This is a genomic window from Marinobacter similis, from assembly GCF_000830985.1.
GTDB lineage: Bacteria > Pseudomonadota > Gammaproteobacteria > Pseudomonadales > Oleiphilaceae > Marinobacter > Marinobacter similis.
On sequence record NZ_CP007151.1, the window covers coordinates 2,180,107 to 2,410,792 of the forward strand.

187 protein-coding genes, 1 tRNA gene, 53 pseudogenes and 1 riboswitch (2 of these 242 running past the window's edge) are annotated in these 230,686 nt (G+C 58.2%); of the genes and pseudogenes, 132 read left to right on the top strand and 109 right to left on the bottom strand.

Annotated features, from left to right (window positions below; genetic code table 11):
- A pseudogene (gene djlA, locus AU14_RS10120) lies at positions 1-272 on the bottom strand (co-chaperone DjlA); it reaches 537 nt to the left of the window's first position.
- A gap of 182 nt (positions 273-454) precedes the next feature.
- Here djlA and alkB point away from each other — a divergent pair.
- Complete coding sequence (gene alkB / locus AU14_RS10125) at positions 455-1,105, top strand: DNA oxidative demethylase AlkB (RefSeq protein WP_041340642.1); 651 nt, start codon at positions 455-457, stop codon at positions 1,103-1,105.
- Here alkB and AU14_RS10130 read toward each other — a convergent pair whose 3' ends face one another.
- On the bottom strand, positions 1,106-2,386 hold the full coding sequence (locus AU14_RS10130; RefSeq protein ID WP_041340644.1) for an MgtC/SapB family protein: 1,281 nt from the start codon (positions 2,384-2,386) through the stop codon (positions 1,106-1,108).
- 320 nt (positions 2,387-2,706) lie between these two features.
- Between AU14_RS10130 and AU14_RS10135 the strand changes: the two genes are divergently transcribed.
- From AU14_RS10135 to AU14_RS10145, 3 genes are all read left to right on the top strand, one after another.
- Positions 2,707-4,194, top strand: a complete 1,488-nt coding sequence (locus AU14_RS10135; RefSeq protein ID WP_041340645.1) for a SulP family inorganic anion transporter — start codon at positions 2,707-2,709, stop codon at positions 4,192-4,194.
- Positions 4,195-4,270: 76 nt separating this feature from the next.
- Positions 4,271-5,122, top strand: a complete 852-nt coding sequence (locus tag AU14_RS10140; RefSeq protein ID WP_236744610.1) for a universal stress protein — start codon at positions 4,271-4,273, stop codon at positions 5,120-5,122.
- Between the two features lie 107 nt (positions 5,123-5,229).
- Complete coding sequence (locus AU14_RS10145) at positions 5,230-6,426, top strand: PilT/PilU family type 4a pilus ATPase (RefSeq protein ID WP_041340648.1); 1,197 nt, start codon at positions 5,230-5,232, stop codon at positions 6,424-6,426.
- 107 nt (positions 6,427-6,533) lie between these two features.
- Here AU14_RS10145 and AU14_RS10150 read toward each other — a convergent pair whose 3' ends face one another.
- Entirely contained in the window at positions 6,534-7,208 is a 675-nt protein-coding gene (locus tag AU14_RS10150) for a GntR family transcriptional regulator (protein ID WP_041343853.1), read from the bottom strand.
- 138 nt (positions 7,209-7,346) lie between these two features.
- Between AU14_RS10150 and AU14_RS10155 the strand changes: the two genes are divergently transcribed.
- From AU14_RS10155 to AU14_RS10190, 9 genes and pseudogenes are all read left to right on the top strand, one after another.
- Complete coding sequence (locus tag AU14_RS10155) at positions 7,347-8,348, top strand: TRAP transporter substrate-binding protein (protein WP_236743963.1); 1,002 nt, start codon at positions 7,347-7,349, stop codon at positions 8,346-8,348.
- Positions 8,349-8,437: 89 nt separating this feature from the next.
- Complete coding sequence (locus tag AU14_RS10160) at positions 8,438-8,959, top strand: TRAP transporter small permease subunit (RefSeq protein ID WP_041340651.1); 522 nt, start codon at positions 8,438-8,440, stop codon at positions 8,957-8,959.
- Positions 8,960-8,961: 2 nt separating this feature from the next.
- A pseudogene (locus AU14_RS10165) lies at positions 8,962-10,298 on the top strand (TRAP transporter large permease).
- Between the two features lie 28 nt (positions 10,299-10,326).
- Positions 10,327-11,678, top strand: a pseudogene (locus AU14_RS10170) (malonyl-CoA decarboxylase).
- A gap of 4 nt (positions 11,679-11,682) precedes the next feature.
- On the top strand, positions 11,683-13,212 hold the full coding sequence (locus tag AU14_RS10175) for a malonate--CoA ligase (protein WP_041340652.1): 1,530 nt from the start codon (positions 11,683-11,685) through the stop codon (positions 13,210-13,212).
- 27 nt (positions 13,213-13,239) lie between these two features.
- Positions 13,240-13,998, top strand: coding sequence for a maleate cis-trans isomerase family protein (locus AU14_RS10180; RefSeq protein ID WP_041343857.1), 759 nt, complete (start codon positions 13,240-13,242; stop codon positions 13,996-13,998).
- 98 nt (positions 13,999-14,096) lie between these two features.
- On the top strand, positions 14,097-14,222 hold the full coding sequence (locus AU14_RS22815; protein ID WP_269079030.1) for a hypothetical protein: 126 nt from the start codon (positions 14,097-14,099) through the stop codon (positions 14,220-14,222).
- 113 nt (positions 14,223-14,335) lie between these two features.
- Positions 14,336-14,971, top strand: coding sequence for a hypothetical protein (locus AU14_RS10185; RefSeq protein ID WP_148312733.1), 636 nt, complete (start codon positions 14,336-14,338; stop codon positions 14,969-14,971).
- 74 nt (positions 14,972-15,045) lie between these two features.
- Positions 15,046-15,243: a hypothetical protein gene (locus tag AU14_RS10190; protein WP_041340655.1), complete on the top strand. Its 198-nt coding sequence runs from the start codon at positions 15,046-15,048 to the stop codon at positions 15,241-15,243.
- 15 nt (positions 15,244-15,258) lie between these two features.
- On the opposite strand, the pseudogene AU14_RS19065 reads toward AU14_RS10190, so the two are convergent.
- The 3 genes and pseudogenes from AU14_RS19065 to AU14_RS10200 all read right to left on the bottom strand — a co-directional run.
- A pseudogene (locus AU14_RS19065) lies at positions 15,259-15,441 on the bottom strand (NAD(P)/FAD-dependent oxidoreductase); the annotation flags it as partial.
- A gap of 587 nt (positions 15,442-16,028) precedes the next feature.
- Positions 16,029-17,384: an ATP-binding protein gene (locus AU14_RS10195; RefSeq protein ID WP_041340656.1), complete on the bottom strand. Its 1,356-nt coding sequence runs from the start codon at positions 17,382-17,384 to the stop codon at positions 16,029-16,031.
- On the bottom strand, positions 17,371-18,036 hold the full coding sequence (locus AU14_RS10200) for a response regulator transcription factor (protein WP_041340658.1): 666 nt from the start codon (positions 18,034-18,036) through the stop codon (positions 17,371-17,373). Before AU14_RS10200 ends, AU14_RS10195 begins: the two co-directional genes overlap by 14 nt.
- A gap of 213 nt (positions 18,037-18,249) precedes the next feature.
- Here AU14_RS10200 and AU14_RS10205 point away from each other — a divergent pair.
- From AU14_RS10205 to AU14_RS10225, 5 genes and pseudogenes are all read left to right on the top strand, one after another.
- Positions 18,250-18,453, top strand: a pseudogene (locus AU14_RS10205) (cupredoxin domain-containing protein); the annotation flags it as partial.
- Positions 18,452-18,772, top strand: a pseudogene (locus tag AU14_RS10210) (IclR family transcriptional regulator); the annotation flags it as partial. The pseudogenes AU14_RS10205 and AU14_RS10210, both read left to right, overlap by 2 nt.
- A gap of 197 nt (positions 18,773-18,969) precedes the next feature.
- Positions 18,970-21,063, top strand: coding sequence for a 3-hydroxyacyl-CoA dehydrogenase NAD-binding domain-containing protein (locus AU14_RS10215; RefSeq protein WP_041340659.1), 2,094 nt, complete (start codon positions 18,970-18,972; stop codon positions 21,061-21,063).
- A gap of 20 nt (positions 21,064-21,083) precedes the next feature.
- Positions 21,084-22,267, top strand: a pseudogene (locus AU14_RS10220) (acetyl-CoA C-acyltransferase).
- A gap of 39 nt (positions 22,268-22,306) precedes the next feature.
- Positions 22,307-23,721: pseudogene (locus AU14_RS10225) on the top strand (aldehyde dehydrogenase family protein).
- A gap of 123 nt (positions 23,722-23,844) precedes the next feature.
- On the opposite strand, the gene AU14_RS10230 reads toward AU14_RS10225, so the two are convergent.
- Positions 23,845-24,426, bottom strand: a complete 582-nt coding sequence (locus tag AU14_RS10230; protein WP_041340661.1) for a QsdR family transcriptional regulator — start codon at positions 24,424-24,426, stop codon at positions 23,845-23,847.
- Positions 24,427-24,481: 55 nt separating this feature from the next.
- On the opposite strand from AU14_RS10230, the pseudogene AU14_RS10235 reads away from it, so the two are divergent.
- The 5 genes and pseudogenes from AU14_RS10235 (at position 24,482) to msrA (ending at position 29,441) form a co-directional block, all read left to right on the top strand.
- Positions 24,482-25,458: pseudogene (locus tag AU14_RS10235) on the top strand (NAD(P)H-dependent flavin oxidoreductase).
- Between the two features lie 194 nt (positions 25,459-25,652).
- Positions 25,653-25,940 carry a hypothetical protein gene (locus tag AU14_RS10240; RefSeq protein ID WP_041340663.1) on the top strand — a complete coding sequence of 96 codons (288 nt, stop codon included), beginning with the start codon at positions 25,653-25,655 and terminating at the stop codon, positions 25,938-25,940.
- A 35-nt stretch (positions 25,941-25,975) separates the two neighbouring features.
- On the top strand, positions 25,976-26,677 hold the full coding sequence (locus AU14_RS10245; RefSeq protein WP_041340664.1) for a response regulator transcription factor: 702 nt from the start codon (positions 25,976-25,978) through the stop codon (positions 26,675-26,677).
- A gap of 3 nt (positions 26,678-26,680) precedes the next feature.
- Complete coding sequence (locus AU14_RS10250) at positions 26,681-28,156, top strand: sensor histidine kinase (RefSeq protein ID WP_041340666.1); 1,476 nt, start codon at positions 26,681-26,683, stop codon at positions 28,154-28,156.
- Between the two features lie 95 nt (positions 28,157-28,251).
- Positions 28,252-29,441, top strand: a pseudogene (gene msrA / locus AU14_RS23830) (peptide-methionine (S)-S-oxide reductase MsrA).
- 36 nt (positions 29,442-29,477) lie between these two features.
- Here msrA and AU14_RS10260 read toward each other — a convergent pair.
- The 7 genes and pseudogenes from AU14_RS10260 to AU14_RS19835 all read right to left on the bottom strand — a co-directional run bounded on the left by AU14_RS10260 (position 29,478) and on the right by AU14_RS19835 (position 37,689).
- A pseudogene (locus AU14_RS10260) lies at positions 29,478-30,202 on the bottom strand (3'-5' exonuclease).
- On the bottom strand, positions 30,192-32,069 hold the full coding sequence (locus AU14_RS10265; RefSeq protein WP_041340667.1) for a putative nucleotidyltransferase substrate binding domain-containing protein: 1,878 nt from the start codon (positions 32,067-32,069) through the stop codon (positions 30,192-30,194). The pseudogene AU14_RS10260 and the gene AU14_RS10265 overlap by 11 nt, the downstream one beginning before the upstream one ends.
- A 113-nt stretch (positions 32,070-32,182) precedes the next feature.
- Positions 32,183-32,359 (bottom strand): hypothetical protein, encoded by a 177-nt coding sequence (locus tag AU14_RS19820; RefSeq protein WP_201773465.1) that lies wholly within the window; start codon positions 32,357-32,359, stop codon positions 32,183-32,185.
- Complete coding sequence (locus AU14_RS19825) at positions 32,350-33,477, bottom strand: hypothetical protein (protein WP_201773466.1); 1,128 nt, start codon at positions 33,475-33,477, stop codon at positions 32,350-32,352. The genes AU14_RS19820 and AU14_RS19825 overlap by 10 nt, the downstream gene beginning before the upstream one ends.
- Positions 33,474-35,192, bottom strand: a complete 1,719-nt coding sequence (locus AU14_RS19830) for a parallel beta-helix domain-containing protein (protein ID WP_201773467.1) — start codon at positions 35,190-35,192, stop codon at positions 33,474-33,476. Before AU14_RS19830 ends, AU14_RS19825 begins: the two co-directional genes overlap by 4 nt.
- Before the next feature lie 174 nt (positions 35,193-35,366).
- On the bottom strand, positions 35,367-37,346 hold the full coding sequence (locus AU14_RS18640) for an amidohydrolase family protein (protein WP_201773468.1): 1,980 nt from the start codon (positions 37,344-37,346) through the stop codon (positions 35,367-35,369).
- Positions 37,309-37,689 carry a hypothetical protein gene (locus tag AU14_RS19835; RefSeq protein ID WP_201773469.1) on the bottom strand — a complete coding sequence of 127 codons (381 nt, stop codon included), beginning with the start codon at positions 37,687-37,689 and terminating at the stop codon, positions 37,309-37,311. Before AU14_RS19835 ends, AU14_RS18640 begins: the two co-directional genes overlap by 38 nt.
- 367 nt (positions 37,690-38,056) lie before the next feature.
- A riboswitch (cobalamin riboswitch) is annotated at positions 38,057-38,281 on the top strand.
- Between the two features lie 234 nt (positions 38,282-38,515).
- Here AU14_RS19835 and AU14_RS10285 point away from each other — a divergent pair.
- The 9 genes and pseudogenes from AU14_RS10285 (at position 38,516) to AU14_RS10325 (ending at position 48,698) form a co-directional block, all read left to right on the top strand.
- Positions 38,516-40,221, top strand: a pseudogene (locus AU14_RS10285) (TonB-dependent receptor domain-containing protein).
- 28 nt (positions 40,222-40,249) lie between these two features.
- Positions 40,250-41,182, top strand: a complete 933-nt coding sequence (locus AU14_RS10290) for a cobalamin-binding protein (protein WP_236743964.1) — start codon at positions 40,250-40,252, stop codon at positions 41,180-41,182.
- Positions 41,183-41,228: 46 nt separating this feature from the next.
- Positions 41,229-42,142, top strand: a pseudogene (locus tag AU14_RS23305) (FecCD family ABC transporter permease).
- Positions 42,143-42,145: 3 nt separating this feature from the next.
- Positions 42,146-42,911 (top strand): annotated as a pseudogene (locus tag AU14_RS10300) (ABC transporter ATP-binding protein).
- A gap of 38 nt (positions 42,912-42,949) precedes the next feature.
- Positions 42,950-43,618 carry a DNA-3-methyladenine glycosylase I gene (locus AU14_RS10305; protein ID WP_041340670.1) on the top strand — a complete coding sequence of 223 codons (669 nt, stop codon included), beginning with the start codon at positions 42,950-42,952 and terminating at the stop codon, positions 43,616-43,618.
- A 204-nt stretch (positions 43,619-43,822) separates the two neighbouring features.
- Positions 43,823-45,271: a sensor domain-containing diguanylate cyclase gene (locus AU14_RS10310; protein WP_236743965.1), complete on the top strand. Its 1,449-nt coding sequence runs from the start codon at positions 43,823-43,825 to the stop codon at positions 45,269-45,271.
- Between the two features lie 76 nt (positions 45,272-45,347).
- A pseudogene (locus AU14_RS10315) lies at positions 45,348-46,213 on the top strand (MBL fold metallo-hydrolase).
- Between the two features lie 7 nt (positions 46,214-46,220).
- Positions 46,221-47,954 (top strand): SulP family inorganic anion transporter, encoded by a 1,734-nt coding sequence (locus AU14_RS10320; protein WP_041340672.1) that lies wholly within the window; start codon positions 46,221-46,223, stop codon positions 47,952-47,954.
- A gap of 84 nt (positions 47,955-48,038) precedes the next feature.
- Positions 48,039-48,698, top strand: coding sequence for an energy-coupling factor ABC transporter permease (locus AU14_RS10325; protein WP_041340673.1), 660 nt, complete (start codon positions 48,039-48,041; stop codon positions 48,696-48,698).
- A gap of 6 nt (positions 48,699-48,704) precedes the next feature.
- Here AU14_RS10325 and AU14_RS10330 read toward each other — a convergent pair whose 3' ends face one another.
- Positions 48,705-49,154, bottom strand: coding sequence for a potassium channel family protein (locus AU14_RS10330; RefSeq protein ID WP_052472017.1), 450 nt, complete (start codon positions 49,152-49,154; stop codon positions 48,705-48,707).
- An 84-nt stretch (positions 49,155-49,238) separates the two neighbouring features.
- Here AU14_RS10330 and AU14_RS10335 point away from each other — a divergent pair, with 84 nt between their 5' ends.
- From AU14_RS10335 to AU14_RS23320, 8 genes and pseudogenes are all read left to right on the top strand, one after another.
- Positions 49,239-50,057, top strand: a complete 819-nt coding sequence (locus AU14_RS10335) for an HlyD family secretion protein (protein ID WP_236743966.1) — start codon at positions 49,239-49,241, stop codon at positions 50,055-50,057.
- 7 nt (positions 50,058-50,064) lie between these two features.
- The gene (locus AU14_RS21390) at positions 50,065-50,496 is read left to right on the top strand and encodes an efflux RND transporter periplasmic adaptor subunit (protein ID WP_236743967.1); all 432 of its coding nucleotides are present in this window, start codon (positions 50,065-50,067) and stop codon (positions 50,494-50,496) included.
- Positions 50,493-53,654 (top strand): annotated as a pseudogene (locus AU14_RS10340) (efflux RND transporter permease subunit). Before AU14_RS21390 ends, AU14_RS10340 begins: the two are co-directional and overlap by 4 nt.
- Positions 53,655-53,667: 13 nt before the next feature.
- A complete protein-coding gene (locus AU14_RS10345; protein ID WP_330217876.1) occupies positions 53,668-54,273 on the top strand; it encodes an ABC transporter ATP-binding protein in 606 nt (201 codons plus the stop codon).
- Between the two features lie 135 nt (positions 54,274-54,408).
- The gene (locus AU14_RS10350) at positions 54,409-56,235 is read left to right on the top strand and encodes an FtsX-like permease family protein (RefSeq protein ID WP_330217877.1); all 1,827 of its coding nucleotides are present in this window, start codon (positions 54,409-54,411) and stop codon (positions 56,233-56,235) included.
- Complete coding sequence (locus tag AU14_RS23310) at positions 56,232-56,711, top strand: ABC transporter permease (protein WP_330217878.1); 480 nt, start codon at positions 56,232-56,234, stop codon at positions 56,709-56,711. Before AU14_RS10350 ends, AU14_RS23310 begins: the two co-directional genes overlap by 4 nt.
- Positions 56,708-57,396 (top strand): annotated as a pseudogene (locus AU14_RS23315) (lipocalin-like domain-containing protein); the annotation flags it as partial. The gene AU14_RS23310 and the pseudogene AU14_RS23315, both read left to right, overlap by 4 nt.
- Positions 57,397-57,522: 126 nt before the next feature.
- Positions 57,523-57,828 (top strand): lipocalin family protein, encoded by a 306-nt coding sequence (locus AU14_RS23320; protein WP_330217989.1) that lies wholly within the window; start codon positions 57,523-57,525, stop codon positions 57,826-57,828.
- Positions 57,829-57,833: 5 nt separating this feature from the next.
- On the opposite strand, the gene AU14_RS10360 is transcribed toward AU14_RS23320, so the two are convergent.
- The 13 genes and pseudogenes from AU14_RS10360 to AU14_RS10415 all read right to left on the bottom strand — a co-directional run bounded on the left by AU14_RS10360 (position 57,834) and on the right by AU14_RS10415 (position 69,154).
- Positions 57,834-58,559 carry a proteasome-type protease gene (locus AU14_RS10360; RefSeq protein WP_041340675.1) on the bottom strand — a complete coding sequence of 242 codons (726 nt, stop codon included), beginning with the start codon at positions 58,557-58,559 and terminating at the stop codon, positions 57,834-57,836.
- A 93-nt stretch (positions 58,560-58,652) separates the two neighbouring features.
- On the bottom strand, positions 58,653-59,438 hold the full coding sequence (locus AU14_RS10365; RefSeq protein WP_041340677.1) for a transglutaminase family protein: 786 nt from the start codon (positions 59,436-59,438) through the stop codon (positions 58,653-58,655).
- Positions 59,435-60,373 (bottom strand): alpha-E domain-containing protein, encoded by a 939-nt coding sequence (locus AU14_RS10370; RefSeq protein WP_041340679.1) that lies wholly within the window; start codon positions 60,371-60,373, stop codon positions 59,435-59,437. The genes AU14_RS10365 and AU14_RS10370 overlap by 4 nt, the downstream gene beginning before the upstream one ends.
- Positions 60,367-61,799 (bottom strand): annotated as a pseudogene (locus tag AU14_RS10375) (circularly permuted type 2 ATP-grasp protein). The gene AU14_RS10370 and the pseudogene AU14_RS10375 overlap by 7 nt, the downstream one beginning before the upstream one ends.
- 203 nt (positions 61,800-62,002) lie before the next feature.
- A pseudogene (locus tag AU14_RS10380) lies at positions 62,003-63,210 on the bottom strand (ammonium transporter).
- Between the two features lie 220 nt (positions 63,211-63,430).
- Positions 63,431-64,381 carry a MotB family protein gene (locus tag AU14_RS10385; RefSeq protein ID WP_041340681.1) on the bottom strand — a complete coding sequence of 317 codons (951 nt, stop codon included), beginning with the start codon at positions 64,379-64,381 and terminating at the stop codon, positions 63,431-63,433.
- A 3-nt stretch (positions 64,382-64,384) separates the two neighbouring features.
- Positions 64,385-65,161: a MotA/TolQ/ExbB proton channel family protein gene (locus AU14_RS10390; RefSeq protein ID WP_041340682.1), complete on the bottom strand. Its 777-nt coding sequence runs from the start codon at positions 65,159-65,161 to the stop codon at positions 64,385-64,387.
- A 65-nt stretch (positions 65,162-65,226) separates the two neighbouring features.
- Entirely contained in the window at positions 65,227-65,646 is a 420-nt protein-coding gene (locus tag AU14_RS10395) for a YkvA family protein (protein ID WP_041340684.1), read from the bottom strand.
- A 79-nt stretch (positions 65,647-65,725) separates the two neighbouring features.
- Positions 65,726-65,982 (bottom strand): annotated as a pseudogene (locus AU14_RS19070) (TIGR03643 family protein).
- 61 nt (positions 65,983-66,043) lie between these two features.
- On the bottom strand, positions 66,044-66,778 hold the full coding sequence (locus AU14_RS10400) for a tRNA-uridine aminocarboxypropyltransferase (RefSeq protein WP_236743968.1): 735 nt from the start codon (positions 66,776-66,778) through the stop codon (positions 66,044-66,046).
- Positions 66,660-67,157, bottom strand: coding sequence for a DUF6231 family protein (locus tag AU14_RS10405; RefSeq protein WP_041340685.1), 498 nt, complete (start codon positions 67,155-67,157; stop codon positions 66,660-66,662). The genes AU14_RS10400 and AU14_RS10405 overlap by 119 nt, the downstream gene beginning before the upstream one ends.
- A complete protein-coding gene (locus AU14_RS10410) occupies positions 67,154-68,479 on the bottom strand; it encodes a DASH family cryptochrome (protein ID WP_041340686.1) in 1,326 nt (441 codons plus the stop codon). Before AU14_RS10410 ends, AU14_RS10405 begins: the two co-directional genes overlap by 4 nt.
- Positions 68,480-68,566: 87 nt before the next feature.
- On the bottom strand, positions 68,567-69,154 hold the full coding sequence (locus AU14_RS10415) for a TetR/AcrR family transcriptional regulator (protein ID WP_041340688.1): 588 nt from the start codon (positions 69,152-69,154) through the stop codon (positions 68,567-68,569).
- Positions 69,155-69,241: 87 nt separating this feature from the next.
- On the opposite strand from AU14_RS10415, the pseudogene AU14_RS10420 reads away from it, so the two are divergent.
- Positions 69,242-70,353 (top strand): annotated as a pseudogene (locus AU14_RS10420) (S-(hydroxymethyl)glutathione dehydrogenase/class III alcohol dehydrogenase).
- A gap of 42 nt (positions 70,354-70,395) precedes the next feature.
- On the opposite strand, the gene AU14_RS21395 reads toward AU14_RS10420, so the two are convergent.
- From AU14_RS21395 to AU14_RS10430, 3 genes are read right to left on the bottom strand one after another with little or no spacing between them, the layout of a single operon-like run.
- On the bottom strand, positions 70,396-70,947 hold the full coding sequence (locus AU14_RS21395; RefSeq protein ID WP_236743969.1) for an OmpA family protein: 552 nt from the start codon (positions 70,945-70,947) through the stop codon (positions 70,396-70,398).
- Entirely contained in the window at positions 70,944-71,441 is a 498-nt protein-coding gene (locus AU14_RS21400; protein ID WP_236743970.1) for a hypothetical protein, read from the bottom strand. Before AU14_RS21400 ends, AU14_RS21395 begins: the two co-directional genes overlap by 4 nt.
- On the bottom strand, positions 71,438-72,166 hold the full coding sequence (locus tag AU14_RS10430; RefSeq protein WP_041340689.1) for a MotA/TolQ/ExbB proton channel family protein: 729 nt from the start codon (positions 72,164-72,166) through the stop codon (positions 71,438-71,440). Before AU14_RS10430 ends, AU14_RS21400 begins: the two co-directional genes overlap by 4 nt.
- Positions 72,167-72,260: 94 nt before the next feature.
- Here AU14_RS10430 and AU14_RS10435 point away from each other — a divergent pair, with 94 nt between their 5' ends.
- The gene (locus AU14_RS10435; protein ID WP_236743971.1) at positions 72,261-72,602 is read left to right on the top strand and encodes an acyl-CoA thioesterase; all 342 of its coding nucleotides are present in this window, start codon (positions 72,261-72,263) and stop codon (positions 72,600-72,602) included.
- Between the two features lie 118 nt (positions 72,603-72,720).
- Here the strand turns inward: AU14_RS10435 and AU14_RS10440 are convergent, their stop codons facing one another.
- Positions 72,721-73,404, bottom strand: a complete 684-nt coding sequence (locus AU14_RS10440) for a type 1 glutamine amidotransferase domain-containing protein (RefSeq protein ID WP_041340691.1) — start codon at positions 73,402-73,404, stop codon at positions 72,721-72,723.
- A 193-nt stretch (positions 73,405-73,597) separates the two neighbouring features.
- On the opposite strand from AU14_RS10440, the gene AU14_RS10445 reads away from it, so the two are divergent.
- From AU14_RS10445 to AU14_RS10455, 5 genes are all read left to right on the top strand, one after another.
- Positions 73,598-74,350: a substrate-binding periplasmic protein gene (locus AU14_RS10445; protein WP_041340693.1), complete on the top strand. Its 753-nt coding sequence runs from the start codon at positions 73,598-73,600 to the stop codon at positions 74,348-74,350.
- Positions 74,347-74,583, top strand: a complete 237-nt coding sequence (locus AU14_RS21405; RefSeq protein ID WP_236743972.1) for a hypothetical protein — start codon at positions 74,347-74,349, stop codon at positions 74,581-74,583. Before AU14_RS10445 ends, AU14_RS21405 begins: the two co-directional genes overlap by 4 nt.
- 35 nt (positions 74,584-74,618) lie before the next feature.
- Positions 74,619-75,278, top strand: a complete 660-nt coding sequence (locus AU14_RS21410; protein ID WP_236743973.1) for a ribonuclease J — start codon at positions 74,619-74,621, stop codon at positions 75,276-75,278.
- Positions 75,256-75,726 carry an MBL fold metallo-hydrolase RNA specificity domain-containing protein gene (locus AU14_RS21415; RefSeq protein WP_236743974.1) on the top strand — a complete coding sequence of 157 codons (471 nt, stop codon included), beginning with the start codon at positions 75,256-75,258 and terminating at the stop codon, positions 75,724-75,726. The genes AU14_RS21410 and AU14_RS21415 overlap by 23 nt, the downstream gene beginning before the upstream one ends.
- Positions 75,727-75,819: 93 nt before the next feature.
- Complete coding sequence (locus AU14_RS10455; RefSeq protein ID WP_041340694.1) at positions 75,820-76,251, top strand: hotdog fold thioesterase; 432 nt, start codon at positions 75,820-75,822, stop codon at positions 76,249-76,251.
- Here the strand turns inward: AU14_RS10455 and AU14_RS23325 are convergent.
- Genes AU14_RS23325 through AU14_RS10460 form a run of 3 tightly spaced genes read right to left on the bottom strand, consistent with a single transcriptional unit; the run spans position 76,248 to position 77,608 of the window.
- Entirely contained in the window at positions 76,248-76,532 is a 285-nt protein-coding gene (locus AU14_RS23325; RefSeq protein WP_330217880.1) for a hypothetical protein, read from the bottom strand. The two genes, AU14_RS10455 and AU14_RS23325, sit on opposite strands and share 4 nt — an antisense overlap.
- Positions 76,533-76,557: 25 nt before the next feature.
- Positions 76,558-76,701, bottom strand: coding sequence for a hypothetical protein (locus tag AU14_RS23330; RefSeq protein WP_330217881.1), 144 nt, complete (start codon positions 76,699-76,701; stop codon positions 76,558-76,560).
- Positions 76,664-77,608 (bottom strand): HD-GYP domain-containing protein, encoded by a 945-nt coding sequence (locus AU14_RS10460; RefSeq protein ID WP_330217882.1) that lies wholly within the window; start codon positions 77,606-77,608, stop codon positions 76,664-76,666. The genes AU14_RS23330 and AU14_RS10460 overlap by 38 nt, the downstream gene beginning before the upstream one ends.
- A 167-nt stretch (positions 77,609-77,775) precedes the next feature.
- Between AU14_RS10460 and AU14_RS10465 the strand changes: the two genes are divergently transcribed.
- Positions 77,776-78,453 carry a hypothetical protein gene (locus tag AU14_RS10465; RefSeq protein WP_041340696.1) on the top strand — a complete coding sequence of 226 codons (678 nt, stop codon included), beginning with the start codon at positions 77,776-77,778 and terminating at the stop codon, positions 78,451-78,453.
- Positions 78,454-78,456: 3 nt separating this feature from the next.
- Here the strand turns inward: AU14_RS10465 and AU14_RS21420 are convergent, their stop codons facing one another.
- Positions 78,457-78,777, bottom strand: coding sequence for a TSUP family transporter (locus tag AU14_RS21420; RefSeq protein ID WP_236743975.1), 321 nt, complete (start codon positions 78,775-78,777; stop codon positions 78,457-78,459).
- Between the two features lie 68 nt (positions 78,778-78,845).
- Entirely contained in the window at positions 78,846-79,187 is a 342-nt protein-coding gene (locus AU14_RS21425; RefSeq protein ID WP_236743976.1) for a TSUP family transporter, read from the bottom strand.
- Between the two features lie 111 nt (positions 79,188-79,298).
- On the opposite strand from AU14_RS21425, the gene AU14_RS10475 reads away from it, so the two are divergent.
- Entirely contained in the window at positions 79,299-79,787 is a 489-nt protein-coding gene (locus tag AU14_RS10475) for a YchJ family protein (RefSeq protein WP_148312734.1), read from the top strand.
- Between the two features lie 18 nt (positions 79,788-79,805).
- Here the strand turns inward: AU14_RS10475 and AU14_RS10480 are convergent, their stop codons facing one another.
- Positions 79,806-80,687 carry a LysR family transcriptional regulator gene (locus tag AU14_RS10480; protein WP_041340700.1) on the bottom strand — a complete coding sequence of 294 codons (882 nt, stop codon included), beginning with the start codon at positions 80,685-80,687 and terminating at the stop codon, positions 79,806-79,808.
- Between the two features lie 96 nt (positions 80,688-80,783).
- Here AU14_RS10480 and AU14_RS10485 point away from each other — a divergent pair, with 96 nt between their 5' ends.
- The gene (locus AU14_RS10485) at positions 80,784-81,653 is read left to right on the top strand and encodes a cation diffusion facilitator family transporter (RefSeq protein ID WP_041340702.1); all 870 of its coding nucleotides are present in this window, start codon (positions 80,784-80,786) and stop codon (positions 81,651-81,653) included.
- Here the strand turns inward: AU14_RS10485 and AU14_RS10490 are convergent.
- Both AU14_RS10490 and AU14_RS10495 read right to left on the bottom strand, forming a co-directional pair.
- Positions 81,650-82,033 (bottom strand): thiol-disulfide oxidoreductase DCC family protein, encoded by a 384-nt coding sequence (locus AU14_RS10490; RefSeq protein WP_041340703.1) that lies wholly within the window; start codon positions 82,031-82,033, stop codon positions 81,650-81,652. The genes AU14_RS10485 and AU14_RS10490 overlap by 4 nt on opposite strands.
- Positions 82,017-83,375 (bottom strand): CHAD domain-containing protein, encoded by a 1,359-nt coding sequence (locus AU14_RS10495; RefSeq protein WP_041340704.1) that lies wholly within the window; start codon positions 83,373-83,375, stop codon positions 82,017-82,019. The genes AU14_RS10490 and AU14_RS10495 overlap by 17 nt, the downstream gene beginning before the upstream one ends.
- A gap of 248 nt (positions 83,376-83,623) precedes the next feature.
- On the opposite strand from AU14_RS10495, the pseudogene AU14_RS10500 reads away from it, so the two are divergent.
- Positions 83,624-85,298: pseudogene (locus AU14_RS10500) on the top strand (methyl-accepting chemotaxis protein).
- Between the two features lies 1 nt (position 85,299).
- Here AU14_RS10500 and AU14_RS10505 read toward each other — a convergent pair.
- A complete protein-coding gene (locus AU14_RS10505) occupies positions 85,300-86,484 on the bottom strand; it encodes a response regulator (protein WP_158498313.1) in 1,185 nt (394 codons plus the stop codon).
- Positions 86,485-86,666: 182 nt separating this feature from the next.
- Here AU14_RS10505 and AU14_RS10510 point away from each other — a divergent pair.
- From AU14_RS10510 to AU14_RS10535, 7 genes and pseudogenes are all read left to right on the top strand, one after another.
- Positions 86,667-87,733, top strand: a pseudogene (locus AU14_RS10510) (TRAP transporter substrate-binding protein).
- Positions 87,734-87,874: 141 nt separating this feature from the next.
- A complete protein-coding gene (potA, locus tag AU14_RS10515) occupies positions 87,875-88,996 on the top strand; it encodes a spermidine/putrescine ABC transporter ATP-binding protein PotA (protein ID WP_041340707.1) in 1,122 nt (373 codons plus the stop codon).
- Positions 88,989-89,846 (top strand): spermidine/putrescine ABC transporter permease PotB, encoded by an 858-nt coding sequence (gene potB / locus AU14_RS10520; protein ID WP_179944706.1) that lies wholly within the window; start codon positions 88,989-88,991, stop codon positions 89,844-89,846. The genes potA and potB overlap by 8 nt, the downstream gene beginning before the upstream one ends.
- Positions 89,846-90,615, top strand: a pseudogene (gene potC / locus AU14_RS22835) (spermidine/putrescine ABC transporter permease PotC). The gene potB and the pseudogene potC overlap by 1 nt, the downstream one beginning before the upstream one ends.
- Positions 90,612-91,637, top strand: a complete 1,026-nt coding sequence (locus AU14_RS10530; RefSeq protein ID WP_236743979.1) for an extracellular solute-binding protein — start codon at positions 90,612-90,614, stop codon at positions 91,635-91,637. The pseudogene potC and the gene AU14_RS10530 overlap by 4 nt, the downstream one beginning before the upstream one ends.
- Positions 91,638-91,787: 150 nt before the next feature.
- A complete protein-coding gene (locus AU14_RS21440; protein ID WP_236743980.1) occupies positions 91,788-92,375 on the top strand; it encodes a lactonase family protein in 588 nt (195 codons plus the stop codon).
- Between the two features lie 71 nt (positions 92,376-92,446).
- Complete coding sequence (locus AU14_RS10535; protein ID WP_236743981.1) at positions 92,447-94,063, top strand: sensor domain-containing diguanylate cyclase; 1,617 nt, start codon at positions 92,447-92,449, stop codon at positions 94,061-94,063.
- A 9-nt stretch (positions 94,064-94,072) separates the two neighbouring features.
- On the opposite strand, the gene AU14_RS23835 is transcribed toward AU14_RS10535, so the two are convergent.
- From AU14_RS23835 to AU14_RS10560, 6 genes are all read right to left on the bottom strand, one after another.
- Complete coding sequence (locus AU14_RS23835; RefSeq protein WP_407942852.1) at positions 94,073-94,138, bottom strand: universal stress protein; 66 nt, start codon at positions 94,136-94,138, stop codon at positions 94,073-94,075.
- A gap of 40 nt (positions 94,139-94,178) precedes the next feature.
- Positions 94,179-94,511: a universal stress protein gene (locus tag AU14_RS10540; RefSeq protein WP_269079035.1), complete on the bottom strand. Its 333-nt coding sequence runs from the start codon at positions 94,509-94,511 to the stop codon at positions 94,179-94,181.
- 27 nt (positions 94,512-94,538) lie between these two features.
- Positions 94,539-95,831 carry a TRAP transporter large permease gene (locus tag AU14_RS10545; protein WP_041340709.1) on the bottom strand — a complete coding sequence of 431 codons (1,293 nt, stop codon included), beginning with the start codon at positions 95,829-95,831 and terminating at the stop codon, positions 94,539-94,541.
- Between the two features lie 35 nt (positions 95,832-95,866).
- Entirely contained in the window at positions 95,867-96,460 is a 594-nt protein-coding gene (locus AU14_RS10550; protein ID WP_041340711.1) for a TRAP transporter small permease, read from the bottom strand.
- A 123-nt stretch (positions 96,461-96,583) separates the two neighbouring features.
- The gene (locus AU14_RS10555) at positions 96,584-97,612 is read right to left on the bottom strand and encodes a TRAP transporter substrate-binding protein (protein ID WP_041340713.1); all 1,029 of its coding nucleotides are present in this window, start codon (positions 97,610-97,612) and stop codon (positions 96,584-96,586) included.
- 141 nt (positions 97,613-97,753) lie between these two features.
- On the bottom strand, positions 97,754-98,287 hold the full coding sequence (locus AU14_RS10560; protein ID WP_041340715.1) for a YqiA/YcfP family alpha/beta fold hydrolase: 534 nt from the start codon (positions 98,285-98,287) through the stop codon (positions 97,754-97,756).
- A 203-nt stretch (positions 98,288-98,490) separates the two neighbouring features.
- On the opposite strand from AU14_RS10560, the gene AU14_RS10565 reads away from it, so the two are divergent.
- Positions 98,491-99,042, top strand: a complete 552-nt coding sequence (locus AU14_RS10565) for a glutathione peroxidase (protein WP_041340716.1) — start codon at positions 98,491-98,493, stop codon at positions 99,040-99,042.
- Positions 99,043-99,047: 5 nt separating this feature from the next.
- Here AU14_RS10565 and AU14_RS10570 read toward each other — a convergent pair whose 3' ends face one another.
- Positions 99,048-100,037 (bottom strand): LLM class flavin-dependent oxidoreductase, encoded by a 990-nt coding sequence (locus AU14_RS10570; protein WP_041340718.1) that lies wholly within the window; start codon positions 100,035-100,037, stop codon positions 99,048-99,050.
- Between the two features lie 138 nt (positions 100,038-100,175).
- Here AU14_RS10570 and AU14_RS10575 point away from each other — a divergent pair, with 138 nt between their 5' ends.
- The 3 genes from AU14_RS10575 (at position 100,176) to AU14_RS10585 (ending at position 103,088) form a co-directional block, all read left to right on the top strand.
- Positions 100,176-101,048 (top strand): Nmad3 family putative nucleotide modification protein, encoded by an 873-nt coding sequence (locus AU14_RS10575; RefSeq protein ID WP_041340719.1) that lies wholly within the window; start codon positions 100,176-100,178, stop codon positions 101,046-101,048.
- Positions 101,049-101,142: 94 nt separating this feature from the next.
- The gene (locus AU14_RS10580; RefSeq protein WP_041340721.1) at positions 101,143-102,288 is read left to right on the top strand and encodes a mechanosensitive ion channel family protein; all 1,146 of its coding nucleotides are present in this window, start codon (positions 101,143-101,145) and stop codon (positions 102,286-102,288) included.
- Positions 102,289-102,332: 44 nt separating this feature from the next.
- Positions 102,333-103,088 (top strand): putative 4-mercaptohistidine N1-methyltransferase, encoded by a 756-nt coding sequence (locus tag AU14_RS10585; RefSeq protein ID WP_041340723.1) that lies wholly within the window; start codon positions 102,333-102,335, stop codon positions 103,086-103,088.
- Between the two features lie 158 nt (positions 103,089-103,246).
- On the opposite strand, the gene nfsA is transcribed toward AU14_RS10585, so the two are convergent.
- Positions 103,247-103,984 (bottom strand): oxygen-insensitive NADPH nitroreductase, encoded by a 738-nt coding sequence (gene nfsA / locus AU14_RS10590; protein ID WP_041340724.1) that lies wholly within the window; start codon positions 103,982-103,984, stop codon positions 103,247-103,249.
- 142 nt (positions 103,985-104,126) lie between these two features.
- Between nfsA and AU14_RS10595 the strand changes: the two genes are divergently transcribed.
- Complete coding sequence (locus AU14_RS10595; protein ID WP_094191198.1) at positions 104,127-105,389, top strand: GGDEF domain-containing protein; 1,263 nt, start codon at positions 104,127-104,129, stop codon at positions 105,387-105,389.
- Here AU14_RS10595 and AU14_RS23335 read toward each other — a convergent pair.
- A pseudogene (locus tag AU14_RS23335) lies at positions 105,370-106,404 on the bottom strand (helix-turn-helix domain-containing protein); the annotation flags it as partial. The gene AU14_RS10595 and the pseudogene AU14_RS23335 sit on opposite strands and share 20 nt — an antisense overlap.
- Before the next feature lie 55 nt (positions 106,405-106,459).
- Between AU14_RS23335 and AU14_RS10605 the strand changes: the two are divergent.
- The 3 genes and pseudogenes from AU14_RS10605 (at position 106,460) to eat (ending at position 110,171) form a co-directional block, all read left to right on the top strand.
- Positions 106,460-107,870 (top strand): annotated as a pseudogene (locus tag AU14_RS10605) (ethanolamine ammonia-lyase subunit EutB).
- Positions 107,863-108,693, top strand: a complete 831-nt coding sequence (gene eutC, locus AU14_RS10610; protein ID WP_041340727.1) for an ethanolamine ammonia-lyase subunit EutC — start codon at positions 107,863-107,865, stop codon at positions 108,691-108,693. The pseudogene AU14_RS10605 and the gene eutC overlap by 8 nt, the downstream one beginning before the upstream one ends.
- 34 nt (positions 108,694-108,727) lie before the next feature.
- Positions 108,728-110,171, top strand: a pseudogene (gene eat, locus AU14_RS10615) (ethanolamine permease).
- 93 nt (positions 110,172-110,264) lie between these two features.
- Here eat and AU14_RS10620 read toward each other — a convergent pair.
- The 4 genes from AU14_RS10620 to AU14_RS10630 form a co-directional block, all read right to left on the bottom strand.
- The gene (locus AU14_RS10620) at positions 110,265-114,869 is read right to left on the bottom strand and encodes an EAL domain-containing protein (protein ID WP_158498314.1); all 4,605 of its coding nucleotides are present in this window, start codon (positions 114,867-114,869) and stop codon (positions 110,265-110,267) included.
- A gap of 17 nt (positions 114,870-114,886) precedes the next feature.
- Entirely contained in the window at positions 114,887-117,025 is a 2,139-nt protein-coding gene (locus AU14_RS18645) for an EAL domain-containing protein (RefSeq protein ID WP_052472018.1), read from the bottom strand.
- On the bottom strand, positions 117,019-117,612 hold the full coding sequence (locus AU14_RS18650; RefSeq protein ID WP_148312735.1) for a sensor domain-containing diguanylate cyclase: 594 nt from the start codon (positions 117,610-117,612) through the stop codon (positions 117,019-117,021). The genes AU14_RS18645 and AU14_RS18650 overlap by 7 nt, the downstream gene beginning before the upstream one ends.
- A gap of 597 nt (positions 117,613-118,209) precedes the next feature.
- Complete coding sequence (locus AU14_RS10630; RefSeq protein WP_236743983.1) at positions 118,210-118,461, bottom strand: hypothetical protein; 252 nt, start codon at positions 118,459-118,461, stop codon at positions 118,210-118,212.
- 460 nt (positions 118,462-118,921) lie between these two features.
- On the opposite strand from AU14_RS10630, the gene katG reads away from it, so the two are divergent.
- From katG to AU14_RS10645, 3 genes are all read left to right on the top strand, one after another.
- Positions 118,922-121,177: a catalase/peroxidase HPI gene (gene katG, locus AU14_RS10635; RefSeq protein ID WP_201773470.1), complete on the top strand. Its 2,256-nt coding sequence runs from the start codon at positions 118,922-118,924 to the stop codon at positions 121,175-121,177.
- Between the two features lie 285 nt (positions 121,178-121,462).
- Positions 121,463-122,143: a hypothetical protein gene (locus AU14_RS10640; protein WP_148312736.1), complete on the top strand. Its 681-nt coding sequence runs from the start codon at positions 121,463-121,465 to the stop codon at positions 122,141-122,143.
- Positions 122,137-123,396 carry a putative bifunctional diguanylate cyclase/phosphodiesterase gene (locus tag AU14_RS10645; protein WP_148312737.1) on the top strand — a complete coding sequence of 420 codons (1,260 nt, stop codon included), beginning with the start codon at positions 122,137-122,139 and terminating at the stop codon, positions 123,394-123,396. The genes AU14_RS10640 and AU14_RS10645 overlap by 7 nt, the downstream gene beginning before the upstream one ends.
- Before the next feature lie 13 nt (positions 123,397-123,409).
- On the opposite strand, the pseudogene AU14_RS10650 reads toward AU14_RS10645, so the two are convergent.
- A pseudogene (locus tag AU14_RS10650) lies at positions 123,410-124,581 on the bottom strand (MFS transporter).
- 101 nt (positions 124,582-124,682) lie between these two features.
- Here AU14_RS10650 and AU14_RS10655 point away from each other — a divergent pair.
- Positions 124,683-125,567: a LysR family transcriptional regulator gene (locus AU14_RS10655; RefSeq protein WP_041343878.1), complete on the top strand. Its 885-nt coding sequence runs from the start codon at positions 124,683-124,685 to the stop codon at positions 125,565-125,567.
- 1 nt (position 125,568) lies between these two features.
- Here AU14_RS10655 and AU14_RS10660 read toward each other — a convergent pair.
- The 3 genes and pseudogenes from AU14_RS10660 to AU14_RS10670 form a co-directional block, all read right to left on the bottom strand.
- Positions 125,569-125,939 (bottom strand): annotated as a pseudogene (locus AU14_RS10660) (acyl-CoA thioesterase).
- 115 nt (positions 125,940-126,054) lie between these two features.
- Positions 126,055-127,211, bottom strand: a pseudogene (locus tag AU14_RS10665) (iron-containing alcohol dehydrogenase).
- A gap of 91 nt (positions 127,212-127,302) precedes the next feature.
- The gene (locus tag AU14_RS10670; protein ID WP_041340731.1) at positions 127,303-128,211 is read right to left on the bottom strand and encodes a LysR family transcriptional regulator; all 909 of its coding nucleotides are present in this window, start codon (positions 128,209-128,211) and stop codon (positions 127,303-127,305) included.
- Between the two features lie 155 nt (positions 128,212-128,366).
- On the opposite strand from AU14_RS10670, the gene AU14_RS10675 reads away from it, so the two are divergent.
- From AU14_RS10675 to nei, 4 genes are all read left to right on the top strand, one after another.
- On the top strand, positions 128,367-128,843 hold the full coding sequence (locus AU14_RS10675; protein ID WP_041340732.1) for a DoxX family protein: 477 nt from the start codon (positions 128,367-128,369) through the stop codon (positions 128,841-128,843).
- 91 nt (positions 128,844-128,934) lie between these two features.
- Positions 128,935-129,300 carry a class III extradiol ring-cleavage dioxygenase family protein gene (locus AU14_RS21455; RefSeq protein WP_236743984.1) on the top strand — a complete coding sequence of 122 codons (366 nt, stop codon included), beginning with the start codon at positions 128,935-128,937 and terminating at the stop codon, positions 129,298-129,300.
- The gene (locus tag AU14_RS10680) at positions 129,216-129,758 is read left to right on the top strand and encodes a DODA-type extradiol aromatic ring-opening family dioxygenase (RefSeq protein ID WP_236743985.1); all 543 of its coding nucleotides are present in this window, start codon (positions 129,216-129,218) and stop codon (positions 129,756-129,758) included. The genes AU14_RS21455 and AU14_RS10680 overlap by 85 nt, the downstream gene beginning before the upstream one ends.
- A gap of 99 nt (positions 129,759-129,857) precedes the next feature.
- On the top strand, positions 129,858-130,700 hold the full coding sequence (gene nei / locus AU14_RS10685) for an endonuclease VIII (protein WP_041340733.1): 843 nt from the start codon (positions 129,858-129,860) through the stop codon (positions 130,698-130,700).
- A gap of 34 nt (positions 130,701-130,734) precedes the next feature.
- Here nei and AU14_RS10690 read toward each other — a convergent pair whose 3' ends face one another.
- On the bottom strand, positions 130,735-130,998 hold the full coding sequence (locus AU14_RS10690) for a hypothetical protein (RefSeq protein ID WP_179944707.1): 264 nt from the start codon (positions 130,996-130,998) through the stop codon (positions 130,735-130,737).
- A 201-nt stretch (positions 130,999-131,199) separates the two neighbouring features.
- Here AU14_RS10690 and AU14_RS21460 point away from each other — a divergent pair, with 201 nt between their 5' ends.
- The gene (locus AU14_RS21460) at positions 131,200-131,430 is read left to right on the top strand and encodes an arsenate reductase/protein-tyrosine-phosphatase family protein (protein WP_236743986.1); all 231 of its coding nucleotides are present in this window, start codon (positions 131,200-131,202) and stop codon (positions 131,428-131,430) included.
- A complete protein-coding gene (locus AU14_RS10695; protein ID WP_236743987.1) occupies positions 131,427-131,963 on the top strand; it encodes a metalloregulator ArsR/SmtB family transcription factor in 537 nt (178 codons plus the stop codon). The genes AU14_RS21460 and AU14_RS10695 overlap by 4 nt, the downstream gene beginning before the upstream one ends.
- A gap of 23 nt (positions 131,964-131,986) precedes the next feature.
- Here the strand turns inward: AU14_RS10695 and AU14_RS10700 are convergent, their stop codons facing one another.
- The 11 genes from AU14_RS10700 to AU14_RS10740 form a co-directional block, all read right to left on the bottom strand.
- A complete protein-coding gene (locus AU14_RS10700; protein WP_169745950.1) occupies positions 131,987-132,250 on the bottom strand; it encodes a sulfurtransferase TusA family protein in 264 nt (87 codons plus the stop codon).
- Complete coding sequence (locus AU14_RS19635) at positions 132,231-132,371, bottom strand: hypothetical protein (protein ID WP_041340735.1); 141 nt, start codon at positions 132,369-132,371, stop codon at positions 132,231-132,233. The genes AU14_RS10700 and AU14_RS19635 overlap by 20 nt, the downstream gene beginning before the upstream one ends.
- A complete protein-coding gene (locus AU14_RS21465; protein ID WP_330217883.1) occupies positions 132,368-133,024 on the bottom strand; it encodes a formate dehydrogenase subunit gamma in 657 nt (218 codons plus the stop codon). Before AU14_RS21465 ends, AU14_RS19635 begins: the two co-directional genes overlap by 4 nt.
- The gene (locus AU14_RS21470) at positions 133,018-133,539 is read right to left on the bottom strand and encodes a hypothetical protein (RefSeq protein ID WP_236743988.1); all 522 of its coding nucleotides are present in this window, start codon (positions 133,537-133,539) and stop codon (positions 133,018-133,020) included. The genes AU14_RS21465 and AU14_RS21470 overlap by 7 nt, the downstream gene beginning before the upstream one ends.
- Before the next feature lie 87 nt (positions 133,540-133,626).
- Positions 133,627-134,100 carry a formate dehydrogenase FDH3 subunit beta gene (gene fdh3B, locus AU14_RS10715; RefSeq protein ID WP_236743989.1) on the bottom strand — a complete coding sequence of 158 codons (474 nt, stop codon included), beginning with the start codon at positions 134,098-134,100 and terminating at the stop codon, positions 133,627-133,629.
- Positions 134,101-134,249: 149 nt separating this feature from the next.
- Positions 134,250-135,788, bottom strand: coding sequence for a formate dehydrogenase subunit alpha (locus AU14_RS23840; protein WP_236743990.1), 1,539 nt, complete (start codon positions 135,786-135,788; stop codon positions 134,250-134,252).
- A 44-nt stretch (positions 135,789-135,832) separates the two neighbouring features.
- Complete coding sequence (locus tag AU14_RS23845; protein WP_236743991.1) at positions 135,833-137,134, bottom strand: molybdopterin-dependent oxidoreductase; 1,302 nt, start codon at positions 137,132-137,134, stop codon at positions 135,833-135,835.
- A gap of 91 nt (positions 137,135-137,225) precedes the next feature.
- Entirely contained in the window at positions 137,226-137,417 is a 192-nt protein-coding gene (locus AU14_RS10725) for a twin-arginine translocation signal domain-containing protein (RefSeq protein ID WP_041340737.1), read from the bottom strand.
- Positions 137,418-137,458: 41 nt separating this feature from the next.
- Complete coding sequence (locus AU14_RS10730; RefSeq protein ID WP_041340739.1) at positions 137,459-138,070, bottom strand: TorD/DmsD family molecular chaperone; 612 nt, start codon at positions 138,068-138,070, stop codon at positions 137,459-137,461.
- A 109-nt stretch (positions 138,071-138,179) separates the two neighbouring features.
- On the bottom strand, positions 138,180-138,806 hold the full coding sequence (locus AU14_RS10735) for a DUF3306 domain-containing protein (RefSeq protein ID WP_041340742.1): 627 nt from the start codon (positions 138,804-138,806) through the stop codon (positions 138,180-138,182).
- The gene (locus AU14_RS10740) at positions 138,806-139,384 is read right to left on the bottom strand and encodes a DUF3305 domain-containing protein (RefSeq protein ID WP_041340745.1); all 579 of its coding nucleotides are present in this window, start codon (positions 139,382-139,384) and stop codon (positions 138,806-138,808) included. Before AU14_RS10740 ends, AU14_RS10735 begins: the two co-directional genes overlap by 1 nt.
- A gap of 77 nt (positions 139,385-139,461) precedes the next feature.
- Between AU14_RS10740 and AU14_RS21485 the strand changes: the two genes are divergently transcribed.
- Genes AU14_RS21485 through AU14_RS10760 form a run of 5 tightly spaced genes read left to right on the top strand, consistent with a single transcriptional unit; the run spans position 139,462 to position 143,546 of the window.
- Positions 139,462-140,304, top strand: coding sequence for a hypothetical protein (locus AU14_RS21485; RefSeq protein ID WP_236743992.1), 843 nt, complete (start codon positions 139,462-139,464; stop codon positions 140,302-140,304).
- A gap of 11 nt (positions 140,305-140,315) precedes the next feature.
- Complete coding sequence (locus tag AU14_RS21490; RefSeq protein ID WP_236744614.1) at positions 140,316-141,506, top strand: 4Fe-4S binding protein; 1,191 nt, start codon at positions 140,316-140,318, stop codon at positions 141,504-141,506.
- Positions 141,507-141,523: 17 nt separating this feature from the next.
- Positions 141,524-142,372 (top strand): Mrp/NBP35 family ATP-binding protein, encoded by an 849-nt coding sequence (locus tag AU14_RS10750; protein WP_094191200.1) that lies wholly within the window; start codon positions 141,524-141,526, stop codon positions 142,370-142,372.
- Complete coding sequence (locus AU14_RS10755) at positions 142,369-143,073, top strand: biotin/lipoate--protein ligase family protein (RefSeq protein WP_041340748.1); 705 nt, start codon at positions 142,369-142,371, stop codon at positions 143,071-143,073. The genes AU14_RS10750 and AU14_RS10755 overlap by 4 nt, the downstream gene beginning before the upstream one ends.
- On the top strand, positions 143,070-143,546 hold the full coding sequence (locus AU14_RS10760) for a DUF6505 family protein (protein ID WP_041340751.1): 477 nt from the start codon (positions 143,070-143,072) through the stop codon (positions 143,544-143,546). The genes AU14_RS10755 and AU14_RS10760 overlap by 4 nt, the downstream gene beginning before the upstream one ends.
- On the opposite strand, the gene AU14_RS10765 is transcribed toward AU14_RS10760, so the two are convergent.
- The 9 genes from AU14_RS10765 to AU14_RS10795 all read right to left on the bottom strand — a co-directional run bounded on the left by AU14_RS10765 (position 143,547) and on the right by AU14_RS10795 (position 149,119).
- Positions 143,547-144,809 (bottom strand): molybdopterin-binding protein, encoded by a 1,263-nt coding sequence (locus AU14_RS10765; RefSeq protein ID WP_041340753.1) that lies wholly within the window; start codon positions 144,807-144,809, stop codon positions 143,547-143,549.
- Positions 144,806-145,327: a molybdopterin-guanine dinucleotide biosynthesis protein B gene (gene mobB, locus AU14_RS10770; RefSeq protein ID WP_041340755.1), complete on the bottom strand. Its 522-nt coding sequence runs from the start codon at positions 145,325-145,327 to the stop codon at positions 144,806-144,808. Before mobB ends, AU14_RS10765 begins: the two co-directional genes overlap by 4 nt.
- Positions 145,324-145,911 carry a molybdenum cofactor guanylyltransferase MobA gene (mobA, locus tag AU14_RS10775; RefSeq protein WP_041340757.1) on the bottom strand — a complete coding sequence of 196 codons (588 nt, stop codon included), beginning with the start codon at positions 145,909-145,911 and terminating at the stop codon, positions 145,324-145,326. Before mobA ends, mobB begins: the two co-directional genes overlap by 4 nt.
- A gap of 12 nt (positions 145,912-145,923) precedes the next feature.
- Positions 145,924-146,793, bottom strand: a complete 870-nt coding sequence (gene fdhD / locus AU14_RS10780; protein WP_041340759.1) for a formate dehydrogenase accessory sulfurtransferase FdhD — start codon at positions 146,791-146,793, stop codon at positions 145,924-145,926.
- Between the two features lie 75 nt (positions 146,794-146,868).
- Positions 146,869-147,009: a hypothetical protein gene (locus AU14_RS21495; RefSeq protein ID WP_236743994.1), complete on the bottom strand. Its 141-nt coding sequence runs from the start codon at positions 147,007-147,009 to the stop codon at positions 146,869-146,871.
- The gene (locus AU14_RS10785) at positions 147,006-147,665 is read right to left on the bottom strand and encodes a substrate-binding domain-containing protein (RefSeq protein WP_236743995.1); all 660 of its coding nucleotides are present in this window, start codon (positions 147,663-147,665) and stop codon (positions 147,006-147,008) included. Before AU14_RS10785 ends, AU14_RS21495 begins: the two co-directional genes overlap by 4 nt.
- A gap of 57 nt (positions 147,666-147,722) precedes the next feature.
- Positions 147,723-147,848 carry a hypothetical protein gene (locus AU14_RS22845; protein ID WP_269079038.1) on the bottom strand — a complete coding sequence of 42 codons (126 nt, stop codon included), beginning with the start codon at positions 147,846-147,848 and terminating at the stop codon, positions 147,723-147,725.
- Positions 147,849-147,883: 35 nt separating this feature from the next.
- Complete coding sequence (locus AU14_RS10790; RefSeq protein ID WP_330217884.1) at positions 147,884-148,369, bottom strand: ATP-binding cassette domain-containing protein; 486 nt, start codon at positions 148,367-148,369, stop codon at positions 147,884-147,886.
- Between the two features lie 54 nt (positions 148,370-148,423).
- On the bottom strand, positions 148,424-149,119 hold the full coding sequence (locus AU14_RS10795; RefSeq protein ID WP_041340762.1) for an ABC transporter permease: 696 nt from the start codon (positions 149,117-149,119) through the stop codon (positions 148,424-148,426).
- A 214-nt stretch (positions 149,120-149,333) separates the two neighbouring features.
- On the opposite strand from AU14_RS10795, the gene AU14_RS10800 reads away from it, so the two are divergent.
- On the top strand, positions 149,334-150,026 hold the full coding sequence (locus tag AU14_RS10800) for a substrate-binding periplasmic protein (protein WP_041340764.1): 693 nt from the start codon (positions 149,334-149,336) through the stop codon (positions 150,024-150,026).
- Positions 150,027-150,066: 40 nt separating this feature from the next.
- On the opposite strand, the gene AU14_RS10805 is transcribed toward AU14_RS10800, so the two are convergent.
- Positions 150,067-152,418 carry a 7TM diverse intracellular signaling domain-containing protein gene (locus AU14_RS10805; RefSeq protein ID WP_041340766.1) on the bottom strand — a complete coding sequence of 784 codons (2,352 nt, stop codon included), beginning with the start codon at positions 152,416-152,418 and terminating at the stop codon, positions 150,067-150,069.
- Positions 152,419-152,631: 213 nt separating this feature from the next.
- Between AU14_RS10805 and AU14_RS23850 the strand changes: the two genes are divergently transcribed.
- The 4 genes from AU14_RS23850 to AU14_RS10820 all read left to right on the top strand — a co-directional run bounded on the left by AU14_RS23850 (position 152,632) and on the right by AU14_RS10820 (position 156,821).
- Positions 152,632-152,745: a helix-turn-helix domain-containing protein gene (locus tag AU14_RS23850; RefSeq protein WP_407942853.1), complete on the top strand. Its 114-nt coding sequence runs from the start codon at positions 152,632-152,634 to the stop codon at positions 152,743-152,745.
- Between the two features lie 105 nt (positions 152,746-152,850).
- Positions 152,851-153,330: a hypothetical protein gene (locus AU14_RS19840; protein ID WP_041340769.1), complete on the top strand. Its 480-nt coding sequence runs from the start codon at positions 152,851-152,853 to the stop codon at positions 153,328-153,330.
- Positions 153,331-153,476: 146 nt separating this feature from the next.
- Positions 153,477-156,314: a PAS domain S-box protein gene (locus tag AU14_RS10815; RefSeq protein WP_201773472.1), complete on the top strand. Its 2,838-nt coding sequence runs from the start codon at positions 153,477-153,479 to the stop codon at positions 156,312-156,314.
- 114 nt (positions 156,315-156,428) lie between these two features.
- Positions 156,429-156,821 carry a glutaredoxin family protein gene (locus AU14_RS10820; protein WP_041340771.1) on the top strand — a complete coding sequence of 131 codons (393 nt, stop codon included), beginning with the start codon at positions 156,429-156,431 and terminating at the stop codon, positions 156,819-156,821.
- A 413-nt stretch (positions 156,822-157,234) separates the two neighbouring features.
- Here AU14_RS10820 and AU14_RS10825 read toward each other — a convergent pair whose 3' ends face one another.
- Positions 157,235-159,775, bottom strand: coding sequence for a bifunctional diguanylate cyclase/phosphodiesterase (locus AU14_RS10825; RefSeq protein WP_201773473.1), 2,541 nt, complete (start codon positions 159,773-159,775; stop codon positions 157,235-157,237).
- Between the two features lie 213 nt (positions 159,776-159,988).
- Here AU14_RS10825 and AU14_RS10830 point away from each other — a divergent pair, with 213 nt between their 5' ends.
- Positions 159,989-161,710, top strand: a complete 1,722-nt coding sequence (locus tag AU14_RS10830; protein WP_236743996.1) for a methyl-accepting chemotaxis protein — start codon at positions 159,989-159,991, stop codon at positions 161,708-161,710.
- Between the two features lie 52 nt (positions 161,711-161,762).
- Here AU14_RS10830 and AU14_RS10835 read toward each other — a convergent pair.
- Together AU14_RS10835 and AU14_RS10840 are read right to left on the bottom strand one after the other, a co-directional pair.
- Positions 161,763-161,839 (bottom strand) — tRNA-Arg (locus AU14_RS10835).
- 97 nt (positions 161,840-161,936) lie between these two features.
- A pseudogene (locus tag AU14_RS10840) lies at positions 161,937-162,478 on the bottom strand (YaeQ family protein).
- An 80-nt stretch (positions 162,479-162,558) separates the two neighbouring features.
- Here AU14_RS10840 and AU14_RS10845 point away from each other — a divergent pair.
- From AU14_RS10845 to AU14_RS10925, 20 genes and pseudogenes are all read left to right on the top strand, one after another.
- Positions 162,559-162,933: a CidA/LrgA family protein gene (locus AU14_RS10845; RefSeq protein WP_041340776.1), complete on the top strand. Its 375-nt coding sequence runs from the start codon at positions 162,559-162,561 to the stop codon at positions 162,931-162,933.
- On the top strand, positions 162,926-163,651 hold the full coding sequence (locus AU14_RS10850) for an LrgB family protein (protein WP_041340779.1): 726 nt from the start codon (positions 162,926-162,928) through the stop codon (positions 163,649-163,651). Before AU14_RS10845 ends, AU14_RS10850 begins: the two co-directional genes overlap by 8 nt.
- A 199-nt stretch (positions 163,652-163,850) precedes the next feature.
- The gene (locus AU14_RS18655; RefSeq protein ID WP_052472022.1) at positions 163,851-164,903 is read left to right on the top strand and encodes a sensor histidine kinase; all 1,053 of its coding nucleotides are present in this window, start codon (positions 163,851-163,853) and stop codon (positions 164,901-164,903) included.
- Positions 164,900-165,136, top strand: a complete 237-nt coding sequence (locus AU14_RS10860) for a sensor histidine kinase (RefSeq protein ID WP_052472023.1) — start codon at positions 164,900-164,902, stop codon at positions 165,134-165,136. Before AU14_RS18655 ends, AU14_RS10860 begins: the two co-directional genes overlap by 4 nt.
- Positions 165,133-165,570: a response regulator gene (locus AU14_RS10865; RefSeq protein ID WP_041340782.1), complete on the top strand. Its 438-nt coding sequence runs from the start codon at positions 165,133-165,135 to the stop codon at positions 165,568-165,570. Before AU14_RS10860 ends, AU14_RS10865 begins: the two co-directional genes overlap by 4 nt.
- Positions 165,563-167,284, top strand: coding sequence for a putative bifunctional diguanylate cyclase/phosphodiesterase (locus AU14_RS10870; RefSeq protein WP_041340785.1), 1,722 nt, complete (start codon positions 165,563-165,565; stop codon positions 167,282-167,284). The genes AU14_RS10865 and AU14_RS10870 overlap by 8 nt, the downstream gene beginning before the upstream one ends.
- Before the next feature lie 33 nt (positions 167,285-167,317).
- Positions 167,318-167,767 carry a response regulator gene (locus AU14_RS18660; RefSeq protein ID WP_052472024.1) on the top strand — a complete coding sequence of 150 codons (450 nt, stop codon included), beginning with the start codon at positions 167,318-167,320 and terminating at the stop codon, positions 167,765-167,767.
- A 195-nt stretch (positions 167,768-167,962) separates the two neighbouring features.
- On the top strand, positions 167,963-169,000 hold the full coding sequence (locus AU14_RS10880; protein WP_407942798.1) for an ABC transporter substrate-binding protein: 1,038 nt from the start codon (positions 167,963-167,965) through the stop codon (positions 168,998-169,000).
- Positions 169,001-169,061: 61 nt separating this feature from the next.
- Entirely contained in the window at positions 169,062-169,478 is a 417-nt protein-coding gene (locus AU14_RS23855; RefSeq protein WP_407942799.1) for an ABC transporter substrate-binding protein, read from the top strand.
- Between the two features lie 196 nt (positions 169,479-169,674).
- Positions 169,675-170,205: an ABC transporter permease gene (locus tag AU14_RS21500; protein ID WP_236743997.1), complete on the top strand. Its 531-nt coding sequence runs from the start codon at positions 169,675-169,677 to the stop codon at positions 170,203-170,205.
- On the top strand, positions 170,202-170,678 hold the full coding sequence (locus AU14_RS21505) for an ABC transporter permease (protein WP_236743998.1): 477 nt from the start codon (positions 170,202-170,204) through the stop codon (positions 170,676-170,678). Before AU14_RS21500 ends, AU14_RS21505 begins: the two co-directional genes overlap by 4 nt.
- Before the next feature lie 79 nt (positions 170,679-170,757).
- Entirely contained in the window at positions 170,758-171,159 is a 402-nt protein-coding gene (locus AU14_RS21510) for an ABC transporter permease (protein WP_236743999.1), read from the top strand.
- On the top strand, positions 171,159-171,605 hold the full coding sequence (locus AU14_RS21515; protein ID WP_236744000.1) for an ABC transporter permease: 447 nt from the start codon (positions 171,159-171,161) through the stop codon (positions 171,603-171,605). The genes AU14_RS21510 and AU14_RS21515 overlap by 1 nt, the downstream gene beginning before the upstream one ends.
- 3 nt (positions 171,606-171,608) lie before the next feature.
- A pseudogene (locus AU14_RS23345) lies at positions 171,609-172,606 on the top strand (ABC transporter ATP-binding protein).
- Positions 172,603-173,618: pseudogene (locus AU14_RS23350) on the top strand (ABC transporter ATP-binding protein). Before AU14_RS23345 ends, AU14_RS23350 begins: the two co-directional pseudogenes overlap by 4 nt.
- Positions 173,619-173,678: 60 nt before the next feature.
- Positions 173,679-174,592: pseudogene (locus tag AU14_RS10905) on the top strand (LysR family transcriptional regulator).
- Positions 174,585-175,873 (top strand): annotated as a pseudogene (pepQ, locus tag AU14_RS23355) (Xaa-Pro dipeptidase). The pseudogenes AU14_RS10905 and pepQ overlap by 8 nt, the downstream one beginning before the upstream one ends.
- Before the next feature lie 98 nt (positions 175,874-175,971).
- Complete coding sequence (locus AU14_RS10915; RefSeq protein WP_041340786.1) at positions 175,972-176,178, top strand: bacterioferritin-associated ferredoxin; 207 nt, start codon at positions 175,972-175,974, stop codon at positions 176,176-176,178.
- Positions 176,179-176,321: 143 nt separating this feature from the next.
- Positions 176,322-176,798 carry a bacterioferritin gene (bfr, locus tag AU14_RS10920; protein WP_041340789.1) on the top strand — a complete coding sequence of 159 codons (477 nt, stop codon included), beginning with the start codon at positions 176,322-176,324 and terminating at the stop codon, positions 176,796-176,798.
- Between the two features lie 9 nt (positions 176,799-176,807).
- A pseudogene (locus AU14_RS10925) lies at positions 176,808-178,157 on the top strand (phosphomannomutase).
- A 158-nt stretch (positions 178,158-178,315) separates the two neighbouring features.
- Here the strand turns inward: AU14_RS10925 and AU14_RS10930 are convergent.
- Together AU14_RS10930 and AU14_RS10935 are read right to left on the bottom strand one after the other, a co-directional pair.
- Positions 178,316-179,434: a phospholipase A gene (locus tag AU14_RS10930; protein ID WP_094191202.1), complete on the bottom strand. Its 1,119-nt coding sequence runs from the start codon at positions 179,432-179,434 to the stop codon at positions 178,316-178,318.
- Between the two features lie 10 nt (positions 179,435-179,444).
- On the bottom strand, positions 179,445-179,693 hold the full coding sequence (locus AU14_RS10935; RefSeq protein ID WP_236744004.1) for a hypothetical protein: 249 nt from the start codon (positions 179,691-179,693) through the stop codon (positions 179,445-179,447).
- A gap of 291 nt (positions 179,694-179,984) precedes the next feature.
- On the opposite strand from AU14_RS10935, the gene AU14_RS10940 reads away from it, so the two are divergent.
- The gene (locus AU14_RS10940; protein WP_041343902.1) at positions 179,985-180,398 is read left to right on the top strand and encodes a c-type cytochrome; all 414 of its coding nucleotides are present in this window, start codon (positions 179,985-179,987) and stop codon (positions 180,396-180,398) included.
- A gap of 74 nt (positions 180,399-180,472) precedes the next feature.
- On the opposite strand, the gene AU14_RS10945 is transcribed toward AU14_RS10940, so the two are convergent.
- The 4 genes and pseudogenes from AU14_RS10945 to AU14_RS10955 form a co-directional block, all read right to left on the bottom strand.
- Positions 180,473-181,021 carry a hypothetical protein gene (locus AU14_RS10945; protein ID WP_041340792.1) on the bottom strand — a complete coding sequence of 183 codons (549 nt, stop codon included), beginning with the start codon at positions 181,019-181,021 and terminating at the stop codon, positions 180,473-180,475.
- A gap of 16 nt (positions 181,022-181,037) precedes the next feature.
- Complete coding sequence (locus AU14_RS10950) at positions 181,038-182,801, bottom strand: galactose oxidase-like domain-containing protein (RefSeq protein WP_052472025.1); 1,764 nt, start codon at positions 182,799-182,801, stop codon at positions 181,038-181,040.
- A gap of 197 nt (positions 182,802-182,998) precedes the next feature.
- Complete coding sequence (locus AU14_RS21545) at positions 182,999-183,292, bottom strand: hypothetical protein (protein WP_052472026.1); 294 nt, start codon at positions 183,290-183,292, stop codon at positions 182,999-183,001.
- A gap of 284 nt (positions 183,293-183,576) precedes the next feature.
- A pseudogene (locus AU14_RS10955) lies at positions 183,577-185,408 on the bottom strand (UvrD-helicase domain-containing protein).
- A 144-nt stretch (positions 185,409-185,552) separates the two neighbouring features.
- Here AU14_RS10955 and AU14_RS10960 point away from each other — a divergent pair.
- The 4 genes and pseudogenes from AU14_RS10960 (at position 185,553) to AU14_RS23860 (ending at position 191,646) form a co-directional block, all read left to right on the top strand.
- On the top strand, positions 185,553-187,289 hold the full coding sequence (locus AU14_RS10960) for a putative bifunctional diguanylate cyclase/phosphodiesterase (protein WP_041340795.1): 1,737 nt from the start codon (positions 185,553-185,555) through the stop codon (positions 187,287-187,289).
- 55 nt (positions 187,290-187,344) lie between these two features.
- Positions 187,345-189,681: a Tex family protein gene (locus AU14_RS10965; RefSeq protein ID WP_041340798.1), complete on the top strand. Its 2,337-nt coding sequence runs from the start codon at positions 187,345-187,347 to the stop codon at positions 189,679-189,681.
- 77 nt (positions 189,682-189,758) lie between these two features.
- Positions 189,759-191,314: pseudogene (gene gshA, locus AU14_RS10970) on the top strand (glutamate--cysteine ligase); the annotation flags it as partial.
- Between the two features lie 191 nt (positions 191,315-191,505).
- Positions 191,506-191,646, top strand: coding sequence for a ribosome modulation factor (locus tag AU14_RS23860; RefSeq protein ID WP_407942866.1), 141 nt, complete (start codon positions 191,506-191,508; stop codon positions 191,644-191,646).
- Positions 191,647-191,666: 20 nt separating this feature from the next.
- On the opposite strand, the gene AU14_RS21555 is transcribed toward AU14_RS23860, so the two are convergent.
- Positions 191,667-191,738, bottom strand: coding sequence for a hypothetical protein (locus tag AU14_RS21555; RefSeq protein ID WP_236744617.1), 72 nt, complete (start codon positions 191,736-191,738; stop codon positions 191,667-191,669).
- Positions 191,739-191,857: 119 nt separating this feature from the next.
- Positions 191,858-192,124, bottom strand: a pseudogene (locus AU14_RS23360) (flagellar basal body-associated FliL family protein); the annotation flags it as partial.
- Positions 192,125-192,229: 105 nt separating this feature from the next.
- On the opposite strand from AU14_RS23360, the gene AU14_RS10985 reads away from it, so the two are divergent.
- Together AU14_RS10985 and AU14_RS10990 are read left to right on the top strand one after the other, a co-directional pair.
- Positions 192,230-192,718, top strand: coding sequence for a disulfide bond formation protein B (locus tag AU14_RS10985; RefSeq protein WP_236744005.1), 489 nt, complete (start codon positions 192,230-192,232; stop codon positions 192,716-192,718).
- Positions 192,719-192,837: 119 nt separating this feature from the next.
- Positions 192,838-193,317, top strand: coding sequence for an Rsd/AlgQ family anti-sigma factor (locus tag AU14_RS10990; RefSeq protein WP_041340805.1), 480 nt, complete (start codon positions 192,838-192,840; stop codon positions 193,315-193,317).
- A 67-nt stretch (positions 193,318-193,384) separates the two neighbouring features.
- On the opposite strand, the gene AU14_RS10995 is transcribed toward AU14_RS10990, so the two are convergent.
- The 3 genes from AU14_RS10995 to AU14_RS11005 all read right to left on the bottom strand — a co-directional run bounded on the left by AU14_RS10995 (position 193,385) and on the right by AU14_RS11005 (position 195,119).
- On the bottom strand, positions 193,385-194,104 hold the full coding sequence (locus AU14_RS10995) for an FKBP-type peptidyl-prolyl cis-trans isomerase (protein ID WP_041340807.1): 720 nt from the start codon (positions 194,102-194,104) through the stop codon (positions 193,385-193,387).
- A 122-nt stretch (positions 194,105-194,226) separates the two neighbouring features.
- Entirely contained in the window at positions 194,227-194,610 is a 384-nt protein-coding gene (locus AU14_RS11000; protein ID WP_041340809.1) for a DUF4124 domain-containing protein, read from the bottom strand.
- Complete coding sequence (locus AU14_RS11005) at positions 194,607-195,119, bottom strand: TIGR02444 family protein (protein WP_236744006.1); 513 nt, start codon at positions 195,117-195,119, stop codon at positions 194,607-194,609. Before AU14_RS11005 ends, AU14_RS11000 begins: the two co-directional genes overlap by 4 nt.
- A gap of 91 nt (positions 195,120-195,210) precedes the next feature.
- Between AU14_RS11005 and AU14_RS21565 the strand changes: the two genes are divergently transcribed.
- The gene (locus AU14_RS21565; protein ID WP_236744007.1) at positions 195,211-195,699 is read left to right on the top strand and encodes an ATP-binding cassette domain-containing protein; all 489 of its coding nucleotides are present in this window, start codon (positions 195,211-195,213) and stop codon (positions 195,697-195,699) included.
- Positions 195,699-197,159 (top strand): ATP-binding cassette domain-containing protein, encoded by a 1,461-nt coding sequence (locus AU14_RS11010; protein ID WP_236744008.1) that lies wholly within the window; start codon positions 195,699-195,701, stop codon positions 197,157-197,159. The genes AU14_RS21565 and AU14_RS11010 overlap by 1 nt, the downstream gene beginning before the upstream one ends.
- Here the strand turns inward: AU14_RS11010 and ppx are convergent.
- On the bottom strand, positions 197,156-198,694 hold the full coding sequence (ppx, locus tag AU14_RS11015; protein WP_041340815.1) for an exopolyphosphatase: 1,539 nt from the start codon (positions 198,692-198,694) through the stop codon (positions 197,156-197,158). The two genes, AU14_RS11010 and ppx, sit on opposite strands and share 4 nt — an antisense overlap.
- A 249-nt stretch (positions 198,695-198,943) precedes the next feature.
- On the opposite strand from ppx, the gene trxA reads away from it, so the two are divergent.
- The gene (trxA, locus tag AU14_RS11020; protein ID WP_041340817.1) at positions 198,944-199,270 is read left to right on the top strand and encodes a thioredoxin TrxA; all 327 of its coding nucleotides are present in this window, start codon (positions 198,944-198,946) and stop codon (positions 199,268-199,270) included.
- 53 nt (positions 199,271-199,323) lie between these two features.
- On the opposite strand, the pseudogene AU14_RS19085 reads toward trxA, so the two are convergent.
- From AU14_RS19085 to moaB, 4 genes and pseudogenes are all read right to left on the bottom strand, one after another.
- A pseudogene (locus AU14_RS19085) lies at positions 199,324-199,769 on the bottom strand (molybdenum cofactor biosynthesis protein MoaE).
- Position 199,770: 1 nt separating this feature from the next.
- A complete protein-coding gene (locus AU14_RS11025; protein ID WP_041340820.1) occupies positions 199,771-200,031 on the bottom strand; it encodes a MoaD/ThiS family protein in 261 nt (86 codons plus the stop codon).
- A 2-nt stretch (positions 200,032-200,033) separates the two neighbouring features.
- Positions 200,034-201,248 carry a molybdopterin molybdotransferase MoeA gene (locus tag AU14_RS11030; protein ID WP_041340823.1) on the bottom strand — a complete coding sequence of 405 codons (1,215 nt, stop codon included), beginning with the start codon at positions 201,246-201,248 and terminating at the stop codon, positions 200,034-200,036.
- A gap of 32 nt (positions 201,249-201,280) precedes the next feature.
- Positions 201,281-201,853 carry a molybdenum cofactor biosynthesis protein B gene (gene moaB, locus AU14_RS11035; RefSeq protein WP_041340826.1) on the bottom strand — a complete coding sequence of 191 codons (573 nt, stop codon included), beginning with the start codon at positions 201,851-201,853 and terminating at the stop codon, positions 201,281-201,283.
- Positions 201,854-202,226: 373 nt separating this feature from the next.
- On the opposite strand from moaB, the gene rho reads away from it, so the two are divergent.
- The 3 genes and pseudogenes from rho to AU14_RS11050 all read left to right on the top strand — a co-directional run bounded on the left by rho (position 202,227) and on the right by AU14_RS11050 (position 206,242).
- Positions 202,227-203,489, top strand: coding sequence for a transcription termination factor Rho (gene rho, locus AU14_RS11040; protein ID WP_041340827.1), 1,263 nt, complete (start codon positions 202,227-202,229; stop codon positions 203,487-203,489).
- Between the two features lie 260 nt (positions 203,490-203,749).
- Positions 203,750-205,239 (top strand): annotated as a pseudogene (ubiD, locus tag AU14_RS11045) (4-hydroxy-3-polyprenylbenzoate decarboxylase).
- 10 nt (positions 205,240-205,249) lie between these two features.
- Positions 205,250-206,242, top strand: coding sequence for a 2Fe-2S iron-sulfur cluster-binding protein (locus tag AU14_RS11050; protein WP_041343904.1), 993 nt, complete (start codon positions 205,250-205,252; stop codon positions 206,240-206,242).
- A gap of 89 nt (positions 206,243-206,331) precedes the next feature.
- Here the strand turns inward: AU14_RS11050 and AU14_RS11055 are convergent.
- The 7 genes and pseudogenes from AU14_RS11055 to AU14_RS23365 form a co-directional block, all read right to left on the bottom strand.
- Positions 206,332-207,572, bottom strand: a pseudogene (locus tag AU14_RS11055) (heme biosynthesis HemY N-terminal domain-containing protein).
- A pseudogene (locus tag AU14_RS11060) lies at positions 207,569-208,707 on the bottom strand (uroporphyrinogen-III C-methyltransferase). Before AU14_RS11060 ends, AU14_RS11055 begins: the two co-directional pseudogenes overlap by 4 nt.
- An 8-nt stretch (positions 208,708-208,715) precedes the next feature.
- A pseudogene (locus AU14_RS23865) lies at positions 208,716-209,527 on the bottom strand (uroporphyrinogen-III synthase).
- Positions 209,508-209,807, bottom strand: coding sequence for a hypothetical protein (locus AU14_RS23870; protein WP_407942854.1), 300 nt, complete (start codon positions 209,805-209,807; stop codon positions 209,508-209,510). The pseudogene AU14_RS23865 and the gene AU14_RS23870 overlap by 20 nt, the downstream one beginning before the upstream one ends.
- Before the next feature lie 63 nt (positions 209,808-209,870).
- Positions 209,871-210,447: pseudogene (gene hemC, locus AU14_RS23875) on the bottom strand (hydroxymethylbilane synthase); the annotation flags it as partial.
- A 95-nt stretch (positions 210,448-210,542) separates the two neighbouring features.
- Positions 210,543-211,304 carry a LytR/AlgR family response regulator transcription factor gene (locus AU14_RS11075; RefSeq protein ID WP_041340829.1) on the bottom strand — a complete coding sequence of 254 codons (762 nt, stop codon included), beginning with the start codon at positions 211,302-211,304 and terminating at the stop codon, positions 210,543-210,545.
- A gap of 9 nt (positions 211,305-211,313) precedes the next feature.
- Positions 211,314-212,304 (bottom strand): annotated as a pseudogene (locus AU14_RS23365) (sensor histidine kinase).
- Positions 212,305-212,476: 172 nt separating this feature from the next.
- Here AU14_RS23365 and argH point away from each other — a divergent pair.
- Positions 212,477-213,885: pseudogene (argH, locus tag AU14_RS11085) on the top strand (argininosuccinate lyase).
- 27 nt (positions 213,886-213,912) lie between these two features.
- On the opposite strand, the gene AU14_RS11090 reads toward argH, so the two are convergent.
- Positions 213,913-216,357 carry an EAL domain-containing protein gene (locus AU14_RS11090; RefSeq protein ID WP_041340832.1) on the bottom strand — a complete coding sequence of 815 codons (2,445 nt, stop codon included), beginning with the start codon at positions 216,355-216,357 and terminating at the stop codon, positions 213,913-213,915.
- Positions 216,358-216,449: 92 nt separating this feature from the next.
- Between AU14_RS11090 and AU14_RS21595 the strand changes: the two are divergent.
- The 8 genes and pseudogenes from AU14_RS21595 (at position 216,450) to AU14_RS23370 (ending at position 225,076) form a co-directional block, all read left to right on the top strand.
- Positions 216,450-218,365: pseudogene (locus AU14_RS21595) on the top strand (class I adenylate cyclase).
- Complete coding sequence (locus tag AU14_RS21600) at positions 218,362-219,372, top strand: hypothetical protein (RefSeq protein ID WP_236744013.1); 1,011 nt, start codon at positions 218,362-218,364, stop codon at positions 219,370-219,372. Before AU14_RS21595 ends, AU14_RS21600 begins: the two are co-directional and overlap by 4 nt.
- Positions 219,373-219,437: 65 nt before the next feature.
- Complete coding sequence (lptM, locus tag AU14_RS19090) at positions 219,438-219,614, top strand: LPS translocon maturation chaperone LptM (protein WP_094191203.1); 177 nt, start codon at positions 219,438-219,440, stop codon at positions 219,612-219,614.
- Between the two features lie 40 nt (positions 219,615-219,654).
- A pseudogene (gene lysA / locus AU14_RS11100) lies at positions 219,655-220,904 on the top strand (diaminopimelate decarboxylase).
- Positions 220,905-220,918: 14 nt separating this feature from the next.
- Positions 220,919-221,823: pseudogene (gene dapF, locus AU14_RS11105) on the top strand (diaminopimelate epimerase).
- A gap of 28 nt (positions 221,824-221,851) precedes the next feature.
- Positions 221,852-222,598 (top strand): DUF484 family protein, encoded by a 747-nt coding sequence (locus AU14_RS11110; RefSeq protein ID WP_041340834.1) that lies wholly within the window; start codon positions 221,852-221,854, stop codon positions 222,596-222,598.
- A gap of 1 nt (position 222,599) precedes the next feature.
- On the top strand, positions 222,600-223,568 hold the full coding sequence (xerC, locus tag AU14_RS11115) for a tyrosine recombinase XerC (protein ID WP_236744014.1): 969 nt from the start codon (positions 222,600-222,602) through the stop codon (positions 223,566-223,568).
- Positions 223,569-223,628: 60 nt separating this feature from the next.
- A pseudogene (locus AU14_RS23370) lies at positions 223,629-225,076 on the top strand (diguanylate cyclase).
- Here the strand turns inward: AU14_RS23370 and AU14_RS11125 are convergent.
- Positions 225,073-225,306 carry a DUF2789 domain-containing protein gene (locus AU14_RS11125; protein ID WP_041340837.1) on the bottom strand — a complete coding sequence of 78 codons (234 nt, stop codon included), beginning with the start codon at positions 225,304-225,306 and terminating at the stop codon, positions 225,073-225,075. The pseudogene AU14_RS23370 and the gene AU14_RS11125 sit on opposite strands and share 4 nt — an antisense overlap.
- A gap of 96 nt (positions 225,307-225,402) precedes the next feature.
- Between AU14_RS11125 and AU14_RS11130 the strand changes: the two are divergent.
- Positions 225,403-228,191: pseudogene (locus AU14_RS11130) on the top strand (ATP-binding protein).
- Between the two features lie 10 nt (positions 228,192-228,201).
- On the opposite strand, the gene AU14_RS11135 reads toward AU14_RS11130, so the two are convergent.
- Positions 228,202-228,540, bottom strand: a complete 339-nt coding sequence (locus tag AU14_RS11135; RefSeq protein ID WP_052472149.1) for a hypothetical protein — start codon at positions 228,538-228,540, stop codon at positions 228,202-228,204.
- A 242-nt stretch (positions 228,541-228,782) separates the two neighbouring features.
- Here AU14_RS11135 and AU14_RS11140 point away from each other — a divergent pair, with 242 nt between their 5' ends.
- Together AU14_RS11140 and AU14_RS11145 are read left to right on the top strand one after the other, a co-directional pair.
- Entirely contained in the window at positions 228,783-229,427 is a 645-nt protein-coding gene (locus AU14_RS11140) for a hypothetical protein (RefSeq protein ID WP_041340843.1), read from the top strand.
- A pseudogene (locus tag AU14_RS11145) lies at positions 229,424-230,686 on the top strand (patatin-like phospholipase family protein) (it continues 932 nt past the right edge of the window). The gene AU14_RS11140 and the pseudogene AU14_RS11145 overlap by 4 nt, the downstream one beginning before the upstream one ends.

The window sequence follows — 230,686 nt, forward strand, 5'->3', positions numbered from 1 at the left end:
GCACGCTGGCTTTCGTTCAGGCGGAAACGGGCGAACATGGCCTCTGCCATCTGAATTTCATCCCGGGAGACCACGCCGTCGGCCTTGCACAGGGCTCCCATGACGGCGAATACTGACTCGATGAAGCCGGACTGAATGGAGTGGAGCTTACCGATCAACCGGCTTTTGAGTCGGTTGAACACGAAAGCACCGATGGCTGCACCGACCAGAAAGCCAGCAAACTTGCCAAAGGCGTAACCAATTAATCCCCCTAATAAAACGGCCAACAGCATCTAACAATCCTTAATTCGGTATGGAACAGTCCATAGAATATACGGGTTTTCTTGGGCGGATTCATGAACAGGCCTTCATGGAATCCGCAAATCCGATCCGGCGCCCGCAAAGAACATCCTAGAAACATGCTTTGGAAGTAACCCACAATGATGTGTGTACCTGCGAAAGTGAGACGCCAGCAATGACTCAAGATCTGTTTGCCGACCTGCCCGAAGAGCCTCGCACCGAGACGATTACGGACGGCGCATTGGTGCTGAGAGGGTTTGTGTCTGAACGGGCTGAAGAGCTGCTGCGCGGTATCCAGCAGGTCACCAACGTGGCGCCCCTGCGCAAGATGCAGACGCCAGGTGGCCACACCATGTCGGCCGCCATGAGTTGTTGTGGCAAACAGGGCTGGGTAACCGATGCTACCGGGTATCGGTACCAGGCGTCGGATCCTCTTTCAGGCCAGCCCTGGCCTGCCATGCCCGAAGTCTTCGCCCAGGTGGCCAAGGACGCCGCCGAGGCCGCCGGTTTTTCAAACTTCGAGCCCGACGCTTGTCTGATCAACCAGTACGAACCCGGTGCGAAAATGGGGCTGCACCAGGACAAAGACGAGCTGGATTATGAGCAGCCAATTGTGTCGGTCTCGCTTGGATTATCCCAAGTGTTCCAGTTCGGTGGCCTGAAACGCAACGAACGGCCGGTGAATGTGCCTCTGGCCCATGGCGACGTGGTGGTCTGGGGAGGGCCTTCTCGTCTTCGTTACCACGGTGTTTTGCGGCTGAAGGCGGGCGAGCATCCGCTGACGGGCGCCTGCCGCTACAACCTCACATTTCGTCGGGCCCGCTGACTACTGCAACCAGGCAACGGCCAACCCGGCAATCAGCGACAAGACCATGGGGATGCCCACCAGCAGGCCGGTTTGCCGGTTGCCCAGGGCCCAGGCCAGCCCGGATTTCGTCAGGTTATTGCTGGCAGCCGCAATGATAATGCCGATCACGGCGACGTCCATATCCAGCGTCTGTGTCGACATTCGGTTCAGCGACAGGGTGATGGCGTCCACATCGGCGACTCCGGAGCTGGCCGCGAGCATGTAAATTCCGGAGTTGCCCAGCCACTGGGTCAGGTACTCACCCAACAACAGAATCGCCACCAGCAGAAGACCAAACACCAATGCCGATTTCAGATCGAGCGGGTTCTGGTGCAGCGGCGACTGGCTTGATTCCGGTTGCTGTGAATGGCGCCGCCAGATCAGGAAAGCGGGGCCATAGAGCAGGGCGGTCATGGTTACAATCGGCCAGAACAGGCTGGGCAAAAGATCTCGGTTGATGATGAAGCCGTAACCCAGAATCCGGGGAAACATGGTGCCGCAGGCAATCAGAATGCCGGTGGCGAACTCCGGGGTCAGTTGCGGGGTCTGTGCGCTTTGCCGCGCATAGTGCAGAGTCAGCGCGGTGGAAGAGCTTAAACCTGCGAACAGGCCGGTAAAAAGGATGCCCCGCTGGGTGCCGGCGACGCGAATGGCAAAATAGCCCACGAACGAGATTGAGGCGATCAACACCACCATCCACCAGATTTCGCGGGGGTTAAGCACGCCGCCCGGTCCCATTTCCTGGTTGGGAAGCAGCGGCAGCACCACTACAGAAATTAGCAGCAGCCTGAACGCGGCATCAAGCTCGTGGGCCTTGAGTTTGGTGACCCAGTTGTGGATGTCCTCTTTGTTGTCGAGGATGATCGCGGTAATAACTGCCGCAGCGGTCGCCATGATCGGGTCTACGGCGACGGCAATGGCGCCAAAGCAGAAGGTCAGAACCATGCCCACCAGCCCGGTGATGCTGAAATCGCGGACATGCTCCAGGCGCTGGCTGTAGCCGACAATGCCCATGGTGACAACGCTTAACAGCAGAACTGGAAAGGCCCAGGGCGTAATGGCCTCCGACAGCACAGCGGATAAGCCCCCGAGTAAACCGATCAGCGCAAAGGTGCGAATGCCGGCAATGCGTTCGCCGGATTTCTGGTCTCGAGCGCCCCAGCCGCGCTCCAGCCCTACAATGGCGCCCAGCAATAAAGCTACTGCCAGGTTGATAATGGTCTGGTTGGATGAAACAAACTGTGCCGCGACATCTTCCATGAGCGCTAAAGCCTCCTCCAACCCGGGCTGTGAATCGGTCTTGCGGTGATCCCCCGTGAACTCGATTCTTCATCCTTGAGCATAGTTGAGCAAAGGTACAGCGGGTAACCCTTACCTTACTTGTACAGCGCGGATCTGGTAAGATTCGCGCCCTTTATTTGCAACCCCTTTGAACAAAGCTCGCCGGATTACTGTGACAGCCAGTCCACCCTGACATCCGTTCCTGTTCCCTCTGTATTCATCATCGGGAATGTGTTTTCGATTACCCCTGGTGACGGCCCGGTGACTTTGTACCTGATTTATCAATAACGGAACTCGACATGGTTAATACCCTGAAAAACCAATGGTTATCCAACATCCGCGGAGACCTGCTCGCAGGTGTCGTGGTCGCGCTGGCCCTGATCCCGGAGGCCATCGCCTTCTCAATCATCGCTGGGGTTGATCCGAAGGTGGGGCTGTACGCGTCCTTCTGTATCGCGGTCATCATCGCGTTTGTGGGTGGTCGGCCCGGTATGATTTCGGCCGCAACCGCGGCCATGGCGGTGCTTATGGTCACGCTGGTGAAAGAGCATGGTCTCGAGTACCTGCTGGCGGCAACCCTGCTCACCGGTGTGATCCAGGTGGTGGCCGGTTACCTTAAACTGGGTAGCCTGATGCGGTTTGTCTCGCGTTCGGTAGTGACCGGGTTCGTGAACGCCCTGGCCATCCTGATCTTCATGGCCCAGTTACCGGAACTGACCAACGTTACCTGGCACGTATACGCCATGACGGCGGCTGGTCTTGGCATCATCTATTTGTTCCCGCTGCTGCCGGTTGTTGGCAAGATTCTGCCGTCACCGCTGGTGTGTATTGTGGTGCTGACGGCGGTGGCCGTTGTGCTGGGTCTGGATATCCGGACCGTGGGTGACATGGGCGATCTGCCTGACACCCTGCCGATTTTCCTGTGGCCAGATGTGCCGCTGAATCTGGAAACTCTGATGATTATCCTGCCGTACTCACTGCCGCTGGCTGTAGTGGGTCTGTTGGAATCCATGATGACCGCGACCATTGTCGACGATCTCACTGACACCGAGAGCGACCGTAACCGCGAGTGCAAAGGCCAGGGCATTGCCAACATCGGCTCCGGCCTGATTGGCGGCATGGCCGGTTGTGCCATGATCGGCCAATCCATCATCAACGTGAAGTCTGGTGGCCGTACCCGGCTGTCGACCCTCGCCGCCGGTGTTTTCCTGCTGATCATGGTACTGGTGCTCGACAGCGTGCTGGTGCAGATCCCGATGGCCGCACTGGTAGCGGTAATGATCATGGTGTCGATCGGTACCTTCTCATGGGAGTCGATCAAGAATCTCAAGGAGCACCCGCTGTCCACCAACATCGTGATGCTGGTCACCGTTACCGTGGTGGTTGCCACGCACAACCTGGCGTTCGGCGTGCTGGCCGGCGTGCTTTTGGCGGCGCTGTTCTTCGCCAATAAGATTGGTCACTACATGATGGTGGACTCGTCCCTGGATGAGAAAACCGATACCCGCACCTACACCGTGGTTGGCCAGGTGTTCTTCAGTTCCTCAGAAAAACTGATCCAGGCCTTTGATTTCAAGGAAGCAGTCGATAATGTGGTGATTGATCTGAGCCGGGCTCACTTCTGGGACATCACCGCCGTTGGCGCGCTTGATAAGGCCGTGATTAAATTCCGCCGTGAGGGTGCCGATGTCGAAGTGATTGGCATGAACGAAGCCAGTGCCACTATTGTTGACCGTTTTGGCGTGCACGATAAGCCGGATTCGGTTGATCAGCTGATGGGGCACTGATTTGAGCGAGACCACGGAATCCGTTAACGATCGCAGTCAGAATAACAACCACAACGATCAGCAAGGTGAGGTTGAGATGTTACGAGTAGTGGCCTGTATCGATGGTTCCCGCGCTGCACCGGCGGTGTGCGATTACGCCGCCTGGGCAAGTAAGCACATGCAGAATCCGGTGACGTTGCTTCACGTTCTGGATGAAGAGCGCTATCCGGCGGAGCCGGACCTGGCGGGCAGCATTGGCCTGGGCAGTCGTGAGCAGTTGCTGGACGAGTTGGCCGAACTGGACCGCAAGCGTTCGAAACTGGCACTCGAGCATGGCCATCATATGCTGGACGAGGCCGAGCGCCGTTTGAAAGATGCCGGTGTGGCCGAGGTGGCCAAGCGCCAGCGCCACGGTGATCTGACCGAATCGCTGCTGTCGCTGGAAAACCAGACTCGGCTGCTGGTGATGGGCCTGCACGGTGAGAGCAGTTCCGATCGCGACATCCACATCGGCAGCCAACTTGAGACGGTGATTCGCAGCATGCACCGGCCCATTCTGCTGGTGCCGGATGAATTCACTGCGCCTGAAAGCGCCATGCTGGCCTTCGACGGCAGCGACACCGCGTTCAAAGGGGTGGAGTTGCTGGCGGGTAGTCCGGTCTTGAAAGGCATGCCGTTGCACCTGGTGATGGTTGGTGCCGACACCAACGACCGCTGGGAACAGCTGAAGAAGGCCGAGAAGATGTTGGCAGGCCTGGAATCCGAAATCACCCTGGCGATCCGCGCCGGTGACGTCGAGCCCACGCTGCACGCCTATCAGGAAGAACACGACATTGATCTGCTGGTTATGGGCGCCTACGGCCATTCCCGCATACGTCAGTTCCTGGTGGGCAGCACCACTACTACGATGCTGAAAACGGCCGAGAAGCCGCTGGTGATTCTCCGTTAGTGAAGGCTGCTTGCGGTGGCAGCCTGACGTTACTTGGATATACTGAATCTCCAGACGAAAAGGAAAGGGGAAGACCTCCAGATGTATCCAAGCAAGGAGTGTGACCAGTGACCGCTGTGATCAATAAGTATCTGAATGTACTGGCAAAGAATGATGGTTCCGATTTGTACTTGAGCACTGGGGCTCCGCCCTGTGCGAAGTTCCAGGGTACGTTGAAGCCGCTATCCCGGGAGGTGCTCAAATCAGGAGAGGTAGAGGCCATTGCCAATGGCATCATGGATGATGAGCAGCGTGCAATCTTCAATAATGATTTAGAGATGAACCTGGCAATGTCTTTGCCAGGCATCGGCCGTTTCCGGGTCAACATCTTCAAACAGCGCAATGAAGTCGCCATCGTTGCCCGCAACATCAACACCGACATACCAAAATTCGACGATTTGGGATTACCCCCTGTTCTGAAAGAGCTGGTCATGAACAAGCGTGGGCTGGTGTTGTTTGTTGGCGGCACGGGTTCAGGTAAATCAACCTCTTTGGCGGCCCTGATCGACTATCGCAACAGCAATGTCGGCGGTCATATCATTACCATTGAGGACCCGGTTGAATTCGTTCACAAGCACAAGAAGTCCATTATTAACCAGCGTGAGGTGGGGGTAGATACCCGAAGCTTCAAGAACGCCTTGAAGAACACCCTCCGGCAAGCTCCAGACGTTATTTTGATCGGTGAGATCCGGGATCGAGAAACCATGGAGCATGCGCTGGAATTTGCTGAAACCGGTCACCTGGCCATTTCCACGCTTCATGCCAATAACGCCAACCAGGCGCTCGAGCGCATTATCAACTTGTTCCCGGATGAAAAGCGGCCGGCATTGCTGATGAGCCTGGCGCAAAACATCCGCGGCTTCGTTTCCCAGCGACTGGTGCCAACCGCCGATGGCAAGCGTTGCGCTGCCGTTGAGGTGCTCCTGGGAACTAAAACGATCCAGGAATTGATCCTCAAGAACCGGCTGCCAGAAATAAAGGAAATAATGGAGAAGTCGGAAAACCTGGGGATGCAGACCTTCGATGCCGCTTTGTTCAAGCTCTATGAGAGCGGACGCGTTACGCTCGAGGACGCGATCGCCAACGCGGACTCTCCGAACAACCTGCGGTTGCGGATCAAGCTGGCTCAAGGGGATAGTGCTCCTGCTGTCGAGGAAAAAACTGCCGAGGACAAACCATCACTGTCCATTGATGAGTTGACTCTGGAGGAGATCGAGGAGGAGGGCGACGAGGCTGATGCGGAGTCGTTCAAACCCGGGTTCTGAGAGACGGGCGACTGGGGCTGAACCGGCTCAGTAACTTGTTCCGGGCTTACAGCCAGATCATACTTTAAATAGTGTCAATCAATTCAGTTGGCGGATTCAGACACCTCCTAGGGCGTTTCCTGGGAGGAATTACCAAAGGTTTTTACCTGGGACACAAAGTCGCTGAACCGGGTGCCCTGGATCAGGACATGCTCCTTAAGTTGCTGCTCGGCTTCGTACCCTTGTCCTTTTTCGATGGCCTCGAAAATCCTGCGGTGCTCGTTCACCGAGGTGGAAACCCGATTCCGTGTTTGTAATTGCAGGCGCCGGTATGGCTTCAGGCGTTGCTTCAGCTGCCGTGCTTCAGTTGCCAGAAAGTTGTTGTGGCTGGCCGTGTAAATGCAGTTATGGAATTCCTCGTTTTCGTAATAGTAATCATCCGGATCCGACATCACGTCGGGATCTTCGCAGCGGTGTAGCGCCTCACGCAGGGCTTCCAGTTCTGCCGGCTGTATCCTTCTTGCCGCGAGTCGGCCGCACATACCTTCCAGTTCCGCCATGACCTCGAACATTTCGATCAGCTGGTCGAAACCGACCTTTGCGACGAACGTGCCTTTTTTTGCCTTGACGGTTACCAGGCCGCTGACCACCAACTGTTGAATGGCTTCCCGTATGGGAGTGCGGGACACGCCGTACTTGGCGGCCAGAGCGTCATGATCAAGCTTGGCTCCAGGCAGCAGCTGACCGTTAATGATGTCCTCTTCCAGAGCGTCTTTTAGTTTTTGTGTATTCGAGCGTTTCATAGTGATCTCTCGGCCCGGCTTGAAAATGGAATTGTTCATACTTTAGTCAATCTCTATTGACAAGAATATACAACAGGGCTATTGATGTATACATCAGAGTGCTCTGATAGATATTACAAAAACAATTCTGGAGACAAAATGATGAAGATGCCCTTCGCAAAACTGGCCGCAGCGGCCACTCTGTCTGTGTTTCTGCCCAGCATTGCCGCAGCCGACACAACCCTTCGTGTGTCGCACCAATTTCCAGGAGGAAAGGGTGATGTGCGGGATGAAATGGTTCAATTGATGGCGCGCGAAGTGAAAGCGGCGGATGTCGGCCTCGAACTTCAGATTTATCCGGGTCAGTCCCTGTTTAAGGCCAAAGAGCAGTGGGGCGCTCTGGTACGTGGCCGGGTAGACATGATCTCCCTGCCACTGGATTACGCCAGTGGCCGTCACCCCGAGTTTTCCGCAACCCTGATGCCGGGTCTGGTTCGTAGCCACGAGCGCGCCCAACGCCTGAATGACTCCGAATTCATGGACATGATCAAGAAGGTGATTAACGACGCCGGCGCCCGAGTGCTTGCCGATGCTTGGCTGGCTGGCGGCTTCGCCTCTAACAAGCAGTGCATTACTTCACCGGACACTGTTCAGGGGCAAACACTGCGTGCCGCCGGCCCGGCCTTTGACGAGATGCTGGCTACCGCTGGTGCCTCCATCGCCTCCATGCCTTCATCCGAAATCTACACCGCCATGCAAACCGGCGTTCTTGATGGTGCTAACACCTCCTCAGGTTCCTTCGTGTCCTACCGTATCTACGAGCAAGTCACCTGTCTGACCGCTCCGGGCGAAAATGCTCTTTGGTTTATGTACGAGCCAGTACTGATATCCGAACGCAGCTGGAACAGCCTGGACGCTGAGCAACAGGCAGCACTCACAGCAGCGGGTCAAAAGGCCGAAGAGTATTTCGCCAAAGAAGCCGCTGGTCTTGACCAAAAAATGGCTGACGTTTTCGCGGAGAACGGCGTTGAAGTGGTCAATATGACACCTGAAAACTACCAGGCCTGGTTGGATATCGCCAAGAAGAGCTCCTACAAGACCTTCGCAGAGAACGTGCCGAACGGACAGGCTCTGATCGACGCTGCGCTGGCCGTCGAGTAATCCCTTTGTTCCTGATCTGCTGAATCAGTCTCGCCATCCCCAAGGCTTCCTGCCGGGGTGGCGAGCCAACCATTTTTCGGGTTTGAGTTATGTCCCAATCTTCCAGTTCAAGACGAGCCTCTGAGCGAGGCATCTTCGGTGGATACATCCGTTGCATGGATGCCGTATCGGTTGCCGCTGCCATTCTCGCCGCTGCGCTGCTTGCGCTGGGTGTGCTGGCCGTCGTTCACATGGTGTTCGTTCGTTACGCCATGGGTGAAAGCACAGTCTGGCAAACCGAATTCACAACCTTTGCGATCAGCGCAGCGATGCTGCTGGGTACGCCTTATGTGCTCAAGACCGGTGGTCACGTGGCAGTCACCGTGCTGCCCGATGCCATGCGTGGTCTGCCTAAGCATCTCATGCAGCTGACTGCTTCGCTGGTAGGTCTGGTGTTCTGTTTGGCTCTGGCTTACGGCTGCTGGTACTACTTCTACGAAGCTTACGCTTTTGAGTGGACCACCGGGACCGTCTGGAATCCACCTCTGTGGCCCGCACTTCTGCCCGTGGCCGTTGGTGCGTCGTTACTGTCGCTTCAATACGTTGCTGAAATTCTGCGGGGAGAGGCGTAATTATGGATCCTGTCACTAGCGGTATTCTCGTTGTTATTGCCTTGCTGGTACTGATGGCCATCGGTACCCCCATCGCCTTTGCACTTGGCGCCGTCGCCCTGGGGGCGCTGGTCCTCGATCAGGGAATGGGTGAGCTGGTGTATTTTGGCGAAACCTTCTTCGGGCACGTTGCCTCCTTCGGCTTTGTCGCCATTCCCATGTTCATTCTGATGGGTGCTGCGGTGGCCTCGTCGCCCACCGGAAGGGATCTCTATCGTTCACTCGACATCTGGATGGGCAGGCTGCCAGGCGGTTTGGCAATCTCCAACATTGCGGCTTGCTCAATTTTTGCGGCCTTGTCGGGGTCATCGCCCGCAACCAGTGCGGCGATCGGTAAACTCGGTATTCCCGAGATGCGCAAGCGCGGTTACCCGGATGGGGTTGCGGCGGGTTGTATTGCCGCTGGTGGTACCCTCGGCATCCTGATCCCGCCCTCGGTCACCATGATCGTATACGGCATTTCTACGGAGACCTCTATCGGCCGTCTGTTTATTGCCGGTGCAATGCCGGGGCTGATGCTGGCAGGTCTGTTCATGGTCTGGACCCTGATTGCCTGTAAGTTGTCCGGCGGCTACAACAGCCCGAATCCGGTAGCGGCGGCGGCAGCCCAAATCAAGGAAAACGTTGAAGGTAACATGAAGGCCCTGGTACGGGTGCTTCCGTTCCTGATGGTGGTGCTTGGTATTCTGTTCGCTCTTTATGGCGGCGTTGCAACGCCGTCTGAAGCGGCGGGTGTTGGTGCTTTCCTGTGTCTGGCGTTGGCATCATCGTCTATCGCATGTGGCAGGTTAAACCCATCTCCAACATCATGCGAGATGCACTGCGTGAAAGCGTAATGATCATGCTGATCATTGCGACCGCTGAAATATTTGCCTTTGCCCTGTCGTCTCTGTTCATTACCCAGACCCTGGCCGGAGCCATTGCCGATCTGGAGGTAAATCGGTGGGTCCTGATGGGTGTCATCAACCTCTTCCTGCTGGTTGCCGGTTTCTTCCTGCCACCAGTTGCCGTCATCGTGATGGCCGCACCGATCCTGTTGCCGATCATTCTTGCTGCGAACTTCGACCCCTACTGGTTCGCAGTGATCCTGACCATCAACCTGGAAATCGGACTGATCACGCCGCCGGTTGGCCTCAACCTGTTCATCATCAAGGGCATCGCGCCCGACATAGCACTCCGGGACATCCTCCTTGGCAGCTTGCCGTACGCTCTGTGCATGATTCTAGGCATTGTGCTGCTGTGCGTATTCCCTGAGATCGCCTTGTGGCTGCCGAACCTCATCATGGGTGCAGGCACCTGAGATCAACTCTAAGGTTAATGCTATGAATATGAGCTTCTTGCAAGAGCTGTTCAGCAGCATCACCCAGCGTGATGCCCTACAGCGTAAATTTGGCACCAGGAATAAGAAAGCCAGTTACGATCACAAGGATCTGGAGGCGGCTTGCCATGAGCTGCTGCACAGTGATGGCGAGGCGGCCAGTATCGTGCTCGCCAGTCGGGCACTGGATATCTACCAGTCCCTTGGCGATGACGACAAGCGAGCCTTTTTTGATGCCTTGGCCAAGAACTTTTCGGCCGATCCAGACAAGATCGATCAAGCGTACCGCGTCTACAAAAGCGATAGGTCCAACAAACATCTGGCCGACCTGTTCGAGGTCACGGAGCCACTTCGGCAGGAATTGCTGCGTCGACTCAACCTGGCTCAGGGTGCAACTTATGAGCTGGTGAGGATGCGTCAGGATTTCCTGGCGCTGATGAAGGAGCATAAAGACTTTGAGTCTATCAATGCCGACTTTGTCCATCTCTTTGCGTCCTGGTTCAACCGCGGCTTTCTGGTCCTGAAGCGGATCGACTGGACCACGCCAGCTTCCATTCTCGAGAAAATTATTCGCTACGAGGCCGTGCACAAGATCCAGGGGTGGATGATCTGCGCCGCCGTCTGGATAACCGGGACCGGCGTTGCTTCGGTTTCTTCCACCCTGCGATCGGCGATGAACCGCTGATCTTTGTAGAGGTGGCGCTGACCAAGGGCATTCCGGACCGAATCCAGCCCATCCTGGCGGATGACCATTACGACATTGACGCTCCCCAGTTGGCCGACTCGGCTGCCTTCTTTGGCATTAGCAACTGTCAGGTCGGGCTCCGGGGTATCTCTTTCGGCAACTTCCTGATCAAGCAAGTGGTGCAGGAGCTGAAGTATGAACTGCCGAACCTTAAGAATTTCGTGACACTGTCACCACTGCCCATGTTCAGGAGCTGGCTGGAGAAAACCTACCACCCGGATTCGGGCCTGTTAACGTCGGAGGCACAGTCGATACTGGCACACCTGGACAATCCGGAGTGGGCCAGCAATGAAGAACTGGCCAATCGCCTGAACGAAGTAATTCGACCCCTGGCGGCCCGGTACCTGCTGAAAGAGAAGAACGGTGATAATCAGCCGATGAATCCTGTTGCCCGCTTCCACTTGGGTAATGGCGCGGAACTACACCGCATCAACTGGCTCGGGGATGTCTCCACCAATGGTATGAAGCAGTCTGCAGGCCTAATGGTTAACTATCTGTATGTGCTTGAGAACATTGAACGCAACAATGAAAAGTACACCGCAAACGGCGAAATCGTCTGTTCCCCAAGCGTCCGTGAACTGAGCAAGCTGGTAGAAAACTGTTTCAAGGAGAGCTAGAGAAATGAACCATAACCTGTTCGAGACCTTTGCCGCGAAAATGCAGGACCGTGGAACGGCCAACTTCATTACCACGCCCGAGGGTGCAGAGTATTCCTATGCCGATGCCCTGGCCAAGACCGAGCGCATTGCCGGTGCCTTGAAGGGCCTTGGGGTTAATCCCGGAGACCGGGTGGCGGTGCAGGTTGATAAGAGCCCGGAGGCCATTCTGTTGTACCTGGCGACTTTGCGCGTCGGCGGTGTCTATTTGCCATTGAACACCGGTTACACAGCGGATGAAATTGGCTATTTCCTGGGTGACGCGGAGCCTGCGTTATTCGTGTGCATGCCTGCCTCCCTGGAGTCGGCTAAAGCAATTGCAGCCAAAACCCAGTGCCCTCAAGTGGAAACTCTGGGTACCAAGGACGATGGCTCCTTAATGGATGCGGTTGCCAAGGCCCAGGCGTTCACCGGCATTGAACCTCGCGATGAGGATGATCTGGCGGCCATTCTATACACCTCAGGCACCACCGGGCGCAGTAAAGGTGCCATGCTGACCCACAAAAACCTGAGGTCAAACAGTAAGAGTCTGGCCGAGGCCTGGCGGTTCACAGAGAAAGATCGGCTGATTCATGCACTGCCAATTTTTCACACCCATGGCCTGTTCGTGGCTTGCAACGTGATCCTGACGGCCGGTGCCAGTCTGTACTTCATGTCCAAGTTTGATGTCGACACCATTATCGCTGCCATGGCCGAAGGAACGTCTCTGATGGGGGTGCCGACATTCTACACGCGCCTGTTACAGGATGACCGCCTGACCCCCGAGCTGACCGCCAATATGCGCCTGTTCACCTCTGGTTCAGCACCGTTGACGGCGGAGACTCATCAACAGTTTGAACAACGCACCGGGCACGCGATCCTTGAGCGGTATGGCATGACCGAAACCAACATGAACACTTCCAACCCCTACGATGGAGACCGGATTGCCGGCACCGTCGGTATGCCGTTGCCGGGTGTAGAGATCCGTATTACCGATCCGGAGAAAGATACCCACGCGCCATTGCCCCAAGGCGAGATTGGCATGCTCGAAGTGCGTGGTCCTAATGTGTTCAAGGGCTATTGGCGCATGCCGGAGAAAACCAAAGCCGAGTTGCTGGAGGACGGGTTCTTTGTCACCGGGGATTTGGCACTGATTGACGAGCGCGGATACGTCCAGATTGTTGGTCGTGATAAGGACCTGGTTATATCCGGTGGCTTCAACGTTTATCCGAAAGAAGTTGAGCAAATTATCGATGCACTGCCGGAGGTGTCTGAGTCGGCAGTCATTGGTGTTCCGCACCCCGACTTCGGGGAGGGCGTGACGGCGGTCGTGGTGTTGTTGCCAGGGCAAAAACTCAGTGAGGCGGACGTTATCAAGTCCTTATCTGGCCACCTGGCGAAATACAAGCAACCCAAACGGGTTTTCTTCGTAGATGCGTTGCCCCGCAATACCATGGGCAAAGTCCAGAAGAAGCAGCTACGGGATGAATACAAAGACATTTACTCAGACGCTTGAAATGGCGTAACCATGGGAGAAAGCGCCATGACCAGAAGTTTTCGAATCGGCCAGATTGTGCCCAGTTCCAACACCACCATGGAAACTGAGATTCCCGCCATGCTCAGAGCGCGTGAAGCAGTGGAGCCGGAAAGGTTCACCTTCCATTCCAGCCGGATGCGCATGAAAAAGGTGACCAGGGAAGAACTTGCGGCTATGGATGATGAATCAGACCGCTGCGCTCTGGAGCTGTCGGATGCCGCTGTGGATGTTATGGGCTATGCCTGTCTGGTAGCCATCATGAGCCGGGGCGCGGGGTACCATCGTGATTCGCAGGCTCGACTGCACGGTGTCACCCGGGATAACGGCCATCCGACTCCCATTGTCAGTAGCGCGGGAGCGCTTACTGACGGCCTTGGTGTCTTGGGTGCAAAGCGCGTTGCAATCATAACGCCGTACATGAAACCACTGACCCAGATGGTGATTGATTACATTGAGGCTGAAGGTATTCAGGTGGTTGACAGCATCGCTCTCGAAATCCCCGACAACCTTGAGGTTGGCCGTCGTGATCCTTTGCTGCTCAGGGACATTGTTAAGCGGCTGGATCTAACCAATGCCGATGCGGTGGTGTTGTCGGCTTGTGTACAAATGCCATCGCTTGCATCAATCCAGGCAGTAGAAGATGCACTGGGGCTGCCAGTGGTGTCAGCGGCGACCTGCACCACCTACCAAATACTTAAGTCTTTGGGGCTAAAGCCTCTGGTGCCCGATGCGGGCAGGCTGCTGGACGGAAGTTACTGCAACTGAGGGATTCTCATTGGGTCGGGCGCGGGCTTGGCCCGATTGGGTTACTGAAAAATTGTGTATAGTGTTATTGGTCAGTAACCCAATGAGGAACCTGAATCATGGCCAATAAAGCGTCCAAGAAAGTTGCCAGCATCAAGAAAGAATTGAAAGCTCGCAAGGCAAAGATTGCCAAGCAAGAGAGCAAAGTGAAACGTTTGAAGAAAAAACTCAAAAAAGCGGCGTGATAGGCGCCGCCTCCAGTCGTCGCTCCGGCACGATTCGCTGTGCTGATGAGCACCATCGAGGGTCATTGCCAGAACCACCGAGAGCGCTTTGGAAAGCACTTTCGGTGGTTCTGGTGTTGTTAGTGACCGGTTGCCAGTCTCTGTCGCTGCCCCCACCAACGGTCGGAACCAAAGCCGCCGGCACTGTGGCGGTCAGTCCCGCCTACGCCGATCGATTTGAGCAAATCGAGGGAGCACTGTCGGAACTGAGCTCCGCTGGCGTGCCTGCTGATCAGGATGCCTACGCCCGCCAGGCTCAGCAATTAAGCTCCGTCTCTGACGATTTTCTGAGGTTGGTAAAGGCAGGCCCGGAGACAGCACCGGAGTTCCGACTGTGGGGGGATTACTTCAACCGGTTGTCGGATACCGTAGAGGTTGTGGTGGCCGGTGATGCCAGTCTGGTTGAGGCCGAAGGCCTCTACGAACAAGCTGCCCGTCTTTACCCTCAGTTCCTTGAGCGCTCCCAGTTGCCCGAGCGGCCTTATAGAGCCGTGGATGGCGAGACCAGCGCTTACTTCGCGGGCAATTATTTCCTGTGCACCATGCCCGAGGTTATCGCCGACGGCTATGGCCGGCGTGGCCTGGAAGGTAACAACGGAATGGGCGGTATGAGTGGGCACCTTGAGCAGGCCATGGACCGTTATCTGTCCGGGCCGTGTGAGCCGGACCTGATGTTTTCGGCGGCCGAAATGCTGTACGACTATGCCTGATCTCCGGGCCGAACCGCTCGGCTTATCGAACCCGTATCGAGCAGGCCGGCCCCGGAAAATCCGCGCCCTGGCTGGTGCTGCTGGATAACCTGCTGTCCGACTACGATCTGTCGCAGGCGCTGACCCATCTTGATCAGGCCCTGGCTGACGCGCGTGCGAATCTAGAAGACGATGATGTGATTAGTGCGGAATTCGCCCGCGAGGTAGAGCGCCAACGTGCGCTGTTGCTGGATGGGCAGGCGCCAATCCAAACCCTTCGGTATCAGCCTTAATCATTCCTTGGGGCGTTAAGCGTCATTGCCCGCCGCCACACCAGACGCCCAGGCCCACTGAAAATTATGCCCACCCAGGTGGCCGGTCACGTCCACCACCTCACCGATGAAGTACAGGTTTGGGCGTTCCAACACCGACATATTCTTTGACGACAGCTGCCGGGTATCTACGCCGCCGAGGGTTACTTCCGCGGTTTTCCGAACACATTCCTAATGTTGTCAATTTTCTCCCATGGAGGTTGGCCGCAAACCAATCTGTGCATTTCATTGGGTGCTGCCATACAGTTTCCGCATGCCGTGTGTATATCCTAGTTAAGATGCTGATTTTTAGGCGCTGTTGAGGTAGTTTCGAAAATTAATATGCATACACGTTGGCACGTCAACTATGTGGACGAAAAATGGGGGGGATTTGTACACATCGTAATATTCGAATTGGAAATCGTTAGCTGGTCTACGCGCTTCAACGGTTTGATTTCGGGGAATGGTCATTATTTGCACTACCTTTAGTTTCGGGTCCAAATCTGGGTCTGCTTTTAACTGACGCGAAGATTTGGATTGGTCGCAAAGCGAACATTCAGCTTGAAGTCTGAAGGCCTCGCTTTGAGGAACGGGGTTGTCACGTGTATCGGGGTAAGTCCAAAATTAGCTAAGAGATCGGACTTCAAGCGACCCGCTATAACGACAGACGAAGCTGAATCTGGCTTGAAAAAGGCACTACTGTGAGGAAAGTTTTTATACAAACACTATCCACATGTGATCGCTTAACCACATACCAAGTGGCCGGGTCAACGATTGATCACCGGCACCGCCCTGGGAAGGTCAACTATCACGGACAACCCACTTTTCGGAGCAGGTGAGAAGTGGAGGGTTCCACTGTAGCGTTCGACAATTTCTCGAACAATCGCCAGCCCAAGGCCATGGCCTGGGGTCTGCTCGTCCAGCCGCAATCCCCGTTGACCCAGCTTGCTGATTTCTGCCTCGTGGACGCCTGGCCCATCGTCTGTCACGCAGATCTTCAGTGTTCCGGAATTCTGAACGAGTGACAGCTCTACACATCGTTCTGACCATTTGCCTGCGTTGTCCAGGAGATTGCCCATGATCTCATTCAGGTCGTGTTGCTCAATTGGCCAGCGGGCTTCCTCCGGCAGAGAACTCGACAGTTCAAAGGACTTTTCCGGGTATAGCCGCCCCAGCATCCAAAGTAGGTCCCGCGCCTGTTTCAGAGGGTAAGCGCTTTTTCCAACCTGTGGTCCTGCAAAGCGACTTCGGCGCATCTCGGCTTCAAGCTGTTTGTCGATATCATTGAGTCTCGCGGTCATCTGAAGGCGGAGATCGTTGGAGAGTGGACGGCTGGTGTCCTCAAGAACCTGTCGGACGGCCGCAATCGGGGTCTTGACGCTGTGAGAGAGATTCGCGAGCGCATCCCTTGACCGTTCCAGTCGCTGGTCGAGTGAGTCGAGTAATTGGTTGAGCTGCTGGACCAGCGGTCGAAACTCCTCGGGCGCCTGGACATGAATCCGGGAAACCTTGCCATCTTGAAGTCGCTTTAGCGTGGCCTTCAGTTCGACGACTGGGCGCATGGACAAATTGATACCAAACCAGATCGCAACGACCAAGAGCAGAATTAGCAAAATAGAGACGATGGCCGTCCACGCGTGCAACTCCGTCTGACTGCGTTTTAGTGCGCCGAGATCCTCGGACACGATCACTACAATCGGCGTATTGCCTATCTGGAACGACTTTCGATACGCAAGAATGCTCTTTGGGCCTTCGACTGTACCCGCATCCTGAATACGAACGGTTCCATCCTTCGCTGATTCAATCAACGACATTAACACCGGTGCCCAGGAATCCGGGGAAATGATAGTCATGGACGGAGAGTGAATGGCGAAGGCGTGATGAAAGACTTCCTGAAAATAGTCACCGGTCTTGAGACTGTCCAATTGACCACCAGACTCGCGAATCTGGTGCTCCAGAAAGGCGACCTCATCCTTGAGACGTGTCTCGACGAATTCCCGGGACATCCGGTCCAGTAAGAGGCCGTGAACCAGCCATGCAAGCCCCATTAATGCAATGCCGGCTGGCAGTAGCAATATAAGCAACGTGCCTTTGACGGATTTGGGCTTGCTAAACAGCGTCATTGAACAGATACCCCTGGCCGCGACGGGTTGCAATGGTGTCGTTGCCAACCAGTTTTCGCAATCTGCGAATGTAGGCTTCGATGATGTTTTCATTCGGGCTGTCGTTCAGGTTGTACAACTGCTCCATTAGCTGCTCTTTCGAGAACACATGGCCGGGACGGCTCATCAGGCAGCGCAGTAGGCGAAATTCCGTGCCGGTGAGGCTGTACTCCGTGCCATCCTCGGATCTCAGGCTTTGACGATTCTCATCCAATTCGAAGCGTCCGGCTTTGACCATTGAATGAATGCGACCTTCGCTTCGGCGCACAATGGCGTTAAGCCGGGCTATTAGTTCTTCGGTTTGAAAGGGCTTTGCAAGGTAGTCATCCGCTCCAGCTTTTAAGCCTTGCACCTTGTCATGCCAGTCGCCCCTCGCAGTCAGGATAAGCACCGGGCAGCCAATTTGATGGGTTCTCCATTTCCTTAAAACGTCTAACCCATTGCCATCAGGTAAACCAAGATCAAGAACAATAGCTCGATAATCCTCCTGCTTGCCCAGAATCGCAGCTTCTTTGGCGGTAAAGGTGGTATCAACGCTGAACCCCGCCTTTTCAAGCTGACCACTTAATCCGTCAGCCAGCAAACGGTCATCTTCAACAAGCAGTAATCGCATCAGGGCGTTCCTTCTTTGAGCCAGACTTTGGGCCAAGTGTGCAACGAGTGTCACCGATCAACCTGAATTCAGCCTGAACGACGAATTAATTCGATATTTTCAGCAAGAGTTCAGGTTAATGCGCGATGGTGTGATTCGTATTTTGGCATTGCTCTTTGTTCAGAGCTAACCGACGCCGGGCTTCCGGCCCCCTTTAACAATGGAGAAGAAAAGATGAACGCATCCAAGTTGATTGTTGCAGCCGCTGCCATGTCGATGTCGGCCGTGACCCTCGCCGCCGGTGCTCATGGCGGTGGCCATGGCGCCAGCAGCGGCGAACCGGGTAAAGCCTCGGAGGCCTCTCGCACCATCACCGTCGAAATGTACGACAACTATTATGAGCCCGAAGAAATCAGCGTGGAGCCTGGTGAAACTCTACTGCGCCATCACCGATAAGGCGCGTCATGTTATCGACGATGCCATGGAAGCGAAATACGGAGCTGAGGGCTGGCTTGAGAAGAAAGAGGGGCTCGAGCGCGCCCGGGAAGATTATGAGAAGCATGGCTTCTGTCTCTCCCTGGGCGAGTGGGATCGCAACATCAACTCGGCCGGCGTGCCCATTCACCTGCAGGACGGCACCATTATGGCGCTGACCTGCGCCGCGCCCTCGTACCTGGTGTCCGGTGAGAAGCTGCGTGGGTCCATCGCTCACCAGCTGGCCATGTTGGCCGGCGATATCGAATCTCTGGGCGTGTAATCGCTGCAGCCATAGAGCTGCAAGCACCCCCGTGAATGGCCCGGCCCAGTAGGCCAGCGCCAAAACCGCAGAGGAAACTCTGCGGTTTTTTTGTGCCTGGTCTTTAATTGATGGTTGAAACCCCGCAAGATCTACTATTAAATCGTACTCAAGTTTCGCTTGTTAAAACTATATTCCATATTAGGCGAGGAGAGATTATGTCTGAGGTCGTAACTTATAACCGTGAAGGCACCGTTGGCGTCATTACTGTGGACTATCCACCGGTGAATGCCCTGGGCCATGCGGTTCGTTCCGGCCTGTTGGCCGCGCTTGAGCAAGGGCTGAAGGATTCCGAGGCCAAGGTGCTGTTGCTGGTGTGTGAAGGTCGTACCTTTATTGCCGGTGCGGATATTCGCGAGTTTGGCAAGCCCATTCAGGAGCCATCGCTGCCTGAAGTCATGAATGTTTTCGAGAACAGTGACAAGCCTGTGGTCGCCGCCATTCATGGCACCGCCCTCGGTGGCGGTCTGGAAACAGCCCTGGGCTGTCATTACCGGATTGCCCTGAGCAGCGCCAAGGTCGGCCTGCCCGAAGTGAAATTGGGCCTGCTGCCCGGTGCCGGTGGCACCCAGCGCCTGCCGCGTCTGACCGGTGCCCGCAAGGCCCTGGAAATGATCACTACTGGTGAGTTTGTCGGTGCCCCTGAGGCCCTGAAACTGGGTATTGTTGATACCGTTGATGAGGGTGACGACATCAAATCCGCCGGCCTGGCCTTTGCCAACAGCATTGCCGATGAAGGCAAGCCGGTGCGTCGGGTCCGTGACCTGACCGACAAGATCGCCGCCGATCAGGGCAGTGACGTATTTGATGAGTTCCGCGCTCAGCTGGAGAAAAAGGCCCGTGGTCTGTTCTCGCCGTTCAAGTGCGTGGATGCGGTGGAAGCCGCGGTCACCCTGCCGTTTGATGAAGGCATGAAGCGGGAGCGTGAACTGTTTGTCCAGTGCATGGATTCGCCCCAGCGCGGCGGACTGATCCACTCTTTCTTCGCCGAGCGTGAAGTATCCAAGGTGAAGGGTCTGGCCAAAGACACTCCGTTGCGCGACGTTAACAGTGTCGGCATCATCGGGGCCGGTACCATGGGCGGTGGCATTGCCATGAATTTCGCCAATGTCGGCATCCCCGTCACCATCGTGGAAGTGAAGCAGGAAGCTCTGGACAAGGGCTTTGCGATCATCCGCAAGAATTACGAGAACTCCGCGAAGAAAGGCCGCATCACCACCGAGCAGGTGGAAGAGCGCATGGCCCTGATCAGCGGTAGCCTCAGCTACGACGCCTTCAAGGACGTCGATCTGGTCATTGAGGCGGTGTTCGAGAACATGGCCATCAAGAAGGAAATCTTTGGCCAGCTGGACGCCGTGTGTAAGCCCGGCGCCATCCTGGCATCAAACACTTCCACCCTGGATATCGATGAGATCGCCTCGGCCACGAAGCGCCCGGAAGATGTCGTTGGCATGCACTTCTTCAGCCCGGCCAACGTGATGAAGCTGCTGGAGAATGTGCGTGGCAGCAAGACCTCGGATGAGGTTAAGGCCACAGTGATGGCGGTGGCCAAGAAAATCAAAAAAGTGGGTGTGCTGGTTGGCAACTGCTACGGCTTTGTTGGCAACCGTATGCTGCACAAGCGCGGTGCCGAAGCCATGGCTTTGGTCAACGAGGGTGCTACACCGCAGCAGGTGGACAAGGTGCTGACTGACCTGGGCTACCCCATGGGCCAGTTTGCCATGTCGGATCTGGCTGGCATCGACGTGGGTTATCGCATCCGCCAGGAACGCCGCAACTCCGGTGAGGATGTGCCCCTGAGCTGGATGGACAAGCTCGCCGAACAGGACCGCCTCGGCCAGAAGACCATGGCCGGTGTTTATCGCTACGAGGAAGGTAGCCGCAAGCCGATCCCTGATCCGGCTGTCGACGCCATCATTGCCGACTTCCGTAAGGAACAGGGCATTTCGCCGCGCGACATCACCGATCAGGAAATCCTCGAGCGCTGCATGTTCGTGATGATCAACGAAGGTGCGAAGATTCTGGAAGAGGGCGTCGCCGACCGGGCGCTGGACATCGATGTGGTGTGGATCTTCGGTTACGGCTTCCCGGCCTACCGGGGCGGCCCCATGTTCTGGGCCGATCAGTTGGGCCTGGATACCATCCTGAACGCGGTGGAAAAGTACCACGACGACATCGGCGGTGATCAGTGGAAGCCTTCGGCTCTGCTCAAGCGTCTGGTGGCGGAAGGCAAATCCTTCGCTGATCTCTGAACGAACTGAGGCTATCTGAAATGTCTGATGCAGTTATTGTTTCCACCGCGCGCACCGGTCTGGGCAAGTCCTACCGGGGCGCCCTGAACAACACCCACAGTGTTGACCTGGCCGGACATGTGATCCAGCACGCGGTTGCGCGTGCCGGGATTGACCCGGATATCGTTGAGGACGTGATCCTAGGCGCTACCTTCCACGAAGGCGCCCAGGGCAAGAACATCGCTCGCCTCGCGGCCCTTCGGGCCGGATTGCCGGCAACCACGGCAGGCCTGTCGATCAACCGGTTCTGCAGTTCCGGGCTCCAGTCCATCGCCATCGCCGCCCAGCGCGTCGTGTCGGAGAAAGTGCCGGCCATGGTCGCCGGTGGTGTGGAGTCCATCTCTCTGGTGCAGAACGACAAGCTGAACAGCTTTCATGCCCGCAACGAGTGGCTGATGAAGCACAAGCCTGAGCTGTACATGGCGATGATTGAAACGGCGGATATCGTGGCGCAACGTTACCAGGTCAGCCGCGCGTCCCAGGACGAATACGCACTGATTTCCCAGCAGCGCACGGCCGCGGCCCAGGAAGCGGGCCGGTTTGATGATGAGATCGTGCCGTTCGACGCCACCATGCTGGTGAAGAACAAGGAAACCGGCGAGATCAGTGAGCGCGACGTCACCCTGAACCGGGACGAGTGCAATCGCCCGAATACTACCCTTGAAGGCTTGCAGGGCCTGGAACCGGTTCGGGGCGAGGGTCAGTTTGTCACCGCCGGCAACGCCAGCCAGCTGTCTGACGGTGCGTCCGTATGTACGGTGATGAACAGCACCTATGCCGAGAAGAACAACATCGAGCCCATGGGCATCTTCCGCGGCTTTGCCGTGGCCGGTTGTGAGCCGGATGAAATGGGTATCGGACCGGTGTTTGCGATTCCGCGTTTGTTGGCGCGTAATGGTCTGACCATGGACGATATCGATCTGTGGGAACTGAACGAGGCATTTGCGTCTCAGGTGGTGTACTGCCGGGATCGCCTTGGCATTCCCATGGAAAAGCTCAACGTGAACGGCGGCTCCATTGCAGTGGGTCATCCCTATGGGGTTACCGGCTCCCGGTTGACCGGCCACGCCTGATTGAAGGCAAGCGCCGCGGCGCCAAGTATGTGGTCGTGACCATGTGCGTTGGCGGTGGCCAGGGCGCAGCGGGACTGTTCGAAGTGGTGTAAGCGCAACCTCATTATGGCGGGTAAGTCAGGAGCAAAGGCATGAATGATCTGAGCAGGAACTACATCAACGGACAGTGGGTTGATTGGCGTGGTGACACCCTGGATGTCCACGAAGCCGCCACCGGCGAGGTGATTGCCAAGGTGCCAGCGTCTAACCGTGCGGTTATGGAACAGGCCATCGCCGCCGCCCACGACGCCTTTGAAACCTGGTCAGAAAGCACGCTGGAGCAGCGCCTGAAAGTGCTGGAACAGCTGCACGAAGGCCTGACCGCCCGCAGTGACGAGATCGCCGAAACCATCTGCCGGGAAGTGGGCATGCCCATCAAGCTGGCCACCGGCATTCAGGCCGGGCTGCCCGCCACCATCACCAAGAGCTACCTGAAACTGCTGCCGGACTTTGCCTTTACCGAGCAGGTGAAGAATTCGGAAGTGCAGTATGCGCCGGTGGGTGTGGTGGCTGTATTACGCCGTGGAACTACCCGTTGCACCAGGTCATCCTGAAAATCGTGCCGGCCATCGCCGCCGGTTGCACAGTGGTGCTGAAACCGTCCGAAATTGCTCCCCAGAGCGCTTACATTCTGGCGGAGATTCTCGATGGCACCGATCTGCCTAAGGGCGTTTTCAACCTGGTGTGTGGTCTTGGCGAGACGGTGGGAGATACCCTGATCAACCATCCGGATGTGCGCATGGTGTCGTTCACCGGCTCCACCCGCACCGGTAGCCGGATTGCTCACGCCGCCGCGGAAGATTTCAAACGCTTTGCCCTGGAAATGGGCGGCAAGTCCGCCTCGGTGGTGCTGCCGGACGCCGACTTGGCGGCTGCCGTGAAGGGTACGGTCAACAACTGCCTGCTCAACTCCGGGCAAACCTGCACCGCGTTAACCCGCCTGCTGGTGCCAGAGGATCGGCATGACGAAGCCTGTGAACTGGCGGCCGCCGCGGTGGCCAAGATGACACCGGGTAATCCGCTGGAAGAAACCACCCGCCTTGGGCCGCTGGCCTCCGCGCAACAGCGCGACAAGGTGATGGATTTCATCAAACTGGGTATCGAAGAAGGCGCCACCCTGGTGGCCGGCGGTCCAGACGCGCCGCAAGGCTGTGATCAGGGCTACTTCGTGCAGGCCACGGTGTTTGGCAACGTCAAACCGGACAGTCGCATCGCCCAGGAAGAAATCTTCGGCCCGGTACTGAGCATCATTCCCTACACCGACGAAGCCGAGGCCATCCGTATTGCCAACGGCACCGCCTACGGCCTGTCCGGAGCGGTCTGGTCGGCAGACCAGGACAACGCCAAGCGGGTAGCCGGAAAACTACGCACCGGCCAGGTCTTCGTTAATGGTGGCGCGTTCAACCCCCAGGCACCGTTCGGTGGCTTCGGTCACTCCGGCCTCGGCCGCGAATTCGGCAAATGGGGCCTGGAAGAATTCCTGGAAGTGCGATCACTTCAGCTGTAACCGAAGAAGTATGCTCGGCACCCGGGGTGGGGTGCCTTTTCTGCCGGGAAAAAGATGTCTGAGCGCAGCGAGTTATTTTTCCCAGAAGAAAAGATACCGCGCCGCGGGTGCCAGACTCCTATCTCAGGCTTTACCACCAAGAAGGATGCGAACGGCAGTACACGCATCCTCCAGCTCCTCATCCCGAGGCTCTCGACCCCCGAGGATGTCGCTGTATAGGCAAGACTCGGCCAGCCGGATCATGAAGTAAGACAGGCTTTCGATGTTCATCGGCGGCGTGATCTGGCCCCGAGCCACCTGGTCTTTCAATAGCCGGGTGTTGGCCTCGACGGTACGGCTGCGCAAGGTGGACTGGGACGAGGTAAGAATTTTCAGCGCGTACTCCGGATCCTGGTGTATGAACTGCCGCAGGGGCCCGAAGTGCAGCACGGTGGAGTTGATGTGCCGATAGACACCCACCACATAGTCGATCCCGGAGCCGGGGGTGGCTCTGAGTGCCTCCTGGCGCAGGGGATCGTACAGCGACCAGAGAACGTCACCGATCAGCAGGTCCTTGTTGCCCACCCAGCGAAACAGGGTGGCCCGACCAATGCTGAGCTCGTCCGAGAGGGCGGCTAGGTGGATGCGTTCGCCCTTGAGCCACATGCGCCGGGCCCGCTTCAGAGCGTCCGCCGGTGTTGCTCGGGTTGGTGTTTGCTCGGTCACTGAAACCTCATGTGGTGATTTGCAGCCATTCTAAACACAAAAAAGGAAAGCCGCTATGAAGACCAGAATCACTGAAATGTTCGGCATGCGCTACCCGATTATCCAGGGTGGTATGCACCATGTGGGCTATGCCGAACTGGCTTCTGCCGTGTCCAATGCCGGCGGTCTGGGAATCATCACCGGCCTGACCCAGCCGACACCTGAAGATCTGGCCCGGGAAATCGCCCGCTGCCACGAAATGACCGACCAGCCCTTTGGCGTCAACCTGACATTCCTGCCGTCATTCAATACTCCGCCGTATCCGGAGTATATTGACGCCATCATCGCCGGTGGCGTCAAGGCGGTGGAAACCGCCGGCCGTAGCCCGGAACAGTACATGCCCCAGCTCAAAGCGGCAGGCATCAAGGTTATTCACAAGTGCACCTCGGTGCGCCATGCCCTCAAGGCCGAGCGTATTGGTTGTGATGCCGTCAGTGTTGATGGCTTTGAGTGTGGCGGCCACCCGGGCGAGGACGACATTCCCAACTTCATCCTGCTGCCCCGGGCGGCCGAGGAACTGACCATTCCGTTTGTGGCTTCCGGTGGCATGGCTGACGGCCGCAGCCTGGTCGCGGCCATGGCATTGGGTGCCGAGGGAATGAACATGGGTACTCGCTTTCTGGCGACCAAGGATGCCCCGATTCACACAACGTCAAACAGGCCATTGTCGAAGCCGACGAACTACAGACCAAGCTGATCATGCGTAATCTGCGCAACACCGAGCGGGTGATGAAGAACGCCGCGGTTGAGGAAATTATCCGGATTGAAAAAGAAAAGGGTGAGGCCGAAACCATCGACGACATCCGCCACCTGGTGACCGGTGTAAAGGGCCGGCTGGTGCTGCAGGAGGGCAAGATGGACGAGGCAGCCTGGAGTTGCGGTATGGTGGCCGGCCTGATTCACGACATTCCCAGCTGTGAAGAGCTGATTAGCCGGATCATGGCCGACGCCGAGGAAATCGTTCGTAAGCGCCTGACGGGATTCCTGGCCTAACGCTGGACAAGATTCAGCCCCTTTCTAAACCCCATCACGCCCGCTACCTCCCACGCGGCGTGAAGGTTTTGTGATATTTCCGCTATACACTCTTTAAGCGCGTGTGATCCTGCCGTGAGCGGTACCTGCCATTCTCCCAGTTGTGCCAGCACGCCGTGCCGGCGCCGACTGACGAATCACAAGGAGAGATCACAATGCGAAACCTGACCCGAATGCTGGCCGTAACTGGCCTGAGTTTGTTTGCGCTGTTTGCTGTCGCTGGCGACGAAATGAAGCACGACGATGGCATGATGAGCGATGACGCCATGGAGCAGGGCATGTCTGAGAAGAGCATGGAAAAGGATGACATGGCAGATGACATGGGGCACGGTATGAAAGACGACGCCATGGATGCCAAGGGCATGGACGACACCATGGAAAAGGACATGGACCACATGTCGATGGAAGAAGAAACCATGGGCGATAAGGACACCATGGAGTAACTATTCTCCGAGGACGGGATCAGAGCCAGGGAACCATGACACGAACCGTACTGATCATTGAGGACAACCCCGGAATCGGCGAGCTGGTGCGTATGCAGGTCACCGACCTGGGCATGGACGCCATTCTTGTCGATCGCGGTGACGATGGCCTCGAGCGTTTTAATCAGGGCGGAATTGATCTGGTTATCCTGGATCTGATGCTGCCGGGCCTGGACGGGCTTGGGGTCTGCCGGGGTATTCGCTCCAGTGCGGGCTATGTACCGGTGCTGATGCTGACCGCCAAGAGCAGTGAGCTGGACCGGGTGCTCGGGCTGGAAATGGGTGCCGATGACTACCTGACCAAACCCTTCAGCGTGGCCGAACTGGCGGCGCGGATTAAAGCCCTGTTTCGTCGGATTGATGCCCTGTCGGCCAAGCCGGAACCGTCGCCGGAGGCCGAGCAGGTGGCGGTCGACGGCCTGCGGGTGGATCCGGTTCGGCGCCGGGTCTTTGTGGACGACCGGGAAGTGGATCTGACCGCCCGGGAGTTCGACCTGCTCTGGCACTTTGCCTGCCATCGAGGCCGGGTGTTTAGCCGGGCCCAGCTGCTTGATGCGGTCTGGGGTTATAACCACGAAGGCTACGAACACACCGTTAATACCCACATCAACCGGCTCCGCAACAAGATCGAGACCGACCCGGCCGCGCCCCGGTACGTCCAGACGGTTTGGGGTGTCGGTTACCGGTTTATGGACTGAACCATGGCGCCATCGTTATTTCGTACTCTCTATGCCCGGCTGGCCCTGGGCCTGGGCCTGTTCCTGCTGCTGGTGATTGTTGGTGGCCTGTTCACCATGCTCAGCCTCTACTCTGTGCGGGAATACACCGGTGCCGTCTATCAGGAGCTCAATCGCGATCTGGCCAGCAATCTGGTCGCCGACCGCAACCTGGTCACCGACGGCGAGCTCAACCGGACCGCGCTCAAGGAACTGTTCGGGTTGTACATGACCATCAATCCGAGCATCGAGATTTACCTGCTGGACCGGCAGGGCAATATCCTGTCCTACTCGGCAGACCCTGACAAAATCAAACGCAATCGGGTTTCCCTGGCCCCGATCCAGACTCTGCTCGAAGATCCAGGCGCTTACCCTCTGCCGGGCGACGATCCACGAAGCCATGACCGGCGCAAAGTGTTTTCGGTCACGCCGGTGCCCACCAACGCCAATCCGACCGGCTACCTTTATGTGGTGTTGCGCGGAGAGGAGTATGACGCCGCCGAGAGCATGGTACACAGCGAACGGCTGCTGCAGATGGGCGCGGGTGCGCTGGCCGTGAGCCTGTTTGTGGGCCTGCTGGCGGGCTTGGTGTTTTTCCGTCTGCTGACCCGGCGCTTGTCGCGGCTGACCGAGAGAGTGGAGCGCTTTGAGGCAGGTGACGGCCAAGCTGACCCCGAGGCTGAGCGCTTGCCGGAGCAGGGCGATGATATTGATTACTTGGCGGCACAGTTTGAGCAGATGGCCCGGCGCATTGCCAGCCAGCTTGATCTGCTCAAGGACAAGGACCATCAGCGCCGGCAACTGGTGGCGCAGGTGTCCCACGATCTGCGGACGCCTCTGGCCTCCATTCAGGGTTATCTCGAAGCTTTGCAGATGAAGCAGGACGATCTCAGCCCGACTGAGCGCGGTCGATTCCTGAAGGTCGCGCTCGCGGAGACTCATCGCCTGGGCCGACTGGTGGATGAGCTATTTGAGCTGGCGGCACTGGAGGCCCGGGAAAAACAGCCGGTGCCGGAGCCTTTCCTGGTCGCCGAGCTGGTGCACGATGTGGTGCAGAAACATCAGCCCGAAGCGGAGCGTGCAGGTGTGGCCCTGAGCATTTCAGCCGCCGATCCGATAATGGTGCGGGCGGACATTGCCATGACCGAGCGCATTCTCGATAACCTGATCAGTAATGCCGTCAGCCACTCGCCCGCCGACAGTCAGGTGACCCTGGCAGTGCAGGGTGCAGATGGCGGCGCTCGTGTCACCGTGGCGGACGCCGGCCCGGGCATCAACGAAGATGACCTGGCTCAATTGTTCGAACCCTTCTACCAGGCTGCCAATGCCGCCCGCACTGGCCATGCAGGGCTGGGTCTGGCCATTGCCCAGCGCATGGCGCAACTGCAAAAAGGCCAGCTATCGGTGCAAAACGGCGCGTCTGCCGGGGCTGAGTTTCAGGTCTGGCTGCCCGGAAAATAAACCTGTGTCGTTATAAATTCGTAAGAAACACCAGAAGGTTTTGTGAAGGCACCACGTTAGGCTGGAGTCAGTAAACCAGTCACAGGAGACAAAGTATGAAAGGCAAATTCATAGGCATGGCCACTGCGCTGTTATTGGGCGCCGCAGGTACGCTTGCGCTGTCCCTAACCCATGCCAGTGCCGAGACGCGGGCCGAAAAAGACACCGAGTTCGCGCCCAATAATCCGGATCTGGCGGTTGCCACCTTTGCGGGCGGCTGTTTCTGGTGCGTGGAATCCGGTTACGAGAAAATTCCCGGTGTGGTTGAGGCGGTCTCCGGTTACGCCGGTGGTGAAGAGCCCAACCCCAGTTACAAGCAGGTAGCGTCCGGACAGACTGGTCATACCGAAGCCGTGCAGGTCTACTACGACCCGGACCAGATTACCTACGAAGCCTGCTGGCCGGGCTATGGCGGATGATGGATCCGACCGATGCCAATGGTCAGTTTGTTGACCGGGGTCAGCAGTATCGTCCCGCCATCTTCTACCACGACGCCAAACAGAAGCGCCTGGCAGAAGCGGCCAAGGCTGAGTTGCAGGCCTCTGGCGTGTACGACAAACCGGTGGTGATCGAGATTGTGCCGTTCACCGAGTTCTACACCGCTGAGAAGTACCACCAGGATTACTACAAGAAGAATCCGGTGAGGTACAACTTCTACACCTTCAATTCCGGTCGCTATCAGTTCATCGAGAAGGTCTATGGCGAGGACTACGAGCTGGACTTCTCCCAGTACCAGCCTGGCGGAATGAAAAAGACGTCCAACGCCGAACCCGGCGTCGGTTTTGACGCCCAGAGCTTCGTGAAGCCGGATCGGGAGGTGTTGAAGCAGCGGCTGAGCGACATGGAGTTTGAAATTTCCCAGGAAGACGGCACCGAACCTGCTTTCAACAACCGCTACTGGGACAACAAGAAACCCGGCCTGTACGTGGATGTTGTATCGGGCGAGCCGCTGTTTTCATCCCGGGACAAGTACAAGTCCGGCACGGGCTGGCCCAGCTTTACCAAGCCCATCGAACCGGGTGTTGTAGTGGAGCGTGAAGACAACTCATTCTTCATGACCCGGATCGAGATTCGCAGCCGCTATGCCGATTCGCACCTGGGCCACGTATTCAACGATGGCCCGGCGCCGACCGGTCTGCGCTACTGCATGAACTCGGCGGCGATGGAATTCATCCCGCTGGAGGAGATGGAAGCTCGGGGCTACGCCGAGTACATCGATGACGTCACCGGTGGTCAGCGCAGCTAACCTTCCACAACCAACGACCGCAGTCGAATCCGACTGCTATAACCAGAGGTCCCGGACCGGGGCCTCTGGGCCGAAGTGATGATAGATCTGTGCCTGCAACAGCTCGGCCGTAGCGATAGCGTCGATCAGGGCATTGTGTGCAGCGTAATGGGGCAGGCCGTAGCGAATGCGGCTGTCGGCCAGCCTGATCGACACCGGCTTCTGGCCCCGGAATTGCTGCCATCGGGTCGGGCGCCGGTTCGGATGCAGGTGCGCCTCAATGGCCATGGTGTCCAGCACTGGAAACTCTATGCCTTCCCCCAACCGCCATCTCAGGCAACGTCCAGGAATCCGCGCTCAATACTGCGATAGTGCACCACCGGAATCCGGCCCCGGAGCATTTCAAACATCGGCTCCATGATGTCTTCCAGGTCTGGTGCTTTGGCGATGTCGGCATGGGTGATGCCGTGAATTTCGATGGAGGTCTGGTGCAGTGGCAGGCGCGGCCGAACCACCCAGTGCCGGCCGGCTCCGAGCTGGATCCCCTTCAAGGTAAAGGGCACCAGCCCGACACTGACGATGGAGTGCTGGTCCGGGTTCAGGCCGGTGGTTTCAAAATCCATGGCGACCATCGGCACGTCGCTGATGGGCGTGTCCGGGGCAATGCAGCCGGCCTCGTAATACTCCTTGAGCAGCGGGTGCCGGGCTTCGCCGGCCAAGGCGCCAAAGCGCTCGGACCAGTCGGGGGTTTGGGTGGAGACCACGGCGGCTTTACGGGACATTGCGTCCCACCCCGGCGTTGTAGCGGAAACGCAGGAATTTCTGGGCATTGCTGACTACCTGGAATGCGTCTTTGAGGTGGCTGCGCTCGAATGGCGACAGATCTTCCGGATGCACGTTGTTGTCGGGATCCTGGCCTTCCTCGATGGCTATGGCCTGGTGCCGGATCCGGACAATAGCTATGAACTCCAGCGCATCCCGCAAGTTACCCAGATCATCATCAAGCAGCAGCTTGGTGTTGCCGATAGCCCGCAGGCGTTCGAACGAGTTCTGGGCCCGCGACCCGCAGGCCAAGGCGTGCACCCGGATAAGATCTGACAGCGGCGCGGTACCCCGGCGTTTCAGGTTGAAACTCTTGCGCTGCTGGCCATCTTCTTCCAGGACGAAGCTTCGGAAGAAGCCGATCGGCGGCGTCCGGTTCAGGGCATTGCGGGCCATCATGGTGAGGAAGCGCTGACTGTTGCTGGCCTTTTCCGCCACCAGGGTCTTCAGGTCTTCGGCGAAATCGGTTTTACCGTAGATCCCGTCCAGATCGAAGAAGATGTTGCTGTTCAGCAGGGCTTCGGCCTTAGGGTTCTCGATCCAGTCGGTGAAGTAGCCCTTCCAGACATTCAGTGGCTGGCGCCATTTCTGGTTGGTGGCCATGATGTCGCCGGTGCAATAGGTGTAGCCGCATTCGGCCAGGCCGTCACTGACGAACTTGGCCAGCGCCAGGAAGTACTCATCGTGCTCATTGGGGTTGAAGCTGTCGTCCAGGATCATCGCGTTATCCTGGTCAGTGACCACCAGCTGCTCGTCCCGGGCCATGGAGCCCAGTGCCATGAAGCAGTAGGGAACCGGCGGTGGACCCAGTTTCTCCTCGCCCAATTCCAGCAGCCGTTGGGTAAAGCTGCGGCCGATGCCGGCCATGGCACTGCCGATCATATGGGAGTTGGCGTCTTCGTTCACCATGCGGACAAAGCTGTCGCGCACGTCCCGGCTGATTTTCTGCAGGCCCCGAACATCTTGCTGGTGATAGATGTTGCTGACCAGATAGAGACTGCTCTGGCTCTCGTACTTGACGATGTCCGACAGCGCAATCACACCGCGAACCTCGTGTTTGTCCATCACCGGCAGGTGGTGCACGTTGTTGTGCAGCATGGTTAGCATGGCTTCGAAGATAAAGGCGTTGTCTCGAATGGTAATCAGATCTTCCGACATGATGTCGCAGATGGGAGTTTCCGAGGGTAGGGCTTCGGACAGTGCCCGCGTCCGCAGATCCCGGTCGGTGATGATGCCTTTCAGGTCGGTGTGCCCTTTGTTCTCATCCATCAGCAGCAACGCCGAGACGCCTTGGTCGGTCATGATCCGGGCGGCTTCCTGCAGGCGAACCGTGCAGGGCGCCGATACCGGCTCCCGGGTGATCAGTCGGGTGACCTTGGAGGTCATCAGCTCATTCGACTTCTCGCGGCGGGAGAGTGCCGATCGAAGCCGGGAGTTGTCCTCAACTTCGACAAAATCGGCGAAGTTGTCGTCATTTTCGAATAGAAGACGAAAGATTTCCTCAGGAAACCGATAGATCAGGGTGTCTTCCAGGGCTTTGGCCGGGAAACGTACCTTCTGATGCATCAAAAGGCCGAACTGGCCGAACATCTCACCCTCGCCGATACGGTTATACAGCTCTCCGGAGCGCCGGTAGATTTCGACTGCACCGCTGCGAATGTAATACAGCCAGTGGTTGGCCTTGCCAAACTCGAGGATGCTGGTACCAGCGCGAAAATACTCCACCTCGATGGTGCCCACCACCCGGTCGAGTAGTTCCTCCGGTATTTCATCAAACGGCGGGTAGTTGGCCATGTGGTTGCGGATGTCTATCAGCTCGGCCTGCATAACACTCCCTGCTCGGTGTGTAGAAAGTTATTGTAAGAACAGGAATATAGCAGGGTCTTGCAGAGAGCAGAAAGGCGGAGGCCGCAAACGCGGCCTCCGGCGGGATTGAGGGATCAGTCCTGGAGTGACTGAAAGATGCTGCCATTGCCGCAGGCATTGCCGTTGCTGTAATCACTGTCGACGACGTTGTTGATCCATTGGCGTAGAAGTTCCACGCCTTCCTCGTGGGCAACGCTGCGGGCAATGGGCGGCATGCGCCGTTGTGGATCATTGTCACTGGCTAGCGGCATTCGACGATTGAGCTGCCTGCATTGCCCGGCACGACAATGTGCTGACGCCCGCACGAGCCGCCGCCGGTGGCCGTTGGCTTTTTGCAGATGCCGTAACTGGCGTCCACTTCCCTGAAATGATCCAGGTAATAGCCGGTGTTCGAGGCCGCACCGCGATCGTTGTGGCAGTGCTGGCAGTTCACTTCCAGATAAGCCCGCAAGCGCGCTTCGACATCTTCGTTGGAACCGGCTGTTGCGCCACTGTCACCCGGCAGGTTCCAGTGTGGCAGCCGTTCGATATTGGTGGCCACGCCCTTGCCGTCCAGTACCGGGTCCGGAGCGTTGGTCAGCAAACCCTGGTCCACCCAGTATTGAAGCTGATTGACCTGGGGGAAACCGCCTTGGCCGCGGGTTCCCATGAACGAGGACTCGGGGGCATAGGCACGGTTCATGTTGCGAGGTTTGGGACCGATCGGCGCAGATCCGGCCTCCTGGTCGTCGTTGCTGTGGCACGTGATGCACTGGTTGGCATTGGGGATGGCGTAAGCTGGGGTCGATCCCGTCAGTAGCTCACCGGAGACGTCATCCTGGTAGTGCCAGGTGACAGCCCGGGTGCCACCCTCGGGGGCTAGCCGTGTCACGGCTTGGCCATTGCTGTCGGTGTCCCAGATGTAGGTCAGTCCATCCCAGAAAGCGCCGCCGGTCGAGCTGGTTCGCTTAATCAATAATCGGGTTTCGACCAGCTCTTCGGTGCCCTCGCCCTCATCGGTGAAGGCAAAGGTTTTGGCAAGCACCGTGCCATTGGGGAAATGGATGGTGCCATTCAGATTGTTGCCATCCTGGCCATCTCGGTACACCGCCCTGGTGCCCGGTGGTAGGAAGGCCACCCGGTACTTGGTGGCATAATCGGAGAACAGCTTGCTGTTCAGGACGTAGGGTACGCCGTTGCCATTCGGTGTGCTGCGGGGATCCTCGGGGTCAGCGAACAGGTTGTACTGGTCCAGCCGTGGGCAGTTGACGGCCATAGCGCCCCAGTTCACCCGTCCGGAGTGAACTGGCTGATCGCACAGTCGGGCAATTTCCGCCTCGCTCGGCGCCGGGTCCACGGCCCCGCTGCGTTCGAACGGTGGAATGGTCACTCGCGGTAGCGGTGGTAGCAGTTTGCCATATTGAGTTTGGCAATCGTGCACCGAGCGTCGGTGTCGCCAATGGCGCCGTCCAGCCCGGCCAATACCGACTGCAGGCCTTCCAGGCTAAGAATACTGGTGTCCTGTTCGGCTGCGGCCAGCGCTAGTTCCAGGCCCTGGGTGCCGTGGAAATTCAGGTAGGGTTGGCCCTTTCCCTCATAGTCGTTGCTGTGGAAGCAGGAGCCCCATTGCGGCTGTTTCCGGTTGGCCTGGCTATCGAATTTGTAGGCGTTGTAGTGGCAGGAGGGGTTAGGGTGCTCATTAGTATGGATCGGTTTGCCATTGCTGTCCTGGGGCACCGGGTTGCCATCGGCGTCCTCCGGGAAGGGGCAGTTCTCATCTAGCTCATCCAGCAGGCCGTCCCAGACAATGTGGGCGCCCTTGCCAGGGTTGGTGATGTTTTTCAGTCCGATCAGGGTCGGCAGCACGCTTTCAACCTGGCCCTCCAGCAACACCTTCTCGTAATTGGGCGGCGGCAGATCGTAGCCGGAATTGCGCATGACGTTGCCATGAATATGAAGGCCTTCGGTGTAGGGGTCGAGCTTTTTATCGGTGGTCTTGCCTTTGCCGTCGATCAGTTCATAGCTGGCATAAATGATCGCGGCGGTGCTGTGATCCTCGAATGTGTTGTTAACGATCTCAATGTTGTCATATCCGAGAGTCAGGAAGCCGGTGCCACGGGGAACTGCTGACACTAGTCCGCTGTGGGCAAAGTTGTAAGTATTGTTGTTGCGGGCAACGTTGTTGAGCATCACCGAGGTGTCGCCGTACTGGGTGATGTTCTCCAGATCGTAGATCAGGAAGCCGCCGGTGTTGCATTCCGCCAGATTGCTGTCGTACTCGCCGCCCTGAACGTTCTCAATCTCGAAGCCCATGACGTTGTAGACCGCACGGCTGTTACGAATAATTGTGGTGTTGGTCTGGCCAACGTAGATGCCGGCGTCGGAGGCGCCCACCGACTCGGCGTTGTCCACCAGGATGTTTTCCGATTCCACAGGATAAATGCCGTAACGACCACTGGCTGAGCTGGGCACGTAGTCAGGGGTCGGGTCGCCCGAGTTCATGGGTGGCTGGGTGCAGGCGACCTTTAGTCGCTCCGTATAGTTGGTGGCGGTGACTGGCTCTCCACCACCGGACCAGTAGGCCCGAACGTTGAGCAGGGTGCCCCATTTGACGCCTTTGAGCTTGAACGCGTCGCCGGGGGAGTCGGCAATGGTCAGGTCGCGTACTGTGATACCGCGAACATTCAGAGCTTCCAGGCCCGTTACGTTGTCGCTATCGCGGAACGACAGTACGGTCTCGTCCTTGCCACAACCTTTAACCGTCACATCCTCGGTGGCCTGAATCAGCAGACCGTGCGCCAGTTCAATAAAGCCACAGTCGAATTCCAGCGTGTCGCCAGGGCGTAGCTGGATCATGGCACTGACCATCTCACGCGTGGCATTCGGGCCGGATTCGACAAAGAACGTCCGCCCCTCGCTGAAGGGATTGCTCGGCGTTGTGAACTCCGGCGGCGACGTCGGTGGTTGTGGCGCCCGGGTTTCAGGTTCCCGGGCTTTCGAAGACGACGAATCGCCACCCCCAAGGCAGCCAGCCAGCAGCATGCTGGCAGCTACTGTGGTCAGCACTCCGGTTACGTGGCGCCGCAAATGGTTTCTTGTTGTCATTTTTAAGTCTCCGGGTAATCGATTCACTGAGGTGCGTTTTCAATTCGCTCCCACATCCGCAGGTAGGCTTCTGCAGACGTGAACAGCTGATTAACGGCGTCGTCGACCTGCGCCGGCGAACGATCGCTGTGGCGGATCATGTCTTCAATCTGGTCGGGATAGAGGCCGTAGTGGCTACGCCCCGGCCGTCGTAGAGGCCAAACTCCCGGTCACCGGTGCGTTGTTTGTGGAAGCGCACGCGACCGTCAACCGAGGTGAATGGGTAGAGCGACGTGTCGTCGGAGGGGCTGCCCGGGTTGGAGCAAGCTGGGCAATGCCATTGACGTCAGAAGCAAAGCCGGCGCCGCCGAAGGGCCCGACCTTGAATTCGGCAGGCCGGGGTCGGTTACCATCGCGAGTCAGCTTGTCGACCCAGTCGCCCCGAGTGCTGCCAAAGGAAGCGCTGATGCCGCCCTGGGCTGCGATGCGGTCACGCAAGGCCTCGGTGCCACCCCAGCCGCCGTGGCTGTTGATGACCGGGTAGTTCAGGGGTTTGGTCAGGGCCAGGATGCGGGCGGCGGCCTTTCGGCTGATGTGATCGGTCTCGATCATCATCTTGCGTTTGATCAGTTCCTGAATCAGGAAGTCGCCAAGATCACTCAGACCACGCTGGTTGCAGTGCTGGTCGGTTCCGCGCCGTGGATCCAGGGCTGCCATCTCCTCCGGAGTCTCGGGGAAACGGTCGCCCACGTAGTCGATCTGGAACAGCAGTTGGTCGATCAGGCCGAAGGGCTGAAGCGATGGGTTCTGGTCCGGTTCATTGCCAGTGTATTCCACTTCCTCCGGGCAGGATTCGAACTCGATGGGGTGGCCGGTCTCAAGTAGGTTGCCGCCATAGAGAATGGCTCCGATGCCGACACCGCTGGACAGATCCGGTAGGTGGCCACCGAACGCATTGTCGAACTTGTGCACCGGGAAGATGTTGCGAACCCCCAACTGGTAAAGCTGATCGAGGCGCTCGACAATGTCTTCGCGGGTGCACTCGGCAACACCGAGAAACTCGCCGCAGCGAAATATCTTGGACATTTCAATGCCCAGCACCACCGCCAGGTGTCCGTCTGCAATTGCTTCCCGGGCCTGACTGGCGCTGGTGACAATTCGGAACCAGCCGAGTCCCGGGCCTCCGTGCTGGGCGTCGATGTAATCCTGCATTTCGTACATGCGCTGGATCTGCAGCAGGATGGCCTCCATCGGATCACAGTCGTTCTTCTTCTGGGGATTGATCCGGCAGAGCACTTCGTTGTGAACCAGGTGGTTCACCAGAATCTTCATGCCGGACAGGTGTGCCCGCTCCAGCCAACGGTAGTAACTTTGATGGTGTTGCAGCGAGTTGTGACGAGGCCAGTCGTTAAAGCTTGGCCAGCCCTGGGTGTCGTGGAGGCCGATGCCAGAGGTGGCCAGTTCAACGAAACCGGTTGCACCCCAGGGACCGTGTACCGCCTCGCAGTCCTCCAGGGCATGGGTGACCCCGAACCGATGGAACGGCGCACCGTAGTTGACCCTGCCGCCGATGAATTCATAGGCTGAGATATGTGAGTGGGTGTCGACGAAGCCGAACACGTCGTCGTGGTCAATGCCTGGCACTTTCCGGAATCGCTTTACCTCCTTCAGGTAGGTGGCAGGCCCCGCATCGCTTAGCAGTTCGGCGTTGAGTTCGGCTTCCGGGTAGCTATCGCAGCCTTCGGTTGGAATCAGGCGGAATTCATTGCTGGGGCCGGCCAGGGAAGGCGAGGTCAGTGTCAGGTTGCCGTCTTCAGCTCCGAGCAACAGGCCGGTCACGCTTGAGGCCAGGGAAAAGACATCGTCCCGGACAGGATTCAGTTGCCACACCGCCAGGTCATTGGGGGCATGGACCATCGCGAGTGCCGGCGCCACTGTGATGTCGCCCGCTCGGTTGCCGGCCTCCTCAAGGTTTTCGCCCAGCTCCCTCAGAAGTCCTCCCAGTGGTGCAATCGGATCCAGCACCAGGTTGGTGGTATCGCCCAGACCTGCGACCAAGTAGCTGATCTCACCAACAAATGTGCCGGTATCATCGAGAAATTCTCCGGCGGGATCGCTGATGCCAAGCAGATCGAAGTCACCAGAGCCGCCCGGATTTCGTTGAAAGTCTGACATCAGGAGGTATGAGCAGGGCGGTCGGCCTCAGGTAAAAAGGTGTCGCCTGGTCGGTCTCCACAGTTGCGTCATATCGTTCGTTTTGCTCGTTGGCAGTCACGTATCTGTTTGCCGCCGCCAGGGTGTAACAGCCATTGGCAGGGCTGTATCGGTTGGCGAGGGCCTCGGCGTTGGGAGTGTCGGGTTTGGAGGATTGGGGTGGCTTGTTCGGCGCCGGCGATTGGCTTTGATCGCGAGAATCGCTGCCACTGTCACCTTTACAGGCCGCTAAAGCCAGCATGCAGACTGCTATCAGCGACGCTACCAGGGTTCTTGGCATTGAAGTGCATTTGCTGTGTTTCATTTGGCCGCTCCTGAGGCTCTTTGGCGCTGGGCGGGCGCCGTTTTTTGTTGGAGACACACTGGCTAAAACGCTTGGTTCTAAGGTGTGCAAAAAGTGAACAGTTTGTAACATGAACCAAAAAGCGTGGATCAGTTCACATTGGGCCAAGTTTGGGCGTGCCTGATCCTGTGTTTTCGCCCGACGCCAGTCAGGACGTGGGCCACGGCGGCGAAGGGCGTAAAGTGCATGGGGGAGTCGGGTTTGTTTTTGGCCCGGTATGCATACATGGAGGAGGTCTGGGCGCAGGTGCCGGATGGTGAAAGATCTTGAATGCAGGAAATGGGGCCGGGCTCAGGTTTAATTGAAAACTTGGCTCGCTGTTGCTAGCCTTGCGCCACTTTTTGCAGGTGTCCGTCGCAAAGCGCGACGGGTGAAACGGGAAATCGGTGAGTTCGGCTATGAGCCGGCAAGTCCGATGCTGCCCCCGCAACGGTAAGCAGGATAACGGCAATCTGATGCGCCACTGTGCTTCGGCATGGGAAGGTGATTGCCCGGGTACCCTTCATGGGGTCCGCCTGCAAGCCCGGAGACCGGCCCGCAAAAACACCCGACGTTGCGGTGGGCGACAGTGGGTGGGCGACTCCCCGGTTCAGAGCCTTCTTGCCAGACCACCGCCCGCCCCTGTCTACCTGTTCCGCAGCAATAACGATAATTCCCGTGCGGGTGCGCGCGGAATACGGAGCAAGTACACATGGCTAGTTGTCCTTTTCCTGCCAAGATCGCAGGCCTTTCTCTTCTTACTCTGCCTCTCGCTGTTGTAGCCGAGACCAATCAAGACCCAGACCTGATGGACCCCATCGTGGTTACCGCTACGCTGGGTCCGAAAACAGTGGGTGAAAGCCTGTCATCGGTCACCGTGATCGAAGAGGAAGACATCCGGCGCCAGCAGCCCAAGGAGTTTCGTGAGGTGATTGCCTCCCAGCCTGGTGTGTCGGTGACGGGTAACGGATCTTATGGCAAGCAGACCAGCGTGTTCCTGCGCGGTAACGCTTCGGATGCCTCAATCTTGCTGGTTGATGGCATTCGCATCCGCTCGGCCACCGTGGGTGGCCCGGCCTGGCAGTACCTGCCGCCGCAACTGATTAATCGGGTGGAAATTGTCCGTGGCAGCCGCAGCAGTCTTTACGGTGCCGATGCTGTCGGCGGGGTCGTGCAGGCGTTCACCACGCCAACCCAGGATGGCACTCGGGGCTGGCTGAATGCCGGCGCTGGTAATCTCGACAGCCAACAATACGGTGCTGGCGTCTCATCGGTGGAAGGTGGCTCCCGCATTAATGTGGCCGCCAATTATTTCCGCACCGATGGCGCTCCGGTGATCGAAGGCGGCGATGACAAGGGTTACGACAACACCTCCGGTGTGGCCAGTGCCAGCCACGAGTTCAGTAACGGTGTTCGGGCCGGCTTTACCTTTCTCGGCGCCCGGGGCACCACCGAGTATGACGGCGGTGAGGAAGAGTTCGTGTTCCAGACCGCGGGTGTGAATTTGGAAGTGCCCATCACCAGCACCTGGCGCTCCGTGGTCCAGTTCTCCGATGCCCGCGACGAGCTTGAGGACTTCAGCAGCTTCCCGGGTGAATTCAACACCCAGACCCGCAGTTCCCGGCTGGAAAACTGGTTCACCGTTGGCACTCATGAGCTGGTGCTCGGCGCCGAGCACCTTGTTGATCGGGTCGACAGCACCACCAATTACGACGAGTCCAGCCGCTCTAACACCGCGGTGTTTGGCCAAGCGCTGTTAAATTTCGGGCCGCTGGACGCCCACTTCAGCCTGCGCAACGACGACAACGAAGCCTATGGCAAGGAAACCACCTGGGGCGCCGGCGTCGGTTATGAGCTTGATCGCAACCACCGGGTACGCGCTAGCGTTGGTACGTCGTTCAAGGCGCCGTCTTTTAATGATCTCTACTTCCCTGGATTCGGCAATCCGGACCTGGAGCCGGAGGAAGCTACAGCTACGAAGTGGGTATCGAAGGCCGTTACGTGCGCTGGTTCTGGGATGTTGCCGTATTCCATACCGATGTAGAGGATCTGTCCCTGCCGTCACAGGATGCCGCCGGCAGCGTGCCGGAGGCCCGTCTGCGTGGCGTCGAACTCAGTGGTGGCTGGCAGGCCCGGGGTTGGACGCTGAAGGCGGCGGCCACGGTTGGCGACTATGAGAATGCCGAAGATGACCGTCAGCTGATTCGCCGGGCGGAAAACACCGTGCGGGTGGATCTGGACAAGGAACTGGGTCGTTGGGTGCTGGGCACCACCGTGCGCGCCGAAAGCGAGCGCTATGAGGATCTGTTCGGCATCGGGCGCGAACGCATCGCTGGTTTTGGCGTCTGGGATCTGCGGGCGTCCAGGGAAATGGCTCCAGGCTGGCTGGCCTCGCTAACAGTGGATAACGTTCTGGACCGGGAATACAGCACGGCCAAGCGTTTCGACAACACCGACTTCATCAGCGCTGGCCGTACCGTGTTCCTGTCGGTACGGTATGATTTCGTTCAATAACAGGATTTGACTGCGCGGCGGGAGCAGCATGGAGACTCCGGAATATCGGCAGACAGCGTTGGGTAATGCCACCAGAGCAATGCTGATGGCCGCCTTGATGATGGCGCTAATGCTGCTGGCGGGCCGGGTCTCGGCTCAGTCTGAGGTCTGCGTTAACGACGCGCTGGATCAGCAGCTGTGCCTGGCCAGTCCGGCCGAACGGGTGGTGTCGCTGTCTCCCGGCGCCACCGAACTGCTGTTCAGTGCCGGCGCTGGTGACCGGGTGGTGGCGGTCAGTGCCTGGAGCGACTACCCGCCCGAGGCGGAGGCGCTGCCTCAAGTTGGCGACAGCAATCGGCTGGATCTGGAAGCCATCGTCGCCTTGCAGCCGGATCTGGTGGTGGCCTGGATCGATGGCAATTCCAGGGCCCAGCTGGAGAAACTGAGCGCTATCGGCATCAACGTATTCTGGCTGGCTCCCCGTCGTTTCGATGACATCGCCCAGGCGGTCGAGCAGTTGGCCCGGCTCACCGGGCAACCGGAGCTGGGCCAGCAGCAGGCCGCCGAGTTTCGCAGGGGCCTCTCGGAGCTCCAAAGTGAATTTGTCGATGCCCGTCCAATCCGGGTGTTCTTTCAGATCTGGGATCAGCCGCTGATGACGGTGAACCGGGAAGAACTGATCAGCAAAGCCATCACCCTCTGTGGTGGCGTGAATGTGTTCGCCGATTTGCCCCGGCTGGTACCGAGAGTCAGTGCCGAGGCCGTAGTGATGGCCAACCCTGACGCCATTTTGACTTCTGGCCAGGACAGCAGCGACCTGTCGGGGCTGGCTCGCTGGCAGCAGTTTCCGGAGCTAACGGCAGTAAAAAACGACAATCTGTTCATTGAACCGCCGTCACTGCTGGCGCGGCCAACCTTCCGCATGCTGGATGGCACCCGCCACCTGTGCCGAACCCTGGAGCGCGCCCGTGCCTCTCTCTAGCACCCTGCGCCCGCTGATCGTGCTCGCCCTGATTAGTGGGGTGGCGATGGTGGTCTCTGTCAGTATCGGCTCCAGTGCCATGGAGTTGGGCCAGACCCTGGCGGTGCTGACCGGCGGTGGCACCGAACTGCAACAGACCCTGATCCTGGATCTGCGTTTGCCGCGCACTCTCAGTGCATTTGCGACCGGTGGCTTGCTCGCCGTGGCCGGAGCTCTGATGCAGGTGTTGTTGCGCAATCCCCTGGCTGATCCTTACGTGCTCGGACTGTCCGGCGGTGCCGCAGTCGGTGCCTTGTTGGCCATGCTGGCGGGTGTCGCCGGTTTTGTGGTTTCCGGTTCGGCGTTTGCCGGTGCCATGTTGGCAACCCTGCTGGTGTTTGGACTGGCTCATGGCACAGGCAGCTGGACGCCCTCCAGACTCTTGCTCACCGGGGTAGTGATGGCCTCCGGCTGGGGTGCCTGATTACCCTGATTCTCGCGATGACACCGGCAAGCCGGTTGCCGGGCATGTTGTACTGGCTGATGGGCGATTTGTCTCATGCCGGCACACCGGCGCCGGCGCTCATCATTCTGGTGTTGGTCTGCCTGCTGGTGTTTCCTCTGGGGCGGTCGCTGAACGTGCTGGCTAGGGGGCCGATGCAGGCTGCTGCCCTGGGTGTGTCGGTGCGGCCTCTGGAATGGCTGATTTATCTGCTGGCGAGCGTCCTGACGGCGACAGCCGTGACCATGGCCGGCAGTGTCGGCTTTGTTGGCCTCGTGGTGCCGCACATGCTCAGGTTGGTGCTGGGCAACGACCAACGGTTGATCCTGCCGGCCTGCGCGCTGGCCGGTGGTGGCCTGCTGGTGCTGGCCGATGCCTTGGCGCGGGTAGTGATTGCGCCGGAACAACTGCCGGTGGGTGTGATAACCGCGCTGGTGGGCGTACCCACGTTCCTGTACCTGCTGTATCGGAGCCGATAACCCATGACAGGCCTGACCACCAGCGAACTGATCATCGACATTCCTGGCCGGCCATCGGGTCAGCCGCTGAACCTGCGTGTGGAGCCGGGGCAGGTGTGGGGGGTGCTCGGGCCAAATGGTGTTGGCAAGACCACCTTGCTGCATACTCTGGCCGGTCTGCGCCAGCCCCGGGCCGGACAGGTATTGCTGGACGAACAGCCGGTGACCGGCATGAAGCGCAAGCAGCTGGCGCGGCGCCTTGGCTGGTGTTTCAGGATCGCCAGGATGGTTTCCCGGCAACGGTCCTGGAAACGGCGCTGATTGGTCGCCATCCCTGGATATTGCCCTGGCAGATGGAAAGTCGGCTGATCTGGAACTGGCCGAGCAGGCGCTGACAGCTCTCGACGTGATCCATCTCCGGGATCGGCTGGTACACACACTGTCCGGTGGTGAGCGCCAGCGCGTTGCCATTGCTACCCTGATGACCCAGGCACCCGGACTCTGGCTACTGGACGAGCCCACCAATCATCTGGACCTGCACCACCAGGTTGCGACCATGGGCTTGCTGACCGGGCAGGCTGCCGCCGGCCATACCATATTCATGTGTCTGCACGACCTCAATCTGGCCGCGCGCTGGTGTGATCACCTGTTGCTGCTATACCCCGGAGGCGAAGCCTGCTGGGGGCCGTCGCAGAGCATGCTGGTTCCAGCAGCCCTGGAACAGCTGTACGGTCAGAAGCTGGTGACGGTAGAGGCTGACGGTGCGCCGGTGTTTGTGCCAGCCAGGTAATCGGGCAGACCGTTCTAGATCGAATTCGGAGACAAGCAATGAGCTTTGCGAGAATTTATCAGCAGGCCGCGGACCGCAAGGGCGGTGAAAAAGCGCTGCAGGCTCTGCTGCCGCCCCTGGCTGAGCCAGGGCAATTGGAGGCGCTGGGCGACGACCGGTACCTGTCGGAGATAACCCGATGCATCTTCAAAGCGGGTTTTGTCTGGCGGGTGATCAACCGGAAATGGCCCGATTTCGAGGCGGCCTTTGACGGCTTTGTGCCCATCTACTGGCAACAGGTGCCGCCAGAGGTGCTGGAGGACCTGGCCCAGGACGAGCGTATCGTTCGCAACATGCAGAAAATACGCACTGTGCCGGACAATGCCCGCATGATCGTCGATGCTGCCCGGGAGCACGGCAGCTTTGGTGCCTTTCTCAGCCAGTGGCCATCCGAGGATCAGGTCGGCTTGCTGCTGTGGCTCAAGCGCAATGGTGCCCGTCTGGGAGGCGCGACCGCTCAGTACTTCCTGCGCAACGTCGGTTGGGACGGGTTTATCTTGTCTCGGGATGTGATTGCGGGTCTGCGCCGGGAAGAGCTGCTGGACGCCTCTCCCGGCAGCAAGAAAGGGCTGACCCAGGCTCAGGAGGCGTTTAACAGCTGGCACCAGGAAACCGGCCTGCCTTACAGTCACCTCTCGAAAATCCTGTCCTGCACCGTCGAGAACTAGGTCTTCTAGTGGCTCTGATGTGGGTTCGGATATTGCTGGTGATCCTGTTCCGTGACTCTCGCCGGTCCCATTGTGGTGAACTACACTTTTCCTGAAGGGGGCAAATAGCCCCTGTAAGGGAAGTTATTCGCCATGGCGAAAAGGAAGTCTCAACCACCCGCACCACCCCCGTCCGCAGAGTTCTTTCACAAGTTGGCGTCAGCGGTGCCGGGCATACTTTTCGCCTATTCGCTCAGCGCGGATGGCAAGTCCCACGCGTTTCCCTATGTCAGCAACCACACCCAACATCTCTTCGGTATTGATCCCGAGGCCTTGAAAGAGAGTGCCGATCCACTGTTTGCCATCATCCACCCAGAGGATGCCGAGGGCATGGAAGAGAGTATTCGGGAATCGGCCCGCACCCTGGAACCCTGGCAGTACCGCGGCCGCCTGCACCTGCTTGATAATGGCTATCAGTGGTTTGAAGCGCTGTCCCGGCCAACTCGTGAACCGGACGGCAGCACGGTCTGGTATGGCCAGTTCCACAATATCCAGCACTACAAGGTGCTGGAGCAGGAGCTGCGCGCAAGTGAGTCGGAGTATTCGTTTCAGGCCGGGTTCCAGCGCTTGGTGGCTCGCCTGTCGACAGAGTTCATCAACCTGGGTTTTGGCACCATTGATGAATGCATCGATGAGCTGCTCAAGAGCGTGGGTGAGTTCTTTTCCATGGATCGGTCGTATCTGTACGCCTTCAGCGAGGACTACACCAAGATCACCAAAACCCATCAATGGTGCCGGGAGGGCGTGCCGTCGCTGGTTGATGAAGACCAGACCGTGTCCATAGATGCTTACCAGTGCTGGCGTAAACAGCTGTTGGAGATGGTGCAAAGTAACCAGGTTGCCCATGTTGAAGATGTGTCCGACACACCACCGGACGTTGCCGTGATTCAAGCTCAGTCGGAATCCACATCCTCCGATGCGGCGTCCGTGTTTTGTGTTCCGGTGCGGGCAAAGGGTGATGTGGTCGGTTTTCTTGGCCTTGATTCTCTGACTCCGCGCAAGTGGCGTCGGGACCTGCACGATCTGTTGGTTATCGTTTCCAGCTTGCTGTCCGGTGCCCTGGAGCGAAACCTGCTCGAGGAACAGCTATTGAACCAGTCGATCCGGGATCCGATGACCGGGCTGCATAACCGCCGTTACCTGATGCCTCGGCTCAGTGAACTGGTGGAGCGGGCTGAGCGCTACGATGAGAATTTCACCATCGCCATGCTGGATATCGACCATTTCAAGCAGATCAACGATTCTGTTGGTCATCTCGGTGGAGACTTTGTCCTGCGCCGGTTTGCCGACATTCTGGAAGATCTGATCCGTGCCACCGATGTGGTAGCCCGGTTCGGCGGCGAGGAATTCATGGTGGTGTTCCCGGGCACCGAGCAATCGGCCGTCAAGCAGATGATTGGCCGGATTCTGGCGGCGGTGCGCCATGGCGGTTTCGTCTTTGAGGGGCGTGCAATCCCTGTGACGGTAAGCGCAGGGGTCGCTTCGGTCCGGGAGCGGGACGATCGCATGATGTCGGTCGACGCGGTAATCGGCCGGGCTGACCATCGCCTGTATCTTGCCAAGCAGTCCGGGCGGGATTGTGCCTTCGACGTTTCGGGCCCGCTCGGTCTGTGAGGAACCACATTTCACCTTATATCGCGTGATGGTATATGCTTATAACCCAAAGCGCATTTAGGCAAAGGTGAACACCATGAGTAATCCCATCGTCCAGCCGTTTTTCGACGAAGCCACCAACACGTTCAGCTACGTGGTTCGGGATCCGGACAGCCAGGCCTGTGCGATTCTGGATTCGGTACTCGACTTCGATTACGCCGCCGGCCGCACCGCCGTGGACTCCGCCAATGACATTGTGGCCTACGTGCACAGCCATGATCTGGCGGTGGAGTGGGTTCTGGAAACCCACGTCCATGCCGACCATCTGTCGCTGCGCCGCACCTGAAAAACCAACTGGGCGGCAAGACCGGTATCGGCTTACACATTCGCGATGTCCAGGAGATATTCGGCAAGGCTTTCAACGCGGGTGGCGACTTCGCCCAGGATGGCAGCCAATTCGATCGGCTTTTCCAGGAAGGTGACCGCTTCCGGATTGGCGGGCTGGAGGCCCGGGTTCTGCACACGCCCGGCCACACTCCGGCGTGCCTTACTTACGTTATCGGTGACGCGGCCTTCGTTGGCGACACCCTGTTCATGCCCGATTACGGCACCGCCCGGTGTGATTTCCCTGGTGGCGACGCTCGCACCCTGTACCGATCCATTCAGAAAGTGCTGGCACTGCCGCCGGAGACCCGGCTGTTTCTGTGTCACGATTACAAGGCTCCGGGGCGGGATGACTATGCCCCCATGACCACCGTGGCGGAGCAGCGTAGCAATAACATTCATGTGCACGATGGCATGTCTGAAGACGAGTTTGTCACTCTGCGCACCGAGCGCGACGCCACCCTCGGCATGCCGAGGCTGATACTGCCGGCAGTGCAGGTCAACATGCGTGCCGGGCAGTTTCCACCGGCGGAGGACAATGGCCAGGTCTATCTGAAAGTGCCTATCAACCGGTTCTGAGGCGGCAATGAACGTCAAACGCTACTTGCCCCTTATGGACTGGCTGCCTGGCTATGGCCGTAGTCAGGCCGTCAATGACCTGGTGGCGGCGGTCATTGTCACCGTCATGCTGATTCCCCAGTCGCTCGCCTATGCATTGCTCGCGGGCTTGCCGGCCCAGGTTGGGCTGTATGCCAGCATTCTGCCCTTGGTGGTCTATGCGGTGTTCGGCACCAGTCGCACGCTCTCGGTGGGTCCGGTGGCGGTGGCATCCCTGATGACGGCGGCGGCGCTGGCGCCGTTGGCCCAGGCCGGAACGTCGGAGTACCTCATTGGCGCGGTGGTGCTGGCAACGCTGTCCGGGCTAATGCTCATGGCCATGGGCCTGCTCCGGCTGGGCTTCATGGCCAATTTCCTGAGCCATCCGGTGATATCCGGTTTCATAACCGCCTCCGGAATCGTCATCGCGGCCAGTCAGCTCAAGCACATTCTGGGTGTCGAGGCGTCCGGTCATAACCTGCTCGAAATCGTGAACTCCCTGGCGGGTTCCATTGGCCAGACAAACGGGGCGACGGTCGCCGTCGGCGCCGGTGCTTTGCTTTTCCTGCTGGTTGCTCGCAAACGCCTGAATCCGCTGTTGCGCGCCGTCGGGCTTGCGCCCCGGTTGGCGGATATTCTGACCAAGACCGCGCCAATTCTGGCGGTGCTGGTAACCACGTTGCTGGCCTGGCAGCTGAATCTCGGTGCCCAGGGTGTAAAGCTGGTTGGCCAGGTGCCTGCAGGCTTACCCTCCCTCGCTTTGCCCAGCCTCGACTGGGGGCTATGGCAGCAGCTGGCCGTGAGTGCCCTGCTGATTAGTGTGGTGGGTTTTGTGGAGTCGGTGTCGGTGGGCCAGACCCTGGCCGCCAAGCGTCGCCAGCGTATCGATCCGGATCAGGAATTGATCGGGCTGGGCGCAGCCAATGTCAGCTCTGGCCTGTCCGGCGGCATGCCGGTGACCGGGGGCTTCTCCCGGTCGGTGGTGAACTTCGATGCCGGCGCAGAAACGCCCGCGGCTGGTGCCTTCACGGCGGTCGGGATTGCGCTGGCCACCCTGTACCTGACCCCGGCCATTGCCTATCTGCCCCAGGCGACGCTGGCGGCAACCATCATGGTGGCGGTTGCCACCCTGATTGATCTGCCCGCGCTGGCGCGCACCTGGCGCTATTCCAGGCCCGATTTTGGCGCCATGCTGGCCACCATCCTGCTGACCCTAGCGCACAGTGTTGAAGCCGGCATCCTGGCTGGTGTGGGATTGTCCATCGGCCTGTTTCTCTACCGCACCAGCCGGCCCCACAGCGCCGTTGTTGGTCGGGTGCCTGGAACCGAACACTTCCGAAACGTGCTGCGCCACGATGTTGAACTTTGTCCCAAGGTGACCTTTCTGCGGGTGGACGAAAGCCTGTATTTTGCCAATGCCCGGTTCCTGGAGGAGCGGGTGATGGATCTGGTGGCCGGTGAGCCGGCATTGAAGCATCTGGTGCTGGTCTGTCCTGCGGTAAATCTCATCGACGCCTCGGCGCTGGAGAGCCTGGAAGCCATCAACGAACGTCTGCGAAATGCCGGCGTGGCTCTGCACCTGTCGGAGGTGAAAGGGCCGGTGATGGACCGTCTCAAAAACACGGATTTGCTGGCCAATTTGAGTGGCGAGGTTTTCCTCAGTACCTATGAAGCCTGGCAGAGACTGATCGGGCAGTCGGTAGCGCAGCGTATTATCGTCTGACCGTCAGCACACTTGCCCAATGGGTGGGGCCGACCGGTACTATGGAATTTCTCCTTTCGGTGTTCAGACAACGGCACGCGCACTATGGGTATGACCGAAAACCTGCTTTCGACCACCCAGTGGCTCATCACCCTGGTGCTGTTTCTGTTGATCCTGGTGCGGGCGGTGCGCACCATCGACTGGCAGGCTGTGCGCCGGGATAACACCCTGCAGCACACGTTCTTCGGGGCGGCGGTAGTGCTGGGCTTTCTCTGGCAGTTGCGGGCGGGGCTGTCTCCCGGCCTCTCCATTCACGTGTTCGGTATTACGGTGATTACCCTCATGCTGGGTTGGGCGCTGGCGGTTCTGGCCGGCCTGCTGGCGCTGATCATTACTGTGATCACCGGACGCGAGCCCTTGCTGATGTTTGCTGCCAACGGCTTGATTACCGTTATGATTCCAGCTTTAGTCAGTCATGGCATCATGCTTTGGGAGCGTCATAAAAATTTTAAGAACTTTTTCGCCTATATTTTCGTGTGTGGTTTTTTCGGTGCCGGCATTGCGGTAGCGGCGGCCGGCATTGTGATGTGCCTGCTGCTCTGGTCCAGCGGCGTCTATGATTTGTCCGAACTGGTGCATGAATACCTGCGGTATTTGCCGCTGTTCATGATTCCCGAGGGGTTTGCCAACGGTGCCTTTGTTACCGGGTTGATGGTTTTTCATCCGGATCGGCTCACTACTCTGGATCAGCGGCGCTATCGGTAAGGGCGATCAGCGTTTGGGCCAATACCGCTGCATCTCGACAAACAGGAAGGAGGCGCTCCAGCTGATCAGCACCAGTCCGGTAAGGCCCTCGATACCGGTCAGGAAGCGTAAAACACCGAGTGGTTCGACGTCCCCGTAGCCGACGGTGGTGAAGGTGCTGAAGGAAAAATAGACGCAATCCAGCAAGCTGCCGGTGAAATTGCCGGCCAACAGGCCCCAGGCACTGGCGTGATGCATCCAGTAGTAGGCGATGGCAAACACCCAAACCTGGAGGCTGTGCGCCAGGAGAAGCCCGAACACTGCCACAATCAGCCGGAATCGATGTCGGAGCTGTATTTTGGCAAGCAGGCCGCTGAGCCGGATCAGCGCTTCGTAGTGGAGCAGCACCACCACAGCAACAACCAGGCTATTGAGAAGGATTGCCTCAACGAGGCTGGCGTGATCTTCTACCGGCAACGGTGCAGTGCTCCAGACCTGATCGAATAATTCACATGGCTCTCCTGATGGAGGGTTTAATTTACTTTAGTTGGCCGTTTAGTAATGTCCAAACGACTCTTGCCCCTGATCATTCTTGCTCTTGGTGTCCTTGGTTTTCTTGCCCTCAAGCTGACTCGACCTGAACCGGCCCCTGTCAGCGCCACGGAACGCAGCTGGCGTGTGAGCACCCAGATTGTTCAGCCGGGAAGCCACACGCCGTTGTTGCCCTTGTATGGCCAGGTTGTGGCACCCGAGCAGCTGAACGTCACCGCGACACTGGCCGGGCGAATTGACGCTCGGCCAGTGTCGGAAGGCGAGCGGGTGCAGGCCGAGGATTTGCTGGTGGCTCTGGATGACGCCGATATCCGGCCGGTACTGACCCAGGCGGAGTCTCAGGTGGCCGATCTCAAGGCCCAGCTTCAGTCGGAGCAGGTCCGGCACCGCAATGACCGGGCGGCAATCAAGAGTGAGCGTGCGATTCGCGATAATGCGGCCCGGCAACTGGAGCGTACCAAGTCTCTGGTCGGGCGTAATCTGGCCTCGCAGGAAAACCTTGAGGCCGCTACCGACGCCTTGGCCCGGGCGGAGCTGACGGTCAGCACGCGCCAGCGGGCTATCGACGAACACCCGCCCCGATTGCAGAGCCTGGAAGCCAAACTGGCCCAGGCCGAAGCCAACCTGGCGACCATTGAAAGAGACGCCAAGCGGGCGCGGATTACCGCCCCGTTCGATGGTGTGGTCACCGGAGTTCAGGTCGCTCCCGGGGATCTGGTGGCCCGCAACGAACCGCTGCTGTCGCTCTATCCAACCAAGAACCTCGAGCTGCGAGCCCGGGTGCGGCAATGTTCCGGGCGGAGCTGCTGGGTGCCTGTCCCGGGGTGAAACGCTGATGGCGTCCAGTGAGGGCGGCGAGCACCGATTTGAGCTGATCCGGTTTGCCGGCACCGCAGATGCGGCGGGAACAGAAGCCATCCTGGCGCTGGTTGGCAATGGTGGCGGTTTGCGTCCCGGTGAGTTGCTGCCGGTTAACCTGCAACGGCCGGAACGCGCGGATTCCGTTGCCATTCCTTTTAGCGCTCTTTATGGCGCCAACGCCGTTTATCTGATGAACCAGGACCAGCGAATGGAGCGGGTTCGGGTCGAGCGCATAGGCGAGGCCATGGCGAATAACGGCGAGCGTCGGCTCCTGGTGGCAGGTGACGAGCTCAAGCCGGGTGCGAAGCTGATCACCACTCACTTGCCCAACGCCATGACCGGGTTGAAAGTCGAGCCGGTGGACCCTGCACCGTCAGAAGAGAAGGGAACGGAGGCTGCTGAATGAGAGGCCGCCGAGGGGTGATCGGATTTTTTGTTCATCACCGGGTTGCGGCCAATCTGGTGATGCTGGTGATGTTGCTGGGTGGCGTACTGGCGCTGACCCGGATGAATATCCAGTTTTTCCCCACCTTCGCCCTCGACTATGTCAGTGTCCGGGTGGTTTGGAGCGGCGCCTCAGCTGAGGATGTCGAGCAGGGTATTACCGATCCGCTGGAACAGCGGCTGCGCAGCATCGAAGGCCTCAAGAAGATGACTTCGACCTCGGCCCAGAGCGTGTCCTCCATCACCCTCGAGTTCCATGAGGGCACCGACCCCATGCAGGCGCTGGACGACGTCAATCAGCAGGTGGACGAATTCACCAACCTGCCGGCGGATGCCGAAGAGCCTCAGGTCACCCGCATTGAGCGCTATGAGCCGGTGGCGCGATTGCTGGTCTACGGCGATATGGATCGCAGCGAATTGCGGGATTTGAGTTACCGGTTCGAGGATGAACTGCTGGAGCAGGGCATTGACCGGGTCGAAATCTCCGGCCTGCCGGAGCAGCAGATCAGCATCGATGTGCCGGTTGAACGCCTGGAGACCCTGGGGCTGTCCCTGGAACAGATTGCCGACCGGGTGGCCTCCATTTCCCGGGATCTGCCTGCTGGCATGATGGCGCAGCAGGATGCTACCCGGGAGTTGCGGGCGGTGGAGCAGCGCCGGTCTGCCCAGGCGTTCGAGGACATCACGGTACTCAGTGGTGAGCGGATTCAGCTCAGGCTGGGGGACATTGCCATAATCCGGCAGGAAGCCCGGGATAATCAGGTGACTCTGAGTCGCAACGGTTACCCGGCGGCGGAGCTGGTGCTTCAGCGCGCCGAAAATGGCGATTCCCTGGAATCTGCCAGGTGCTGGATGACTGGCTGGAAAAGACCCGGCCGACCCTGCCGCCCTCCCTGACCCTGGAAGTCTACGATCAGTCCTGGCAACTGCTGAACGACCGTATTTCCCTGCTGGTTAATAACGGCCTGGGCGGTCTGGTGCTGGTGGTCTGCCTGTTGTACCTGTTCCTGCCAGGCCGGGTGGCCGTCTGGGTGGCAATTGGTATACCCACCGCCTTTCTGGCGTCCATGGCGGTGCTGTGGGGTATCGGCGGCTCCATCAATATGATTTCACTGTTTGCCCTGATCATGGCCCTGGGGGTAATCGTGGACGATGCCATTGTGGTGGGCGAGGACGCCGACGCCCACGCGCGTATGGGGGAAGAGTCGATTTACGCCTCCGAAGGCGCCGCCAAGCGCATGGTGTGGCCGGTATTGGCGTCGTCGCTGACCACGGTGGCCGCGTTTATGCCGCTGCTGGTCGTGGGCGGTGTGATTGGCAATATCCTGGGTGACATTCCCACGGTGATGATCTGCGTGCTGGTGGCTTCGCTTCTGGAGTGTTTTATTGTGCTGCCCGCGCACCTGCGTCACGCCTTCGTGCCCCGTGGACGTTCCGGTGGCGAAAAACAGCCCTCGTCCGTTAGCCGAAATCCCGTAGCGCGTCTGCGCTCGGGTTTTGAGACGAAGTTCGATCAGTTCCGCGAAGGCCGGTTCCGCCGGTTCTCTCTGCTCAGCCTTAAGCACCGGGGCGTAACCCTGGCTAGTGCGGTCGCACTGGCCCTGCTTACCGTCGGTTTGCTGGCCGGTGGCCGGCTTGGCTTCAATTTCTTCCCCACGCCTGAGCCCTCTATCTTTTATGCCAACGCCAGCTTTGTGGCCGGCACCGATGAGCGCACGGTAGACCGGTTTCTGGAGGATATGCGAAGAAGTCTGAACGACACCGAGGAAGCCCTCGGCGGCGATCTGATCCTGCACGCGATTACCCGCGAGGGCGCAACCCTGGGGTCCGGAGGCCGGTCACGTACTGGTGAAGAGCTCGGCGCCATGTTCATAGAGCTGGCACCTTCAGACCGGCGCCTGGTTCGAAATCCCGAGTTCATTAACGAATGGCGCAGCCGCCTGGCGCTGCCTGCGGGGCTGGAAAATCTGAGTATTTCCGAGCGGCAAGCCGGGCCACCGGGCCGGGATGTTAACGTGCGCCTGACCGGCGATGATGCCGAATCCCTGAAAGCCGCCGCTGAAGCCCTGTCTCAGGCGCTGTCGACCCTGCCGGGCGTGCTCGATGTGGAAGACGACATGCCATGGGGGCGGGAACAGCTGATCTACCAGGTTAGCGCCTACGGCGAGGCCCTTGGCCTGACCACCTCCGATCTGGGCCGACAACTGCGGGCTGCCTTTGATGGCCGTATTGCCAGATCTATCAGGATGGACGGGACGAAGTGGAAGTGAGGGTACAGCTGCCCCAGGATCAGCGCGAGCGACTCTCTACCTTGTCACAGATGACTGTGAGAGTGCCGGATGGCCGCTTTGTGCCACTCAGTCAGGTCATGAATCTGGATCACCGGCAGGGCTTCGAAGCCCTCCGCCATGCGGACGGCAAGCTGGCGGTGGAGGTGACCTCCGGGCTGAATACCCAGGTCAGCACCACGGACCAGATTCTCGACAGCCTGCAGGCCGAGGCCCTGCCTGAAATCGCCAGTCGCTATAACGTGCGCTACAGCTTCGAAGGCCGGGCCGCCGACCAGCGCGAAACCCTGGCCGACATGCAGACCGGCCTGATTATTGGCCTGGGCCTGATGTACGTGGTGCTGGTCTGGGTGTTTGCGTCCTGGAGTCTGCCAGTAATTGTCATGGCGATCATTCCCTTTGCTTTGGTCGGAGGCCTCATTGGGCATTGGCTGATGGGGCTCCAACTCACCATCCTGTCCCTGTTCGGGTTGTTTGGTTTGTCCGGAATAGTGGTCAATAACGCCATCATCCTCGTAGCTTTCTATAACCAGCAGCGAAAAAAGGGCCTCGACATCACCAAAGCCCTGAACGAGGCCGCGGTTCAGAGGGTGCGGGCGGTGCTGCTGACCTCGCTGACCACTATCGGTGGCCTGTTGCCGCTGTTGTTCGAAACCTCGCTGCAGGCGCAGTTCCTGATCCCCATGGCGACTTCAATCGCGTTCGGCTCGGGCTGTCGACGCTGCTGGTGCTGCTGGTGATTCCGGCCCTGCTGTCCTGGCTGGAGCAATTCCGGGAATGGCGCGCCCAACGACACGGAGAGCATGCTCCTTTGATAGGGATTGACGAATAAAGGCAGAATTTCAATGGGACAAGCTTTGCTTACGGTTCACGGACTGGCCAAGGGTTTTCAGAGTGGCAGCGAGCATATCCCTGTGCTGGCGGACCTGGCCTTCACCTTGAGCCAAGGTCAGTCCATGGCGTTAATGGGCCGGTCCGGGTCGGGTAAAAGCACCCTGTTGAACCTGTTGTGCGGCCTGGAACACCCGGACGCCGGCGTTATCGATATCGACGAGCAACGCTTTGACGGCGGCCGGGCCTCTGACCGACGAACACAGGTTCGGCGCTGGGCCGATCTGCGGCGCCAGCGCATCGGTGTGGTGTTCCAGGACGCCAACCTGATGCCGGCCATGTCGTTGCTCGACAACGTTCGGTTGAGAGCCCGGCTGGCTGGTCAGGACGATCAGGGCTGTTTGGCCTGGCTCGAACGCCTGGGCATCGGCGCCCTGGGCGACCGGTTTCCGGATCAGGTCTCGGGCGGTCAGCGCCAGCGTGCGGCCCTGGCCATGGTGTTTGCCATGCAGCCCGCACTGATCCTGGCGGATGAACCGACCGGCAGCCTCGATCGGCACACTGCGGATGACGTCGCCGATGAATTGTTCCGGCTCCAGGCCGACCACGGTTGCGCCTGATTCTAGCCACCCACGACGCTGAACTGGCGGCCCGCTGCGGCCAGCGCTAGATCTGGCGCACCCGTCGAACCCCACTTCGCCCTTTACATCCTCCATGGTTTCTAGCAGCTCCGCGCCTGCAGACCGGGCCCCGTGATGACACTGTTCGCCGCATTGTTCAGTCATTACCGGCGTCACCCGCTGCAGCTGCTCTCGCTGGCGATCATGATTGTGGTCGCCACCATGTTGTGGACTGGGGTTAGTCATCTCACCTATCAGGCCAGGGCCAGTCTCGGTCAAAGTGAGCAGGCGGTAGCGGAGCGGCAGCAAGTGGTTCGCTTGGACGGGCAGTCGGTTACGGTGGCGGATTTCGTGACCCTGCGCCGGGCCGGTGTTTGCGTTATGCCCTGGCTTGAGGTGCAGCGCCCGGATGCCCAGGGCCGGGTGGTGGGCGTGGACGGGTTAGCGGCGAGTTGTTTTGCCGGGGCCAGCGAATCCACGCAGGCCTGGAATCAGCCCCTGAACGGTAAACCCTTTCTCGATATTCGCGATGCCGCGGCTCTGACCACCGGCCCCGATGACCAGACTGCCGAGTTGACGCTGCTGGTGGCGGAGCAGGTGGCCGAGGCTGCTTTGCCCGAGGGCTATCGCCTGACCCGCTTCAGCCTTGGCCCCGATACCGGGGAGTTGGGTGAAAGCTTCCTGCTAAACCTGGATGCCCTTGGCGTGCTGGTGCTGTTAATCACCGCCTTGCTGCTGCGCAGTGTGTATCAGCTGGGGCTGGCGCAACGCCGGGACAGTTTCGCTCTTTTGCACAGGTTCGGCGTGCCGCCAGTATCGGTTAATCGCTTGCTGGTGCTGGAAATGGCCCTGCTGGCCGGGCTCTGTGTGATTCCGGGCGTGGCGTTAGGGCGGTTGCTAGCCGGGCTTCTGGGCAGCGGATTCGGTCAGGCCCTGGACAATCTGTTTGATGCGCCGCTGTACGCCGGCCAGGAGGCGAGCTGGCTATCGTCGGTTCTGACCATGATGGCGGTGGTGATGGTGGTCTGCCTGATTGATCTGATCCGACCGGTTTCGCGAGCGCCGGTAACGCTCCAGGCCGGTCAGCGACGGTCCCTGGCCCTGGCGGCTCTGTTGCTTGGGCTGGTGCTGGCTTTGGTGGCATCGTCGCTGGTGCTGGTGTTTATAGCCGTTGCCCTGGTGTTCGTTGGCGCAGGGTTGCTGGCTCCGAGTCTGATGTCCGGTCTGGCCCAGCGCCTTGCCCGGGCTGCGCCGGACCCGCTAATACGCTGGCACTTCGCCGAATTTGGGGTTCTGGCCCGGCGCCTGGCGTTGCCGCTGGTGGCACTGCAGTTTTCGTTGGCCATGGTGTTGGCGGTGCAGGCATTGGTGACGGTGTTTGAAGCAACTTTTGATGAGTGGCTGTCCCAGCGGCTGGCGGCCGACTTTTTTGTCGAAGTGCCTGCGGGTGCCGATACTGGCGCCGCCGTCGACTGGCTGGCGGACGAGCCTGAGCTGGCAGCAAGCGGCGATTGGCAGCGGGTGGTGCGAGGCAAGGCGGAGCTGACGGTGTCAGGTGTCGAGCAGGTTTTGGTGTCCCAGCCGGGACAGAGTGTCGACCTGCTGGCCGTTGCGCCTGTAGGCCGGCTGCTGACCCAGTGGCGCCTGCAGGCAGCTGTAGACCAACCCTGGCAGGCCTTTGCCCGGGGCGAGGGCATCATGATCAATGAACAACTGGCGGGCCGGCAGGAGTTGGCGGTGGGCCAAACCTTGAACCTGACCGTGGCCGATAAAGCCCTGTCATTGCCCGTTCTGGCTATCTATCCCGACTATGGTCGTCCGGCCGGTGAGGTGCTGCTTAACGCCGAACTGTTGCCGACGGCGTTCAAACCCGGATTCGAGAGCCTGTCTATCAATCCGGGCAATCTGGACATGGCGACTGTGGTATCGGGGCTGCAGCGGGTATGCAGGTGGAGACGGTGACAGTGCGGAACAACGAGCGCATTCGTGAGCTGGCGGACACCGTGTTCGACCAGACGTTCCTGCTGACCCGGGCCATGACCGTGCTGACTTTGATTTTGGCAGCGGCTGCCTTGCTGATTATGGGCTGGGTGTTCTTCTCAACCCGGGTCTGGTATTACCGGCTATTGGCGGTGTGGGGCTTGCGCGACAGGGAGGTGGCCGGCCAGATGGTGCGCCTGGCCGTCAGCCTGACTATTGGCATTGCGGTGTTGGCGTTGCCGTTGGGTATCTGGCTGACCTGGGTGCTCGTGCACCGGATCAACCCCTTGGCCTTTGGCTGGTCATTGCCGATGGCCGTGTATCCGGAGTTCTGGGTAGAGCTGATTGGGCTCAGCCTGATGGTTGGCCTGAGTATCGCCGCGCTGATGCGTCGTCAGCTCCAGCAGCCGGCTACCATGCCTGCTTCCGCGAGTAGCCTGGCGGGAGGTGATCGGTGACATTTTTCAGAAAATTGCCTCATTTCCCAAGGTTTTTTCAAATTTTTGCCCCGTTATTTGGGCTTTTTCTCCTTGCCGGCTGCTCCGGGGAGTCCGAAGACAGCGGCTTTGCGGGGCTTGCCGAGTCCCAACAGACCGATACCGACGTACCTTTCCTGCAGCCGGGTCCGGGTGACCGGCTCGAATTCCCGGAGGATTTTGGGCCCCACCCCCAGCACCGCATCGAATGGTGGTACCTGACTGCCAATCTCGAAAACCAGGCCGGTGAGCCGCTGGGCCTGCAATGGACACAGTTTCGCCAGGCCCTGACCCCGAGGCCGGCGGATGCGACACCGCCGGAGCCGTCCCAGTGGCCATTGCAGGCGGCGTGGATGGCTCACGGTGCACTCAGCTGGCGTGGTCAGCACCATTTTGCCGAGCGGCTGGCCCGGGCCGACGTTGGTCACGCCGGCGCCACGGCACATCCATTCGAGGTCTGGCTTGATGACTGGCGGCTTAGCCGTACGGGCGAGTCCGGCCGTTGGCGATTGCAGGTGTCGGCGGATAACTGGTCCTACGATCTGTTCCTGCGGCTAAACGGTCCGCCGGTGGCGCACGGTGACCGAGCTTCAGCGCCAAGTCGGCCAGTGGTGAAGGCTCGATGTATTTCAGCCTGGTGGATATTGCCATAGCCGGTACAGTCACCATCGACGGCGAAACCCAGAAGGTCCGCGGCAAGGGCTGGTTTGATCGGGAGTGGAGTAGCCAGCTGCTGAAAACCGGGCAGCAGGGTTGGGACTGGTTTGCCCTGCACCTGGATTCCGGCAACAAGCTGATGGCATTCCGGTTACGGGAGAACAGCGATGTGTTCACTTCCGGCACCTGGATTACCGATGAAGGTAAGGCGGTTTCGCTGAGTGCCGACGATCTGATACTGGCTCCCGACGCAGACGCCGAGGCAACGCCAACCCGATGGCGGCTGCAGGTGCCCCGTTACGGCGTCGATCTCGATATTGCCGCGCCGCCCGGCAATTACCGTAATGAGGGTCAGTACCCGTACTGGGAAAGTCCGGTCAGCGTCAGTGGTAGTCACTCGGGGGAGGGCTACATGGAACTGACCGGGTATGAGGCGGAGTAGGCCGTTCAGCTGGTCGCTGGTGGTTCCAGACTGGAGAACAGCTCCTGGATGCCGCTGTGCCACTGCTGCCGCAGGCTGTGGAAGTATTCACACTGCTCCTCAACCCGCTCCATCAGGCAAGGCTTGAGGGCGTCTTTGCGATAGATCGCAACGTCCAGGGGCATGCCCACGGACAGGTTGCTCTTCATGGTGGAATCAAACGAGATCAGGGCGCACTGATAGGCCCGGTCCAGCGGTGTCCGGTAGTTCACGATCCGGTCGAGGATCGGTTTGCCGTACTTGGACTCGCCAATCTGGAAATAGGGTGTTTCTTCGGTGGCCTCGATGAAGTTGCCTTCCGGATAGACGTTGAACAGGCGCGGTGCCTCGCCTTTGATCTGACCCCCGAGAATCAGCGAACAACTGAAATCCACATGGCTTAGCTTGCCGTCCGGGTTGTCCCGGCGGATCACCTCGCGCATGGTCTGGCCCACGATTTCGGCGGTCTCAAACATGGTAGCGGTATTGAGCACGTTGGTGGTGTCGGTGCCGGCTCGGCGTTCCAGCAGGCTGATGACACTCTGGCTGGTGGCCAGGTTGCCGGCGGACAGCAACACCAGCTCACGTTCGCCCGGCTTGTCGAACACATGCATCTTACGGAAGGTCGAGATCTGGTCGAAACCGGCATTGGTTCGGGAATCCGACGCAAACACCAGCCCGTCGGCCAGTCGCATCGCTACGCAATAAGTCATAAAGCCCTCCTGCCAGGCTCCAATAATGCGCGTAGTCTAAAACGAATTCCGTCGGAACGTGAGCGCTTTATTGTGCGTTTTTTGGCAGTTTTGTTACTGCGCTTGCGCCGCCTCAGTCACCCAGGCCCGAGTCTGCATGTGCTCGGTTCCGCCGCCGCTGCGCATGCCACGAACGGGCGCCACATCGAGGTAGTCCAGGCCGACCGCCAGCTTCAGATGGCTCTCGGCCACGTTCAGGGTGTTAACCACATCGAAGGTCTGCCAGTTGCTGCCCAGCCAGACTTCGGCCCAGGCGTGAGTGGCCACGTGGTCATCACTGACGGAATGAATGTAGCCACTGACATAGCGAGCAGGCACGCCGATATAGCGACAACAGGCGATGAAGATATGGGTGTGGTCCTGGCACACACCAGCACCGAGCTTGAAGGCCTCCGCCGCGGTGTGGGTCACATTGGTGGCTCCCGGGGTGAACGCGATGTGCTCGCGCAGATGCTTCATCAGACGAAGCAGGCTGCGCTTGTTGGGCGAGTACTGTTCGGCGAACGCCTTCAGATCATTGTCCACCTCGGTCAATGGCGTGTCGCACAGGAAAACCTCGGGTGGAAACGGAGAGTCGTCTTTGGTCAGTGGTTTGCCGGTCAGGTCGACAATGCCCTCGGCGACCAGGGTGATACTTGGAAACGCCTTTTTCAGGGTCATCACCGTTACCGGGTTGCCATACCCATCGATCATCTCACTGGTTTCGCCCGGGATGTCCAGGTGCCATTCGAAGATACGCTGCTGGGGCGTATTGCGTGGCGTCAGCCGGATGTACTGGATGCTGTTGCGTACCGGCGATTCGTAGGTGTAGGTCGTCTCATGACGAATATGCAGTCTCATTGGTGCCACCCCATGTAGTCTTTCTGAATCTGACCGGCAATGCGCTGAATCCTTGCCAGGAAATCCACGAGGTAGTCATGCAGGCCACGTTCCTCGATGTAGTCGGTATCACCGTAACGGATATTGGCATAGAGGCTTGAGGCCATGCGCCGGGCTCTCTGGGCAGAACCACTTTCAACCCGGTCGAGCAGGCCTGCAATTTCCTCCAGACAGCTGTGCAGGGAGCGCGGCAGTTCATGGGAGAGAATCAGCAATTCCGCGACACTGGTAGGGTCCAGGCTATGTCCATAGGTGTTCTGGTAAGCCTCGAAAGCCGCCAGGGAGTTCAGCAGCGCGGTCCACTCGAAGAAGGACTGGGTGGCCTGTTCCTCCATGGCCTTCGTTGCCATAACATGGCGGATATCCAGCACCCGCGCGGTGGTATCGGCGCGCTCAATGATCGTGCCCAGACGCAGGAAGTGGAAGGCATCGTTGCGCAGCAGGGTGCCGTAAGCGGCGCCCCGGAACATGTGCGAGCGTTCGCGAATCCAGTCGAATACAGAGCTGGCGTTGGATTCGGTGACGCCCTCTTGCTGCAGTACTTGCAGGTCCAGCCAGGCCCGGTTGATGGTTTCCCATACGTCGGCTGACAGGTTGCCCCGAACATGCAGGGCGTTGTCCCGGGCGTTACGGACATAGTTAAAGACGCTGGCCGGGTGTTGATCATCCAGCAACAGGAAGTCGATCAGGTTCTGGGGCGTGATCTCGTCATGGTGTTCGAAAAACTCATCATAGGTGCCCGAGACCAGCAGCGGCACCGAAAGCTGTTCGGTGCGGTCTTCCGGAACGTCGATCAGCGCCATGTTCAAACTGACATCCAGTTGTCTGGCCTGGCTCTCTGCCCGCTCCAGGTAACGGGCCATCCAAAACAGGCTGGAGGCTGCGCGGCTCAGCATAAGTCGTCCTCCAGTACCCAAGTGTCTTTGGTGCCACCGCCCTGGGAGGAATTGACCACCAGTGAGCCCTTTTTCAAGGCTACGCGGGTCAGCCCGCCGGGAACCATCTGAATCTTCTTGCCCGACAGCACGAAGGGCCGGAGATCGAGGTGCCGAGGTGCCACGCCCTCGTCCACGAAGGTGGGGCAGGTGGACAGGCTGAGTGTCGGTTGGGCAATGTAATCCTCGGGGTGCGCCTTGAGCAAGCCGCGGAAGGTTTCCAGCTCCTTCTTGCTGGCCTTGGGGCCAATCAGCATGCCATAGCCACCCGCGCCCTGGGCTTCCTTGACGACCAGTTCCGGCAGGTGATCGAGCACGTATTGCAGATCCTTTTTCTTGCGGCACTGCCAGGTTGGCACATTCTTCAGAATGGGCTCTTCACTGAGATAGAAGCGGATCATGTCCGGAACATACGGGTAGATCGACTTGTCATCCGCAATCCCGGTGCCCATGGCGTTGGCCAGGACCACATTACCGGTTCGGTAGGCGGCATAAAGCCCGGGTACGCCCAGCATGGAACTGGGGTTGCCAGCCAGCGGATCGAGGAAGTCGTCGTCGACCCGGCGGTAGATGACATCCACCTGTTGCGGGCCGACGGTGGTTTTCATGTACACACGGTTCTGGTGCACAAACAGGTCGGCGCCTTCGACCAGCTCCACGCCCATCTGTCGCGCCAGGAAGGCATGCTCGAAATAGGCACTGTTGAACCGGCCCGGGGTGAGCACCGCCACCGTTGGGTTAGCCTTTAATGAAGCGGCGCGCAGGGTTTCACCCAGCAGATTGGGGTAGTGCTCCACCGGAGCCACCGGCGAGTGGGCAAACAATTCGGGGAATAGCCGCATCATCATCCGGCGATTCTCGAGCATGTACGAGACCCCACTGGGGCAACGGAGGTTGTCTTCCAGCACGTAAAAATCGCCATCGTTGTTACGAATCAGGTCGATACCGGCGATGTGGGAGTACAGGTTTCTCGGCAGCTTCAGGTTTTGCATGCCGGCTGATACTGGCTGTTGGCAAATACCTGCTCGGCACTGATTACGCCGGCTTTCACGATTTCGTAATTGTGGTAGATGTCGTGCAGAAAGCGGTTTAGCGCTGTTACTCGCTGGCGCAGGCCGGCCTGGAGTTTGTGCCAGTCGCTGGCGGAAATGACCCGGGGGATCAGATCAAAGGGAATCAGCCGGTCGGCGCCCTGATCCTCACCGTAGACATTGAAGGTGATGCCCAGGCGCTGGAACAACACATCGGCTTCGCGGCGCTTTTCCGCGATCAGGTTTTCATCTGATTCGAGCAACCAGTTTTCCAGCATACGGCAATGCGGCCGCACTCGGTTGTTCTCATCGAACAACTCATCAAACAGACCTGTGTCCGGCGTCTCAATCAACATGATTCCGTTCGTCTCCCTGAAGGGTGCCGGTGAAGTCGGCACTCAATACGGTAATGGGCAGCAAAAGGCGGGCCATCGGCTCTGTTGATGGTGTCATGCCCTGTCATACAGCAAAGGAGAGTACGGCCGTTCTGTCAATTCAGGGGTTAGAACGAAAACAGGCGGCCAAGTGGCCGCCTGCTTCATTGTGGAACCAAATCGCCTTATTCGACGGAGGTTGCACCAATACGGTGAATACTGACGTCCGCGCCGTTGAACTCTTCTTCGTCTGTCAGGCGCAGGCCGGAAATGGCGTTGATCACGCCATACACAATCATGCCTCCCACGAATGCCACCAAAACGCCGGCTACGGAGCCGATGATCTGGGACATCAGGCTGACGCCGCCCAGGCCACCGAAGCTTCCTGGCCGAAGATGCCGCAGGCAATCGCACCCCAGACACCACAGACGCCGTGCAGCGGCCAGACGCCCAACACATCGTCCAAACGCTCAATCTTGGCCTGGGCCCACTCGAACAGGTATACAAAGATCGCGCCGGCAACACCGCCGGTGATCAGTGCGCCCACCGGGTGCATAAGGTCTGAGCCGGCACAAACGGCTACCAGACCGGCCAGTGGACCGTTGTGGATGAAGCCCGGGTCCTTGCGACCCACCAGCATGGCCACCAGGATGCCGCCGACCATGGCCATCAGGCTGTTCACCGCGACCAGGCCACTGATGCCGTCGAGGGTTTGTGCCGACATGACGTTGAAGCCGAACCAGCCAACGGTCAGGATCCAGGCGCCCAGCGCCAGGAACGGAATGTTGGAAGGGGCAAAGGCCACTACGCGACCGTTGCGGTAACGACCGTTACGTGCGCCCAGAAGCAGAACCGCGGCCAGGGCAATCCAGCCACCCACGGCATGCACCACAACGGAGCCTGCGAAATCGTGGAAAGATGCACCAAACTGGCTCTCAAGCCATGTCTGGAAACCGTAGTTGCCGTTCCAGATCAGACCTTCGAAGAACGGGTACACCAGGGCGACGATGAGCGCAGAGGCAATCAGCATGGGGTAGAACTTTGCGCGCTCGGCGATGCCGCCGGATACGATCGCCGGAATGGCGGCTGCGAAGGTCATCAGGAAGAAGAATTTAACGAGCTCGTAGCCGTTGCTGGCGGTCAGTTCTGTCGCGCCGGTCATGAAGTGGCTGCCGTAGGCGACGTAGTAACCTACAAAGAAATAGGCTACGGCAGAGACGCCGAAATCGGTCATGATTTTGACCAGAGCGTTAACCTGGTTCTTGTGCCTTACGGTGCCCACTTCGAGGAAGGCAAAACCGGCGTGCATGGCCAGTACCATGATGGCACCGATAAGGATGAACAGCGTGTTAGCGCTCTCAGTCAGGGTGTGTACTGCACTCGTGATGTCCACGGGTTTTCGCTCCTGAGTTGTTTTGTTGGCCTCGGTCGGGCTTGTTGTGCATTGGTCGGGTGCACAGAAGCAAGAGACGTTCCAAAACAAGGCAAAAGTAGAAGCGCTGGTGAGTTGGGTAAGTGTTAGTGAAGTTTTATAGGGCTTTTCGCACTATTTGCGCACCAAAATAATGCGTTAATGTCAGGTTTGCACCGTATTGGGTAGGGCGCCTGGTTACTTACCAGGTAATGTCATTACTGGTGGCGTCGTCTTCAAGCAAAATCTCAGGCGAGGGGGGCGCCTCAAAATCGATGACGGTCTCCTTCTCAAGCGCGCCCGATTGCACAAGCTCCCGAAGCTCAATTTCCTGCTCTTTTTGAGGGCCCGACAGATCGATGATGATCTCTACCCGGCGGTTCTTGGCGCGGAGCTCCGCGGTGTCGTTGCTGACCCGCGGCTGGGTGTCGGCTAAGCCTTTGACGGCCAGCCGGGTTGGTTCTACCTCTTCCACCGCCAACAGAGCATTGGCCACGGCCGCGGCTCGTGCTGCAGAGAGATCCCAGTTGCTGTAGAACCGGGACGTGCGGATGGGGATGTCGTCGGTGTGCCCCTCCACCGTTAGTTTGCCCGGGATCTCGGCAAGAACATCTGCCATGTCCAGCAACAGGGTTTCGAAGTCGTAGGTTAGATTGGCCGAGCCGGAGGGGAAAGAGCCTTTTTCTTCGATCCGGATCACAATCCGCCGCTGATCCTCATCCTGAGCCACATTGATGCGCCCATCTTCAATGGCCTCATCCAGCACCTCAAGGATGTCTTGGGTGCTCTGGTCCAGTTGGTCCTGGGTGGCGGCCTCAATGGCTTGTTCAGTTGGGCTTTTGAGGGTCTGAAGCTCAGGCTTCTGGTCGGTGGTCGTCTGCTTGACCTCGTTCACTACGGTGGGCTCGGGCGGCGCCGGAGAGAACTTGTCGAAGATCGGGCTGGTGCCCATGGGGATTTCCAGAGCAGGGACGTCGCGCTGAACCCCGAACGCCTTCGACAGCTCACCGGCAATTTGCTTGAACTTCATGGCGTCGATCTGGGAAAAGGACAGCAGCAACACGAAGAAGCACATCAGCAGAGACATCAGATCGGCAAAAGTGACGACCCAGGCCGGGATGCCCGGCTTTTCCTCTTCCGGTAATTCGTCCATGGCTTACCCGTTTGCCGCTTCTGGTTCGCCGACTTTGGCGCGTTCTTTGGGAGGCAGGTAACTGGACAGCAGCTGCTCAATTACACGCGGGTTGGTGCCTTCCTGAATCGCCACCAGGGCGTCGATGTACAGGGACTGCATGCGCGCCTCTTCGGTCATCCGCAGCGACAGCTTGTCCGCAATGGGTGATGCAATCATGGTGGCCAGCATGGCGCCGTACAGAGTGGTCAGCAGGGCCACAGCCATGGCCGGGCCAATGGATTTCGGGTCTTCCATGTTCGATAGCATCTGCACCAGGCCAATCAGTGTGCCGATCATGCCCATGGCCGGCCCGACGTCGGCCAGCGCGGTAAACACTTTTGCGCCGGAGCGGTTATGGTCCAGGGTCATAAGCCGCTCTTTGCTCAGCAACTGTTTGATGGTGTCGCCGTCCTGGCCATCAACCAGCATCTGAATGCCCTGCGCCAGGAAAGGGGATTCGACGTCGCGCCCTTCCAGGCCCAGCACTCCTTCCTTGCGGGCAATCTGGGCTACCTCTACAAGCTCCTCGATCGCGGCCTGGGTTTCCGGCAGCTTGAACTTGAAGGCACGGGCGGCGGCGCCAAAGGCGCCCAGAAACTGGCTGAAACTGAACTTGGCCAGCACCACCAAACTACTGCCGCCGATCACGATCAGTAGGGAAGGGCCGTTGAGGAAAACATCGGGCGAGACGCCTAGAATAACCGCGGAAGCGATGAGTAGTATGGCGCCGACAAGGCCAATCAGGGTGGCAAAATCCACGTCTTCTCCAGGGAATCAAGCTAAGAAAGGAACAGGTGAAAGAGTACGTTCGGTTTCCGTCGCAATCAATTCGAATGTGTAAATTTGTTTTGCGCGTCCTGATGATCTTTCCACGCCGCGTAGCGGTGCAGGTCCGATTCCACCAGCTTCAGGCACAGGGCAACCACACCGGCGTCATCAATAAAGCCGAACCCGAGGATCAGATCGGGGATCACATCCAGGGGGTTGAGAACGTACAGCAGCGCGCCAGCAACTGCTGCAATGGTTTTCCAGGGCACGTTGCGGTAATTGCCGTACCAGTAGTCCCGGATCATTGCAAACATAAGCTTGATGTCGGCGCTGAAGCGGTTGAGCTTGCCACTGCCTTTCACTTTTTCCTCAATGGCCCGCTGGCGCTCCAGCAGGGTTTCCAGATCGGCGCGATGCACCTTGCCGGATTCGGCATTAAGCTGTTTTTCCGCGTTTTTCTCAGTAAACAGGGCCATTACAGCGTGTCCTTCTGGCAGAGGTAAATGCAGCAACCATGATCGCGCAAGCCTGAGCCGGTTGCCAACCATTACGCGCTTAACGGTGTTTGTACTGGGTTGGGCAATAGCCACGGTTTACCCCGGCCGGCCGGAGCTGACGGTGTTTGGTGCGCCGTCCACTCACCCGTTTGCGCCAGAGCCGAAAGCTGGATGGCTTCAGTTCCCGTCGCATCAGGTGAATCACCTCTTTTTCACTCAGCCGTAAAGGTGCTCTATGGCCTCGAATGGGGTGCGGTCCTCCCATGCCATTTCGATGATTCTCGATAGTTCTGGTGGTGAAAATGTTGATGTCATAGGCAGCGCCCCTGCTAGTCCAGCTAATGAGGGGGTTCTACGTTGGTCGGTTCAAAGTCGGTCAGCGTTCTTCCGTTTTCTGGTAGCGATTTCTCAATTTCGGCGGGATCTGGCCCAGTTGTTTATCCACCAGCGCCGCCATGGCAGTGTTGATAGGCTGAACGTTCAGGCCGGGCTCCAGGGTTTTCAGCAGGTAGGCGGCCGCCTCGGCGGTCGAGAGGTGGTGCTCGGCGGGTGCTTTTCGGACTACATACTGCGACGTCGGCGGGTGCGCAAAATGGAATCGGGGCAGGGCGGCAATGTGTGGATTCAGGTGCAGGATCTTCGCGGCCTTGCGCCAGGTGCCGTCTAGCAGCAGCCAGCTTTTGATGGCACTGGTATTGGCTTCCTCAAGTGGCTGGCTGGCGGGGCCGGGAAATAACACCGCCGTGCTCGCGTTCAGGTCTGCAGAGCTCAATCCGGCCTGCTGCAGTTGCTCGGGGGATTCACCCACCACAACCTGCACCTGGCCCAGGCAGCGTTCAAGAATTCTGAGAGTGCCCTTGCTGCGCCCTACCTCTGTCGGGTGCTGTATGACCGTAATAGGAGTGCCATTGGCGACCGCCTGGCACTGGTCACATACGCAAATGTTGGCGTGCAGCTGGCAATGCGGCAGATGGCTCGCTGCCGGTGCCGATTCACCACCAGGCCTTGCCCCACATTTCCGGGTTGGCCCAGTTGTCGGGGTTGTTCCAGGCGCGTTTGTGGTTATAGGTGTCGAGGTTATAGGTGTAGAGCGTGAGGGTTCCGGTCTCACCCTGTATTTCGGCGTGGCGGCGAAAGCCCAGGCCGATGAAATCCTTGAAGGCCCAGTCCGGGGTGTCGCCCACCAGCACGGCAATTTGATGGGTGCCGTAATTGCGCAGCTGGCCCAGCAGCAGAGCGCCCTCGCCGTGGGGCAGGTGCTCGAGGGTATCGGTGATCAGGGCCAGGTCCTGGACTGCAGCTGGCGGCAGTGCCGCATTGGGGTCTGCGGTGTCCAGGCGCAAGATCCGGGCGTCGTTCTTGTGGCTTTGCCAGCGTTCAGCCACCTCTTGCGCCACGGCACCACAACACACCAGCGTTGCCGGCTGGGTGGTGTCGATGATCCGCGCGAGTACCTCGCGGGCGCTGCCGGTGTTGGTTGGTGCGGTCATAGAATTGGCCAGTCTGCTGCGTCTACCGTGTGTAAGCCCACCGGCTGCTCGGCGTGGCCATCCCAGCTATCCACAAAGGTGCCGACGGGATCGTACTGCTTGGCCTGCTTGTCCAGATTGAACTGTCGCAACCCGCGGGGATCGGCGCCCACGCCAGCCAGGTATTGCCAGTTGCCGTAGTTGCTGGCGACATCATAGTCGATCAGCTGCTGCTCAAACCATGCCGCACCGTAGCGCCAGTCCAGTTCAAGTTCGTTGACGAAACAGCTGGCCACCAGTTGCCGGGCCCGGTTGCTCATGTAGCCGGTTTCACGGAGCTGATTCATGGCAGCGTTCACCAGCGGGTACTCGGTAGTACCCTGACACCAGGCCATGAATCGGTGTCCGTAGAAGGTTGCCGGCCGCTTCTTGCGCTGCACTCCGTCCCGGCGGAACAGGTTGGCACCATGTTTCAGTGCGTACCAGTAGTAGTACTCCCGCCAAAGCAGCTCGAACCAGAGCCAGTACGTCGACTCGTTGCTGGTCTCGGTGCGCTCGTACTCGGTGATGCTCTCCGCCACTTCCCGCACCGACAGGCAGCCATTGGCAAGCCAGGGTGAGAATTTTGAGGATGAATCCCACTTGTCGAGTTCGTTCCGGGTCTCTTTGTACTGGGCAATGCCGTGGTCCACAAACAGGAACTGCTTCAGCTGCGCCAGCCCCATCTCTTCGCCACCCCGGAATGGCAGTGGGTGCAGTGGATCGGCAATGGCGGGGCAGTCCCCGCGGTTGTCCTCCGGAAAACCCGGTGGTGGCGGCAGGGAAGTCAGGGTGCGAATGCGCAGCCGTTCGGAATTGCGCTCGCCGGTTTTCTCCACCTGCTTACGAAACTGCGAAAAGGTGTCCGGGAGCTCGTCCAATGTCATCGGCAGTGAGCCTTCGGTGAACAGGCTCAGGGTCTCGAATTGCTGAAACAGGGTGTTGGGCAACTGCTCCTTGAGGCGCTGCCATTGGCCAGCTTCCTGGGTTCCAGGCTGGCGGGAACGGATGATGCGGGCGATGCGATGCTCGTGGGCCAGCTTGGGCAGGACCGTTTCCGGCTCTCCGTAGGCGATGTGCAGCCGTTGCCCCAGCTCCCGCAAGCTGCGTTCAAGGGCCGTCAGGCTTTGCCAAAGGAAGCGCCAGCGGTGAGTGCCCATGGCACGGGACTGCAGAGGGCCGGGGGCGAACCAGCGCGGATCCACCACGTAGACGCAAAGCAGGACGTCGGACTTTGACGCGGCCAGCAGGGCGGCGTTGTCGTGCAGGCGAAGGTCCCGGGTGAACCAGTAGAGAGTGTGCAAGTCGGTGCGCTCCTATCCAATACTTGGCCAGTTTTCAGGTGCTGAAATGTACGCCCTTAAGCCGGCAAGAGATTATTGCCAGGTGGATTAGGCGATGCCGAGGCACTGCTTGAAGAACACGCGCACGAACCGCTCCAGCGGCTCCGTCGACTTGACCACCTTGGATCGGAGGATTGCACCTTCCCAGCCGGAAAGCAGCAGGCTGGCCGCGTCTGAAGCGTTGATGGAGGAATCTATGGCACCGGCAGCCTGGCCTTCGGCGATGCAGCGCTCGAAACGTTGTTCCCAGCCTGAGAACACCCGATTCAGGCGCAGGCGGAAGGTTTCGTTCTGGCCGGCAAGCTCCTGGCCCAGGTTGCCGATCAGGCAGCCGCTGGTGTATTGGCAGTTGGCCATGGATTCAAAGCCGGCATCAAAGTAGGCCCGCAGCCGGTCAACACAAGAGCGGCTGGAATCGCTGAGAATCCGATCCAGCGTTGTATCGTATTCCTGAGCGAAGGTGTCGATGACGGCCAGGCCGAAATCGTTCTTGCTGCTAAAGTAATGGTAGAACGAGCCTTTGGGCACGCCCGCTGCCGTCAGGATGGCGTTAAGGCCGGTGGCACTGAAGCCCTTCTGGCCGATTAGCTCGGCGCCGGTCTGAATAATGTGATTGCGAGTGTCGTTCGATTGCATGGATGATAGATTAGACCGGTCGTCTAGAGTGAGTCAAACCAGGCACATCCGAGATATTCCCTACCACCGTTTCAGAGGAGATTGCCCGTGATTAAATCCCGCGCCGCCGTTGCGTTCGAGGCCAACAAGCCGCTCGAGATTGTCGAAGTCGATGTTGCGCCGCCCCAGCAGGGCGAAGTGCTGGTTAGGATAGTCGCCACCGGCGTCTGCCACACCGATGCCTACACCCTCTCAGGTGCCGACCCCGAGGGCCTGTTCCCGACCATCCTTGGCCATGAAGGCGGTGGCATCGTGGAAGCGGTTGGCCCCGGCGTAACCGATCTGGAAGTGGGAGACCACGTGATCCCGCTGTATACCGCCGAGTGCGGCGAGTGCAAGTTCTGCACTTCCGGCAAGACCAACCTGTGCGGTGCCGTTCGCGCCACTCAAGGTAAGGGCGTGATGCCCGATGGCACCTCCCGGTTCTCTTACAACGGCGAGCCGCTGTACCACTACATGGGCTGCTCCACATTCTCCGAGTACACCGTGCTGCCGGAAGTATCACTGGCCAAGATTCCCAAGGAAGCACCGCTCGACAAGGTGTGCCTGCTGGGTTGTGGCGTGACTACCGGCATTGGCGCCGTACTGAACACTGCCAAGGTGGAAGAGGGCGCCACTGTCGCCATCTTTGGTCTGGGTGGCATCGGCCTGGCGGCTATCATCGGCGCCACCATGGCCAAAGCCGGTCGGATCATTGCCATCGACATCAATCCGGGTAAGTTCGACATCGCCAAACAGCTGGGCGCTACCGATGTGGTCAATCCCAAGGACTATGACAAGCCGATCCAGGAAGTGATCGTGGAGATGACCGATGGCGGTGTCGATTACTCGTTCGAGTGCGTCGGCAATGTGCAGCTGATGCGCTCTGCCTTGAGTGCTGTCACAAGGGCTGGGGTGAATCGATTATCATCGGCGTAGCCGGTGCCGGCGAGGAAATCAGCACCCGCCCGTTCCAGCTGGTGACCGGACGGGTCTGGAAGGGCTCCGCCTTTGGCGGCGTGAAGGGCCGGACTGAGCTGCCGGGCTATGTGGAAAAGGCCGAGAAAGGCGAGATCCCGCTGGATGTGTTCATCACCCACGAGATGCCGCTGGAAGACATCAACAAGGCGTTTGACCTGATGCACGAAGGCAAGAGCATTCGTACCGTCATTCACTTCTAAGCAGAGTTGATCAGGGCGGGGCTGCACCCGCCCTGATCACTGCTAGCGGTCGGTCAGCTTGAGCTCGATGCGCCGGTTCTTTTGTAGGGCATCCGGCGTGGTGCCGCTGGCAACCGGGAAGAACTCGCCAAAGCCGGCGGCCACCATGCGCCTCTCCGGCACGCCCTGAGCAGCCAGGTAACGCACCACCGCCACCGCCCGAGCAGTCGACAGCTCCCAGTTGGAGGGGAACTGCTGGGTATTGATCGGGATCAGGTCGGTGTGGCCATCAATCCGCAAAATCCAGTCAATGTCGCCGGGAATGGCGGCGACCACGTCGAGCAGCACCTCAGCCAGCTTGTCCAGCTCGCTTTTACCCTCGTCACCCAATTGCGCCGAACCGGAGGCAAACAGCAGCTCCGACGGCAGCAGGAAGCGGTCACCCACCACCCGGATGTTTTCATTGGTCGCCAGGATGTTCCGCAACCGGGAGAAAAATTCGGACTGGTACTGTTCCAGTTGATTCACCCGTTCCGCCAACAGGGTATTCAGCCGCCGGCTAACATCTTCCAGCTCATCCTCTTTCTCTGCGGTTTCCTGCTTCTGCAGCTTCAAGCCGCAGTGATTTGCCGTAACTGTGCCTGCAGGGAGGCAATCTGGTTCGACAGGCGCAGAATCATCGCCTGTTGGCTGGCGGAGAGCTGATCCTGCTCTTCCAGTTCCTCGTTCATGCTGGCCAGGCGCGCGGCCCGGGCCTCGGCGTCTGCAGATTGCTGCATTAGCTGGTTTCGGGAAGCGTCCAGGCGCGCCTGCAGGTCCTCATTGCGAGACAGGGAATCGCTGTAATCGTCCTGCACAGCTGCCATTTGCTGCTCCAGGGCCTCGGTCTTGCTCTGCTCCAACCCAAGCAACTGGGAGATTTCATTGAGGCGCTGGTTCAGGCGAGCCAGTTCCGTGTTGCGATCAGACAGCGTCTGGGACAAGTACAGCTGACTCACGACATAGACCAGCAGCATGAAGATCACCAGCATCAGCAGGGCCGACAGGGCGTCCACGTACCCGGGCCAGACGTTGGTGGCACTGCGGCTGCGGCGCTTGGAGCCGATCATGACTGCAGGCTGTCTTCGTCCACGATGTCCACCAGGTTGGTGACACCGGTAAGCCACTCCTCGAGGCCGTCATAGAACCGGTTCTGGGCATGGCCGGCCTGGATGTCCAGAAAGCCCAGGATCAGCGAGCCGCCAAGCCCCAGCAGGGAGGAGCTGAAAGCGGTACCCATGCCCTGCAGCGGGGTGAGCAGGCCGGCCTGGAGATCAGCGAAAACCTTGCCGAAATCACCCTGGCCCATGTCCAGGTTGGTGATGACCTCGCCCACCGCATTGATGGTGCCGAGCAAGCCCCAGAAGGTGCCTAGCAGCCCCAGAAACACCAGCAAGCTGATGAAATAACGAGTAATTTCCCGTTGTTCGTCCATGCGCGAGTGAATGCCATCAAGCACCGTGCGCAGGGACAGAGTAGAGAGCTTGAAGCGGTCGCGCTTGGATTCCTCACCCAATTGCCGCGCGAGCGGTTTCAGCAACCGGGGTTCCTGCAGCACCGACAGTCCCGAGTGGCCGGTGCGAAACTGGGAGATCCAGCGCATTTCCGGGAACAGCACGAACACCTGCCGGTAGGTCAGCCCGATGCCGACAATCAAAACGCCCACGATCAGCAGGTTGAAAACCCAGTTCGCCATGAACGCGGTCATCAGGGGTTTGTGGATCAGCACGCCGACGATCAGGACAACGGCCAGGAACAGTGTCATCCAGAAAAGGGTGTGTTTTGGATTGCTCATGGAATTGGTCAGCCGTATGGGACATTCCTAAAAAAGCTAGCACAGATTATGAGATGCTGTGGCTGACATTGCCGGGGATTAATCGAGGAGTCCTATGTCAGACCAACAGCCATTCCGTTTCCGATTCCGTGTGCGCTACGGCGAGTGTGACGCCCAGGGCGTGGTATTCAATGCCCGCTACGCGGACTTTGTCGACATCGCCGTGAACGAGTACATACGCACCCTGTTTGGGGATTACCAGCGCCTGCTGGACCAGGACCTGGATATTCAGGTAGTGAGCCTTACCGTAAACTGGAAGGCACCGGGCCGGTTTGACGACGTGCTGGAAGCGCGCATTCGGGCAGGACGGATCGGCAATACCTCGTTCACCCTGCATCTGGAATTCTATCGGTTTGGTGAGGAACAATTGATCGCCGACGCGACATCACCTATGTGATGATTCAGCCGTCAAAGATGGAAAAAGTGGCGGTGCCGGGAACGATCAGGGAATTACTGGAGGCGGGCGCACCCGGCGTGCTGATAAGCCACGCCGGGGAGCAGGTACAGTAGGCTGATTAGCCTTCCTGCAGGGCCTGGATCACCGCCTTGGCGGTGCCTTCCGAGGAGGGCGGGTTCTGACCGGTGATCAGCTTGCCGTCTACCACAATGTGTGGCGTGAAGTCGTCACCGCAGGTGTAGGTGCCGGTTTTTTCCTTCAGCATGTCTTCCAGCAGGAAGGGCACAACGTTGGTCAGGCCAACCACTTCTTCCTCGCTGTTGCTGAAGCCGGTCACGTTGCGGCCGCCAACAATGTTCTGACCCGGCTTCACTTCCACATCCCGGAATACTGCCGGGGCGTGGCAGACCGCACCGATCACCTTGTCTTGCTCATAGGCGGTCTTGATCACCTCAATGGATTTCTGGTCGTTGACCAGATCCCACAGCGGGCCATGGCCACCGGGATAGAACACGGCGTCAAAGTCGTTCATGTCCACGTCTGCCAGCTTTTTGGTGCTGGCCAGTGATTCCTTGGCGTGAGCGTCGGCTTGGAATCGACGGGTGGTTTCGGTCAGTGCGTCTTCACCCTCGCTGTTGGGATCAACCGGTGGCTGACCACCTTTCGGAGAGGCAATGGTGATCTCGGCACCGGCGTCCCGGAAGACATAATAGGGCGCGGTAAACTCTTCGAGCCAGAAGCCCGTCTTGTGACCTGTGTCGCCCATCTGGTCGTGGGAGGTCAGAACCATCAAAATCTTCATAGTGTGTCCGTCCTTTTATCGACGAATGAATGGCAAATCTCAACTGCGCCTGATATCGAGTTGGAGCCTATTGGAACAAATTCAACCGGGGGTACGTGGAATAGAGCAGGACAGATCTGCCGGGGGGTTATCCTCAGTACATTGCGGTAGACTTCATATTCGACATGTCGAGTGTTCAAGGAAGGTGTTTAGAATGGGCGTACTGAAACTGCTCCTGCTTGCGTTTTTTGCGCTACCAGCGTGGGCGCAACATGGCGCGGAAACCGTCGAGCCGCAGACAGTCACTGTCGGCATAAGTCATGCCCCGCCCTATCGTGTGGTCGAAGATGACGTGCGCTCAGGGCTCTATGTTGACGTGTTCGAGGCGATCACCGCCCATTTGGGGTGGACGGTGAGCTACCGGGAAGCCCCTATCCGTCGCGCGCTGCTCCTGGTCCAGCAGGGGGAAGTGGATGTTGTGCTAGGACCCAGGAGAACGGAGGATCGGGAGCAGTATCTGGATTATGCCATCCCGGCGTTTCCATCCGAGCGGCACCTGTTCTTTTATCAGACCGGCACCCAACGCATTGAACGCTACGAAGACCTCTATGGCCGGATTATTGGTGTGGTGGAGGGGGCCAGCTATTTCCCTCGTTTCGATGCCGACGAAAAAATCCTGAAGGAGTCCGCGCCCCGGTATGAAAACCTGATGCTGATGATGGAGCGGGGGCGTATCGACGTGGTGGTGGCACCGGAGATGGTGGGCCAGTACACCGCAAACCGGCTGGGTCTGAGGGTGTCGGTGTCGCCGTTCTCGGTGCCCGGTGAGCGCCGCTACATCGCGGTGTCAAAGTCTTCGCCGATTCATGACTACGTGGACGACCTGCGCAATGCGCTTGAGCTCGACGAGCTTGATGCCATCTATCGCGAACATGCTGCAAAATACTTGGATATATCCGCTCAATGACTCCGGATCATAATGACCTCTGGTTCCTGCCGCTCGGCGGAACTGGCGAAATCGGCATGAATCTCAACCTGTACGGCCACGATGGCCAGTGGCTAATGGTCGACTGTGGCGTGACCTTTCCAAAGCCCGGTCGGGTATCGGCGGATGGAACAGTCCACCACAGGGGCGAGCCGCCGGTGCAGATGGCCGATCCGGCCTTCATTGCTGACCGCCGAGAGCAGCTGGCGGGCTGATCATCACTCACGCTCATGAAGATCATGTCGGCGCCGTGCCCTATCTGTGGCCGTTGTTGCAGTGCCCAATTTACACCAGCCGGTTTACTGCCGAGATCCTGCGCCGAAAGCTGGCGGAGTTTGACCTGGCCCACCGCGTTCCGATCATCGTGGTGGAGACCGGAGAGCGCCGGCAGATAGGCCCGTTCAACGTTCAGTGGCTGGCCTTGACCCACTCCATTCCAGATCCCAATGCCCTGATGATTCGCACCGGCATTGGCAACATTTTCCACAGTGGCGACTGGAAACTGGACGACCATCCCCTCGTAGGCCATGGCTACTCCCGCGAGACGTTTACCGATCTGGCGAGCGAGGGTGTGGATGCCATGGTCTGCGATTCCACCAACGCCACGGTGGCCGGGCACTCCATTTCTGAGGCGGCGCTGCACCAGGGCTTGCTGGACGCGGTTCGGGCCGCGCCGGGGCGAGTGGTAGTGACCTGCTTTGGCAGCAACATTGCCCGCTTGCATACCCTTGGCCTGATAGCGCGGGAAACCGGCCGCTACATGGGTTTGCTCGGGCGCTCGCTGATCAACATGAGTGGCGCCGCGCGGGCCGCAGGTATCTGGGATCAGGCTGACAAGCTGATCAACCTTCGCACCTTGCTACCTGCCAAAGAGCGAGGTTCTTGCCGTGGCTACCGGCAGCCAGGGTGAGCCGCGCACCGCTTTGCGCCGCCTGGCCATGGGCAGCCATCCGGATTTCGAACTGGAAGCCGGTGATACCGTGATCTTCAGCGCCCGCGCCATACCGGGTAACGAGGAGGCTATTGAGGCCCTGATTGACCGGCTTCGGGCAATGGGCGTCACCGTAATTACCGCCGAGCAATCGGCCGTTCCGATTCACGCCTCCGGCCACCCGGCCCAGGAAGAGCTTCAGGCCATGTATCAGTGGGTACGGCCGAAGATCGCCATACCGGTGCATGGAGAGGGTGAGCACATGGATGCCCATGCCCAGCTTGCAAAAGGCGTTGGCGTCTCGAAAACCCTGGTCGGGCGCAATGGTGACCTGTTCATGATCCGGCCGGTGCCGGGCATGCGCCGGCAGATCGCCGAGACTGGTCGGCTGGGGTGGGACAAGCAGGAGCTGGTCCGGGTTGAGTGAATCCGGAGCAGATTACGATAGTTGTTCGCATCCTATCTGGTTAGACTGGACCTCTTACAACCATAAACCCCTATCACAGGAGGCAGTCGTCTAATGGCTATCTGGACCCGTACCCCGAATCTTGAATCGTTCATGGAATCCAGTAAAAACACCGCAGTCGGTCACATGGGGATCGAGTATCTGGAGGTTGGCGACGACTACGTCAAAGGCCGCATGCCGGTGGACGAGCGCACTGTGCAGCCATTTGGCATTCTCCACGGCGGTGCGTCGGTACTGCTAGCGGAAACTCTGGGGAGCATGGCGGCCAACTGCTGCCTGAAGAATCCAGACACAGTGGCAGTGGGCCTGGACATCAACGCCAATCACCTGCGTCCGGTCAGTAAGGGCTGGGTATACGGCACCGCAACTGCGCTGCACATCGGCAGTACCACTCAGGTTTGGGAAATCCGCCTGGAGAACGAGGAGGGCAAGCCCACCTGCATTTCCAGGCTGACCATGGCGGTGACCAAGCTACCGAGCCGCTAATCCTTCCAGGGTTCGTCTGAAGTTTCGGGAATCGGGGCTGACATGATCAGCCCCTGATCGACAAAGTCCTGCAGAACGATGCCGTAGGTGCCATCCGGCACTTCCTTGGCAATCTGGTAGGGCTGGCCGGATGAATCTTTTGGCGCCTTCATCAGATCCAGATGCTGGTACGGCGTCAACTCCACGTGGTCGGCGTCGCGCACCATCAGCACCTTGGGTCTTAGCTTGTGCCTGGGGTGACTCTCGACCACGATCCCGACCTCGCCGTTCAGCATTTCCACGATCGACCCCGGCGGTAGATGCCGATCATCTGAATGAAGCTTCCGCCAGTTCCTTGTCGAACTGGGTGCCCCGATGTTTGTGAATCACATCAAGCGCCTGCATGGACGCTCGGCCCTTGTCGTAGACCCGATTACTGGTGATGGCGTCGTAGGTGTCGACCAGGCCCACGATCTTGGCAAAGTAGGGGATCTGGTGGGCCTCGAGGCGCGTGGGTAGCCTTGGCCATCCATCCGTTCGTGATGCTGTAGGCAACGTCCACCGCAGTGGCCAGCGAGTTGCTGGTGCCCATCAGGATGGTGCGGCCGTGGGTGGTGTGGCCCCGCATCAATTCAAATTCTGCGGGTGTCAGTGCGCCCGGCTTGTTCAGCACGGCGTCAGGAATCCGGGTTTTGCCGACGTCGTGTAGCAGGCCGCAGAGGGCCAGGGTACGGATCTCGCCTTCCAGCAACCCCAGATGCTTGCCAAACGCCGCCGACAGGATCGAGACATTAATGCAGTGCTCAGCGGTGTATTCGTCCTGGTGCTTGATCTTGGTGAGCAAAAGCAGGGCGTTTTCGTTGCGCAGAACGCTTTCAACGCAGCTATTAACCACCGTGCGGGCATTGTTCAGGTCCAGTGCTCGGCCCACCCGTAAACCCGACATGATCGTTTTAGCGGTCTTCTGGGCGTCTTCGAATTTGACCGCCGCAAACGGCATTTCAGTGCCCACATCGACTTTGTTGATGTAGGTGACACGCTTGCGAGGGGTGACTTTCTTGACCGGTTCTTCCTTCTCGGCCGCTTTTTTGGATGAGCGCTTGAACATGCCAAGAAAGCCCGACGACGATTTCGGGCGGGCCCCGGATCGGATCGGGTGAGGCGTGTGTTGCGAAGCCGAGTCCAGTCGGCCTTCAATAAAGACGAATTCACACTGCGCCTGCAGCGAATGGATTTCTTTCGGATCGCGGATTACAAAGCCCTGGAGCAGAAAGTCTGTTTCTTCCCAGGCTCGATCCAGTCGCACAACGTGCATGCCCAGCGCCAGTTCAGAGACGTGGACGCGGGTTTCAACAATCTCTTGGTGGGTTTTACCCATGGCCAATACCCAGTAATCCCTTTGTGATAAGCCTAGTTTGAGGTCAAAGACCTATATTCGGATAGGCTTAATTGCAAAATCTGGTCAAATGGTGTTCATTCAAAAAGCTGCCCGTTCCTTCTTGGGCAAGCCGTCTCGTTTACACAGAGTAGACTGGATTATCAACGATGTATAATCCCAACAGCGTAAGACTTTGGTGGCTGGCACTCGCCGCGGCACTGGTGCCACTGCTGACCATCCACCTTACCTTTTTTGTCTCAGTTATCGAGGGTTACGTCTCGTTTTGTATCCCCTACTGGGACAGCTGCACCAGCATCAGTCGAACCGGGCGCTACGGCACTGCCTATTTCATTTTCAAGGGCACCATGCTGCCGGCGGCTATCATTGGCGTGCTGTTCTGGTGGTGCAACCGGATGTGGCTGGCGCAGCTGGGATTGCGCTCAGCGTCGGTCGCCTGGGTGCCCTGGCTCGGGCTGGTTGCAGGCCTGGCCCTGGCTGCCTACACCGTAGCACTCGGTCATGAAGGGGATGGCTTTAACCTGATGCGTCGCATTGGCGTTGTGCTCTATCTCTCCCTCACCTTCCTGTGCGAACTGCTGATCAGTGGGGCACTCCGGCTGCATCCGAGCTGGAGTCGCCCGGCTCGGGGCCTGCTGGGGCTATGTCAGTTAACCCTTGCGGTGGGCATTTTATCGGTGCTGTTGAATGCGTTCGCACCCGAGCTCTATCGCCGAACCGACGACGCTTTCGAGTGGGTTTTTGCCCTGCTTATCAATGCTCATGCCCTGTGGCTGGCCTTGCTCTGGCGCAAGAGCGGATTCCGGGTGCGGTTCTGGGTGGACTGACGGTTACAGCGACATCAAGCCGCGCACCAGGGCTGCAATGCCGGCTACCGCTGCAATCGTCAGGATTACCGGCCGAAGTCCGTTGGCCGGCATCCGGTGCACCAGGTGGCCGGATAGCCAGAAACCAATGAGCATGCCTGGAAAGGTGAGCCCGAACAGGCGCAGTTCCCGAAGTCCCAGATACCCGGAGTACAGCAGGGCCGCCAAGCTGAAAAAGCTCGCGGTCAGGAAGAACGCTGACATGTTGGCACGCACCAGCGGGCCTTTCTGATTCTGGTAGATCATCGCGATGGGCGGGCCGCCCACGGCGGTAATGGTGCCCATAAAGGTGGAGGCGGCCCCTGCAATGACACTGTTGCGGGCATTCAGGGCCGGACGCAGGCCGCCAACACTCAGGCCACGCCGGTCAGGATCAGGATGCCGAAAATCAGTTCAAAGCCTTTCGGTGACAGCACCAGGAGGATCAGCGCCGCCAGGATCGTCCCAATGGCCCCGCCCCAGATCGCAAATCGCACTTCCCGGATCGCCAGGGCACCCCGGTTACGGATCAGCATCAACACGGTCAGTATCGCTGCGTTCAGGATCAGTGGCGCGGGCAACAGGATGGGGCTGATCAGAAACAGCAGCGGTGCCGCCAGGGTACCGATACCGTAACCGGCTACGCCCTGCAGGCAGGCACCGGCCAGAAGAGCGGCATTCGCAAGAAGAACCTGTAGCAGGCTTATATCATCCAAGATCATCACCGGGTTATGGGCGGTGTGCTTTGATAACACAGCGGGCTGGCGGTTGAAACTGATAGACTGCCGGTAGCTATCAGACCATGGTGTAAGAACGGATCACGCCCGATGACAGACTCCCTCTACAACGATCTCTCCAATGACTTCCCAAAAGAGAGATCCCAATGCCCCTGTGGCTCCAGCCTGGAATATTCAAGCTGTTGCCAGCCGCTGCATCGGGGTGAAGTCGCCGCCACGCCGGAGGCGCTGATGCGGTCACGGTACAGTGCTTTTGTGGTCGGTCAGGCCGACTACCTGCTGGCCACATGGCACCCCAGTACCCGGCCGGGTGAGCTGAGTCTGGAGCAGTCGCCAGAATGGGTGTCGCTATCCATTCTCGACAGTTCTGAGGCAGGGGATACGGGCCAGGTCCACTTCAGGGCTGTGCACCGGGTCGGTGACGGCTGGGGCTATCTGGAAGAGCGGTCTGAGTTTGTGCGTGAACAGGGCCGGTGGTTTTACGTCACTGGTGATACCAGCGAGGGCCAACTAAAACCCGGGCGTAACGATCGTTGTCCTTGTGGCAGTGGCAGGAAATACAAAGCCTGCTGTTTGTAGGCGCTGCCTCGCGCTGCTCTAATGCTCCGTCTCCAGATACGCCTCCAATGCTCCCGCCAGCCAGCCAACCACAGCGCCGCCCTGGGCCTGTTCGGATTCCAGGGTGCTGAATACCTTCCACCACTGGGCGCTGCGATGACGAATAACGGTCAGTTGTTGTTGCCGTAGCGCCTCCGCAATTAGCGGCAGGGGCAAATCAGCCCAGCCCGCCCCTTCGATAACGGCATCACGAATCAGTTCGTACTGAGTGAATGCCAGGTAGTTGGCGGTTTCCGGGGATTCCGCTTCTACTCGCGCATTGTTCATGTAGGCCAGAGTCACCTCGGTGTGGCTGACCAGGTCGTCCTGGGTTACCCGCTTGAGCTGGCTCAGGGGGTGGTCCGGGGCTGCGACTGTCAGCATGCGCACATCAGCCAGTTCCCGGAACCATTGATAGCCCTCACTCTGCAGTTCCGGCATCAGGCCATAGGCTACATCCACCGACTGGTTGCGCACCAGGGTGGGTAGCTCGCGAGGCGGCGCCAGGTAAACCGACAGACTGGTCTGTGGGAAGCGGGTTTTCAGTTGCCGCAGAATATCCCGCCAAGCCGCCTCGGGCAGGGCGTCGTCCCGGGCGATTCTCAATACTGATTCGGCGCCGCTGAGATGATGCTGGCACCGGGCGCGAATCTGCCCGGCCACCTGATCAAAGCGCCGGCAATCGGTAACGATGGCGCTGCCAATGGGCGTCAGGTGGAGCTGGTTGCCGGTGCGCTCGAACAGCTCCACGCCCAGGTCATCTTCCAGCGCGGCCAGCATGGTGCTCACCGTGGTGCGGCTTCGGTTCAGTTCCCGGGCGGCCGAGGCGATGGTGCCGTTGCGCACTACGGCCAGGAACACCTTGATTTGCGATGTTTTCAACGACTGTTCTCCTTGCGACGGGTTTTCCGTCGGTCACCGACTCACGCCAGGGTGCGGGTGTCGCTAATATGGCCTTTAAATCACGGGAGAGCAAAAATGTTGATGTTAATGGCGCGGGAAAATATGGCGCTGACCTTGTCGGCCATTGCAGCGGGTCTGTTTGCGCTGGTGGGTGTCAGTTGGGGACTTTGGATCGGCTCGCTGGTGATCCTGTTTGATGGAGCCTACTCGCTGGTCAGTGTGGTGTTGTCGCTGCTGTCGCTCTACGCCGCCCGGGTTATTCGTCGCCCGGCCTGTGCCGACTATCCGTTTGGTCGCGGCGCTATCGAGCCCCTGGTCATTGCAGTCAAGGGGCTGGTCATTGCGCTGGTTTGTCTGTTGTCGATGGTGTCCGCCGTTATCGCACTGGTTGAGGGTGGTCGTGCGGTCAACGCTGACATGGCCATGGTGTTTGCGGCCGTGAGTGTTGCCGGTTGCCTGGCGGTGTGGCTGTACCTTGCCTGGGTGGGCAAGCGTGTTGGGTCCGGGTTAGTGGTGGCAGAACGCCGTCAGTGGTTGATGGATACCGTGCTGAGCGCCGCCGTTCTGATTGGCTTTGGTGTCGGTGCCTGGCTTGAGCAGACTGCCTGGTCATTCCTGGCGGTATACTCGGACCCGGTCATGATGGTGTTGATCTCGGCCTATTTCATTGTCGTGCCGGTAAAAATGACCGCCGGTGCGGTTCGGGAACTGATGCTGGCGGCGCCGCCTGAGGCGGTGGCCGATGAAGTGCACTGTGTGCTCAAGGCGGAAGGCATCCTGCCTCAACAGGTAAAAATGGCCAAAATAGGTCCGAGTCTGATGCTGGAGATTCGTCTACCTAGCAACTGGCCCGGCCGGATTGAGAGTCTGAAGCGTGATTTGATGCAAGAGCTGGCGGAAATGCCGGTGCGACCAGCGATCTTTATCCGCAACAGTTTGGTCTAGGCCTGTTTTTCGGCAGTGCGGTTGCCAATGGCACAGGCGTATTTGCGCTCATAGCGGCTGTCGGCCCAGCGCTCGTAAACCCGGGACGCGATCGGATAGATGATCGGCCAGAGCAGAGGCTTGAACAAGAACCCGAAGCGGGTGTGTGACCAGGCGCGGACGTTGGCGGGCAGCCCGACCACCCATTCCCCCGTCCACGCCATCAAGTGGAGCCGGCGCAGCAGTTGTTCGTGGCTCGGCAAGTCGGTGTTGGTGCCGCTCTGTTCGTGGATGTCGGCAAATATCAGGTTGCCGCCCTGGAGTTTGCGCAGGGTTCGGATCTCACGGGCACACAGCGGGCACTGACCGTCGTAGAAAAGCGTGTCATATCGGGGATCCATCAAGTCCTCCAAGGGCTAGTATTTGCTCGCGGACGTCCGTTTTCCGCTGGGTTAATTGAGTCTCCAAACCGGCAACCGCCGCCGGCAAAGCTTCCGGTGAATCCCATCGAAACTGATGCAACAGCTGGATCTGCACCGCCAGATCCTGAAACTGGCCGAACAACTGTTGGCGAGCTTTTACTCGTTTCAGCAGCCCCTTCCATCGGTCCGGCTCTAATTCCATCAGATACCGGGTACGCTTCAATAACTTGCGCAGGGCATGAATCTCCTCGTCCGATGACTCGGGTGTGAGTTCCGCCGCTTTCCGGTTGTATTGGGTCATACGTCGGTCGACGGTTGTTCGGATGTCTTTGTGACTCAGCGATCTGGAAAGTTTCTGAAAGGCGCCGGACTCAATCAGGTTGAGCCAATCCTGGCTGCGCTTGTGCTGGTGCTTGCTGGTCAGGCTTTTGTTTAACCGCTGCTGTTCGATGTCTGTGGCCTGTTCGAAGTAGGTGCGCAGGCCGGTCTCCAGTTCCTCGTTGCCGCCGCAAAGCTCGGGCAGCTGTTGCAGCAGCACGTGCAGATCCCTCAGCTGGCTGGTGGCTCCGGCCTGTTGCTTGAGTTGCTTGACGGGTTTGGTCAACAGTTTGGAGCCACTGACTTCACGGATCGATTCAGCGATGGCGCGGCTGCGCCGCAGGGCTATCCGGTATTGATGCAAGAATTCGTCATCCAGCCCCAGTTGCACACCCGGCTCCAGATCTTTAAGCCAGTGGTGGAGGCGCTGGAGTGTGTCGGCGAGGTCCCGTTTACGCCCTGTTGTGTCGGGGTTGGCGCGCTTCTTTTGTTTGCGGGCAAAGTGGCTATAGCTAAATTGCTGCGGGGTCAGCAGGGCTTCCAGCTTGCCCTTGCCCTTGGCTTTGCCGAGCTGGTGCCAGTGGTCTACGGGGATACGCAACTGCATGAAGCTGCCTGTCGGCAACTGCGCCGGCGACTGTTTCAATAACCACTGGGCCAGTTCCAGCAGCGCCGGGTTGTGGCCGATGACGGCCATGGTTTCCTGGTCACCAGCGCCCTGAAGCCAGTGCAGCAGCTTTTGATGGTCAAAGGTGTAGAGCTCGGGGCAGATATGCACCCGCGTTTCGGGAAAGGTTTTGGGCAAGACGCCGGCCAAGGTGGCTTGCGCCCGGGTAGCAACGCTGGCGTGAATCTCACCGGCAAAGGCGCCGTGATGAGCCAGGGCAACGCCCAGCGATGCCAGCTGGCTTTGCCCGCGGGCGTTCAGGGGGCGGTCCCGGTCACTGAGGCTGTCGTCGGCCCAGCTGGATTTCGCATGTCGGATCAGAAAAAGCTGCTTCATGATGCAATCCCGCTGCACGGTGCATTGGTTTAGCTGGATTCAAGTTCGGCGGCCGGTGGCCGTTAGCCGTAGAAAGATCGTGCGTGAACCAGGCCAGTCTAGAGCCTGCGTGAGGTCGGTGCATAGGGCGCACTGGGTGTTCTGCATTGGAAATGCAGCATCGTTACCTGCCTTAACAGACTGGAACAGCACGCGACGCATCTCTGTGGATAATTCATAACTCTAATCAGTCCTCAAGGATCGTTGACATGAACTTTCTAAACACGCTTCGCATTCGCTCGCGGCTGCTCCTGGCGGTGCTGGTCCCTGTTGTCCTCACCGCGGCTACCTTGGCCTGGATCACCGTCAGTCAGATTGATGCCCATGGAGAGGCCGAGCTCCAGCGGCTCAAAACGGAGCTGCTGGAAACCCGGAAGAACGGTTTGAAAAACCTGGTGGATGCCGCCGAGGCGGTGGTTCTGGAAGCGAAGAACGATCCCGATTTGTCTGAAGACGAGGCCAAGGCTGAGGCCGCGTCGCGCCTGCGCAGTATTCGATTCGACAAGACCAACTATGTGTTCGCCTACACCCGTGATGTGGTGAATCTGGCCTATGCCCCGGATCCATCCAAGGAAGGGCCGACCAATAACCCGACCCTGAAAAAACTGGTGCGGGCGCTGTTTGCTGCAGGTGAATCCGATGGTTTTTACGGTTATAACTGGATGAATCCGGGCTCTGGCGAGGAAGAGCCGAAAGTGTCCTATTCCACCGTTATTCCGGGCTGGGACTGGATGATTGGCGCCGGCGTTTATGTCACCAATATCGACCGTGAAGTGGCCGCTGCTCAGGCCGAGATTGCGGAAGATCGGAGTTCCACGATTGGCTTCATTCTGCTGGTAACTGTCGTTGTCGTGGTGATTGCCATGGGTATCGGCCTTGTGGTCGGCCGCTCGGTTACCAACCCGCTGAAAAAAGTCAGCGACATGATGCAGGAAATTGCAGACGGCGAGGGCGATCTGCGCCAGCGCTTACCGGAAGATGGTAGCGATGAGTTGTCTGAACTGGGGCGTCGTTTCAATGCCTTTGTGATCAAGATTCAGAACACCATTCGCGAAGTCGGTGCTACCACCGATCAGGTCGCCTCTGCGGCCGAGGAATTGAGCCGGGTGGCGAACGAGACCCGTGCCTCGGTTCAGGAACAGGGTTCAGAAACCGATCAGATCGCCTCGGCGATCAATGAAATGGCGGCGACCATCCAGCAAATCTCAGGCAATGCCAATCAGGTTGAAAGTGCCGCCTCTGACGCCGATCGCGTTGCCCGTGACGGTGGTGAAACCATTGTCAGCGCTCAGAGCTCAGTCAACAAACTGTCCGAGGAGATCAAGGAGAGTGCCCGCACCATTGATGCCCTGGCCGAGAAATCCGACGATATTCAGCAGGTGTTGGATGTCATCCATGCGGTTACTGAGCAGACTAACCTGCTGGCGCTGAATGCGGCCATTGAGGCCGCCCGGGCCGGTGAGCATGGTCGCGGTTTCTCCGTGGTCGCCGACGAGGTGCGTCAGCTAGCCAAGCGCAGTGCCGAGTCCGCCGAACAGATCCGCGAAATGGTGAATGGGTTTGTGTCAGAGTCCCGCTCCGCAGTCGACCGCATGAACCAGTCCCGCGACCGGTCCTCGGAAACCGTTGAACGCATCGATCACGCTGCTACGGCACTGCACTATCGAGAAATCAGTGGGTCAGATCCATGATCAGGTAACCCAGATTGCCACGGCAGCCGAGCAACAGAGCCAAGTGGCCGAGGAAATTAACCAGAATGTGGTGCGTATCGTTGATGCGGCTCAGCGTAGTGACACCGGCGTGACCCAGACCAACGAGGCGAGCCACGAACTGGCCCGCCTGGGTGAAACCCTGCGAGAGCTGGTAGGCCAGTTCAAAGTCTGAGCTAGAGCCCCTCGGTCTGCTTGATCAGTTCCCTGAGCCTGCGCGAACGGCGGGCTCGGGAGAGCAGGGTGGTGAGCAGGTAGTCGGGGTCAAAGGGCTTGGTGATGTAGTCGTCGCCCCCCAGGGCGGCACCCATGATTTTTTGGTCGGGGTGAGTTTCGGTGGTCAGGAACAGGATCGGCACCGGATCCAGCCGTCGGTCCTGGCGAAGGACCGCCGCCAGCTCGGTTCCGGATACCTCCGGCATAATCACGTCAAGTAGAATGATGTCCGGTTCGAACGCCCGCGCGGCCTCCAGTGCGTTCATCGGGTCACTCACCGGGTAAACCGCCAGTCCGGCCTGCTCCATAATTACCTGGTTCACCTGCAGGGTGGTTTCGTCGTCGTCCACCATCAGAATCCGGAACGGCGGCGCGTCTCTGCGATCGGTGAACTCGTGGGCCAGGTCGATCAGTTCGGTCTGGGTAATCGGCTTCGCCACGTAGCGTGAGGCGCCTGACCGGAACGCGGCAAGCCTTGCTTCCATGTCATCCCGGACCGACAGGAAGGCAACCGGGGGCAATCGCCCTACCGTGCGTTTCAGAAACTCGATAATACGGGGGCCGGCGTTGCGTTCGTTGCCGAAGATGACATCCATAATGATCAAATCGGGGGTTGGCAATACCTCGAAAGTGTCGCCGTAGATGGTGGCGGACAAAAACACCTGGGCGTCGAAACCGGCGGCCTCCAGCCACAGCAGCATTTCATTGGCGACCAGCTCATTGTCTTCAATGATGTGGATTTTACGGCTGCCGGGGAAGAACCGCTGATCCAGCTCGGGCTCCTGATCAAAATCCATGGTGCGCATACTCTGGACCAACACAAGCATGTCTTTTTGTTTGTCGTCCGGATCACGCGAACTGGTGCTGAACCAGCCATCAATCACGTCAAGCAGCTGCTTGGCGGCGTCGGACACCGAGCGAAGGCCAACCGAACCGGCGGAACCGGCCAGTTTGTGGGCCTCCTGATAGGTCATGTTGAGGCCTGAACGCACGGCAGCCCCGTCCTCGGCGTATTCACGGTCGACAGGAATGGTGCTGATCAGGTATTCCAGCCGGTCCAGTCGCCTCGGGAGTCGCTCCAAGTAGCTTTGTCGTAACTGTTTCAGGCGCGCCTGCGGACTATCAAGATCTTTTTTGGTGTCCATGTACATCGTCCAGAGTCCATTCGCGTTGGTTGGAGAATACCTATCCCACTCTGAAACATAGCCCAATCAATGGGGCGAATCTAGTAAGCTGAGAGTAGGGCTTGGCGGGGTGCTTGGTCCCACGCTAGTATTGGCTCGGGATAAAAAATATCTACATAACAATCGGATCAATGGTGCCAACAATGATTACTCGCCCGCTCAAAATGGCTGCGCTTGCGCTGCTGTTTGCTTTCAGTCCACTCAGCCTGGCTGAGGACAGTTTCACACTGCGCCTTGCGCAGACCTGGGGCCCGAATTCACCGATTCTCGGCGAAACCGTAGAACACATGGCCAAGATGGCCGAAACCATGTCCAGTGGCCGGCTCAAGATTCGTATCGACGCTCCAACAAGCACAAGGCGCCGTTCGGCATCTTCGATCTGGTACGCAACGGTCAGTACGAAATGGGCCACACGGCGTCCTATTACTACAAGGGCACCATTCCCAACGCTATGTACTTCACTACCGTGCCGTTCGGCATGATCGCCCCGGAGCAATACGCCTGGTTCTACCACGGCGAGGGCATGGAACTGATGCGCAAAGTTTATGAGCCGCATGGCCTTCTGTCGTTTCCAGGTGGTAACACCGGCAACCAGATGGGCGGCTGGTTCCGTGAAGAGATCAACTCCCTGGAAGATCTGAAAGGCATCAAGATGCGCACGCCGGGCTTCGCCGGCGAGGTGATGTCGGAGCTGGGGGTTGCGGTCACCAATATTCCGCCGGGCGAACTTTATAGCGCACTGGAGCGTGGCACCATCGATGCCCTGGAGTGGGTGGGTCCGGCCCTGGACTTCAGCATGGGCTTCCACCAGATCGCCAAGAATTACTACTCGGGCTGGCAGGAGCCGGGTGCTGAAGTGCAGTTCCTGATCAACAAGGAAACCTGGGACAAGCTGCCCAAGGATCTGCAGGAAGTGTTGCGAGTGTCTATGCGCACCGCCGCCTATGATATGTACATCCAAAGCACCCACGAAAGCGGCGTGGCCTGGGACAAGATGAAAGAGAACTACCCGGACGTGACCCACAGAACCTTCCCGCCGGAAGTCATCGAGGCCCTGCGCAGCGCGACTAACAAGCTACTCAAGGAAGCCGCGGAGAACGACCCGCTGGCGAAGGAAATCATCACGTCCCAGCGCGAGTACCTGCGGCAGGTGCGTCAGTGGACCAATATTTCAGACAAGGCCTACCTCGATAGTGTGGCCGGAGAATAACGCAAGAGCAGGCATCAGCCTTTAATGGGCTGGTAGTACGCTGATAGCTAAGGGGCTTTGGGGTTTCGGATTATCCCAACGCCCCTTTTTGTTTGCGCTGCTTTCTGAAAAAATAGCTTGCTCATTCCTTGGGCAGGTCCGATGAAGAAAACACTCCTTTCACTGCGTGAACTTTCCAAACACTTTAGCGGCAAGACCGTTCTCGATGCCTTGGATCTCGATATCCTGGATGGTGAGTTCATCACCCTTCTTGGTCCTTCAGGCTGTGGTAAAACCACGCTACTCAGGCTGATTGCGGGGTTTGAACATCCGGATGCCGGCACTATTACCCTCGATGGCACCGACCTGACCCAGGTGCCGCCAGAACACCGGCCCCTCAATACGGTATTCCAGCACTACGCGCTGTTTCCGCACATGTCGGTTTTCGACAATGTGGCTTACGGCCTGAAAATGGAAAAACGGCCCAAGGACGAGATTCGCCAGCGCGTGGACGAAGTGCTGGCAATGGTTCAACTGCAGGACTTCGCCCGACGCAAGCCCCACCAGCTGTCCGGTGGCCAGCAGCAGCGAGTGGCAATTGCCCGGGCGGTGATCAAGCGCCCGCGCCTTCTGCTGCTGGACGAGCCCCTGTCGGCCCTGGACTACAAACTGCGCCGAACCATGCAGGTTGAACTCAAGCGCCTGCAGCGGGAGCTGGGCATCACCTTCGTATTCGTTACCCACGATCAGGAAGAAGCTCTGTCCATGTCGGACCGGGTAGTGGTGCTCAAAAGTGGCCTGGTGCAGCAGCTGGGTACCCCGCGAGAAGTTTATGAGCGGCCGGCTAACTTGTTCACCGCTGGCTTTGTCGGTGAGACCAATCTCTTTCCCGGCCGGGTACTGAGCCAGGACGACGACAGCATATTGGTGGACGTGCTTGGCTTCAGGCGCAAGCTGCGGCGCCCGAGTTTTGCGGTGCAGGAAGGCCAGCCCGTGCACGTTCTGCTGCGGCCGGAGGATATCCGGGTGCTGGATCCCAGTGGCGACCAGGGCGTGGCCGGTAAGATCGTCGAGCGGAACTACAAGGGTAGTACCCTGGATTCGGTGATCCACCTGGAAGACGGTACCGAAGTACTGGCCAGTGAGTTCTTCGACGAGGATGATCCGATGTTCGATTACCGCCTCGGCGAGCCGGTCAGGGTAAGCTGGGTTGACGGCTGGGAGTGGCTGCTCCCGGAAGAAACGGGTGAAATCGCCGACGAGGAAATGTCGGCTGATGCATAGTATCCGGCAACAACCGTTCAAAACTGCAGTTCTGGCGCTGGTCTGGGGTTGGCTGCTGTTCCTGGTGCTCACCCCAAACCTGCTGGTAGTGGGTGCGAGCGTGATGACTCGCGACCCGGCCACCTTTCTGTCACTGCCGCTCAACCTCGATGCCTACCGGCAGCTGTTCGATTCGCTGTACCTGGATGTGTTCCTGCACTCCCTGTACATGGCGGCAATGACCACGCTGATTTGCCTGCTGATTGGCTACCCCTTCGCCTGGGCGCTGTCGAAAGTGGCCAAGCAGCGTCAGTTGCTGCTGATATTCCTGTTGATCGTGCCGTTCTGGACCAACTCCCTGGTTCGTACCTACGCCCTGAAACTGATTCTGGCCACCAATGGCCTGCTGAACAAAGCACTGCTGTCAGTGGGGCTGATCGAGGAACCCCTGCAGATGCTGTACACCGAAGGGGCGGTGATCATTGGTCTGGTGTATCTGCTGCTGCCGTTTATGATCCTGCCCCTGTACTCGGTGTTTGATGATCTGCGGCAGGAACTTCTTTTGGCGTCGCACGATCTGGGCGCAGGCCGCCTGGCCACCTTCGTGCATGTGATTGTGCCGCTGACCCTGCCGGGCGTGCTGGCAGGCGTGATGCTGGTGCTGCTGCCGGCCATGGGGCTGTTCTTCGTGCCGGATATCCTGGGTGGGTCCCGCAACCTGCTGGTGGGTAACGTGATCAAGAACCAGTTCCTGGATGCCAGGAACTGGCCGTTTGGCGCTGCCGCCAGCATTGTGCTGACGCTGACCATGGCGCTGCTGATGTTTGCTCATAAATTGAGTAAGCGGCGTCTGGGTGAGGAGGGCGCCTGATGAAAACCTGGCTGCCCAGAACCTACCTGACCCTGGTGTATATTCTGCTGTACGTGCCGATCGTGGTGCTGGTGGTGTTTTCATTTAATGATGCCCGCACCGGTTACGACTGGGGTGGCCTCAGCCTGCGCTGGTACGAGGCACTGTTCAACAACACCGCCATGGTACGGGCCATGTGGAATTCCCTTTGGTTGGCGCTCTCTGCCGCCACCGTGTCGACCCTGATCGGCGCCTTGACCGCCCTGGCGCTGCATCGCTACCGATTCCGGGGCAAGCGGGTACTCAACGGCATGCTGTTTGTGGTGATGATGTCGCCGGAAATTGTGCTGGCGATCTCCCTGCTGGCGCTGTTCTTACTGGTGGGGTTACAGCTAGGCTATGTATCGCTGTTGCTGCCCATGTGACCTTCTGTTTGCCGTTCGTGGTGATTACTGTGATGGCCCGGCTCAGCGGCTTTGACGAAAGCCTGCCCGAGGCGGCCCGGGATCTGGGTGCAAGCGATTTCACCATGACCCGGACCGTCCTGATACCGGCCATAATGCCGGCGCTGCTGGCTGGCTGGTTGCTGGGATTTACCCTGTCTCTGGACGATGTGGTGGTGAGCACCTTCGTTAGCGGCCCGAGTTATGAAATTTTGCCCCTGCGCATCTATTCTATGGTGCGTGTGGGCCTGAAGCCCGAGGTCAACGCCCTCGGCACCCTGTTGCTGGTGTTTTCACTGGTCATGCTGATGTTATCCCAATGGATTCTGATAAGGAGCAAACGATGAAGAAACTGGCACTGGCCGGCCTGTTGGCGGTAAGTCTGACGGGCTGCAGTTCCGAGGAGCCTCAGGTTCTCAACCTGTACAACTGGTCTGAGTACATGCCCCAGGAAGTACTCAACCGGTTCCAGGAAGAAACCGGCATCCAGGTGGTTTACACCACCTACGACAGCAACGAAGCCATGTACGCCCGGTTGAAACTGCTGGACGACAGCGCGGCCTACGACCTGGCGATTCCATCGACCTACTACGTCAGCAAAATGCGCCAGGAAGAATTACTGATGCCCATCGATCGCAGCAAGATCGAAGGCTTTGATAAGCTGGATCCGGAGTTGGTGAACCTGGATATCGACCCCGGCAACCAGTACAGCGTGCCGTATCTCTGGGGCACCACCGGGCTGGCCGTTGACACCTCCGACATCGAGGGCGAGCAGGTCACCGCCTGGGAAGACCTGTGGGATGAGCGCTTTGAGGGCCGGGTGATGCTGACCAACGATATGCGCGAAGTTTTCCACGTGGGCCTACGGGTGCTGGGTTACTCCGGCAACAGCACCAATCCGGAGGAGATCGAAGCTGCTTATGAGAAGTTGTCCGAGTTGATGCCGTCGGTGCGCACCTTCAATTCCGATGCGCCGCGCATGCCTTACCTCGAGGGCGAAACTGACGTCGGCATGATCTGGAACGGCGAAGCGGTGATGGGCAAGGACACCATGCCGTCACTGGAGTATGTTTACCCGCAGGAAGGCATCATCGCCTGGCTCGACAGCTTCGTGATTCCGAAGAACGCCAAGAACCCGGAAGCTGCACATCAGTTCATCAGCTTTGTACTGCGGCCCGAAATCTCCGCCCTGATCAGTGAGGAAATCGGTTACGCGACGCCGAACCTGGCGGCCCGCGAGGAGTTGAGCGAGGAAGTGGCCAATAACCGAGCCAGCTACCCGTCTGCGCAGGATATGCTGAATGCCGAGTTCCAGACCGACATTGGCGATGAAGCCTGCAGATCTACGCCAAGTACTGGGAAATGCTGAAATCAGGGCGCTAAATCCGTTTGTGATCAAGCGGGTGCACTAAAAAGGGAGGCTCAGGCCTCCTTTTTTTATTGGCCGAGGGGGCCGATATGTGCTGTATTGACCTATAGTTAATGCTTGGTTTTTACCCAGTTCAGGTCCCCAAACCAGATGTCTGTGGCCCGTTCCCTGCACCTGATCATTCTTTTTTTGCTGGCGCTGATGCTGCCCGGCACAGTCACAGCTGCATCTCAGCCGGTGGCCGAGGGTTGGGAATATCGCTGGGGGGATTCACCCTTTGGCGCCGATGGCACTCCCGACTGGGTCCAACAGGACGCGCCGACTGAGTGGCAGAGCATTGGCTTTCCCTCCAATCCGCCTGATCGAAAGGGGCAGGAACATGTCTGGTACCGGGTAACTCTGCCTTCCGGCGATTTCCAGGAGCCTGTGCTGTACATCTTCAGTGTCGATATCATCTTTCAGGTGTATCTGGGCGCCGACAAGATCTATCAGTATGGCACCCTCGATAGTGACGGCCGAGGTTCGTTTGAAGGTTGGCCCTGGCACGCCATACCACTGCCCGAGGATTACCATAGTGAGCCAATCTATTTCAGGGTATTTTCAGACTACACTGACATCGGACTCTGGGGGGAAGTCGCGATTATGGACTACACCGATCTGGTGTTGTTCACCCTGAAAAACTCTCTGAAGGCGTTGATCGTGGCGGGCTTTGCTGCCTTATCGCGATTCTGGCGCTGATATTTGCCCTGCTGCAAACGGAAAAGAAGACCTTCGCCTGTATTGCCCTGTTTGCCATGTCAGCAGGCTTGATGCTGGTGGCCGAAAGCCAGGCCAGCCTGCTGATCTTTTATAAGCCATTATTGTGGGATTATCTGGCCGCGGGCTCTTATTACATGCTGCCGGTGGCATTGGCTCTGATGCTGGAACATTGGCTGTCTGATCATCGTCCCTGGCTGATTAACCGGATCTGGAAGCTGCATCTGGTGTACTTGGTGGGCGCAATCGGTTTGTCTCTGTCCGGGCTGGTGGATTTGTCGTCGACCTTCCCGGTTTTTGATGCCCTGTTTCTTATCACCGTAACCTGTATGGCTTCGGTGGCGGTACGACGTTTCCGTCATCTGTTGCGGGAACAGCGGGTTTTGCTGGTGACTTATGGTGTGTTCTGCGCTTTGTTGGTGGCCGACATGGCAGTGGCTCATGGCGTGTTGCCGTGGGGCCGGATACCGGTTAGCTGGGGCATTCTGGTGTTCCTGCTGGCTGTGGTGTGGATTGCGCTGTGGCATTACGCGCGCACTCAGAAGGCACTGACTCAGCTGGCGATTTCCCTGGAGCAAAAGGTGGCGGAGCGCACCGAACGAGCAGAATCCCTGGCTCGCCGCGAGCAGGCACGGGTGCGACTGCTGACCTTTGAAAACGAAAAAAACCGGGTGCTGGGCGATATGATCACCCAGTTACAGGACTGCCTGAACCTGGGGCAAGCCTACGCCGTTCTGACCGGCAGCTTGCCGGATCTGTGCAGCCCCCTGCGTGGTGCGCTGTACCGGCGCACGCCTGGTGAGGCCTATGAGAGGCTCTCGCAATGGGGGCAGGAAGGCGAGAGTTCCGCTATGCCGCTTCAGCTCAATACCAGCGATGGTTTGCCAAGGCCTTCGGAGCTGCCGCCGGCCTCGTCCGAAGCGGCGACATCGGATCGGGAACGGTCGAGGGCCAACCAGCAGCTTTGTTTCTGGATTAACGTGGAATCCGCCAGTGATGGTCTGGTGACCGATAGCATAATGCTGCTGGAAAGTGAGGGCCTGTTCGATGCCGCCGGAAGCGAGTACGGCGTGGCACGGCTGTTTGCGGTCTTGAATCAGGCCATCCAGCGCATCGGCATCACCCTGTCCAAAATATCCTTGCGTGAGGAGCTGCAGAAATTCTCCTACGAAGACGCGTTAACCGGCCTGAAAAACCGGCGCTACTTTGATCAGCTGTTTCATCACCAGTGTGCCGTAGCTCAGCGCGGGCGCACCCCGCTGTCGTTGTTGGTTGTTGATATCGACCATTTCAAAGTCTTCAACGACACCCATGGACACGAAGCTGGTGACCGGGCGCTGCAATCCGTTGCCTCTGTGTTGCTGAACCAGTTCAGGGAAAGCGACATTGTGTGCCGATTTGGCGGCGAGGAGTTTGTGGTGATCCTGCCGGGGGCGATGACCGATGATGGCAGAGAACGGGCACAGAGCCTGTGCGATGCTGTGGCTGATGTTGATGTGGTTTTCGAAGGCCGGAATCTCGGCGCGGTGACGGTGTCGGTGGGCGTGGCCAGTTGGCCAGAAGCTGACGGCGAGCCGCGTCAACTGCTCAGCCTTGCTGACCAGGCGCTTTACCAGGCCAAGGAAGAAGGGCGCAATCGGGTCTGGATTCATGGCGGCCAGGCCGCCTAGGATTACGAGTCAGACCACAAGCACAGGGCACTTGGCGTTGGACGCCACCCGATGGGAGACGCTGCCGAGCAGAATGCCGTCTTTGTCGCTGTGAGTACCTTGGTACCCACAACGATCAGGTCGCTTCCTTGTCCTGAGCGAACTTGATGATCACTTTTGACGGACGGCCGCCTTTGACAAAGCCCCGTACCTTGGTGGCGCCGTGCGACTTTGCCAGATCTTTGGCGTGGTTGACCACCTCTTTGGCGTATTCCGAGAGCACTTTATCGGGGATGTCCATGCCCGGAGGCCTGCCAATCGACAGCGAAGCCTCGAACAGGCTGTGGTGCTTGTACACGCACAGCAGGTAGATCTCGGCATCGGTTAGCTGCTGCAGTTCAATGGCCTTGTCCATGGCCTTGAGGGATGTCTTGGAGCCATCAACGGCGACCAGGATCCTTTTGAACATGGTTCTCTCCTTAAGCCTCAGGGCCGGTTACGGGTCAGTCCCTGAAGCAACGTCACGCAGGAACAGGGCAATGTCGGGGAACGCGATGATCAACCCGGCGGCTGCCACCAGGATGAAAATGAACGGTGGCGTGCCACGGATAACCTCCAGATACGGCCGCTTAAAGATGGCGATCGCAGTGAATATGTCACAGCCAAACGGCGGCGTCGCCGAGCCTATGGCCACCTGCAGGGTGATAAGCACGCCTACCAATACCGGATCCAGTCCCGTGGATTGAATGGCCGGCGCAAAGATGGGCGTCAGTACCAGAATGACCACGATCGGATCGACGAACATACAGGCAATGAAGAACGCCACGCAGATTGCGACCAAGACGCCGACCGGACCGGCCTCGTTAACGCCCACTGCTTCCAGAATAGCTTGCGGAATCTGGGCAAACGAAATGATCCATGAAAAGCCGTTGCCCACGGCCACCAGAATAAACACCACTGCGGTGATCAGGCCGGTGGACTTGGCAATGCGGTAGATATCCGTCAGTTTCAGCTCCCGGAACACCACGAACTCCAGCAGGAAGGCGTAGAGCACGCACACCGCAGCGGCCTCGGTCGGGCTGAAAATGCCGCCGTAGATACCACCGACGATGATCACCGGGAAAAACAGTGGCCACAGGGCGTCGCGGACCGACACTGCGCGCTGGCCCCAAGAGGCTTTTTCCTCTGTGGGCACGTTGTTCTTATAGGCGTAGATCAGGCAGTAGATGGAAAACATGAACAGGATCAGGACGCCGGGGCCAATACCGGCAATGAACAGCTCGGCAATGGAGGTTCCCGAGATAACCCCGTAAATGATCATGCCAATGCTGGGCGGGATCAGGAAGGCAATGTCACTGGCGTTGATGATCAGGGCCAGGGTAAACGGGTCTGAGTAGCCGGCTTTCAGCATTTTCGGACGGAGCGGCGAGCCAACGGCGACCACGGTAGCCTGGGTGGACCCGGAAACGGCACCAAAAAGGGTGCAAGACGTTGCGGTGCTGATCGCTAGCCCGCCTTTGAAGTGGCCAATGAAGGCCATAACCATATTGATCAACCGGTCGGCCGACTGGCCTCGGGTCATGATGTCAGCAGCCAGGATGAACATGGGCACGGCAATCAGCGAGGCCGGCCGGATTCCCCCCATCATCTGCTGGATAAAGGTGCCCATCTGGCCAAAGCCATCGAACATCGTTACAAAGCCGAACACCGCGGCGGCGATCAGCGGAACCATCATCGGGAAGCCGAGCAGCAACAACCCGATCATGATCAACATCATTGTAGTTGCCATGTTTTTCTATCCTTACCTGGTATCAGCTGCGTGGTTCATACTTCTGATTCGGTATCGCTGTAGCCATCAACCACCCCGGTTGAGAGATACACGTCTTTGCTGGTCAAGTTTTTGACAGCAGTGAGAAAGTACTGAATGCCGGTTATGGCAAAGCCGACGGGTGCCCAGACATAGATCCACCAGATTTCGAAACCGAGCGCCGGCAGGATCCGGCCGCGACTGTAGAGAGTCTCGACGTAACCGAATGAGTGATAACACAGGAAAAACATCACCACGGAGGTGAAGAGGGCAATGAAGATCATCAGGACCTTGCGGCCTTTGGCGGGGAAGGCGTCGTAGACCGCGGACATACGGATGTGGCGACCATGGCGTGCGGCGTAGCCGATACCGGCAAAGGTGATCAGGATGATGAGGATCCGGTTAATCTCACCGGAGAAGAACAACCCTTCGCCGAAGACAAAACGGGCAATGACGTTTACGCAGGTGTTAATGGCCATCAGGATGACCCCAACCGCCAGCATTACCGCTTCAATCTTACTGATCCAGACATCGATGGTTCCCAGAAACCCGGGCAGGCCCGATTCGTAGCTGCCTGTATCGTCCTCTAAATCCGGGGAGTTCTCGGACATGGGTTCTGCTCCAGAACATGCTGCGCCCGGCCGGTAGGCTGCCCCCGGCGGCGCGGGGTTAAGAGACTGGCCCACCGGCTGGCGCCGGCGGGCCGTGGTGCATCAGAAATGATGCGGGTCAGATTACTTGCTCTGAACTTCTTTCAGGTCTTCCTTGAACTGGTTCAGCAGCTCTTTGCCGCTTTCGCCGGTCATTTCGATGTACTTTTGCTCAACCTGAGGAGCGCGATCCTTGAATGCCTTGATCTGCTCGTCGTTCAGACGGGTCACAGTAACGTCATCAGAGGCCTTCTGGATTTTGGCCAGTGCTTCGTCGGCCAGACCATCGATGTGCTTGATGATTTCTTCGAAGGCGTAATCAGAGGCCATCTGCACCAGCTCTTTGTCCTGCGGTGCCAGGTCCTCGTAGAAGCTCTTGTTCGCCATCATGGCGGTGGTGAACCAGCCGTGGCTGGTAAAGACCAGGTTCGGAGATACTTCATACAGACCGCCGGACTCGATCCAGAAAATCGGGTTTTCCTGACCCTGAATCATGTTGGTCTGCAGGGCACCGTACACTTCACCCCAGGGCAGCGGAGTCGGGGTGGCACCAAAGGCGCTGTAGGTTTCCGACAGCAGCGGGTTGGTCATAACCCGGATCTTCTTGTTGTTGAAGTCCTCAGGCTTGGTCACCGGCTCGTCTACGGTCACGACCATCTCGCCTTCCGGGTACATCTTCAGCAGCTCAAGACCTTTTTCTGCATACAGCTCGGGGAAGTCTTCGTTGATCGCTTCACTTTCACGGAAGAAGGTGATGACCGTGTCCATGTCTGTGGGCATCAGATAAGGGATAAAGAAAATCTGTGCTTCGGGAATCAGCGCGCCGGTGAAACCAGGGGACTGGTTAACAAAGTTAAGAATGCCGGCCTGAGTCTGCTCCATGATGTCGTCAGACTCGCCGAGCTCGCCGAAGCGATAGATCTGCAGGGTGTGCTCGGAGTTGTTCTCGATGTATTCCTTGAATTTATAAGCGAACACGTCCTGAACGTCGCCCTCATATTCCTCGTGCGCATAGCGCCAGTTGGCGGCGTTAACAGAGTTGGCGGCGGTCATGGCCGCAAAAGCGAACGCGGAAATTCCAGCCAGTTTCTTCAGTTTACTTATGCTGCTCATCGGGTTTTCTCCGTCCATTTTATTAACGAAACTTATCATTCCATCAATAAAGACTGGCAAAACAACGACGTTTTCGCAAGGAAACTACCAAAACAATAATTTCAAGCCATAATTTTGAACTGATATTGCAAGTGCATGAAATTAGTCTTTATTCAGGTCAGCGCGGCAAAGTTCAAGAAACAGCCGGAACTCCGAGACCACGCGATCGACGCTGTTTTCGAGCCGATGGCCATCGGGCAGCACCAGCGCCGGCAGTGCCTGTTCCCGCGCCAGCTCAAGCACCGGCATAACCGGCACCACGTCGTCGTCCCAGCCGTGAATGATCTGGCAGTGGCGGGCCTGAATCCGTGGGCTTGATTGCGGGTAGCCAGTCATGGCCAGCGCGGGGGCCAGCAGGAAACAACCCAGCACCGGTGAATCCGCGCTGGTTTGAGCGCACACCCAGCCGCCCATGCTGGATCCCGCTAACACCGTTCGTGCCGGATCGGCGCCGGCCTCGGCCATGGCAGCCGCCATTTGCTCAAGCCGGGTGGCCGGCACCTTGGTGCTGCGATGGTCGACTGCGATGGCGGTTACCCCGGGAAAACTCTCGGCAACGGCTTTCATGGCCTGAATTTTGGTGCCACCGGGGCCACTTTCCAGGCCGTGGGATAGCAGTACGTGCAGGTCAGGCATTGTCTTGGTCCTTGCTCTGGTTGGGTTTGTTGGAGACTTGTCTGGAAAGTTGTCTGGAAAGTTGTTTGGAAGATTGCTGGGCTGGTTGCTGATCACGGGCAATCTAGTGGCAGAAGCCGGGCCTGTCCAGCTGGGGGAGGCGTGATTGGAACCGTTTTCGGGCCCCGTTCGTAAAACCGGTAGGTAACGAGGGGGAATACACGATGATCAGAGTAACGATCGGGCTTTTGCTCACTATCCTGGTGACGCCCGCAATCCAGGCCTCTGAGCCGGAAGCAGCCGCATGTCCGGCCTTTCTGGACCACGACCTGCGCAAGCTCCATTCTACCGATGCAGTGAATCTTTGTGACCTGGCAGCAGGCAAGCCTATGCTGGTTGTGAATACCGCCAGCCATTGTGGTTACACCGGGCAGTTCGGGGGCTTGCAGGCGATCCACGATCAATACCGTGATCAGGGGCTAGTCGTAGTTGGTTTTGCCAGCAACGACTTCCGGCAGGAAGCTTCCAGCGAGAAAGAAGCGGCGTCGGTGTGCTACAAGAATTTTGGTGTCGAGTTCACCATGATCGCGCCCGGCCCGGTGACCGGGGCGGACGCCACGCCGTTATTTGCGTACATCAACGAGCAAAGCACGCCACCCCAGTGGAACTTCTCGAAATACCTGGTCGACCGCAATGGCCAGGTGCTTGAGGCCTTCCCAAGCTGGGTTGGACCGTCTGACCCGAAGTTGATTCGGGCCATCGAGTCGGTGCTCTAGCGCGATCAGGTCCGGGTTTGGGCCAAAATATCGAGGGCGCGACGACGGTGGGCCGGATCGTAGATGTCGATGGTGAACATCAGCTCGTCCACCTCCACGCCGGCCAACAGGTTATCAAGCTGGCGGTTCAGGTCGTTGGCATCGCCCATCATTTGTAGCGAGAGGAAATCCTGAACGCTGGCTTTCTCGCCGGCGTTCCAGAGCCCGTTCATGGACTCGACTGGCGGACGCATCCACAGCGGCTGCCCCCGGAACAGAGAGAGGATGCGCTGGTAGCTGGTGGTCGCCAGGAACTTCGCTTCCGACATGGAGTCGGCGGGAACGGCGGGAACCGCGAGCATGGCGTAGGGCCGATCCAGTCGTTCAGAGGGCTGGAAGTTATCCCGGTAGACACGCAGCGCCTCGCGATACAGTCGCGGCGCAAAGTGACCGGCGAAGGCATAGGGAAGGCCGCGCATAGCCGCCAGCTGGGCACTGTAGAGACTTGAACCCAAGAGCCAGATCGGCACCTCGGTGCCCGCCCCGGGAATGGCCTTCACCGCCTGGCCCGGATGCAGCGGCCCCAACAGCTCCTGGAGCCGGGCCACATCTTCTGGAAATTGTTCCGCACCGAGGCCATCCCGGCGTAAAGCCTGAGCGGTAACAGGGTCAGTGCCGGGTGCCCGACCCAGGCCCAGATCAATGCGCCCCGGATAAAGGCTTTCCAGGGTTCCGAACTGTTCAGCAATGACCAATGGCGGGTGATTCGGCAGCATGACGCCGCCAGAGCCGACCCGGATCTGGTTGGTTTTGCCGGCGATGTGGCCAATCAGAACCGACGTGGCGGAGCTACTGATGCCCTCCATATTGTGGTGCTCGGCCAGCCAGAAGCGCTGGAACCCCAGAGCCTCCGCATGCTGGGCATAAGCGACGCTGTTGGCCAGGGTGGTACCAACAGAATCGCCTTCGCGTACCGAGGCGAGTTCAAGCAGGGAGTAGTCAGGTCGGGTGGGCATGGGGCTCCAGCAACATTCGTTTGTGAGACGGAAATCATGGTGCCGAAGTGGCAGGGTTTCAACCCGCCTGCGGGCATTCCCCCGATAGCTGGGTTACCATGCGCGCCCGTGCTTCATGCTTTTTGCTGTGGTGATCCCATGCGCCTGATCCTGAGCCGAAAAGGCTTCGATTCCTCCGCCGGAGGCTGCCCGAGCCCAGTGCTGCCGGATGGCTCCCTGTGTGTGCTGCCGATACCCGATGCCCAATCCCGAATCCGTTACGACGACGTGCGCTTTGGCGAGCGTCGGCTGGGCAAGCTGGCCCGGGATCTGAGTGGCGGCCGGGTTCGGGGCGGCGACGGCGCTCACCTCGATCCAGATGTGCTGGCGGAGGCGTATCCCCGTGCAAAAGGCTGGCGCCCCGTGCTTGGCCAGACTGGTGCTGCCCAGGGTCACCTGCGCAACCAGGGTGTGACGGCCGGAGACCTGTTTCTGTTCTTCGGGGTGTTTCGTCACGCCGAACTCTGGCGTCGGCGCTGGCGTTTTGTGCCCGGCACCCGGCCATTTCATGCGCTCTGGGGCTGGCTGCATATTGGCGAAGTGGTGACTGTTGACGAGATGTCGGAGCAGGACTTGCCCTGGGCCCGGTATCATCCGCATTTGCACGGTGAGCCGGATCCCGGCAACACCCTGTACCTGGCTTCGGACGGCTTGAAAATGCCGGGTCTGAGCCAGGACGTGCCCGGTGCAGGTGCATTCACTCTGCTGGATGCGCCCAAGGTTTTGAGTGACCCTGAAGGCCGGTTACCGACCCAGTGGCGCCTACCCGCCGCTTTTTATCCTGGCAATGATCGGCCGCCCTTGAGCTACCACACCAAGGCGGACCGCTGGCGGCTGGATGCGCCCTGGTGTTACCTGCAGTGCGCGGCCCGGGGCCAGGAGTTTGTTCTGGATCTGGCAGCGTATCCCGAACTGAATCCCTGGCTGGCGTCGTTGCTCAGAACTGGTCATGGCTGGGCCCTGCGCAATTGACGTGATTGATCCATAATTTGGTATTACCCCTAAGATAGCAGGGCATCAGGCTAACTTGTTGGCCGCATGGAACGATCAAAAAAGGACAACAACAATGGCGGACAGCTTTTTGCAAGCCGTGGCTGAACAGCTTAAAAAGAACCTCGGAGATTCCCTACAAGCCCTGGGCGCCGGAGAGGTGAACTGGACCGACCTGGGGGTGGGGGTGATCAGCCAGTTGCTGATTCTGATGGTCTACCTCGGCCTGTACGCGGGTATCTACTTCGTGGTGATGGCGGCGCTGAAGGCGGTGCTGGGGCAAAAACGAGGCGACAGTCAAACGTTCGCGCACGTCCGAACCGGCCTGCGTTATCTGGTCGGACTTGGTTTCCTGCTGACCGTGCTGGCTCAGTTTGGCGCCACCCCCGAATTGCTTAAGTCTGTCGCTAAAGCCGGTTTTATCGCCCTCGGCTTCTACGTCGGCTGGCTGGTGCTGGGCAGAGTCATTGTTGAATCCATGCAGCGTGCCCATCTTGATCCGTCCATCCGTCAGCTGGTGGATAACCTGTTTTCGGTGCTGCTGGTTGCTTTCGGGGCGGTCACAGTGCTGGCGCAGTTTGGCTTTGATGTCCTATCCATCGTCGCCGGCCTGGGTATTGTCGGTATCGCGGTGGGCTTTGCTGCACAATCCACCTTGTCGAACTTCATTGCCGGGGTGACCTTGCTGATCGAACGGCCGTTTCGGATCGGGGATTGGGTTACGATCAATGGCCAGGACGGCAAGGTGGTGAAAATTGCCCTGCGCACCACCTGGTTGCGGACCCGGGACAACATCTTCACGATGATTCCGAACGATAGCGTAGCCTCGTCCGAGATCGTCAATTTCAGCACCGAGGGCGCCATCCGGCTGAATCTTTCGGTCGGTATCGCCTACAAAGAGAAGGCAGAGGCGGCCCGCCAGATCATCATGCCGATACTGGAACAGCACCCGGAGGTGCTGCAGGTTACCGACATGATGCCCAAGGTGATGTTGTCGAATCTGGGTGACTCTTCGATTGATCTTACCGTTCAGGCCTGGATCGGCCCGGATAATCTCGATGTACAGCCCAGTATCAAGGCGGAGTTGCTTGAGCAGATTAAAGACGCTCTCGACCACGCCGGCATAGAAATTCCGTTCCCGCATCTGCAGCTGTTCATTGACGATGCGAAAGGCCTCAAACCGGTCATGGAACCGCTCTACCCGAAACTGGCAGGACAGTAATACCGGCTCGGATACCTCTTTCGTCAATCCCGGAGGATGACTAAGTGCAGCAACATGCGTTCTATGAAGACAACACCACGCTTGCCCAATACCTGGAATTCAATTACGGCGAGCAATGGCATGGTGAGCCGAACTTTCCAAAGGAATTAGCGGACGCGGCCCTGGATGCCATGGACGGTCGTCCCCTGGGGCGGGCACTGGACATTGGCTGTGCCTGCGGCCGCAGCAGCTTTGAGCTGGCCAGGAAATTTGATCATGTCGACGGCATCGACTTTTCAGCCAATTTCATTCGCAAATGCAGGGAGATGGCTGCGGACAAACAGGTTTGCTACGCCCGGCCGGAGGAAGGTGAGCTGGTGAGTTATCACGAACGCACCCTGGCGTCCCTGGGGTTGGAGCAAACTACGGAACGGGTGGCGTTTCACGAGGGCGATGCCTGTGCGCTCGACCCTTCGTTCGCGGGTTATGACCTGATTCTGGCAGGCAATCTGATCGACCGGCTTTATAAGCCTGCGGACTTTCTCACTACCGTTCACGAACGGATCAACGAAGGCGGGTTGCTCGCCATTGCCTCGCCGTACACCTGGATGGAGGAATACACGCCCAAGGCTTCATGGGTGGGTGGTTTCATGAAGGACGGTAAGGAGTACACCACGCTGGACGGTTTGAAAGACATGCTGGCGCCGCATTTCCGCCTGCTCGGTGAGCCGCGCAGCCTGCCATTCGTAATCCGGGAGACCCGGAACAAGTTCCAGCACAGCTTTTCGGAGTTTTCGGTGTGGCAAAAAGTCAGCACCTGACCGGCACGGCATTGGTCGGCGCATCGACGAAAGCGAGTTGTCATCAAAACGTCACTGTATGGGGCTATTGTTAAGCCTCATCAGGACGATTTGCACTGGTGTTGTTCATCGTGTGAATGCTTGAACCGGGGCTTCTGCCCCGGTTTTTTTATGCCCGCCTATTTGAGCCCAAAGCCTTTGCCTTGCAGGAAGCCCTGCATATGCGGCCGCAGCTTGGTGGTGAACAAGGGTTTCAGTTGCTCTGACCAGTTGGTGTCTTTGTTACCACCACTGCGTTCCCGGTAATACTCATTCATGGTGCTGTCGAACCCTGACACCTGCTCCTCCTCTTGGTCGTCCCGGTAGTAGTCTTCCATCAGGATGCTTTCCACCGGCAGCCGCGGCTTAACCTCGGGGTTCTGATCTGGGTAGCCCAGACACATGCCGAATACCGGGTACACATCCTCTGGCAGGCGCAGCAGGCTGCTGACTTCGGCCGGGTTGTTGCGGATGCCGCCGATGTAGCACAGCCCCAGTCCCTCGGATTCAGCGGCCACGGCGACATTCTGTGCCATCAGGGCGGTGTCGACACTCGCTACGACAAGCTGTTCTGTTGTGCCCCGCACTACCTCAGCGCCTGCGCGCTCGGCCGCGTTGGTGGAACGCTTCATGTCGGCGCAGAACACCAGGAAATCAGAGCAGTCGGCAATGTAGGCCTGCCCACCGGCCAGCTCGGCGATAGCCTGCCGGTTTTCCGGATTGGTGACGTGGATTACGGAGTAGGCCTGAACGTGATTCGACGTGGCAGCGCACTGGCCGGCGCGAATCAGCTCGTGCAGAAGCTCGAGGGGGATTTTCTGCTCGGTGAATTTGCGAATCGAGCGATGGGACTGCAGAAGTTCGATGGTGGCGTTCATGGCGATCCAGTGTCGGTGAGTAAGGAACGGTGACAATAACGATACCAATCGCTACAAAGCAACCTATCGAAAGGTCTGTGGCAGCTGCTATTGTCCCATGAGGCCACTCCCGCCGTCGTCCAGCCTTACACATCAGAGCCCCATGGAACTGAATATTCATCTGCCCACACTGCTGTTGTTATCGGTCACTATCAATCTGATGGTGGGTGGACTGCTGTGGCTGGTTTATCGGTTGCGAGATCGGCAAACCTGTTTTCGGCTTTGGACGCTTGCCTGTGTGACCTTCGTTGCTGGCAGTGTGCTGGCTGGCGCACGCACTGTCGTAGACGCGCCCTTCGTGACGGTGTTGGCGGCGCACCTGTGCCTGGGCCTGTCGCCCTGGTTGGTTCTTGCAGGCATTCACAACCTGCTGGGTATGCCTCTGGCAGGCGGCGGCAGGTTGTCGCGAATACTGTTTGCCTGTGGCGTGCTCTACGTTGCGGGTCTGTTGGTGTCTTACGCGGGGGATGCTCTGGTCCCTCGCTTGCTAACGGCGCTTTGGTCCGCGCTTGTTTTCAGTGTTGCGATCTATCGCCTGGCCAGCTGCGCACGCACGCCCAGGCTGCCATTCCAAATACTTCAGACCATCTTTGGTATTCACGGCATCCTGATGATGCTGCAGGTTCTTGTAATAAGCACCAGTAAATGGGATCTGGTTGGCCTCGACGTGGATGCCGTGCTCACGCTGATTCTGACCCATCATCTGATGCTGGCAACGGCCACTGTTATGGCGCTGCCGCTGCTGGCGTTCACCCAGGCGGAGCGCAGTCTGAAACTGCTGGCGGAGCGGGACGAACTCACGCAGCTGCTAAACCGGCGGGCTTTTCTGCAGCAAGGCATCGCCGCGTTCGAGCAGGCTCGTGCACAACGAAACACGCTCACGGTGCTGATGATCGACCTGGATTATTTTAAAGAGATTAACGACCGGTGGGGCCATGAGATAGGCGACAGCGTTTTGAGCTTCGTCGCAAAAATCATGAGCGAGGAGTTGCGTGATGGCGACATTATCGGTCGAATCGGTGGTGAGGAATTTTCTGCTGTTCTGAACACCGGCAGTTACAAGGAAGTGGAGGCTGTTACCGAACGCCTGCTGCGGAAAATAGCCGAGCGCGGGCGCTGGCTGGATGGGCGCGCCTTGAACCTATCGGCCAGCATTGGTGGGGTCGCGATGTCGCCACAAACCCAAAGTTTCAATGACATGATGCGGCTGGCGGATTCGGCGATGTACCAGGCAAAAGACAAAGGCAGAAACCGGTCGAGTTTGCTCCGGTGTCAGGCTGAGTGTCGCGCTTGGTGTGCGACGGTAGCTCGCCAAACAAGTGCTTGTAGTCGGATGCAAACTGACTCAGGTGGTAGAAGCCATTGAAGGCCGCAGCATCTGAGACAGAGACGGTGTTTGGGCCACTCAGCATGCGCTTCACCCGGTTCAGTCGGCTGACACGAAGAAACTGGGATGGACTGATTCCCAGAATGCTCTCGAAACTGTACTGCAGTGTGCGTCGGCTGACACACCCGATTTCACACAGTTCCGCCATCGTCGCTGGCATCTCTCTGGCGGACTCCACATAAGCCCTGATTTTGTTGACCACGTTCTGTCGATGGTTATGGCTGGGCGCGACTGAGGTGTTTGGCTTTTCAACATCCATGACTTCCAACAAAGCCATGATCAGGAGATCCCGGTGGATGTGGCTATCCACAGGGCCGGCGTCGACGATTCGGGTCATCAGGTACCGCAGGTGTTGAAGGGTCTTGAGCGGAAGCTTCAGGCGCGGAGAGTTGTCCATGTCCAGCGATCTGATGGCCACCCCCTGGGCTTGGGCGTGCCCCAATAGTTCATGTTTTCCAACCACAATGCCGAGCATATCGAATTGGTCCTGAGTGACCAGTTCGAACGGCTGGCTCCCTGGACGACACAGAATATCCGTGCGCTCCAGTTTCTGGCCGTTTATGCGGCACTTCTCCCGATTGGCAGGAATGCCAAACCAGATGGCATTTGGCCGCACCATGCACTGCTGGTGCAGGGTGCGGCTGCTGTGCTCTCGATAAACCTGCATGGTGCCTAAGCGGAGTTCGTCAATGCGGCCATAAAAGCGCCCGGCCCCCACCTGATCATAAGTCTGGTTCCAGTCGGTCAGGTTGCTGGCCAGTTCATTGACGTCGTCGGATTCGTAAGCGCACCGCTCTGGTGCGTTTTTTGGAGTGTCATGGTGCATGTTGACTCCCAGGTGCTGATTTTCCAAGGGTTTTGCCTCTATTAGCGCTTCCTGCGAGCTGAGGTTTTTCCTTGTTTTCAGGCCACTTGCGGCCCTGCCAAGGTTTGCCGATTTCCGATAACCGGTTTTTTGTGCACCGGCTACAGTGGAGTTAAGAGCAATATCCATACCTTTCAGCGCCGGCCGTGAGCCTGGGGCGGCTGGTTTTTGTTGGAGAGGCGCAATGCAACATACCTATTCACACCGGGTCGGAGCGCGTACCTGGCACTTTCGGAACCTTGCGGACCTGATGGCCAAGGCCACGCCCGCTCGTTCCGGTGATCGGTTGGCCGGCGTGATGGCGGAGTCGGCGGAGGAACGCGTGGTCGCGCAGATGAGGCTGGCCGAACTGCCGCTTAGAGCATTTCTGTCCGAAGCACTGATTCCGTATGAGGAAGATGAGGTCACGCGGCTGATTCTGGACGAGCACGACGCCGCGGCCTTTCTGGCGGTCGCTCACCTGACCGTCGGCGATTTCAGGAACTGGTTGCTCAGTGATCACGCCACTCCCGAGGTGATGGAAGCCTGAGGCCTGGCTTGACACCGGAGATGGTGGCCGCGGTAAGCAAGCTGATGCGTAATCAGGACCTGATTCTGGTGGCCCGGAAGTGTCGGGTGCAGACCGCCTTTCGCAACACCATTGGCCTGCCCGGGCATCTTTCCACCCGGTTACAGCCCAATCACCCCACCGATGATATGGCGGGCATTGCCGCCAGCATTCTGGATGGCCTGCTCTACGGCAGCGGCGATGCAGTCATCGGTATAAATCCGGCCACTGATAACGTGGCCCAGGCCACCAAGTTGATGCGGCTGATGGACGACGTTATCAGCAAGTACGATATCCCGACCCAGTCCTGTGTGCTTACTCACGTGACCAACACCCTGGAGGCGATCGAGCAGGGGGCACCGGTTGATCTGGTGTTCCAGTCTATTGGCGGTACCGAAGCAACCAACAGCAGTTTTGGCTTCAGCCTTGCGACCCTGCAGGAGGCTCAGGACGCGGCGCTCTCACTGAATCGGGGCACGGTCGGCCAGAACGTCATGTACTTCGAAACCGGGCAGGGCAGTTCGTTGTCCGCCGACGCCCACCATGGTCTGGACCAGCAAACCTGCGAGGCTCGAGCCTACGCGGTTGCCCGGCGGTTCAACCCGTTGTTAGTGAATACGGTGGTGGGCTTTATCGGGCCGGAATACCTGTTTGATGGTAAGGAAATCATTCGGGCCGGGCTGGAGGACCACTTCTGCGGCAAGATGCTGGGCGTTCCGATGGGATGTGACATCTGCTACACCAATCACGCCGAAGCCGACCAGAACGACATGGACAATCTGCTGACCCTGCTCGGGGTGGCGGGCTGCACCTTCATCATGGGCATTCCGGCTCTGATGACATCATGCTGAACTACCAGACCACGTCTTTTCACGATGCGCTCTATGCCCGCCGGGCCCTGGACCTGAAGCCCGCGCCGGAATTTGAAGCCTGGCTGGAGCGGATGAACATCTTCGAAGACGTTGCCCGTTTTGAACCCAGCTCGGAGCTGCCGCAGGCGTTCAAGAACAGTCTCAAAGGGTTGTCCGGGGAGACCAGTCATGACTGATCACAGCAAAGATCTGGTTACCGCCAATGCCTGGCGCAAGCTGCGCCGCTATACCGATGCCCGTATTGGCCTGGGGCGCGCCGGAATAAGCCTGCCGACGTCGGAGCTGCTGGAGTTCCAACTGGCCCACGCCCGGGCCCGGGATGCAGTGCACTTCCCGCTGGCTGTGGGGCAACTGGTTGAATCCCTGAGTCATCTGGATAGTACGGCCTTTGCCTCCGAGCCGGTGTGCCTGCACAGCCAGGCGGCAGACCGATTTACCTATCTGCAACGTCCGGACCTGGGGCGACGCTTGTCACAATCCGCCCATGAGACTCTGCTTGCGGCGCAGGGTGAGGAGAAGCCGACGCCCGATCTGGCGGTGGTGGTTGTGGATGGTCTGTCGTCCTCTGCGGTGCAGACCAACGTCGCCCCCTTCCTTGAGCGTTTTCTGAGCGATCTCAAACAGGAACGGCAGTCGTGGCAGTTGGCACCTCTGACCATTGTTCAGCAGGGCCGGGTCGCCATTGGAGATGAAATCGGAGCTCTGTTACGGGCGCGCATGGTGGTGGTGCTCATAGGTGAGCGCCCTGGCCTGAGTGCGCCTGACAGCCTGGGCATCTATCTGACCTTCGAGCCGAAAGCTGGCCTGTCAGACGCCCATCGAAACTGTATTTCCAACGTCCGGCCAGCCGGACTCCGCTTTGAAGATGCCAGCCAACGCCTCCTGTATCTGATCCGTGAGGCCGACCGCCTGAAACTTTCAGGGGTCGGGCTCAAAGACCGGACTGAAGAGGTGGTGATCGAGAACAACCAAGCCAACAACAATTTTCTGACCAACTGACTTTTGACCTTTAAACCCAGAGAGATATTGGAGAATGCACATGTCTAATAGTGTTGATGACGAGTATTTGGCCAAGCGCCAATTAAAGAAGGGGACCGCCGGCTGGGTGTTGCTGGCGGGACTGGGGGTTTCCTATGTGATTTCCGGGGACTTTGCAGGCTGGAACTTTGGCATCGGAGAGGCAGGTTGGGGTGGCTTCGCGATTGCATGGCGCTGATGGCCGTGATGTATTTCGCCCTGGTGCTGTCTTTGGCCGAAATGTCCGCCGCCATTCCCGCCGCGGGCGGTGGCTACAGCTTCGCCCGTCACGCGATGGGCGCTACCGGTGGTTACCTGACCGGGTTGGCCGTTCTCATTGAGTACGCGCTGGCTCCGGCGGCCATTGTGATCTTTATCGGTGCTGCCGTAGAGGAGTTGCTGGGCGTCAATGGACCTGGGTATATGCCTTGTTCTACGCGGTGTTTGTCGGCATCCATCTGGCTGGCGTGGGCGAAGCGCTGAAGGTAATGATGGTGATCAGTGGCTTGGCCGTGTTCGCAATCCTCGCAACTGCGGTAGCTCTTGTCGGAGATTTCGATTCCGCCAACCTGTTTAACATCGCGCCGTCGGGGGAAGCCGGCACCAGTGAATTCCTGCCGTTTGGCTGGTACGGCGTGTGGGCGGCCTTGCCCTTTGCCATGTGGCTATTTCTGGCGGTAGAAGGGGTGCCCCTGGCCGCAGAGGAGGCCAAGGACCCCGGCCGGGATATGCCGCGCGGTATCATCGGTGCCATGGTGTTCCTGCTGTTCACGGCATTGCTGGTTGTCGTTTTGCTGGCCGGTGCTGCCGGTGCCCAAACCATCGGCGCCAGTGGCGTGCCCCTGGTCGATGCCCTGAAAGTCACGGGTAACCCGACCCTGGCGACGGTGATCAACGTTCTGGGGCTGGCGGGTCTTATTGCCTCGTTCTTTTCCATTATTTACGGCTATAGCCGACTGGTGTTTGCGTTGTCCCGAGCTGGCTATCTGCCCAAGGCACTGTCACTGACCAGCAAGCGCAAGGCGCCGATGTGGGCACTGATTGTTCCGGGTGCGTTTGGCTTCCTGGTGTCGCTCACTGGCGAAGGTGACCTGATTCTCGGCATGGCCGTGGTCGGAGCCACCATCTCCTACGCCCTGATGTCGGCGAGTCACATCCTGCTCAGGATTCGTCAGCCAGGACTGGCACGGCCCTACAAGACTCCCGGTGGAATCATGACGTCGGCCATTGCCCTGATTCTGTCGCTGGTGGCGATGACTGGGGTGTATGCCTTTGATCCTAGGGCGTTCAACTACACCATCGTTCTGTTTGTTGTCGGGGCGGTCTATTACTTCGCCTATGGCAAGAACCAGCTGGTGGCGAAATCCGCCGATGAAGAGCTGGCGCTGGTGCTGGACGCCGAGTCATCACTGGATGAAGAGGAAGCGGTAATCGCAAGGGCCAGGCCGTCAGAGGCCTGAGACCTGGCGCCCAGGGCTCTTTTTTTCGGTAGCTTAGATTTAGATAGAAAACGCCCGCCTCGTGCGGGCGTTCTCATGTCCAGACCGCTTCGATCAATGGGTAGCGGACACCGCGCCTCTGTCGTCCCCGGCTTGGGCCCGAGTTGAAATGACGGTTTCCGCCTGATCCGCCGACAGCGGCCGGGACAGTAAAAACCCCTGCACACAATCGTGGCCAGCGTCGGTCAGCAAATCCAGTTGGGCCTCGTGCTCGATGCCTTCAATGGCGATGTGGTAGCCAATCTCATTCAGCATCCCAATGATGGCGCGCAGGCGCTTAAGTTTGGCTGGTTTGGACTCGATTTCAGACACAATGCTCCGGTCCAGTTTGATCTCCTGGATGGACTCCAAATCAGTGATATACACAAAATTCGAAAAGCCGCTGCCAAAGTCGTCGATTGAGATTCGAACATCCATCGCCTGAAGTGAGTCGAGTCCCTGACGCAGTTCATCGTTGTGGTCTATCAGGCCGTGCTCGGTGATTTCCAGTGTCAGTTTGGGCCTGTTTACCGTGTCGTCCAGATTCGAGAGCAGGGCGCTGATCTGGCTGCGCGTGAGCAGGCTCATGTTGCTGGGATCAATGTTGATGGCGAAACGCAGGTTGCTGACCTGGGGGTGTTTCTTGTGCCATTCGGCGTAGTGAGCCAGAAAACGCCGGAACACCCAGAGGTCCAGATGTTTGGCAAAACCGGCGGAGCGGGCAATAGGCAAGAATCGATCAGGCGGTAACTGACCAAGCTCCGGATGCTGCCAGCGTACCAGTACTTCAAAACCGTCAACGATGGAGATATCCGAGGCTTTATAGATGGGTTGGAAATTGAGGTGCAGGCCTACGTCGATGTCTTCAATCAGACCCTTTTGAAGCGCGGCTTCCAATTGCAGCTGTTCCCAGAGTACGCCAGTGCGCTCAGGATCGACAAAGCCAACCTGTGCTTTGCCGCGCTGCTTGGCTTTGTACATGGCCAAGTCCGCATTGCGCAGAAGTAGCTCGGCCGAGTCTCCGTCTTCTGGGTAGATGGCCACGCCGACGCTGGCCGACAGCAGGAGATCGCCACTGTCCAGTCGATAAGGTTGGGAAATGGTCTCGATGATGCGCTGCGCAAACTGGTGTGCGTCAGAGGGCTGGGACAGTGAGTCCAGAATGAGTACGAACTCATCGCCGCTGATGCGCCCGAAGGTATCGTTCTCACGAATCATTCCACTCACGGTTTTGGCGAAATATTTCAGTACCATGTCCCCGGTTTTGTGGCCGAGGGTATCGTTGATGCGTTTAAAGTTGTCCATGTCCAGGAACATCAAGGCAAAGCGCTCGTCTTTTCGCCGTGCTCGGGCAACAGCTTCCTGAAGTCTTTCCCGAAACCGCGTCCGGTTTGGCAGATTGGTCAACGGATCGGTGGTCGCCAGTTGCTTTAGTTCTTGCTCACGCTGCTTGAGTTTCGTGATGTCGCTCGCCAGCATGACATAGTGCGGATCGATGTTGTCAGGGCCCCGAACCCGATTGATGGATACCAGCAGGGCGATAGGTTTTGGCTTGGACTGAAGCAGCAGTTGCCCCTGCCAGCGGTTCTGGCTCTTTACAGTGCGCCAAACGCTTTGGAAAGAGTGGTGTGTCTTGATCGTGCACAGGGAGGCGGCTGTTGTAAGGGGGGTGCCGAGCAAGTTGTTTCGGTTGGTTTTCAGTAGCCGGTTTGCAGCTGGATTAATATATTGGACTTCCTGATTCTCATTTAGAATCAGAATGCTCTCCTGGGTGTTCTCGAAAACGGAGCGTGAAAAAGCGCTGTCTTTCTCCGATTGCACCAGGTCGGTCACGTCTGTCTGAATACCGACAAAATAGGTCAGTTTGCTACCTTCGTAGATGGGGGAAAGGTCCAGCCGATTGTAGAATTCGGTGCCATCTTTGCGGTAGTTGACTATCTGACCACTAAAACTGCCGCCCTGCTTCACCGCTGTGGACAAACGTTTGCGGGTTCGAGTGCTGGTCGCAGGCCCCTGCAGGAATCGACAGTTTCGTCCAAACACTTCTTCTTTGGTGTAGCCGGTTATTTTGGTAAAGGCATCGTTGGCGTACACAATGGGCAAGGTTGGTGATGTAGCGTCCGCGATGGTGATGCCCTGTTGTGCTGCCTCCAGGGCTTTGCCTTGCAAATTGGATTGCGTAATAGACTCGTGGAGCCGCTGGGATGTCTCCATTAACTCGGTGTTGTTCCAGAAAATCAGCACGGCGCCATCGCGGTTACCATCGGGATTCTTGTAGGGCGTGACTGTCAGCCAGTATTTTTGTTCTCCCGTGATTTGAATGAACTCTTCTTTGCCCCGCTTGCAGGCCTCGTCGATGATCTTCGACAGGCTAGGTAACTCATACTCGGTTGTCAGCGCGGTGAGCCGTTGGCCCTGCAACCCATACTCAAATTTGAAGATTTCGTGGCAGGCGGTGTTGTGATGGATGATTCGGCAATCCTGATCAATCACCAGCATCGGATGCGGCAGGCTGTTTTGTATGTTCAGGAGATCGTTGTTGAGTTGGTTCAATGCCTCTGATTTGACTTGCAGCTCCTCATTGACGGTGACCAGCTCTTCATTACTGCTTTGTAGCTCTTCGTTGGCGGTTTCCAGTTCTTCATTGGTGCTTTGCAACTCCTCATTGGAAGATTGCAGCTCCTCGTTTACCGATTGCAGTTCCTCGTTGGAGGTCTGCAGCTCTTCCATGGCGGTTTGAAGATGTTCCCGATTGATGGAGAGCTCATGTTGCAACTGGATAATGGCCTGGGAGTCCCGGGTGGAGTCGCCGGGCAGGTCGAGACTGTTTGCCTCCTGGCGCTCATAGCGGATAAAGAACAGCTCTTGGCCGGTGTCGTCCAGATGCGAGACTTTAGCACCCTCGAAGAACACGAACGTGTCGCCGTCGTATATGGGCGCTGACCGGGCCGCGGTCTTGTTTTTCCGCAACCGATAAATGAGGCTTTTCAGCTCGGCAAGGTACTGAGGCGCTATAAGACCCTGAATGTTGTACGTGGGTTTGCCTTTTGCCACCTGGGTAATGGGGCTTAGGTCACCGTAGATGTATTGAATCTCCAGTGTTGCATCAACGACGAAGCCTTGGTCAATGATTTGGTCGGTGATCGCGTGGCGAACCGCTTGCTCCAATGTTTCGCTGGTCAGGGCTTCCTGTTTCCTTGCCGCTTTCGAGCGATTTTCGGTTCTGCGTTTGGCGTAGCTTTGGATGGCCTTGGCGGGTGAACCGGGAATTTTCCGGTACAGCTTGATACGCGGATCAACTGCTTCGTAACGGGTGGTTTTCGATACTCCCTCTGATTTCCCAAGCAACAGCAGTCCCTTCGGCTGTAAGCCGTAATGAAAGATGTCGAGAACTTTCTGCTGCAGGTCCTGTTTGAAATAGATCATGACATTGCGGCAGCTGATCATATCGAGATGAAGAAACGGCGGGTCCATGGTCAGGTTGTGGTGGGCAAACAGAATCCGTTCTTGAATAAAACCTTTGACCTGATAGCCCGCTCCCAGAGGCTGGAAATAAGTGTCCCGGACGTCCCGGTCGAGATCCTTCAGGCTGTAAGCTTCATAGTATCCCTTACGGGCGATATTGAGAGCGCCATCGTCAATGTCAGTAGCAAAAATCTGTATTCGAAGGGACTGGATTGCTGTTCCAAGAATCTGATCGAGCAAAATCGAGAGGGTATAGGCCTCTTCCCCAGTAGCACACCCGGACACCCAGATGCGGATTTCGTCACCGGGTACTTTGGTTCTCAGTAGCGATTCCAAATACGGTTTGACGGATTTAAAGATGGCTGGATCACGAAAGAAGGATGTGACTGAAATGATCAGGTCCTGATAGAGCAGTTGCAGTTCCTGCTGATCGTCAGCAGCGAATTGGCAATAGCTTTCAAGGCTGGTGTGATTGGTCGCAAGAACTCGTCGGGCGAGGCGCCTCTGTATCGTGTTGTTCTTGTATTGCAGGAAATCGACATTATATTTGCTTCGTAGGGCCTCGAACAGGGCTTCGGCTGGCCCGTGAGTCAGGACTGCAGGACTTTCCGGTGGCCTGAACGCTCTTTTGTCTCTGAAGTTGGCGACCAGCGCACCGATGTCCGCAGGTGCGAGTATGAAATCCACCGCGGTTGCGGCAATGGTAGCCTCTGGCATGCCATCATATTTTGCGGTTTCGGGACGCTGAGCAATCACAAAGCCGCCTTGAGCCTTCACTGCCCGGGCGCCGGACGCGCCATCGGAGCCGGTTCCGGACAGCACAATCGCGGCTGAGTGCGCTCCGAACGCTTCTGCCATTGACGTGAACAGCACGTTCGCTGATGGATGGGGTGACCCTGTTTTGGAGCTTTTCTTCAAAATAATTCTGCGGTCTTCCACAACACCATCGCACCCGGGGGGAATAACCAGCACTGTCCCCGAGATCAACGTTTGACCGGATTCGGCAACAGTAACGTCAAGCTCTGTTGCCTTGGACAGGATGGAAGACAGCAGGCTCTCATACTCAGGAGCGGTGTGCTGGGCAATGATCACCACCAAGCCATCCATATTTCCGAAGCTGCGAAGGGTGTCGGTCAGCGCCTCAAGTCCGCCGGCTGATGCGGCCATTCCCACCACTGTCAGGGAGGGTGCCGTCAGCGGGTTTTTATCAGTCATCCGTCGCATGTCCTCGTTCAATCAGTTGGTAAGGCTGAGCTTGTCTTTACGCTGCTTTGACCACTGGTTTTGGCGACGTACAACGCCTGTCGGGCCTGTCGGATAAACTGATCCATGCTCGCGACGGTGCCGTTAGACCGAGCACTGTGCAGGCCAAAAGAAATGGCAAAGGATGTGCCCGAAACCACCTGATCCCGGGCTTTGGCCGCTTCAAATTCGCGTCCAAGCTCAGTGACAATCTCAGCCGCTTGGTCCGGGAGGTTGTCGCGACAGAGTAATGCGAAATTATCGCCCTCCATTCTGAAAGCGATTGCTCCGTTGTGTCGGTCCGCAAACTCTGCGATCACCGACTCCACAAGCGTCAGGCAATGGTCGCCGGTTTCGAGACCATGTTCTGCGTTGACCTCCCTGAGCTTATCAATACCAATCCAGATCAGCGTCAATGTGGAATCGGCCCTGGAAGCCTTATGCCAGTAATCTCTGAGGTAACTGATAAAATCCCGTCTGGATTTAACGGTCCGCACCAGTCTTTTCGTGTGCTCTGACTGCCGGGCAAGCTCGGTTTCAATCAAGGCACCCATGCTCACCAGTAGCTCTCTTTCCAGCGGATCCAGCTCGCGAGGTTGTTGATCAAACAGACACAGGGTGCCAATCATTTGATGGTTTGGCGCCAAGATCCCCAAACCGGCGTAAAAACGGATTCCTGGCGCTTCCGCGACGTCGGGCAGGTTTTGGAAATAGGTGTGCGTCAGGGCGTCAGAAACTTCCAGAATGTCGATTTGCCGAACGGTCTGGTTGCAGAAGGTTTTGGAGCGTTGGAATTCGGCGACGGGTAAGCCAAAGGGCACCATGGTCGTTACCGTGTCCCGCTCGATGATGTTAAGCGATGCCATGGGTACACCCAACGCTTTGGCTGTCATCTCGACAATTCGGCTTAATTTATCGTACTGCCTGCCTATGCGGTTTTTCGCCTGGGCTACTGACCGTAATCGAACGGTTTCATCCGACTGGTCGTCTCCCGGCTGCCCGTTGTCCTTTGCTGCCTCGGTTTTATCGACTGAGGGCGTTTCATGAGCAGGCTTCGCAGTCTTTGTGCCTTGGGTCAGGAGATGTCGGGACGCGGCCTCTGGTGGCATCGGTTTGGCCAAAAGGTATCCCTGTACCTCCTCGCAGCCCTGCTGCAATAAGAAGTCCAGTTGCTCGCCGGTTTCAACGCCTTCCGCAATAACTTGGCAACCCAGGTTATGGGCCAGCGAGATGATGGTCTTGCAGATGGCTCCGTTTTCCTGGATATCGAGGCAACCATTCACGAAGCATTTATCAATCTTGATTCGATTAACCGGAAAATAGCGAAGATAGCTCAAGCTGCTAAAACCGGTTCCGAAATCATCAATGGCGATACCAAGCCCGGCACGCTTGAGGTCGTGAAGCTCATTCAGCACGCTTTCGGCATTATCCAGAGCAATCGTTTCGGTAATCTCAACTTCCAGGCTGTCTCCCGACAGCTGGAAATGTTCGAGGCATTCTTTAATTTTCTTTGTCAGCTCGCCCCGAAGAAATTGGACGCCTGATACATTGATGGCAACTGGAACAGTAGCCAGGCCCTGGTTTCGCCAGTCTCGGATCTGCCGGCAGGTTTCCCGGATGACCCAGTCACCGAGCACTGAGATGAAGCCAGACCGTTCTGCAGCTTCAACTAACAGGTTCGGAGCGATTGGGGGCGCATCGGGTGGAAACCATCGAAGCAACGCCTCCATGCCAATCAGACGCTGGTCATTGGTAGCGAACTGGGGCTGATAATACAGGCAGATCTCACCGGCGCTCAGAGCCTCCGGAATTTGATCGGCCAGCAGGAGCGAGTTGCTTTCCGAGAGGTGGTCCAGGGGGTTAAAAATCCGGAAAGTGGCGCGTCCACACCGTTTGGCTTCGTACATCGCGGAATCAGCGGCTTTGAGAAGGTCTACCGATGTTGTGCCGTGGGAGGGCGCGAAGGCGGCGCCGACACTGACCGTTGGTTGAACGGTGCTTTGTTGCAATGGCAATTTTTCGGACAGCATGGTGATCAGGTCGTTGATCCAGGCAGCAAATGAAGCGCTCTGGCTGGCCCCTGGAATAGCGATGACGAATTCGTCTCCCCCGAACCTGGCGGTCAGCATATCCGTGGTGGCTGCGGCTTGATTCGGCTGGCGATGGCTTTCAAGACCGCATCACCGCCCATATGGTTGAAGGCATCGTTGAAACGTTTGAAGTGGTCAATGTCGATAAGGATAACGGCAACAGACTGCGCGTTTCTCTGCGAATTTTGCAAAAGATCAACAAGGTTGGTTTCGAAACAGCTCCGGTTGCAAAGCCCGGTCAGGTGATCATGTGTGGCCTTGTGACGAAGCTCTTCCCGTAGGCTGAATTCTTCGGTGACATCCGCCTGAATACCGGCAACGTGATCAGGATTTCCGGAGTCATCTAGATAGAACTGCCCTTTTGACCACAGCCAGTGAGTGCTGTTGTCGGGCCATTGCACTCTGAAGCAAAGATCGTATTCCTCGCCGCCTCGCATGGCGTTCGTGTAGACAGCGTTTACCCTGGCACGATCTTGATCGATAACGTGATTGAGGAACGTATCGTAACTCCAGTTTTTTTGGAGTTGAGAGTAGCCGAAGCACTGATCGTGTAACAGCGAGCGCCGGGTTTCGTTGCGCTTGATGTCCATGTCCCAGGTACCAATGCCAGCAGCTTCCAACGCCAATCGGTAGCGTTCCTCGTTTTCACGAATTTTTGCGATCGCTTGCTCGTTGCTGCCAATGGGGCTGAGCTTAACCAGGTGCCCACCGTCGGATTGGCGATATGCAGTGGCGACAACGCCCTGTTGTTTTCCATTGCTTTGAACTATGGGGATTTGGCAGGAATACAGGGAGCGACCGTGCGGGCCAGCCAGGAGCGTCTGCAACCTCACATCATCCTTGATACCGAGGCCTTCAAGGCCTATTTGGCAAAGCTGGCTTTCGGAATAGCCAGAAGACTTTGAATGAACGAATTGGCACCAATTACGGCTTGGTGTTCATCCAGGCTAAGCAACGCGACGTTTTGGTCGGCACAAAGCCAGTTCACGGCCGAGTCGACGACGGGGGTGGGAGACTTCACAACGAGTCACCTCTCCTCGGAGGCGCTTGAAAGTCGCCACCATGCACATCTTCCGGCGAACAGAGCAGATGTGTGTGAGTGGGTTAGTCGTCCTGGACCTGCCGGAATATACAGATATTCATTTATTAGTTTTGTTGCATTTAACAAGTATATGCTGAGGGCGCCAAAATCACCAGCGGTTCACACATCCAGCTCGTTGACGTTAAAACCGGGCCCCTTCTACATTGTTGCGCTGACGGTGGTGAGTCAGCGCAACACTGGCTGCAGCTAGTACGATGAAGAGCAGGATGCCTTTGGGCACCAGGGCGTGAATCTCAGGATTCGGTGCGGTGCTGGCAGTGACCAGGATCAGGCCCAGAACGTTACGCGCCAGGCGAACGGCAAGCAGCGTGCACAGATAGCCCGACTGGAGCGCGGCTTCGGGCGAGCGAAGGCAGCGGCCAAGTGTTGGCATCAGGTGCACGGTGTTTAGAAGCAGAACGGTGAAGATAACAACTTGAGCTATATTGAAAAACGTCATAATAAGAAGAAAGTGACATCAATAATGGGTTAAGAAGGTGGCTGTAATTATCCTCGATTGATCACTTTTAATCCAGTTTGCCCTCCCGGTATCAGCGCCAGGCTCGCGCTAGCCTTCCCCCTGAACTCTTCTCTGAACCTCTCTCGTGCGATTCCAGAATTCCTGCGTTGATGTTTTTTTAATCGACAACGAAAAACTATAGCGCTGGTTAGAAAAAGCTAATAGTGACAACCGTGTACGGCTGCTAAAACTGTAGACATAGAAGCTGGCGGAATTCCTGGAAGAACCAGGGCGGCAAAGTTTTTTTGCTGTGCCCATCTCAGGAGGCTGCCGGATTGTGAACTTGGTCTATCTTGGATAGACCAACGATAATGTTGCACACCCGGAGAGAGTTATGACTTCAAGTACGAATCAATCAGGTGCTGGCAAGTGCCCGGTGATGCACGGCGCCCAGACTAAAATGGACAGCCGTGGCCCCTCTGTAGCGGATTGGTGGCCGAACCAGCTGAACCTGAACATCCTGCATCAGCATTCGCCTCGCTCCAATCCACTGGGTGAGGATTTCGATTACGCCGAAGAGTTCAAGAAGCTGGATCTGGCCGCGGTTAAGAAAGACCTGGCCGACCTGATGACCGACTCCAAGGATTGGTGGCCGGCGGACTACGGCCACTATGGCGCCTTCTTTATCCGTATGACCTGGCACAGTGCTGGTACCTACCGTCAGGGCGATGGCCGTGGTGGCGCCGCCACCGGCAACCAGCGGTTTGCTCCGATCAACAGCTGGCCTGACAACGGCAACCTCGACAAGGCGCGCCGTTTGCTCTGGCCGATCAAGCAGAAATATGGCAACAAACTGTCCTGGGCCGATCTGTTCATCCTGACTGGCAACGTGGCCATGGAAACCATGGGCTTCAAAACCTTTGGTTTCGGCGGCGGCCGGGCCGATATTTACCAGCCGGAAGAAGACATCTACTGGGGCGCCGAGCACGAATGGCTGGCCACCAGTGACAAGGCTGACAGCCGCTATTCCGGTGAACGGGACCTTGAGAACCCGCTGGCCGCGGTGCAGATGGGTCTGATTTACGTAAACCCGGAAGGCCCGGACGGTAACCCTGATCCGCTGGCCTCGGCTCACGATATTCGGGAAACCTTCGCCCGCATGGCGATGAACGACTACGAGACCGTAGCCCTGACCGCCGGTGGCCATACCTTCGGCAAAACCCATGGTGCCGGTGACCCCGCGCATGTGGGTCCGGAACCCGAAGCTGCTCCGATGGAGGAAATGGGCCTGGGCTGGAGAAACAGCTACGGCACCGGCAAAGGGCGGGATGCCATCACCAGTGGCCTGGAAGGCGCCTGGACCGCCAACCCGACCAAGTGGGACATGGGTTACTTTGACGTGCTGTTCAAGTACGACTGGGAACTGACCAAGAGCCCGGCTGGCGCCAACCAGTGGAAGCCGGTGGGACTGACTGAAAGCGATATGGCACCGGACCCGGAAGATCCGTCCAAGAAAGTGCCGATCATGATGTCGACCGCCGACATGGCAATGAAGATGGATCCGGAGTACCGCAAGATCTCCGAGCACTTCCACAAGAACCCGGAAGAGTTCGCGGATGCTTTTGCCCGGGCCTGGTTCAAACTGACCCACCGGGACATGGGCCCGAAGGTTCGCTACCTCGGCCCGGAAGTGCCGGCTGAAGATCTGATCTGGCAGGACCCGGTACCGCCCGTAAGCCATGAATTGGTGAACTCCCAGGACATCGCCGATCTGAAGGGCAAGATTCTGGATTCCGGATTGTCCGTGTCTGAGCTGGTTTCGACTGCCTGGTGCTCTGCGTCCACATTCCGCGGCTCTGATATGCGCGGTGGCGCCAACGGCGCACGTATCCGGCTGGCGCCCCAGAAAGACTGGGAGTCCAACGAGCCACAGAAACTGGCGAAAGTGCTGCAGACTCTGGAAGGCATTCAGAAGGCGTTCAATGACGCGCAGACTGGCAACAAGCAGGTGTCCCTGGCCGATCTGATCGTACTGGGTGGCGCGGCAGCCGTTGAGAAGGCGGCGAAAGACGCTGGTCATAAGATTGTCGTCGAGTTTGTCCCGGGCCGCACTGACGCCACCGATGAGCAGACCGATGCCGATTCGTTCGAGTCGCTGAAGCCGGAAGCTGACGGGTTCCGCAACTATCGCCGGGCCCGGTTCACGGTCTCAGACGAAGAGATGCTGGTTGATCGGGCGCAGTTGTTGGGCCTGAGTGCACCGGAAATGACAGTGCTGGTGGGTGGCATGCGCGCGTTGGATGCCAACTACAAGCAGACCAAGCACGGCGTGCTGACCAAGAATCCTGGCCAGCTCACGAACGATTTCTTCGTGAACCTGACTGACCTGGAGACCGAGTGGAAGCCAACCTCCGACGACCCCGATGTCTTCGAAGGCCGCGACCGCAAGAGTGGTGACGTCAAATGGACCGGTACCCGCGTGGATCTGATCTTCGGCTCGAACTCGCAATTGCGGGCGATCTCCGAAATCTACGCTCAGGCTGATTCGAAAGAGAAGTTCGTTAAGGACTTCGTGGCTGCCTGGAACAAGGTGATGAACGCGGACAGATTTGATCTGGCTGATAAAGAGCAGTCTGAACAAAAGAAGTAAGTCGATGAGCGTGGCAAGCGATTTGCCACGCTCATTCGATCCCAGCCAACTCTCCCGGCTGTGGTTCGGGTAGCCTTAACAAACCTACTTGCAATACCTCGAATAGCTCACGCCAGATCTTGTCGCCCGCCGGGGCACAGACTAAATTCAAATAGGTGGGCACCAATAATTTAGATTTTTTCAAACCTTGAGTGCTCCGAAATTTAACTCTCTGCGTAAAAGGAGTATCAGTTTTGCTGGTATCAGTTAGTTCCTTTGGGAAATCAAATTGTTGGCAGGTAGGCCATGACACTCATCAAATCAGTATATTCGAATCTCAACAGGCGGTTTTTTCGCCCTGAACTGGCAAAAGAGATACATAAAAGGGCGAGGGATATTCCTTTTCTCGGCATTCTGACGGCGTCCTTTATTGCCTTCCTGTTCCACCCTTTTGTTGGCGCATTAAACGCAGGAATATGGGTGGCAACCTTTATCCTGATTTACCTCTCTGCCTATTGGTTTCTATTCAGGAACCGGTGCACCCCAAGCCAAAAAAACTACTCAACCTGGACGTTGAAATTCTTGGCCTTCTTCGGCTCCTTTGCATTGATGTGGGCTACGTTTGCCTACATGGCTATGCCCGAGTTGGGAGAGTGGCAACGGCTGAGCCTTTTGATGATGCTGTTTGGCATTGTCGCCCTGCCGGCCCCGGTGTTCAGCTTGTGCTTGCCCATTGCGGTTTTCCATCCCACCACGATGCTCCTGCCCAGCATTCTGATGTGCGTGCTCCAGCACGGGTATTTTGACCTGCATATGCTGGCCAGCCTGATTCTTCTCGGCGGCGGCGTGGTGTTTGTGGTCAAGCAGGTGGCCACCGGACAACGGATTCTGCGCTCGGTAGACGACAAACGTGCCTTGTCGACGAGCATGAGCACCATTGAAAAGTTGATCAACGAAAAGTACATCGACCGGTTACCGGGTTGCTGAATGGGGACGGCCTGCAAGAGCAATTGCCGAATATGGCCGGTAGCCCTCTCACGATTCTTGCGATCAAGGTCGATGGTATCGAGGACATGTATTCTCTGCATGGCAAAGGCATTGCCGACAGTATCGTATGGTCGATTGCTCATCGCCTGATGAGTCGCAAGAAACCTATGGCGTTTCTCGCTCATACCGGTCTGGGCGAATTTATCCTCGTAACGCCCAGTGCTAAGTGCAAGGAATTGCGGGGTAAGGCGAGGCCCATTTTTGAGTTGTTTTCGACTCCGTTTGTCACCGATCTCGGCGATGTCTCGTTTAAAGTCTCAGTCGGAGCGGCTTTCAGCGAAAAGGAGGGGGGCGCGGCTACCCAGGCGGTCAGTGATGCGGTTGCCGCCATGAGAATAGCGTGCTGGGAGCAAGGAAATTCGTTTCAGCAGTATGATGAGTTATTGGGAACAAAACTGAGCCAGCAATTTAGCATACGTTCACAGCTGCATAAGGCCATCGAGAACAACGAATTCGCCCTGCACCTGCAGCCCAAGGTTGACCTTGGAAGCGGCGTGGTAAATAGCGCCGAGGCCCTGATCCGTTGGAATAGCCCTGAATTGGGCAGGGTCAGTCCCGCGGAATTCATCCCGGTTGCTGAATCAACCGGCGATATTATTCCGCTGGGGCGCTGGGTGCTCCAGGAAGCCGCGCGGCTGGTTCAAAATCCGAAGCTTCCGGCCTCGTTTTCCATTGCGGTCAATTTGTCCTCAAAGCAGTTTTCCGACCCTGCACTGTTAAGCCAGCTTAAGCAGATACACAAGCGGCTGAAAGGAACTTCCCGCAGTCTTGAATTGGAGATCACGGAAAGCATGGTGATGGCCGAAAGTGCGGACATCAATCGCACGCTGACCAAGATCAAAGCGATGGGGTTCAAGATAGCGTTGGACGATTTTGGTACCGGATATTCGTCGCTCAGCTACCTGTCCCGACTGCAGGCCGACACCCTGAAACTGGATAAATCCTTCATCGACCCGATTCCGAATGATCAGCAGCACGCAGACTTTGTCGCCTCGATTATCCAGATGGTCAAAGCCCTCAAACTAAAACTGGTTGCTGAGGGCATTGAATCCGAGGAGCAGTTCAACTGGTTCGCCGCGCAAGAATGTGACGAGGCACAAGGGTTCTTCCTGGCCCGCCCTCTGGATTTCGACGCGTTTCTTGCGTCGTTGCCGCTAGGCAGAGCTCAGGTGGATATTCCCAAGCCTGCCTAGACTGGCTGAGTGCTCAGGCCGTGGCCGGTACACGGCTATCCAGTGACGCCGAAATCCGCGTTAGCATCAAGGCCGAAAGCACGATGAGCCCGCCTATCCAGGGCGTACTCATCAACCCCATGCCTTCAACAATATGCCCGCCAAGCCAGGCACCGCCGGCAATGCCGATGTTGAACGCGGCGATGTTGAGACCAGAAGCGACATCAACAGAGTGAGGCGTGTAGCGTTCAGCCAGTTGCACCACGTATACCTGCAGCCCCGGAACATTGCCGAAGGCAAAGGCGCCCCAGACCAGCAGGGTGATTACGGCGGCAATCGGGTAGTGAGCGCTGAAGGTGAGCGCAAACATGATTGCAGCCAGGCCACCGAAGATGATGTAGAGCGCAGAGGTTGGCCCCAGGCGATCTGCCAGCTTACCGCCCCAGATGTTGCCGGTGGCTACCGACACGCCGTAAACCAGAAGCAACAGGCTCACCATGCCCGAGGCAAAGCCGGTAACATCCTCGAGAATGGGGGTGAGGTAGGTGAACGCGGTGAACGTGCCGCCATAGCCTATTGCGGTCATTGCATAGACCAGTAGCAGGCGCGGGTGAGTGAGCACTTGCAGTTGTTGGCTCAGGCTCGCTGGCACCGATTGTTTAAGGTTTCTCGGGACCAGCAGGGCGCTGCCAACCAGGGCAATGGCACCAAGGGCGGCGACGATGAGGAAGGTGGCGCGCCAGCCATATGTCTGGCCGATGAATGTGCCCAGTGGTACGCCTGTCACCAGCGCTACCGTGAGGCCGGTGAACATGATGGCGATGGCGCTGGCTTCTTTATCTTTCGCAACCAGGCTGGTGGCAATGGTCGAGCCGATCGAGAAAAACACCCCGTGAGCAAGGCCCGTGAGGATCCGGGCGGTGATCAGTGAGCCGTAGTTCGGTGCCATCCACGCCAGCACGTTGCCAAGGATGAACAGTGCCATCAGCGATAGCAGCACCAGTTTGCGATTCCAGCGCCCGGTAAGAGCGGTTAGAACCGGTGCGCCTATGGCAACACCGAGGGCATACAGGCTGACCAGCAGCCCCGCCGAGGGCAGGCTGACGCTAGATCCAGGGCAATGGTTGGAACCAGGCCGACAATAACGAACTCGGTGGTCCCGATGGCAAAGGCACTGAGCGTCAGTGCAAATAGCGCAATGGGCATAGCAGATATCTCCAGAAGGTTTGATTGACGCTGACCAGTTTGGCGCCGCATACTTTTGCGATAAATGCCTGTTTTCGAAAATTACCTTTGCGGAATATGCAATGAAGAGTCGTTCTGAGGATCTGGTTTTCCTGCTAGCGGTAGTCGACAGCGGTGGTTTCAGCGCCGCGGCGGAACATCTGGAAATCTCGGTGACCAAGGTTTCCCGGGCGGTATCCCGTCTGGAAAAATCCCTGAACGCCACCTTGCTCAATCGCACGACACGCCAGGTCAACCTGACCGAGGAAGGCCGGGCTTTCATCGACCAGGTGCGTGCCGGGTTGTCCACGCTGGAAGAGGCGGAAGAAGCGCTGGCGGTTCGGCGGCAGAAACCTGCGGGCAGATTACGGGTGGACGCTGCCAATCCCTTTGTTCTGCATCAGATCGTGCCGCACGTAAAAGCGTTTCGGGAGGCGTACCCGGAAATCGAACTGGAGCTGACCGCCAGTGACCAGATGGTAGATCTGCTGGAAAGACGCATAGATGTCGCAATCCGGATCGGTCCGCTAGAGGATTCAACGCTGCACGCGAGGCCAATGGGGCGATCGCCGTTGTCGATCGTAGGTTCACCGGAGTACATACAAGCGCAGGGGCCGTGTGAGACGCCCGACGATCTGGCCAGGCACACGCTGATCGGTTTTACCGCGCCGGAATCGCTCAATCTTTGGCATGTGGGTGATGGCCTTCAGATCCGGCCAGCTATTCGTGCCAGCAGTGGCGAAGCGGTACGCCAGCTTTGTCTGCGAGGCAATGGCCTGGCCTACCTGTCGCGCTTCATGGTGGGGGAGGATGTGAAGCAAGGCCGACTGGTGGAAGTCCTCGGCGAGCACCTGACCCGGCCCAATCCTCGGGAGCTGGTGAATGCGGTTTACTATCGCAACACCACGTTGTCGGCCCGCATTCAGGTGTTTCTCGATTTCTTCAGTGCCCGCTGGCAGTCCCTTTAGGTCAGGATTGGCTGATTACCTCCATGGCACTTCGGAGATTCCCGGGAATCGGGGTGGCGGCGTTGCTATCCCGGTCCACGAACACGTGCACTACCTGACCTACTGCGGATGCCTCGTTGTCGCCCTGCCGAAAAATGCCCACCTCGTAAGTCACCGAGCTGTTGCCGGTTTTCACGACCCGTAACCCGGCTTCCAGGATCTCCGGGTAGGCCACGGGTTTGCGGAACTGGCAATGGGAGCTGACCACGAATCCGACCACCGAGCCGTTATGGATATCCAGGCCGCCTTCCTCAATCAGGTAACGATTGATGTGGAATCGAAGTAGGAGTAATAGGTGACATTGTTCACATGGCCGTAGACGTCGTTGTCCATCCACCGGGTGTTGATGGTGTAGAACACCGGGAAGCTGCTTCGTTCCAAAGAGATTCTCCTGTTGGTCGGCTTTGATATGCCCGGCCTCTCGGGCCGGGGCATATAACGGGAGGCGTCAGTACGCGGCCTGGTATATGGCCAAGCGTCCGCTTCTGAGACTTCCCGTGGGTTGTTCACCAGCAAGCGGGTCTGCTTCATGGCGTCAGCCGCCATGACCGGAAGGTCGCTCTCGCCAATGCCTACTTCCCGCAGAGTTTGCTCGAGCCCGATATCCGCACTTAAGGCTTCCAGCCGGTTGATGAACTCATTCACCCGTTGCGCCTCTGGCACGGAGGCCAGATCCGGGAAGGCATCTGGCGCCAGGGTGGCGTAGGCGTCGGCGCAGGCATCGGCGTTAAAACGCATCACATGGGGCAGCACCAGGGCATTGGAAAGACCGTGTGGCACATGGAAAATACCGCCGATCGGATAGGCCAGGGCATGCACGGCGGCTACCGGCGAATTGGCAAAAGCCTGTCCGGCCAGCATGGCGCCCAGCAGCATGTTGGAACGGGCCTGAACATTGCGGCCGTCTTTCACTGCCGTCTCTATATTGGCGCCCAACAAGCGCAGGGCTTCACGGGCCAGGGTGCGGGATACCGGGTTATTGTTGGCCGAGGCTGAGGTATAGCTTTCAATGGCGTGCACCATCGAGTCCACCCCCGTGGCCGCCGTTACCGGAGCGGGCAGGCCAAGGGTGAGTTCGGCATCCAGCAGGGCCACGTCCGGGAGCAGCTGCGGTGCCACCACGCCTTTCTTCTCGGCCTCGCCCACGGTGATGATGGAAATGGGGGTTACCTCGGAGCCGGTACCGGCCGTGGTGGGGATCTGAATCAGCGGCAGTCGTTGGCCTTTAGCCATCCCGACGCCGTAGATGTCGTCCAGTTTTTCACCGCCGCCCATCAGCAGCGCAATTAGCTTGGCGATGTCCATGGATGAGCCGCCGCCAAAGCCGATGACACCATCGATATTGGCTGCCCGGGCCTCGGCAAGGGCAGCTTCCACCACAGCCACGGGGGGATCGGCGACAACGCCGTCAAACACCTGATATTCCACACCGGCCTGATCCAGGGAGTCGGTCGCACTGGCCAACAGGCCCGCCTTGATCAGGCCAGGATCAGTCACGATCAACACACGCTTACCGATCTGTTCTTTGACGATTGCGCCCAGTTTTTTGATCGCGCCTGGCTCGCAAATAACGCTTTTGGTGGTGTTAAAGGTGAATGCTGTCATTGTTCTTCTCCCAAGTCTGAGGCGCCAATGGCGCCGTCACCTTCTCTCGTCAGCGGCATAAAGGTTCAGCATAGCATTGAACCGCTTCCGGTTACTCAAACTGATCCCAGTAGGGTGGCTCGCCAAAATAGCCGTCGATAAAGTCGATGAAGCTGCGTACTTTGCTGGCCAGCAACTGGCGATGGGCGTACACGGCATACAACGACATGGGCTCGGGCTCGTAGTCGGGCAGTATGATTTGTAAGGCACCCTCTTTGATGGCGGCACCGGAAATAAAGGTGGGCTGAAGCGCAATCCCTGCACCTGCGATGGCTGCTGCCACCAGTACATCGCCGTTGTTGCTGATCATGTCGCGGCTGCTGTCGCGAGCGCTTTCCTGGAATCCTTTGAGCAGGACAGGGCTGGCTTCAGGATCCATGTAGCTGTAACGCAGGTAGCGGTGGTCTTTGAGGTCGTCCGGATGCATGGGTGTGCCGTGTTGCGCCAGGTAGTCGGGCGAGGCGCATAGCACCAGGCGCACCGGTGCAACCCGCTTCGCAATCAGCGATGAGCTTCTCAGGTGGCCGATGCGCAGAGCAATGTCGAAGCCTTCTTCTACGATGTCGACTTTACGGTCATTCAGCTGCAGGTCTATGCCGACATCCGGGTGGGCGGTTTGGAAATCGCTCAGCAACTGGGCCATGTGGCGGGTGGCAAAGGAAACCGGAGCGCTGATTCGGAGCAGGCCCCGCGCCTGGGTCTGGAGGTCACCCAGCTGGTTCTCCATGTCGTCGATTTCGTCCACCACCTGTTGGGCGTGTTGGTGGTATCGGGTTCCCGCCTCGGTCAGGTGCAGTTTGCGGGTGGTGCGATTAAGCAGGCGCACGCCCAGGTGTTGCTCCAATTGGGAGACATACTTGCTGGCGAGCTGAGGCGACATCCCCAGCCTGTCGGCGGCGCTGGTGAACGTGCCTTCATTGACCACGGTCACGAAGGCGCGCATGGCCTCGATGCGGTCCATCTTTCTCCCCTCTGGCTTGGTTATTATCAACGTGACGTTGATAATAACTCAATATTAGCCTCTTAGTCTTTCGATTTGGCGAGAGTAAAGTGTCTACATCGACTGAAGCAGCGCTTCAGGACACATCAATTAAAGAAAGCTTAGAGGTGACAAACATGAACACTCAATTTGCACAGGTATTATTCGGCTCCAACGGTGGTTTCGCGTCTTTGATCCTGCGGATTCCGGTTGGCTTGATCCTGGCGGCCCACGGCGCGCAGAAACTGTTTGGCTGGTTTGGCGGTTACGGGCTGGAAGGTACTGGTCAGTGGATGGCAAGTATCGGTCTTGAACCGGGCTACCTGATGGCACTTCTGGCCGGCAGTGCCGAGTTTTTTGGCGGCCTGGCACTGGTGCTCGGTTTGTTGACTCGTCCGGCCGCGCTGGTATCAGCATTAACCATGTTGGTGGCGATATTCTCGGTCCACATCAGCAACGGCCTGTTTATGTCCAACAACGGTTACGAATACGCGCTGACATTGTTTGCGGTAACCGTGGCTTTGACCCTTCAGGGTGGCGGTCGTTTCTCGCTGGACGGTCTGTTGCAGAAGCAGGTGGGCGGCACCGGCCTTAACCGGCAGGCAGTAGCCTGACGCGGTAGTAGTGGTCAGAAACGGCAAATAGTCCAGTTGGCATCGCTCCCCGAACACGGGGAGCGCGTTCGTTTGAAAAGGAGCAGGCGCGATGAATACCGAAACCGATGTTGTATTCGTGTCCCACGGAGGCGGGCCCCGGCCCTTATTGGGCGACCCGGACCACCAGGAGATGGTGGATCGGCTCACCGAGCTTGCCGCTAATTTGCGTAAGCCCAAGGCGATTCTGGTTATCAGCGCTCATTGGGAAGAGTCGGCACCAACAATCACCGCTGGCAGTCATCCCTCGTTGATTTATGACTACCATGGCTTTCCGTCCGAGCCTACGACATCCAGTACCCGTGTCCCGGCCAACCTGAATTGGCGAACGGTGTGTTCCGAGCATTGGAGCAGGCTGGCTTGTCGCCGCGACTCGATGACAAGCGGGGCTTTGACCATGGCGTGTTTGTGCCACTGAAATTGATGTACCCGGAAGCCGATATTCCGGTCGTTCAGCTTTCACTGGTCAATAGTCTGGATGCAGTCACCCATCTGGCAATAGGGCGTGCGCTCAGAAATTTGGAGTACGACGATCTGCTGGTACTTGGTTCGGGCTTCTCATTCCACAACATGCGGGCGTTTTTTACACAGAATACGCCGGAGATCCAGGCGGCGAATCAAGCTTTTGAAGATTGGATGGAGCAGACCTGTTGCGATCCCAACCTCACCGAAACAGAACGCTACCAGCGTTTGGTGAATTGGGAATCCGCACCCCATGCGCGGTTCTGTCATCCCCGGGAGGAGCACCTGCTGCCACTTCACGTGTGTTACGGGCTCGCCAAAGGCCCCAGTAATGATCGCCTTGCCGCCACTATTTTGGGAAAAGAATCAGGGATGTTTCATTGGCGCCAGAACAGAAGTGCGGAAGAGTACTAAGCGTAATGTTCCCGCGCTGTTGTGATCCTACTGCAGTGACTGGCCCTATAAGACGTGGATACGGTTTTGAATTCACCCACGCTAATACGGAGCCAGCCTATGCCCGAAGGCCCCGAAATACGCCGTATGGTCGACGACATAGGTAAGGCTGTTGCCGGTAAGACTGCCGAGCAGGTGTTCTTTGCGTTTGACCATTTCAAGCCGTTCGAAGCAATGCTGGCGGGGCGCCAGGTCACGGAGGTGGCCGCCCGTGGTAAGGCGGTGCTGATTTTCTTCGCGGCAACGGATGAGGACGGCCCCTGGTGCGTTTACAGCCACAACCAGTTGTACGGCAAGTGGCGAATCGGCAGGCCTTCGGTGGTGCCGCGCACCAGACGGCAGCTTCGCTTTGCCATTATTGCCCCCAAAAAAACCGCCCGCTTATACAGCGCCTCGGACATCCGTTTGGTTCGACCGGACGAACTGCACGAAGTGGACTATCTGGCCCGCCTTGGGCCGGATCCTCTGAACCAGAACGTTTCGGTTGATCACCTGATGGCGGTGTTTGACGACAAGCGTTTTCGGGGGCGGAATCTGGGTGGGCTCTTGCTTGATCAGGGCTTCATCGCCGGCGTGGGCAATTACCTGCGCTCCGAGATTCTGTTCGAAGCGCGACTGGCTCCGAAAAACCGTCCCCGGGATCTTGATGCCGACAGTCGGGTTAGGCTGGCCGAAGCCGTGCTCAAACTGATTGACCGCACCTACGTTCTGAAAGGCATTACCAACGATCCGGATCGGGCGCAGGCGTTAAAAGAGCAGGGCTGGAGTTTCGGTCAGCGTCGGCACATGGTGTTCAATCGCGAAGGAAAGGCCTGCCACGAGTGTGGCGCTAAGATCGTCAAGAGCATGGTGGCCAGTCGGCGCTTGTATGTGTGCCCGGCGTGTCAGCCGATTGAGGAGTAGGCGAGCGCGCGTTGGCGCTTCTTCGGCTCATTGCCTAGCGAGGGCTGTTGGCGGTTTCCTTGTGGCGGACCGAGATGAAACTCTGGGCATCGGGAACGTGATTGTCCGGCAGTGCCATGTTCAGTGCCATCAGTAGATCGGTGATGTGGCTCATCTGCTCGCGCAAGGCACTGGAGCTTGCCGTGGACTGTCGCTCCGATTGAGCGGTGGCAATCTCGAGTTGTTTCTCCAGGATCATGTCCTGAAGGGTAATAATTTGCTGACTGGTCAGCATTATCGGTATCTGATTATCCTTCATCGTTCGGTATTCCTTGGCTCGTAAGCTCTTATAAATGAGGGGCAAAATACGAAGATTCGCTTGCTATGGATCTTATTTGTTGTCTATCGGCTGGCACTTCACTCCGTTCGTTAAGCGCGTGAAACCTTTACTCATCATTGTACTGGGCTTACTATCCGGAAAGACGCATATTCACAAATCCGAATATATTGAGGGTGCCAAATGAAACGCCGGGTTTTGTTCGTCTGCACAGCCAACAGTGCCCGTTCACTGATGGCGGAAGCCCTGCTCAGGGACATGGCCGGAGACCTGTTCGAGGTGGCCAGCGCCGGTACCGAACCGACTTCGCCCCATCCAATAGCGTTGCAGGTGCTAGAAGAGGCAGGCATTGCTACCGAGAGCCTGCACAGCAAGCAGTTGGCCGATCTGCAGGAGCAGCACTGGATTATGTGATTACCCTGTGTGAGAAAGCTGCCAACGAATGCGGCAGTGTCTGCCAGCCGGCACAACAGATTGCCTGGGATTTTCCCGATCCGGTTCCTTCCAATCGCCACGCGACCTTTGCCCTGATTCTCAAGGAAATCAAAGAGCGCATTTCATTGTTCACCCTGGTGCATCAAAAAGAGACCGGTCGAAAGCCCATTAACTATGATCCGATCGCGGTGTTTAAGGCCATGGCCGATGAATTTCGGTTGTCTGCGCTGTTGCTGATTCGGGATCAGGGCCCGCTCTGCGTTTGTGAGCTGACTGAAGCATTTGATGCGCCCCAGCCCAGGGTTAGCCGGCACCTGGCGACGCTGAAAGATGCTGGCCTTCTGGACACGGAGCGTCGGGGACAGTGGATCTACTATTCACTCAACCTGCAGATTCCGCCGTGGCTGGTGCGCGTTCTGGATGAGACGGCCAGCCAAAATGGCGGTTTGATTGAACAGGCACTGGAGCGGCTCAAGGATATGTCTGACCGTCCGGCCATTCGGTGTGGGTGAGCGTTAGCCGTTGCGAACGCCAATTACGCTAATGAAATGCGATAACGAAGCACGCCTGCTGCTTCCTCGCGGATCCATTCAATCCGGTGACCAGTCAATTCGCACAGTGCCTGAAGGTCTTTGCGACCGGTAGGGTCGTCGGCAAGGAAATCCACCTGGGTACCGCTGGGCAGGTGCTGGGTACGCTTCTTAAAACGAAGGATAGGAAGAGGGCACACCAGGCCGACAGCGTCGACCTGGTATACCTCTGTCAGCTCGGGAGCCTGTTCAGCGGCTTGATTGATCAAGACGCACGCTCGTTTCACTGCTGTATTGTGCGGAGGAAGACCAGCCAAACTGATCCAATACCACTGGAGCAGCATAGGCAATCACCAAGGCGGCGACAAAGCCGGCAATCATAACTTTCATGATGACCCTCCTTCGTCTTGTTTGGCTTTTACCTCAGCGACCCACAGGTCGTGATGCTGGCGCGCCCACTCCAGATCAACCTGACCGTTGCCCATGGCGTCGAAGGCTCCTTCCATGCCGACCGAACCGATGTAGATGTGAGCAAGGATGGCGACCATCATCACGAAGGCGACAATCGAATGCCAGATATTGGCATATTGCATCTCTTCATGGGGCGCCAGATCGGTTGGGAGACTGGTGCCGAGTACGCTGTTAATCAGTCCAAAGGTGTCGGCAAACATCGGCATCTGGAACGGGAACAGCAGCGACAGACCGGACAGAGACACCGAGACACCCAGCACCATCACGGTCCAGAAAATGATCTTCTGGCCGGCGTTGAACTTCTTGGCCGAGGGGTGTCCCTTGGTGAAAATCCCACCGCCGGCTTTAATCCATTGCCAATCGAGCTTATTGGGGATGTTGTGCACCACCCACATGCAGAAGGTCATCACCAGGCCGAGCATAAACGCCCAGGCGACATTGTTGTGTAGCCACTTTGAGCCCGCCGCAAGCGTTGCAAAGGCATCTGGCCCCAGCACGGGGATCAGGAAACTGCGCCCCATTAAAGTGATCAGTCCCGTTAGGCCCAAGGCGACGAACGAGCCCGCTAACAACCAGTGGCCGAAGCGTTCGATGGCTTGAAGCGTTCAATCGTGGTGCCGGCTGGGCCACCATCGATCTTGATTCTGCCACGAATGAAATAAAACACCGTCAACAGCGCGATCATGCCTAACAACGAAAGACCACCGTATGTGATCAACGGCCCTTCACGCAGTTTGTACCAGGGCATGCCCCCGTCCTGAATCAGGACAGTAGCGGCAGGTGTTTTGGCTTGGGTTCTGACATCCGCTTCGTTATAGCGCAAGCCGCGCCAGATGTCGGCGTCCGAGCGGCCACCGTTGGTGCCCAACTCGCCACTGATCGGCGCGGCGTTAGCGGGGTTCCCCAGATTTTCAGACCGAAAGCTTTCGTCTACTTCCAACTGTTGCTGACGGGCCATGATGTCTTCGAGAGTTTGTGCGCCCCCGGTAGCGGTCCGGTCAACCGCCGAGGCCTCTTCCGCCCAAAGCGGATTAGAGACCAGTGTCGCCAAGACAACTAAGGCGGCACCTAATAGTTTTAGATTCATTCGAGCACTCCAACGGGATCAACCAGAAGAATTCGTTGCCTCAGAGGAGCCCGGGGCCAAAGGGCCCCGGGCTATACTCAGACTGTGTTATGCACCCTTCTTCTCGTAGGCTGTACCCCATCCCCAGGCACCGGAACCGAAACCACGGTTCACCACGCGCTGGCGATAGATGTCCGCTACCTCGTTGCCGTCACCGGCGAGCAGGGCCTTGGTGGAGCACATCTCTGCACAGATTGGCAGCTTGCCCTCGGCGATGCGGTTGCGTCCGTATTTGTTGAACTCAGCCGAGGAATTGTCTTCTTCCGGACCACCTGCACAGAATGTGCATTTGTCCATCTTGCCCCGGCTGCCAAAGTTGCCCGCTTGCGGGAACTGAGGCGCACCGAACGGGCAGGCGTAGAAACAATACCCACAACCGATACACAGATCCTTGGAGTGCAATACCACGCCATCTTCGGTCTGGTAGAAGCAATCCACTGGGCAAACGGCCATGCACGGCGCGTCTGAGCAGTGCATGCAGGCTACCGAAATGGAACGCTCGCCAGGTTTGCCGTCTTCCACGGTTACTACCCGTCGACGTTGATGCCCCAGGGGACCTCGTGCTCATTCTTACAGGCCGTTACGCATGCATTGCATTCGATGCAGCGCTCGGCGTCGCAAAGGAATTTTGCTCTTGCTTGTCCTTCAAGTGCCATGGTCTACACCTCTTGTTATGCCGGCATGATCGAACATAGAGTGGCTTTGGTCTCTTGCATCTGTGTGACCGAGTCGTACCCATATGTTTGAACAGTGTTGGTGGATTCACCGAGAACGATGGGGTCAGCGCCCTTCGGGTACTTGTCCCGGAGGTCTTTGCCCTGGTAGTGGCCGCCGAAGTGGAACGGCATGAACGCCACGCCCTCTCCAACACGCTCGGTAACCATGGCCTTGACTTTGATCCTCGCGCCCTCTGGACCAGAAACCCAGACGTCCTTGCCGTCACGGACATTCAGATTGTTGGCGTCACGAGGATTGATCTCGATGAACATATCCTGCTGCAGTTCTGCCAGCCAGGGGTTTGAGCGAGTTTCGTCACCACCACCCTCGTATTCGACCAGACGGCCGGAGGTGAGAATGATCGGGAACTCCTTGCTGAAGTCGTTCTTCTGGATTGACTCGTACAGGGTCGGTACCCGCCAGAAAGTCTTGTCCTCATAGGTCGGGTAATCCGCTACCAGGTCGCGACGTGTGGTGTACAGAGGTTCACGGTGCAGCGGTACCGGATCCGGGAAGTTCCAGACAATTGCACGGGCCTTGGCGTTACCAAATGGCGCACATTCGTGTTTGATGGCCACGCGCTGGATACCACCGGACAGGTCCGTCTTCCAGTTGGTTGACGGGCCGGCCACTGCTTCAATGCTGGCTCGCTCTTCAGCCGTCAGGTCGCCATCCCAGCCCAGGTCCATCAGCATCTGCATGGTGAACTCTGGATACCCGTCCTTGATTTCCGAATTCTTGGAGTAAACACCATCTGCCAGAATGTTCTGGCCGTTGTGTTCAACACCAAAGCGGGCCCGGAATGTCAGGCCACCCTCAGACACTGGCAACGACATGTCGTACAGGTTGGCCGTTCCCGGGTGGTTCATCTCCGGGGTGCCCCAGCACGGCCATGGCATACCATAGAAGTCACCATCGCAAGGTCCACCCACTGCACGCAGGGTGGTCTTGTCGAAGTGGTGCTGGTACTTCATGTGTTTCTTCATGCGCTCAGGCGATTGACCCGTGTAGCCGATGGTCCACATGCCGCGGTTGAATTCGCGGGTAATGTCCTCAATCGACGGCTCATCGCCATCAATGGCGATGTTGCGGAACATGCGATCGGTGAAGCCGAACTTGTCCGCAAACAGTTTTATGATCTCGTGATCGACCTTGGAGTCGAACAGCGGCTCTACTACTTTTTCACGCCACTGCAGAGAACGGTTCGACGCGGTTACCGAGCCGTGTGTCTCGAACTGGGTGGTCGTGGGCAGCAGGTAGGCGCCTTCCTTGCGATCATGGAGAACGGCAGAAACGGTCGGGAAGGGGTCTACGACAACCAACAGGTCGAGTTTCTCCATGGCTTCTTTCATTTCTGGCATTCGGGTCTGGGAGTTGGGCGCATGACCCCACAGAACCATGGCCCGGGTGTTGTCCGGCTGCTCAAGGTTTTCCTTGGCTTCCAGAACACCGTCAATCCAGCGGGAGACTGGGATGCCCTTCTCGTTCATCATGGCCCGGGACTTGCCGTCTTTATCCCAAACGGCAAAGCGGCCTTTCAGGTAGTCGAGGTCCTCTTCCCAAACTCTTGCCCAATGGGCCAGGAACCAGCAGACAGTCCGTAATAGCCAGGCAGGGTGTCGGCAAGCACACCGAGGTCGGTCGCTCCCTGAACGTTGTCGTGGCCGCGGAAGATGTTAGTGCCACCGCCTGCTACGCCCATGTTGCCGAGGGCCAACTGAAGCACGCAGTAAGCGCGAGTGTTGTTGTTACCGTTGGTGTGCTGGGTACCACCCATACACCAGATAACCGTGCCGGGCCGGTTGTTGACCAGAGTACGGGCCACACGCTCAAGCTGTGCACCCGGTGCGCCGGTTACACGCTCAACTTCCTCGGGATTCCAGCGCTTCACTTCCTCGCGAATGTCTTCCATGCCGTACACACGGGTACGGATGAATTCTTTGTCTTCCCAGCCGTTTTCGAAGATGTGCCAGAGAATACCCCACACCAACGCAACATCTGAGCCCGGGCGGAAACGGACGAATTCGTCGGCATGGGCCGCTGTCCGCGTGAAGCGCGGGTCGCACACGATCAGCGGAGCGTTATTTTCTTCCTTCGCCTTCAGTACATGCAGCAGCGACACCGGGTGCGCTTCAGCGGGGTTGCCCCCGATGATGAAGATCGCTTTGGACTTGTGGATGTCGTTGTAGGAGTTGGTCATTGCGCCGTAGCCCCAGGTATTGGCTACGCCGGCGACGGTCGTGGAGTGGCAGATACGTGCCTGGTGGTCCACGTTGTTGGTGCCCCAGTAGGCCGCAAACTTACGGTACAGGTAGGCCTGTTCGTTGTTGAACTTTGCGCTGCCCAGCCAGTAGACCGAATCGGGACCGCTTTGCTCGCGGATCTCGAGCATCTTGTCGCCGATTTCGTTGATGGCGGTATCCCAGGAAATCTTTTGCCACTGGCCATTGACCATTTTCATGGGCGACTTAAGACGACGTTCGCCGTGGGCATGTTCCCGCACGGAGGCGCCTTTGGCGCAGTGAGCACCCATATTGAAAGGGCTGTCCCAGCCTGGCTCCTGGCCTGTCCATACGCCGTTCTGAACTTCGGCTTCGACGGTGCAGCCGACCGAGCAGTGCGTACACACGGATTTCTTGACGACCACTTCTCCGCCACCGGTTGCAGGGGCTGCAGCTTCCACCCGTCCCGATGTCAGCGACAATGCCGCCAGACCACCCACTGCCACGCCAGACGTTGTCAGAAATTGACGACGGTCCAGAGTCTTGGCAGCGAGAGAAGAAAGCAAAGAGCCTGCACGGGAGCCTTTCGCTACCCCGTTGGTCTTCTTCCTTAACATGTCGTTTACCTCTCTCTCTTTATTATTCTCGTTTTCCGGAAAGCTGAGTCTCTCAAGGGCCTTTCGCAACCTCGATCAACTCACACCCCCGTTAAAAGCGAGCCGATTCGAAATATTTACGTGTGTGTTCGGTATCACGTAAACCGCTGCTTTTCGGCACATCTTTTGTGACGACCTCAGCTGCGGCGTTCGGTGCAACCGTCATGGCAACGGCAGCAGGAGCTGCGGCTGCTGCCATTTTCAGGAAATGGCGACGGCTGTTTTCACGCTTCGGGTTGTCCATTGGACACCTCCCCCTGGGTTAATGGGACCTTGAAATCCCGGTTACTGAATTGCAAAGGCGTCGGCTTCCACGGCCATGAAGGCTCGACCAAGCGAACCTATTGGAGCGTAGAAAATGGCGCTTTGCGCTTCTTCCAAATCAGTAAAAAACAAGGCTGCCCACTTCGCCAGATGGGCATCAAAAAACGCTTTCTGCGACGGCAGTCCGCTGTCGCAGGGAAATTCGCCGGTAATGATGCCGGCCATGATTTCGCAGAGGGTGCCGATGTGATCTTCCGGCTCCTTTACATCGCTGCGGGATTTGATGCCGCGGGACATGAGATCGGTTCGCAGCTCCGCCAGGGGCTTCTCGTTCAGGAAGCCGGTGAGGTAGTAACTTGCGTAGGGAAGCAATTCTCCACGACCGAGGCCAACAAACAGGTTGTTAAACTCTCGCTCGGCGTCATATGGGTTGGTACGTTCGGCGAGGGCTGCCAGGTTCTTGCAGGCTGAACCGAGGGGCGTCTCGTCACCCTGTAGTGATGCCAGCCCCTTCAATAATTCGTTGGAGGGCGGGTCGACAAGCAGGGCGCCCAACAGCTGATAGATCTGGGCCCTGGCACGATCTTCCTCGGAGATCGAACGGGGGCACTGGATTTCCGCAGTATTGCTCAATTCATGTTCCTTCTAATTATTATTTGCGGTCTGTCGCACTATTCTAGTTCATATCCAAGAATAGTAGCCTGACCTGTCTTTAATTTGCTAATAGCTGGAATGCATTCTGTTAATCGTCAAAACGCATCCGAGGACGGAAGCGTGGTCCCGGCCCCTCTTCCGACTGGCTGGACTCTTCTTGGGCAAGCTTTTGCTCGGGAAGTTCCGTCGGCGTTGCCATGTCCTCCAGCTCGGGGATGTCCTCAGACTCCGGTTCCCCGGCAGCCTTCGAATCCGGCTCTGCCATCGAAGAGATCGCCTGCTTTTCCGACTGATCGTCCACAACCTCCGCGGCTTTTTTGGCTTTGTCGACGAGTCCCTCTCCAACCTTATAAAGGGTTGTCACTGTCTGCCCGGCCGTCGAGGCCAATGTGTAGTCCTCATCGTAATCATTGAGCCCGTCCAAAACGGCCAGTACCGGGTTGGATTTCCATAGACCTCTCAGGGCCCTCTTTCGGAGGAACTCCGGGATCTCCTTGCGCATGAAACCGGTGATGTCTGTGCCCAGCTCGATGTTGTCCGGGTCGGGAAGGTCATATTTCTTCAAAAGCTCGTGTTCGGGCAATGCTTCATTGGCCGCAAGCTCCTGCTCGTCCGGGGTCAGTTGAGTCTCTGTAACCGGAGGAGGGGGTGGTTCTGGCCGCTTTCCGGCTTCAGCTTTTTTGCGCGCCCAGCGCTGGAGTCTAGATTCCGCCATTACTGAATTCTCGGCTTTTTGATATTCGCAGGAGCACGGTAAACGTCACTTTCCTGACGAATGCGCGGGTCGCCTTTGGCGTCCTCGGCGCCATCAACACGAACCTCGTCTCGACGGCGTTTCTTGAACGGCTCCTCGATGTAGTGCATGTCGATAAATTCTTTGATCCATGCCGCCATCGATTCGGGAATGGGAACCGCCTCAACGATGCTCTCGCCACTGTCAAGGGCATCCAATGCCTCATGGGCGCTGGCAGTGATAGTGCTGACCACCCACCCGGAAGGCGACTGGCTCGTTACATCCCTGTCCATAATGATCCAAATGGATGGAACGGCCATGTTCAGGGACACAAGATAGCCCTCGACGTCGGCCCGGAAAAGCTCCATCGTAACGGTGCCCGCGTGGTAATCGACGACGTCTTCCTCGCGGACCAGTTCTTTCCAGAATGCATCAGGTGCCCCGGGTATAACGGCAACGGGCTTCCAGATTTCCTTTACCCAGCGAGTAACTCCGGGAGAACGGCGAACGACAGCGCCGACCCTCAACTCGCGTTTCCACTGTTCCGTACGACTACACATGGTGCTTCTCTTTTTTTGTTCTGGCGTAAAACTAGCAGGGCTCAAACGATTATCCAATTGTCCAAAAGATAATGCCTGTGGCATGCTCGAAATGCGATACGGAAACGTATACGTACAAAAACAACGAAAGAGTCAAACTCCTGATGACGGCATACAAAACCTTATTATTGTGCAGCTGCGATAAGTCACAGACCTTTGATTCAGAGGCCTTGCGCAAAGCCGCGGCCGCTGAGCAGGTGGTTGCAGTTGATCAACTGTGCGGAAAGGAAATGAGTGTTGCCGCCGAACATCTTGGCGCCCGCAGCGACGTCCTGATTGCTTGTGGCCAGCAGGCAGCTTTGTTTGAGCGTCTCGCTGAGGACGTTTACGCGGAGATCCAGCATTCCGCGCCATTACATACTATTGATATTCGGGATCGCGCAGGTTGGGGTGCACCTGATGCGAAGCCCGCGCGCCTGAATGCGAAGCAGGCGGCGCTTATCGCCGCTGCCCAATTGCCGGCGCCCATGGCCCCGGCAAAAACCATTCAGTCCAGCGGCGTATGCTGCATTATCGGTCCCACCGAGAAGGCGATCCGGATGGCCGAGCTGGTGCAGGATGAGCTGGGTGTTACCTGCATAGTTAACGATGCCGGCCCCATCCAGCTGCCATCCGCCGCTTACGACGTGGCCAAAGGCCAACTGACGGGACCTACGGCGCACTTGGCAATTTCAAGCTGGAATTTGCCCACCTGCAACCCCTGCATCCGGCCGGGCGCGGTGAATTGGGTTACGAAGCAGCCAAGCCCACTGCCCGCAGTGAGTGCGATGTATTTATCGATCTTCGCGGCGTTGCTCCGGCATTTCCCAGCCATGAAAAGCGTAACGGCTACTTCTGGGCCGACCCGGACAAAACCGGCGAGCTGGAGAGGATCGCCCTGACGGCCAGGGAAATGGTGGGTGAGTTCGAGAAAACCGTGTACTTCAGGCTCGAAGAGTCTCTGTGCGCGCACTCCCGGGCCAACAAACCCGGGTGTACCCGCTGCCTGGATGTCTGCCCGACGGAAGCCATTTTTTCCTTCGGCGACCACATTCAGATCGACTCGGACATTTGCGCCGGTTGTGGCTCATGCGCTGCCGTCTGTCCGACCTCTGCGGTGACGATGAATGAAACGCCGTTCGAGGCACTGACCAAGGCCGTGGAAGTGATGGCCAAGGTCTATCGTGAGCATACCCATGAATCCCCACGCCTGGTTTTCCACACTTTGGGTGCTGGAACAGAGGCGATTGCGAATCTGGCACGCTACGATAATGGCCTCGCGGATGATTTGATCCCGATGGGGCTGGAGCACGTCGATCGCATCGGCCACGCTGAAATCCTGGCGGCGTTCGGAGCCGGGTATGCGGAGGTTCTGATTCTTGCGGACAACGAGCTGGATCGTCTGGCGGTGACTGCGGAAGTTGAATTGGCCCAGGCCATGCTCAAAGGCACCCACAACTCGCCGAGCCGGGTGCGGGTTATTTCCGCCATTGAGCTCTGCGATGCCGGTGACAATGCCGGACGTGTGAGTGACCCCGTTTTGCTGGTAGGCGGTCGCCGGGATATCACTCGGGTGACAGTGGCTGCGATGTCGGACAAGATCGAAGAGCCGATTTCGCTGCCCATAGGTGCGCCATACGGTGCCATCGAAATTGATTCCGATAAATGTACGCTTTGCCTTGCCTGTGTATCACTCTGCCCAACAGGGGCGCTTGGTGACCATCCGGATCGTCCGGAAGTCCAATTCACGGAAAACGCCTGTGTCCAGTGCGGCATCTGCGAAAGCACCTGCCCTGAAACCGCTATAACCCTCAAGCCCCAGCTTGATGTGTCCAAGGCGGCGCTCAGTGCCCGGGCATTGCATGGTGAAGAACCATTCGAATGCATAAAGTGTGGCACTCCGTTTGGCGTTGCCAGCACCATTAACCGGATCGTCGAGAAACTGGAAAACCAGCACTGGATGTACAAGAACTCTGATAATGTGCAGCTCATCAAGATGTGCGATGACTGTCGGGTCAAGGCCCAGTTTCATGGGAATACAGCCCCCATGGCAGGCGGCGAGCGGCCTCGGGTTCGAACCAGTGATGATTATCTGGACAGCTAAAAACAACAGGACACACCATGGTTGAGTACACCGAAGTAGGAAAAAAGCCGAATCTGATCGGAACTGACGCTCCAAGGCCGCAGGACAAGAACCCGAGGGGCGTGGATCGCATTATTGCCATTGCTTCCGGCAAGGGTGGCGTTGGTAAATCGACTGTGTCCTCCAACCTGGCGGTGGCCCTGGCCTCAAAAGGCCTGAAAGTCGGCCTGTTGGATGCCGACGTCTACGGCCCGAGCCAGCCCCGTATGCTGGGGGTCTCCGGTCGGCCTTCCAGCCCGGACGGAAGTACCATTCTGCCTTTGAGGAACCATGGCGTAACGCTGATGTCCCTCGGCCTGATGGCCTCGGACGATGAAGCGATTGTCTGGCGCGGTCCGATGCTGATGGGTGCACTGCAGCAAATGATGAACCAGGTCGAGTGGGGCCGACTGGACGTGTTGCTGGTGGATCTTCCGCCGGGCACCGGTGATGTCCAGATGACCCTGAGTCAGAAGTTCTTCGTGGCGGGTGCGGTCATTGTCTCGACACCGCAGGATATCGCTTTGATGGATGCTCGCAAGGGCATTGATATGTTCAAGCGAATGGAAGTTCCGCTATTTGGGCTGATCGAAAATATGGCGTCGTTTGTCTGCGATGGCTGCGGCAAAGAGCACCACCCGTTCGGACACGGTGGCGCGCGGGCGGAGGCCGAGAAACTCGGTTCGCCCTTCCTGGGGGAGATTCCGCTGGATCTCGATATCCGTGTGGGATCGGATGGTGGTGTCCCGATTGTGGTATCCAAGCCGGATAGTCCTCAGGCGCAAGCTTTCCAGCGCATTGCCGATGAAATTGTTGCCTCTGACGTCTACGCCCGGGCCATCCAATGATCGAATCACCCCAGTTTCCGCCGTTACTAACGGGAGAAGTGGTGCCCAGACACACGGACCCGTTTGATAAAGCCGTTAGCCGGGCAGTCGCGGGTGTCGATTCCGGCACGGTGTTCTACTCCGAGCAAGACGACACCCTGCGCGCGGCTCTGGTTCTGGCGCCGGAAACACCTCTGGAAGAGGCCATTCAGGCGGTCTACGTGGCTCAGATAGGTCTTGCCGAAAGCCTGGGTGCGCTGGCCCCGCCCGAAGTGCCGGTGCACTTTCAGTGGCCCGATCGCATCAAGGTAAACGGTGCGCTCTGTGGCAGTGTCCGTTTCGCATCGGATGTGTCCGATCCCAAGGCCTATCCCAACTGGCTGGTCATTGGCATTGAAGTACCGTTCATTCCGAGGACGGACCAGCCGGGAGAAAATCCGGATGAAACCTGTCTGTATGAAGAAGGCTGCATCGAAATCACGCCCATGGCCCTGCTGGAAAGCTGGTCCAAACACACTTTGCTGTGGCTGACCTACTTCCTGGACAGCGGCTTTGAGCGGGTACACAACGAGTGGCGGCCAAGATGCGATACTCTGGGCAAAATGATTGAGCTGCCCAGACCAGGCACCTTCGTTGGCCTGGATGAAAAAGGCCGGATGTTGTTGCGTCAGGATGTCATGACCGAGACGCTGAGTTTGATCGAATTCGCGGAGCACGTATGAAACTGGCCCGAACCCTTCAGCTGGATATTTCCGACGAAAACGTATTTGAAAAGCCCGCGCCCAGCGGTGAATGGGCAATTTCCGGCGGCTTCGAATTTTCCAACTGGACCGAAGCGGATCTGAAGGGCAAAGCCCGTCAGGCATTCAGCAACGGATGGTACAGCATTGAATCAGGCGGGCGCGCCAGTTTCGTGGGTGTGTGCAACATCACCGAACCGGAATTGGAGCATGTTCGCCGGATTCTCGCGCAGACATTTGTTGAGTATTACGGCGCGCCGGATATCGATGCGGCCTATCCGGTGGCCTGTGAGGAAATCGATCAGATGCGCAGCATGTGTGAAGACTTCGAGGACAACACACTGTTGATGGTCAGCCGCACCCTGACTGAACTGGGGGTCGAGGAAACCTACCGCTCCCGGGGGCCTCAGGATGCCTCACTGGAGGCCTTTGCGGTTCATGGCAGCGTCGACTGATTACAGGCCGAAACTGCCATAGGGAATAAACCGAACAGGGGTGCCCGGCTCTATCTGCTGGGCGCTTTCATCCAGTTCCACCAGTCCCTCGGACCAAGCCAGGCCGGTTACCCGGCCGGAGCCCTCCGAACCGAATACTTCAACCTGCCCATCCCGAACCCGTGCTCGCAGCATCTCGCTGCGCCCCGGCTTTTTGTTCTTGGAGAAGTTGGCGGGCATGACATAGCTCTGGGGCTCGAACCATTCGCCGCCGGCCAGTAGCGCCATTGCCGGTGCACCAAAGCGCAGCGTACAGACCCAGGCTGCTACCGGATTGCCCGGTAGACCCACCACCGGCGTGCCATTGAACATGGCCAGCGCCAGGGGCCGGCCCGGTTTGATGGCAATGCGCCAGTTGCTGATGTCGCCGTGGGCTTTGAGCGTTTTTGAGACATGATCTTCGTCGCCGGCTGACACACCGCCACTGGTCAGGATCAGATCGCATTGCTCGGCACCCCGCTCCAGCGCGTCTTTCACCTCGTCGGCCCGGTCCAGCACGTGGCCCAGGTCGACCAGCTCATAGCCCAGTTGAGTGACCAGGGCGCTCAACATCGGACGATTGGCATCGTAAATCTGCCAGTCGGTGACGGTAGCGCCAACCGGTTTTACTTCATCTCCGGTGGACAGAACACCCACGCGCAGCCTCGAAAATACGTCGACTGAGTCGACCCCGACGCTGGCGAGGACGGAAATCTGAGTGGGTGTCAGGCGGGTTCCGGCGGTCAGAATTCGGTCTTGAGCCTGGATATCCTCACCGGCTTTGCGCCGGTTGGCGCCCGCTTTCAGGGTTCCGTGCAGGTGCAATTCGTGATCGATGACCTCGCAGTCTTCTTCCAGCACCACTGTATCAGTGCCGTCCGGTATCACCGCCCCGGTCAGAATCCGGATGGCGTGGCCCTCCGGCACACGCCCTGTGTAGGGCTCGCCAGCTGCGCTCCGGCCATCGATCAGGGGCATGGCGCAGGGTACGTCGGTCAATGGTCCGGCAAAGGCATAGCCATCGACGGCGGAATTGCTGCTGGGGGGATGAGCACGGGGTGCATAAACGTCGTGCGCCAGGATTCGGTCATTCACCTGTGCCAGCGGGACCGCACGCTCTATGCCCACCACTGCATGCAAGCGTGAACGCAGCCGCTCAAGCGCTTCATCTACCGGCGTCCAGTTCACCCCCGGGGGCAGGGCAAAACAGTCGTTGCGAAGTGGTTTGGTAGCGTTGTCGTTCATACGTCTCCCATGTGTTGCTCACTCGCTAAGGGTTCTGCCAGGCCCAGGACAAAGTCTGCAATTCCGGGAACATCGTCTGCATCAAAAACGGGGCCTGAAAAATCCGGCGCGTAGTCTGCGGCCACAGCGATGACGTTGTCGTCTTGCAGAAACAGAGGCGCCCGTTCGCTCGCCCGCCGGTGCACTTCAATTTTGGGATGCGAATGGGACTTGAAGCCCTCCACCACCACCCAGTCGCAGGGGCCAAACCGAGCCAGTAACTCATCCATGGTCGGCTCGGCGGCGCCGCGCAGTTCGTGCATGATAGCGAAACGCTGACCTCCGGCCAGAATCACTTCCTGGGCCCCGGCTTCCCTGTGCTGGTAGCTGTCGGTGCCGGGTTGATCGATATCCACCCCGTGATGGGCGTGTTTGATCGAGTTCACCCGCAGACCCCGGGAGCTGAGCTCGCGGATCAATGCGCTTGCCAGGGTGGTTTTTCCAGAGTTTTTCCAACCTACGATGCCAATAACGTTCACTTCAGGTGTTGCTCCGCCCAGGCCAGATCCTCTGGCGTATTGATATTGAAAAAGTCGTCCTGCCCAAACACCACCAGCGACTCGCCCTGGGCCTGGGTCCATTGCCGGATCTTGCGCACGCCGTCATGGAGGGCGGCTCTCAGATCATCCCGTAAGGCAACACGCCAGCGGCCAAAGGTTGGTTGGGGCAGGCGGCCGCGCTCAGGATCCGGCGTCGCTGCCAAAACCACCGGAGTGTTGCATCCGGCAAGCCGCTCAGCCAGGTCCAGTGGGAATGATGGCGTATCCGCGGCAACACTGATCAGCCACTCATGACCCTGCTCGGCGGCCCAATCCATGCCTGCCAATACACCGGCCAGTGGGCCGGGGAAATCCGGGATCGAGTCCGCCACTACCGGGAGCCCCAAATCGCCGAAGCGGTTCAAATCCCCGTTGGCGTTCAGTACCACGGCATCGACCTGGGGTGTGATTCGATCAATCACACGTTGGATCAGGGACTGGTCGCCGAGCATCAAACGCCCTTTGTCACCGCCGCCCATGCGGTTTGCCTGGCCGCCGGCCAGAATGACAGCGCATTCCGTCATGGCTGGTCTCCATCAATCATTGGCTGCGCCTTTTCGTCGCATCTTTTTGTCCTCATCCGGCACCTGGGACAGATCCTGATCGAACACCAGCCGATGCTGACCACTGAGGCAGGTGAATTTCTTGCCGCGCATCCGTCCGATCAACGTTAATCCCACCTGCCGGGCGATATCGACTCCCCAGGCGGTAAACCCCGATCGACTGATCAGAGTGGGAATGCCCATCAAGGCGGTCTTGATCACCATTTCGGAGGTCAGTCGCCCCGTGGTGTAGAGGACTTTATCGGCTGCCGAGACATTGTTCAGGTGCATCCAGCCCGCTATTTTGTCGACTGCGTTGTGACGCCCGACATCCTCCATGTAGGCCAGTACCTGCTGGCCCTGACACAGAGCGGTGCCATGAATGGCGCCGGTTTCCATATACAGGCTGGGGGTGTGGTTAATCTGGTACGAGAGGTCATAGAAGGTGCTGGTGTGCACCGGGGTGTCCGGCAGTAACAAACCATCAAGGCCTGCCATCATGTCTCCGAACACCGTCCCCACCGCACAGCCCGAGGTACGGGTTTTCTTTTTCAGTTTTTCCTCAACATCCGTGACACCGGCGGTGCGAACGACAGCCACTTCCAGCTCTTCGTCAAAATCAATGCCGGTAACCTGGTCGCTCTCGTGAAGCATACCCTGATTCAAAAGGAATCCGAGCGCCAGGTATTCCGGGTAGTCGCCGATGGTCATGGCGGTGACGATTTCCTGGCTGTTCAGGTAAATGGTCAGCGGGCGCTCTTCGATCACGCTGATAGATTTCGGTTGCCCGGACTCATCAACGCCCTCAACAGTGCGGGATAGCCTGGGGTCGGCCGGATTGGGAAGCAGAGGTTCTATCATCATTGTTATTATCGCCCGTATGGGAGTCTCTCAATTTTAAGAAATTACGCTCGATTCACTGAGTCGTATCTGCCCCGATTAGTTGGCATTTGGAAAAAATAGCTGTTTGCCATCAACCTGATAGGCCGCAATGGCGGCTTGTCCGGTCTCGGACAGCAACCACTGTGCAAAGATCTCCGCCGCCTCTCGATTAACGTTGGGGCACTTCTCGGCACTCACGGGGATGACGCCGTATTGGTTGAACAAGGTCGGGTCACCCTCAAAGGCAATGGCTGCATCCTGTTTGTTGGCAAAGGTGATCCAGGTGCTCTGTCGGTCAGCACGTAGGCGCTGAGACCCACGCCGGTGTTGAGGGTGGCGCCCATGCCGCTGCCGGTTTCAAGGTACCATTGGCCAGATCCTTCGACTGGGTCAATACCTGCCTCTTGCCACAAGGTGCGTTCTTTCTTGTGGGTTCCTGAGTCATCACCGCGTGAAGCAAATTTGGCGTCAGCCTCTCGGATTCGGCGCAAGGCTTCGATGACATCGCTGGCGTTCGCTACATTGGCCGGGTCGGTTTTGGGCCCGATAATGACAAAGTCGTTGTACATCAGGTCGTGACGGTATTCGCCATAACCGTCGGCGACAAACTTTTCTTCGGCTTCCTTGGCGTGCACCAGCAGAACGTCGCCATCACAACGTCGAGCGTTCTTGATCGCCTGCCCGGTACCTACGGCCACGACGTTAACCTGAATGCCTGTGTCCTTTTTTATCATAGGAAGCAGGTAATCGTAGAAACCACTGTTTTTGGTGGAAGTGGTCGATTGAACAATAATGGTGTCGGCCAGGATCGGCGTGCTCAGGGCCAGTGTTGCGGCAATAAACAGGTTCTTCATCGTTGCCCTCTTAAAATAGTTGTTGTCGCCTGGAGCACTCCGAGAGTACGAATGCACCTAGAACAGCAGTTCACCGGCCAGGTAGGCCTTTGCCATCGGGGTTTCGGGGGAGGTAAAGAACTCCTGCGCCGGCCCCTGTTCGGCTACCTGTCCGTCGGATATAAATACGACTTCATCGGCCATTCGTCGAGCCTGACCTTGGTCGTGACTGACGAGAATCACCTTGGTTCCCTGGGCGCTCTGGCTTTCAAAAGGGATTCGATCAACAGCACGGACGCTGGGTCCAGACTGGCCGTTGCCTCATCCAGCAACAGCAGCGCCGGTTTACTCAGCAGCGCCCGTGCGAGCGACAGTCGTTGCTGTTCCCCACCTGATAACATGCGAGCCGGCTGGTCAATCAGATCTGCCAAATTCACCGCATCCAGGGCCTGAAGCAGATGTTGGGGGCTGGACTTTGCAATCTCCGGGGCGGCGAAGGCGAGGTTCTGCAGCACCGTTCGCCGCAGAAGCACCGGTTGTTGAAACACCATCGCCTGCCAGCTCCGGCTTTCCGGTACTTTTAGCTGACCCAGAGTAATGTGCCCCTGATCCGGCTTGATCAGCCCGTGTAGGCAGCGTAGCAGCAGGCTCTTGCCGGCGCCGTTTGGCCCCATGATCACCGTGATTCCGGGGGTGTCAATCATCAGATCCACACCGTCCAGCACCGGGCGATCGCCTTGATCAGGCGAAGATCACTGATACGAATTGGTAAGAGCGGATTAGGCATATTGGCGCTTCGCTGCGTATTCGCGGACACCGATCACCAGGGCGTTGACCAGTAAGGAGAGCGTAAGCAGTACTGCACCCAGCGCCAAGGCCAGAGTCAGATTGCCTTTAGAGGTTTCCAGTGCGATGGCGGTGGTCATCACGCGGGTCAGGTGATCGATGTTGCCGCCTACGATGATAACGGCACCAACCTCCGCGATGGCGCGTCCGAAACCTGCCAGAATGCAGGTGGTCAGGGCATAGCGCGCATCCACCAGGTATGCCGCCACCGCACGGCGTCCGGTGACACCCATGGAGTAAAAGGTATCGCTGTACTCCTGGTGCAGGTGCTCAATCACCTGGTTCGATAGAGCTGCGATGATCGGGGTGATCAGTACGACCTGCGCGATGATCATGGCCGTGGGTGTGTATAGCAGCCCCATCCAGCCCAGCGGGCCAGACCGCGACAGCAGTAAGTAGACCATCAGGCCAACGACCACAGGTGGCATGCCCATCAGGGCATTGAGCAAAAGGATGCAGAATTTCCGTCCCGGAAATTGAGTGATCGCCAGCCAGGTTCCCAGCGGCAAACCGATGATGGCGGAGATGAATAGGGCAACCAGACTGACCCGGACGGACAGCCAGAGAATTTCAAATAAATCTGCGTCCAGGGTGATTATCAGTCGAAAGGCTTCAGCCAAAGAGTCCATTTACGAGTGGAGTCCTGAAGTAGTGAATCGGAGATTGAACCTTCTTTGTTAAAGATTCTCAAGGGTTTCGGGTAGACCGAAGCTGAGCGGTGAAGAAACCGCCCGTATCTTCAAATCATTCAACAATCGCTTTTCGCTCATCGCCAACATCTGTAGATTCAGTGATTGACCAGAGCAAGGTGCGAAACTTTAAGCAGTAATTCAAGGAGGAATTATGGTTCTCGCCTGGCCAGCCAACGGAAAAAATAAAACCCTGAGAATGTCAGTGTTGCTCATGGCGCTAATGGTCTTTTCCGGTTCAGCGTTTGGGGGAGATATTCGCATAGGCATTGGGCAGGAGTTCGCCAGTGTCATCTCTCCTGAGAACGGGCGCCTCAAAGGTGAGCTTTCCCAAGCCTACAATTGCTTGATCAACGGTTCAGGTTATCGCGTCCAGTTCGTGGTTTTGCCACTGGCGAGGCTGATCAATGAATTGCGGGTGGGCAACGTAGATGTGGGGCTGCCGCTGGTTCATGATCCATCCAGGGATAGCTTCGCCACCTTCGGCGACACCGTCTTTGGCTCAAGTTACTTGCGAGTCTCTTGGCCAACCAATACGGCTCAGCCTGACGGGGATGATGTCAGATACGCTTATATTCGCGGGTTTGCGGGTAAAACCATGCTCAAAGACCTTGAAGGCCCGACTTTTGCCGTCAGTGAATGGGATCAGGCGATAGAGATGCTGCGCAGAGGGCGGGCTGATTACGTCCTCATCACCGAGAAAACGTTTGGTGCCATGACCGCCGATAGTGACGAGGAGTTTGTGGTCGAGAGAGTGCGTGATCTGGATGTGGGATTTTATGTCAGCAACCGCTCGCCGGAGTTATTGCAGGCCATGAATGACGCCAATGCCCGGTGTCGGGATTGAGGAGAGTTAAGAAAAGCTGAGAGAAAAGCGGAGCCGATACTCAAGGCTCCGCATAGCGGGCAACAAGTTGTTTCAGTTGGTCCATGCGCAGAGGTTTGGTGCAGTAATCATCCATGCCTGCGTCCAGGCACTGACTGCGAAAGCTCTCACTGGCATTGGCCGTGACCGCAATAATGGGTGTATCCACATTGGCTGCAGCGTTCAGGCGGATATTCCTTGTTGCCTCAATGCCATCCATAAACGGCATCTGACAGTCCATTAAGATCAGGTCCCAGGGTTCGTTCTTGGCTGCTTCTAGGGCCTCCAGACCATTCTGGACGCCCTTCGAAACTGCCCCGAGCTTTTCCAGTTGTTTGCGCATGATCATCCGGTTGCCAGCATCGTCCTCCACCACAAGAATTCTCGGTACAGGATTAACCGGCTCGAAACTTTTCAGGCTCGGCTCATCAATGGCAGATTGGTGAACCTGACCATAAGGCACCGTGACTTCCAGGGTGGTGCCCCGGCGTGAGGACTCCACAACTTCCATGTGGCCGCTGAGGGCACTGACCAGGGAGCTTGCCAGTGGCAACCCTAGTCCCACGCCTCCATAGCGACGGGTAAGACCGGCTTCGCCCTGTCTGAAGGCCTGAAACACTTTTTCTCTCTGATCATCCGGGATACCCGGGCCAGTGTCTGACACCAAGATGCGTAGAACCGGTTCGCCCCGCTGAAGGCTTCCTTGAATCAGTACTTCACCCCCGGCGGGTGTAAACTTCACAGCATTATCAATGAGCTGATAAAGCACCTTCTCCAGCATCAGTCCATCCATGGAGACCTTGGCCGGCACCTCGTCACTCATGCGGAACGTCAGCGCAACCGGTTTTGCCATCGCCACTTCTTTGAATTCGTCATCGAGAAGGTCAAACAGGGATTGCGGCTCGAACATCTGGGGTGAGCTGAGAAGATTCTCGCCCTGGGCATCGACAAAATCCAGAATGCCTCCAACCTGGCGGGTCACGCGCAAGTTAGCGCGTTCGATCAGACCGAAGGCCTGAGATTGTTCCCAATTGAACGGCGCATCCCGAAGCAGATCAAGCTGGCCTTGAATGGTGTGCAGGGGTGTGCGCAGTTCATGGCTGACAGCATTCAGGAAGTCATCCTTGATGCGGTTGCTGCTTTCAAGAGCCCTGCGGGCCTTTTCGCTGACCTGTATTTGGTGAGCCAGAAGCGTGTCGCGTTCGTCGCGTAGGGTTTTGATGCGCGATGCCAAAGCTAGAGAGAAGAGTGCCATTTCCCACGAAAGCGCTGTCGGGACGAAGTAAGAGGCCCAGTTGGTTGGTTCAATCAACGACGCGTATTCGAAACTTGTCAGGACAATGGCAGCAAGATAGGGGACCCAGCCGACCAGGAAATATCGGGCAGGTCGATAGCCTTTTTTAGCCAGTGGCAACGCCATGATAAGGGCGCCCAGATAAACCGTATAGGCCACGGCCATCCAACCGGCAAGCAGGACGTTAAACGTCAGAAGCGGCGCTGTAAACAGCCAGGCAATACCACACGCGCAAAGTCCATAGGAAAACGCGTGAATGCGGGGGTAGTTCCGTTTCGTGTCCAATAGCTTTTGAAACAGGAAGACGTGGAGAATCAACGAGCTTAAGCCGGCAACAAACCCTATTTTGGGAGAGAAATCGGGCACATCGATGAAATAGACTTGGGTGTTAGTCAGCAGGGCAGAGTAGACGAGAGTGGCCAGCGAGGCTGCCACATAGATTAGATAGACCTTGTCCCGGACACTGAAATACAGAAATAGATTGTAAATCGCCATGATGACGATGATGGCGAGTAGAGCAAATGCCAACGCTGTGTGAAAGGTCAATTCCTTGACCAATTCGCGGTCATTGAGCAAGTAGAAAAATGTGTTGATGTGCATGTGTGGCTCGATCCGGATGTGGACCGTGTGCTTCTCGGCACCGGTATCCACCTCGGCCGAGTCCAGCGGAATTGCGATGAAATGATGGGCCAGAGGCCTCTGTTCAGGGTGGCTCCAATATGTCACCGGCTCTTCGGTGGTGGCTTCTCCATCAACGTAGACTTGTACATTTTGGGCGTAGGGATGCAGCAGAAGCCACGGTTTCGTGGCAATCTCAGAATTTGTCAGCACAGTGCGCAGCCAAATGAATTGCCTCTTGTCCTGCGCATTGAACGACGTTGTGTTTAGAGGCACCCAGCCCTGTTTCGACTCGGCTGGACGGGAGGAACTATCCCAATCGCCTTCGAAGACTTCGATTCGGGGAGCCAGATCGAGAAAACCCGCTGAGTCGCCGTTTGCCCATAAATCTGAGGAGGTACACACGAGGAGGAAAGCCAGTACCACTCGGAGTCCCAAAGCGCTTAATTCAACATGGCCCATCTGTCTATTCTGCCTGCTCATGTGCCTGAACTTCACAAGATCGTAAATCTTGACGTCGTAATCTGGAAAGGTGTGTCGTTAATAACGATGCTTCGGAGCCTACTTAAAAGGGTGCTGTATGTATAGCTCCACGCTGCGACAATTTGTCTCTGAAATGTACGGGCGACTTGAGAGGCCGAAATCGTTCATCCCGCTATCGATGAACTTCCCGCAATTGCTTCAAGGCTTGCCCGCGAGGACTACACTTTGCAGGAAATTGGCGAGCTTTTGGGACTGGGCTATTCTAGGCTCAGTCGAATTGAGAATGGGGAAGGAAAACAGATCTGACCTCACGAACTGAGCGAGAATGAAGCGAAGACGATTGGCCTGGCCGGTCAATGAGGGCGCGAGTTTCTGGTTTAACAATAAAACAACAGGCACTGGGAATTCGTCATGAGCGTTTCAGAAACTCCCGTCATGAGTCTGCGTGGTAAGGCCATTGCCACCTTGGCGCTCGCCGTATTGGCGCTGGGCGGGAATTATCTCAGTCTGCCGCTGTTCTTCGGGGTCAGCTTTATTTTCGGCTCCATCATGGTAATGCTGGCGGTGTGGTTTTTGGGCACGTTGCCAGCGGTGGTAGTGGCTATTACTGGTGGGCTCTACACGCTGGTGCTGTGGGGACATCCCTACGCCTTGGTGATTTTCACCCTTGAGGCGGCCGCAGTGGGCTTGCTGTATCGACGAGGGCTGCGAAATCTGGTGCTGGCTGACCTGGTGTATTGGCTGGTACTGGGGGGGCCGCTGGTACTTGTGTTCTATCGAGGGGCGATGGGTATGGCGTGGGAAGCCACCACCCTAATCACCCTGAAACAACTCCTGAATGGCCTGTTCAATGCGCTGCTTGCCGGCTTATCATCCTGGGCATGCAGCTGAACTGGCGTGCAGGGGACCGCAGAGTATTGGGTACCGCGGGGCTGCCAAGTCTCCTGTTTCATGTCCTTCTGACGACTATTCTTATTACCGGTTCGGCGCCCATTATCAGTCAAGGCTACAACCAGAGGGTGCAGCTGGAAGCCTTCATGGCGGAACGAATGTCAGAGCGTGCGAGTGATGTTGCTGCGCGCTTGAGGGATGTGCCACACGGACAATGGGGTGAACGCCTGAGCGCAGGGCGACAGCTGGAAGGCATCGGGCTGGCATTGCGCGGTCCTGATGGCGAGGTACTGGCTCGCCAGGGTGAAATCGCCAGTTTTTCCGAGCGCCCGGGCCGTTTGCATGCGCTCGATAGTGGCCTGTTCATTTGGCTCCCCTCGGGCGACATGCCTGTAATGCCCCGCTGGAAACAGGGGCGTTATCAAATCAGTTTGCCGCTAGATGGCGGCGAAGGTTTGGCTGAAGTACTGATGGAGCAGTCGGCGACACCGCTGGTCCGAACCCTGGAGCAGGCCAGCGTGAGCATGTTCACTTTTCTCGCGGCGCTGCTTGCAGTGGGTGTCCTGATTGCCCGCTTCCTGAGTGGGTGGCTGACCCAACCGTTGAGCAAACTGGAACGCACCAGCCGTGATTTGAGCAGTCAGATTAGCCAAGGAATTAAGCCGCAACTGCCCAGTAGCCGAATTGCCGAATATGACGGCCTGGGCGAGAGCTTGCGCGAAATGTCCGGCTTGCTGGCCGGGCGAGTTCGAGAATTGCGCGATTTTAACGCGGCTCTGTTCAGCTCTGCGGGCGCGATTATGGCTGTCCTCGATCGAGAGGGGAGGGTTGTCCGCTTCAATAAGGCTGCGGAACTCGCAACCGGTTACAGCGCTCAGGAGATTGAGGGCAAGCTAGCTTGGGAATACCTGGCGCCTCCGGAAGACCGCGCGGCTGTTGAAGCTGTTTTCCAGCAGCTGACGCCGGGCAGTGTTCCCGCCAGGCTTGAAACTCACTGGTTGATGCGTGATGGCACGCGGCGTCTTTATGACTGGTCGAATGCGGAGTTGCTTGACGAGCTGGGCGAGGTCGAATTCGTTGTGGCTATCGGTGTCGATATCACCGCCCGTAAACGAGCCGAAGCGGCATTGCGGGAACAGGCGACACATACCCAGACCATTATCGATAACATGGCGGACGGCCTCTTTACCATCAATGCCAACGGCATCATCCAGTCAGCCAATCACGCGGCCACGCGAATCTTCGGTTATGAGGCCGAAGAAGTACTCGGTCGCAACGTCAGCATGCTCATGCCCAGCCCGCATCGAGAGGCTCACGACAGTTACTTGCGGAACTATCAAAGCACCGGCGTGGCAAGAATCATTGGCACTGACCGAGAGGTTGAGGGCCAGCGCAAAGACGGCACTCTTTTCCCTATGGAACTGAGGGTGTCTGAGATTACCCAGTACGAGCAGCCGGTATACGTGGGCCTGGTGCGAGACATCAGTGAGCGCAAGCGCATGGAGAGCATGAAAAGCGAATTTGTCTCCACAGTCAGTCACGAGCTGCGCACCCCCCTGACTTCTATTTCCGGTGCACTGGGCCTGGTGGTTGGCGGTGGTTTGGGCCAGTTGCCGGATAAGGTTCGGCACATGATTGGCATTGCTCAGAACAACAGCCTGCGTTTGACTCACCTGATTAACGACCTGCTGGACATCGAAAAAATCACTGCCGGAAAACTGCAGTTTGATATGAAGATAGAGCCGCTGCTGCCACTCATTGAGCAGGCGCTGGAAAGCCACCGGACCTTCGGCGGCAAACGGAATGTGGCGCTATCTCTGGATGCTGAGTCGACCGATGCCGATGTGCGGGTGGACAGCCAGCGACTGCAACAGGTGCTGGCCAATCTGCTTTCGAATGCCATCAAGTTTTCACCCGAGGGCGGTACGGTCAGTGTTTCAGTGCAGCAGCTGTCTGATAAGGCGCGGGTGGTGGTGGCTGACCAGGGGCCGGGCATCCCGGAAGCCTTCCAGTCACGGATTTTCGAGAAGTTTTCCCAGGCAGATTCATCCGATACCCGTCAGAAAGGCGGCACTGGTCTGGGGTTGGCGATCACGCGTGAGCTCGTCGAGCACATGGGTGGGCGAGTTGGCTTTGACTCAGCGGAAGGACAAGGCGCCACTTTCTGGATTGAACTGCCGCTGTTCGACAAAAATCGATTTGATCCAGACGCGATTACCGAGGACCCAGTGCAGTTGAGCGCGCCACGAATTCTGGTGGTGGAAGACGAACCGGATGTGGCTGAGATGCTTGGCATTTTGTTTACCCGCAGTGGCTACCGGGTTGATATCGCGCACACGGGACAAGAAGCGTTGGATGCGTTGGCGGAAAACAAGTTCGATGCCGTCAGCCTGGACTTGATGCTGCCAGACATAAGCGGGATGGATATTATTCATCATTTGCGCAAGCAACCAGAGACTGTGGATCTCCCGATAATGGTGCTATCAGCAAAGATGGAAAAAGGGCGCTTGGCCATCAATGGTGATTTAGCTGGTATCGAGTGGCTGGCCAAGCCCATAGACGAGCGGCGATTGCTGGAATCCCTTGAAAGGCTCCTTGGTTCATCGACGCCGACCAAAGCCCGCGTTTTGCACGTGGAGGATGATTCTGATGTCCATCAAGTTATCCGAGCCATGGCGGGCGAACGGTTCGATTTTATCCAAGAGCCCTCAGTACGCACGGCCCGTGAACGGATTGTGCATGAGCGCTTCGACGTGATCATTCTGGATATCGGCCTGCCGGATGGCTCCGGTTGGGATTTGCTGCCTGAAATACGGGCCCGGCAACCTGAGGCACGGGTGTTGGTGCTCTCTGGCACCGAATTGACAGCCGATGAAGCCCGAGAGGTCGAGTCGGTGTTGCTCAAATCCCAGATCTCACCGAGCGATCTTTTGGAGGCGCTGAACGAGCGTATTCATAATCGGTATGTGAAGCATGGGGCCTGACAGATACGTGTGGGGTGCATGTGGTACCCTTACGCACCTCTGTCGAGTGTGTAGATCAAGCTTGAATGCCGACACCCGGCGGGCCAACTTCAATCTGGAGCTCGAGTCTTACCCATGAGAGTTGTTATTCGTTATTTTTTTCGTTTTGTGCGCCTGGTGCTCACGCCCTTCATGTTGCTCAGCGAGAAGCTCAGCACGCCCAAGAGCGTGACCCGCAGCGCGGAAGAGCAGGCCGCCGCAGACGAGGCCAGCAAGCAGCTAGCTCTTTACCAGTTCAGCGCTTGCCCGTTCTGCATCAAGGTCCGCAAGGAAATCGCGCGGCTTGGCCTGAACATTGAAACCCGCAACGCCCAGCATGACCCGCAGCATCGTGCAGCGTTGGAGGCCGGTGGCGGCCGCATCAAAGTACCCTGCTTGAAGATTCAGCAAGAGGATGGCAGTGAGCGCTGGCTGTACGAGTCTGGCGAGATCAAGGCATGGCTGCAGGAACGATTCGAGCCGGCCTGATTGTTCCAGTCGATATATGGATTCAGACAAACAAAAAAGCCCGCACTAAGCGGCTTTTTTGTGGAATATGTCCCGGTACGCCGTTATGCAATACAGGGAGCTGACGAGAGCTAACTGGGTAACTCTGTTTATTCAAAAGTGTTCTCTTCAGGGCGTGAACCGGGTGATAAGGTTTCGAAGCGACTGTGAAAGTCTTGCCAATTCGTTACTCGAACCGGCAGTTTCCTCAGCACCATGGCTTGTCTGATTGGAGATGTCTCTTACTGATTGCACGCATTGGCTGATCTGAGTGACAGCTACGCTTTGCTCCGTAGCCGCTGCAGTTGGTGCGTTCATTTCGAGCAGTTTATCGATGATTCGGTTCAAAAGTGCATAGGTTGCCGACTGCAACGTTGGTTACGCTGGCTCAGTGCTCAGTGCTCAGTGCTCAGTGCTCGGCTCAAAGTCTCCAGATCAACTGGCCGACTGAAATAGAAACCCTGAAAAAAGTCGCAGTTCATGGCATCGAGAAGCTTGTGCTGTTGTTGTGTTTCTACGCCTTCAGCCACCACCCGCATGCCAAGCTTATGAGCCATTGTCATTATGGTTTCGATAATTACCCACTCGTTGCCGTTGGCACGCTCGTCTGCTCTTTGAACAAAGGATTTGTCTATTTTTACCTCGTCGAATGGCAATCTAGAGAGGTAAGCCATAGACGAGTAGCCAGTTCCGAAGTCATCCATAGCTATTCGAATGCCGTGTGCTCTCAGCGCCTGCATTTTCGCCAGTGCATCCTCCAGATCGTCCAGTACGATCGACTCTGTAACCTCCAGGCATAGTCCGGTTGCTGTCGCGCCGGCTTGTTGTAATGTTTTTAAGACAACATCAACGAAGTCAGGCTGGTGGAACTGTTTGGAGCTAACGTTTACAGAGATGTGTAAGCCCTGGGTTTTTGGCTCTTGCTGCCAAACTGACAGTTGATGGCAAGCGGTTCTCAGAACCCATCGGCCGAGAGGAATGATCAAGCCGTTGTGTTCGGCAATAGGAATGAAATCAGCAGGAGAGATAAAGCCACGTTCAGGGTGCTTCCATCGAAGCAGGGCTTCCACTCCCTGGCACTCGCCATTCCGGCCAATTTGCTTTTGATAAGCCAGGGTGAGCTCGTTTCGTTCCATTGCCTGTCTCAGTTCAATTTCAAGGCGGAACCGTTTGGCAAGGATGGATTGAATGTGGGGGTCGTGAAATCGGATGACATTGCGGCCTACTGACTTGGCTTCATACATCGCCGTGTCTGCTCGTTTTAGCAGTTCCTCGCTGGATTGTTCCGCACCATCGAATAGAGCAATGCCGATACTGGTTTCACATTTGTATTCGTAGCCGTTCAGATCAACAGGCTTGTGAAGAAGGGTCAGCAGATTTTCGGCAAGGCGGTTGGCATTTCGTGTTGCTATGTCCTCGGACGTTCCGAGATTACCCGTGAGAATGACAAATTCATCACCGCCAAGCCGTGCAACGGTATCCGTTTCGCGAAAGTTACTGCTCAGGATGTTGGCAAGACTTCGGAGCAGCCTGTCGCCAAACGAGTGCCCAAGAGTATCGTTAAGGCTCTTGAAATCATCCAGGTCGAGATAGAGCAGTGCGCCGTATTGCTGGTGTCTGGAGGCCTCCGCAAGGGCGCGTCCGATTCGGTCCTCAAATAATCGGCGATTGGGTAAGCCTGTCAGCTCATCGTAAAAAGCCAACTGCTGAATACGCGCTTCGGCTTGTTTTTTCTCCGTTACATCAGTAATGAATCCGCTCCAGAGAATGCTCCCATCCTCTTGGCGATCCGGGATGGCGTTCCCCTGCAGCCAATGCTCATTCCCATTCAGGCGAATACGGTATTCATGCTTCCAGACATTGAGCTCCTGTGCCGACTTCTGGATTGAAACCATCAGTTTTTCAAGGTCATCTTTGTGGACCATCTGGAAAATGCGGTCAGCGTTGTCTTTGACCTCATCTGCGGTAACACCGTGAACATGTTCGATGGCGGCGCTAGCGTATGGGATGCGCATGCGGCCATCGGGATCCAACTGAAACTGATAGACGGTTCCAGGCAGCCTGGAGACCAGCCTCTTGAACCGGTCTTCAATCTGTCTGGCTTCGCGTTCGGATTTCTTGGCCAGGCTGTCCGATTCCAGAATTCGAAAGCGCAGGATTACTGTAATGGTTGATACAACGAGAATAAAAACACTTGCGATAACGGCAAACGCTGCAATGAGCGTTTCATCGATGGTGTGGCTAGGCCCTTGGGCAATCGGCCACTCCAATGGCAGAAAAACGGTCGCAGCCATAGCGACATAGTGCAGGCTAGATATGGCTAGCCCCATGAGTGACGCCGTGGCTAGCTTTAATAGGAAAGAAAAGTCGCGGGCGTTGAACGTGCACTGCAAAGCCATCATCAGGCGCGGGACAGCGAGCGCTGAGCTGGCCATTACCGCAGCAACAAGGATGGAAAGGGTGAAAAGTTCCGGGCGATAGAGCATTTTTGCATTCACTAGCATTCCGCTCATGCCAAGGTAGTGCATGACGCCAATGCCAAGCCCCATGAGGGTGCCTCCGCCCACGATCGCGAAGGCGCTAGGTTCAGTGTTTCGAAGAACCCGAAGGCCAATATACCCCGCCAAAATAGCGGGGATTAACGAGATCGATGTTGTCACAGGCTCAAAATAAACGTCCATCGGCAACTTAAAGGCAACCATCCCGACGAAGTGCATGGTCCATACACCGATGCCCATAGCGATCGCGCCAATGATATGCCAGCGATGAGCAACAGACGGCGATTGCGTGGAGCGCATCAGGTCGACATGGCTAACGCTGGCAAAGGCGGCGAGAATGGCGATGAGCAACGACAAAACAACCAAAGGTAGAGAATGGTGAGTCGTGAGGGCAAGCTCTGCGGGCGTGGTGTCGTTTGTGAAATTCAGTTGAAACATCGTCGGGTTTGTTCCGCAGGATTTTTGGTGAACTATAAAGCAGCTCAGCGCATCCGTATGCGTGGAATACGAAAATTTACAATTTTAGCGGGCTGAAATTATTGGTAATCGCTGGACGAGCAGAGGGCCGGGCGCTAGTGCGCGCCTGGTTTCGTCACTGCTATCGGTCACGGTGACTTCGGTCGGTACCTCGCCATGCCGATAGAGTGACGGGTGGCAGCTTTGCATCTTTTGCTCAAGAAGTTTGAGAAAGCGCCGCTAAACTTAGAACAGTTGCCAAGTGTCGGGAGAGGTCGAATGAACTGGGGAAATCGGTTTGGATTTCGAGTCAAAATGGCCTTGCCATTCATAATTACGGCGTTGGCGTTGATTGCTATTGTGTTTTTTGCAGTCAATACCGTTCGCAACCTCGTATCCGATACCGACCAGGTGGCTGAGGTGTACCTGCCGTCGGTCAGTGAGGTTCTCAATGGCGACCGTGACTTGTATCAGGCCCTGGTGGCTCAGAAAGATTACGTCGGCGTTTTTGGTTATGGTGATGAAGCCGAAGAGTATCTGGCCAGCTATGAAGAAAACGCCCAGCAGGCCTACGATCGCTTTAATCAGGCTGTGAGCCGGCTTCAGGGCGCCAATGTGTCTGGCATTGCTGAGGGCTTTGAATCCGCCTTCAGTGACTGGAAAGCTTCGGCGGATAGCGTGTTTGAACAAGCTCGCAACGGCAATGTTTCAAGGGCTCAGGAAATTGCTACGTCAGAGACCCGAGAGCTCTTTGGAAACCTGCGCAACTATTTCGATGAAGTTGGTGCCCTCGCTGACCAGCAAGCCCACGCCCAGGCAAAGACCACTTCTGAGGAGGGGCAGTCAAGCTCAATCATCATCGTTTCAGTTACAGCGATTGCGCTGCTCTTGAGCGCCGCGCTGTTCGTGTTTTTCCTCAAGCTGATTATCAATTCGATAGCCGACATCCGCGGTCAGTTGGATAATATTGCCCAAGGTGAAGGGGATCTCACGCAGCGCATTGCTGTTGAGCAAGAAGACGATCTTGGGAAGCTGGCTCAGAGTTTTAATCAGGTGTTGGGGAATCTGCAGTCGATGATCGCATCCATACAGCACCTGACTACCGAGCTTGGGGGTGGGGCAACCGATCTTTCACGTACCGCAGCTGAAAACAGCGATGGCGTGATTCGTCAGACCGATTCTATATCCATGGTGGCAACAGCCATCAATGAAATGCAGAGTGCGATTGAAGAGGTCGCGGGCAATGCCTCAAGGGCGTCCGAGCTTACCCGGGAAGCTGAGCAAAAGGGGGAAAATGGCGGGCGGATTGTTCGTCAGTCCTCCGAACAGGTCCAACAGTTGTCAGCGCAGATTTCAAAAGCAGTAGAAGTGATTCGCCAGCTGTCTCAGGACTCCAGCAACATTACGTCCGTCCTTGATGTCATCCGGGGCATTGCCGAGCAAACAAACCTTCTTGCTCTGAATGCCGCGATTGAAGCAGCCCGGGCCGGGGAACACGGTCGGGGCTTCGCTGTCGTCGCCGATGAAGTTCGGACCCTGGCGCAGCGCACCCAGAAATCAACCGAAGACATTCAGGAGATGATCACCGCCTTACAAACTGGCGTTTCGGACGTCGTGTCTGTGATGGAGACTGGAAGCGATCAGGCGTCGCAAACCGAAGAGTTGGCCTTGAGCGCTGAAACTGAGATCCAGGCTATCCTGGAGGCGATGGCGACCATTGCGGACATGAACGCCAGCGTGGCATCTGCAACAGAGGAACAAAGTCAGGTGGTTGAAGAAATCAATCAGAACATAACGCAGATTAATGATCTGGCCGAAGAGAGTGCGGATCGCTCCAAGGCAATTGATGGTATTAGTAACTCGCTGGAGGGGTACGCACGAGAGCTTGAGAATCAAACCGGAAAGTTCAAGGTTTGAGTATCTGCCGATAAAGAAAAGGCCCGCGTTTTCACGCAGGCCTTTGAAATAATGGCCCGCCCGAGAGGATTCGAACCTCTGACCTCTGCCTCCGGAGGGCAGCGCTCTATCCAGCTGAGCTACGGGCGGAACGAAAGTTAACGGCAGTGCGTTAATTTCGAGTGCGCAATCTTACGTGCGCATCGGGACTCTGTCCAGCCCCGATTCCATATCCGAGTATCGTGGGTTAGCGCAGGGCCATAGGCTCCGGGGTCACGTTCACCAGGACGTCTTCATTGCTGACGGATATGTCCCCATCCTGGACCGTAACCTGAAAGCCCATATTGCGCTGCGCCAGTTTCGCCAGCGCGTCGGTGCCTCCGGCGGCAGGTTGACAATGGTCAGGTTGTCGAACCGGCTCAGCTTATTGTGATGCTTTTCCCACCACAGCGGCACCGCGCGGCCGCCGTAAGCGTACAGAATGACCTGCCGGGCCCGGTTGCAGGCCTTGCGCAGACGACCTTCCTCGGGCAACCCCAGTTCAATCCACAGTTCGATCTCATCGCTCAGGCTCTTCTGCCACAACTCCGGCTCATCGTCGGTGCTCAGACCCTTGGTGAACTCCAGGTGTTCGTCGGCGTTAAGGGCGAACGCCAGCAGCCGGATCATCATCCGCTCGTCGTTTTCGGACGGGTGTTGGGCAATGGTCAGGTGATGATCGGCGTAGTAGTGCCGGTCCATGTCGGCGATGTTCAGTGTGGCTTTGTGGATCGTTGCTTTGAGCGCCATGAAAGGTCCGGATTGGTGTCTTGCTATGAGTATGCGCTAGTGTAGTGCAATTCCGCCCTGATAAGCATGACGACCTTTCAATGTTGCGTGGTTTCCTGATTCTGGTTTTGTTTTTCCTGCTCGGCGAGGCGCTGCGGCTGGTGTTTGTGTTGCCGATCAGTGGTGGCGTGCTGGGTATGATCCTCATGACCCTTACCCTGATGCTGCAGGGCCGGGTCAGCAACGAGCTGGCTAGTGCCAGTCAGGGCCTGATCTCAGTGCTGGTGCTGCTGATCATGCCTGGGGTGGTTGGCGCGTTTTTTACCGTCAGCCAGTTTCAGGGCCAGTGGTTGGCGGTGGTGGTGGCGCTTCTGTTGGGCACCGTCCTCAGTGTGCTGACCACGCTGTTGCTGATGCGCGCGTTGGTGCGGAGCGGGCAGCAAGGTAGGCAGGACGGGAGTAGGGCGGATGACTGACCTGCTAGCCCGCGTGTTTGACCTGCCGGAGACTCTGTCGGCTACGCCGATACTGGCGATTGGCCTGACCCTGAGTGCGTTTTTTATTGGCAACTGGCTGTTCCGCCGTCTGGGCCGGCCGCTGTGGCTGCCGCCGGTGCTGCTATCGGCGTTTGTGCTCGCACTTACCATTGCCCTGTTACCACTGGATTATGCTCGCTATCGCCACGGTGCCGAGTGGCTGATGCTGTTGCTGGGGCCGGCTACGGTCGCCCTCGGCATTCCCCTGTATCAACAGATGCACCATGTCCGTGCCTTGTGGCGTCCCATTGTCTGCACCTTGCCGGTGGCAGCTACCCTGGCGTCGGTGTACGCGCTGGTGATTGCCTGGGCTCTGGGCGCGAGCCCGGAGGTTCTGGCCTCGCTGGCGCCCAAGTCCGTCACGGCTCCGATTGCCATTGGCATAACCGAGCAACTCGGCGGTGCCGTGCCCCTGATGATGGGCGGGCTGCTGGTTACCGGCGTGCTCGCCACGCTGTTTGTTGATCTGCTTGCGGGGCCGCTGGGAATAGAGGACGAGCGCATACTCGGCTTTGCCCTCGGCCTGAACGGCCACGCCATTGGCACTGCCAGGGCCTTTGAAATCAGTCCTGCCGCCGGCGCCTTTGCCTCTCTTGGGATGGGGCTGACTGGAGTCTTTACCGCTTTGGTTCTCCCGTTAATATTGAGCATTGGTTAATGCAGTTCAGGGAGTCGTTACAAACGGACGTTGATTGTCTATCTTACTTATTAGTGATGCGCATCAAGTTCTCTGGCAAAGCAATAGTCCCAAACTGTAAGTGCTGGCACCTCTTTCATCTATTGGCTATTGTTTGATGAATATAAAAATTACACCGTGAGTGTCGCTGAGTAGCAGCACCAACTCGGGGGTTACTAATATGAATGATCCTTCATCCCTTACCCCAAGCTGGTTTGACACGACCTTCATGGGGCATGGGCATTGCTACCTTTGGCGTTCTGATCTGGTAATTCTGCATACCGCCTCCGATGTACTCATTGCCGCTTCCTATTTCACCATCCCGGTTGCTCTGTACGTGCTGGTCCATAAGCGCAAAGACCTTGAATACGACTGGATGTTTGTCCTGTTTGCGTTGTTTATTTTTTGCTGTGGGCTAACCCATTTGATGGCGGTCTACAACGTCTGGAATGGTGCCTATTACGTCTCTGGAAGTCTCAAGGCATTAACCGCCGTGGTCTCCTTGCTCACCGCGGCCCTGATCTGGCCGCTTATTCCTAAAGCTGTAGCGCTGCCGCGGCCTGCGGAACTGCAAGCTGCAAACCATGAGCTGGAAGCAGAAATTTCCCGCCGCAGTCTCTCAGAGCAAAGCCTCGAGAGGACCCAGGTAGAGCTGAAAGGACGCATAGAAGAATTAACCCGCACCAAGGCTCGGCTGGAACAGGAAATCGAGCAGCGGGCCCGTTTGGAGAAGCAGCAACAGGAACAGACGCAGGCGTTAAAACGGTCGAACGAAGAGCTCGAGCAGTTTGCCTTTATCGCTTCTCATGACCTGCGGGAGCCTTTGCGCAAACTGATGGCGTTCACCCAGATGCTTATGTCCGGTAAATACGGAGCATTTAACGAAAAAGGCGAGCAATTTGTGAGTTACATCCGCGAGGCTGCAGAGCGGATGGACGCGCTGCTGAACAGCCTGCTGAGTTACAGCCGGATCAGTTCCAGTCGCGAACATCATGAAGATGTTGATCTTGCACAAATCGTGGATGAGGCCTGTCGGGACTTGCAGCTGCGCATCGAGGAAACGGGCGCCTCGATCCAGGTTGAAGACCTGTGTCGGGTGCATGGAGACCCTGCGCAGCTTAGGCAGCTAATTCAGAATCTCTTGAGTAACTCACTGAAATACTGTGCTCCTGGAACTGCCCCGTTCATCAGGATTGAAGCGCACCTGAATGAGCCTCGGGGCGTTGTGATGTGATTGTGGCTGATAATGGCATCGGATTCGATATGGCCTATGGAGAACAGATCTTCGAAGTGTTTAAGAGGCTGCATGGCAGGGGAGAGTTTGAAGGCACCGGGATGGGGCTTGCCATTTGCCGCAAAATTGTAGAGCGCCATGGAGGAAGTATTGCTGCGCAAGGTGCTGAAGGGAAGGGCGCGCAGTTCCGGTTTGATTTGCCGTTCGCCGCGGCACGCGGAGGCGATGCATGAAAATTGTCCCAGTCTTGATGGCCGATGATGATCCCGTTGACCAGGTATTGACGAAGGAAGCGTTCGAAGAAGCCAAGGCGCTCAATCCGCTTTCTTTTGTCGATGACGGTGTTGAGTTGATGAAATATCTCCGGCGAGAGCCTCCCTACACCGATGAGTCCCGTTATCCATTTCCTGGTTTAATTCTTCTTGATCTGAATATGCCGAAGAAGGATGGTCGAGAGTGTCTCGCAGAAATACGGAGCGATCCTGGGCTCAGGCATCTACCGGTAATTGTTATGACCACATCCAGCCGGGAGGAAGAAGTATTCAGCAGTTATGATCTGGGAGCCAATTCGTACATTACCAAACCGGTGGATTTCGAGAAATTGGTTGCCCAGGTGAAGGCATTAAACGCTTATTGGTGTTCAATTGTGGAGTTACCGAGTGGTTAGCTCAGAAAAAGTCATCCGGGTGCACATCGTCGATGACGATCCTACTGACTTTGTCATTCTCGACGAGTTGCTTTCCGGTTCAACTCGATTCCGGTTCGAACTAAGTCATCTCAGTACTATTGAGGAGGCGCGTCAGGAATTGCTGGACCCTGAATGCGATGTCTTCTTAATCGACTACTTTCTGGGGCGGGGAACAGCACGCGATCTCTTGATGGAGGCTAGGAAGCTGCACTGCACTATCCCTATTGTGGTTTTGACGGGGGCAAACTCTCCGCAACTCGATGATGAAGTGCTGGAGCTGGGCGCTGCAGATTTTTTGCCCAAGGACGAACTGAGTTTGCCCTTGCTGGAGCGAACCATTGTGCATGCGATTCGCCACAAACGCACTGAGCTTGAACTGGAGAGAATGGTCAAGCGGGATCCCTTAACCGGCTTGGGCAATCGGCTCTTGTTTGAGGAAATTCTCGAAAGCTCATTGGCGCGCTGTAAACGTTCTGGCGGAAAACTTGCGGTGCTGTTCATGGATCTTGACCGCTTTAAGGAGATCAACGATTCACTTGGGCATCCAACGGGTGATCTGCTTCTACTGCTGATATCCGATCGTTTGAGATCCGTGATTCGAGAGGCTGATTTCATTGCCCGGATTGGTGGTGATGAATTCACCATCCTGATCGAAGAGTTGCACAGCGTAAACGATGCCCTGTCGGTAGCCCATAAGGTCGTATCGGCGGTGTCTTACCCCTCGCCAGTTGGCGGGCACGAGTTGAACGTATCTGCCAGCATCGGCTTGGCCATATATCCGGAAAACGGCAATACCCCCATCAAGTTGATGCAGAAGGCGGACCTTGCTCTTTATGAAGCAAAACGAAGTGGCTTGAATAAAGTCCAGTGTTTCACCGCGAATCTTCAGACTCAGCTAGAGAAGCACCTCTACCTCGAAAAAGGTTTGCGATATGCACTGGAAAACGATCAGTTTGACCTTCATCTCCAGCCCCAGTGGACCCTGGAGGGCCAGAAAGTCATTGGTTTCGAGGCCTTATTGCGCTGGCGTTACGGAGCTGAAGGTATGGTATCTCCGGCCGATTTTATTCCTGTCGCGGAGAAAACAGGCTTAATCGTGCCCATCGGTGAATGGGTGCTTTCCAGGGCATGTCAGTACCTTAAAGAGTGGCAATTGTTGGGGATCAATAACTGTCGAATAGCCATCAATGTATCGCCACTGCAATTGAAGGCGGGCAAGTTTGTTGATGCGCTTGAGTCTATTGCGTTGGCCGAGGGCGTAAGTGCCGATCTTCTTGAGGTCGAGATAACCGAGGAAAGTCTGCTGGATGGCATTGAGGAGCACGGTCGAGTTTCCACGGAATTAAGCCGGTTACGAGGGCTGGGCATCAAGATAGCCATTGATGATTTCGGAACGGGCTATTCTTCCCTGCGGTACTTGAGGCAATTTCCAGCGGATGTTGTCAAGATCGACAAGAGCTTTGTGTCGTCAGATAGGGAGGAGTTGTTTGAGCCAGACATATGCAAAGCCATTGTCACCATGGCGGAGTCATTGAGTATGGAGGTGATTGCAGAGGGCATTGAAACGCCGACCCAACTGCTCGAATTGCAGCAGCTTGGATGCCTGTTGGGTCAAGGCTTTCTTGTATCGCGGCCGTTGACTTTTGAGGAAGCAAGTCAGTGGGCATTGGCGGGCCGGCCAAGCCCTGCGTGATAAAAGTACGGCATGGATTGCCAGGGAGGGAGGATGCTGAATCTGTGGTTGATTGCTTCAGGTGAGCAGGGTGAAAACCTGGAGGAAGTGCTGCGTATGAACTCACTTGGCCATAATTTAACGGTTCTGGCGAACGAAGGTGAGTTTGACCAGTGTGCGGAAAATCTTGAGGTGAACTCCAGGCGATTCCCCCATTTGTTGATGTATCTGATTGACGATAACCCGGATGCTGCGAGCGCCTGGCTTCAGCGAGTGAAATCCTCCGCGGAGTTCCGGCATGTACCGGCGATCGTTTTTTATACTCAAGAGGCCAGGCCTGACGTCCGGACTCTTTATGCGCATGGAGCCGCATCGGTTATCCGTGTCCCTGTGGGGTTTCAGGGTTTGGTTGAGATCATGCGAGTCATTGAGGCTTATTGGTTCAACGTCACGCTGGTTCCCAAACGCAGTCCGGTAAGCGGCCTAACTTCAGCTAACAATTAAGAAAAATAAGTTACTGGCTTGCTTGTCTGACGCCACTCCAGAGGCAGTACCAACGGCTCATTCACCTCACGAATAACCCCCACTTGCAATTTCGATTGCTGTTACGGGATTCCCCGACTAGTTTTTAGCGCAGACATCTGGTGCGAAGTTGCGCCGATGCGCCGCAAAATTCTTAAAACAGCGACGGAAAACGCGATGAAAAAACTACTGACAGCTTTTGTTGGTTCCATGGCCCTGGCCTCCGCCCCGGTAGCGATGTCTGCCGAGGCGAACAAAGAACTGAAAATGGCGTACGACGCCGACCCGGTCACGCTCGACATTCACGAGCAGCTTTCCGGCGGTATGCTGCAGCTCTCTCATATGACCTTTGATCCCCTGGTTCGCTGGAATAAAGACCTGGGTTTTGACGCTCGCTTGGCGGAAAGCTGGGAGCGAATTGATGAAAACACCATGCGCTTCAAGCTGCGCGAAGGCGTCAAGTTCCATTCAGGCAATGAACTGACCACCAAAGATGTCCAGTTCACCTTCAATCGCCTGAAGCAGAGCCAGGATTTCAAAGCCATCTTCAAGCCGTTCAGTGGCATCAATATCATTGACGACTATACCTTTGAGCTGGTCACCAGCGAGCCTTACCCGCTGCTGCTGAACACCGCGACTTATATCTTCCCGATGGACAGTGAGTTTTACAGCGGCAAGACCGACGGTGGTCAGGCCAAAGACGCCATCGTCAAGCACGGCAACTCGTTCGCCTCCAGCAACATGTCCGGTACTGGCCCGTTCACCGTGGCCAGCCGTCAGCAGGGCGTGCGTGTGGAGTTCGAGCGTTTTGACGACTACTGGGATGCCGAGTCTCCGGGTAACGTTGGCAAGATCGTGCTGACCCCGATCAAAGAGAACAACACCCGTGTATCTGCGCTGCTGTCCGGCGGTGTTGATTTCGTGGCGCCGGTTCCGCCGACCGATCTCGAGCGTATCCGCAACGACAAGAACTCCGAGCTGGTCACCATGAGCGGTACCCGCATCATCCTGTTCCACATGAACCAGGAGCGGGTTGAAGCGTTCAAGAACCCGAAGGTGCGTCAGGCCATCGCCCACGCCATCAACCAGGAAGGTATCGCAGCCAAGATCATGAAGGGCTTCGCGACTCCGGCCGCCCAGATGTCACCGGAAGCTATCAGGGCCACAACGAGTCCCTGGCGCCGCGCTTTGATGTTGCCAAGGCCCAGGAGCTGATGAAGGAAGCCGGTTACGAAGACGGTTTCACCATCACCATGATGCTCCGAACAACCGTTACGTGAACGATGCCAAGATCGCCCAGGCGGTTGCCGCCATGTTGGCGCGCATCAACATTACCGTGGACCTGAAGACCCTGCCGAAGGCCCAGTACTGGCCGGAGTACGATAACCGCGCTGCCGACATGATGATGATCGGCTGGCATGCGGATACCGAAGACTCTGCGAACTTCTTCGAGTTCCTGACCTTCTGCCCGGATGCCGATAGCGGTTCTGGCCAGTACAACGCCGGCAATTACTGCAACCCAGAGCTCGACGCCCTGGTAGATAAAGCCAACGTTGAAACCGACCTGGACAAGCGTGCCGCCATGCTGCAGGAAGTTGAGCAGCGTCTGTACGACGACGCTGCCTTCATCCGCTGCACTGGCAGGACCTCGCCTGGGCCAGCAAGAAGAACGTCCAGATCGAGCCGATCCTGAACGTGATGAACTTCCCGTACCTGGGTGACCTGGTCGTTGAGTAATCGCCTCTGAAGGCTGGCCGGCGTCGGAGGTTCCGGCGCCGGCCTTTTATTTGTAGCACGCTTAATTTGAAGCCCGCGCTTCTTAAAGCAAACTCCGGAATTTATCCATGTTAGCGTTTTTGGTTCAGCGGATATCCCAAGCAATACTGGTCATGTTTGTGATCAGTGTGATTGCGTTTGCCATCCAGGATGGCCTGGGCGATCCACTTCAGCAGATGGTTGGTATGTCGGTCTCCGAAGAGGAGCGCGAAGCCATTCGGGACGAAATGGGTCTGAACGATCCGTTAGTGGTCCAGTACCTGCGTTTTGCCGGTAATGCCGTTCAGGGTGATCTGGGCATTTCCTACTTCTACGGCAAGCCGACACTGGACGTTATTCTCGAGCACCTGCCGGCGACTCTGGAACTGGCCATTGGCGCCAGTCTGATCATCCTGTTTTTCTCGGTTCCCATTGGCGTCTACGCTGCCATCCGGCCCCAGGCCTTACTCTCCAAATTCTTTATGGGAGTCAGCACCGTCGGGATCTCCATCCCGGTCTTCCTGACTGCCATTGTCCTGATTCAGCTGTTCTCCATCGGTGTCACCGTGGACCTTTTCCCGGCCGATACCGGCTGGGGCCAGAGCCTGAACAGCGCGCTGTCGACCGAAGCGGTCTGCCGTCCTATGGCCGAGGTGACGAGTTGACGCACCTGTTCGGCACCTGGCACTCCGGGTTCTTCTCCCAGGGCGGCCTGTTGCACCTGATTCTGCCGGCCATTTCCCTGGCCTCCATCATGCTGCCGCTGTTTATCCGGCTGATCCGGGCGGAAATGATGGAAGTGCTGCAGAGCGATTACGTGCGCTATGCCCGCGCCAAGGGCCTTCAGCCGGGGCGTATCAACTTCCTGCACGCCCTGAAGAACACCATGCTGCCGGTGATCACCGTTGGCGGTGTCCAGATTGGCACCATGGTGGCGTACACCATCCTCACCGAAACGGTCTTCCAATGGCCGGGTGTCGGGCTGATGTTCCTCGAAGCCATCACCCGCAGTGATATCCCACTGATCGTGGCCTACCTGATGGTGGTGGGACTGATTTTCGTAATTACCAACACCATCGTGGACCTGATCTACGGCCTGGTGAACCCAACGGTAAAACTGACAGGTAAGAAAGCATGACGACGGCGACGATTTCACGCTGGGATGCTTTCGCGACTCCTTCCTCTGGTACAGCTTCAAGCGCGACAAGATTGCCATTGTGAGCTTTCTGGTGCTGCTTTTGATGGTTGCCGCGGCGGTCTTTGCACCCTTGCTGGCGCCCACTGACCCCTACGATCTGGCGCAGATCAACATCATGAACTCGGAGCTGCCGCCGGTGGGCATGAGTGGGGCCGATGCAGCCTTTCCGCTGGGTACCGATGCCCAGGGCCGCGACATGCTGTCCACCATTCTCTACGGCACCCGGGTATCGCTGCTGATCGGCTTTGGCGCCGTGGTGTTGCAGGCCGTGCTCGGCATTCTGTTCGGCCTGCTGGCCGGTTACCTGGGTGGCCGGGTGGATTCCATCCTGATGCGCATTGCCGATGTGCAGCTGTCATTCTCTACTCTGATGGTCGCCATCATTGTCGGTGCGGTGTTCAAGCCAGCTTCGGCAACCTGATGTTTGGTGAGATCGCCATCTACATGCTGATCTTCATCATCGGTGTGGCCGAGTGGCCGCAGATCGCCCGGACCGTGCGTGCCTCGGTGCTGGCGGAGAAGAAGAAAGAGTATGTCGATGCCGCCAAGGTGATGGGGTTCGGAACCCGGCGCATCATGTTCCGGCATATTCTGCCCAATACCCTGTCGCCGATTTTCGTCATTGCCACGGTGCAGATCGCCAACGCCATCATCTCGGAGGCGGCGCTGTCGTTTCTGGGCCTCGGTATGCCTGAAACCCAGCCGTCGCTGGGCTCGCTGATCAAGTCCGGCTTTGATTACATCCAGAGTGGTTCCTGGTGGATCACCCTGATTCCCGGCCTGGTGCTGGTGGTACTCGTGTTGGTCATCAACCTGTTGGGTGACTGGTTGCGGGATGTCATGAATCCACGGCTGTACAAGGGGTAAGTCATGGCACTTCTGGAAGTAAAAGATCTTGATGTTCGCTTTGCCGTGCGCGGCGGCGACCTGACCGCCCTGCGCGGTATCAGCTTCAGCCTGGATAAGGGCGAGCGCCTGGGGTTGGTGGGTGAGTCCGGTGCCGGTAAATCCGTGGCCGCGTTCTCGATCCTCAACCTGATTGCCCGCCCGGGCTACATTGCCGGCGGCCAGATTTTGTTCGAGGGCAAGGACCTGGCGGCCATGAGCGAGCGTGAGCTGCGCAAGATTCGCGGCAATCGCATCGCGATGATTTTTCAGGATCCGATGATGACCCTGAACCCGGTACTGTCGATCGGCACCCAGATGGTGGAAGCCATCAAGCGCATCGGCGCATCAGCACCAAAGACGCCCGGGCCATTGCCCTGAGCAAGCTCAACAAGGTGCAGATCCCGTCGCCGGAGAAGCGTCTGGACCAGTACCCGCACGAGCTGTCGGGTGGCATGCGCCAGCGGGTGATCATTGCCATCGCACTGTTGCTCGACCCGGAAATCATCATTGCCGACGAGCCCACCACTGCACTGGATGTCACCATTCAGGCGGAAATCATGGCGCTGCTGTTGGAGTTGTGTGAGCAGGACAATGTCGCCCTTATGCTGATCACCCACGATCTGGGTGTGGTGTCTCAGGTCACCCAGCGCATGCTGGTGATGTACTCGGGCCGGATTATCGAGCAGGGCTCAACCCGGGAAATTATCAACGATGCCCAGCACCCGTATACCCAGGGCCTGATCAACGCACTGCCGCAGATGGGCGAGCCGGGTGAACGGCTGTTCCAGATTCCGGGCTCCATGCCGTCCCTGAAAAATGTCCCCACTGGCTGCCCGTTCCATCCACGCTGCAAGTTCGCCACTGAGCAGTGCAAGCGCACCATGCCCGAGTATGTGCGGTCGGGGAATGTGGATGTGGCCTGTTACGAAGTCAGTAATCTTATTGAGCAGGAGAAACACATGCAGGAGTCGGAACAATGACCTCACCAACCCCACTGGTCGACATTCGCGGGCTGGAAAAGAGGTTTGACCTGTCCGGCAGCCTGCTGGAACAGATCTCGTTCAAAAATGGCCGTTTCCATCGCAAACAAGAGGCGGTACACGCCATCAACGGTGTGGATCTGCAGGTGCAGAAGGGCGAAGCCCTGTGTGTGGTCGGCGAGTCCGGCTGCGGCAAATCCACGGTTGCGCGTACGGTGATGGGGCTGTTGTCGCCCAGCGGCGGCGAGATCTACTACGACGGCGAGCGCATCGACAATCTGGACGGCAAAGAGGTTCTGCCATACCGCCGCAAGATGCAGATGATTTTCCAGAATCCCTATGCGTCGTTGAACCCTCGGATGACCATCCAGCAAACTCTGGAAGAGCCGATCCGTTTCCACCACCCGGACTGGGATACCGGCCAGGTGAAGGAAAAGGTCAGTGAGGTGATGCAGTCGGTGGGTATCGATCCGGACTGGGGCAGCCGCTTCGGCCACGAATTCTCCGGCGGTCAGCGTCAGCGTATCGCCATCGCGCGGGCACTGGCGGTAGACCCGGAGTTCATCGTGGCGGACGAGCCGATTTCGGCACTGGATGTGTCCATTCAGGCCAGGTGCTGAACCTGCTCATGGATGCCCAGGAGAAACGCAACCTGACCTATCTGTTCATCACCCACGATCTGGCGGTGGTGGAGCATTTCGGCACCCGGGTGGCGGTGATGTACCTGGGCCGGGTGTGCGAGCTGGCGGACACCAAGACCCTGTTCAGCACTCCGCGCCACCCGTACACCCAGGCGTTGTTGTCGGCCATTCCCAAGCTGGAAGATGACCGGCCCAACCACATCCGCCTGCAAGGGGAAGTGCCGACACCGGTGAACCTGCCGTCGGGCTGTGTTTTTCATGGTCGCTGCCCCTACGCCAACGAGCGTTGCCGGCAGGAAATTCCGCAGCTGATCGCCACCGATGAAGGTGCGCAGGTGGCATGCCACGCGGTGGAAGAAGGGCGGTTGTAACAGGGGTGTCGGGATAAGCTATGATGCCCGTCATACTTTATTGCCCCGCCCGGTGACCCCATGGAAATACGCTGGTTAGAAGACTTTATGGCGCTTGCTCGAACGCGCCATTTCTCCCGTGCTGCCGAGTTGCAGCACGTGAGCCAGCCTACGTTCAGCCGACGCATCAAGCTCCTCGAAGAAGCCATGGGCGCAACGCTGATCAATCGCCAGACGTTGCCGTTGTCTCTGACTCCGGCGGGCGAGGCGTTTGTCGAGTTGTGTGAGCGGGTAACCCGGGACGTTCGCGACACCCGTGATCGGATTCACGATCTGGAAGCCGAAGCCTCGGCCCGCATCAGTGTTGGCTCTACCCAGGGCCTGTTCTCACATTTCTATCAGCAGTGGGCCCAGAAAGTGGGGCTTGCCGAACGCCTGCAACTGAACCTGAAAGCCACCAACTGGGTTGGTGAACAGTTTCTGGATGCCCTGGATAACGGCGAATGTGATCTGGTGCTGTGTTACTGGCACCAGGACCTGCCCTGGGGCGAGCGGCTCGATCCGCAACGTTATGAATTCATCAGCCTGGCTCGGGAATTTCTGGTGCCGGTGAGTGTGGCCGATGAAACCGGGCAGCCCAGGTATTCGCTGCCCGGTAGCACTGAACAGCCGGTGCCGTTGATTGCCTACCACCCGCGCGGTTTCTGCAATCAGCGATTGAGGCGCACCTGAGCCGCAGCAAAGTCTCGGCGAACCTGCTGCCACTGAACGAGAATACTCAGTCCGCCAGTATCAAGGCCTTGGTTAAACAGGGGTTTGGTATGGGTTGGCTGCCCCAGCGTATGACTGAAAAGAGCGAGCAATTTGGCAGTCTGGCGCGCGCTGGCGGCGACCAATGGGATGTGCCCTTGGAAATCCGTTTGATCCGACTGCGCCAGCCCCGCTCTGACGACCTATTAACCCTTTGGACAACCCTGGAAAGCCAACATGCCTGAGACCGAGATCCTGTCCCTTCAGATTGATCACATCCGGACCCTGCAGCAACGTTACGAACAGGCCCTGAAGGCACACGGATACGACAGCCTGTTGATTAGCTCCGGTGCCGCCCCTATGCGTTACGGCGATGATCAGTCGTGGCAGTTCCAGGGCTACGGCCCGTTCCTGCATTGGACCGGACTGGCGGGCCAGGAGCACAGCTGGTTGCTGATTCGCCCCGGCCAGACCCCGTTACTGTGGCTGTACCAGCCGGTCGACTTCTGGCATGCCAATCTGGAATTGCCGGATGAACCTGCAGCAGGCCGTGGAGGTAAGGTTCAGTGAAGGACGGAGCGCGCCGTCGATGGAAAAGTCGGGCAAGCTGGCGGTGATCGGTGATCCTGCCGGACTGGCCGACGTGCCGGGCGAGCATAATCCGGCTCCTTTGCTGGCGGCCCTGGACGAAACCCGGGTGCGCAAGACACCTTACGAAATTGCTTGCCTCGCCCGCGCCAACGAGATTGCCGTGCGCGGACACCGGGCCGCCCGAGACGCATTCCTGGCCGGTGGCAGCGAGTTCGAGATTAATCTGGCCTACCAGCAGGCCACCGGGCAGCGCGAGGCCGAAGCGCCATACCACAGCATTATTGGCGTTAACGAACACGCCGGTACCCTGCATTACCAGTATTACGACACCCAGGCACCCGAGCGCCCCCGCAGCCTGTTGATTGATGCCGGCGTGCGCTTCCGGGGCTACTGTTCCGACATTACCCGAACCACACCGGCATCCGGTGAGGCCGATTCGCGGCCCTGGTGCAGGGGTTGGACCAGCTGCAGAATCGCCTGTGCGAAATGGTTGCGCCCGGTGTGGAGTACGCCGCCATCCACCGCAAGACCCATCAAGGCCTCGCCGCGCTGTTGAACGCGGCTGGCGTGGTATCCGGGCTGGACGACGAAGCTTGGTAGAGCAGGGCGTCACCCGCGCCTTCTTTCCCCACGGTATTGGCCATTTTCTGGGAATTAAGGTGCACGATGTCGCCGGCAAGCTTGAGCCGTCTCCGGCCGATGCGCCCTTCCTGCGCCTGACCCGCACCTTGGAAGAGGGCATGGTGGTGACCATCGAGCCTGGTCTCTACATCATCCCGTCATTGCTCGATCCGGTGCTGAACGGGCCGCTTGGGGAGCACTTTAATCATGAGGTGATTGATGATTTGCGGGGCTGTGGCGGCATTCGTATCGAGGATAACGTGGTGGTGACCGCCGACGGTGCCCGCAACCTGACCCGCGAGATGGGTGGCTGATACGTCCGGTTGCACAAAATTAACACGATGGGGTTGTAATTCTAGACGCAAATAACAATAATTATCACTCACTTTATTGTCGTCAGTGAGAGAGCCCTATGTACGTGTGCCTTTGTCACGGTGTCACCGACCGAGAAATCCGCGAAGCTGCCGAGAATGGCGTCACTTCCATGCGCCAGTTGGGCAAGGAAATGGGTGTCGGCACCCAGTGTGGCCGCTGCGCCTCCACCGCGCGTGAGATCCTGAGAGAAGCGGCAACCCCGGATTATCTGTCGTTGGCCAACCTGTTGGCACAACCGGCCTAGGCATCGCTTAACATCTCTCGCCCGTACTGAAGCCGGCCGCCATGGCCGGCTTTGTTGCAATTGGTTCCCGCCTGCAATTTTTTATTACCGCATAACCGGCTATCCTAAGAAATCGTAAATATCCGTCATCAAGGAGCCCGGTCATGAAAGGCGACAAGAAAGTCATTCAGTACTTGAACAAAGTGCTTTGCAACGAACTCACCGCCATTAATCAGTACTTTCTGCACTCGCGCATGTATAAGGACTGGGGCATTACCAAACTCGCCGACAAGGAATACGAAGAGTCCATCGACGAGATGAAGCATGCCGACCAGCTGATCGAACGCATTTTGTTCCTCCAGGGTCTGCCCAACCTGCAGGACCTCAACAAGCTGTTGATCGGTGAAAACGTTGAGGAAATGATCGCCTGCGATCTGAAAATCGAGCACACCGCCCACGTCGACCTGAAAGAAGCCATCGCCTACTGCGAGCAGGTCCAGGATTACGGCAGCCGCCAGCTGTTCCGTAGCATCCTCGATAGCGAAGAAGAGCACATCGACTGGCTGGAAACCCAGCAGGAGCTGATTGCACAGATGGGCATTCAGAACTACATCCAGCTGCAATCATCTGCTGCGGAGTAAAACCTGACAATGGACCTGTCTTGCTTCAAAGCTTATGACCTGCGCGGCCGGGTGCCGGATCAACTGAATCCGGAACTGGCTGAACGTATCGGGCGAGCCTACGTGGAAATCACCGGGGCGAAGAAAGTGATTGTCGGTTTCGACATCCGCCTGTCCAGTCCGGACATTGCCGAAGCCCTGAGTTCTGCCTGATGGCGGCGGGCGCCGACGTCTTCGACATTGGCCTGTGTGGCACCGAGATGGTGTATTTCGCCACCAGCCATTACGACATGGACGGTGGCATCATGGTTACCGCTAGCCACAACCCGAAAGACCACAACGGCATGAAAATGGTCGGGCCGCAGTCCCGCCCGATCAGCTCCGACAACGGCCTGAACGACATCCGTGATCGCGTACTTGAGCCGTTCACCGACGCCCCCAGTCAGGGCCGTTACGAGCCGCTGGAATCGATGAGCGCTACATCGACCACCTGCTGGGTTACGTGGACGCCGCCTCCCTCAAGCCCATGACCATCGCAGTCAACGCCGGCAACGGCGGAGCCGGCTGGTGATCGACGAGCTGGAACAGCACCTGCCGTTCGAATTCGTGAAAGTGCACCACCAGCCGGATGGCCATTTCCCCAACGGCGTGCCCAACCCGATCCTGCCGGAAAACCGCTCGGCGACAGCCGACGCCGTCATCGCCGAAGGCGCCGCCATGGGCATCGCCTGGGACGGTGATTACGACCGTTGCTTCTTCTTCGACGAGAACGGCCGGTTTATCGAGGGCTACTACATCGTTGGCCTGCTAGCCGACCAGTTCTTGCGCAAAACCGGCGGTGGCAAGGTCATCCACGACCCACGCCTGACCTGGAATACCCTCGACCTGGTCGCTGCGGCCGGTGGCGAAGCCATCGAAAGCAAGACCGGCCACGCCTTCATCAAGCAGCGTATGCGCGAAGAGGATGCGGTGTATGGCGGCGAAATGAGTGCGCACCACTATTTCCGGGACTTCGCCTATTGCGACAGCGGCATGATCCCCTGGCTGTTGATCGCCGAGCGCCTGTGCCAGTCCGGCCAGACCCTGTCTTCCTTGATCGACGCCCGCATCGAAGCTTATCCGGCCAGCGGCGAAATCAACCGCACCATCGCTGATCCCCCAAAGGTGATCGCTGCTATTGAAGCCAAATACAGTATTGGTGCGAAAAGCATCAGCCACGTGGACGGTGTCAGCATCGAGTTCGACGACTGGCGCTTCAACCTGCGGATGTCGAACACCGAACCGGTGGTGAGGCTGAACGTGGAGTCGCGGGCGGATATCCCCCTGATGGAAGCAAAGACTGAAGAGTTGCTTGCTGAGATGGAACGGCTGAATCAGTAAGACTCTCCTTGTAGCTATGAGGAGAGCAGGCAGGATGATGTGGCTGAAACTGTGCGGAGCCAAGGATGGCGGAGCTCAAGCGCCACATGGATGTGCTTGAGCGGGTTTCAGCCACATCATCCTGACTGATCGACCTTCTCTTATTTGCGGGGAGTGTTTCAGAGCCAGTCGTTCAGCATAATCCCGATACCAAACCGCTCCGTTCGCTCGTTGTAGTCGATCAGACTCTCTCCATACCCGTTGTAGTACTGGAAAAAGCCCCTCACCGTATCGCCCATCGGGAAACTGTAGCCAAACTCCACCGACGTCTTGTTATCCGACCTCAGGTTATTCATCAGATTCAGCGAGAGCGTGCGGTCTTCTCTCAGCTTGTACACCGCCGTGTAATTAGCGTGCCCGAGGAAGCGTTCGATGTCCTCGTTGTCGTCCTCATCGCCCTCCGGAATCCGGTACCAGGGTTGGAGAATAAATAGCCAGCGGTCGTAGCTGTAGGCGGCTGACGCGGTGATGCGATTCCAGCTCCGGGAGCGGGGCTCGGACTGGCCATTGGACTGATGATTGAAACCGAAGGTGACCGCATTCATAGTACCCTTGCCGATCTTCAAGTCGGTCTGATAGCGCAGGAACAGCTCAGGCTCGTAGTTGGTCTCCCGGAAAGGCGCAGACTCGTCCTGATTGTAGACCTGCCAGAAAGACTTCTGGGTGTAACCAAACCACATGGTGGTGCGGTCATCGAGCATGCCGGTCAGCAGAGGGACCTTGAAACTGATCTGATACTTGACCTCTTCCCGCTCCAAATCGTAATCGTAATCCGAGCCACCCAGGCGGGGACTGGACGGGGTGGAATTAGGATCCTTCACCCAGGTCACCGGCAGAATATAGGTGGGCTTGTGACCGACAAAACTGCCGGAGAATGAAAACACCGCTTTCTCTGCCGCAATATACCGGTCCACGATGGTGGTCATCACGCCTTCATTGCTGTCGCCATCCTCGGCCATTGCCTTCGCCGCAGTTTCCCGGGTTGGCAGAGTTTTATCGGCCTCTTGCTCAACCTGCTTAACCTTTTCCGGCTCGGCATCCTGCCTAGCCTTGCCCGGGTCCAGAACCCGATCGTAACAGGCCAGTCGGCGCACACCGTTCTCGATCAGCGCGCATTCTTCCGCGGTGAGCGTCTTGGGCTGGGCGTTGTTGTCCCCGGAATCAGTGCCCTCGGCACTGGTGGTGCCGGCAACCAGGGCCAGACCAAAAGCCGTAAAAGCAGAAAACTGTGCACGCATGATGAGGTCCTTAACTGGCGTTCAGACTGAACCAGGTGTTGGCAATGCCGTATACCCAAACACTGATCAGAGTAACCGCCAGCAAAGAGAAAATGACCTTATGGCGAAAACGGTTGGCAGTATCGGCAGCCGCTACCCAGCGCAAGTACATCAGTCCGATGAAACTGAGAAACACGCCCAGGCTTGCCAGGGCGGGTATCAACAGCCAAGCTGCGTCCAGCGTGCCGCCATCACCGGTGTGGCTTGAAAACCAGCCCATGGAGCCAGCAAAATGGCCAGGGCGGTGAATTCGGCGATCAGTAAAGGCTTGCGCAACGGGTGGCGTGAAGGGGTGTCGGGTTGGGACATTTAGCGATTCCTGAAATCCTGAGTTAAAAGCGTCACTATGGTAGCCGGAATGCCGGCAAAACGCTGTTTGATTTACGAAATGGCAATGAAAGCGGTTGAATTCAGGCAAGGATTCTGCGGTTTGGTTTTTTTGCCCGAGCTCAGTCGCTATAATGCGGACATCAAAAGATTATAACGCTCTAATGCGAGGTGCATTGTGAAGATGAAGAGAGTCCTGGCCGTCGTGCTGCTTGGTTTCGGCCTTACCGCCGGTGCCGTGATGGCAAATGTTGAAGATGAAATTCGCTCACGCATCGCGCCGGTTGGCGAAGTATGCATGCAGGGGGACGAGTGCGGTGCCGCTGCGGCGCCAACCCAGACTGCCAGCTCTGGCCCTCGCCCTGGCCCGGAGGTGTATGACGCCGTGTGCATGGCGTGTCATACCACCGGTGCTGCTGGTGCACCGAAGTTGGGTGATGCCGGAGCCTGGGCGCCTCGCATCGACAAGGGCATGGAAACCCTGATCAGCCACGCGGTCAATGGCTTCAACGCCATGCCGGCGAAAGGTGGTTGTGCTAGCTGCCCGGATGAAGAAATTGCCAACGCGGTTGAGTACCTGGTGTCTGAAAGCCAGTAAGTCGCTGTTCGGTAGAAATGAAAAGCCCCCGCATTGCGGGGGCTTTTTTGTGCAGTATCGAAAAGTTGGTGGTGTTACGGGAAGGTCTTGAAGGTCAGTTCGCCCGCAATGTGGTGTACAGAAGCGGATTCCGATTTGACCGGAATGCGCCACTGGGCAAATTCCCCGGCGTCGCCGTGGGCGTCCTGCAGGGCATTCAACCGTGGGTCGAGCCAGCCAAAACTGCCTGAATTCGACAGGGTTACCCAGGTTCCGGATTCGGATGCGGCGTTCGCAATACTCTGGGCTGCGTTAGGCAGTGCCTGCCAACTGGCGCTGCCAGTGTAGGCCTCGACCTGGTTCTGACTGAATCTCAGGAACTCCTCGCCTTCGGTATCGAGAATGGTAATCGGCTCCTCGCCCCGGTAGCTGAGCATGATGCCAGGCCTGGGCGCGTCCAGGATGAGGGTGCTGAGCCCCGGAATACTTGGTTGCTCGGTGATGCTGGCCTTGACCACACCCGACGGAATATTGTCTGCGTCTGGCGCGCCATGCGCCCCTGCCAGTCCGGAGACTGACAGGGACATCAGGCCGAACAGCACCAGAGCGGCTGGCGTGCCGGTTCTGGATAGTTCGAAGTTCATAATGCCAGCCCTCCCGTTACAGGATGTCGACGGTGGACTCGATAACGCCGTCAATAGTCACGGTGTTATCGGCAACCTGAGTCGGCGCCATGCACTCGAGACCATGGTTAACCACGCTGATCGGGGCTGAAACAGACGGCACCCGACCTTCCGGCGTGTCCTTGCTCACGAACAGCATGTACTCGCCCGCCGGCACCACGTTGTGGTTGTCCGGCATCCGTAGGGTCACCTTGTTGCCTTTGGTCTTCTCGATCACCAGTTCAACAGCGCGCTGGTCGCCATCGATCAGGTGCGTCATCACCGTGCGGCGAATCAGCATGGCCTTGTCGATGTTATCGGCATTATCGGCGAGCTTGATCCGGAAGCGATCACCCACGGTCAGGCTGCGCGGAGCGCTCTTGATTTCCGGGCGGTCGTTGCGCATGGCGTACGGCGGCGTGTAAATCTCAAAGCTGGGATCACGGCCGTCATAGGGTGCCAGCCCGAAATCTTCCAGGTTGACAAACTTGAGGTAAGCCGTGTTGATCGGCGAGTGACCGGCAATCATCACCCGGCCATCGTCCATCAGGACTGCCGTGTTGTGATAGGTGCGCGACTGGTTGGCCATGGCCATTTCAGTCCAGGTGCCTGTTTCCGGATCGAATCGCTCGGCAGTCCGGATCGGGCCTTCCAGGCCAGGTGCGGCAACACCGTCGCGGTCACCACCGCTAAACACCATAACGCTGCCATCCGGCATCAGCACATTGGTGCCGTACCAGCGCGGCTGGTTCAGCGGTCCGGTCAGGCGCGACTCGTAGTCAATCTGGTCGCCGTTGGTGCTGATGGTATCAATCCGGCTCTGGGCGATGGGCACATAACCGCCCGGGTTGGTAAGCAGGCCATAGCTGGGCACGCCACCGGCGGTCAGCAGTTCCACGTCGGTGTATTCGCCGTTCGCGTTTGGCTTCAGCGGCAGCATGGTGGACGAGGTAGAACCCCGCATGCCGCCGGCAATGGCCATCTGCAGACTTTCCTCTGAGGCAGTCACCGTCACACTGGTTTCGCGCAGCTCAGACGGGCTGCGTACCACACCACCCAACAACTCAGCCGCTTGTTCCAGGGAACCGTTGGTAATATTTAGGGTGCTGCTCAACTGACCCAGGCCATTCTCATCCAGACGCAGGGGCAGGCCGGCATAACCGATGTCGTTCCAACGCTGGGTTTCCGGGTTGTAGCTGGCGACAATGTTCCACAGCGCCTGGTCGTAACCCTGGCCGAACGGGTTGAAGGCCTGGCCGCCGGCGTTATACAGCACGTGGCCGTTGGGCAGCAGGTGCATGCGCGGGTACAGTGGCAGCGAGCGGTCCGCAGTTGACGGGTTTAGCTGCCATTCTCCGGCACAGGGGTTGTAAGTCTCGGTCTGGACTACGTTGCGACCGCTGTTAATCGGGTCTTCCGGGTAAACCGGCTTGAGCAGCTTGGTGACGCCGCTGGCGACAAACACGTTGCCGTTGCCCATGGTCACCAGGGACGGGTACCAGCGGCCGTAAGTCATGTCACCGCTTTGGGTCCAGGTGTTGGACTCTTCGTCGTAGATCCGAGAGTTCTTGATACCTTCCAGTTCCACTACGCCCAGCGGTGCGCCATCGATGCCGGGCTCGGAATAATAGTCTGTGCCGCCAACCGCGAGCACGTTGCCGTTGGCCAGGCCAATAACGTCGGAGCAGAACAGAGCGCCGTCGTTTTTGTCCGTGTTATCAGCCGTGTCGATAACACCGTCCAGCGGGGTGTTGTTTAGCAAGGTCTCGCTGTCGTTGCCGTCTGGGTTGGCACCGGCGCGGAGCGGGTCAGGCTTGATCCAGCTCGGGGCATCATCTTCGTCCAGTGCCAGTACGCGGGTCTGATCATTGATGGAGACTTCGCCAAATTCTCCAACAATGGAGGTTTCGACGTTTTCAGTACCTTCCAGGGCGTTCAGGTACAGGATTCGGCCATCTTTCAGCAGGGCATGGTGCCAGCGGCAGGTTTACACTCGAGCTCGCCATTGGCGTCTTCGACACATTTCTCGTCGGTAGTGACGGTTTCACCGTCGACGACGATGGTAGGCTCGGCAAACGGGGAGCCAAATCGGCCCTGTTCGGTGTACTCGGGTTTGAAAACCGGGGTTGTTTGTAAAGCGCCATCCAGGGCATCGTCTGAGTCAGAACCATCCAGATCTGCATGAATACTTCCGGCGGCTACGAGTAACAGCGAGCCGGAGATTGCGGAAAAACGCTTGTGGAAACGGGACATTACGTCCTCCTGGTTTGTTGTTGTCGTCAGGTGAGGAATGAGTTCCCCATAGACACAACGGGCCAGGAGGCAAAATAGTTGCATTAATCGGCTGTCAATTCAGGCCCCAAGATCTCCGAGCAGGGCACTGAGAGTGGCTTTACCCTTTTTCTGGTTGGCCTCGACGTCGAGATCGCCCTGGCCTTCCCACTTCAGGTCCTCGTCCGGAAGCTCGTCCAGAAACCGGCTGGGAATGGTTTCGATCTTTTCCCCGTACTGGCGGCGCGCGGCTGCGTAGGTCAGGGTCAGGGTTTCCCGGGCCGGGTGATGCCGACGTACATCAGCCGGCGCTCCTCTTCGATGTTGCCTTCTTCAATGCTACTGCGGTGTGGCAGGATTTCTTCTTCCAGCCCCATGATAAACACGTGGGGAAACTCCAGGCCCTTGGAGGCGTGCAGGGTCAGCAGCTGGACCTTGTCGCTGTCATCGTCCTCCTCCCGTTGCTCCATCATGTCGCGCAGGATGAGTTTGGTGATGGCGTCTTCAATGCCCAGTTCGTCAGCGGTGCCCTTGCCGTCATCGAGCATGCGCTGGATTGACTCCACCAGGTACCAGATGTTCTCCATCCGGCGTTCGGCCTGTTTCGGCGTGCCCGAGTGCTGATGCAGCCACTCCTCATATTCGATGTCGGTGAACAGCTGCTTGATCACTGGAATCGGGTCTTCGCCGTGCAGGCGCTCGCAGGTGGCATCGACCCAGTGGGCAAAGCGGCGTAGCCGGTCCAGGCCTTTCTCAGTGACGTGGGTTTCCGCGCCCATGTCGCCGAGTGACTTGAACAGGCTGACATTGCGAGCCCGGGCATAGTGGCTTAATTGTTCAAGCGTGCGGGGGCCGATTTCCCGGCGCGGCACGTTGACCACCCGGAGGAATGCAGCGTCGTCGTCCGGGTTGATCAGCAGGCGCAGGTAGGACATGGCGTCTTTGATCTCGTTCTTGGAGAAAAACGACTGGCCGCCGGAGATCCGGTAGGGAATCTGGTAGCCTGCAGTTTCATCTCCAGCAGCCGGGCCTGGTGGTTGCCGCGATAGAGTACGGCAAAATCCCGGAACTCCAGTCCCTTCTTCAATTTCTGATCCAGGATTTCGGTAGCGACACGCTCGGTCTCCGCGTCTTCGCTGCGGCAGCGGACGATCCGGATTTCCTCGCCAATGGTGTGGTCACTCCACAGCGCTTTCTCGAACACGTGCGGGTTGTTGGCGATCACCGTGTTGGCACTGCGCAGGATGCGACCGGTGGAGCGATAATTCTGCTCCAGCTTGACGATTTTCAGGCTGGGGAAGTCTTCTTTTAACTGTTCCAGGTTTTCCGGTCGGGCGCCACGCCAGGCATAGATTGACTGGTCGTCGTCACCGACCACGGTAAACGCGGCCCGCTCGGCTACCAGCAACTTGACCAGCTCGTACTGGCAGACGTTAGTGTCCTGGTACTCGTCCACCAGCATGTAGCGGATTTTGCGCCGCCATTTCGCCAGCACTTCCGGGTTGCTGCGGAACAGCTGCACCGGCAACAGAATCAGGTCGTCGAAATCAACCGCATTGTAGGCTTTTAAATATTCGTTATACTTCTTATAAATCAGTGCAATGCGTTGTTCCCGTTCGTCCGCCGCTTTGCTCAGGGCCTCGCTCGGGCTGCGCAGGGCGTTCTTCCAGGATGAAATGGTCATCTGGACATCGTTCAGTTCGTCACCGGCGTCGGTGCTGCCTTCGTGCAGCATCAGGTCCTGCAGCAGGGCTTTGGCGTCTTCGGCATCGAAGATCGAGAAACCGGGGTAGTAACCCAGGTGCATGTGCTCTTCCCGGATCATGTTCAGGCCCAGGTTGTGAAAGGTTGAGACAATCAGGCCCCGGGTGAGTTTGCGGTCGACGATGCGCCCGACCCGTTCCTTCATTTCCCGGGCGGCTTTGTTGGTGAAGGTCACGGCGGCAATGTGGCGGCCGGGAATGCCCAGCTGTTCAATCAGATAGGCGATCTTCCGGGTGATAACACTGGTTTTGCCACTGCCGGCGCCGGCCAGGACCAACAGGGGGCCATCGGCGTAGCGTACCGCTTCACTTTGTCTCGGGTTGAGCTTGTTCACAAATAAGGGGCCAGAATTGGACAAAAGGGGACTATCGGACGTTTGGTGTATTCTACACCAGCAGGACTTTCTGTACCTTGACCGTGTATCGTCTATTCTACATGGGACGGATTCGGACGCTCACGCAACCATGGATTCTGCTAAATGACGCTTCCCCTGGAAATGATACGGCGAAGTCAGCTGCGGCTGTTGCTCCTCATTCCGGACTATACAGACTACCTATGGCTGCATGATTACCTGTCCCGGGATCGCGAATTCGAACCTGACATCATCTGGTGCCCTGACCTGGTGGATTGTGATGATCTGATTCACAACGCCAGTTTTGACGTCATTATCTGGGACTGCGTATTTCACGGCGGCTCCGAGCCCGCCTTCCTACAATACCTGGCTGTAGCCAGCAACGAGAAGCCGGTACTGGCGCTGAGTGCTGAACCGGCCAACGAACGAGCATCGGAACTCCTGGCGGTCGGGGCGGATGACTACCTGTGCCGGCAAACCCTGGATCACTGGAGCCTGTGCCGGGCGGTCAAGAGCCTCTGGTATCGGAGCCAGCTGTCCGAGTCGTCACATTCCCAGCTTGGCAGTGCGGTCGCCACCGGCTTTATCAATCGGGATCTGTTCTTCGACCGGCTGCAACAATCCTTGTTGCGGGCCGAGCGGGGCGAGCATCGCCTGGCATTGCTGCATCTGAATATCGACGATTTCCGCAGCATCAACGAATCCTTCGGCTATCAGAACGGCGATCAGTTAATGCTGAAACTGGCTGAACGGCTGCGCCATACCCTGCGGCGGGTGGATTCGCTGATGCGCATTGGTGGCGATGAACTGGCCATTATTGTCGAACAGGTCGAGGATTCCCTCGATGTTGCGCACATTATTCGGAAAGTGATCGGCGCCCTGGATGAGCCCATCACGGTGGGTGGTCAGGTGATTGGGGTGAGTGCCAGCGTTGGCGTAGCGACCTACCCGGAATCCGGTGATAATGCCGAGAACCTGCTCCGGCGGGCCAACCGTGCCACGTTCGAAGCCAAGCGGGAGCCGGGTTCCAGCTACCGGTTCTATGACCATCAGCTGCACATCTCCGCCGGCCACCAGCTTCGGCTGGAGGGGGATCTGCGCCATGCGCTGCGGGGCCGGGAACTGGAGTTGTACTACCAGCCCCGGATCGATCTGGCCACCGACGAAGTGCGCGGTGTCGAGTGCCTGTTGCGCTGGAACCATCCGGAGCGAGGTCTGGTCGGGCCTGACGAGTTCATTCCGGTGGCGGAGCGCAGTGGCCTGATTGTGCCGATCGGTTACTGGGTGATCGAGCAGGCCTGCCAACGGCTCAGGGAGTCTGCAGACCTTGGCTTCCCGGGGCTGGTGTTTGCAGTGAACCTGTCGTTCCGTCAGTTCCACGACCGCAAGATGACCGAAACCATTTTCCGGATTATCTTCAACGCCAATGTCGATACCAGCCTGCTGGAGCTGGAACTCACCGAAAGTGCCATGATGCACGATCTGGACTACGCCCAACGCTGCCTGCGCGAACTCAATCAGCTGGGCATCAGTTTCGCACTCGATGATTTTGGCACTGGCTTCTCCTCGCTCAGTAACCTGCAGCACCTGCCCATCTCCCTGGTCAAAATCGACAAGTCGTTTATCCAGGAGTTGGGCCACTCCGCGGACGCCGAACACATCATTCGGGCCATCATCAGCCTGGCCCACAGCCTGCAGATCAGCGTGGTTGCCGAGGGTGTGGAAACCGAGGGACAGCTGGAGTTCCTGCGCGACCAACACTGTGATGAGATCCAGGGTTACTATTACGCCCGGCCCATGCCGTGGAAGGACCTGGTGCAATTTCTGCGCAACCGCGGACAGGCCGCTTGCCTGCAACGATAAGCCGCTGTACCTTTCCTCCTTTAATCCGATACCGATTCTACTGAACAGAGGTTGCATGAACAGTATTTCCAGGCGTATCGCCGACGAACTCGGCGTTCGTGAGCAACAGGTCAATGCCACCGTCGAAATGCTCGACGAGGGTGCAACCGTTCCGTTTATCGCCCGTTACCGGAAAGAGGTTACTGGCTCGCTGGACGACAGTCAGCTGCGTAACCTGGAAGAGCGGCTGCGTTACTTGCGCGAGCTCGAAGACCGGCGTACCACCATCCTCAACAGCATCGACGAGCAGGGCAAGCTGACCGACGAGCTGCGCGCCAGTATTGACGGCGCTGACACCAAGAATCGCCTGGAAGATCTGTACCTGCCGTACAAGCCCAAGCGTCGTACCAAGGCCCAGATTGCCCGTGAGGCCGGTTTGGAGCCATTGGCGGACGCCCTGCTTGAAGATCCGACGCTGGAGCCGGAGGCCACGGCCCAGGGATATCTGAATAAAGAAGCCGGTATTGAAGACACCAAGGGCGCGCTGGACGGCGCCCGGTACATCCTCATGGAGCGCTTCGCCGAAGATGCCGAGCTGCTGGGCAGCCTGCGGGATTTCATCTGGCAGGAAGGTCAGCTGAAGGTGTCGATGATCGAGGGCAAGGAAACCGAGGGCGCCAAGTTCCGGGACTACTTTGACCACGTCGAGCCGCTCAAGAAGGTGCCATCGCACCGTGCCCTCGCCATTCTGCGCGGCCGCAATGAAGGTATTCTGGCGTTCACCATTGTGGTGGGTGATGCCGAGGACGATCGCAAGCAGCCGCACCCGGCCGAGCAGCGGATTGCCGCGCACTGGAACCTCCGGGACAGCGGTCGGGCGGCCGACAAATGGCTTTCAGAAGTGGTGCGCTGGACCTGGCGGGTAAAACTGTCGACCCAGATCGAAACCGACCTGATGGCCCAGGTACGCGAGGCCGCGGAATCCGAGGCGATCAATGTCTTTGCCGCCAACCTGAAAGACCTGCTGCTGTTGGCGCCGGCTGGTCCGCGCCCAACCCTGGGGCTGGACCCCGGCCTTCGGACCGGGGTGAAAGTGGCGGTGATTGATGGCACTAGCCAGGTGGTGGGCCACGGCGCGATTTACCCCCATGCCCCCAAAAATCAGTGGGATCAGTCCATTGAGCAGTTGGCCCGTTGGTGTCGCGACTACAAAATTGAGCTGGTGGCGATCGGCAACGGCACCGCGTCCCGGGAAACCGAGAAGCTGGTGGCGGACCTGTGCAAGCGGTACCCGGAACTGAAGCTGGCGCGCATCGTGGTCAGCGAGTCCGGCGCTTCGATCTACTCAGCTTCGGAATTCGCTTCCCGTGAGCTGCCGGACCTGGATGTCACCATTCGCGGTGCCGTGTCCATCGCCCGCCGCCTGCAGGATCCGCTGGCCGAGCTGGTGAAGATCGAGCCCAAGTCCATTGGTGTAGGTCAGTACCAGCACGACGTATCCCAGGTGCAGCTGTCCCGCAGCCTGGATGCCGTGGTGGAAGACTGCGTAAACGGCGTTGGTGTCGATTTGAACACAGCCTCCGTGCCCCTGCTGGCGCGGGTGTCTGGCCTGAACCAGAGCATTGCCCAGAACATCGTTGATTTCCGCAGCCAGAATGGTCTGTTCAATAATCGCAAGCAGCTGCTGAAGGTGTCTCGACTGGGCGATCGCACCTTTGAGCAGGCCGCCGGTTTCCTGCGGATTGCCAGTGGCGATAACCCCCTGGACCGCTCGTCGGTGCACCCCGAAGCCTACGGTGTCGTGGAGGCGATTGCCGCCAAGAATCAACGCAAGGTCGAGGACATTGTGGGTGATTCTTCGTTCCTGCGTGGTCTGAATCCGAAGGATTACGTAACAGAACAATTCGGGTTGCCGACTATCAAAGACATCATCTCCGAGCTGGAGAAGCCTGGCCGGGACCCGCGTCCGGAATTCCGCTTCGCCAGTTTCGAGGAAGGCGTGGAAACCCTGAGTGATCTGAAACCGGGCATGGTGCTGGAAGGCTCGGTGACCAACGTCACCAACTTCGGTGCGTTCGTGGATATTGGCGTTCACCAGGATGGGCTGGTGCACATTTCTGCGCTGTCCCATACTTTCGTGAAGGATCCGCGGGAAGTCGTGAAAGCCGGGGACATCGTCAAGGTTAAAGTGATGGACGTGGACATCCCCCGCAAGCGGATTGCCCTGTCCATGCGTATGGACGATCAGCCGGGTGAAAAGAACGATGGCAAGCCAGCGGGTGGCGGGCGTACCCGTACCGAACAGAAGACCGGCAGCCGGAATTCACGCCAGAGCGGCAGCGGTCAGAAACAACAGCAGGGCGCCATGGCGGGCGCATTGGCCCAGGCTCTGGCCTCGGCACGCAAAGGATAGCCGCTAACCGGTTGTCTGTCTTTTCATCGACCGGCGCGGTTCACGAGACTGCACCGGTCGCAGTAGGAGTTCACCATGCTGAGTCCCGCCATTCTGTTTTTCGCCAGTTTGCCGCCAGTGACTGGCAGGGTTTTCGTAAAGGCGTCGAAAAGGAAGGTCTGCGTGTTGATCGCAACGGCTTTATTGCCCAGACCCCGCACCCGAAGGCGTTGGGGTCGGCGCTGACCCATCCGAGCATCACCACCGATTATTCGGAAGCGCTGCTGGAGCTGATTACGCCGGTATGCTCAAGTACCGGTGAAATGCTGGAGTCGCTGCGCAACATTCACCGGTTTGTGCAGCAGAACCTGGGTGACGAAGTGTTCTGGGCGGCCAGCATGCCCTGCGAACTGGACGGTGATGCCAGCATTCCCATTGCTGAATACGGCAGCTCCAACATCGGTCGCCTGAAGCATGTCTATCGTCAAGGCCTGGCGGTACGTTATGGCCGGATGATGCAGAGCATAGCCGGCGCCCATTACAACCTGTCGCTGCCCGACGGCTTCTGGCAGATGTGGCAAGAAGCGCTGGGCAATCAGCAAAGTCTCAAGGACTTTAAATCTGACCAGTATTTCTGGCTGATCCGCAATTTCCGTCGTCGCAGCTGGCTGTTGATGCTGCTGTTCGGCTCGTCCCCGGCCCTGGATGCCAGTTTCGTTGCCGACACCAGTCACAAACTCAGCCGGTTCGACGACCAGACCTGGTTCGGCCAGGATGCGACTTCCCTGCGAATGGGCGATTTGGGCTACCACAACAATGCTCAATCATCCCTCAATATCTGTTTCAACGAATTGAGCACCTACACTCAGACCCTCGACCGAGCCATTCACACACCTTGCCGGCCTATGAAAAGATCGGGGTGCAGCGTGACGATCAGTTCATCCAGATCAACACCAGCGTGCTGCAGATCGAAAACGAGTACTACAGCGCGGTGCGCCCGAAGCGGACTGCCGATAGCGGCGAGAAGCCGATTCAGGCGCTGGAGGCTCGCGGCGTCGAGTACATCGAAGTTCGTTGCCTGGACCTGGATCCATTCTCGCCGGAAGGTGTCAACGCCGCCCAGATCGACTTTTTGGACCTGTTTCTGCTGGATTGCCTGCTGACCGACAGTCCGCGTATCGGTGACGACGAGTGTGAGCGGCTGGATGATAACTACAAAGATGTGGTTGCCCAGGGTCGCAACCGCGAGCTCAATCTGTGCCAGGGTGGTGCGCGCAAGCCGGTGGGTGATGCGGCAACAGCCCTGTTTGAGCAACTGGAGCCGTTGGCGGAATTGCTGGACAGCTGGACCGGAGCCGAAACCTATCGCAAGGCCCTGGCTGAGCAACGCGGAAAAATGCCGGAGCTGGGAGGCTGGTCAGTGCCTTCGGCACGAGTAGTGGATGCCATGCGGGAATCCGGACTGGGCCACCGGGAGTGGGTGATGGAGCAATCCCGCCAGCACCAGCAGACCCTTCGCGAGGAAGGTCTGTCACCGGAAATGCAGGCGTCGTTCGAAGCCATGACCGAGCAATCTCTGGCGGATCAGGCGCGCATGGAAGATGTCGATCAGCCGCCGTTTGGCGTGTTCCTCGACCAGTACCTGAAGGCTTGAGGGCAGGGCGTCGCGGCCCGGGCGGACCTGACTCACAGAATCCAGACAAACTGTTTGTCAGGTCTCAGACCGACTGTTAGTTTTTGTAATCACAGGGACAACAGGGGATGGCGTCATGGCAAGGGATATCAAGCTCGGCTGGGAAGTAGAGGCGCTCAATAAGCCTATCGACAAGGTTATATGGCAGCTCGATGGGCATGGATAAGGCCCGTTGCCCATACCGCGGTGAGGTAGTTATTGCCGCCTGGGAAGCTGGCTGGGACGACGCCGATCAGATCGCCCGGGAAAAGCAGGCGATGCAGGACAACGATCTGTTTTTCCGCATCGCCTGAGCCGGATATATCTCTCCGCGCTAATTCTGCACCACGAATTCAGTAAACAGCACGCCGGTGATGCTTTCACCGGTTTGCTGCTCTTCCAGCACCTGATTGATCCGTGCTGTCGCCTCTTCTCGCAGAGCCTGCTGGCCTTCCAGGCTGTCAGCCGCTCGCTGTCCGTTTGCTCGCCAAACAACATGACCAGCTCATGGCGCAGTCTCGGCATGTGCGCGTTCAGCGCCGGTTGGGCGCCAGCACTGGCAACTCGAAGACTGACCGAGGCCTTGAGATAGGTCACCTTGGTGCCCGGTTTACCAATGTGGGTCACGAACGGTGGGTCCATGGCAATGTAGGCGGTAATGCGCTCTTCCTCGACGGCTTCCTCTTCTTCTGGCTCCTCGGCGACCAGCGGTGTGGCCAACAGTGAGCACAGCAGTAGCAACAGGGTAAGAGCGGATTTTGGCTGGAGTGTCATAAGCTTGAAGTTGGTCATAGTTTAGGGTTAAGTGGCCGATCAACAATGATGCCACCAATGGGACCGAGAATAGCAGGCCCGGTGGGTAGATGCAGGTTCAATTCGCTAATCCGAGGTGTAGTTTTGACAAACAGGCAGGTGTTCGGACTGATTTTTCTGGTGTGCGCTGGATTACTGGGTGTCGCCTTTTACATGCAATACGTGATGGGGCTTGAGCCTTGCCCGCTGTGCTGGCTGCAACGCTTTGGTTTCATGGGCGCCGGCCTGGTCAGTCTGGTGGCGGTGTTGCATGGTCCTTCTGGCCTGGGAGCGCGTATCTACGGGCTGCTGCTTGCCGTAACGGCCGGCGCGGGCCTGGGTGTGGCCGGTCGTCAGCTCTGGCTGCAGAGCTTGCCGGCAGATCAGGTTCCTGCCTGCGGCCCCTCCGTCGATTACATGCTGGAAGTGCTGCCGCTCTTCGAGGTGCTGGCAACAGCTCTGAAAGGCACCGGTGATTGTGCCGAAGTGGTCTGGCGTTTCATGGGGTTGAGTATTCCCGGCTGGACGGCGGTGTTCTTCAGCCTGTTGGTAGTGACCGGGCTGGCGATGCTGTTGCGTCGCTCGAAGCCATAAATCGGTATTGCCAGTTGAAACGGTTGCGGCAGAGCGCAGCCATGGGGTAAGTTGGAAATACCTGACAAAGACATCAAGACCGAGACATAAGATCCGGAATAAAGCGGAGAACAGGCGTCATGCTGGAAAATTGCCGAAATGCCAGGGAGCGATGGGGCGGAGTCAGCGAGCTCATTGATCGCTGGCTCAAAGAGCGTCAGGAGTTGCTGGTCCACTACTGTGACCTGTCCGGGGAAAACGATTTCTCCCAGACCGAAGCTCTGAGAGAGAAATTTGTGCGCCTGTGTGAAGTGCTGGTTGACTATGTTTCGACCGGGCACTTTGAAATCTACGAGCAGCTGGTTCGCGAGGCTAAGGAATTTAACGATGGTGGCCAGGAGCTGGCGGCCAAATTGTATCCTCGTATTCAGGAAACCACTGAGGTCGCCCTGAACTTCAACGATCGCTTGGACGGCAAGGAATTGTCCGAAGACGAGCTGAAAGCTCTGTATGGCGAATTATCGAAGTTGGGTGAGAGCCTGGAAAGCCGTTTTGAAATGGAAGATTTTCTGATCGAGCATCTGCACAACGCGCATGCAGGCAAATTAGCCTCGGTCTGACCAACGGAATTGGCAAAAAAAGCCTCAGCACCGGGTGACCGGGCTGAGGCTTTTTGCTGGCTGCTCGTTATTCTGAGTCAGCCTGCGGATTGACTTCCAGCAGTTCGACGTCGAACACCAGGGTTTCGTTCGGGCCAATGGCGCGATTGCCGCCAGGGCCATAGGCCAGATCGGCCGGGATGTAGAGCTTGTAACGAGCGCCTTCGCTCATCAGCTGCAGGCCTTCGGTCCAGCCCGGGATGACCTGGTTCAGGCCGAAGGTTACCGGCTCGCCGCGCTCGCGGGAGCTGTCGAAGACTTCACCAGACAGCAGCTCGCCGGTGTAATGAACCTTCACGGTGTCGGTGGCGGCTGGCTTCTCGCCGGAGCCTGATTCCAGGACTTCGTACTGCAGACCGGAATCCGTGCTCTTCACTTCGTCGCGATCCGCGTTCTCTGCCAGGAAGGCTTCGCCTGCTTCCAGATTCTTCTTGGCCAGCTCTTCCGCCTGTTCAGACTGCTTCTGCTGCATTTCCTGCTGGTAGGTCATCAGGGCAGCTTGAATTTCTTCGCGGCTCATGCGCTGGGCTTCTTCGTCACCCGCGTGGCCATGCTGGATACCCTGCAGAAATTGATCCATCTGCAAATCCGGCAGATCGTTGCTCATCCTCTCACCGAGTACCAGGCCCATGCCGTAGCTGACTTTCTGGTCGGTGGATTCCAGTTTCGGATCTTCCGGAGTCTCTGGCGGGGTAGAGCAGCCGGCCACAACGCCAGCCATTGCCAGTGCGAGCAGTGTCTTTTTCATTGCTTCATCCTTTAACGTATGTGCCGGGGCAGAGCCCCGTAGAGTGTATGTCGGAACGCAGAAGGTAACGGGTTCTGGCGGCAGTTGCCACTGAACATGTGTTAAGAAAACGGACGGATGTCCTAGCTGCCGTTACTGCCAGCGGTCGGGCTCATCGAGAACGGGGCCCGGTATGGAGACTGCCAGTCGTTTTCCGGATCTGCGACCCGGTTGCGGGACAGGTCAGTGTCGGCGCGCTCGATGGCCAGGGTGTTCCAGCGGCCCTGGGACGGGGGTTGGTCGGCGTAATGCCAGTTGCCCTCGGTGTCCTGCCACTTGAACACGATATCGGGTCCGTCGGTAGGCACCGGGGAGGGAACCAATCCTTCGAAAGCTGGAATTTCTTCAGGAGTTTCCTCGGCGACAGATTCTGTAACCTGCTCGGGGTCATTGAGGCCAAAGAAAATCAGCATCAACAACAGCCCCAGTGCCGGGAATGAGATCCGGATGAGCCATTTCATAATCATGGCTTGTGGTCTCCCGTGGAGATGTCGGCCAGTGTGCCGGCCAGTGCATTCAAGTGGCTCTTTGCATTTGCGACCGCCTTCGTTGAGGGGGCGGCAGCCTCGAGATTATTCTGGATAAGTGCATCGCGTCCGTGCATATCGCCAGTTTCCGTATTGTTGGTTGTCAGTGTATGCCAGGCCAGTGCGAGTTCTATACGCTCGGCTTCTAGTTCGAGACCAGCAACGCCTTTACGCAGAGTGGTACACTGCGCACTTGCCTTCGGAAGCAGTTGTCGAACGGTGCGCAAAGCGCCCGTTACACGGTTACGCCACTCTGTTACCGTAGCATCTTCATTTCCGGTGTACGATTGACCGTCCAGCGCCAGCCAGGCGGCGCACAGGACTCTGGTGACACTCCAGCCTTGCTGCTGCAGCGCCAGGCAATTTTCCTGAACGCCCGTCTTTTGCCAGAAGGCTAACGCGAACTGCCACAGAGGGTTATCGGATTGCAGTTGCACCGGCAGGTCCAAGCTGTCCGTCGTTCGTTCCGATGGGCTCTGTGAACAAACCGTCATGGTAACTGGACCTTCTTTGCCAACGATACGTTGATAAAATGGACACATGTTAACGATAACCGATCTCAGTTTACAACGGGGCGGCGCCTGGTTGCTACAGGCGGTCAACCTCACCGTCCAGCCGGGCCAGCGTGTCGCCATTGTCGGCGCCAACGGCGCGGGTAAATCCAGCCTGTTCCAGCTGCTACTGGGCCAGTTGGCACCGGAGCAGGGCAGCGTGTCGCTGCCAGGCGGCTGCCGCATAGCCCACATGGCCCAGGAGGTGAAAGCCTCCGATCGCAGCGCCCGGGATTTTGTTCTCGACGGCGACCTCGATCTCCGGCGTATGGAGCCGAGCTGGCCGATGCCGAAGCGCGTGGCGATGACCATGCCCAGGCTCGCATTCATGGTGAGCTGGATATTCATGAACCTGGTCGGCGTCGCGCCGTGCCGAGACCCTGCTGCGAGGACTTGGCTTTTCCGATTACGACATCGCCGGCCGGTGTCGGCGTTTTCTGGTGGCTGGCGGATCCGGCTCAACCTGGCCCAGGCTTGATGCGGCCCTCGGACCTGTTGCTGCTGGATGAGCCCACCAACCACCTGGATCTGGATGCTTGCCTGTGGCTTGAAAACTGGCTTCGCCGCTATCCCGGGACCCTGCTGTTCATTTCCCATGACCGGGATTTCATGGACCGGGTCGCCACCCATCTGGTGCACTTTGATCAGCAGCAGCTTGAGCTCTACACCGGTAACTACACCGCCTTTGAAGGGCAGCGCAGCGAACGTCTGGCCCAGCAGCAAGCGGGCTTTGAGCGTCAGCAGGCCCGGATTGCCGAAATACAGCGCTTCATCGATCGATTCAAGGCCAAGGCCACCAAGGCCCGGCAGGCCCAGAGCCGGGTCAAGGCACTGGAGCGCATGGAACGTATCGCACCGGCGCACATTGATTCGCCGTTCAGCTTCGAATTCCCGGTGTCCGAGAAAGTGTCCAACCCGCTGCTGTCCATTCGCAATGGCGAGGCCGGCCATGGCACCACGCCGATTCTTGCCGGGATCAATCTTACGCTTTTGCCCGGCAGTCGCATTGGCCTTCTGGGCCCCAATGGCGCTGGTAAATCGACACTGATGGACGGCCTGCGCGGTGAAAAGACCCTGTTGGCCGGGGATCGCACCTGCGGCGAGCACCTGGCCATTGGTTATTTTGCCCAGCATCAGCTGGAATCATTGGATCTGGACGCCAGCCCCTTCCTGCATCTCCAGCGTTTGTCTCCCAAGGCTTCGGAACAGAGCATTCGCAATTTTCTGGGTGGCTTCGATTTCCATGGGGACGAGGCGCTGAGCGCTATTCGCTCATTCTCCGGTGGCGAGAAAGCCCGGGTTGCCCTGGCGATCATCGCCTGGCAGCGTCCGAACCTGTTGTTGCTCGATGAGCCCACCAACCACCTGGATCTGGAAATGCGCCAGGCCCTGACCATGGCCTTGCAGAACTTCGAGGGGGCCATCGTAGTGGTGTCCCACGACCGGCACTTGCTGCGCAATACCGTGGATGAGTTCTGGTTGGTGAATGACGGCCGGGTGCAAGAATATCAAGGTGACCTGGAAGATTATGAGCGCTGGCTGGCCGATCGTCGCAAAGACGACAGCGAAGCTCCGCGCAACAACCAGGCCTCAGCCAGCAGCGGTGCGGCCCAAGCCAGTACGGCGGAGCCGGTCGGTGAGAGCGCTGACGATCGCAAAGCCCGCAAGCGCGCAGAGGCCGCACTGCGCCAGAAAATCAGTCCGTATCGCAAGCGCCAGACCAGCCTGGAGAAGGATATGGATGGGCTGCAGCAATCCCTGCAGGCATTGGAGGCCGATCTGGCCAACCCGGCTTTGTACGACGCTGAGGGTCAGGCTCGGTTGAAGGAGCTGCTGGGCAAACAGGCGGAAGCCAAGCGCCGGCTGGAAAATATTGAGGCGGAGTGGCTTGAGGTCAGTGAAACTGTTGAGTCTCTGGAGGCAGAGCTGACAGGCTAGGCCCGTTCGGCGACCGGAATCATCAGCTCGAAATTCTGCCGGGCAAGATAGTCCCGTTCGTTTTCGAGATCGGCCAGGGTGAGTGGCCGATCGTCGAGCCAGCCTTCGTCAAATTCGACGGTCAGTTTGTTGGCTTCGGCGCTCAGTATCAGCCGTGGTGGTGGCTCCAGGTTGCGCGGGTGCTGAATCAGCACGGCCAGGCGAACCAGTACGCACAGGTAGCGCAGCCGGGTTTTGTCGTCCGGATCATCCACGCCGTCGAAAATGGCCGGTGAGAATTTCCGTCGGTGACCCCGCACCAGGGTGGCCAGATCACGCTGAAACTGCTGGCTGAAGCCGGGCAGGTCGGAATAGCGCAGCAGATAGGCGCCGTGCTTGTGATACTGACTGTGAGAGATGGTCAGTCCAATCTCATGCAGGCGGCAGGCCCAGCGCAAGGCTTCCTCGTCGCTGGCGGTGCGCACACCCCAGGTGTCTGCCACCTGCTCCCAGGCCGCCACGGCTGTTTCCTCTACAGCGGCGCCATGGGCCTGGTCCACGTGATAGCGCTCCTGCAGTGCGGTGATGGTACGCTCGCGCACATCTTCATGCTGAATCCGTCCGGCGATGTCGTACAATAACCCCTCCCGCAAGGCGCCATCGGCAAATTCCATTTCCTCGATCCCGAGTGACTGGAACGCAGCCATCAAAATCGCGAAGCCGGCCGGAAAGATGCTCTGGCGGTCTGAACGCACGCCCAGGTCACCCAGTTTTTCGATCCGGCCCATATCCACCAGGCGCTTGCGCAGCTCCAGCATCCCGTCTCGGGTGATGGTGCCGTCGGATATTTTAAGGCTGGCCAAGACACTGGAGATTGACTTGATGGAGCCGGACGACCCCACTGCGCTCTGCCAACCCACGGAGCGGAAATGCCGGCGAATGTTCAGCAGCTCCTGTTCGGCGTGGGTAACCGCCTTGTCCATCTGCCGCCGGGTGATCTTGCCATCCGGGAAATAGCGATTGCGGAAAGACACGCAGCCCATGTGCAGGCTCTCGAGCACTTCGGGTTCGAAGCGCTGTCCGATGATGAATTCGGTGCTGCCGCCACCGATGTCGATCACCAGCCGCCGGCCACAATCGTCGGACAGGGTATGGGAAACGCCTAGATAAATCAGGCGGGCTTCTTCACGGCCGGCGATGATTTCCACCGGGTAGCCCAGCACTTCCTCGGCCTGGTCCATGAAGATGTGGGCGTTACGGGCGACCCTGAGGGCGTTGGTGCCGACGATCTGAACCGCACTCGGCGGCATGCCGTTCAGCCGCTGAGCGAACCGCCGCAAGCAAGCCAGGCCACGCTCCTGCGCCTCTGGAGTGAGGTTGTTGGCTTCGTCTAGACCCGCGCCCAGCTGAACTTTTTCGCCCATTTTCTCTAGGGTGCGGATTTCTCCGTGTACCAGCCGGGCAACGACCATGTGGAAGCTGTTGGAGCCCATGTCGATGGCTGCGAGAACCTCCGAAGGAGGAGCAGTATTTTCGGAGGTGGATGCGGCCGTCACGGTGGTCGAAATCCTTTTAAAGGTGAGCTTCCGGGCTACTATAAGCGAAATCCCTCAGGCCTGTCAGTAACGGACAGGCCGATCTACCGCTTCACATATTGCGGACCAATCGCGTAAAGTATGGCTCATCTCGATAAGGGTGAAAGGTTGTCTGAACAACGAGGCAATCATTCAGCGAAGTGAACAGCGCCCTGCTGCGGGTCTAAAGCAGGCTGACATGATGTAGGGCGCACGAATCAGGAAATGGTAATGAGCGGAAATATCGTAAACGTAACCGACGCTTCCTTTGAGCAGGACGTGCTGCAGTCCGACGTTCCGGTACTGGTAGATTACTGGGCGGAATGGTGCGGTCCCTGCAAGATGATCGCTCCGGTACTGGAAGACATTGCAGACGAATACGAAGGCAAGCTGAAGATCTGCAAGCTGAACATCGACGAAAACGAGCAGACTCCGCCTAAGTTCAACATCCGCGGTATCCCGACTCTGATGCTGTTCAAGAACGGCAACGTTGATGCCACCAAGGTAGGCGCCCTCTCCAAGTCGCAGTTGGTAGCCTTCCTGGACAGCAATCTCTGATTGCCGGCCGGTTGCTAAAAACCGCCCCTGAGCTTGCGCTCACGGGCGGTTTTTTATTGCCAGGCATCGCTGCGGGCGACGTCTGAGTCCTTTTGCTCCACCCAATGCTCCCCGGAAGCGGTGATTTCCTTCTTCCAGAAAGGTGCCGAGGTCTTGAGGCGTCCATCAAAAACTGGCAGGCGGCGAATGCGTCGCTCCGGTGTGCGCTGCAGACGCCAACGAAGACAATCTGGTCTTGCAGTGCCAGTCGGCCGACCCGGTGGATCACTCGTGCCTGGCGGACATCCCAGCGGGACGAAGCCTCGGCAATTAATCCCTCAATGACCTGCTCGGTCATGCCGGGGTAGTGCTCCAGGTATAAGCCTTGAACGTCACTCAGATCGCCACTGTCCCTTACCAGGCCGGTAAAAGTTGCAATGGCTCCGGTGCCCGCGCCGCTGTCTCTGAGCCGTTGGTACTCCGTTGCAGGATCAAAATCCTCGTTCTGGATTGAAATCATCTCAGCCTCCGGTCACCGGCGGGAAAAAAGCCACTTCATCGCCGGCACGTACCTCGGTAGACAGTTTGGCCATGGCCTGGTTCACCGCGATCATCACGGGCTGTTTTCCTTGAAGCTGGGCCCAGGCGCCGCCGCGCTCGGCCAAGCTGGCCAGGACAGCTCCCGTGGTCAGGCCGGGTTCGGCCGGCAGCGTGAGCTGCTCGGTGTCCAGTTCCTCTCGTAGTCGGGCGAAGAAACGGACAGTGAAAGTTTCTGCAGTCATGATCAGGCCAAAAGCTCGGTGAATGAATAGTAGGTTAGCACGTCGCCGATCCGGACTTCGCTGTTCTCTGGAATCACTGCCAGGCCATCGGCCCAGCAGGCAGAGCTGAGCATGCCGGAACTCTGATTAGGGTAGGCGGCCAAACAAAGCTCTCCGGCCTTGTGCTCTTTGCGCGCCCGGAAAAAGCCCCGGCGGATTGAGGGCGAGGGAACCTCAAAGTCCGCTGGCAGCCGCTCGCCCACCGGATGAATGCGCGGCTGGCCCTGACACTGACGGATAAAGGGCATCACGATCATGGCAAAGGTGACCAGAACGGCAGCTGGGTTGCCGGGTAGTCCGAGCAGGGGAGTGCCGTCGATCACGCCGAAGGCCAGCGGTTTGCCCGGCTTTATCGCCAGGCGCCAGAGCGACAGGTTGCCGGTGGCCTCCAGTGCGGCACGGACGTGATCTTCCTCGCCCACGGAAACCCCGCCGGTGGTGATGATCAGATCTGCTTCGGTGGCCGCTTTCTGCAGAGTGGCCTCCGTGGCGGCTCGATTGTCCGCCAGACCCTCACACAGCACCACTTCGCAGGCGGCGTGCCTGAGCAGGCCCAGCAGGGTGAATCTATTGGTGTTGTAGATCTGTCCGGGGCCCAGTGGTTGCCCGGGTTCCACCAGCTCGTCGCCGGTGGTGAGAATGGCGACTTTGAGCTTGCCCATGACGGGCACCTGAGCCACGCCCATGGAGGCAAGTAGCCCCAGCTCCTGAGCGCGCAGTCGGGTGCCTCGGGGCAAGGCCAGATCGCCCTTGTTCAGATCTTGCCCCTGGCGCCGGATGTTCTGGCCCGGCTCGACGTCAGTCTGTACCTGGATGCCGGTTTCAGAAACATCTACCTGCTCCTGCATGACCACCGAATCGGCGCCGGCGGGGATCTCCGAGCCGGTAAAAATGCGGGCGGCGGTGCCCGCGGCCAGTGGCGTGGGTGCGGTGCCGGCAGGGATGCGGGCCGAAATCGGCAGAGGCTTGGCCGCCTGAAGGTCCTGCTGGCGCAGGGCATAGCCATCCACCGAGCTGTTGTCGGCCGGCGGCACATCTGCCGGGACCCTCTGATCTTCAGCCAGGATGCGATCCAGAGCATCGGGCAGCGCCACAATTTCGGTGCGACTGATCGCCGGTGCTCGGGATAGCAAGTGACTCAGGGCATCTTCCAGGGGCGTCAGGTCAGGGCTGACCATGAGCGGTTCTCCTTGTTGTTCGCTGAATGCGCTCAGATGGTCGCGCGGGTGGCGATCTGCTCGTTTACCCGATGCAGGGGCTTGTCCGGCTTGCGCAATACCAGCCCGGCAAAGTTGCAGGGGGAGTGTCGGCTGTCCAGCTGATTGCGCAGGATACCGTTCCAACCTGTCCGGCAGGCGCCAGTGGAACCCGGCAGGCAAAAGATAACGGTGTGGTTGGACAGACCGCCAAAGGCCCGGGACTGGATGGTGGAGCTGGCGATTTCGGCGGCTGACAGGCGTCGAAATTCCTCACCAAAGCCATCAATGGCCTTGTCCAGCAGCGGTCCAACCGCTTCTGGCGTGCTGTCGCGTTCAGAGAAACCGGTGCCGCCAGTGATCAGTACGGCATGCACGGACGGGTCGGCGATCCAGTTGGCGATCAGGGCGCGTATCAGGTACACGTCGTCCGGCAGGATGCGTCGGGACGCTAAATGATGTCCTGCTTCGAGCAGATTGTCGGCCAGAAACTGGCCCGAGGTGTCCTGCTCGGGGCCGCGGCTGTCAGAAACGGTCAACAGGGCGATGTTAAGGGGTTTGAATTCGCCGGCGAGGTCGATGCCCATGGCGTTAGCTCCGTAATTTTGGGATAAATACTGATAACGCAAGTATCCGGATCACGGCTATGGATTGGAAGAGGGCTCCGGCCAGGCCTGACAGGTTGCGCCGGCCAAAGGAATCAGGATCCGGGTTAAGTTGGCGTTAATTTGGACAGTTTACTTGACATTCGCCAGTGAGGTGGTCGATGATCTTCGTTGCCTAGGGGACGGTTGTTCCCACTCTCTGGCTTCAGACCCTTTTAAACCCGGATTCCATCTACACCCGGTTGCTCCATCTGGCCAGCAACAAGTTCAACGACGTTAATTTTTGATCAATCCGTGCAGGGACACCCTGTCATCCCACATTCGATTACTTCCATTCCTGATAATCCAACAAACTATGAATCTTACTGAACTCAAGCAGAAGTCCATGCCCGAATTGCTCGAAATTGCGCAAGAGATGGGCCTCGATAACCTGGCTCGTTCGCGCAAGCAGGATGTCATCTTCACTATTCTGAAGAGACACGCCAAGGGCGGCGAAGACATCTACGGCGACGGCGTACTGGAAATTCTGCAGGACGGTTTTGGTTTCCTCCGTTCCGCTGACGCTTCCTACCTGGCGGGACCGGACGATATTTACGTCTCTCCGAGCCAGATCCGTCGTTTTAACCTGCGTACCGGTGACACCATTGCCGGCAAGATTCGCCCGCCCAAAGACGGCGAGCGTTATTTTGCCCTGTTGAAGGTTAATGAAATTAACTTCGACAAGCCGGACAACGCCCGTAACAAGATCCTGTTCGAGAACCTGACGCCGCTGTTCCCTGAAGAGCGCCTGACTCTGGAAGCGGGCAATGGCAGCACCGAGGATTTGTCCTCGCGGGTGCTGGACCTGGTTGCTCCTATCGGTAAGGGCCAGCGTGGTCTGATCGTCTCCCCGCCCAAGGCCGGTAAGACGCTGCTGATGCAGAGCATCGCCCAGTCGATTACCCGTAATAACCCGGAATGCCACGTGATGGTGCTGCTGATCGACGAGCGCCCGGAAGAAGTGACCGAAATGCAGCGCACCGTGCGCGGCGAGGTGATTGCTTCCACGTTCGATGAGCCACCCGCACGGCACGTTCAGGTTGCCGAGATGGTGATCGAGAAGGCCAAGCGTCTGGTTGAACACAAGAAAGACGTGGTGATCCTGCTGGATTCCATTACCCGTCTGGCTCGTGCCTACAACACCGTGATCCCGTCCTCCGGCAAGGTTCTGACCGGTGGTGTTGATGCCCACGCCCTGGAGAAGCCGAAGCGGTTCTTCGGTGCAGCCCGGAATGTGGAAGAGGGCGGCAGCCTGACCATCCTGGCGACGGCACTGGTCAACACCGGTTCCAAGATGGACGAGGTGATCTACGAGGAGTTCAAGGGCACCGGCAACATGGAAATCCATCTGGACCGCAAGATTGCCGAGAAGCGTACTTACCCGGCCATCAACATCCGCAGCTCCGGCACGCGCCGTGAAGACCTGCTGATGAGTGAGGCGGACATCCAGCGAGTGTGGATCCTGCGTAAGCTGCTGCATTCGATGGACGACGATACGGCGGCCATCGAGTTCCTGCTGGACAAGCTCCGGGACACCAAGACTAACGACGAGTTCTTCCAGTCGATGAAGCGTCGTTAAGGCAGAGTCAGGGATTAGCCCCGGCGCGTTGAACCTTTCGGTTTAGCTGCGCCGGGAGACCTTGCCCCGGACACGCCGTGGATACGTCCCTGTAGGCTTGGTCTTGCCATCCCTGGCAAGACACAGTCCGGGACAAGGTCTCCCGGCACTGCTTCCCTGCCTCCTGCGCGCACCCGTCCCTCCATCCTGACCTGGCGTTAAGTGTAAACATCCAATAAGCGCCGCAGCCCGTAAAAAGCCCGAAACCTTCGGAGCACGCGATGAAATACAACGACCTGCGAGACTTCATAGACCAGCTGGAAAAGCTGGGTGAACTGAAGCGCATCTCTGTTGAAGTTGATCCCCATTTGGAAATGACGGAAATCTGCGACCGCACTTTGCGGGCGGGCGGTCCGGCGTTGCTGTTCGAGAATCCCAAGGGGCACGACATGCCGGTGCTGGCAAACCTGTTTGGTACGCCGAAGCGTGTGGCCATGGGTATGGGACAGGACGATGTGACCGCGCTTCGGGATATCGGCAAGCTGCTGGCCTTTCTAAAAGAGCCGGATCCCCCCAAGGGTTTCCGGGATGCCATTGAGAAGCTGCCACTGTTCCGACAGGTCATGCGCATGAGCCCGAAGGTGCTGCGTTCGGCGCCGTGCCAGGATGTGGTGATCGAGAAGGATCAGGTGGACCTGTACCAGATTCCGGTACAGCACTGCTGGCCGGGCGATGCCGGACCGCTGGTGACCTGGCCACTGGTGATCACCCGTGGTCCGCATAAGGAGCGCCAGAATCTCGGGATCTACCGCCAGCAGGTGATCGGTCGCAATCGGCTGATCATGCGCTGGCTCAGCCACCGCGGTGGTGCGCTGGATTTCCAGGAATTCCAGAAGGCCAACCCGGGCCAGCCGTATCCCGTGGCGGTGGCCCTGGGCGCAGACCCGGCTACCATTCTTGGGGCGGTGACACCGGTGCCGGATTCGTTGTCGGAATACGCGTTTGCTGGCCTGCTTCGTGGCAGCCGGACCGAGCTGGTTAAAGCGGGTTTGAGTGACTTGCAGGTGCCGGCCAGTGCTGAAATCGTGCTGGAAGGCTTTATCTACCCCGATGACATGGCCCCGGAAGGACCGTTCGGAGATCACACCGGGTATTACAACGAGGTGGATCAGTTCCCGGTCTTTACCGTTGAGCGCATTACCCATCGCAAGGACCCGATCTACCACAGCACCTACACCGGGCGGCCGCCCGATGAGCCGGCCATTCTTGGGGTAGCGCTGAACGAGGTCTTTATCCCGATTCTGCAAAAGCAGTTTCCGGAGATTGTTGATTTCTACCTGCCGCCGGAGGGCTGTTCCTACCGCCTTGCAGTGGTGACTATGAAGAAACAGTATCCCGGCCATGCCAAACGGGTGATGATGGGCGTATGGTCGTTCCTGCGTCAGTTTATGTACACCAAGTTTGTGATTGTCACCGATGACGACGTCAACGCGAGAGACTGGAAAGACGTGATCTGGGCCATGACCACCCGTATGGACCGACCCGGGACACCACGCTGGTGGACAATACGCCCATCGATTACCTGGATTTCGCCTCGCCGGTGTCTGGCCTGGGCTCGAAAATGGGGCTGGATGCCACCAACAAGTGGCCAGGGGAGACTGATCGGGAGTGGGGTACGCCCATTGTGATGAGCGATGAGGTCAAGCAGCGGGTGGATTCACTCTGGGACAGTCTGGGCATTGAAACTGGCGCTGATCGCCCCGACCAATAGGGCCAGAAATGTGAAACGGGTGGTTTTGCAGCCTTCCGGGCTCGGCTTTGGCGCCGAGCCCGAAGACGATTTACTGGGCGCTGCCACCAGGGCAGGGATCGCGGTTCCCGCGGCCTGTCGTAACGGGGTGTGTGAACTCTGCGGTGGCCGGCTTTTGGCTGGCACTGCGTTGAATACCCGAAACCAACAGAATATTTCGATCAGTGAACCCCTGATGTTGTGTAGAAGCCGGGCGTTGACTGATCTCGAACTGGAGATAGACGCCGTTATGGCAGCTGGAGCTAATCAGCCTCGCAAATTTCAGGCAAAGGTCGCGGACGTTCAGTCCATCAGTCATGACGTCTACCGCGTCGAGCTTCAGCTCCCGCGCCGGCGGGAGTTGTCGTTTCATGCTGGCCAGTATTTGTCGGTGATCCTGCCGGACGCCGAGCCTTGCTACTTTTCCATTGCCAGCAGTCCCTCTGAACAGAGCATTGAGCTGCACATCCAGGCTTCGCCGGAGTGGGTGTCGGCCCAGAAAGTGATCGACGCGCTGACGTCCGGCGGCGAGGTGACCCTGGAGTTGCCACACGGCAAGGCCTGTCTGGCGCAAGCGCCGGCGAAGCCGTTGTTGCTGGTTGCCGCCGGTACCGGTTTTGCTCAGATGAAGAGTCTGGTGGATTACCTCCGAAGCACCTCCTACAACCAGCCGGTGACCCTGTTCTGGGGCGTGCGCCGTCATGAGGACATGTACCTGCGCTCGCTGGCTCACCGCTGGGATCAGGAGTGGCCTGCGTTTACCTTCCGCCCGGTTGTGGGTGATGACGAGGACAATGATTGGGGCGGACACCACGATCAGCTGGTGCGGACCGTGTTGGCCACCGGTATGGATTGGGATAACGTGGAAGTGCATGCCAGCGGGTCACCGACCATGGTGTACACGCTCATGGATGCCCTCATTGAGGCCGGTCTACCAGAAGAAGCCTTCTTTTCCGATGTGCTTGAGTACGCGCCCCGGGGTTAACTAGAAAGTTAACCAGAAAGGTTGGTTGAATAAACAGAGATCAAAAAAACGGGCCAGCAGGCCCGTTTTTTTGTTTTTCAGGGGCGTTTTTAGGCCCGTGGCATTGGCAGCTCAGGCAGGCCGTTGTCGTTGGCCAGTCCCTGCATCATCAACTTGATGCTGACTTCTTCCTCGCCCATGTGAGCGTTCAGCCGGCTCAGTTCCGCCAGGGTCTCCCGGCTGCGGCGCAGGCGCAGGCTGGTTTCGAAGTACTCGCGGGCCTTGCCCCAGAGCTCGTTGCGCAAACTGAGTCGACCCAGTGCCAGCAGCAGTTCGGCGTTGTTCGGCCGGTCTTTGAGCCATTGCTCGGCGATGAGAAGCTGCTCATCCGGTTTCTGTCCCTCAATCCGGCCGTACAGGTTCACCAGTTCATCGCTCCAGTGATTTCTCAGTACCTTGCGTAGCAGGGTTTCGGTCTGGGCCTCTTCGCCCAGGTTGGCCAACAGTCTGGCGTAGTCCGGATGGTGTGCTCGTCACGGCGCAGGAAACCAGGCAGCGCGTCCCACAGGCGAGTCAGCGGTTCCAGTGAGGCGTTCGGGTCTTCCTTGCGCTGCCGGCGACAATCCTCGGCGGCATCTTCCAGCAGGTTGTGCCAAACCAGGCGCTGGAGGTCGTGCAGCTCCTCGTCCGGCAGAACGTTGCGCTTGCGCAGCTCAGGCAGCAATTTCGACAGCTCGCGCCAGGCTTCCAGGCGCAGATAGGTGTTCTTCAACAGCTTGAGGACGAACGGGTGGTGCGGCGACTGTTTACGCAGGCGCACCAGGGTGGCCAGGGCCTGTTCCAGACGGTTGCCGGCTAGTTGCAACTGGGCCTGGGTGATGCCTACGGCCATGTCGGATCCGGGTGTGCTTTCAAAGGCGAGGCGTAGTAGCTCGTCCACGGCCTCGTGATCACCGGATTCGAACGAGGCCTGGGCCGCAGCCAGGTAATTGATCAGTGGGGTGTCGGCATTGTTGGCCGAGGAGGTCAGCAGCTTGCGCGCCCGGGGCCAGTTGCCCTCAGCCAGCGCCAGCAGACCCTGGGTAGTACGACGACGGGCGCGGCGTTCGTTGCCACGGGCCAGCCATCCGGCAACCACGCCAGTGCTCTGGCGGAAGCGTCGGAACAGGCCGACGCTGACCATGATCAGCGCGACCAGGGCCACCAGCAAAGCGACGCCGACCCAGAAGTTGGTTTCGATCAGGTAGTGCCCGAGGCTGATGCGGATATAGCCGAGGTCGTATTGCAGACCCATCGACAGTCCGGTCCCGATCAGCAGGGCCAGCAGGACAATCAGCAGCAGGCGAATCATGAATTATCGCCTCCGTTGCCCTCGGACTTGCCTCGGGTTCCACTTTGAGCCTCGGTCTCTTTCTGTTCACCGCCATTCAGCCGGCCTGCCAGGCGCTGCTTGAGCAAGTCCAGGGACTGGCTGATGTCCGGCAGTTCCGGATCAACATTGCGCTTGGCCAGTTCGCTCAGGGTGTCTGACAGTGCAGTGACCCGCGGGTTGCTGGCGTCGTACCAGCTGTCGATGGTGCTGCGGGCCTTGGTCAGTGCCCGCTCGTACAGCGGCTGGTTGCCGCGGAGGACCGCCATTTCCGCCTCTTCCAGCATCAGCTGCAGATTCAGGCGGGCGTAGGCGCTCTGGTCCGGAGATAGCAGCGGTTTTACCGGTTCGTCCATGCGCCGCACGACCACGACCTGCTTCAAGGTCGTCTTGGCGGTGTTCCAGGCCTGGCTCAGGGTGCCAGGTTCGAGCGCCGCATCGGCGGAGGTATCGCCATCCTTCCGAACAAAGCCAGGTGCCTGCTCGCTGATCAGGCCTGGTCGGTGAGCTGGTGAATGCTGTCGATGGCCGCTTCGAGCTTCAGGTACAGCCCCGTGCGGTCAACGCCGCTGATGCTCTTGAGCGCGAGAATTTCCCGGGCCAGTTGCTGGCGGACCGGGTACACGCCAATGTCGTCGGATTCGGTCAGCACCTCGTCGGCGGCTTCCAGTGCCGAGCGGGCGCCGCGGATATCCTTTTCAATCATCAGGCGCTGATTGGCGATCCTCAGCAAGTACTCCGCTTCGGCCAGCAGCCAGTCAGTCCGGGTGCGGTTGCCGGCTTCCAGCAATTCCCGGGCGTTGTGATCGATTTGGCGTTGCTGTCGGGCGATCAGTTCCCGTTGCGAGCTCAGGGTCTGCTCCAACGATTGCAGGCGCTGATTCTGCTCGCTGCCGCGGTCGCCGTAGCGGTCCTCAAGCTGAGCCGTGTCCTGCTGGAGATTGTCGAGTGAGGCCAGAACGGCCTGGTGGTTGTTCCACTGCTGCCAGCTCCATAAAGCGAGCGCAATGACCAGGATCAGGGCGACGATGGCAATGAGCCAGACCGGCCAGAGCCTCTGGCGCTGTGCTGGTTCCTTGGCGAGAGTGGCGGGCAGTTGATTTGTTGTCTCAGTCACGGGCGTCCTTACTTAACTGTTCCGGAGCTACCGTCCCGGCCGTTCAGTTGCTCTGCAACGGTGGCCACGATGTCGTTGTCGGCAAGGCTTCCTGGTATGCACGGAAATTCGAACCCTGCAGTGCGAGCCTGGTCGGCGACTCGATCTGCGGGAACAATCAATAACCTATCGTATAGATTATGGCCGCTCTTCGCACATAGTGCGATGAGATTGTTCAAGGTTTCGCCCGAGAGCGTGACGATGGCCTCGGGAGCAAAGTCGCCCAGCAGGTGATTAATCTGATCACTGGGGTGGTCCGGCAGGAAGCGGCGATACAGCGGCAGCACGGTCACCTGTGCGCCCCTCGCTTCCAGGGTTGCCCGAATCAGTTCGCGGCCGTCTTCGCCGCGGGCCAGCAGTACCCGCTCACCGTCAATCCGGGCCAGGGAGGGTAGGGCCAGCAGCGCCTCGCTGGTCCAGCCCTGGGCAGGTTGGCGCGGCTCAGTCCCTGCTCGGCCAGCACTGCGGCGGTGCCGGCACCGACGGCGTACCAGCGAATGCCGGTCGGAATCTGTGGCCACCAGGTGTCCACCTCGTCCAGTAGCAGGCGGGCCGCGTAGGGACTGACGGTGATGATGTGGGTGTAGTGATCGAGGCTGAGGATCAGGGTGCGACGCTCCGGTGTCTCCGGCAACGGCTCGCGCTCGATAAGGGACAGCACCCGAGGCACTGCGCCAGCTTCGCGAAAACACTGGGCAAGGCGAGAGGCTTCGGGTTCGGGCCGGCAGATCAGGATGTGCCGGCCCTGAAGATCGGGCAACTTAGCGGGGGGTGTGGCCATAAATCTCTGCTAGCACCTTATCGGCACCGAGCGCGAGCAGGTCTTCGGCCAGCTCGCGGCCCAGGCGTTCGCCTTCGCTGCGAGGTGCCCGGCCCTCAACCCGTAAGATCTGGGTGCCATCAACGGCACCGACCAGGCCTCGCAGCCAGAGTGTGTCGTTATCTTCCAGCAGGGCGTAGGCCGCAATGGGCACCTGGCAGCCACCTTCGAGCCGACGGTTGAGGGCACGCTCGGCGCTGACCCGATCCCAGGTGTCGACGTGGTTCAGCGGCTCCAGCATGGCGCGCAGCTCGTTGTCGTCGAGCCGGCATTCAATGCCGAGCGCGCCCTGGCCGACGGCTGGCAGCGAAATGGTGTCCGGCAGGCAGTAGCGGATGCGGTCGTGGAAGCCAGGCGCTTGAGGCCGGAGCTGGCCAGTACAATGGCGTCATAGTCACCGGCGTCGAGCTTGGCCAGACGGGTGTTGACGTTGCCGCGTAGTACGCGGATCTGCAGGTCCGGGCGGTAGGCGCGCAGTTGCGCCTCACGACGCAGGCTGGCGGTTCCCACCACGGCGCCATCTGGCAGGGCATCAACATTGTCGTAGTTGTTGCTCACGAAGCGTCGGTCGGGTCCTCGCGCTCACAGATGGCAACCAGGCCGAGGCCTTCCGGGAAGTGCATGGGGACATCTTTCATGGAGTGCACAGCAAGATCCGCGCGGCCATCCAACATGGCCTCTTCCAATTCCTTCACGAACAGACCCTTACCACCGATCTTGGCCAGGGGCACATCCAGGATCTTGTCGCCCTGGGTCTTGATCTTGACCAGCTCAACGGAGATGTCGTCGTTCAGCCGTTCCAGTTCCGCCTTGATGAATTCTGCCTGCCACAGTGCCAGGGCACTGCTGCGGGTTGCGATGCGAAGGGTGCGTTTGGACATGCCACTCACTGTCAGTTCGGAAAATGTACGCCAAGGTTACCTTGTGACGGCAAAAATGTCCCGCGAACGGTGTTGTGGGTTCCCGAGGTAAGATCCTAGCCCGGTTGGTGTTCCTGCAGCCACTGGCGCACGCTGCTGGCGTGTCGACGGCTGACCGGTAGTTCGCCCTGGCCATCGCGCAGCGCCACCACGCTCTGGCCATCCGGGGTGCGTCGCAGGGCCTGGATGAAACGCACGCCGACCAGGGTGTGGCGGTGAATGCGCAGCAAGTGATGGGGGTAGCTGCCTTCGAGTTCCTTCAGGGTGAAATCGCACACGGTTTCACCTGCGGCGTGGTGTAGGGTTACGTACTTCTGGTCGGCCTCGCAGTACAGGATATCGGCCAGGTCAATCAGTTCCGTGCCCCGGTAGGTGCGCACCGCGAGCTGTTCATCGTTGGCAGTGCTTTGCTCCGTTAGCGCTTGCCGCTGCACCCGGTTGACCCGGCCAACCCGCCCGAGGGCATCGGCCAGGGCTTCCTTGCGTACGGGCTTGAGCAGGTAGGCGGTGGCCTGAACGCCGAAGGCCTGGATCGCATAGTGGTCGTAAGCGGTGCAGAAGATCAGTGCTGGCGGGTTGGTGAGCTGTTCCAGCCGAGCCGCCGCCTCCATGCCATCCATGCCGGGCATCCGGATATCCAGCAGCAGGATGTCCGGCTCCAGGCTAGCCACCTGCTGCAGGGCGGCATCGCCGTCGGCGGCCTCGCCGCACACCGTGTACTCGGGGAGTGCGCTGACCAGACGGCGCAACCGCTCCCGCGCCAGCGGTTCGTCGTCGGCGATCAGGATTCTGCGGGGGCTTGAAGGGCTGCTGGGCATAGCGGGCAATCAGCTCCTCTGGTCTGTGGCTGGCTGGGAGTTCGCGCTCTGGCGCGGCAGTCTCAGGGTGACCGTGTAAATGTCGTTGTGGTGACTCTGTTTGAGCACCGCCGGAGCGCCAAAAAGCGCCTGCAGGCGCAGCCGAATGTTGGCCAAGGCCATCCGGTTGCCCTCGTGCTGGCGATCGTTCTGATCCGGTATCGGGTTCTGAACCATCAAGTATACAAAATCCCCGCGGGACTGCGCCTCGATGCGCACGGTGCCGCCGTCGGGGCGGGGTTGTATGCCGTGGTAGATGGCGTTTTCCACCAGGGGTTGCAGTGACAGGGGCGGAATAGCCTGGGCCTCAAGCCCGGTTCGATGGCCCACTCCAGGGTCAGGCGGTCGCCCAGACGCAGGGCTTCAATGGCCAGGTAACGCTGGCACAGGTCGAGCTCCTGGTTCAGGGGAATGAGTTGGTCGACAGTGCGCAGGCTGGCCCGGAACAGCTCCGACAGATCCAGCACGGCTTCTTCGGCCTGGTCCGGGTTAACCGCGATCAGGCTGGCAATGGTGTTCATGCTGTTGAACAGGAAGTGGGGCTGGATCCGGGCCTGCAGGGCGGTCAGGTGCGACAGCATCTCGCTTCCCGCTGCTGTTGCCACTGGTGCTGCAGGTAGAAATACCGCAGCACCATCAGCACGATCAGCAGGGCCAGCAGTAATTTCTTGGCGATACCCTGCCACACCGCGACCCCGGCCTGGGGGTGCAGGACGCTGTCGGCAAACAGGCTGAACGCGAACACGTCCAGCAGCACGATGGTGACAATACTGAGCGTGGCCCGGGCCACCGTCAGGCGGGCCAGCCATTGCCGCAGCAGGCAGATCAGCGCGGCACTGGTCAGGGTGGTCCACTGCACGAAGAGTGACAGCAGGCCAAAGTAGTTCCAGTCGATCCAGCCGGCCTCGGCCTGGACTATCGCCAGCACCAGCACCAGCAGTTCGCTGGTGATCAGCAGCATGAACACTGCCCGCACCCGGCACAGGTCTGGCACAAAGAATTCGCTGACGTCTACCGCTTTGTCACCGTTCAGGGGTGGCTCCTTTACATCGGCCAGAATGCTATACTCCCGCCACACTAATTTACCCAATTCCCGGCCGATGATGCCGGGCTGTCAGCAGGAAAGATAGACCATGACGGATCAGAACAAACCTGACCAGGCCACAACTTCTGAAAAACCCTGGGGCGGACGCTTCAGCGAGCCGACCGACGCCTTCGTCGAGCGCTTCACCGCATCCGTGGGCTTTGATCAGCGCCTGTATCACCATGACATCACCGGTTCCATCGCCCACGCCACCATGCTGGCCGCGGTGGGCGTGCTGACCGAGGAAGAGCGCGACACCATCATCGAAGGCCTGAAGGCGGTCAAGGAAGACATCGAAGCTGGCACCTTTGAGTGGTCCGTGAGCCTGGAAGACGTTCACATGAACATCGAGGCGCGGCTGACCGACCGCATCGGCATCACCGGCAAGAAGCTGCACACCGGTCGCAGTCGTAACGACCAGGTCGCTACCGATATCCGCCTGTACCTGCGGGACGAGATCGATGTCATCGCCGAAGAGCTGCATCGCCTGCAGCTGGGGCTGCTGGATCTGGCCGAGCGCGAGGCCGAGACCATCATGCCTGGTTTCACCCACTTGCAAACCGCCCAGCCGGTTACCTTTGGCCACCACCTGCTGGCCTGGTACGAGATGCTGGTGCGCGATGCTGAGCGTCTGCAGGATTGCCGCAAGCGGGTCAATGTCATGCCCCTGGGCGCTGCTGCCCTGGCCGGTACCACCTATCCCATCGACCGCAACATGACAGCGCAGCTGCTGGGTTTCGACCGCCCGAGCGAAAACTCGCTGGATTCGGTCAGTGACCGGGATTTTGCCATCGAATTCTGCAGCTTCTCCGCGCTGCTGATGACCCACCTGTCCCGCTTCAGTGAGGAACTGGTGCTGTGGACCTCGGCCCAATTTGATTTTGTTGATCTGCCTGACCGGTTCTGCACCGGCTCATCGATCATGCCCCAGAAGAAGAATCCGGATGTGCCGGAACTGGTGCGTGGCAAGACCGGCCGGGTTAATGGTCACCTGATCAGCCTGCTGACCCTGATGAAAAGCCAGCCGTTGGCCTACAACAAGGACAACCAGGAAGACAAAGAACCGCTGTTCGATACCGTCGACACCATCAAGGGTTGCCTGAAAGCCTACGCCGACATGATCCCGGCGATTCGTGCCAAGGCTGACAACATGCGCGTGGCGGCCAAGCGTGGCTTCTCCACCGCCACCGATTTGGCCGACTACCTGGTCAAGAAGGGCGTGGCCTTCCGCGATGCCCATGAGATTGTTGGTAAGTCGGTTGCCTTTGGCGTCGCCGAGGGTCGTGACCTGGCGGACATGACCCTGGACGAACTGAAACAGTTCTCGGACGTGATCGGTGAGGATGTATTCGACGTGCTGACCCTGGAAGCTCGGTCCAGGCCCGGGATCACCTGGGTGGCACCGCGCCGAATCAGGTGCGGGCCGCCGTCGGTCGAGCGCGCAAGCTGCTGGGCTGAGTCCAGCCAAGTAACCAGGCGCGCGGTTTAACCGCCGATGCGCCCGGTGGTCAGGTCAACCGCGGCGGGTGTCAGCTCCGTCAGCGGTTGCGGCCGGGCTAACCGGAAGCCCTGGCCGTAATGAATCCCCAGGGTTCGAACCTTCCTGAGCGTGTCGTCGTTTTCGATAAACGTCGCTACCGTCTGTTTGCCCGCCACCTCGGCAATTCTGTGCAGGGCTTCCGCCATGACCTGCTGCACCGGATCCTCGTCCAGATTTTCCATGATCCGACGATCCAGCTTGATGATGTCGACCGGCAGGTTGGCCGCCAGGCTGTAGCTTTCCACCGATGCGCCGGCTCCGTCCAGCGCCACCCGGCAGCCGAGCCGGTGCAGGGCATCGCACAATACCGTTACCTCTTCAGGGTACTGGGTGGCGTGGGCTTCGCGGATTTCCAGGCAGAAACAGTGCGCCGGGAACGGCGATTGCCGCAGCTGTGTTTCCATGAAGTCGGGAAAAGTGTCGTCCAGCACGCTGGTCAGTGACAGGTTAAAGCCACAGTATTTAATTCGTGGTTCCAGCAACGGCTGGCTGCTGAGCCAGGCCAGGGTCTCACTGATGACCCGACGGTCCAGTCGTTTGGCCAGGTCGAAGCGCTCGGCAATGGGCAGGAACTGCTCTGGCTGCAGGGGCTCCGGGTCTTCATCGTCGCCGGGTATCCGGCACAGGATCTCGATGTGATCGCCCCAGGTGACGCTGGTCACCGGACGGAGCGCCTGGTACACCAGGGTCAGGTTGTTGTCTTCCAGCGCCCGGCGAATCAAATCCAGCTGTTGATTCGCTGTGGTGTCGTCGGCCTGGCAGGACAATGCCCGGGCCGTGTGCACCCGGTTGCGCCCCGACGTTTTGGCGGTGTGGCACAGGTTGGCGGCCTGGTTAAGGAGTTGCTCGGGATCACTGGGAACATCGGTCTCCATCACCAGCAAGCCGCCGGAGGCCGTGGTTTGCAGGGTCTGGCCCTGCCATTCGAAGACAAATTCACCAATCAGCCTGAGGATATCCTCGGCAATCTTTCGGGCCCGGGGTTCCGGGCAGTTTTCGATCAGCAGGGCAAAGGTGTCGCCGGACAGTCGGGCCAGGGCATCCCGTTGCCGCACCCGGATGCCGAGGGTGCCCGCCAACTCCCGCAGGTAGCGATCACAGGTACCGCTGCCGGCCCGGTCATTGAAGTCGTCAAAGCCATCGAGGTCGAGATAGAGCAGGCTGTCGCAGGAGTCGCGGTGGGTTTTCTGTTCCAGTGTGCGTAGCACCCGGGCGGTGAAGGCGCGCCGGTTCATCAGCCCGGTAACCGGGTCATGGCGGATACGGTAGTCACTGCTGGCGCTGTGCTGGATGCGTTGGCTGATGTCCTTGGCCACCTGTACCGCGCCGGTCACTTCGCCCTGGTTGTTGGTCAATCGTTGATAGTGAAATTCGTAAACCGGCAGCTCCCGGTTTTGCTGGGCCAGGGGCATCTCCACGACGAAGGTGTCCCGGTCGAAGGCTCGCTGCCACAACCGTTCAATGAGCCGGCGTTCGTTGGGGTGCTCGGCCAGTAGTTGCCTGAGGTTGTCACCGGCGCTTGGGGACACGCCGAAGACGCTGGCAAACTGAAGTTGGAACGGGGCATTGCAATGCAGCAGGTTGAGCTCCCGGTCTACCGCCGCTACCAGGTCCGGGGTGGCCAGTGTGGTGGCTTCGAGGATCTGTTCGGCGTGCTGGCGGGCCTGATTCTGTTCCATTTCCCGGGTCAGATCCACCAGGCTGCCGCCTACCCGCCGGACTTGCTGGCCGTCTTTCAGGGCTCGGCCATAGAGACGCACCCGGCGGGACCGCTGGCGGGCTGTGAGCAGAGTCAGCTCCAGGGTGAACGGTTTACCGGTCCGGAGGCAACGGCGATACAGGGCCCGAATACGGCTCTGGCCAGTCTGGCAGTAAAATAGTGCCTGCTCCGGGGTGATGTCTGAATCAGGCCGTAGTTCTAACAGCCGGAACACGCCCTCGGTCCAGGTCATCTCGTTACTGCGGGCGTCCAGTTGCCAGAGCCCGAAGGCGGCGTTGCACTCGGCCTGCTTCAGCAGGCGCGGATCCATGTGACGGCTGTCCTGCTGATGAATGCTGGCGTTGGCGGCAGTATCCGAATCCCGCACGTCGAGGCGCAGGCTGAGGCAGGCGGTATAGAAAAAACCATCCTTGTGTCGGCAAGTCACCATCACCGTTTGTCCCCGCTCAAGCTGGTGGCGGTTAGCGGGTGCAAAGGGATCGTCCTGGCGGGAGGCGAGCATCTGGTTGGCCGGGCAGCCTTCGAGTTCGCCGGCATCGTAGCCCAATACGGATTCGGCGTGACGGTCTGCGAACAGGACCTTGCCCTCGTCATCAATGCGCACCAGGGTGCTGCGTTCGGAACCGCTGGGCTGATCGGAACGGTAGCGACGAATAACGAACTCTTTCACGACGGGTGGGCCTCGGTCTTCTTTTTCTTCGAGTCGGCGCGGTGCCCGCAACCTGCCGGCATCGCTTTTATTTTTTTGTCGGTTTTGCCACGATGCTCCATCATACTGATACTGACTTCGAAAAGAACCTCTCCCCGGGAGCTACCTTGACCGCCCATGTTGCCCCGATCGCCCTGAACTTCGACGAGGGTATTGATCGCAAAACCCTGCGTCGTTTGCGGGACCGGTTTCTTGCGGTCAATCAGCAGCGCTGGCAACGGGCCCACTCGGCGCTGACCTATCGCCAGCAGATGGTGCTGGAAATCTTGCCGCTGGTGTTTCACACCAATCATCCGGCCTTGCCCGGTTATCAGGACGCCGATTGCCCTTATGGCCTGAGCCACTATCAACCTTCACCCGCGACACTGGGCGCTGCCCGTCGTCTGGCGCGCACCTTTAGTGTGCGGGACGAGGGCAAGCGCCAAGCGGACCTGGACGCCCTGTTCCTGATGGGCAGCCCCGGTACCCTTGGTCATTCTGTAGCCAGCGATCTGGATTTGTGGTTGTGCCATCGCAGCGATTTGTCGGAGCGGGGCATCCGCTGTCTCGAGCGCAAAGCGGACCGGCTGTCCGACTGGGCTGCTTCACTCGGGGTTGAGCTGCACGTCTTCGTATTCTGTGCCGACGATTGGCGGGCCGGGCGTCAGCGAGCCGAGGTAACCGGCGAGAATTGCGGCAGTGCCCAGCATTACCTGCTGCTGGATGAGTTCTACCGCACCAGCATTCATCTGGGTGGCCGTTACCCGATGTGGTGGCTGGTGCCGGCCGATCAGGAAGACCGCTATGACGAGTGCATGCGCCAGCTGGTGGACTGCCGGTTCATTCGGGGCGATGAATTCATCGATTTTGGTCCGGTGTCGGCGATTCCCGAGGAGGAGTTTCTGGGGGCCGGGGTCTGGCAGCTGTACAAGGGCATTGATGCACCCTGGAAATCGATTCTCAAGTTATTGCTGATCGAATGCTACGCTCAGACCTCCGACCAACCCCTGCTGTCGAGCGTATTCAAACGCGCGGTGTACCTGGGGAAGACCGATGCCGACGGCCTGGATCCCTACGTTTTACTGTACAACCGGCTGGAGGCCTGGCTGTCCGCGCCTGAGGCCAGCGCCAGGCTTGATCTGGTGCGGCGGAGTCTGTACCTGAAAGCCGGGTTGCCGCTGACCCGCGCCGACCAGGCGCCAGAACACTGGCGTGCGCGCCTGCTGGCGCAATTAGTCGAGCGCTGGCAATGGCCAGGTCGGTGCTGATCGAACTGGATAACCGACAGCGCTGGCGGGCGGAAGATGTCACCCGGTTGCGCCGGGTGATTGTCGCGGAGCTTACTCACAGCTACCGGCTGTTATCGAAAATGGCCCGGGAGCACGGAACCCGCGCCGCCATCAGTGCCAACGACATCAACCTACTGGGGCGAAAGCTTTACGCGGCGTTCCAGCGCAAAGCCGGTAAGGTTGAGCAGATCAATCCGGGCCTGGCGCCAACCCTGGTGGAGGAGAACCTGGCGTTCCACCACCAATCGGAGCAGGGTGGTGATGGCAATGGCTGGCTCCTGTACCGGGATCTGGAAGACCCGGCTGACGCCTTCTGGCAGCCGGTGATTCGCCGGTCCGGCAACCTCACCGATTTGATGCTGTGGTGTTACTGCAATGGCCTGCTGTCCCGTGCCACCCGCTTGAATGTGCGTGCCGGCCACAGTGTGGCGTCGGTCAGCGAATTGCAGGAAATGCTCGATGCCCTGGCCAGTTTCCTGCCGTTCCCCGTTGAGCCAGCCAACCGGGAAGCCCTGTCTCGTGGGGTGCACCCGTTACGCCATTTGCTGCTGGTGAATGTTGCCGTTGATCCCCAAGCCCATCTGACCGAAAAAGGCCTGCACAAGCTTAGCGCCCGGCACGACTCCCTGGGCTTCAGCGGTGGCCGGGAGAACCTGGTGGTGACCATTGATCAGCCACGTTCAACAGCTGGCATGAGGTGAGCCTTCAGCACTATGCGGCCGGCGATACCCTGATCCAATGCCTGAAAAATGTGTTGGCGTCGGTGGCCGGAAATCCGGCCGATCTGCCCGGCATTCAGGTTCACAGCCATAATCGCGGCCATGGTGCCGCCGTCGCCCGGCGGGTGCAGGAGCTGTTCGGGGATGTCTTGCGAGCGTTTTTTGCCGGCGGTGTCGGGCCGCATCCATTGCGTTACGTCATCGAAATGGACCGGCGCTATTTTCTGCTCCAGTTCAGCGGCCAGGAGCCAGGTTTTGTTGCCCTCGACAGTTTTGCGAGTCTGATGGCACACCTGGCACTTCCCCAGGAGCATTATCTGCCGGTGGTGTTTGACCGCTGCGCGGTCACTGACGAGCCTGCGCTTCGGGCGGTCTGCCAGGCCAGCGAGCCGGACAGTATCCAGGTGTTCTACCACCTTCGGAGCGACCAGGCGCGTCTTTGGGTGGTGGATGAGATGGGGTCAGTAACCCGCTGGCAACAGCCTGTCAGCAATCGCCGCTATCTGCTTACGCCATTGCTGCGATTCCTGGAAAACCTGCTGGAACGCAGGCTCCTGCGCCAGGGCGATATGCCCATGGCGGGTGCCGGTATCCAATGCCTGGAAGTGGTGCAGCGGGCGGGGAATTGGCAAGCGGAACTGCGGCCGGAGCACGATGCCGGCTCGACCCTGCCAGGTTTGGAAGTGCAGGCGGTTGGGGTGCAGGAAGGTGGAGGCCGGGTCCGCTTTGACCTGTTTTGTGGTGAACATGAATTCACTGTGCAGGAATACGGCGACCAGCTGATTCCGGCAGTGGCCCACTACATCCGGTCCCTGCGCCAGAATCAGGAGAAGAACCAGGAGAACTACCCGGTGTATCTCACCGATCTGCACCTGCCCAACGATCTTGATCCCCAGGTCTACCAGCGAGATATACAGACCAGTCAGTACCTCTACTATCGATCGATGCTGGAGCAATCCCTGAACCGGGCAATGGACAGCGGGGGTTAGTGTTCTCGCCGCACGGGCCGGGTCTCAGGTATACTTCCGCCAATATAAACACAGGGGTAGCAAGCATGCGCGCGGTACACATTCTGGTCACCGGTCTGATTCTGCTGACGGCACTGGCCGGCTGCGGTCAGAAGGGCCCGCTTTACCGGGAGGCTCCGGGTGAGTCGACAGCGGAAGCGAGCACGGCTCCGGCCGAAACCGGCAGCCGGGACGTCCGCGATGATGAGGATGCCAGCGACTGACCCACCGCTCGTGGGCCCCGTTTAACGAATCAGGACAATCATGGATCACTTCAATTACCGCAACGGCGAACTTTTCGCCGAGGACGTGCCGGTCGCAACCATTGCCGAGCGCTTTGGAACCCCGGCCTACGTGTATTCCCGGGCGACCCTTGAGCGCCATTATCGGGCCTATGACGAAGCCCTTGAAGGCCGGCCGCACCTGGTGTGCTACGCGGTGAAAGCCAACAGCAACCTGGCGGTGCTGAACGTGTTGGCGCGTCTGGGCGCGGGCTTCGACATCGTGTCTGCCGGTGAGCTGGAGCGGGTGCTTCGGGCCGGTGGTGACGCCGGCAAAGTGGTGTTCTCCGGGGTTGGTAAGCAGGAGTGGGAAATGAAGCGCGCGCTCGAGGTTGGCGTGCGGTGTTTCAACGTGGAGTCAGACACTGAACTGGACCGCCTGAATGCCGTGGCCGGTGAGCTGGGCGTCAAGGCTCCGATATCCCTGCGGGTGAATCCGGATGTCGACGCCGGTACCCACCCCTATATCTCCACCGGTCTGAAAGAGAACAAGTTCGGCATCGACATTGCCGAGGCGCCCGCGGTCTATGCTCGGGCTGCAACTTTGCCCAATCTCGACATCAAGGGCGTGGATTGCCACATTGGCTCCCAGCTGACCTCGGTCTCGCCGTTTCTGGACGCCCTCGACCGGGTGCTGGCGCTGATCGATACCCTGGCCGAGCAAGGTATTACCGTGCACCACCTGGACATCGGCGGGGGGTTGGGTGTGACCTATAACCAGGAGCAACCACCACAGCCATCAGACTATGTGACGGCGCTGGCAGCCCGGCTGGGCGACCGCGAGCTGGAGCTGGTGATGGAGCCCGGGCGTCAATCGCCGCCAATGCCGGCATCCTGCTGACGCGGGTGGAATTCCTGAAGTGCACCGAGCACCGCAATTTCGGCATCATTGATGCTGCCATGAACGATCTGATTCGACCGGCTCTGTACGATGCCTGGCAGGCAATCGTGCCGGTAAAGCCTCACTCCGAGGGTGACGAGAAGCTCTGGGATCTGGTCGGCCCGGTGTGCGAGACCGGTGACTTCCTGGGCAAGGACCGATCGCTTCGGCTTCAGGCTGGTGACCTGCTGGCGGTTCGTTCCGCCGGGGCCTACGGTTTCGTGATGAGCTCCAATTACAACAGCCGCAACCGGCCACCCGAGCTGATGGTTGATGGCGATCAGGTGCACGTGGTTCGTCGCCGTGAAACGCTGGAAGACCAGCTTGCGCCAGAAAGCTGTTTGCCGGAATGAGCGGAGAGACAGAGATGAGTCAGCAGCGACGAGGCCAGGGCGCGTCCTTGCGATTTACCAAGATGCACGGTCTGGGCAACGACTTCATGGTGGTTGATGCCATCAGTCAGCCGTTTCGGCTGCGCCCGGAGGTGATCCGGGACTTGGCCGATCGCAATTTCGGCATCGGTTTCGATCAGTTGCTGGTGGTGGAGCCTCCGGGATTGCCGGATGTGGATTTCCGCTACCGGATCTTCAACGCCGACGGTTCCGAAGTGGAGCAGTGTGGAAACGGTGCCCGTTGTTTTGCCCGATTCGTCCGTGACCAGCGCTTGACCAACAAGCGGGTGATCCGGGTTCAGACCGCCAAGGGTGTGATTGAACTGCGGGTGGGCAAGGATGGCCTGGTGATGGTGAACATGGGTGTGCCGGAACTCAATCCGCCGGCTATTCCGTTTGCCGCTGATCGCCGCAAGGACGTGTACACCGTGGAAGTGGACGGCACCAGCGTGGAATTGAGTGCGGTCTCCATGGGTAATCCCCATGGCGTTCTTGTGGTCGATGATGTCGATGCCGCACCGGTGGAAACACTGGGACCACGGTTGGAAACTCATCCCCGCTTTCCGGCCCGGGCCAACATCGGTTTTTTGCAGATCATAGATCGCAGCCATGCCCGTCTACGGGTGTTTGAACGCGGTTCAGGGGAAACCCTGGCCTGCGGCAGTGGTGCCTGTGCCGCCGTCGTGGCTGGCTGCCTGCGTGGTCTGCTGGACCATCGGGTCGAGGTAGAACTGCGTGGTGGCCGCCTGGTGATCGAATGGCAGGGTGAGGGGGCCCTGTTATGATGGAAGGCCCCGCAACGAGCGTATTCGAGGGTCAACTGCGGCTGCCAGGCGACCATCAGGGGCGTCGCCGGAGAAATGGCCGATCTTCCCGATAATAATAGTCCGGACAGTCAGGAGAGCGTGATGACAGAACAAACGGCCCACCAGAAGGCCGAAGAGCTCACCCGGGAGCAGGTAGCGAATTACCTGCGTCAGAATCCGGAGTTTTTTGTGGATCAGGATGAGCTACTGCGCAGCCTGACCCTTCCCCATGACAGCGGTCGAGCCATCTCACTGGTGGAACGGCAGGTGCACCTGTTCCGGGAACAGCGCGATACGCTGCGCCGTGAACTGGTCGAATTGGTGTCGATTGCCCGCCAGAATGACCGCTTGTTCGAGAAGAGCAAGCGCCTGCTGATGCAGGTGATTGAAGCCCGCACCCTGAACGACATGGCCTCGGCCATTGATGACAGCATCCGCGGAGATTTTGGCCTCGACGCGGCGTCTGTCCTGCTGTTCACCGACGCCGACGTAGCCGGCGCGTCCCAGGGTGCATTGCACGTGGTCCGTCCGGTTGAAGCCCATGAACGCCTTGGCTCCCTGCTCGAAGGTGATCGAGCGGTTTGTGGCCAGTTCCGGGAGAGTGAGCGCGCCTTCCTGTTTCCGGACCGGGAAGAGCCTATTGCTTCGGTGGCGCTGGTACCTCTGCGCAGCGATGAGCTGGTTGGGGTATTTGCCGTGGGTAGCTGCCAGCCCGGCTATTTCGACCAGAGCATGGGTTCGCTGTTTCTGAGCTACATCAGCGATACGCTGAGCCGCCTGCTGCCTCCAATGGTGCAGCGCCACACCGCTGCGGCCCCGGTCACCGAGATCGCAACGGAGACGCGCTGAAGTGGCCGAGGCACAGGGTGTTACCGAGCTGCCGGACAGCCTGCTAGCGCCCGTGACGAATTTCATTGGTCATCTTGCCTCGGAAAAACGTCATTCCCCCCGAACCTGTGACAATTACCAGCGCGACCTGCTGCGGCTGGCTCACTGGCTCAACGCCGGTCAGCAACACCAGTGGCGAGATGTTTCCACTCACGACGTGCGTCGGTATGTGGCCACGCTCAGCCGAGACGGGCTGGGCGGTCGCAGTATTGCCCGCCACCTGTCCGCCATTCGCCGCCTTTTTCAGTACCTGTTGCGGGAACGTCTGGCCACCGACAATCCTGCCCTCGATATTCGCGCGCCCAAGAGCCCTCGGCGTTTGCCCAAAGTGGCGGACGTAGATCAGCTCAATCACCTGCTGGATGCCGATGCCGACGACCCGCTGGAAATCCGGGATCTGTGCATGTTCGAGCTGATGTATTCCTCGGGCTTGCGTTTGGCGGAACTGGTGGGGCTGAACCTGACGTCAGTGGACCTGTCCGGTGGTGAAGTCCGGGTACTGGGCAAGGGCGACAAGGAAAGGATAGTGCCAGTTGGCCGCAAGGCCCGTGCCGCCATCGAGACCTGGTTGCCGCTGAGGGCGGGCCTGGCTGCCGAATCCGAGCCGGCGCTGTTTGTCAGTCAGCGCGGCCACCGGCTCAGTCATCGCAGCGTCCAGGCCCGACTGAATCGCTGGGGCCTGGCCAAGGGTGCGGACCAAAAACTGCACCCGCACCTGCTGCGTCACTCCTTCGCCAGCCACATGCTGGAATCCAGCGGCGACCTGCGCGCGGTACAGGAGTTGCTCGGTCATGCCGACATTGCCACGACGCAGGTCTATACTCACCTTGATTTTCAACATCTGGCCCGGGTTTATGACCGGAGTCATCCCCGAGCGCACCGTCGAGGGTCTGCGGGCGAGCGCCGTGAGGATGGTCAGGCTGATGACTAGCTGACGATAGGGAAATACTGCAAGATCATGAGATTAGGGAAAGCATTACAGGAGCGTTTCATGGCATCGGATCAGTCCTGGAAGGAGAAATACCTGCAGGCGCTGGAGTCTTCAGATAGCCGCGAAGAGCAGTGGCAAACCGAGCGCAATACCCTTGAGCGGATGCTGGTGCGAACCAGTCTTGCTTCCGAGGGTCAGTCCCGGGAGCTGGATCGTCTGTTGGCGCGGGTACGCAAGGATCTTCGCAAGAAAACGGTGGATGTTGAGGCCTGGCGCGAGCTGCAGGAGCAGATCGATCGGCAGGTTGCGTTGCTGGATGAGCGCGCAGAGGAGGCAAAGGCGCAAGCATCGTCGGCGCCGACACCGGGTTCCGTCAATGGCAATGCCGGGGACGCGCCAGCGGCGGGTCTTGTTCCCGGCAATGACCGGGATCTGGCTGATAATTCTGAACGCCTGAGAATTGCCCAGCGGGTCGGAGAATTGCTGGGTCAGCTGCTGGATCAGGTGACTCTGGACTCGGTTGCCGAGGCCCGTGCCCGGGAGTTGCAGCGGGCTCTGCTGTCCAGCAACGACTGGAATGAGCTTCGGGAAGGCCTGAACCACGTGGCCGAGCTGGTGATTACGGCGGTTAATCGAAGCCGTGGCGAATTCGAAGCCTTCCTGAAACGCCTCGATGAACGGCTGGCGCTGTTGCACGAGCATTTTGACGAGCAGTCGACGGCTCAGATGGATCGCCTATCGGCGTCCGAGACCCTGGACCAGGAAATTCGCGAGGGCATGGCCCGTATCGGCGCTGATGTTCGCGATAGCGAAGATCTGAACCAGCTGAAGGCCTCTGTGAGCCAGCACCTGTCGTCCATTGGCGATGCGGTCGGTCGGTTCCGGGACAAGGAAACCGATCGCGAGAAAGTCATGTCGGATCAGTTGCGGGCGATGCAGGAAAAAATCGCCGTGATGGAGGCCCATTCCGAGCAGCTGCAATCCGAGGTTCGGCGCGAACGCGAGCGGGCCATGACCGATCTTCTGACCCAGCTGCCAAACCGGGAAGCCTGGCAGGAGCGACTGTCGTTTGAGTTCAACCGCTGGCAACGGTACCGGAGCGAGCTGACCATCGGCTTGTTAGACATTGACCTGTTCAAACGTATCAATGATGGCTATGGCCACAAGCTGGTGACCGGGTCTTGCAGTTGATTTCCCGGGAACTGAAAGCCGGCTTGCGCACCACCGACTATGTCGCCCGATATGGCGGCGAGGAGTTCGTACTCTTGTTCCCGGAGACGGGACCGGATGCGGCTCTGGTGGCGATGGAAAAGTTACGGCAGCGGATCAGCAAGTTGCCGTTTCACTTCAGCGGCGAGCCGGTAACGGTGACTTTCTCGGCGGGTTTGGCAGCGTTCAAGCGGGGTGACTCGGAAGAGGCGGTATTTGAACGCGCCGACCGGGCCCTCTATCTGGCCAAGGACGCCGGTCGGAATTGCATCAATATCGAAGGCGAAGACGCCGGTTAGTGGCGCATGCGGGCATCCAGTTCGTCGATCACTTCGGCCCAGTCGCTGTCCTCTTCCAGCCCTTCTTCCAGAAAGTGTGACTGGCTTTCAGACCAGAAGGGCGCATCCTGAAGCGCAATCTCCCCGGGCAGCGGCGAGTACTTGGTCACGAAGTCCTCAATGCTCTTTTCATCAGCCGCCAGGCCGAGTTGTTCGAAAAGGGTACTGAGCGTGTGCTTGCTGGTGTCCATGGGTTGGTTTCTCCTGATCGGCGTTTGCCAGAATGAAATCACAGTCGTTTGCAGGTATTGTTCCCTGAAATGTAGCGGAACCCCTAAGGATATCCAGTGAAGGCGATCCCACCTTTCTTACTATGCTGCCTTCTTGTGCTGTTTCAATCCCCATTGCGTGCCGATCCGCCCCAGCCGTCGCCAGCGCCGGTCCTGGGCAATGAGGAATTGACCTGGCTTGGCGAGCAGGAAAGTTTCCGGATTGGCGTGCACGTCGGTCAGGTTCCGCTGATCTTCGACACCGGCGACGGCACCCTTGCCGGTACCTACATCGATTACCTGGCCCGGCTCTCGGGTAAGCTGAACGTGCCCATTGAGCCGGTAACCCTGGCCCGGGACAGCGAAGCGCCAGAGCCGGTCACCGACGCGATTCTGACAACTCGCCTGCCCGACGCCCAGGTGACTCCCGGCAAGCGTTACAGCGAACCCCTGATGAGCCTGACTTACGGTCTGTTTGTCAGTGCCGGCGACGTTGCTATTCGCAGCCTCTCGGATCTTGAAGGCGGCCGCATAGCGATCATTGATGGCGACCTCAGCCAGTATCCGATGCTCGACCCGGTCGAGAGCTTCACCCCGGTTCCGGTCGACAGCATTGGTGATGCCGTCAGTCGCGTGTTGTCGGGGCAGGCCGATGCCTTTCTCGGACCGGTGCCGGTGGTGTCGGATTATCTGCAGTCGGCGATGATCAGTGGTATCGGACTGGCGGCGTTGCTGGAAGAGGCTCGGTTGATGTGGTGTTGCAGGTGGACGTGGACGACGACCGTTTGTTCCACGTGCTGAATCAGGCGGTGGCAGCCATCAGTCACAGCGAACACCGGGTTATCCGCCAGGCCTGGCTGCAGGCCGATGTGCCGGCGCTGGAACGCAGTGGCCTCGAGTTGTCGGCCTCGGATCAGGAGTGGCTCAAGCGGCATCCCAATTTGCGGGTGGCCTTCCGGTCGGACTGGCCACCGTTTGAGTATGCCCAGGATGACCGGCCAACCGGACTGGTGCCGGATCTGGTGACTAGGCTGGAGACCGAGCTGAACGCCAGGTTCAATCGCTCGGTGGTGTCCGATCGTGGCGTCGCCGAGCGGCAGCTGCAAGCCGGCGATATCGATATTCTGCCGGGGCTGTCACGAACCCCGCGTACCGAAAGTGAGTACCTGTTTACCCGCGCCTACCTGACCGTGCCCATTGCCCTGGCCATTCGGGACGACGGCCGCTTCATTGGCGAGTTACGCGAACTGCGCGATGAGCGTGTGGGGGTGGTCAATCGCCATGCTGCCCATGATTACCTGCTGATAAACCATCCAAACCTCGATATCTATCCGGTGGAAACGGTTGAGGAAGGCTTGCTGGCGTTGTCCAACGGCGATCTGGAGGTAATGGTCACCCACATTCCGGCTGTCAGTTACACCGTAGCCCGGCTCGGGCTGTCGAATCTGCGAATCACCAGCATCACGCCCTACGAGTACGACCTGCGGCTGGCGGTCAGCAAGGACAACCCCGAGTTGCACCGGATTCTGAATCAGGCCCTGAACAGCCTCGACGCGTCGGAAACGGAGGCTATCTACAACCGCTGGATCCACCTCGATATCGAGCAGGAGACCGACTACACGGTGGTGCGACGGGTAGTGCTGATAGCCGTGCTGGTGGTGCTGATCTTCCTGTACTGGAACCGCAAGCTGTCCCGGGAAGTGGATGAGCGGATTCGTTCCGAAAACGCCCTGCGCCGTAGCGAAGATGAACTGCGGGCGGCCAAGCTGGAAGCCGAGCGCCTGGCCCGGGAAGCGGAAACCGCGAGTCTGGCCAAGAGTGAGTTCCTGGCCAACATGTCCCACGAGATCCGGACTCCGATGAACGCTGTCATTGGCTACAGCGATCTGCTCAACAATACCGTTACCGATCCCCAGCAGCGCACCTATCTGGAAGCAATCCGGGCGGGCAGTCGAAGCCTGTTGATGCTGATCAACGACATTCTCGATCTGTCCCGAATCGAGGCCGGCAAGCTGCGATTGGACTATTCGGCGGTTTCGATGCGGAGATTGTTGGGCGATGTGCGACACATCTTCGATCTGCGCGCCATGGAGCAGGGTATTTCGTTGGAGGTCAGTGTCGATTCAAACATGCCGGCCGCGATGATGCTCGATGAAACCCGGTTGCGGCAGGTGCTGTTCAACCTGGTGGGCAATGCCATCAAGTTTACCCACGAGGGTGGTGTCACGGTTCGGGCCACGGCGACGCGGCTGAAGTCCGAGAAAACCAGCGAGTCGGACGTAGGCAGCGGTGAGGTTCGTAAGTTCTACCGGCTGGTCGTTACGGTCCGGGATACCGGCATTGGGATTCCCGCGGATCAGCGCGACCGCATATTCGACGCTTTTGAGCAGCAGGAAGGCCAGAACACTCGGCGTTATGGCGGTACGGGCCTGGGGCTGGCAATCAGCCGGAAACTGGCGCGCATGATGGGCGGTGAATTGGAGCTTGAGAGTGAGCCCGGTGAAGGTTCTGTGTTTACCGTGGTCCTACCCAGAGTGGAGGCAACCGGAAAAGAGGCCGAGGACGAGGGCGAACCCAAGGAAGCCGAGCGCCTGCTGGCCCAGACCCTGAGTATTCAGGAGCGTGGCTGGTTGCGGGAACAGCTGGCGTCGGATTTCGGAGACGAGTGGCAAACCATCCGCGAAAGCGGGGATCCGGAGAAGATGAAGGATTTCGCCCGGCGGTTGATGGCCTGGGGTCAGCGGTTCCGCTCGAAATCGGTGACCCATTACGGTGAGAAGCTGCTGGCGGACGTGGAGGCGTTTAACCTGGACGCGGTGAACAGTGCTCTGGAGTCGTTCCCGAAACTGCTTGGTCGCAAGCGATAGTCGGGGTGCCTTACAGGCAGTCGAACTGGGAGCGGCGGTCGAAGGCGACGGCGACCATGTCGTAACCGGAATTGGAGAGCTGGCGAATCAGGTCGTGGTCTTTCAGCAGGGTCATGCATACCTTGTGTACGCTGGCCTGAAGCTGCTCTACTGGCGGCTGCGCGGCCTCAAAACGAAAGTCGACAATCAGGTATTTGCGTTCGACGGTCGCAGAGGTGGGGATGTCTTCACGCTCAACGCTCTCGTAGCCAATGTACGTCGCCTGGTCCTGGGGAAAAACCTGGCTCATCAGGATATCGAGGTTCTCGCCATGGGCGGCGCCGGTGGCTGCTAGTAGTGTGGTGGCCATGGCAGTGGCAAAAAAAGTGGTTTTCATGACGGGTGCTCCCCGTGGCAATCAGGCATTCGTGTTACCGAGTGTAAACTTTCGTTACAGGTGATTATTGCAGAGTGGCTGGCACTTTGCGTAATGAAGGGCATGAATTTTTCAACTTTTTGCGTTTGTTGCGGTTCGAACGACGGCCTGGCGGCAGCCGGCGGCTAAGCTATCAACTATTCTGTGAATAAGACAGTCATATAAGAGGAATTCGCATGTTTCAGCTCGTCTTTAAAGGAGAATGCGCTCCCGGCACCGATTCGGAGACTGCTCGAGCCAATGCGCGCAACTTGTTCAAGGCCAGTGTCGAGCAGGTGGAGCGGATGTTCAGTGGCCAGCCGGTGGTTATTCGCAACAAGCTGGAAGAAGTTCAGGCTGAGAAGTACCGTGCGGTGCTGAAGAAGCACGGCATGATTGCCTATGTTCAGCCGATGGCCGGCGCGCCGGAACCATCACGTCCGGCCCCCACCGGTACTCCGGAGCCCGTGGCATCGAGTGCTGCCAAGCCGGCGGGTACTGAAACGCCGCCGTCAGCTCCGGCAGCGACCACCGGCAAGGTGCCTGACCCAGAACCCGGGGAACGCTTGCCGGTGGCCGGTGAGAAGGTGGACGACATTCTGTCCGGCTCAGGCCTGAGCCTGGACCCGGTTGGTGTCACGTTGATGGAGCATACCGAGGTGGAGCCGCCGATGTTCCAGCACATTGAAGACTGGACACTGGCGCCCGCCGGCACCGATCTGGGTGTGGAGCGTGAGGTGCCACCGCCGGTGGTGCCGGATGTGTCACACCTGTCATTGGTCGACGAAGACGCATCCGACAAGCCACCACGGTGCCTGATTCGAGAGTACTGCTGGCAATGAAGCTTGGTTTGCGGATTGTGGTGCTGGTCATCGCCGTGATGGCTACGTCCCTGTATGCGGCGGAGCGGCCAACGGTTGGGCTGGTACTGAGTGGTGGCGGCGCAAAAGGCATGGCCCATGTCGGGGTGCTGCGAGTGCTGGAGGAAATGAACATTCCCGTGGACCTGGTGGTGGGCACCAGTGCCGGCTCTGCAGTGGGCGCGCTTTATGCATCAGGGATGCCGGTGGAGGACATCGAACGTCGGTTCATTGAGATGGACTGGTTGTCCAGCTTCCAGGACGATCCTGGCCGGGTCTACAAGCCAATACGCCGGAAACAGGATGAGGTGCGACTGCCGGTTACTCCAGGGATTGGGGTCCGGGTCGATGGCCTGTATGTCGGGGGCGGCATCATCGCGGGCCAGAACCTGGGTTTCATTCTCAATGAACTGACCCGCAACGCCGCGCTGGTGGAGGACTTCGATCGTTTGGCCATCCCCTTCCGGGCGGTGGCCACCGATCTGGAATCCGGCGAACAAGTGGTGATGGGCGATGGCAATCTGGCCGAGGCTGTCCGCGCCAGCATGAGCATCCCCGGTGTATACGCTCCTGTTAACCGCAATGGCCGGCTGCTGGTGGACGGTGGCGTGGCTAATAACCTGCCGGTCAGCGTCGCCCGGGACATGGGCGCAGACGTGATCATTGCCGTCGATATCACCGACCCGCTGCTGGATGCGGAAAAACTGAACGAGGCCTTCTCTGTGGTGGGACAGCTGACCACCATCATGACCCGCCGTAATACCGAACAGCAGCTGGACCTGCTGAGCGATCAGGACATCATCATCCGGCCCGACCTTGTGGGCGTCAGTTCGGCAGATTTCTACAACGCGCCGATGCTGTTCGAACTTGGTGCTACCGCTGCCAGGGACAAGGCTGTGGAGTTGAGGCCTTTGATGGTGCCGCCCAGCGAGTGGGCCGATTACAAGGAGCAGGTGGCATTTACACCCTACCAGGCCGGGCCGATTGCCAATATCCGAATCGAGCAGGGCGGGGGGCTGGCCCCTGAATTCCTGCGCGAGCGAATTCAACAAAAGGCTGGTGAGCCCCTCGACGTGGAAGCATTGGAGGCGGATCTCAAGCGTATTTATGGTCTGGGCTACTACGAAACGGTGTCCTACGCCCTGGAACCGAGTCCCGATGGCACCGTGTTGACTGTGCGGGTGAAGGAGAAAAGCTGGGGGCCGAATTACCTGTCGTTTGGCCTTGGATACGAGGACAAC

What these genes read in the sequence shown, in the direction of transcription:
- alkB (WP_041340642.1), top strand. Translation starts at nt 455, where the DNA reads ATGACTCAAGATCTGTTTGCCGACCTGCCCGAAGAGCCTCGCACCGAG.
- AU14_RS10130 (WP_041340644.1), bottom strand. Translation starts at nt 2,386, where the DNA reads ATGGAAGATGTCGCGGCACAGTTTGTTTCATCCAACCAGACCATTATC.
- AU14_RS10135 (WP_041340645.1), top strand. Translation starts at nt 2,707, where the DNA reads ATGGTTAATACCCTGAAAAACCAATGGTTATCCAACATCCGCGGAGAC.
- AU14_RS10140 (WP_236744610.1), top strand. Translation starts at nt 4,271, where the DNA reads ATGTTACGAGTAGTGGCCTGTATCGATGGTTCCCGCGCTGCACCGGCG.
- AU14_RS10150 (WP_041343853.1), bottom strand. Translation starts at nt 7,208, where the DNA reads ATGAAACGCTCGAATACACAAAAACTAAAAGACGCTCTGGAAGAGGAC.
- AU14_RS10155 (WP_236743963.1), top strand. Translation starts at nt 7,347, where the DNA reads ATGATGAAGATGCCCTTCGCAAAACTGGCCGCAGCGGCCACTCTGTCT.
- AU14_RS10160 (WP_041340651.1), top strand. Translation starts at nt 8,438, where the DNA reads ATGTCCCAATCTTCCAGTTCAAGACGAGCCTCTGAGCGAGGCATCTTC.
- AU14_RS10175 (WP_041340652.1), top strand. Translation starts at nt 11,683, where the DNA reads ATGAACCATAACCTGTTCGAGACCTTTGCCGCGAAAATGCAGGACCGT.
- AU14_RS10180 (WP_041343857.1), top strand. Translation starts at nt 13,240, where the DNA reads ATGACCAGAAGTTTTCGAATCGGCCAGATTGTGCCCAGTTCCAACACC.
- AU14_RS22815 (WP_269079030.1), top strand. Translation starts at nt 14,097, where the DNA reads ATGGCCAATAAAGCGTCCAAGAAAGTTGCCAGCATCAAGAAAGAATTG.
- AU14_RS10195 (WP_041340656.1), bottom strand. Translation starts at nt 17,384, where the DNA reads ATGACGCTGTTTAGCAAGCCCAAATCCGTCAAAGGCACGTTGCTTATA.
- AU14_RS10200 (WP_041340658.1), bottom strand. Translation starts at nt 18,036, where the DNA reads ATGCGATTACTGCTTGTTGAAGATGACCGTTTGCTGGCTGACGGATTA.
- AU14_RS10215 (WP_041340659.1), top strand. Translation starts at nt 18,970, where the DNA reads ATGTCTGAGGTCGTAACTTATAACCGTGAAGGCACCGTTGGCGTCATT.
- AU14_RS10240 (WP_041340663.1), top strand. Translation starts at nt 25,653, where the DNA reads ATGCGAAACCTGACCCGAATGCTGGCCGTAACTGGCCTGAGTTTGTTT.
- AU14_RS10245 (WP_041340664.1), top strand. Translation starts at nt 25,976, where the DNA reads ATGACACGAACCGTACTGATCATTGAGGACAACCCCGGAATCGGCGAG.
- AU14_RS10250 (WP_041340666.1), top strand. Translation starts at nt 26,681, where the DNA reads ATGGCGCCATCGTTATTTCGTACTCTCTATGCCCGGCTGGCCCTGGGC.
- AU14_RS10265 (WP_041340667.1), bottom strand. Translation starts at nt 32,069, where the DNA reads ATGCAGGCCGAGCTGATAGACATCCGCAACCACATGGCCAACTACCCG.
- AU14_RS19820 (WP_201773465.1), bottom strand. Translation starts at nt 32,359, where the DNA reads ATGCCGCTAGCCAGTGACAATGATCCACAACGGCGCATGCCGCCCATT.
- AU14_RS19830 (WP_201773467.1), bottom strand. Translation starts at nt 35,192, where the DNA reads ATGACAACAAGAAACCATTTGCGGCGCCACGTAACCGGAGTGCTGACC.
- AU14_RS18640 (WP_201773468.1), bottom strand. Translation starts at nt 37,346, where the DNA reads ATGTCAGACTTTCAACGAAATCCGGGCGGCTCTGGTGACTTCGATCTG.
- AU14_RS19835 (WP_201773469.1), bottom strand. Translation starts at nt 37,689, where the DNA reads ATGAAACACAGCAAATGCACTTCAATGCCAAGAACCCTGGTAGCGTCG.
- AU14_RS10290 (WP_236743964.1), top strand. Translation starts at nt 40,250, where the DNA reads ATGGAGACTCCGGAATATCGGCAGACAGCGTTGGGTAATGCCACCAGA.
- AU14_RS10305 (WP_041340670.1), top strand. Translation starts at nt 42,950, where the DNA reads ATGAGCTTTGCGAGAATTTATCAGCAGGCCGCGGACCGCAAGGGCGGT.
- AU14_RS10320 (WP_041340672.1), top strand. Translation starts at nt 46,221, where the DNA reads ATGAACGTCAAACGCTACTTGCCCCTTATGGACTGGCTGCCTGGCTAT.
- AU14_RS10325 (WP_041340673.1), top strand. Translation starts at nt 48,039, where the DNA reads ATGGGTATGACCGAAAACCTGCTTTCGACCACCCAGTGGCTCATCACC.
- AU14_RS10335 (WP_236743966.1), top strand. Translation starts at nt 49,239, where the DNA reads ATGTCCAAACGACTCTTGCCCCTGATCATTCTTGCTCTTGGTGTCCTT.
- AU14_RS21390 (WP_236743967.1), top strand. Translation starts at nt 50,065, where the DNA reads ATGGCGTCCAGTGAGGGCGGCGAGCACCGATTTGAGCTGATCCGGTTT.
- AU14_RS10345 (WP_330217876.1), top strand. Translation starts at nt 53,668, where the DNA reads ATGGGACAAGCTTTGCTTACGGTTCACGGACTGGCCAAGGGTTTTCAG.
- AU14_RS10350 (WP_330217877.1), top strand. Translation starts at nt 54,409, where the DNA reads ATGACACTGTTCGCCGCATTGTTCAGTCATTACCGGCGTCACCCGCTG.
- AU14_RS10360 (WP_041340675.1), bottom strand. Translation starts at nt 58,559, where the DNA reads ATGACTTATTGCGTAGCGATGCGACTGGCCGACGGGCTGGTGTTTGCG.
- AU14_RS10365 (WP_041340677.1), bottom strand. Translation starts at nt 59,438, where the DNA reads ATGAGACTGCATATTCGTCATGAGACGACCTACACCTACGAATCGCCG.
- AU14_RS10370 (WP_041340679.1), bottom strand. Translation starts at nt 60,373, where the DNA reads ATGCTGAGCCGCGCAGCCTCCAGCCTGTTTTGGATGGCCCGTTACCTG.
- AU14_RS10385 (WP_041340681.1), bottom strand. Translation starts at nt 64,381, where the DNA reads ATGGACGAATTACCGGAAGAGGAAAAGCCGGGCATCCCGGCCTGGGTC.
- AU14_RS10395 (WP_041340684.1), bottom strand. Translation starts at nt 65,646, where the DNA reads ATGGCCCTGTTTACTGAGAAAAACGCGGAAAAACAGCTTAATGCCGAA.
- AU14_RS10405 (WP_041340685.1), bottom strand. Translation starts at nt 67,157, where the DNA reads ATGACCGCACCAACCAACACCGGCAGCGCCCGCGAGGTACTCGCGCGG.
- AU14_RS10415 (WP_041340688.1), bottom strand. Translation starts at nt 69,154, where the DNA reads ATGCAATCGAACGACACTCGCAATCACATTATTCAGACCGGCGCCGAG.
- AU14_RS21400 (WP_236743970.1), bottom strand. Translation starts at nt 71,441, where the DNA reads ATGATCGGCTCCAAGCGCCGCAGCCGCAGTGCCACCAACGTCTGGCCC.
- AU14_RS10430 (WP_041340689.1), bottom strand. Translation starts at nt 72,166, where the DNA reads ATGAGCAATCCAAAACACACCCTTTTCTGGATGACACTGTTCCTGGCC.
- AU14_RS10435 (WP_236743971.1), top strand. Translation starts at nt 72,261, where the DNA reads ATGTCAGACCAACAGCCATTCCGTTTCCGATTCCGTGTGCGCTACGGC.
- AU14_RS10440 (WP_041340691.1), bottom strand. Translation starts at nt 73,404, where the DNA reads ATGAAGATTTTGATGGTTCTGACCTCCCACGACCAGATGGGCGACACA.
- AU14_RS10445 (WP_041340693.1), top strand. Translation starts at nt 73,598, where the DNA reads ATGGGCGTACTGAAACTGCTCCTGCTTGCGTTTTTTGCGCTACCAGCG.
- AU14_RS21405 (WP_236743972.1), top strand. Translation starts at nt 74,347, where the DNA reads ATGACTCCGGATCATAATGACCTCTGGTTCCTGCCGCTCGGCGGAACT.
- AU14_RS10455 (WP_041340694.1), top strand. Translation starts at nt 75,820, where the DNA reads ATGGCTATCTGGACCCGTACCCCGAATCTTGAATCGTTCATGGAATCC.
- AU14_RS10460 (WP_330217882.1), bottom strand. Translation starts at nt 77,608, where the DNA reads ATGGGTAAAACCCACCAAGAGATTGTTGAAACCCGCGTCCACGTCTCT.
- AU14_RS10465 (WP_041340696.1), top strand. Translation starts at nt 77,776, where the DNA reads ATGTATAATCCCAACAGCGTAAGACTTTGGTGGCTGGCACTCGCCGCG.
- AU14_RS21420 (WP_236743975.1), bottom strand. Translation starts at nt 78,777, where the DNA reads ATGGGCACCATTACCGCCGTGGGCGGCCCGCCCATCGCGATGATCTAC.
- AU14_RS10475 (WP_148312734.1), top strand. Translation starts at nt 79,299, where the DNA reads ATGACAGACTCCCTCTACAACGATCTCTCCAATGACTTCCCAAAAGAG.
- AU14_RS10485 (WP_041340702.1), top strand. Translation starts at nt 80,784, where the DNA reads ATGTTGATGTTAATGGCGCGGGAAAATATGGCGCTGACCTTGTCGGCC.
- AU14_RS10490 (WP_041340703.1), bottom strand. Translation starts at nt 82,033, where the DNA reads ATGGATCCCCGATATGACACGCTTTTCTACGACGGTCAGTGCCCGCTG.
- AU14_RS10495 (WP_041340704.1), bottom strand. Translation starts at nt 83,375, where the DNA reads ATGAAGCAGCTTTTTCTGATCCGACATGCGAAATCCAGCTGGGCCGAC.
- AU14_RS10505 (WP_158498313.1), bottom strand. Translation starts at nt 86,484, where the DNA reads ATGGACACCAAAAAAGATCTTGATAGTCCGCAGGCGCGCCTGAAACAG.
- potA (WP_041340707.1), top strand. Translation starts at nt 87,875, where the DNA reads ATGAAGAAAACACTCCTTTCACTGCGTGAACTTTCCAAACACTTTAGC.
- potB (WP_179944706.1), top strand. Translation starts at nt 88,989, where the DNA reads ATGCATAGTATCCGGCAACAACCGTTCAAAACTGCAGTTCTGGCGCTG.
- AU14_RS10530 (WP_236743979.1), top strand. Translation starts at nt 90,612, where the DNA reads ATGAAGAAACTGGCACTGGCCGGCCTGTTGGCGGTAAGTCTGACGGGC.
- AU14_RS21440 (WP_236743980.1), top strand. Translation starts at nt 91,788, where the DNA reads ATGTCTGTGGCCCGTTCCCTGCACCTGATCATTCTTTTTTTGCTGGCG.
- AU14_RS10535 (WP_236743981.1), top strand. Translation starts at nt 92,447, where the DNA reads ATGCTGGTGGCCGAAAGCCAGGCCAGCCTGCTGATCTTTTATAAGCCA.
- AU14_RS10540 (WP_269079035.1), bottom strand. Translation starts at nt 94,511, where the DNA reads ATGTTCAAAAGGATCCTGGTCGCCGTTGATGGCTCCAAGACATCCCTC.
- AU14_RS10545 (WP_041340709.1), bottom strand. Translation starts at nt 95,831, where the DNA reads ATGGCAACTACAATGATGTTGATCATGATCGGGTTGTTGCTGCTCGGC.
- AU14_RS10550 (WP_041340711.1), bottom strand. Translation starts at nt 96,460, where the DNA reads ATGTCCGAGAACTCCCCGGATTTAGAGGACGATACAGGCAGCTACGAA.
- AU14_RS10555 (WP_041340713.1), bottom strand. Translation starts at nt 97,612, where the DNA reads ATGAGCAGCATAAGTAAACTGAAGAAACTGGCTGGAATTTCCGCGTTC.
- AU14_RS10560 (WP_041340715.1), bottom strand. Translation starts at nt 98,287, where the DNA reads ATGCCTGACCTGCACGTACTGCTATCCCACGGCCTGGAAAGTGGCCCC.
- AU14_RS10565 (WP_041340716.1), top strand. Translation starts at nt 98,491, where the DNA reads ATGATCAGAGTAACGATCGGGCTTTTGCTCACTATCCTGGTGACGCCC.
- AU14_RS10570 (WP_041340718.1), bottom strand. Translation starts at nt 100,037, where the DNA reads ATGCCCACCCGACCTGACTACTCCCTGCTTGAACTCGCCTCGGTACGC.
- AU14_RS10575 (WP_041340719.1), top strand. Translation starts at nt 100,176, where the DNA reads ATGCGCCTGATCCTGAGCCGAAAAGGCTTCGATTCCTCCGCCGGAGGC.
- AU14_RS10580 (WP_041340721.1), top strand. Translation starts at nt 101,143, where the DNA reads ATGGCGGACAGCTTTTTGCAAGCCGTGGCTGAACAGCTTAAAAAGAAC.
- nfsA (WP_041340724.1), bottom strand. Translation starts at nt 103,984, where the DNA reads ATGAACGCCACCATCGAACTTCTGCAGTCCCATCGCTCGATTCGCAAA.
- AU14_RS10595 (WP_094191198.1), top strand. Translation starts at nt 104,127, where the DNA reads ATGGAACTGAATATTCATCTGCCCACACTGCTGTTGTTATCGGTCACT.
- eutC (WP_041340727.1), top strand. Translation starts at nt 107,863, where the DNA reads ATGACTGATCACAGCAAAGATCTGGTTACCGCCAATGCCTGGCGCAAG.
- AU14_RS10620 (WP_158498314.1), bottom strand. Translation starts at nt 114,869, where the DNA reads ATGACTGATAAAAACCCGCTGACGGCACCCTCCCTGACAGTGGTGGGA.
- AU14_RS18645 (WP_052472018.1), bottom strand. Translation starts at nt 117,025, where the DNA reads ATGCTGACCGCCAGGTTCGGGGGAGACGAATTCGTCATCGCTATTCCA.
- AU14_RS10630 (WP_236743983.1), bottom strand. Translation starts at nt 118,461, where the DNA reads ATGCCAACACTTGGCCGCTGCCTTCGCTCGCCCGAAGCCGCGCTCCAG.
- katG (WP_201773470.1), top strand. Translation starts at nt 118,922, where the DNA reads ATGACTTCAAGTACGAATCAATCAGGTGCTGGCAAGTGCCCGGTGATG.
- AU14_RS10640 (WP_148312736.1), top strand. Translation starts at nt 121,463, where the DNA reads ATGACACTCATCAAATCAGTATATTCGAATCTCAACAGGCGGTTTTTT.
- AU14_RS10655 (WP_041343878.1), top strand. Translation starts at nt 124,683, where the DNA reads ATGAAGAGTCGTTCTGAGGATCTGGTTTTCCTGCTAGCGGTAGTCGAC.
- AU14_RS10670 (WP_041340731.1), bottom strand. Translation starts at nt 128,211, where the DNA reads ATGGACCGCATCGAGGCCATGCGCGCCTTCGTGACCGTGGTCAATGAA.
- AU14_RS10675 (WP_041340732.1), top strand. Translation starts at nt 128,367, where the DNA reads ATGAACACTCAATTTGCACAGGTATTATTCGGCTCCAACGGTGGTTTC.
- AU14_RS21455 (WP_236743984.1), top strand. Translation starts at nt 128,935, where the DNA reads ATGAATACCGAAACCGATGTTGTATTCGTGTCCCACGGAGGCGGGCCC.
- nei (WP_041340733.1), top strand. Translation starts at nt 129,858, where the DNA reads ATGCCCGAAGGCCCCGAAATACGCCGTATGGTCGACGACATAGGTAAG.
- AU14_RS10690 (WP_179944707.1), bottom strand. Translation starts at nt 130,998, where the DNA reads ATGAAGGATAATCAGATACCGATAATGCTGACCAGTCAGCAAATTATT.
- AU14_RS21460 (WP_236743986.1), top strand. Translation starts at nt 131,200, where the DNA reads ATGAAACGCCGGGTTTTGTTCGTCTGCACAGCCAACAGTGCCCGTTCA.
- AU14_RS19635 (WP_041340735.1), bottom strand. Translation starts at nt 132,371, where the DNA reads ATGAAAGTTATGATTGCCGGCTTTGTCGCCGCCTTGGTGATTGCCTAT.
- AU14_RS21470 (WP_236743988.1), bottom strand. Translation starts at nt 133,539, where the DNA reads ATGAATCTAAAACTATTAGGTGCCGCCTTAGTTGTCTTGGCGACACTG.
- AU14_RS23840 (WP_236743990.1), bottom strand. Translation starts at nt 135,788, where the DNA reads ATGATGAACGAGAAGGGCATCCCAGTCTCCCGCTGGATTGACGGTGTT.
- AU14_RS23845 (WP_236743991.1), bottom strand. Translation starts at nt 137,134, where the DNA reads ATGTTAAGGAAGAAGACCAACGGGGTAGCGAAAGGCTCCCGTGCAGGC.
- AU14_RS10725 (WP_041340737.1), bottom strand. Translation starts at nt 137,417, where the DNA reads ATGGACAACCCGAAGCGTGAAAACAGCCGTCGCCATTTCCTGAAAATG.
- AU14_RS10735 (WP_041340742.1), bottom strand. Translation starts at nt 138,806, where the DNA reads ATGGCGGAATCTAGACTCCAGCGCTGGGCGCGCAAAAAAGCTGAAGCC.
- AU14_RS10740 (WP_041340745.1), bottom strand. Translation starts at nt 139,384, where the DNA reads ATGTGTAGTCGTACGGAACAGTGGAAACGCGAGTTGAGGGTCGGCGCT.
- AU14_RS21490 (WP_236744614.1), top strand. Translation starts at nt 140,316, where the DNA reads ATGGTGGGTGAGTTCGAGAAAACCGTGTACTTCAGGCTCGAAGAGTCT.
- AU14_RS10750 (WP_094191200.1), top strand. Translation starts at nt 141,524, where the DNA reads ATGGTTGAGTACACCGAAGTAGGAAAAAAGCCGAATCTGATCGGAACT.
- AU14_RS10755 (WP_041340748.1), top strand. Translation starts at nt 142,369, where the DNA reads ATGATCGAATCACCCCAGTTTCCGCCGTTACTAACGGGAGAAGTGGTG.
- AU14_RS10760 (WP_041340751.1), top strand. Translation starts at nt 143,070, where the DNA reads ATGAAACTGGCCCGAACCCTTCAGCTGGATATTTCCGACGAAAACGTA.
- AU14_RS10765 (WP_041340753.1), bottom strand. Translation starts at nt 144,809, where the DNA reads ATGAACGACAACGCTACCAAACCACTTCGCAACGACTGTTTTGCCCTG.
- mobA (WP_041340757.1), bottom strand. Translation starts at nt 145,911, where the DNA reads ATGACGGAATGCGCTGTCATTCTGGCCGGCGGCCAGGCAAACCGCATG.
- fdhD (WP_041340759.1), bottom strand. Translation starts at nt 146,793, where the DNA reads ATGATGATAGAACCTCTGCTTCCCAATCCGGCCGACCCCAGGCTATCC.
- AU14_RS10785 (WP_236743995.1), bottom strand. Translation starts at nt 147,665, where the DNA reads ATGAAGAACCTGTTTATTGCCGCAACACTGGCCCTGAGCACGCCGATC.
- AU14_RS22845 (WP_269079038.1), bottom strand. Translation starts at nt 147,848, where the DNA reads ATGGCCGATGAAGTCGTATTTATATCCGACGGACAGGTAGCCGAACAG.
- AU14_RS10795 (WP_041340762.1), bottom strand. Translation starts at nt 149,119, where the DNA reads ATGGACTCTTTGGCTGAAGCCTTTCGACTGATAATCACCCTGGACGCA.
- AU14_RS10800 (WP_041340764.1), top strand. Translation starts at nt 149,334, where the DNA reads ATGGTTCTCGCCTGGCCAGCCAACGGAAAAAATAAAACCCTGAGAATG.
- AU14_RS10805 (WP_041340766.1), bottom strand. Translation starts at nt 152,418, where the DNA reads ATGGGCCATGTTGAATTAAGCGCTTTGGGACTCCGAGTGGTACTGGCT.
- AU14_RS19840 (WP_041340769.1), top strand. Translation starts at nt 152,851, where the DNA reads ATGAGCGTTTCAGAAACTCCCGTCATGAGTCTGCGTGGTAAGGCCATT.
- AU14_RS10815 (WP_201773472.1), top strand. Translation starts at nt 153,477, where the DNA reads ATGGCGGAACGAATGTCAGAGCGTGCGAGTGATGTTGCTGCGCGCTTG.
- AU14_RS10820 (WP_041340771.1), top strand. Translation starts at nt 156,429, where the DNA reads ATGAGAGTTGTTATTCGTTATTTTTTTCGTTTTGTGCGCCTGGTGCTC.
- AU14_RS10825 (WP_201773473.1), bottom strand. Translation starts at nt 159,775, where the DNA reads ATGTTTCAACTGAATTTCACAAACGACACCACGCCCGCAGAGCTTGCC.
- AU14_RS10845 (WP_041340776.1), top strand. Translation starts at nt 162,559, where the DNA reads ATGTTGCGTGGTTTCCTGATTCTGGTTTTGTTTTTCCTGCTCGGCGAG.
- AU14_RS10850 (WP_041340779.1), top strand. Translation starts at nt 162,926, where the DNA reads ATGACTGACCTGCTAGCCCGCGTGTTTGACCTGCCGGAGACTCTGTCG.
- AU14_RS18655 (WP_052472022.1), top strand. Translation starts at nt 163,851, where the DNA reads ATGAATGATCCTTCATCCCTTACCCCAAGCTGGTTTGACACGACCTTC.
- AU14_RS10865 (WP_041340782.1), top strand. Translation starts at nt 165,133, where the DNA reads ATGAAAATTGTCCCAGTCTTGATGGCCGATGATGATCCCGTTGACCAG.
- AU14_RS18660 (WP_052472024.1), top strand. Translation starts at nt 167,318, where the DNA reads ATGCTGAATCTGTGGTTGATTGCTTCAGGTGAGCAGGGTGAAAACCTG.
- AU14_RS10880 (WP_407942798.1), top strand. Translation starts at nt 167,963, where the DNA reads ATGAAAAAACTACTGACAGCTTTTGTTGGTTCCATGGCCCTGGCCTCC.
- AU14_RS21500 (WP_236743997.1), top strand. Translation starts at nt 169,675, where the DNA reads ATGTTTGTGATCAGTGTGATTGCGTTTGCCATCCAGGATGGCCTGGGC.
- AU14_RS21515 (WP_236744000.1), top strand. Translation starts at nt 171,159, where the DNA reads ATGTTTGGTGAGATCGCCATCTACATGCTGATCTTCATCATCGGTGTG.
- AU14_RS10915 (WP_041340786.1), top strand. Translation starts at nt 175,972, where the DNA reads ATGTACGTGTGCCTTTGTCACGGTGTCACCGACCGAGAAATCCGCGAA.
- bfr (WP_041340789.1), top strand. Translation starts at nt 176,322, where the DNA reads ATGAAAGGCGACAAGAAAGTCATTCAGTACTTGAACAAAGTGCTTTGC.
- AU14_RS10930 (WP_094191202.1), bottom strand. Translation starts at nt 179,434, where the DNA reads ATGCGTGCACAGTTTTCTGCTTTTACGGCTTTTGGTCTGGCCCTGGTT.
- AU14_RS10935 (WP_236744004.1), bottom strand. Translation starts at nt 179,693, where the DNA reads ATGGGCTGGTTTTCAAGCCACACCGGTGATGGCGGCACGCTGGACGCA.
- AU14_RS10940 (WP_041343902.1), top strand. Translation starts at nt 179,985, where the DNA reads ATGAAGAGAGTCCTGGCCGTCGTGCTGCTTGGTTTCGGCCTTACCGCC.
- AU14_RS10945 (WP_041340792.1), bottom strand. Translation starts at nt 181,021, where the DNA reads ATGAACTTCGAACTATCCAGAACCGGCACGCCAGCCGCTCTGGTGCTG.
- AU14_RS21545 (WP_052472026.1), bottom strand. Translation starts at nt 183,292, where the DNA reads ATGTCCCGTTTCCACAAGCGTTTTTCCGCAATCTCCGGCTCGCTGTTA.
- AU14_RS10960 (WP_041340795.1), top strand. Translation starts at nt 185,553, where the DNA reads ATGACGCTTCCCCTGGAAATGATACGGCGAAGTCAGCTGCGGCTGTTG.
- AU14_RS10965 (WP_041340798.1), top strand. Translation starts at nt 187,345, where the DNA reads ATGAACAGTATTTCCAGGCGTATCGCCGACGAACTCGGCGTTCGTGAG.
- AU14_RS23860 (WP_407942866.1), top strand. Translation starts at nt 191,506, where the DNA reads ATGGGCATGGATAAGGCCCGTTGCCCATACCGCGGTGAGGTAGTTATT.
- AU14_RS10990 (WP_041340805.1), top strand. Translation starts at nt 192,838, where the DNA reads ATGCTGGAAAATTGCCGAAATGCCAGGGAGCGATGGGGCGGAGTCAGC.
- AU14_RS10995 (WP_041340807.1), bottom strand. Translation starts at nt 194,104, where the DNA reads ATGAAAAAGACACTGCTCGCACTGGCAATGGCTGGCGTTGTGGCCGGC.
- AU14_RS11000 (WP_041340809.1), bottom strand. Translation starts at nt 194,610, where the DNA reads ATGATTATGAAATGGCTCATCCGGATCTCATTCCCGGCACTGGGGCTG.
- AU14_RS21565 (WP_236744007.1), top strand. Translation starts at nt 195,211, where the DNA reads ATGTTAACGATAACCGATCTCAGTTTACAACGGGGCGGCGCCTGGTTG.
- AU14_RS11010 (WP_236744008.1), top strand. Translation starts at nt 195,699, where the DNA reads ATGCGGCCCTCGGACCTGTTGCTGCTGGATGAGCCCACCAACCACCTG.
- trxA (WP_041340817.1), top strand. Translation starts at nt 198,944, where the DNA reads ATGAGCGGAAATATCGTAAACGTAACCGACGCTTCCTTTGAGCAGGAC.
- AU14_RS11025 (WP_041340820.1), bottom strand. Translation starts at nt 200,031, where the DNA reads ATGACTGCAGAAACTTTCACTGTCCGTTTCTTCGCCCGACTACGAGAG.
- AU14_RS11030 (WP_041340823.1), bottom strand. Translation starts at nt 201,248, where the DNA reads ATGGTCAGCCCTGACCTGACGCCCCTGGAAGATGCCCTGAGTCACTTG.
- moaB (WP_041340826.1), bottom strand. Translation starts at nt 201,853, where the DNA reads ATGGGCATCGACCTCGCCGGCGAATTCAAACCCCTTAACATCGCCCTG.
- rho (WP_041340827.1), top strand. Translation starts at nt 202,227, where the DNA reads ATGAATCTTACTGAACTCAAGCAGAAGTCCATGCCCGAATTGCTCGAA.
- AU14_RS23870 (WP_407942854.1), bottom strand. Translation starts at nt 209,807, where the DNA reads ATGCTGGAGCCGCTGAACCACGTCGACACCTGGGATCGGGTCAGCGCC.
- AU14_RS11075 (WP_041340829.1), bottom strand. Translation starts at nt 211,304, where the DNA reads ATGCCCAGCAGCCCTTCAAGCCCCCGCAGAATCCTGATCGCCGACGAC.
- lptM (WP_094191203.1), top strand. Translation starts at nt 219,438, where the DNA reads ATGCGCGCGGTACACATTCTGGTCACCGGTCTGATTCTGCTGACGGCA.
- AU14_RS11110 (WP_041340834.1), top strand. Translation starts at nt 221,852, where the DNA reads ATGACAGAACAAACGGCCCACCAGAAGGCCGAAGAGCTCACCCGGGAG.
- AU14_RS11125 (WP_041340837.1), bottom strand. Translation starts at nt 225,306, where the DNA reads ATGGACACCAGCAAGCACACGCTCAGTACCCTTTTCGAACAACTCGGC.
- AU14_RS11135 (WP_052472149.1), bottom strand. Translation starts at nt 228,540, where the DNA reads ATGGCCACCACACTACTAGCAGCCACCGGCGCCGCCCATGGCGAGAAC.
- AU14_RS11140 (WP_041340843.1), top strand. Translation starts at nt 228,783, where the DNA reads ATGTTTCAGCTCGTCTTTAAAGGAGAATGCGCTCCCGGCACCGATTCG.